Genomic DNA, 230,686 nt, shown 5'->3' on the forward strand with positions numbered 1-230,686 from the left:
AGAAAGTGCAGTAAATTGCGGCAAGGTAATTTCAAGCTCTTTTAAATGTTCTGTTAAATGTTTACTAATAATTCGGTCAACACGAGCAATCATATAACTTAACTTAGGCTCATCTTCTACTTTTTTTGGAACTAAATTCGAACGTACCATAACCTTTCATTCATCATAAGAAAATCTGTAGTGAAAGTATGAGGTTCTAACCTCATACTTTCGTTAAAACTTAGCGAGCACCTGAGCTTTGTACTAAATGTACAGGCTGTTTAGGTTTTTTGACAAGAAGTAATGCAGAGATCGCTGCAATTAAAATCACTGGAATACTTGAACCAATCACAATGGTCGAGCTTTGTCCAAGCGAGAGTAAAAAACCAGCCATTAAAGGCCCTGCAAACGAACCAATACGTCCAATTGCAACCGCTGAACCTACTCCTGTTCCACGCATTTCAGTTGGATAATACATAGCAGCCAGACCATACAGCGCCGATTGTCCTCCCACAATGAATAGGCCACAACCCACTGCCGAAAGTGCAAGTAAAGCCACTGTCGGAGAAATTGCTAAACAGCACAGCGAAAATAAAATGCCGAGATAAATTAATTTAATCACAAAGCTCATACGTAATTTATCAAGCAATACACCCATGAGGATTGAACCTAAAATTCCGCCAACGTTGTAACCCATCTGCACATAGTTTGCCTGAAGTTTAGATAAGCCTTGCGCGCCCATCAGTAACGGCAACCAGTTCAATAAGAAGTACAACACGACTAATGTGCAGAAAAAACTGACCCAAAGCTGAATCGTCGACATACGACGCTCTTTCGCAAATAAAACTTCCAAAAATGGCGTCGTTTTTTGCGCTTGAACTTTACGTTGCAGGTAATCATTTGACTCAGGTAAAAAGCGCATAATCAGTGGAATGAGTAAAATAGGAGCAATCCCACCAATATAGAAAATATGACGCCACTCTGCATCGCCTGCCAACGACATAGCAACCACAGAAGTGAGTAATCCGCCAAAAGGAATGCCGCTATACATGATGCTGACAGCAGTACCTTTGTGCTGGTCAGGTACAGCTTCAGAGGCAAGTGTAATCATCATTGGTAATGCCCCTCCCATTCCTAAACCTGTACAAAAACGAATGAGTAAGAGCAAACTAAAATTAGCAGCATAAGCCGTTAGCAAAGACATAATTCCAAAAAGTAAAATACTAAAAATTAGAATTTTCTTACGCCCGACGATATCGGCAAACCGACCGCCTAATATCGCACCTGGTAACGTCCCTAAAATTGCAGCACTAAATGCCCACGCCATCTGCGCATTGTCTAACATAAACTCAGCCCGCATTCGTGGAGCGGCTACCCCCATTGATTGAAGATCAAACCCTTCAAAAATTGCTATAGCAAAGCACAGTAGCAACGTGATTTTTGCCCTTGAAGGCTGTCCTGATATTTTTTCCATTGTGTTGTCCTTTATTGACTAGTCGTTCCATTTAGCCCTTTGTGTATTGTTGTTTAAACACACCAAAAATATCAGTTAAACTTACTAAAAAATCAACATATTTTTATATTAAATTAATTAAAAAAATAATTAATATTTAAAATACAATGAATTAAAAAATATTTATGAAATTTTATAAAAAAGACTTGAATGTAAGTTTAACTGATATTATATTAAATCCCAGAACAGCAAAAAATCATTCAAGGAGTATGAAGATGAGTTATGAAAACCGCTGGGAAACAGTAGATGTTAAAGTTGAAGAAGGAATTGCATGGGTCACCCTAAACCGCCCAGAAAAGAAAAATGCCATGAGCCCAACACTCAATCGCGAAATGATTGATGTGCTCGAAACTCTTGAGCTTGATCAAGATGCGCGTGTTTTAGTTTTGACGGGTGCTGGTGACTCTTGGACAGCGGGTATGGATTTGAAGGAATATTTCCGTGAAGTCGACACTCAGCCTGAAATTTTCCAAGAACGTATTCGCCGCGACTCATGTCGCTGGCAGTGGCAACTTCTTCGTATGTATTCAAAACCAACCATTGCTATGGTCAACGGCTGGTGCTTTGGAGGCGGTTTCTCACCTTTAGTGGCTTGTGACCTCGCAATTGCAGCAGATGAAGCAACTTTCGGTTTATCTGAAATTAACTGGGGTATCCCACCGGGCAACCTTGTAAGTAAAGCAATGGCAGATACCGTAGGTCATCGTGCATCTTTGTACTACATCATGACGGGTAAAACCTTTAGTGGTAAAGAAGCTGAAACCATGGGCCTTGTGAATAAAAGCGTACCACTTGCCCAATTAAAAGCAGAAGTGACTGAACTTGCAAATTGCTTACTTGAGAAAAACCCAGTAGTTCTTCGTACCGCTAAAAATGGCTTTAAGCGTTGCCGTGAACTCACTTGGGACCAAAACGAAGACTACTTATATGCCAAGCTTGATCAATGTATCCACCGTGATACAGAAAACGGTCGCCAAGAAGGTTTGAAACAATTTTTAGATGAAAAATCAATTAAACCGGGTTTACAGAGTTATAAACGTACTGGTTAACTTTTGATTCTTTAATGGCAATGTAAGGACGCAACCCATGCAAAATGTACAGTTACTTATTCACGGTCAATCTGTTGATGCATCAAATCAGGCAACTTTTGAGCGTATTAGTCCAATTGATGGAACGGTAGCAACTAAAGCTGCTGCTGCAACACTGGAAGATGTTGAGCGTGCAATCGATTCAGCACAGCAAGCTTTTAAAGTATGGTCGAAACTCTCGCCTACTGAGCGCCGTTTACGCTTATTAAAAGCAGCCGATTTAATGGACCAAAAAACCGAGCAATTCATTGAAACTGGAATGCAAGAAACAGGTTCAACTGCGACATGGTATGGGTTTAACGTTCATCTTGCTGCCAACATATTACGTGAAGCCGCAGCCATGACCACACAAATTGACGGAAGTCTGATTCCGTCAGATGTGCCGGGCAATCTTGCGATGGGTGTGCGAGTTCCTTGCGGAGTCATTGTTGGCATTGCACCTTGGAATGCACCTATCATTTTGGCAACACGTGCGCTTGCTATGCCTTTGGCTTGTGGTAACACCGTTGTATTAAAAGCATCTGAAGCTTGTCCAGCAACACATCGTTTAATTGGTGAAGTGTTACATGAAGCAGGACTAGGTGAAGGTGTGGTCAATGTGATTACGCATGCCGCTGAAGATGCACCACAAATCGTGGAGCGCTTAGTGTCTCATCCAGCCGTGAAACGCATTAATTTTACCGGTTCAACCAAAGTCGGCAAAATTATTGCCGAGACTGCTGCTAAATATTTAAAACCTGTTTTACTTGAATTGGGTGGTAAAGCACCGGTTGTGGTTTTAAATGAAGCTGACATTAATGAAGCCGTAAATGCAGTCGCTTTCGGGGCGTTTTTCAATCAGGGGCAAATTTGTATGTCGACCGAACGTGTTTTGGTTCAAGACAAAATTGCCGACCAGTTTATTGAAAAGCTGATTGAAAAAACCCGTTCTATTCAGGCAGGTAATCCAACCTCAAAAGATATTGTACTCGGTGTTTTAGAAAGTCGCCGTGCTGCAAACCGTATTCAACATTTGCTGGAAGATGCCCAAAACAAAGGGGCTGACTTACCTTTAGGCATCCATATTGAAGACACCACCATGCAACCGACGTTGGTGCTCAATATTAAACCTGACATGCTGCTTTACCGTGAAGAATCATTTGGACCTGTATGCACAGTTCAACGCTTTTCAAGCATTGAAGAAGGCGTAGCACTGGCAAATGACAGCGAGTTCGGTCTTTCTTCAGCAGTGTTTAGCCAAAATATTTCGCAGGCATTAGAAGTCGCTCAACAGATTGATTCGGGTATTTGTCATATTAACGGTGCAACCGTACATGACGAAGCTCAAATGCCATTTGGTGGAACAAAATCGAGTGGTTACGGACGTTTTGGTAGTAAAGTCTCTGTTGCCGAATTTACCGAACTACGCTGGATTACCATTCAAACCCAATCACGTCATTACCCGATTTAGTCAGGCTAATGCGGACAACAACATATTAAATAAAAATTGCATGATGCAAAAAAATAAAGCGCAGTGATGCGCTTTCCATGGAGTGAAAGAAATGCAAATGAATGCCACTCAATCACAAGACCGCGAACGGTTCGTAAAATTAGGGCAACATGATATTCATTATCACTATAAAGATGACACGCTCTATATCAGCCCAAAAGAGCAATTAAAACCGTATCCACAAAAACTGACAGATCGGTTAATTCATTTTGCACAAACCAAACCCGACCATATTTTTGCAGCAAAACGCAATGCTCAAGGCGAATGGGTCAAACTGAGTTATGCAGAAGTTCTACAACGCGCATGGCACATTGCTCAAGCTTTGCATGACCGTAATTTAAGTCAAGAAAGACCACTCGTCATTTTAAGTGGCAATGATCTTGAGCATTTAACACTCTCTATGGGTGCCATGCTGGCGGGTGTGCCTTTCTCGGCTATTTCCCCTGCCTACTCTCTGATTTCTCAAGACTTTGGCAAACTCAAACATGTATTTGAAGTACTCACACCTGGTATGGTTTATGCCAGCGATGGACAAGCCTTTGCCAAAGCCATTCAGGCATGTATTACATCCGATATTGAAGTGATCACAAATAAAGGGATTGTGGGCGATCAGATCTGCACGTCTTTTCAATCGCTGTTAGATACACCAGTTTCAAATGTTCAAGAGTTTTACCAAACTCTTGATGAAAACCAGATTGCCAAATTCTTATTTACATCAGGTTCAACTAAATTGCCTAAAGCTGTACCGACCACGCATTTAATGTTGTGTGTTAATCAGCAAATGTTATTACAAACTTTCCCTGAGTTTGAAGAAACACCACCTGTCCTACTCGACTGGTTGTCTTGGCACCACACGTTTGGCGGCAGTCACAATGTCGGCATCGCACTCTATAACGGCGGTACGATTTACATTGATGATGGCAAACCTGTTGCAGGAAAATTTGACGAAACCATTCGTAATCTCAAAGAAATTTCTCCAACAGTTTATTTAAATGTGCCAAAAGGTTGGGAAGAACTCACCGAAGCATTAGAAAAAGATGAAGAATTAAGAGACCGCTTTTTTGCCAAAGTTAAAATTTTATTCTTTGCAGGTGCAGCACTTTCAGAAGCGGGCTGGAACAGACTCGATAAAATTGCTCAGCAACATTGTGGAGAAAAAATTCGCATTATGAGTGGATTGGGCATGACTGAAACTGCTCCCTCTTGTGCTTTTACAACTGGCCCACGCGTAATGGCTGGCTTTATTGGATACCCTGCTCCGGGATGCGAAATTAAGTTGGTTCCATGTGGTGACAAACTAGAGTTTTGTGTTCGTGGCAAACACGTCATGAAAGGCTATTGGCGTTTAAAGGCGGACCAGCAAAGCACTGTGTTTGATGATGGAGGCTTTTTCCATACTGGTGATGCTGTTCGTTTAGTCGATGTCAATGATCCAACCAAAGGCTTGATGTACGACGGACGAATTGCCGAAGACTTTAAACTCAATACGGGCACTTTTGTGAATGTGGGCACACTACGCAACAAAGTGCTTATTCAAGGTAATTTACTGGTTCAAGATGTTTGTATTACAGGCTCAAATCTAAATGCTGTTGGCTTTTTGATTTTTCCAAAACTTGAAGCTTGTGCTCAATATGCTGGCCTTAAGCTTGGTGAGCATTCTGCAACAGAGATATTACAGCATCCTAAAGTCCAGCAATGGTTCCGCCAATTTTTAACGACCTTTAATAAAGATGCGACCGGTAGCTCAAATACAGTCTCAATGCTTTATTTAATGACCGAACCACCTCAGTTAGATGCCGGTGAAGTAACCGATAAAGGCAATCTCAATCAAAGCAGTATTATCAAGCGTCGTGCCGCTTTAATTGATGAGCTTTATCAAAAGCAGACTGATAACCCGCTGATTATTCGGGTGCCCACCTTAAAACAATAAGCAATTGAAATAAAAAAGGAAGCTCAAACTTCGGTTTGGGCCTTAGCCTCACTTTTGCCAAAAAAGGTTCAACATGCCACACGATACAGAATTTGAACTATTTCGGGACAGCTATCGCAGGTTCTTAAAAGAACAGGTTGCTCCATATTATGAACAATGGGAACACGATGGCCTCATCCCACGTGATCTATGGCTTCGTCTTGGGGAAAATGGTTTTTTGTGCGTCGATGTGCCCGAGGAGTATGGCGGTTACGGCGCTCCTGTTCATTATTCCCTCATGCTGGTTCAAGAAACGGCTCAAGCGGGCTTTGCGTCTTTAGCTGTTGCCATTGGTGGGCAAAATGAGTTGGTCTCTCCTTACCTGCAAAATATCGGAACTGAAGAGCAAAAACGTTATTGGCTACCGAAAATGGTGACAGGTGAAGTCGTCACTGCAATTGCCATGACCGAAGCCAATGCGGGTTCAGACTTACAAGCCATACGCACTCAAGCCACTTTAGAAAATGACCACTACCGTATTAATGGTTCAAAAACGTTTATTTCAAATGGATTGCATGCCGACCTGATTGTTCTGGTGGCGAAAACCGATCCGCAAGCCAAAGCAAAAGGCATTTCAATTTTCTTAGTCGATGCTGCGTTAGATGGCGTTAAAAAAGGCCGTTCATTACAAAAAATCGGACTCCATGCCCAAGATACAGCCGAACTATTTTTTGATGATGTGTATGTGCCTGCAACTCAGCGTTTGGGTGAGGAAGGACAAGGCTTTGCTTATTTAATGCAAGAGTTACCTCGTGAACGTTTGAGTATTTCTATGATGGCTTTGGGGTCCATTTTAGGCGCCATTGAAATTACTAAAGATTATGTGCTGGAACGTAAAGCTTTCGGGCAACCTTTAAGCCAAATGCAAAACACGCGCTTTGTGCTCGCAAATGCACACATCAAAGCAAAAGCCGCTCAAGCCTTTGTAGACCAATGTGCAGCGCTGTATCAACAACACCAGTTAAGCGTCACTCAAGTTGCCGCACTGAAATGCTTTATTACCGATGCTCAATGTGAAGTGATTGATCAATTACTTCAGCTTTTTGGCGGCTACGGTTACATGCAGGAATATCCAATTTCACGCTTTTTTGTGGATGCACGCGTACAAAAAATTTATGGGGGAACCAATGAAATTATGAAAGAAATCGTGGCCCGAGAACTGCTCGGAAAATAATTCGATTTAAAACCAAACAAGGCAGACACAACAACTATGCCTTATTGAAAACAAAAAATGTTATTTCAGGAAGAAATGCTATGTCGAAATTATGGATGTACTCTACCCTTATGCTCTCTGGTTCAGTGTGGGCTGGCAATTTTATTGACAACAGTTCAGTAGAACTCACCACGCGAAATTTCTATTTTGACCGCGACTATCAAGAGCAATCTGCTTACCCTGCTGCCAAGGACTGGACACAAGGGTTTATTCTCAAAGCCAATTCAGATTATACCGAAGGGACTGTCGGATTTGGGCTGGATGTGCTTGCAACGGCGGGTTTTAAACTTGATGCCGATGCAGAGCATGGCGGTACAGGAAACTTACCTAGAGACACGCGCACCAATGAACCTGCTGACTCTTATGGCGAAATTGGGGTCACAGCAAAAGCCAAAATGAGCCAAACTGAACTACGCATTGGTACCTTAATGCCGATGAACCCAGTTTTAGTGGCTTCACCTGCTCGTTTACTTCCTCAAACCTATCGAGGAATTTCACTGACCAGTAAAGATATTAAAGATTTCGACTTACAAGCGGCCTACATCGATAAAGTGAATCATCGTGATTCGACCAACTATGAAAAAATAAAAATTTCAGGGGTGAATGGACGATTTAAAAGTGCTGAAACGGATGGGCTTTATTACTTAGGTGGAAACTATCAGTTTAATCCTGCACTCAAGCTCACCGCTTTTTACATGGATGTTGATGATCTTTATAACCAAACCATGGTCGGCGCACTACATCAACACAAAATTAATGATACTACTAATTTTAGCTCTCAATTACGTTACTACCGCAGCCGAGATGACGGACAAGCAAAAGCAGGTTTAGTCGATAATGACCTTTATCATGCGCATTTCGAACTCAAACATCAAAACCATAAATTTATTTTCGGAACTTTTCAGCATCACGGCGACACCGCGTTTCCGTATTTAACAGGAGGTGAAACTGGGCTTCTCATTGACACATGGCCGGGTGAGTTTTTAAACCCAAAAGAAAAAGCCTATAGCTTCCGCTATGAATACGACTTTAAAGATTATGTACCGGGTTTACGTTTTATGACCCGTTACACCACAGGCCACAATATTTATGCACCTAACTTAGGCGGAACCAATTTAAAAGAACGCGAAACGGACTTTGATTTAGGTTACACCGTTCAAAGTGGCTGGTTAAAAAATCTAGGGTTACGCGCACGCTACGCCATTTATGACAACAACATGCTCTCTACAGCCAACATCAAACCTGTAAACGAAACCCGTATCAACATCGACTACACATGGAAATTTAAATAATTCAAAACGAGAGGTTCTGTCACACATAGAACCTCTTTTTATTTCGAGAAATTCATCATGAAGAAAGTTGTAACGCTACTCTGCGGAATTTGTCTCATTAGCCTGACTCATGCCGAAACACAATATAGCCCGCCACCTATTAAACTTGAGCCTTTAGCAAAATTTAGTGTTGATCTAAATGCGCCTGTTTGGGAGTTAGGCACCACCAGTGATGCAGGTAAACGCCGAATTATTCCCATTACCGGTGGGACATTTGAAGGCAAATCACTTAAAGGCCGTATTTTAAATAATGGCGCAGATTGGCAAATTGTCGACAGTAAAGGACTGGCAATTATTGATACGCGATACTTGTTAGAAACCGATGACGGTGCACTCATTTATCTTCAAACCAAAGGTTACCGACATGGCTCGGCAGAAACACTAAAACAGCTTGCTCAAGGCAAAGATGTCGACCCGAAAAATTACTATTTCAAAATTACCATGCAGTTTGAAACCAGCTCACCTAAATACTCATGGCTTAACCAGACCGTTGCGGTAGGTAGTGCAATGCGCTTGGGCAAAGCGGTTATTTATGATGCCTACACCCTGAAATAATAATTTTTATAACACCTACAAAAAGGATGGACCCTTCATTATGGATCAAAAAACTTTAGAACACTTACCACCCATCCACCATCATTTGGGTGGACACAATATTTATTGGAATGATAAGAACACTGAACTCACCATCCACTACACGGCGCTAGAAAGCTTTACCAATCCACGCGGCACCATTGAAGGTGGCATGATTTGCGCCATGCTTGATGACGTGATGGGACTTTTTGCATATCTCGCCAATGACCATAAACCCGCTACCACCATCAACTTAACGATGGATTTTTTAAGGCCCTGTGCTGTGGGCGAAGTCATTACAAAATGCCGATTCATTAAACAAGGCAAAACCGTACTGAATCTCGAAAGTGAAGCTTGGCAAAACAACAAAATGATTGCACGAAGCACAGCTAATTTTCTGGTTTTAGATTAATTACAAACATTCATTCAATAAGGATATGAATAAATGAATTACACCAACAATAAACGAATTTTGACCCGCTCCGCTTTGGTGCTTGCCATACTTGGTTCTTTGGTAGGCTGTGGAAGTGATAATGATGACACAACGGTTCCGTCAACAACCAAACCACCGCAGTTATCTCCTGCTGTTGGCGTAAAAATGACAGGAAGCTGTTCAGACTTACTCGGATTTCAGTACAACAATACGGTGATTAGCTCTGCCACCCTTCAAGAAGCAGGCACATTGACTGTCGCCAACAAACCGATTGGCGCACATTGTTTGGTCAAAGGTTATATGGATCAACGGGTAAGCCCTGTAGATGGACAAACTTATCAAATTGGTTTTGAAATGCGCTTACCAATAGACTGGAACGGCCGTTTTCTCTATCAAGGCAATGGCGGAACCGATGGTAATTTAGTACCTGCAACGGGTCAGGTCGGTAGCGGTGGTCCACTGACCAATGCCCTGCATGATGGTTTTGCTGTTATTTCTTCCGATGCTGGACATAACGCTTCACAAAATCCAATGTTTGGTTTAGACCCTCAAGCCAGAATCAACTACGGCTATGGTGCAATTACCAAACTCACGCCTATGGCAAAAAACTTAATTAAAGCCGCATATGGTAAATTGCCAGACCGCTCCTATGCAGGCGGCACATCAAACGGCGGACGGCATGCAATGATTGCCGCAACCCGTTTGGGTGACCAATATGATGGAATTTTAGCAAGTACACCGGGTTTTCATTTACCTCGTGCGGCCGCAGCTCAACTCTACACCGCACAACAGCTTCGTCGTGTCGCAACAGATGAAAATGACTTAAGTACCGCCCTGACCCTTTCAGAGCGTAAAGTTTTAGCAAAAGCGATTTTAGATCAATGCGATGCTCTAGACGGTGTTGCAGATGGACTAGTTCAAGACGTCGAGGCTTGCCGTACGGCTTTTGATATTCATAAGCATGTACCCGTTTGCTCAAGCACAAGAGATGGTACTTGTTTAAGCACCGAACAAATTGATGTATTAGCCAACATTTACCACGGCCCTGTAAACTCTGCTGGACAAGCGCTCTATGCAACCCAGCCTTTCGACCCTGGTTTAGTCGGTAGTAACTGGGCAAGCTGGAAATTTGAATCTTCGGTGGGAACAGCGCGTGACCCCGTTGCAGTCGGCATTCTTTTTCAGGTTCCACCAGACCCAACTGTGACTCAAAACTCTAGACAATTCGCCTTTAATTTTAACTTCGATACCGACTATCCAAAACTATCAGCAACCAATGATGTTTATACCGAAAGTTCCATGTCTTTCATGATGCCACCTGATGAACTTAATCTGGATAAACTCCGCAATCACGGTGGAAAAATGATTGTGGTACAAGGCACAGCAGACGGCGTTTTCTCTGTAGATGACACCCAAAATTGGTACGATCAACTGCTACAACACTATAAAAATGATGCAAAAGGCACAGCACCTGAATTCGCACGTTTCTTTAGAGTTCCAGGTATGAACCATACCCGTGATGGCATTGCGACCGACCAATTTGATGCATTGACTGCCTTAGTCAACTGGGTCGAATATGGGCAAGCACCTGACAAAATCATTGCGACTGCACGCGGTGCAGGTAACCCGAGTGGTCAAGTGAATACTGAACTTCCACAAGACTGGGCACCTGACCGCACCCGTCCACTTTGCCCTTACCCGCTGATTGCCCGTTACAATGGTCAAGGCGATAGCAAAAAAGCCGAAAACTTTAGCTGTAAATAGCACCCTAAAAATTAAAAGAGAGCTTAAATAAGCTCTCTTTTTTATCTTACTCTGCCTAATCTTAGCTCAAGTTTTACTGCTTAAACTTTTTAATACTTTTAGACAAATGAGCTCGCATCATTTGTCGAGCCAACAAACCATCCTGATCGACAATTGCGTTATAAATATTGACATGATCATGATGAACCGCTTTTAAATATTCCTCGCGATTTTCAGGACTTTGCTCAATAGATTTAACACGTGCACGCGGAATAATTTTTTCGCCAAGATACTTTAGAAAATCAACGAAATATTGGTTTTCAGAAGCTTCAGCAATGGCAATATGGAAATCATAATCAGCTTTTACTGTGCCATCATTTGCATCTGATGAAATATGACGTTCAAAGTCTTCAAGCGCAGCTTTCATTTTATCAATATGGATTTGCTTACGGCGCTCAGATGCTAAAAAAACAGCTTCAGACTCAAGGCTAATCCGAAGCTCAAGTAAAGAAACAATATCGTTAATGGTTTCTAAACTGGCATTAGACAGCAAAAAATTCTGTTCAACCGTCTGCTCTTTTACAAAAGTACCAATCCCGTGACGAGTCTCGACAAACCCTAAAGAACGCAACTCAGTGATTGCTTCACGAATAACAGAACGGCTTACTTCAAAAGTTTCAATTAATTCAAGTTCGGTCGGAATTTTCTCTCCGACTTGGAAGTCTCCAGACTGAATTTTTTCGATCAGTTGTTCTACAATAATCTGGCTTAGTTTTTTTGTTGATCTAGGTTTAATTGCGCTAGACATAATCTGAAGAACTCATGAAATGTTGAAAAAATTAGAAAATTCATTTTACTATAAACTTAGACGATAGTCATATTCGGTTTTTATACCTCTAAGTTATTAAAATCAAAATATTTTATCTCTGTTATCAAACCCTCACACATATTTAAAAAGTAAGCAACTTATGCTTCTATTGATATTTAATAATGCGTTGAATAAGTTAAAAATATGCAGCTCAATACCATTGATTGAGCTGCACAACTTTTAAATTTGAGCCTGAGTTAATTGCCCATTGACCAGACGAGTAATCTGTAGTGGATTACTATCTTTTAATACATCGGGTAATAAAACTTGTGGGGTATTTTGGAAACATACCGGACGCAAGAAACGCTCAATCGCTCCCGTACCCACCGAAGTTCCGCGTGCATCACTGGTTGCAGGGAAAGGACCACCATGTACCATGGCATCAGACACTTCAACTCCTGTCGGGAAGCCGTTAAACAATACACGACCAGCTTTACCGGTTAGCAAATGAAGAAGCTCGCCTGCTTTAGACAACTCATTTTCATCACCAATAATGGTTGCCGTAAGCTGCCCGCCTAAAGCCTCGATCCCTTTTAACAAAGTCGCTTCATCCTCTACACCAATCACAATCGACATTGGCCCGAAAACTTCATGTTGTAGTTTTGGGTTGCCTGACAATAAAACAGATTGATCTGCTTTAAATAGATGTGCTTTTGCTTGAGAAACTAACTCGGCCTCTTGACCCGTCGCAATAACTTCAAAACCAGCTTCACTGTTTAAAGCATCAATACCTTGACGGTAGCTTTTTAAAGTTCCTTCATTCAGCATGACCTGAGGCACAGCTTTTTGCGTGCTTTCAGCTAAAGCTGCTACGAAACTGTCAAATTCAGGTCCTTGTACGCCTAAAATTAACCCCGGTTTTGTACAGAACTGGCCACATCCCATATTAAAAGAAGCAACCGTATCTTGTGCAATCTGTTCACCACGTGAATGAAGTGCTTCAGGTAAAACCACCACAGGGTTCACACTCGACATTTCAGCAAAAAATGGAATCGGCTGAGGACGGCTCTGCGCAAGGTTATAAAGTGCCATTCCGCCTTCAAGAGAACCCGTAAAACCGGCTGCTTGAATCAGTGGATGTTCCACCAAGTTTGCGCCAATACGGCCGCCAAAAATCATATTGAATGTGCCTTTAGGCATATCGCAAACTTCGATTGCTTTTTCAATGGCTTCTGCAACAAGCTCAGCAGTTGCCATATGGCCAGAGTGTGCTTTAAAGACAACCGGGCAGCCTGCTGCTAAAGCAGCTACGGTATCACCGCCAGCTGTTGAAAATGCAAGCGGGAAATTACTCGCGCCAAACACAGCAACCGGTCCTACCCCAACTTTATATTGACGCAAATCAACACGCGGCAAAGGCTTACGTTCTGGTAATGCCACATCAATACGAGCACCATAAAAATCGCCACGGCGTAAAAGTTCAGCAAACAGTCGAAGCTGACCATTAACACGGCCTGTCTCTCCTTGAAGACGAGCAAGTGGTAAGCCTGTTTCAAGTGAAGCGACTTCTTGCAGGTTCGCACCTAATGCTTCAATTTGGCGAGCAATTTCTTCAAGAAAAGAGGCACGTTGCTCTTGAGAAGTTTGGCTATAAACTAAAAAAGCGTTATGTGCAGCTTGAGCAGCTTGATCCACTTCTTCAAGGGTCGCCTGACTAAATACATAACCTGTTGGCTGATAGTCTTTTGCAGCTATACTTTCTAGAGCTGGCGCATTTGCAGCAACACGTTGACCATTAATAAACTGCCGACCGTTATTTTTACTCATTTTAAAGCTCCAATACCTAAACAGTTAGAATTATTGCGGACCAAGTGTCGCAATGAGGGCAGCCAAATCTTCATAGTCTGCTTGAGTTAAATCACTTAATGGTGGACGCACAGGACCTGCATCATGCCCAACAATTTTGGCACCTGCTTTAATCATGCTTACCGCATAACCAGATTTACGGTCGCGAATTTTAATCAGTGGCAAGAAGAAATCTTTAATCAAACGATTAGTTGTTTCAAAGTCATCACTGCGAAGCGCGTTATAAAACTCCATTGCAGTCTTTGGAATAAAGTTAAATACAGCCGACGAATAAACCGGACAACCTAAGGCTTTATATGGCGCTGCAAAAACTTCTGCTGTTGGTAAACCACCTAAATACGACAAACGATCACCCATAGTCTGAGTCACTGCTGTCATCATATCGATTTGACCAGAGCTGTCTTTAAAACCGATTAAGTTCGGGCACATCTCGGCTAACTTTTGGATTGAATCGAGATTTAATCTTGAAACGCTACGGTTATAAAAAATTACGCCAAAGTCTACTGAGTTACATACTTGCTTAACGTGTTCAATTAAACCTTCTTGGCTTGCTTCAGTTAAGTAATGTGGCATTAACAAAATACCGTGTGCACCTAAGCGCTCTGCTTCTTTTGCCTGTTCAATCGCCTGACGTGTCGGACCACCTGCCCCAGCAATAATCGGTACACTACCTTTACATGTATCAACCGCAGTTTTAATCACGTCAGAGTATTCACTTCCAGTTAACGAGAAAAACTCGCCTGTACCACCCGCAGCAAATAATGCACTTGCACCATAAGGCGCTAACCATTCAAGACGTTTTGCATAAGAAGATTTGTTAAAGTCCCCATTTTGGTCAAAGTCAGTAACCGGAAAAGAAAGAAGGCCATCAGAAACAATGTTTTTTAACTCAAGAGCATCCATTAGGAAATATCCATACATGTTTATGTTGTCAGACATCTTACATCATAAATTTTATTTTAATCAATATATTTTTCCTCTGAAAAATTAAATTTTTTAAAAAGATCAAAGTTCATTACCAAAAACAACCCAACCTATTGTTTTATAAAATATAGTTAAAAATTCTTAATTTTATGGCTAATCATTAGACATAAAAAAAGCTGCCCATATGGACAGCAAAGTATTAAGAAAACTCAAAAAGCGAATTTTTCAAAGATATCGGTAAAACATTAACGAACCAAACACGGCTTTTTATTATTAAACGACCAATTTGGTATTAAAAATTGCATCGCATCGGCATCATTACGAGCTCCTAAACCTTTTAATTTATAAAGTTCATGGGCTTGATTAATTCGCTCCCAGTCCAGCTCAACCCCAAGTCCCGGTGCTGTTGGCACCTGAATTTTACCGTCTTTAATTTCAAGCGGCGCTTTCGTTAGCTGATCTGTACCTTCTTGCCAAATCCAGTGTGTATCAATTGCCGTAACCTTACCTACCGCGGCGGCAGCAACATGGGTAAACATCGCAAGTGAAATATCAAAGTGATTATTAGAATGCGAACCCCACGTTAAATTGTACATATTGCAGAGCTGCGACACTCGAACCGAGCCTTCCAATGTCCAAAAATGTGGATCAGCCAAAGGAATATCAACAGCTTGCAATTGAATACTATGTGACATTTCTCGCCAGTCCGTAGCAATCATATTGGTCGCAGTCGGTAAGCCTGTTGCACGTTTAAACTCGGCCATAATTTCACGGCTTGAATAACCTTGTTCTGCACCGCATGGGTCTTCTGCATAGGCCAACACCCCTTTAAGGTGTTTACCTAAAGCAATTGCTTCATCTAAAAACCATGCTCCGTTTGGATCAAGTGTTACACGTGCATCCGGGAAACGGCGCGCAATTGCAGTTACTGCCTCAGCTTCTTGTTCGCCCTGTAACACGCCACCTTTTAACTTAAAGTCTTTAAACCCATAACGGTCATAAGATGCTTCTGCTAAACGCTGTACTGCCTCGGGTGTTAACGCTTTTTCATGACGGACTTTATACCAGTCATGGTTATGCTGAGGTGTAGTCGCATAGTCTAATGAAGTCTGTTTTCGGTCACCGATAAAGAATAAATATCCTAAAACTTCAACTTCACTACGTTGCTGGCCTTCACCTAGTAAGCTTGCGATATTCACATTTAAATGCTTGCCAAGCAAATCAAGTAATGCTGACTCATAAGCCGTTACAACATGAATTGTAGTACGTAAATCAAAGGTTTGATTGCCTCGGCCACTACTGTCACGATCTGCAAAAGTTTGCTGAATTTTCTTGAGTAGATTTTTATATTCGCCAATCGGCTGCCCTTCTACCAAGGCTTTAGCATCATTTAACGTCGCTAAAATTTTTTCTCCACCTGGAATTTCACCTACACCAATATTTCCAGAATTATCTTCGATAATAAGTATATTACGAGTGAAATAAGGTCCATGAGCACCACTCAAATTGAGCAGCATGCTGTCATGTCCAGCAACAGGAATTGCTCGAATTGATTTAACGATAGGTGTAGAGGTCGCCATTAAAATACTCCTTGGCATTCTGATACTATTTTTTCATTACCAAAACTTATAAGACATCAGACAACTTGTCAATATAAAACCGCATAAAAATTATTTTTCGACCCTACTTGCCAAAATAATATTTTTAATCATATGATGTCATACATCTAAAGACGCGGTTTTAGAACTAGGACTATAGAGTAGATACAAAATTCCGTTTTCTCATCTATTCTATCGATGAATTTGACATGACGTCACCTATTTCACGGATATGCAAATAGGTCGATTATTAAAAGAGTTTGTATATGGATAATCTGCAAACAAATATTGCTGTAGTGACTCAGCAAAGAGCCAAACATACAAAAACTCGCTACTACATTCTTGCGATGATTTTTTTGGTCACGGCTTTTAATTACGGTGATCGTGCAACCCTTTCAATGGCTGCAACGCCAATGTCTCATGAGCTGGGAATCGACTCAGTCACCATGGGTTATATTTTCTCGGCCTTTGCATGGGCCTATGTAATTGGTCAAATTCCAGGTGGTTGGCTACTCGATAAGTTTGGTGCTCGCCGTGTATATTTCTGGAGTCTGTTTTTATGGTCTTTATTCACGGTTTTAATCGGTTTTACCGACATTTTAGGTGATACTGCGACCATCATTACTTCACTCTTTGTACTCAGATTTTTAGTGGGTTTGTCTGAGTCGCCTGCTTTTCCGGGTAACAGTAAAATTGCTGCCGCATGGTTTCCAACCAAAGAACGTGGAACTGCCGCTGCCATTTTTAACTCATCCTCTTATTTCTCAACCGTACTTTTTGCTCCCCTCATGGGTTGGCTTGTTGCAACCGTCCACTGGCAGTCTATTTTCTGGGTCATGGGTGGTCTTGGAATCATTCTTTCCTTTATCTGGCTTAAAGTTATTTATAGCCCGACCAACCATCCGACAGTAAATCCTGAAGAAGTAAAATATATTGCTTCAGAAGGTGCTTTACTCGACATGGGTGAAAATAGCCAAAATAGTAAAAAAGAGAAAATTACTTGGAGCAAAGTTAAACAACTGCTTGCTTCTCGTATGATGCTCGGTATCTTTATTGGGCAATATTGTGTAAATACACTGACCTATTTTTTCTTGACTTGGTTCCCTGTTTACCTTGTCAAAGAAAGACATCTCAGCATTTTAGAAGCTGGTTTTGCAGCAGTTGCACCTGCACTCTGCGGCTTTGTAGGTGGAATTTTAGGTGGCTTGATTTCAGATAAGTTAATTCGAATGAATTACAGCTTAAGCTTTTCAAGAAAGCTACCTATCGTAGTCGGATTCTTAGTTTCAACCTCAATCATTATGTGTAATTACGTCGACTCTCAAGCAGCAATCGTATTCTTTATGTCCTTATCTTTCTTTGGGAAAGGCATCGGCTCTTTAGGTTGGGCAGTCATGTCTGATGTTGCACCAAAAGAAATGGTGGGCTTATCAGGCGGAATGATGAATGCGTTTGGTAATACGGCAGGAATCGTGACCCCAATTGTGATCGGCTATATCTTAGCAAGTACTGGTTCTTTCAACCTTGCATTGACTTATGTCGGTGTGCATGCGATTGCAGCTGTCATTTGCTATACCGCTATTGTGGGCAAAATCCAGCGCTTCGAGTTAAAACCTACCTCTTAAAACTTTAAGTCATAACGCTTAACTAACTTAAGCGTTATGACCTCTCTTCAAATGTATACAAGGAACGATCATGCTGAAGCCTCTCCTCATAAAAATTAGTCCTCTTGATAATGTAGCCATTGTAGTGAATGACGGCGGTTTACCACCTTCTACACATATTGAAGAATACCAACTCATCTTGGTTGATCATGTGCCACAGGGACATAAAGTTTTATTAAAGTTATTAAAGCAAGGTGAAGCAATTGTTCGTTATGGGGAAATTATTGGTTATGCCAATAAAGATTTATCCGCAGGTTCATGGGTAAATGAAGCCGTTACCCAAATGCCTGAGGCACCTGAGCTAGATGATCTTGAGTTAGCAACTCGTCCTGATCCAAAGCTTCCAGTCTTGAGCGGATATACATTTAAAGGTTATAAAAATAAAGATGGCAGTGTCGGCACAAAGAATATTTTAGGTATTACAACCAGTGTTAACTGTGTAGAAGGTATTGTCGATTATGTCGTTAAAATTATTGAACGTGATTTACTTCCAAAATATCCAAATGTAGATGGTATAGTCGGATTAAACCATTTATATGGTTGTGGTGTGGCAATCGATGCCCCCGCTGCAATTGTTCCTATTCGTACCATACATAACCTAGCACTCAACCCTAATTTTGGTGGAGAAATTATGGTGGTAAGTCTGGGCTGCGAAAAAATGCAACCCGAACGGCTTTTAAATATTCCTAAAGAAAACAAATATATTCCCCTAGCAAACGAAGATATTATTCAGTTGCAAGATGAACGCCACAACGGTTTTGAAAGTATGGTCAACCATATTTTAACCGTGGCAGAACAACACCTTGAAAAGCTTAATCAGCGTACTCGAGAAGAAGTTCCAGCTTCTAATTTAGTTGTAGGCATGCAATGTGGTGGGAGTGATGCATTTTCGGGAGTTACCTCTAACCCTGCCGTTGGTTTCGCAGCTGACTTGATTGTGCAATGTGGCGGCACCGTCATGTTTTCGGAAGTTACAGAAGTCCGCGATGGTATTCACCTACTTACTCCACGCGCAGTAAATGAAAAAGTTGCCAAAGATCTAATTCGGGAAATGAAATGGTACGATGACTATTTAGCAGCAGGCCAAGTAGACCGAAGTGCCAATACCACACCCGGCAATAAAAAAGGTGGACTGAATAACATTGTAGAAAAAGCGATGGGATCAATTGCAAAATCAGGCCGCTCACCGATTGTAGAAGTTCTCGCACCGGGCCAAAGACCGACAAAAAAAGGATTAATTTTTGCGGCAACACCATCAAGTGACTTTATCTGTGGTACGCAGCAAATGGCATCTGGAATTACGGTCCAAGTCTTTACCACAGGTCGTGGTACACCCTACGGACTGGCAGCCGTACCTGTCATTAAAATGGCAAGCCGAAACAATATTGCAAACCGTTGGTATGACCTGATTGATATCAGTGCTGGCGATATTGCTATTGGGAAGAAAACTATTGAAGAAGTGGGCTGGGAACTTTTTGAGCTGATTTTACAAGTAGCTAGCGGTGAAAAACAAACGTGGTCAGACCGTTGGGGTATTCATAACTCACTCGCTGTATTTAACCCTGCACCAGTGACCTAATAAAGTTTAAAAGATGAGGGATATCACCTCATCTTTTCGCATTTTCCATATAAATTACGACACATTTCACCAAAACTTATCATCACTGCTAAAATAACATCGAAAATTAAGAACCCTATTTCTCTATGCAAAATCAGACTGCTTCAAATCTCCCCTCAACTCAACTTGGAAAAGCGCTGCTTTGTCTTATGACATCGGCATTATTATTTTCCATTATGGGAGTGTGCATTCGTTTTGCTTCAGAAACGGTAGACAATGCGACCGTCGTGTTTTTTAGAAATGCAGTGGGTTTATTTATTTTTATTCCGATGCTGTTTAAACAGGGTTTAGACTTTATTAAAACCGATAAACTCTGGATGCACACGTGGCGAAGCTTAGTGGGTCTTGCCGCAATGTATGGTTTTTTCTATGCAATTGCGAACTTAAAACTATCGAATGCTATGGTTTTTAGTTATTCATCTCCTATCTTTATTCCACTGATTGCATGGCTTTTCTTAAAAGAAAAAATTACCAAGTCTATGATTTTTGCCGCTGTGATTGGGCTCATTGGAGTTTTATTTGTCGCTAAACCCGATCAAGGTCTATTTAACGCATTATCTTTTATTGGCTTGGGTGCATGCTTTTTATCAGCAATGGCTTTTGTGACTGTAAGAGCTTTAACCAGTACAGAGCCGCCTGAGCGTATCGTTTTTTACTTCTGTATTTTTGGTAGTTTAATTTCCTCTATTCCCATGTTCTGGCATTGGCGCATTTTTACTTGGCACGAATTAGGCCTACTCATTGCCGCAGGACTTTTAGCTAATATTAGTCAACTGTTTATGTCTTATGCCTACAGCTTAGCACCGGCAGGACAAATTGGCCCAATGAATTACATTGCCATTATTTTTGCAGGAATTTGGGGATTTGTTTTTTGGCATGAATTACCAGATCTATTCAGCATTATCGGCATATTTATTATTTTATTTGCGATTTTGCTCTGTAATCCATTTTTGCAGAAAAAGTTACTCTCTCGATTTAAATAACAAACAAACCTTAATCTAATTTAGGTACTGTATTCGATACTCATTTGGTGAAATGCCTGTCCAGTGACGATAGGCTTTTCTAAAATTAGAGGTATCTGAAAAGCCAATTCTCTCCGCAATTTCATCTACGGTTAAAGTTGTTTCTCGCAAATATTCATCGGCAAGACGGCGCCGAGTTTCATCTAATAATTCTTGATAAGTCAGACTAAAACCTGCCAAGCGTCGATGTAAGGTCCGCTTTGATATATGTAAGCGTTCAGCCATTTCTTGAGCTGATGGAAAAAGCCCTGTTCCATCCAATAATATTAAACGGATTGTTTTCACCAACTCAGGCTCCTCAAGTTCAGCAGCACCTAGCATCCGCTCACAAAACGATTTACACCTATCAGCGGTAATCGGGTTGGCATTTGGGCAAGGTACATCGAGCCACTTTAAATCAAAGTTCCATTGCATCACCCCAGCATTAAACTGAACGGGACAATGAAAAACTTTCTCATATTCTTCAGCATAGTCAGGCGCTGGATAAGGTAATAAAAGCTTCTTCGCTTGAAATGGTCTTTCAAGTACCCGTTCAATTAAAGTTTGCATGGAGCTAAACCAAAACTCGCACACTAAAGGCAAAAGCTTACCAAGTGCAATAATGTCCTGCCCTTCAAAAACGGCAACATCATCACGAATATAAAATGACTTTTTTAAAATAGGCCCTGCAAGCTTAATGTGTCGAATACCAAGCTCGACTGCTTGTCTAAAATTACGTGAGGAATATAACGCATAGCCATATACCCCAAAATCAGACAACCGCTGCTTTTGCCCTGCGCGTAGTCCGATCAAGGGATCATGAGATAGTTTTTGAATATTTTGAAATAGCTGAATTTTTTGGACTTGAGAAATATATAAAGAGGATTGATTCATCGTATCTGGCGAAATATTTGTGCCAGATAGAACATTTGATATTGAATGCCTTGCAACCCTATTTCATCAAATAAACTGGTCAAACCCAGCAAATATGTATTCGAACCTAAGGATGTATTATCATAATTTCCTTCAATGACACTATTTGCATTTTTATAAATATTTTTAGGCATTTAACTCACACCATCCCTAGAGTGACGTGCATAATGGCACTAAACTACCTCTTGTTGTCTCAATTTAACATCGACCATACGACGCTTCAAGCATAAAGTATGATAAGCAAAAGTATGGAAGGAACAATAATGGAAAGCTCCACTTTAAAAGAATATAGCGGCTCTGCCACAGAACATATGGAACTTATTTTTTCCAAACAACGTGCCAATTTTGAGGCAGATCCCTACCCAAGTCTTGAGTCACGCCGCACAAAACTGCATCAACTCAAAAAACAAATTATTCGCTATCAAGATGCTTTAGCTGCTGCGATTAATTCTGATTTTAGTTCAAGATCACTTGATGAATCTAAACTACTAGATTTGCTTGGCTCTGTGTTGGAAGCCGATCATGCGATTCATCATTTACGCCGCTGGATGCGTCCAAGCAAACGCCGTACCGAGCTTTTATTTTTATCAAACCGTTTAAGTGTGCAATACCAACCTAAAGGCGTGGTTGGTGTAATTGTTCCTTGGAACTTCCCCGTTTATTTAGCACTTGGCCCACTCATTGCTGCTTTGGCTGCGGGCAACCGAGTCATGATTAAACTCCCTGAAATTACCCCAAATACCAATGCCATGCTAAGACGCATGCTTGCCGAAGTCTTTAACGAAGATGAAGTGGCCGTATTTGGTGAAGAAATTACAGATCCAGCAAGATTTACCTCTTTGCCATTTAACCATATTGTCTTTACTGGCTCCCCTACTATTGGCAAAGTCGTCATGCGAGCTGCTGCTGAAAATCTAACACCTGTTACACTTGAGTTAGGCGGTAAATCACCGGCAATTGTGAGCCGTAATTACCCACTTGCCGATGCGGCAAAACGTATTACCCATGGCAAAGCAACTAATAGTGGTCAAATCTGTGTAGCGCCTGACTACGCGTTGGTTCCTAAAGAAAGTATTGATGAGTTTGTGGATGCAGCAAAATCCAGCTTTATAAAAATGTTTGGTCAAAACATCACAAACAATGAGAATTACACATCTATTGTGAACGACCGCCATTTAAAACGTATTCAAGATATTTTGACCGATGCACAAGAAAAAGGTGCACGTGTTATTCCTTGCGATACGTATAGCTTTGACCAACAAGGCCGTAGAATGCCTGTACAGATTGTGCTGAATTGCACACCAGATATGCGCATTATGAAAGAAGAACTCTTTGGCCCTATTTTACCTGTAGTGGCATATGATTCTTTAGATGATGCGATTACCTATGTGAAATCGGACGAAAGACCTTTAGCGCTTTATTGCTTTACGCATAGCTCAGTAGAACGCGACCGGATTTTACGTGAAACTCATTCGGGTGGTGTGACCATTAATGACTGGGGCTGGCATGTAGTTAACCATGACGCTCCTTTTGGTGGTATCGGCAACTCAGGCATGGGGTCATATCATGGCGAAGAAGGTTTTCGTGAACTTTCTCATGCAAAAACTGTATTTATTCGCCATCGGTTCTTCCCGACTCAGCTTTTCCACCCTCCTTATGGGACATTCCTACAAAAATTAGCGATCCGCTTTTTCTTGAAAAAAGGCGATCCAAATATTAAATAATAGAAGATAAAAAAGCCTCGTAATGAGGCTTTTTTATTGGGTTTTAATTAATCAACCGGACGTAATAGAAAAATTATGAAATTTATAGATCTTTAAATAAGTATCTTCAAATAATTTTTCCATTTTAGGATTCCCATCATGATAGTCATCCCAAAATTCTCCACTAAATTCTTTAGGTTCAATAGTCGTCGTTATAGTATCTTCCTGTCTATAAAATGAAATTTCCCAACCTTCAGGTATACTAGGATTAATTATTTCAAATTTAGAAATATCTACAATAACAGGGGTACCATCTGAATCACGGCGAACGGATACCTTTGTTTCATTTCGATATTCATTAAATTGCATCCCAAAACAGATATATCTTTTCCCCATAGTAAAATCGTACAAATTACTATCATTACACTTAAGTATCATGGGATTACTATTCCTTTTACTTTGTAATCTTTAGTTTTAAAATCAATTTAATTCATTTTAATATTTATGACTATATTTAAAATCCTGAAAAACATTTCAGACCTTACAAAAATTTTCTGAGTAAGTTTGCTGCTAAATGTTGGAACCATAAACAAATTATCTTAACTAAAAATTATTATTTTAAAAATAAAAAAGCTAGGCACCCACCTAGCTTTAATATAAAAACAACTATACTCGACTTAAATATAATCAACCTTTTGAGATTTTAAGATATCAAGCTGCAACATCTTTTTCTTTTTATATTTATAGGCAATAAATAAACCAATAAACCAGATTGGTGAGCACTCAAGTGCAATTAAAGTATCATGGTCTAAAGCCAAAATTAAGATAGTAAACACTAAAAACAACATGGTCATCCATGCCATAAATAAACCACCTGGCATTTTATATTTTGACTGGATATGTAGCTCAGGACTTTTCTTACGATAATAAATATATGAAAGCACAATCAACATAAACGTAAAAATACATAAAATTGAAGTGAGCGCTGAGATAATCGTAAATGCTGTCATGACATTTGGAACAATAAATAAAATAGATGTTCCAACCGTTACGCACGCCATTGAAAATACGAGTCCGCGAATTGGAACTTTTCTTTTTGACAGCTTACTAAAGCTTTTAGGTGCATCCTTGTCTAAAGCCAAACCGTATAACATACGGCTGGTCGCAAAGATTCCACTATTTGCAGAAGATAAGGCCGAAGTTGCAACAACAAAGTTGATTAAACCTGCCGCAATTGGTAACCCGACCAAAGTAAACATTTCTACAAATGGGCTCTTTTCTGGTGAAACCTTAGCCCAAGATGTGACCGCAATAATACAAACCAATGCGCCTACGTAGAATAATAAAATGCGTAAAGGAATAGAGTTAATCGCTTTTGGAAGTGATTTATGCGGGTCTTTAGTTTCTGCAGCAGTCGTACCAACCAGCTCAATACCCACAAATGCAAAGATGGCAATTTGGAAGCCAGCCAAGAAACCTGTAACGCCATAAGGAAACATCGACTCTGTTTCAAACAAATGGCTCATTGAGGCCTTAACCCCATTTGGTGAAGTAAATCCAGTCCCAATTAAATAAATACCAGCCAAAATAAATAGAATAATTGCAGTAATTTTGATGAGTGAGAACCAAAACTCGAGTTCACCAAACAATCGAACGGCCACAAAATTGAGTATGGTCAAGATCGCTAATGATGTAAATGCTGGAATCCAGACGGGTAAATCGGGATACCAAAACTGCATGTACCCTCCGATCACAATCACATCGGCAATCGCAGTAATAATCCAGTTACACCAGTAGGACCAACCAAGGAAAAACCCCGCCCATGGACCGAGATAAGCTGTTGCAAAATCGGCGAAGGTTTTAAAATTCGTGTTCGCAAGCAACAATTCACCCATTGCCCGCATCACGAAGAAAAAGAAGAAACCAATAATTAAATAGGTTAAAACAATTGAAGTACCCGAAACACTTAATGTTTTCCCGGAACCCATAAATAATCCAGTACCAATTGCACCACCGATTGCGATCATTTGAATATGACGATTTGTCAATGAGCGCTGCAATTTCTCTTCTTCTTGATCAGTCATATGTTGACTACCAAGAAGATCTCCTTCCAGGAACTGCTTTCCGTTATTCTTACTCATGTAATATTTACTCCAATTTATAACAACCGTCGTAAATGCTTTAATAATAAACAAATTATATGATTATTAATTTAGTCCATTAAACCATTCTAAAATATTATTAAATCACTTAAGACCTTATAAATTCCTTTTTAAAAGCCATCACCTATAACAATAAAAATTATTCATCATTCCTTTCCTTCATTATTATATTAACCTGATTTCCAAAATATAATTTCGATAAACATTTAAAATATATAAACTAATTAATATTTTATTGATTTACCCTTTATATAAAAAAGCAGGCTAATTAATTCCAGCTCAGAGAGCAAGACCGTATTTATCCATATACCCATCTTGCGCTAGCGATAATATATTATTCCCTCTTAAAATTGGTGAAATGTATAGTAATTTCCGCTTAATTAACAGCCATTCGCAAATGTTCAGTTTCTTTGAGTTTATTGACCACTTCTGGACTAGAAGCCCGTTTAACGTGAACACTGAGCACCCGAACTAAAGAACCATTTTCAACATTCAATTGTTTTGACTGTTCTTTTGTTAACTGCAATATGTTCTGATGAGGTTTGCTATACACAAGAATGGCCCGATAATTTTCATAATCATCATTGGCCACAATGTAAGATTCATCCCCTACAGCGATATTTTCAGTTTGTTCGACTTGTACCGTTACGGATTGACTTTCTTTAATCGCCCTTAAATTTTCGATATCTGCTTGCAACGTTGCGCCACCATCAAAAATATCGACATAGCCTTTATAGCGCAGTCCTTCTTCAAGCAAGAGATTGTAGGCTGGTCGAGTATTCGGGTGCACAATGCCAATCGCGGCTTTCGCATCGTCAGGTAACATATCGACATAGAGGGGATGTCTTGGCATCAGCTCAGCAATAAAAGCCTTTTGCCCGACACCACTTAAGTAATCGGCTTTGGTAAATTCAATATTAAAAAACTTATGACCTACCGCATTCCAAAATGGTGACTGCCCATTGGCATCAGAATATCCGCGCATTTCGGCAACAATCGTTTCTTCAAAATATTGACGGAATGCTGAAAGAAATAAGAAACGGACTTTAGATAGAAACTTGCCATTTTTATTTAAGCGATAGTCAGGGTCTAAAAATAAAGTACAAAGCTCACTACAGTTGGTATGGTCATTACTCAAATACAAAGTAGGTAAAGCGTTATAAACACTTAAGGGTTCTGACGCATGCACTTGTGTCCCAACATGAAAGTTATACCAAGGCTCTTTTAAACCAAGTGCGACTTCAATTCCACAAACCCCGACAACTTTGTTGAGTTCAGTATCTTCTAAAACAAATAAGTAAACCTGATCTGCCTTTGGAAGTTCACCTGCGACTGTTTTACATGCCCGTTCAATACGAGCAGCCAACTTTTCCATATTTGGTTGCAGAGATGTCAAACCAAAACCTGCTTTTTGCGCCAACAGGTAAAGGTCATTAACATCTTTAGGCTCAATGTAGCGAATAATCATCATGCTGCTTGTTCATCCTTTTGAATTTCCACAAAGCGAGCAAGCGCACGTTCAAAGCGTTTTAGACCTTCATCAATATCAGCAAATGGAATGATTAAAGACGGCGTAAAACGTATAACGTTTGGACCAGCAATCAGACTCAGTAAACCTTCTTCGCCCGCAAGGTTATTGATGTCTTTTGCTTTACCAGCGAATTCATCTTTTAACGCACAACCAATCAATAAGCCTTCACCGCGAATCGTTTTAAAGACTTCATATTTTTCATTTAATTTATTTAAAGCGTTTTTATAGTAGTCATGACGCTCTTTGACACCATTAAGCACTTCAGGTGTATTAATAAACTCAAACACTGCACCCGCAACCGCACTTGCTAACGGGTTACCACCATAAGTCGTACCATGTGTACCGACTGAAAAATGTGGAGCAAACTTATCGGTTGTTAACATTGCACCGACTGGAAAACCACCGCCTAGTGCTTTTGCTGTCGTTAATACATCTGGAATAACACCAAAGTTCATGTAGGCATACAGTGCACCTGTACGGCCAACACCGGTTTGTACTTCATCAAAAATCAGTAAGGCACCGAACTCATCACACAGTGCTCTTAAGCCTTTTAAAAATTCGATATCAGCAGGAATAACTCCGCCTTCACCTTGGATTGGCTCAACAATGACTGCACAAGTTTGCTCATTAATGACTACTTTGGCAGCTTCTAAATCATTAAAGGCAACGTGGTTAATGCCATTTGGAAGTGGTGCAAAGTCTTGTGAATATTTAGGTTGACCACCCGCTGAAACAGTAAATAAGGTACGGCCATGGAACGCATTGTTAAATGCCACAATGCCACTTTTGCCAGCAACACCGCTGTCTAGTCCAACTTTACGAGCCAGTTTTAAAGCAGCTTCGTTCGCTTCTGCGCCTGAGTTAGAGAAGAAAACCTTATCTGCAAATGTATTTTCAGTGAGTTGTTTTGCAAGGCGTAGAACGGGTTCATTTGTATAACCATTGCCTACATGCCAAAGTTTTGTTGCTTGTTCTGTTAAAGCATTTACTGCCACTGGATGCACATGACCTAATGCGTTTACTGCAATCCCGCCTGCAAAATCGATATATTCTTTATTTTCTTGATCCCAAATACGTGAACCTTCGCCACGTACCGGAATGAAATTTGCCGGTGCAAAAACTGGAACCATCCACTCGTTAAAGTCATTACGAGAAACTGCAAAATTATTCATCTTATCTAGTCCATTAAATTGAATTATTAGGCTTAACCGATGCCCTTATTATTCAAAATCAAATTGATTCACAAAATTTGTAATTCAGTAAAAAATGAATTATTTTTTACCAATTTGATAATTGACAATTACAATATGGATAACATTGATCAAATTATTTTAGGTTTACTTAAAGATAACGCACGGATGTCTGTTACCGAGTTAGCCGAAAAAGTTCACGTTTCACGGGCAACGGTAAAAAAGAGAATCGAGTATTTAGAGTCTTCGGGCATCATTACCGGATATACGGTACGGTTTAAACCCAATGCTGAACGAAACGTCATCCGTGCATGGATGAGCATTATGGTTGAAGGCACTAAAGCACAATCCGTGATTAAAGAATTACGCCTAGAAAGTGCCGTGGAATGTTTGCATAAAACCAATGGCAAATGGGATATTTTGGTCGAGCTACGTTCTGACACTTTAGAAAACTTCGATAAAGTTTTAGAAAGAATCAGGAACATTTCAGGTATTTATAACAGTGAAACTAGCATTCTGCTTGCGAGTCATAAGACCTAATCATTCACTTTAGTTTCAAATCATAGAAACGAAATTGATGAGCTAAGCACAATGTTTGGCTCATCAAACTGCTTTCGATTAGAAAAATTATTCTATGATTTTTTATCAAATCTATTGAACTATTACGAAAATGAATCTTTCCTAAAAATCTTCAATAAATTTTTATTCTTTTTAAATAATCAAAATCAAAAACTTAAAATCTAATTTGATTTAAATTTTCACTTTTTTCACTCACTCCTCTCATCAAAGCATTTGACAGAAAATTTAAAACATAATACATATAGTATTATATGTTATATGTTAAAACCTAAGGACAAGGTATAAAAAATGGCTAAAACTCAACTACAACACTTCATTAACGGCGAATATGTTGCTAGCAAAGGAAATGATTATTTCGATTTGGTAAGCCCAGTGACTGGTGAAGTTTATGCACAATCACCGAATGCAACCGAGGCAGAAGTTGATGCAGCTTATGCTGCTGCAAAAGAAGCATTTAAAATTTGGGGCCGCAGTACACCTTCGACTCGTCAAAAAGCATTACTGAATTTAGCAGATGCTATTGAAGCAAATGCAGAGCGTTTAATTGAGGCACAAAGTCGTAATACGGGTCAGTTAAAACACTTAATTGCATCTGAAGAAGTGGGTGCATCGGCAGATCAGGTTCGTTTCTTTGCAGGTGCTGCCCGCCTACTCAATGGCACTGCTTCAGGTGAATATTTAGAAGGTTTAACCTCTTCTATTCGCCGCGAACCAGTCGGTGTAGTTGGACAAGTTACACCTTGGAACTATCCACTCATGATGGCTGTCTGGAAAATTGCTCCAGCTTTAGCCGCAGGTAATACCGTGGTACTTAAACCAAGTGATACTACTCCTGAAAGTACGCTTTTACTTGCTGAAATTGCTGCACCATTTTTCCCTAACGGTGCATTTAACGTAGTGTTAGGCCAAGCACAAGTCGGTTCAAAAGTTGTATCACATAAGACCCCTGCACTCGTTTCTATTACAGGCTCAGTTCGTGCCGGATTACAAGTTGCTGCTTCTGCTGCGGCAAATTTAGCAAAAGCTCATCTTGAACTTGGCGGTAAAGCACCTGTACTGGTTTTTGAAGATGCCGATCTTGATAAAGCCGTTGAAATGATTGCTTTAACAGGCTATTTCAACGCAGGCCAAGACTGTACTGCTGCAACACGTGTGATTGTGGCTGAATCTGTTCATGACGAGTTTTTAGCTAAACTCGTTGAAGCTGCAAAAAATACCCGTTTTGGCGATCCAGATGATCAAGACGCGCTTTATGGCCCACTTAACAATGCCAATCAATTAAAGAATGTTAAAGCGTTTATCGACAACTTACCTGCTCACGCCAAAGTTGAAACAGGCGGAAAACAGGCAGACCGCCCAGGTTTCTATTTTGAACCGACTGTTATTAGTGGCCTAAAACAACATGATGAAGCCATTCAGAACGAAATTTTTGGACCAGTAATTACGGTTCAGAAATTTACAGATGAAAATGATGCCATTGAAAAAGCCAACGATGTTGAATATGGCCTAGCTTCAAGTGTTTGGACCAAAGATCATGCCCGCGCCACACGTCTGTCTCGTGAACTCGATTTCGGTACAGTTTGGATTAACACGCATATTCCTTTAACCGCAGAAATGCCACACGGCGGTTTCAAAAAATCAGGTTATGGTAAAGATTTATCTGGTTACGGTTTTGAAGAATATACTCGCGTTAAACATGTGATGAGTTCAAACGAATAATAACAATGCGTTTTGAAAGGAGATCAAAATGAATAAGCAAGAAATGAAAGACTTGGTGACTAAAGCCCATCACGAGCTATTTAATTTGCACGACACCACTGCTTTGGACCGTTATTTTTCTGAAGACTTTATAGAACACTCACCACTCGTTGCAAATGGTATTTCAGGTCTTCGTCAATTGGTAGAAGACTGCCCCGACATGCAACATGAAGCTGTGCGTGTATTGGCAGATGGTGACTTGGTTGCAATTCATGGCCGCTTTCAGGGCCTAGATGAAAACCCTTTAGTCGGGTTTGATATTTACCGAGTGAAAGATGGCAAAATTGTGGAACACTGGGATGGTCTGGTGGCAGAAGCCGCGCCAAATGTGAGTGGTAGAACACAATTAGATGGCCCAACCGAAATCGTAACTCACCATGACCCAGAGAAAAATCGTGAGATTGTGACCTCGTTCTTTAAGAAGTCATTAATTGATGGCAATTATGAGGCATTTAAAGAATACACTCACGACGATCAGTTCATTCAACATAGTCCAGACATTGGTGATGGTGTTAAAGCAGTCATTGATTTTTTGAACAATATCCGTAATGAAGGACAAGGTTTGGTATACTCCAAAACGCATCGCTCCATTGCTGATGGTCAATTTGTCTTGACACATTCCGAAGGAAGTATTGCCGGAAATCGACATGCCTATTTTGAATTATGGCGAGTCGATAATGGCAAAATTGTTGAACTTTGGGATGCAATACCAGCTGTGCCTGAAGATGAACAGGCCGTCCATCAATATGGCGTGTTTTAATCATTTATCCGTTTCATTAAGCTAAGTCTCTGACTTAGCTTTTAGAGAATTCGCCATGTCAGCATATACGATAATTTTTGCACCTATCGCTCAGGCAACTCGATCGGAACAAGTTGTAGAACGCTTGGAAAATGCAATTATCTCTGGATTGCTCAAAAGCAATGAACAGCTTCCTAACGAGGCGGATCTAGCTCGCTTAATGGGAGTGTCACCCATTACGGTCCGTGAAGCTTTAAATACTTTACGCGTAAAAGGTCTGATTGATACACGACGCGGGCGAAACGGCGGAAGCTTTGTTTGTGAGTTACCTTCCGATTTACTCTTAAACAAGCACCCTCTGCGTCAGGCTTCCAATGAATATCTAGCTGATTTAGGCGAGTTTCATAGTGCAATTTTAAGCCATGGTGCATATTTGGCAGCACAAAGAACCACTGAATATGAACTGGGTAAAATCAAAGAGCTTATTGATCAATTTGAACAAGCCGTTGAACCAGACACACGTGCCCAACTTGATTTACGTTGCTTGTTAACACTCACCTCTTTTGCTCAATCAGCTCGCTTGGCAAATCAAGAGTTAACCATACAAGCCGAATGGGCACCGCTCATTGCTGTGCTTTACCAAGATGATCAGTTTCATCAATCGGTCGTCGCTCAATACCATCAACTTTTATCATCTTTTGTTCAAGGCAATGAAGATGATGCTGTTATTCAAGCACGAAAAATCATTTCGATGCTAACAGACCAAATGCTTCGATATAAGTTATCTATCGAATAAAAACAATAAAGTAGAGCGCTTATAAAGTATCAAGTGAGAAATACGGAATTTTAGGAGTTATAGGAATGACCCAACATTTAGATATAGAAGAGCTTCAAAATTTGTTAAAGACGGTGGTTGAGGAAACCACAGCCATTACAGAAAAGCTGGCGACCAAAGCGAGCAAAATTCTCTCAAAACATGAACCTGAAAAAACAAAAGACGTTAAGCTTTCAGGTTCAGAGCGTTCAGCTTTGCAAAAAGAAATTAAAAAAGCCTTACAGGAAAGCCATTACAGTCAAGGCATCGGCTTTGCAAGTTATAGTCCTGCAACGCAAGAAGAACAAGATTATTGGACACTCGAATGGTGGTATAAAAAAGAAGATCAGTTACAACAAGCTAAACTTGAAAACTATCAAAATGCTCAGCGATTTTTAGATTTTCGCTCTTTTGAATGGTTCCATAAACCTGCTCAAAATAAGAGTCCGTGCATTCATGGGCCTTATGTTGACTACATTTGCAATGGTGCATACACCATCACCCTTGCCCATCCGGTCATGATTCGTGATCAATTTATCGGTGTTATTGCTACCGATATTTTAGTTTCCGCACTCGAAAAAATTCTTATGCCGAAACTTAAAAACATAAAACAAAAAGCAATTGTGATTAACGACTCTTCTCGAGTAATTACTTCAAATGACATCACCATCAGAACAGGCACATTATTTAAAGGCCAAAGCCCTGAGCAGGTTTTGTCACGACCGTGTCAATCTTTTCAACTGGTCGTGATCTAGAGTGACGTCGAAAAATATAAGTATTTGATCTTGCTTTAGGGCATCACCAAGGCAAAACAGTCACCCACTTTTGTACAAACTTTCTTCAAATAGACGTGTTTATTCAGGTCTAGGGGAAGTTTTGGCTCAAAAATAGCATCGCTTTTCCGGATGAAAAGCAAAACAAAGAATTTGAGGTTGAAATGACATGGAAAATAAAACGTCTTCCTTAAAAAAACTGTCTCTTTGGCAAGTCACGATTATTGGTATTGCCTACATGACTCCCATGACGGTGTTTGATACTTTCGGTATTGTCTCGGGTATTACCAATGGACATGTACCACTGGCATATTTACTCGCACTTGGCGCCATGCTACTCACTGCTTGGAGCTATGCAAGATTTAGTAAAAATTCCGAAAAATCAGGCTCGGCATATAGTTATACTGCCGAAAGCTTAGGTCCCAAAAGTGGTTTTTTTGTCGGTTGGTGCTCCCTACTCGACTATTTATTACTGCCTCTCATTAATGTTTTGCTAGCCGCAATTTATCTCACAGCCCTTATTCCAAGTCTGCCTTACTGGTTCTGGGTAATTGTGTCAGCGAGCCTAGTCACTTTAGTGAATTGTTTCCGCATTCGGTTACTCGCCAATTTGAGTCTATTGTTTGTGTTTGCACCCATCATACTCATGGTCATTTTTGTTTATTTAGTGATTAAGGGTATTGGCTCGACTCAAGGTTATGAGCATGTGCTTACTTTGGCTCCACTCTGGCATGAGCACCAATCTATACTCCCCCTCGTTGCGGGTGCCTCAGTTTTGTGCTTTTCATTTTTGGGCTTTGATGCGGTTACCACACTTTCTAATGAAACTAAGCAACCTACTAAAAATATTCCCCGCGCAGTCATGTTAACGACTCTCGCTGGCGGACTTATTTTTTTCACAGCCGCTTGGTTTATTCAGCTTTATTTTCCAAATAATCTACGCTTTCAACACCCTTCAGAAGCATTACCTGAAATTGTACTTTACGTCGGCGGTGCTTTTTTCCAATCCGTATTTTTATGCGGACAAATTATGAACACAGTCGCCTCTGGCCTTGCCTCACATGCCAGCGCTTCACGTTTACTGTATATAATGGGCACCGATAATATTTTCCCTAAAAAGTATTTTGGGACAATTCATATTTCATTAGGTACACCGTTTTTTTCGGTTTTATTTGTTGGTCTTATTTCAATGTCCGCGGTTTTTCTAGATTTAGCCCAAGTCGTAAGCCTAATCAGCTTTGGTGCCCTAGTCGCTTTTACAGCCGTAAATTTCTCTGTTTTTATGAAGTTTTATATTAAAGATAAACAGCGTTTAGGGTTTAAAAACAAATTTCTAAACCTATTTTTACCGCTCATCTCTGTAATCAGCATTATTTGCCTCTGGCTCAATCTTGACTCATCTTCACTGATTTTTGGATGTTTCTGGTTAGCTTTGGGCATTCTCCTATTTATCTATAAAACGATTAAAAAACAAAGTATTGCTATTAGTAATGCTTATTAATTTTTAAGGAAATTTGTCATGAAAATTATTTCTAAACCTCAACTTTTAAAAGACGTGGAATATAAACCGAGTAAATCTCTACAAGTAGGTAAAGAGTGGAGCTGGTTAAATCCAAAACATGCAGAATTTGATACATCCACGGTTAATGGCACCTCGGTAGATAACCCTGCAAACTATTATGAAAGCTCACTTTCTGATTGGCATACTTTTGACAGCTTAAAAGCTGATATTGAATGTGATGTGGTAGTTATTGGCGGTGGTTTATTGGGTTCATCTACGGCCTTACATTTAGCTGAACAAGGCGTAGAGACTGTTTTATTAGAAAAAAACCGTGTAGGTAGCGCAGCTTCTGGACGCAATGGCGGACAACTGACACCGGGTTTAGCACGTTGGGAAGCTCAAGAAATGGCCGATCGACTTAGCTACGAAGATGCCAAAAAGCTATGGCATTTTACCTCTACGGAAGCGATGCAACTCATTGATGATATCTCAGAAAAATACCAGCTTAACTTTGACCGAAAATACGGTCATATTACTGCTGCCGTTCATGAAGGACATTTAGTCGGTTTAACACAAGGCGCCGATGCACGAAAATATTTAGGTGAAGACCATACCCGCATTGTGGGTAAACATGAACTCATGGACTATATTAAGTCTGATTATTACACAGGTGGTTTAATTGATGAGTTGGGTGGACAAATTCATCCTTTAGCTTTAAACCGTGGTTTAATTTATGGCTTTTGCCAAAATGGCGGTAATGTTTATGAACAAACAGAAGTCATTTCAATAGAAGAAAAAGCAGATGGTATTTATGTTCAAACTGCAAATGCTGTCGTGAAAGCTAAAAAATCTGTGGTGTTAGCCGTGCACCATGCTTCTTTTAAACTTTTATCAGAGCAAAACAATACTACTATTCCGTTCTATACTTATGTTGCAACGACAGCCCCGCTCGAGTTTGATACAAAAGAGATTTTACCGTTTGGGCACCCTGTTTATGACACACAGTTCCAAATTGATTACTACCGTCCCGTGTTTAACAACCGCTTATTGTTTGGTGGTCAAGGTACAGGAACATGCTGGGGACCAGAAAAAACATTAAATTATCTAGAACATCGAATTCATACAGTGTTCCCGCAAATTAAAAATCTAGAAATGGATTTTGTCTGGAGTGGAACTACTGATTTAACCGTAAATGGTGCAGTCGATAGCCGTAAGTTTGGCAATAAATTCCCAATCTATGCTGTTCATGGCTGGAGTGGTCACGGCGTTGCTCAGACGGTACGCATTGGTAAAGCCATTGCAAATGACTTTGTTGGGCAATCTAAAGACTTCGAAATGTTATCTAAAATTGATCATCAAAATATTATTTTTGGTCGTACCCTTGCTCCCGTTGTTATTCCACTCGCTAAAAGCATGTATGGCATCGGTGCAATGATTAATCCGGGCAAAATGGTATCTTTCTAATTTATAAAATAACCGATTTCAAAAAGGGATCCGTATAGCTTTGTACGGATCCTTTTTATTTAGCTGAGTAAAATCCTTTTCAAACTAGGTTATCCCTAACCAATCTATTACAATAGCGCCAGCTTTTTTATTCAGCGCATATATTTTGAGCAATTCATCTTCCCAATTAAAACGCGGACTTAAAAATCGCCATATCCAGTTGATCGCTATGGGTGGTGCTGTCGGGACAGGTTTATTTTTAGGCTCTGCACAAGTCATCCAGTCTGCTGGTCCTTCTATTATTTTAGGTTATGCCATTGTCGGTTTGGTCGCATTTTTAATTATGCGCCAAATGGGTGAAATGATCGTAGAAGAACCTGTGGTTGGTTCCTTTAGTTACTTTGCACAAAAATATTGGGGGAAATTCCCTGGTTTTTTATCGGGCTGGAACTATTGGGTGGTTTATATTCTGGTCGCGATGACCGAACTGACAGCAGTTGCTAAATATGTGCATTACTGGTGGCCCCACATTCCTGCTTGGATATCAGCCTTATTTTTCTTTGTTTTGGTCACATGTTTGAACTTAGGCAACGTTAAATTTTATGGCGAATCTGAGTTTTGGTTAGCTATTATTAAAGTTGCGGCGGTCATTGCCATGATCGTGTTTGGCTTATATTTATTGCTTACCGCGGGTAGTGATTCTATCGCTAGCTTCTCAAACTTATGGCAGCATGGCGGATTTTTCCCGCATGGGTTCTCGGGCCTATTTTATATGCTCGCCTTTTTAATGTTTGCTTTTGGCGGTATTGAACTGATTGGGATGACTGCCGCTGAAGCCGAAAATCCAGAAAAAAGCATTCCACAAGCCATTAACCAAGTCATCTTTCGAATCTTGGTTTTCTATGTGGCTTCGCTTGCCATCATCATGTCGCTTATTCCGTGGAATCAGCTTGACCTCGGTGGTTTAGATAAAAGTCCATTTGTGATGATTTTTAGCCAGCTTGGGATTGGCTGGGCAGCGCATTTGCTTAACTTTATTATTTTGACGGCTGCACTGTCGGTTTATAACAGCGGTATGTATGCAAACAGTCGTATGTTATATGGCCTCGCTGTACAAGGTCACGCATCCAAAATTTTTACAAAAGTCAGCAAACAAGGTGTTCCTACACCGGCTGTTATCTTTTCTTCTATTCTGATTTTTGGTTGTGTATTACTGAACTACTTTATCCCAGAACAAGCTTTAAGCTATCTCATGTACATGGCCGTGGCTGCACTGGTTTTAAACTGGGCCATTATTAGCTTTACTCATTTAAAGTTTAAACGCGCCATGAAACTTGAAGACAAAGTTGCCAAATTCCCTGCTCTATTTTCACCTTTAAGTAACTATATTATTTTGATTTTTATTGGCATAATTTTATACATCATGTGGACTCAAGGATTTGAAAAATCGGTGATTTTAATTCCAATCTGGATTACTTTCATGTTTGGACTATATAAATTTCTGAGTTGGAAAAAAGCTCTCTAATATTCAAAAAGGCTTATTCAAACAGGATAAGCCTTTTATCATTGAATAGCTTGTTACCCTAAGTAACTTCAAAAAATCTACTCAAAAAACCATTCACATTTTATTCATCATTATTGAATTTTTCTCTACTAGACACATTGATATGTAAGCCTTAGTCATTCTAAACATTAGTATTTAATGAGATAATTATTAAAGTACAAGTGTTTACATGATCTATAAATATTTGTGTCAATGTTCAGCTAAAATCAAAGCAGACCAGTTATCGTTGCAATCACTCAACAGGCAAAAGATACTCCATCGTAAGACAGATTCTTTACCCACTACACTGATTTAGCGCCGTACTGTGTCACTCAATGATGAAAGACAGGAAATTTTATGGAAAAAGCTCTGCAATGTCCTAAGTGTGGTTCTACAGAAATTGAAGCACGTGACCATGACAAATTACTTAGAACAACTGGCGGTGTTTTACTGACAGCTGCTGGCACAACAGCAGGTACGGTAGGCGGTGCAGCAACTGGCGCGACTGTTGGAGCGGCTATTGGTACTGTTGCTGGTCCTTTAGGTGTAATTGTTGGTGGAACTGTAGGGACTTTTGTTGGTGCCATTAGTGCAGGAATTACTGGCGGTGTAGTTGGTAACATTTTTGGTAAAAAAGCTGGCGTAATAATCGACAAGAATATTTTTCAAGATTATCGTTGTCTAAAGTGTAAATACCGTTTTAAGCAAAAGAAGTAATTTAAATTAAAGAGGAGAACTAGTTGCTCTAGTTCTCCTGCCTAACCCAGAAATTTCATAAACCATTTAGAATAATAAATTTTTATCTAGCGTTTCATATAATGAATCTAGGTAATAGCCTATTTTTAATAAAGTAAAACTTTAGTTAAGACTTTAATTTACTTAGCTGCTACTCCATCTTGTTGATATTTTGGTGAACGTGGACCATATAACAACCCCATACCCGGATTATAAGTCGTCGGGGTAAAAAGTTGAGTATTTACCATACTCGCTAATGGATAAGCCCGATCAGTAAAGCTGCCAGCAATCTGTTCAACTAAAGCACCGACGACCATTCCGATTAAACCCGCATTACCATCATTACTTGCTTGAACAAGTTTTTTCTCACCTGTCCAAATCACATCTCCAGTTTTTAAATCAACAAGCTTTGCTTCAGCACTTACTGTCGCGACACTCTGAATCACTTGGTATTTAGAACCATATTCTTTAATTCGAATATATAAAGCTGCGTCTGCACCAAAAATCTCTTGTAATTTCTGGGGTGCAATAGACTGAGCATCACTGCCATTAGTAACCCCATTCTCTTTAAACATATTGTCTACGACAGAGATTGGGAAAACGTAATAACCCGCTTCTGCCACAGGTGCCACCACAGTAGGCCAATAACTATAAGTCGCTTTTACATCAGGCGAATCATTGACTGGAGGCAATACCAAAATCGATTTTGGCATATGAGCTTTATAAGCTGTAATATCTTTATTAGGTTGTGGAGTAACGGCACATCCAGTAAATGCAAGGCTAGAGATAACCAAACCAGCAATTAGAAATTTCTTCATCATGATTTTGCATTCCCACCATTCGCATTCATTTTTTGCAATAAGCGATCCATTAAAACTGTAGATTCTGGATATACTTGTCGTTCAAGCTGGAAATACTCGATTGCTTTTTGAGAATTATTTTCTTGTAAATACAATAATCCTAAATGTGCATATAAACCTGGCGGAACGGCTAAGCCCTTGCCTTTAGTTTTCTCAATTTCAGCTTCTAATTTTGTGATTTGCGTACTTGGTGTCGCTTTCTCTGGTGCGTTATACATCAAATAGGTTTGATGAGTATAAGTTCCCCAATTATATAAAGGTTGAGGACCAGCGGCACACCCAACCAATCCCATAGCAAGAAAACTGCTTAAAAGAATTTTTTTCATTTAACACATATCCAAAATTATTGAATTGACCAACGGTTATTTTGAATATCTGTTACAAGATTATTAACTGCTTCACGAACAGCTAAATCAAGTACTTTGCCATTTAAAGTCGAATCATAAGAAGCTGTAGAGCCAAAACCTAATACTTCACGAGCACCTAAGGCATATTCACCCGCACCTTGTACGGAATGCACGACTTCAGATGTTTTTACATCAACGACATTTAGATTAACTTTTGCATAAGCAACTTGCTGTTTACCGCGACCTAAAATACCAAATAATTGCTGATCACCTACTTCTTTGCGACCAAACTCAGATACGTCACCTGTGATGACATAACGAGCACCTTTAATAGATTGGCTCGTATTGCTATACCCAACTTCTTGTTTAATCTCAGATAAATTGTCTCGATTTAAAACTGTAAAATAACCAGTTTGCTGTAAATGTGTCTCAAGAATAGTTTTTGCCTGTCCGCCTAGACGGTCTACATTGTCAGAGAAAACACCTCTCATATAACTAGAGCGATTATCAAACTTACCAATAGAAACAGGAGCCTTTACTCCCGTATATTTAATTTGTGATGTAGCTACAGTTACTTGCGGGCTTTGTATCGTTCTTGAAGTTTCAGTAGTTGAACAAGCAATTAAACCGAAAGAACTCAAAGTAGTAATGATTAATATTTTTTTCATGTTTACTCTATAATGATTACAAAATATAAAGAATACATATTATATACAAAAAGACTATCAATTAATCTAATAATTTAACCATTGAGTAAAAATACTCCCAAAACTGCTCCGTTTCACCAGCTTTATTTGGATCTAAAAGTTGGATGATTGCACCGTCAATCATAAATAAAATCATGTTTGCATCGGGCTTTAAAGCCCTGGTTTCTAGAGTAAATATCAACTCAAAAAGCTCTTTAAGCAGCCATTTTCTATATTCAATCGCCATTCGATAGGCGCGAGGATAAAGCAGCTTGATTTCAAAAATGGCCTTAAATAGCAAAAAGTAAAAACTGTTTAAATCGACATGTAAAAGAAAAATTTCTTTAAGTTTATCGTTTGCGGTTGGGTAACGATGTGAGTAGATAATTGCCAGTACTTCTTCTTTTAGCCGACTTTTTTGAAAGATTAGGCACATTTCAACAAGGCGTTCTTTTGAGTGAAAGTAGTTATAAAACGTGGCCTTTTGAATTTTGGATTTTTTGATAATCAGGTCTACGCCTGCATTATGGAACCCATGCGTTGTAAAGAGTTGGATGGCGGTTTGAACAACCTGTAATTTTTTGGAAGATATTTCTAAAGTTGACATCGTTTTACCGTTATAAATTCTTGTTGTTTCTAAATGAGATAAAAAGCCTGTGCCCTTTCTGGGAGAAAAAAAGGCACAGCAAAGCCGTAAGACGGTGCTTGGCACATCTCAAATTTTGTAGTTGATAAGTTTTAAGTAAAAATGACTAAGGCCTGAAAACCTTATGGCGTTCAAGCTGCTTATAAATTTAAGTCGTGTCGATATAGACTTTGGCAAAGACTGCCAAGAAATAATGAATGTGCAAAGCCAACTCCTTTTTATTGGGAGTTCTGCCAAGTCATTAAAATTATGGTGGCAGAACGGAAGAAGGTTGACAGACTGGTCAAACGAGGCCAGCACACCCACAGGTGTCCCCCTCCCGTTCCGCCGCAGAGGGGGCACGAGGGTGCACACACTAAAAGTATAAAACCTTTAGTGTTCGTTTGAATCAGCCTGTCAAAGCCGGCTGGCAATGTGGCCAGCAGGCAAAGAATAGTACCCTGTTCTATTACAGTCAAGCACACAAAATGACATTTGTTTTAATTTAGATCATTAAAAAGTAAGGATAAATAATGAGAGAGTTATTGTTAAATCGGGGTTTATAAAGGGGGGAAACAGCCTAGTGGTGAGAGCTTCCAACTGGAAAAAAACCTACAATTCAATATTTAAAATAAAATGGATATTCAGACCAATTTTATTTTAAATATTGATAATGTTTAATAAAATAAACCATATAAGATTCAACTACTTATTGTTGTATATTAACAATATACGAAGAATATAAACAATAGTTAATATAATAAAAAATGCAATAATTAAACTAAAAATATTCATTAAATTCTTGTCTATTGGAACCATTATTTCTGAATATATCCATATTGGAACAATTATCTCTTTAGCTAAAGTAGGAATAGTTAAAATACCAAAAACAATAGTTAAAATCCTATTAAAATTATTATTATATATTTGATATTTATAGTTCTTATAATCATGATCTATGTTTATTTTCTCATCTATTTGTTTCTTAATTTTAGACAAACCAAACTCTTGCCAACCCTTTTCTAAGAAACTTCTTACTTCTCCTGAATAAGAAAGTTCATACAACTCATCTAAATTATTAACATCTGATCTTAACGAAAATGTATCTGATAAATCAGTAGAATATTGAATTTTTGCTTTTAGAGCCCTATGAATAATATAACCATATTCTAAATACTCACTGATAATTTCTTTATCATATATAGATTGTTTAACTCCATTATCATTTAAAATACTAGAAAATGCACACAAATATCCAGAAGATGAAATAAAATCAGAAGAATCTTCAAAATATCTCATATCTTCTGGTAGATCTTGAATTGTAGTGTACGGGTTATAAGCTCTTTGGAGTATGCCTATAAATTCTTTGTAAAACTTATTATTGTTTTGTGATGATTTTCGCTTTTTACTTTTAAAATCAATTAAATATACATATGGCCTGCCTGACCAATAATTTGATTGATGAATATTTTGTTTAATACCGAACAATAAGAACTGCCAGTCATTTTTGGGCGCTATATATATATAATTTATTATATTTAAATAAGTTAGGGTCAAAGAACTAAAGTTATCATGATTATTTTCCACTCTTGGGAGCTCAACCAATTTAATTTTTTTATTCTCATATTCATAATCAGTAGCTCTATTATTAACTTCATTAAGATGAACCTTTGCATCTCTTAAACATTGAAATCTACTAAAAATACTTTGTTTAATAGAATACATATAAGCAATACTACTTAATTTAGATACAGAAGGAGAAACTTTAATATCTAAAAATTTATTTAACCCCATATTTACAAGGTTTTCAATAAAATCTGCCACTTCTTCTTCACTTTTAGATTTTAACTTATATTTTACAAGTGTCACACCATCTTCAAAAATCTTAAAATATGGAAGAATTAAAAACTCTCCATAAGAATATTTAGCTAAAAATTTTTGGAAATATACTCTAATATTTTTTTTTACATCTTTTGTATTGAAAAGCTTTTGATCAGAAAAAATTAAATTACAAGCATCATTAAAAAATATTTTAACACTATCTGTCATCTCAAAAGTTGAACCTAGTAAAGGCTCTAAATGGACTACTCCAGAGCTTCTATTTTCATCTAAGGTAAGAATCAATTGAGCTACCTGAAGTTCATCATTAAACTTCCAATAAGCTATTTGATTGGACTCAATAATTAACTCAGCTAGATCATTAACAATCAGACGAATTGCTAATTCATCTAACTCAATTTTATCAAATGATAAATAACTTGAGTAAGTATAAGAAATTTCCCAATCATATACGATAAAATTTTGAAAGTTCATATTATAAGATCTATAAGTAGTAAGAGTTTCTTAATTATTTAAACTAATTTAATGCAAATTTTATCTTTGAAAGTTGTTCATTCAAAATAAAAACTATTAGCAACTCATGGAAATTGGAATTTTTCAAAAAATTACACCTTAATTAACTTATGTCTACCTAAAGTCTAGTTCATAAATTTTTTATAATTTAATATTTATGTACATATTAAATCAACTATATAGTTCTAAATAACTCAAAGCTAAGTTACCTAAGTGCAAAAAAGTCTCTGCTTTTGCAGAGGATTTTAGAATTTGCAGAAAGGTAGCCTTAGCAAAAAGCTTACTGATAAAATTTTTTTTGAATTGGGTATCCGTAGGTGTTTCATATATCATGCTATTCATTGATAAATTTAGAAAAACATGAGGTAATAAAATGAAAAATTTAGAGCGCAACTGTAAAATTATTAGTGAAATTCTCACATTTATTATGTTTGAAATTGTGTGGGTCAGTATCTTTGAAAGAGCTATCGATTTGGCAGGCTTTAGTAAATATGTACCAGATTTTATTCCAGCTTTGCTGGCATCTTTTATTTTCTTTAAAAAAATAAGAGCTTTATTTGCTCAGGCTGTTAAGATTTCTTATCTATATTATGCACTTGATAGACATATAAAATGTACCAAAATCTAATAATTAGCATTGTATCTGGAACCATTATTGCCATAGTTTCATCTTATCTGACTTCAATTTGGACTATGAAAAAGTTCTATACTGAAAAATGGTGGGATAGGAAAGAACAAGCTTATACAGAAATAATTAATGCACTTTATGACATGGTACGATTTTATGATGTTTATAAAGAAGATTATGGACAAGACTATTTTATTTCTGAAGAACGAGCTAAAGACCTAAATCAGAAGTATTCAAATAGTATGAGGAAACTTCATAGAGCAACTGACTTAGCATCTCTTTATGTATCTGACGATGCTGTGAATGAATTAGTAAAGTTACGTAATAGAGAGGCTTTAGATCAACGCTCAAATCCTTCATGGGAGGTTTATGAATCAGAATATAAATACCATAAGCAAACACTTAATGAACTTCTTGTAATTGCAAAGAAAGATTTAAAGAAATAAATACTTCTTTAACATATAAAGCACACGATATTAAAATAAAAAGCTAAGCCCCGATTACCAGAGCTTAGCTTTGAAAAATAATTTTAATTAAAAAATTACTTATTTAATATCTGTGAATTCAGAAACAGGCTTGTTCACTTCAACTTTTGTGCCACCAAATTTTTCGCTCACAAACTTTTGAACTTTAGGTAAGTGGTAAAGTTCACCAAGTTTTGTATAGATCGGATCGTTTTTGTTCGCTTCAGCAACACCTAACAAATTCACATAAAGCTTTGTAGACTGATCAATAGGCTCACGGAAGATCGCATCTTTCATTACATTTAAGCCGCCTTCAAGCGCCAATGTATTACCCAACACAATCGCATCTACATCGTTTTTAACACGAACTGCCGTAGTCATTTGAATTGGTTTTAATTGTAAGTTTTTAGGGTTTTCAACGACGTCATTGGTCGTCCCTTTTACAGGGTCAAAGTCTGGTTTGAGTTTAATCAGTTTAGCAGACTGTAATAATGTTAAAGCACGCGCTTCGTTAGCAGTATCGTTTGGAATTGCGATGGTCGCGCCTTGTGGGAACTCTTCAACAGATTTAACTTTATTTGCATAAATACCCATTGGCTCTAGGTAAGTTGTCGCAACAGCAGCAACTTTAGCTGTATTTGAAGAGTTATAAGCTGCCAAATAGTTAAATGACTGGAACGCATTTACGTCTTGTTCGCCACTGGCTACAGATGTATTCAATACAACATAGTCAGTCAGGTTAGTCACTTCGAGTTTAATGCCCGCTTGAGCAGTTTCAGGCAGCGTCGCCACGTATTTCCATACGTCAGTGTCTGAACCTGTAGAAACCAGTTTAATTGTTCGAACTGACTCAGTTTTGTCTTTAGCTGATGCTGTATTTTCAGTTTTTGCAGGTTCTTTATTACATGCAGTCAGTGTTAGAACAGATGCGCTGAACAGAACACTAAATAATTTTTTCATAGATACATCCTAAAATAGGAAACGCCTATCTTATAAAAGAGTTAGGCATTGCCAACCAATGGGTCAAAATACAATTTTGGGGCGGAAATAATTTCCAGATATCGGGTTTAGAAAACTGAATTCAGCATCATTCCTTCCTTGAACTTGCTCGCTGAACAATAGAATTATGTTTTGAAACAGTTTCTAAATATGGCCTCATCATATATCAATAAATGAATATTCTACAAATAACTTGTACGATTCTGAGATATAGACCTCTTATAGCTAAGATATTGAAAATATAAAATATATTATATAAAGATAGTAATTTTGATTAAAATATATACTCAATTGATTTATATGAAATTTTCGGCATTTATTAGCAATATTTAAGCTAAATAGAGTTGTAGTTTTTATTTTAAGCATAAAAAAAGCCCCTGCTTTTAACAGGGGCTTTTCGAATTTGGCGGAAGCGGTGAGATTCGAACTCACGGAGGACTCACACCCTCGTCGGTTTTCAAGACCGGTGCATTAAACCGCTCTGCCACGCTTCCATGTGCGTAAGAATACAAAGCTTATTCATTTTATTCAAGAAAAATATCATCGCTTTGTGTTCAAGTGCGTATTGTTTCATCAATTTTACAGTTGGGCAGCCAATTCTGCTCCTTCTTTGATCGCACGCTTGGCATCTAGCTCTGCTGCGAGCTTTGCACCACCAATAATATGGTAGTTCGCGATCGTCGACTCACCTTCTTTTGGCATCAAGTCTTTTACCGACTCTTGTCCTGCACACACCACAACCGTGTCTACACGTAAAAGTTGGTCTTGACCATTATGTTCAATCCAAAGTCCTTCTTCGGTAACTGCTTTATATTGCACACCACGCAGCATACGCACACCATGCTTTTTAAGCTGTGCACGATGGACCCAACCCGAAGTTTTGCCTAGACCAATACCAAGTGGTGTGGTTTTACGTTGCAATAAATAAATTTCACGGATTGCTGGTTCAACGACTGGCGGCTGCATTCCCCCTTCAGAAATGTAGTTTGGATCTGGGTCCACACCCCATTCACGTTGCCACTCGGCTAAAGGTTGAGGCTGTGGTTGATGTGGCGGTTTAAGTAAAAACTCAGACACATCAAAACCAATACCACCCGCACCAATCACTGCAACTTTTTGTCCAACTTCTGCTCCTTTTAGAACTTGAGCATAGGAAAGGACTTGCGGTGCATTACTTCCTTCAATTTTTAATGCACGAGGAATTACACCCGTTGCAACAATCACTTCATCAAAACCTTCACGTTCAAGCTGCTCACGGTTCACGCGAGTATTTAAACGTACGTCCACCCCTGTTTTTTCGAGTTGGACTTTAAAGTAGCGAATTGTTTCGTGGAATTCTTCTTTGCCCGGCACCACCTTGGCAAAGTTAAATTGACCACCTACTTCCGCCGTTGCTTCAAATAAAGTGACCGCGTGGCCACGGCTTGCCGCAACAGTTGCCGCGGACATTCCTGCTACACCGCCACCCACCACTGCTATGCGCTTAGGCTGTTTAGTTTTTAAATAGACCAGTTCTGTTTCATGCCCTGCACGTGGGTTAACCAAACAAGACACACGCTTATTTTTAAAAGCATGGTCTAAACACGCTTGGTTACAGGCAATACAGGTATTAATTTCATCAACGCGGTTAGTCGCAGTTTTATTTACCCAAAATGCATCGGCCAATAAAGGACGTGCCATTTGAACCATATCTGCTTTGCCAGTTGCCAAAATTTCTTCGGCAGTTTCAGGCATGTTAATCCGGTTTGACGCAATAATCGGAATAGAAATATGTTGTTTTACATGAGCCGTGTAATCAACAAAAGCTGCACGAGGTACAGACGTGACAATGGTCGGAACACGAGCTTCATGCCAGCCAATGCCGGTATTTAATAAAGTCACCCCTGCTTTTTCTAAAGCTTTGGCTACAGTCACCACCTCTTGCATAGTGTTACCGTCATGAACTAAATCGAGCAACGACAAGCGGAAACAGATAATAAATTTTTCACCAACTTTTGCACGAATCGCCTTTACGACTTCGACCGGAAAGCGCATACGGTTTTCAATATCACCGCCCCAACGGTCAGTACGCTGGTTCACATGGCTGCTTAAAAACTGGTTAATGAGATAACCTTCCGAGCCCATAATTTCAACGCCGTCATAGCCCGCTTTTTTGGCAATGTCAGCACAGTGTGCATAGTCATCAATCGTACTTAAAATATTTTTTTCAGAAAGCTGACGCGGTTTAAATGGTGAAATTGGCGATTTGATCGGACTAGAAGATACTGCAAAAGGTTGATAACCATAACGGCCAGCATGCAAAATTTGCATTAAAATTTTTGAACCATGCTTATGCACAGCATGTGTAACCAGACGGTGCTGTGGAATATCGATTAAACCATTCATGGTTCCACCCATGGGTAGTAGCCAACCTTGACGGTTTGGAGAAATCCCCCCAGTCACAATCAGGCCAACCCCACCTTTTGCACGCTCTTCAAAATAAGCTGCCAGTTTTGGGTAATTGTAAAAACGGTCTTCAAGCCCCGTATGCATGGATCCCATCACCACACGGTTTTTAATGGTGGTAAAGCCTAAATGTAATGGTTTTAATAAATTGGCGTAACTTGTCATGCTGCGTCCCAATAATTTTTTGCAACTTGTTGCATAGTACTTTAATACTTTTTTGATAATTTTGGATGACCATGCAAAGAAATTTATCGGAGCTTATGGTCAATCCAGTAAAACAGCTCCTATTGCTTTTATTTAATGACGCTAATGAAATCTAGCTCTTTCTCCCATTTATATAATAAAAACAGCATAATCACGCCAAGAATGGTTCCTATAGGAAACGCAAAAAGTAAAAATATCGTTAGAAAAAGAGAAATATATCTAGAATTTTTTGTGCCATCTAAAACTCTTTTAGCAGCGTATATATGGAGCCCAATAACTACCCCTTTTCCAATAATTCCACCAAATAAATATGTAGGAATAGGGTCATTTAATTCCATGTAATGGTAAATCATATAAATCACGTCGAGTACCGTGATCGCAGCCACAACATAGTGTGCACGTGATAAGCCAATATTTTTCTTCATATTCATCCTGTTTTCTTTTTAAGTTATTAAAAGTCTTTTCTTATTTGGACAACCATACTTCATTTAACTCTTCTTATTCTATAAATAGCCTTATATTTTTTATCAAATTAAAACTTCAAATCAGAACAAGTGAATTAATGCTTTTTTTGCGAAAAAAAGCACCATGAATAGTGCTACAATAGCCGCCATTCAGAATTCTCAAGACCGCCTATATGGGGTCTTTTTCATAAATGTTAGGATTAGCAATGACTGATAATGCAACTATCTTGCAGCATGTACCAGTAGGCAAAAAAGTTGGGATTGCCTTCTCCGGAGGCCTAGACACTTCAGCAGCTTTATTGTGGATGAAACAAAAAGGCGCTGAGCCTTATGCATATACTGCGAACTTAGGCCAGCCAGATGAAGATGACTACGATGCAATTCCAAAGAAAGCAGAACAATACGGCGCTGTAAAAGCTCGCTTAATTGACTGCCGCTTACAACTTGCGCTTGAAGGTATTGCTGCGATTCAGTGTGGTGCATTCCATATCAGCACAGGTGGCGTTCCATATTTCAATACGACTCCACTCGGTCGTGCAGTAACAGGCACTATGTTAGTTACTGCAATGAAAGAAGATGACGTAAACATCTGGGGTGATGGTTCAACTTATAAAGGTAACGATATTGAACGTTTCTATCGTTACGGTTTGTTGACCAACCCAAATCTTAAAATTTATAAGCCTTGGTTAGATCAAAACTTCATCGATGAACTCGGTGGCCGTGCTGAAATGTCACAGTTCCTCATCGACAACGGTTTTGACTACAAAATGTCAAAAGAAAAAGCGTACTCAACTGACTCAAACATGTTGGGCGCGACTCACGAAGCAAAAGATCTTGAATACTTAAATGCCGGTATCAAAATCGTTGACCCAATTATGGGCGTTGCTTTCTGGAAAGATGAAGTTGAAATTACGCCAGAAGAAGTAACTGTACGTTTTGAAGAAGGTGTACCTGTTGCATTAAACGGTCAAACTTTTGACAATCCGGTTGAGCTTATTCTTGAAGCAAACCGTATTGGTGGCCGTCATGGTTTAGGTATGTCTGACCAAATCGAAAACCGTATTATCGAAGCGAAATCTCGTGGTATTTATGAAGCACCGGGTATGGCTCTTCTTCATATTGCTTACGAGCGTTTGGTTACTGGTATTCATAACGAAGATACGATCGAACAATACCGCATTAACGGTTTACGTTTAGGTCGTTTACTTTACCAAGGCCGCTGGTTCGACTCTCAAGCGCTTATGTTACGTGAAACTGCGCAGCGTTGGGTTGCTAAAGCAATTACTGGTGAAGTGACTCTTGAACTTCGTCGTGGTAACGACTACACCATCATGAACACTGAGTCTCCAAACTTAACGTACGAAGCCGAACGTTTAACAATGGAAAAAGGCGATTCAATGTTTACGCCAATGGACCGTATTGGTCAGTTGACTATGCGTAACCTCGACATTACCGATACACGTGCAAAACTTGGTATCTATACAGATGCTGGTTTGCTTTCAATTGGTCAAGGTTCTGCTGTGCCACAACTCGATAGCAAGAAGAAATAATTTTCTTACTTAATAAAAAAGCCACCGACAAAGGTGGCTTTTTTATTTTAAGTCTCTGTTTAAGCAGGTTCCACTACTTCTAGAGGCTGATAATAAATCTGGTTACGTCCAAGCTGTTTAGCCCGATACAAAGCTTGATCCGCAGCATGAATTAACTTTTCCTGATTTACTTTAAAACCTTCTGTATAAACAGTAAAACCTAAACTAATGGTGACCTGCTTAGAAACTAAAGATGCAGCATGAGGAATCGCTTGTCGCTCAATCGCTTTATAAATATTTGCAGCGACCGCATAAGCACCTTGTGCAGGTGTTTTCGGCAACAGCACGACAAACTCTTCTCCGCCATAACGGGCCACAAAATCAACATGGCGTATCGAATTTTTAATTGCAGAGGCAATAGATGAGATGACCTTATCACCCATTTGATGCCCATAAAAATCGTTATAATTTTTAAAAAAATCGATATCAATAAATAAAACAGCCAGTGGACGCTTTTCTTGCTTTGCACGATAGTAAAAAAAGTCGAACATCTCATCAAAAGTACGTCGATTTGAGATATTGGTCAGTGCATCCTGCTGACTTAAATGAAGCAACTCAGATGCCTCAATTCTTAAAATCTGTTCATTAAGTTCAGCAAGCTGGTTATTTAAAAAAAGACTTCTTTCTCTAGAGGTGAGCATCGTGCTAATTGAAAAACCTAAAATACAGCTTCCAAATAGCGCTCTTCCCAAAGCAATATAATCACAATTTGCTTGCAATAAAATCAGTAGAGAAAAAACACAAATCGCTGCGATCAAACCCACATAAAGCATATGCAGAGGCTTTATTCCGCTTAAAATAAACCCCAGCATATATAAGAAGGAAAGTAGTAACATCGACTGGTTTTTAAGGGCGACATTTTCTACGCTAAGAAGCAGCATTGCATTGATAATAATGGTCAAAAATACAATGCCACAGGCAGCGATATAAAAATATTCACTGAGGCCTTTAAACTTTGCAAAAACCCAAAATAGTAGTAGCGCACAAGCAATATTCATTGCACTCAGTAAGCAATAGATGAAGTCCCAAGTAATACTAGGCACCCCGATTACCAAGTAGTCAGTTGGTAAAGCAAGTAAAATAAAAATAAGGTAGGTTAAAATGCCACTTGCTAAAAATTTTGAGATATTTTGTTTAGTTCGCTCAAGGTTTAGGCACCAAAATTTTTTTTCTAATTGATGTGGCAAAGGCGTATTGGCATAACGATGGGTATGTAGAGTTACCAAATATTCTATTTCTTCTTTTGCTTTGAGTAATTCATGTACATTTCCCCTATTCGCCACTACTTGATTCCTGCTTCTTACACATTAACAAAATATAACATTATTTTTTAATGCGTCTGGCGCTTTATTTTGCCATTTGTCCGTAATTCTCGTTACCATTTTCACACTTTATCGATTATCATTTGTTTTATTTCGAAGTTTGAACTGCCTTGGACTCTATTACCCTGCTCCAGCCAGATGATTGGCATGCACATTTACGTGATGGTTTAGCATTAAAACGTACTGTACCTGATTTGGCCAAACAATTTGCTCGTGCGATCTGTATGCCAAACCTTGTTCCGCCTGTAAAAACTGTGGAAGAAGCATTGGCTTACCGTGAACGTATTCTTGCACATGTTCCAGAAGGTCTTAATTTTGACCCGCGTATGGTGCTTTATTTTACTGATTTCACCTCACCAGACGAAGTTCGTAAAATTAAAGAATCTGGACATGTAAATGCTATTAAACTTTACCCAGCAGGCGCGACCACCAACTCTGATAACGGTGTAAGTGATATTCGTAAAGTTTATGCAGTCATTGAGCAATTGGAAGAGCACCAAGTTCCGTTATTACTTCATGGTGAAGTGACTCATAACCATATTGATATTTTTGACCGTGAAAAACGCTTCCTAGATGAAGTTTTATCACCGTTATTAAAACAGTTTCCAAAACTTAAAGTGGTACTTGAGCACATCACAACAAGCGATGCTGCACACTTTGTTTTAGAACAAGATCGCAATGTCGCTGCAACAATCACGCCTCAGCATTTATTATTTAACCGTAATGATATGTTGGTGGGTGGTATTAAACCGCATTTCTATTGTTTACCAATTTTAAAGCGTCAAACTCACCAGACCACTTTGCTTGAAGTTGCAACGAGCGGTAACCCTAAATTTTTCTTGGGTACAGATAGCGCACCTCACTCGCAAAATGCAAAAGAAAATGCGTGTGGCTGTGCAGGCTGTTATAGTGCACCTAATGCAATTGAACTTTATGCTCAAGCATTTGATCAAGTGGGTAAATTAGAGCGCCTAGAAGGCTTTGCTAGCCACTTTGGTGCAGACTTCTACGGTCTACCACGTAATACTTCTACGATTACTTTGGTAAAAGAAGATAACCTCGTTCCAGAATCTTTTGATTATTTAGATGATCAAAAAATCATCCCGCTGCATGCCGGGAAAACGCTGCAATGGAGAAAAGTGTGACACAAGAAACCTCTGTCCCGGTCATTGGCCAACGTTTTCGTGGCTTCTTACCTGTTGTTGTTGACGTTGAAACGGCAGGTTTTAATGCCCAGACAGATGCATTGCTAGAAATTGCGTGCATTCCAATTGTGTATGATGCTCAGGGACAATTTGTCCCTGGTCCAGCATTTCATGCGCATATTAACCCATTTGAAGGGGCTAATCTCGACCGCCGTTCTCTAGACTTTATTGGTATTGATCCATTCAATCCAATGCGTATGGCAATGGCTGAAGATGAGCGCACCGCATTACGCCGTATCTTTAAATCGGTGAATGAAGTCCGTAAACAGCAACATTGTACCCATGCAGTGCTAGTTGGTCATAATGCGCATTTTGATCTTGGCTTTTTACAAGCAGCAATTGCACGTACAAGCACAAAAAATCAAAATCCATTCCATAGCTTTTCAGTGATGGATACGGTTACTTTAAGTGCTGTTATGTTTGGACAAACTGTACTTGCGAAAGCGTGTATTCAAGCTGGAATTGAGTTCGATGGCAAAGAAGCACACTCTGCTTTGTACGATACTCAGAAGACTGCTGAACTGTTTTGCTATATTTTGAACAAACTGTCACCTTACCTCCTTGACAGTTTGGTGGCGGCTTCTTAAGATACCGCCATCCTCAACGTCCCTATCGTCTAGAGGCCTAGGACATCGCCCTTTCACGGCGGTAACCGGGGTTCGAATCCCCGTAGGGACGCCATATTCTCTTCTTATAAAATTCCTTTCTATTTTATTTTTATATTTCTAATTTTCTGTATTTCCTAATAAAATACACTTGTACACATATATCAACAATCCAGTATTTCCTTTACATAGATTTACAATATAATAATTCTTATTTTTATACTGATATTTATTATCAACAAGGTTTTAAATGGATCTTAAGCTTCGCCTTCTCTCCCTGAGCATCGCTCAACTCTGCTGTATTTCAAGTGCTTTCGCAGAAACCAATGGTTCCTCAACGACGCTTGCTACCATTAAGATTAAAGCCCAACAAGCTGCCGACCAAGCCTATAAAGTCGATAGCTCAACTAGCGCAACACGTAGCGAAGTCGCATTAAAAGATACGCCACAATCTGTCAGCGTGGTGACTCAAAAAGTAATTGAAGATATTGGTGCGACACGTTTAATCGAAGCGCTTGATTTGGCTGGCGGCGTTACTCGTGCTAATAACTTTGGTGGCCAAGGCTTAACAGGGTTTAACCTTCGTGGTTTCACCAGCGGTGAGTTTTACCGTAATGGATTCCCGATTAACCGTGGTTATCCAAATGCGCCAGATAGCAATACTATTGAACGTGTAGACGTTTTACGTGGTCCCTCTTCTAGCTTATATGGCCGTGGTGATCCAGGTGGTACGTTTAATCTAATTTCTAAAACACCGAAGTCTGAGCAACAAACCATTTTAGGTGCCCAGCTTAGCAGTGAAGGTTTATATCGTACTACTATAGACACTACAGGCACTATTCCAAATGCAGAAAACATTGGTTATCGCCTCAATGTGATTGCAGAAGGTGGTGATAGTTACCGCGATCATGTCGAGTCCAAACGATATGGAATTGCACCAGTCATCCAATGGCAAGCTTCTGATGCAACCAAAGTTACTTTTGAAGCAGATATATTACGAAATCGGCATCCACTTGATCGTGGCCAAACACGCTATGCAGGTCAGAAATCATTTAACAGTTCACCCGAAACCTATTTATGGGAAACAGGTAAATACAACAACCGACTCTATAATGATAATGACATGACTCAATTACGAGTCGAACACGACTTTGGAAATGACTGGAAGCTTAATGCTGGTGTGCAATATTTAAATGGCAAATTGTATGGCTATGCAGTAGAAGCAAATGGCATTCAAAATGACGGCGAAACTTTAGGCCGGAATTACAACTATCGCGAATTAAAATGGCAAGATACAGACGCCCAAATTAATCTAACAGGTAATTTCCAGCTTTTAGGATTAGCACATACCTTAGTGACTGGGCTTGAATATGAAAATTATGATTACAAGTCATACATTATTCGTTCAAGTGGTGATGTCGGTAGTTACCCTATTAATATTTATAATCCTGTTTTAGGCCAACCGCTGCCTGAGCTTAATCGGGTTACTACACATGATCGTGAAAACTTAAAAACAACTGCTCTTTTTGTACAAGACCAAATCGATTTAAATGAGCGTTTAAGTGCGCTACTGGGTTTACGTTTTGAGCACTACGAACATGATTACAAAAACCTATTACCAAATACGGCAAACTGGAATACCAGTCATGACGCATTTATTCCACGTTTAGGTTTAGTTTTTAAAGCCCGTGATGATCTTTCAATCTATAGCAATGCTGCAAAATCTTTTAAACCAAACACGGGGGCTAGCCGTAATGGAGAGGGATTTGACCCAGAAGAAGGCATGGCTTATGAGTTAGGCTTTAAATGGCAAGCACTCGACAATATGCTATCGGTTGACTCTGCTATTTTCTATGCAAAAAAAGAAAATGTCTTAACCCTCGATCCTGTAGATTCAGCCTATAAAGTTGCTGCTGGTGAAATCCGTAGCCAAGGTATTGAGCTAAATATTGCAGGGCAAATCACTCCAGCTTGGAAAATTATTGGTGGATATGCCTATACAGATGCAGAAGTCAGCAAAGATAATACTTTGAAAAAAGGAACCACTTTAGCCAATATTCCAAAGAATAGTTTTAATCTGTTAAATATCTATGAATTTCAAGATGGCCCTTTACAAGGCTTAGGTCTGGGCATTAATCAAAAATATATTGATAAGCGTGCAGGTCAAACAGCCAATAGTACTTACACCATGAAAGGTTATGCTGTTACAGATTTGGTTTCTTATTATCAGGCGACACCAAAACTTCGTATTAACTTAGATCTGAAAAATCTTTTTGACAAAGTTTATGATGAAAGCGCTTTCAATCTATATGCATATCCGGGTGAATCACGTACTGTTCAATTAGGTATGAGCTATACGTTCTAAAACAAATGCGCCATTTCAGTTATTGAAATGGCGCATCAGATTTATGCAGACTTACGTGAATTCACTTGTCCTTGAATCACCGCTTTAATATTGCCTTTGGCATAATTTAAAAACACCACTAGTGGTGAAAGTTTTGGGTTTGGTTTTTTACCCTTACCAATGGTTTTAAATTGAGCGGCATACCAAATAATTTCCATAATTGCCATTTTATCGACAAAAGGTAAACCTGTTTTAATCGGCTTTACGGCATAACGCACGTCTTGCCCTGCAATTAAACGTTCTGTTAAATCAGTTTCCACAGCAAATGGACGAGCAATACCAATAAAGTCACATGCTCCACTTTCAAGTGCAGCGTTCATGCCTTCTACAGTACGAAAACCGCCTGTCACCATGAGTTTACACTTAACATGCTGGCGAATTTTTTCAGCAAAATCTAAAAAGTATGCTTCACGTGCAATCGTACTTGCTTTACGTTTGTCAGCCTTAGCTCCAGCCATTGCTGGTGCCTCATAAGTTCCACCTGAAATTTCAATTAAATCGATACCAGCTTCATCCACTGCTTTAAACACTGAAATCACGTCTTCTTCGCTAATACCACCACGCTGGAAATCAGCCGAGTTAAGCTTCACTGAAATGATAAAATTATCTGAAGTTGCTTCACGTACCGCTTTATAAACTTCTAGTAAAAAACGAGTACGATTCTCAACTGAACCGCCCCACTGATCTGTACGCTTATTGGTTAATGGCGATAAAAACTGGCTAATTAAATAACCATGTGCGCCGTGTAATTGCACCCCTTCAAAACCTGCTTTTTCACAAATATGAGCTGATGTGGCAAAGCGTTTAATAATATCTAGAATTTCTTCATGAGTAAGTTCACGTGGCGTTCCAAACATGGTGGCTAAAGCTGGACTAAAAGGTACCGCTGAAGGCGCTACGGTTTCTTTATTTAAACCTTTTGGACACTGACGACCTGGGTGCGATAATTGAATCAACTGAACCATGCCATGTTTTTTACCTAATGCCGCCCACTCTTTTAAGCGCTCTAGGTCACGTTCAGTTTCAATAACCACAACACCTGGTTCATTTTTTGCGCTGGCATTTACCATGACATTACCCGTAATTGCACAGCCAAGCTCACCTTTTGCCCATGCACCATATAGACCCAAATGTAAGTCATTTGGTTGGCCTTCATAATTTGCAAGCGCTTCACTCATTGCACCTTTAATAATTCGGTTTTTAAAGGTGGTATTGCGAATTGTGATAGGTTGAGCAATCTGGTTCATGGTTAACCTCTGTTCTTTGAATTTTAGAGCAATTACTCTAATTTAAATGAGTTATTGGGCATGTTAAGTCATAATCGATAACTGACAATAGCACATGTCAATTTTAAAAAATATAAAAATATGCAACTTTTTGCATAAGAAGTTTAAACAAAATTTATTTATATAAAACAATCAATTAAAAAATATCTTTAAAAGGATGCTTTAATTAACTGTTTCGTATATTCACTTTGAGGCTTAGAAAATAAGAGTTCAGTTTCCTGATATTCAACAACTTTTGCATGACGTAATACCAGCACTTTGTGGCAAAGTGCTTTTACTATATTGAGATCATGACTAATAAAAATATAACTTAACTGCTCGCTTTGCTGTAATTGTCGCAATAACTTGATCATGGCTTTTTGCGTGGTCCGGTCTAAGGCAGAGGTAGGCTCATCCAAAATTAAAAGTTTAGGCTGAACCACTAAAGCTCTAGCTAAGGCCACACGTTGACGTTGGCCACCTGAAAGTTCATGTGGGTAACGATGTTGAAAATCTTCAGCCAATTCAACTTTTACCAATACAGATTCAACTTGCTGTTTGATCTCGTTATCAGCTACTACTTTCACTTTCAACCCTTCAGCAATAATCTGCCCTACTGTCATACGCGGGTTTAAACTTCCAAATGGGTCTTGGAAAACAAGTTGAAAATCTGATCTCATCAACCGTAGCACTTTTGGCTGTAGCTGATTCAAATCTTGCCCTAAAAAAACAATCTGCCCTTTACTCTGAATAAGCTGAACCAAAGCGAGGGCTAAAGATGACTTACCAGCACCACTTTCACCAACCACCCCAAGCGATTCACCTAGAGCAAGGTCAAAACTCAAATCTTCTATTGCAGTGAAATATCCTTGGATACGATTTAAAATTCCTTTTCTTATAGGAAACTGTACGCTGAGGTGTTGTACTGATAAAACGTTTTGTTGAGCGGATTTAGGCTCTACACTTCCAAAATCATGATCTAATAACTGTGCTGTATAAGCTGTTTTAGGGTTTGTAAAAATTTGGCTCAGTTCACCTTGCTCTACTACACGCCCACTTTGCAATACAATAAGTTTCTCAGCATAGCGATGTACTAAATTTAGGTCATGGCTAATTAAAATAAGTGCCATTCCATATTTGCTTTGCAAAGATTTTAATAGCTCTAAAATCTGTATCTGTAAAACCACATCCAATGCAGTAGTAGGCTCATCAGCAATTAAAATTTTAGGCTGAAGCGCCAATGTCATCGCAATCATGACACGTTGTCTTTGTCCACCAGAAAGCTCATGCGGATAACGTTTTAAAATTTGCTCTGGTTCAACAATTCCCACATCTTTAAGCAGTTCAACTATTTTTTGTCGAATTTCAAGTTTTGAGAAACCCGATAATAGAAGATTTTCCCCTATAATTTTTTCAACACGATGAAGCGGATTTAATGCAGTAGCAGGCTCCTGAAAAATCATAGCGATTTGGCGACCACGTAAATTTGATTGAGCTCTTTCATCTAGCTCAAGCATGTTTTGTGAGCCAATCCAGACCTGACCTGTTATTTCTAATTTTTCTTGTAGCAACCCCATTATTGCTAAGCAGCTCACCGATTTACCTGAACCACTTTCGCCAACAATAGCAAGTGTTTCCCCTTCACTTAAGTAGAAATTCAGGTCATCCAATAAAACCTTTTGATCTTTAGTTTGAACTGAAAGATGCTCTACCTTTATTAATAATGTTGAAACATTGTTTAAATTATTTTCTTGGGTCAAACGCATCACGGGCCGCCTCCCCAATATAAATTAAAAGTGAAAGAACAATTGCCAGACTAAAAAATCCTGAAATTGCTAGCCATGGCGCATCTAAATTATTTTTACCTTGTAACAATAACTCGCCTAATGAAGCTGCATCGGGTGGCAAACCATACCCTAAAAAATCAAGAGCAGTTAAAGCACTAATATTGGTGGTTAGAATAAAAGGTAACTGAGACAAACTTGAACTGATCGCATTTGGCAAAATATGCCTAAAAATAATCGCGCGATCGGTCACTCCCAAAACTTGGGCTGCACGAACATAATCTAACTGGCGAGCTTTCAAAAATTCTGCTCTGACAATTCCCACCAAAACGGTCCAGCCAAAAAAGAGCATAATAAAAAATAGCCAATATACATTTGGAACAAACATGCTGACTAAAATCATGACCATAAAAAGCATGGGTAAGCCATTCCAGACCTCAACCAAACGTTGTCCTAATAAATCGACCCAACCGCCATAGTAACCTTGAATGGCGCCTACAGTAATTCCAAATAAAGAGGAACAAAAGGTTAAAACTAAACCAAAAAGTAACGATACTCTTAAGCCATAAAGAATGCGGGCAAAAACATCCCGTCCCTGATCATCTGTTCCTAACCAGTTTTGCTTGGAAGGCGGTGACGGCACAGGAACTGCCAAATCTAAATTGGGCGTTTGATATGAAAACTGAATGAGGGGCCAAACTGCCCATCCTTTAGCCTCAATAAGCGATTGTACGGCGGGGTCTTTATAATCAGCTTCTGTTTCAAACACTCCACCAAACGTCGTTTCCGGATATGTTTTAAACACTGGCAAATAGTAAGAATCTTCATACTTCACTAACAATGGTTTATCGTTAGCAATCAACTCCGCGGCTAATGACAAAAGCAAAATTAGACTAAATAAAATAAAGCTGGCCCAGCCCAATTTATGCTGTCTAAAACGCTGTAATCGTGTCCGCACAATCAAGGACATTATTTGCCTCCTTGTGCATCAAAGTGAATTCGGGGATCAATCCACTGGTACAACACATCGCAAATAAGTCGTAAAAGCAGACTAAACAGCGTGAAGAAAAACAATACGCCAAAAATAACCGGATAGTCTCGCTGAACAATTGCTTCAAAGCCCAACAAGCCCACCCCATCTAAATGAAAAATAATTTCTACAAACAGATTACCCACAAAGAAAATACCCGCTAACACTTCTGGCAAGCCTGCGAGCACAACTAAAATAGCATTACGAAATACATGTTTATATAAAACTTGTTGGCTGTTTAAACCTTTTGCATAGGCTGACAAAACGTAGGGTTTATTGAGTTCTTCTAAAAATGAGTATTTAGTTAAATAAGTTAAACTGGCAAAACCGCCTAATACCATGGTAATCAGTGGCAAAGTCATATGCCATAAATAATCGGTAACTTTGCCCCAAAGACTAAGTTGATGGAAGTTATCTGATACTAAATTTTGTAAGGGAAACCATTGAAAATAAGAGCCACCCGCAAAAAAAACAACTAATAAAATGGCAAATACAAAACTTGGTACAGCATATCCCACCACAAGAACTAACGAAGTGGACCGATCAAACCACGAACCTTGTTGTCTTGCCTTTTTAATTCCCAGTGGAATAGAAATGAGATAAATGAGTAATGTACTCACCAACCCAAGTGAAATGGAAACAGGCATTTTTTCCCATAACAATTGCAAGACAGATTTATCTTTAAAGAAACTTTGTCCAAAATCTAAAGTTAAATAGCCTTTTAACATTAACAAAAACCGTTCAGGTGCGGAACGATCAAAGCCATACTGCGCCTTAATTTGTTCAACCATTTCAGGGCTTAAACCTTGAGCACCTTGATAATAAGTTTCTGCACTCAATGCACGACCAATTCCCAAATCGCTTTGTGCCTGATGTATTGCTTGCTCAACTGGCCCACCCGGTGCAATTTGCACAACCACAAAGTTAATCAATAGAATGACAAACAATGTGGGAATCATTAAAAGAAGTCGCTTAAGAATATATGAACCCATATAACAGGATTTCCTTTATGGCAGGTGCTTTTTATTGTTGATGTAAATATTTGGCAACTTTTTTGGCTTTGTTTGCATCACTCCACCAATATTCCATCCCAGAAGAAAGTGCTGGTTTAACTTTAGGTTGTTGATACATATTCCAATAAGCATACCAGTTTTCACCTTTACCATAAGTCGGGATTTGATAATAACCAGCTCTAAGCAATCGATCGAGAATGCGAGTATAAATAATCTGTTGTTCACGGCTTTTGCTCGCAACGAGTTTTGAAATCACTTGATCAATTACTGGATTTCGAATACCCGCATAATTGTAATTTCCATCCTGAGCTGCGGCGATACTCCCCCAAAATTGAGTTTGTTCATTTCCCGGATTGAGAGATTGCGGCAAATTCATTGTGGTCATATCAAAATCGTAACGGCGAGTCCGTTCTAAATATTGCGGAGCATCAACCTGACGTAAATTAACTGCAATACCTAATTTTTTTAAGTTACGAATAAAAGGTAGAAGTGTTCGTTGTTTACCATCTTGCTGAATTAAAAACTCAAGCTGAACTTTCTTTCCTTCAGGTGTAAATAGCTGTTCTTCTTTAACTTTATAGCCAGCTTGTATAAGCAATTGGCGCGCAGTTAATAAATTCTGACGATTGAAACCACTCGCATCAGACACGGGGTATTTCCAATTTGCTAAAACACCTTGCTGCATGAGTGGAGATAACTTAGGTAATAACGGTTTTAACAACTCTAATTCAGTTTTTGAAGGTCGACCTGTTGCTGCTAATTCACTATTTTCAAAATAACTTTGTAGGCGCTGATATTGCCCATAAAACAAAGCTTTATTCTGCCATTCAAAGTCATAGGCATAGGTTAAGGCTTGTCTAAAACTAATATCATTTAAAGGTTTTCGCCTAGTGTTAAACACATAGCTTTCAGTGGCAATCGGATTATGGTGACGAAACTTATATTGAGAAACCAACCCTGCTTTTACGGCTGGAAAACGATAATCTGTAACCCATTTTTTAGGATTAGTTTCTTCATGCAAAGTGTATTGCCCAGATTTAAATCCTTCAAAAGCAATATCCCAATTTCGATAATAAACATATCTCAAGCGGTCAAAATTATAACGCCCCTTATTAATAGGCAAATCTTTTGCCCAATAATTCGGGTTTCTTTTATAACTGATGCTTCTACCTGCATCAACTCGTTCAACTACATATGGCCCCGAACCAATAATTGGTTGTAAGGTAATTCGGCTAAAATCTCTTTTTTGCCAATCTGCTTTTGAATAAATGGGTAAGGTTGCCAAAATGAATGGCATTTTAGGGTTGTGGGTAGACTTAAAACTAAACTTTACTTGATGGGCATTTATTACTTCTGTTTTTGCCAAATCAGCAAGGTACATTTGCAAACCTAAATTGGACTTCGTTTGATAAGCATCAAAACTAAATTTAACATCTGCCGCAGTGACCGGCTGTCCATTACTAAAACGCGCTTTAGAGTTTAAATAAAAAGTCACTGATTGCGTTTTTTCTGGATCATAACTCACTTTTTCTGCCAAAAGCGGATATAAAACCCCCACCTCATCAAGTGATTGAGTCATTAAGGTATCAAAAAGATAATTAACGCCCTCTGTCGCATTCCCCTTCCCATTCATACTATTAAGGTTATCAAAAGTTCCTTGAGCTGCCTGACTTAACACACCACCTTTCGGGGCACTGGGGTTTGCATATGGCATAGCCATCATTTTTAAATACTTAGGCTTAGAATGAATCGCTATATATGAAGTGGTTTGCTGTGCAGAAAAAACTGCATGCGAAACGACACTGAGCCCGACTAGCAGGCTCAGTTGAATATTTAATTTATGCATAAGTGGCTAATTATTTTACAAATTAGGCACTTTAATAACATCACCAATGCGAAGCTGAGTAGAAGGTGTTAAATTATTTAGCTCAGCCAAGAAATTGGTTTCTAAACCATATTTGCTAGCAAGGCCAATTAATGTATCACCACGCTTCACTTTGTATTCCACAACAGTTTTTGGAATTACAATATTTTGGCCGCGCTGTAAATTAGCACTCGCTTTTAATGCATTCATTTCAGCAAGTTCACGCACTGAAATGCCTGCACGGCTCGCAATACTATTTAATGACTCACCAGATTTCACAGTATATCTTTCAGTGTTTTTACCAGCCGCAACTGTTTTAGTTGAAGACTTGGTATCTACTTTAGCTGTTTCTACTGTAGTTACATCACCTGTTAGTTTTAAACGTTGCCCGACACGAACGCTACTGGTACGTGAAAGACCATTTAATGAAGCAAGGTAGTCCAACTGTAAGTGATAGCGGTTAGCAATATTACCTAAGCTATCACCCGATTTAACTGTATAAGTTTCTGGTGTTTCTTCTTTAGTATTTTTAGAAGATTTAGTTGGCACTTCTTCAACCGTACCTGTTAGTTTTAAGCGTTGACCAGCACGCAAACCAGCAGTACGAGACAAACCGTTTAGGTCAGCTAAATAGCTAGTTTGCAAATTATATTTACTCGCAATCGCATTTAAGCTATCGCCAGACTGTACAACATATTGTTCTGGAACACTTAAGCCTGTCGGTACTTTTAAAGTTTGACCAAGCTGCACATGGCTATTTGCTTTTAAGTTATTTAACTCGGCTAACTCAGCTAGGCTAATTTTTGATTTAGTTGCAATACTAGATAAAGTATCACCACGCTGTACTTTATAGCCTTCTGTTTTATAAGAAACACTTGGTGATGCTTTCTCAGGTTTACTAGAAGTCTTAGTTTCAGCAACTTCATCTACAGTAATATCTTGTGTAGGCACATTAATTTTTTGGCCTACCAACAAATTACTGCCCGCCGTTAAGCCTGGGGTTAACTCAGCAAGTTCCTGATTCGAGAGCGCATAACGATCTGCAATCAATTTCAGGTATTCACCACGCTTCACAGTATAGCTCTTAGTTGCTATACGTTTTGCATTTGCTTGAACTGCTTTTGGCTCGGCTTTAGCACTTGAGCGGCTATTCTTTGGTTCTTTTAACTGTAGTTTTTGCCCTACAAATAAGCCATCTGTCACTGATAAATCGTTATATTCAGCCAATTGTCTTACTGACAAATTAAACTGATTCGCTACACCACTTAAGCTATCGTTAGCCTGAACGACATATACATCAGGTTTAGCTGTACTTTTCGAAGTCGTTTGAGTTTCTTGTGGTTTAGCATCATAAAGATAAAGCGTTGACCCTACATATAACGTCTTTTCAGGGTCAATCTGGTTCCACTTGGCAACATCGCGCCAGTTTACGCCGTTTTTCATCGCAATAACGGCTAAAGTATCACCAGGTTGTACTGTATAGGTACTACGTTTGCCTTTTGGCTGCACAACCACTACATCTGTATCTGTTTTAATATAAGGTTTGTCTTTATTGCGACGCCCATCTTCAGAGTTAGCAACAGTCACGTCTTCAGCTAAAGTTTTTGGATATGCAAAACCTTTACTTACTTCTTTACCTTGTTGCTCTGCAACTGACTGGCTTGTTTGAATCGCAGTTAACTTAATTTTGCCGTCATAAGGATCAACAATTTCTGTTCCTTGTGGAGCAATAGCTTTCAACTCAGCAACTACTTGGTCTTTTTCAGCCTGCGTTGGTTGTGGCTCTAAAGCTTGTTGAACTGTTTCTTTCTCACCTTCAGCTCGAACTGCCGCTAAAATCTTCTCACGCTCTGCAGCCGAGATTGGTGGCTCTGTCTTCACTTGCTTAATATTTGCCGCTGGTGTCACAGCGACCGGAATACGTGGAGCACTCGGGACATCAGCCGAAGCTGCAAACGCGGCTAAAGCATCAGACCCTCGAGGTGTTGAAGTTTTTACCGTACTAGAGCTGCTCGTTGTTTTAGTAGGTGTTGACGGCTTAACTGGTTGAACCTGATTTGCAGGTGTTGTCTTAATTGTTACCGAAGTTGAAGCACTTGCATCTGGCTTAGATGGTGAAGTCGCATTTGCCCACCAACCTGAACCACCACCCGATTTAAGACGTTTTAATTTATTGTCAATTGAAGGGCTTAAATCTGCTGGAATCAAGATACGCATTGGACTTGCAGGGTCCACCATTTCACCACGATATCCTGGGTTTAATGCATAGAGTTCCGAACGGCTTAATCCAGCTACAGAAGCAATTTCGCTTAAAGATAAAGGTGCAGATAAAGTCACTTCACGGAAATGGGGTCTATTTGCAATTGGTGGTAAAGAAATACCGTAAGCTTTTGGGTTTTTAATAATTTGGGCAACAGCCAAGAAACGCGGAACATAGTTCATGGTTTCCTGAGGTAATTTTAAAGACCAATAATCAGTTGGTAGCCCAGCTGCCTGATTTCGGTTAATCGCCTGTTGAATACGTCCAGGACCTGCGTTATAGGCTGCTAAAGCGAGTTCCCAAGAACCGAATTGGTTATATAAGCTTCCTAAAAATTCATACGCTGCACGGGTCGACTCAACAACATCTCGACGACCATCATACGTACCTGTTTGCTTTAAACCATAAATACGACCAGTACTCGGAATAAATTGCCATAGACCTGCTGCGGCTGCACTACTTGTTGCAGCTGGGTCATATGAACTTTCAATCACAGGTAATAATGCAAGCTCTGTCGGCAATCCGCGGCGTTCAGCTTCTTTAACTGTATGATACAAATAACGACTTGCGCGGGCACTTAAACGATCAAGGTAAGGCTGACGAGAAATAAACCAACTACGCTGAGCTTCAATACGTGAATCCCAATGGTTCAGATCCATTTTGAAACCCACAGACATACGCTTCCAGACATCACCGTGCTTTAAAATAAGCAGACGGTCACCCTCTACAGCACGCATATCAGTTGCTGAAAGTAAGTCTTCCAACGAATCAAGGCTACTCGCATCTAAATAACCTGCACCACTGACCTGTTTTGATTTTGAGGTTTTTGCAGATTGCGGAGTCGATGAACAGCCTGTTGTAATACCCAACGCAGCTAACGCAGAGCTAAGTACGGTAATTTTGAACAATGATGCTGCAGATGGCTGCCACACAAATGTGGTTGGTTTATACATAAAAACTTCCAAACAACTCGCGTAATATTTTTTGGGGTCTGCCCACAAACCCTGGGTCTTCGATGCCATTGTAGTAAAGCATGCAAGATAGACAAGGCAATAATTTAATGTCATTTGCACGGAAATGTTACAAGAAATTAAAAAAACCTTGCTTTGATACGATGGAACCGAACTTTTTGCGTATACAATACACCATATTCAGTTCTTTTTCTTTTAGTTTAGGTTTCGATTTATGTCTCAAACAATCACACTGTATGTTGATGGTGCATGTCGTGGCAATCCGGGTTTAGGTGGTTGGGGCGCATATGTCATTACTGAGCAGGGTGAACATAAATTATTTGGCGGTGAACCTGATACGACCAATAACCGTATGGAACTTACTGCTGCCATTGAAGGTGTTTCATTTTGCCCAGCCGATGCACATTTGATTATCTGGACAGATTCAAATTATGTGAAGCAAGGTATTACTGAGTGGATTCATGGCTGGAAAAAGAAAAACTGGAAAGATGTAAAAAATCCTGACCTTTGGCAGAAATTAGATGCTGTCTGTGCGGGTAGAAATATTGAGTGGAACTGGATTAAAGGCCACGCAGGACACCCTGGCAATGAAATGGCAGACCAGCTGGCGAATTTAGGTGCAGACAAAACTGCTAAAGAACTCAAGCAACCACAGTCTGCCACTGTATCGCAAGATATAAAAAAGCCTGAACAGGACTGGTTGCTAGATGACCCTTTCGGGTTTGATCTGGCTGACGCAACAGAAGAAGAAAATATGCATCTTGAAGCATCTGAAGAAGTTGAGATGATTATTGTGGAAGAAGAAATTATTGAAGTTGAAACTGCCGAACAAGAAAGTAAGCAGCCAACCAACAACATTCATCCTCAAATCGTTGTGACCGAAGCCAAATTAAAATTACAAGGGCCTCGACAACTGATTCTTGATACGGAAACCACTGGTTTTTATTTCCAAGATGGCGACCGCATTATTGAGGTGGGTGCGATTGAGATGATTAACCGTAAACTTACGGGTAGCTCAATTCATATTTATATTAACCCACAAAAACCAGTGGGAGACTCAGAAAATATCCACGGGATCAGTGATGATTTCTTAAAAGATAAACCGCTCTATGCGGACATTGCTGACACCTTATTTGACTATCTCAAAGGTGCAGAGATTATTGCCCACAACGCGACCTTCGATATGAACTTCCTTGATATGGAGTTTAAACGCGTAGGGCTTCCTGCACTTTCTGAAGTATGTGAGGTAACGGATACTTTAGCTTTAGCGAAAAACAAACATCCGGGACAAAAAAACTCCCTTGATGCGCTTGTAAGACGTTATGAAATTCCAGCACGTGACCGTACTTTCCACGGCGCGTTACTCGATGCTGAAATTCTTGCTGATGTTTATTTGGCAATGACTGGTGGTCAGGTTTCTTTTGATATAGATGCCTTATCTCAGAGTGAAAATAGCCAGCAAACAACCAATAGAAGCAGAGTTCAGATTGACCTCCCCGTAATTTACCCTTCAGATGAAGAGTTAAATACACATGAGACTTGGGTCAAAGAATATGAGGAAAAACACGGAGAACCTTGCCTTTTTGCAAAATAAATTTTTGATTCTTTAGTGTTTTTAGCTTTTCCCCTTTGTAAGTTAAGTTATATTAGTCGCATAGATTTTTAGCTCAATTTAATGAGCACTACGAATATAACAATTGATTTTTTTGCAAAGGGGAACGTTTATGTCTGAGCATACGTCGATTCATTTCGATCCAACAGCCTTACTCATCATTAAACATGAAATTGATCGTTCAATAAAACTGGTTGAAGGTGCTGTAAGCACCTTAATTGAAGAACAAACTCTCCCTTTTGGTATTGATGATGCATTAGAACAGTTTAAGCAATGCACTCAAGTACTACGCTTAATTGATATCCCCTATCTTGCAAAAATCACTCAGTATTCAACTGAGTTGATGCAAAAAATTATTGCGAATCCAGCACAAATTAATACTGATGATGTCGTTGCCTTAAGCGAAGGCACAACCATGGTAAAACGTTATATTGAATTTATCTGTTTGCGCGAAATACAAGTTCCACAGTTTCTTCTTACAACCTTAAATAATTTAGAATTGGCTTTAAATAAGCCTCTAACTACATCAGGACAGGCTCTTGTTCCTTTACTTGCAAATACTTCGCTCGAACTGCCTTTGCCTGAAATATTAATTAGTGAAAAAACTCAGTTCATCCATCAACTCTATAAATTATCTCTACATCAATTTTTGAAAAAGACAGCTGCAATCCAAAATTTTCAGGCGTTTAAACTTATTGCTACCTATTTAGTTAGCATGGCAAACCATCAGCCAAGCCAACAATATTGGCAGCTCGTCAATTACGCTTTTAACCATATTGATCACCTTCTTTTAAATGATTCACGCCTACGTGTACTGATTAATATTGAAAGTCATATTGCTCTATTTTTGGCAGCACCCGAAAGTTTTGAACCTAATTTAGCGGCATTCGCAGATATTTTAAGTATTGTCATTGCTCAAGAAGATGAGATTGCTCACCTTATTCGTAACCAGCTTCATATGGGTGATGAAACACCGACTGATACTCAATTACTCGTTTTAAGTCGCCATCTCTTTGGTCCTGACTTTGACACGATGCACACTGTCAGCCAATTAATCTTGGATGAAATGAATAAGGTACGAAACGATATTGAATACAACTACCAAAATATGTCTCCTGAAAAAGCACAGCAGCTACAAGCGAGCCTTTTACAATTGGCTCATACCTTTAAACTTCTAAACCTTGATGAAGCCGCCTCTGCTCTTTCTCAACAAGCCAGCAGTTTAAGTCAACTTAACATTTTAAGTGATGAAAACTATGCTCAGCAGCTGATGAACAGCATTTTATCTGCCATGAACTCAATTGGTATTTTGGTACGCAATTACACGTCAAATCGTCTACAACTTAGCGTGCATAATACGGCTATTTCTTTAGATCGCCTTGATGAAGCTCATCAAGCTTTGCTTACCGAGACAAAAAATTTAATTGATTTTATCTGTCAGAGTCTTACTTTGTATGCCAATGATCAGACACAAAATGTTGAAGCCATTGCAGGTTCGTTAAAAGAGTTAGCGGGTGCAGCCGAATTTTTAGGAAGTACGACTCAACAACATGCTTTACTCCAAACTGCCCAATTCGTTCAAGAGCAACTTCAACAAAACCAGCCTTTTAATACAGACCAAATTCACTGTATTTTTAACGTATTGGCAGGCATTGACATGTTAGTTGACAATTTAAAAAATAAACAACCTGTTCTACAATCCATGTTTAATGTAGCATTGTCGAGTAGTCAACAACTTCAAAAAAAGGCAGCTTAATGTCTGAATTATCACTTGCTTATATTTTCCATCATCAACAATTACTGGTTGACCAGAACCTTCAATTACCCAAAGTCGAAAAGTTAGCAAGTGATTTACTTTTCACTCATGATGAGCAGGTCATTGCGCGTGACTTGCTTGCTGAGGAACCTATCCCCGAAGGCTTACAACTTGTTCCAATTCGCCAGCTTATTACCAGCTGGTCGAAAGAACAGTTTTTGCAAGCGAGCCGTGCTGTTCAATTACTTGAATGGCGACGTAACCATAAGTTTTGTAGCCACTGTGGACATCCGACAGAAGTTCATCCAACCGAATATGCAATGGTGTGCCCGTCTTGTCGCTACCACCAATATCCTCGTGTAAACCCTTGCATTATTACCGTCATTACTCGAGGTGATGATGAAATCTTACTCGCGAAGTCAGTTCACAATAAAACCAACATGTATGGTTTGATTGCGGGCTTTGTTGAGGTGGGCGAAACACTTGAAGAGGCAGTACAACGTGAAGCCTTTGAAGAAGTCGGTTTAAAACTCAAAAATATTCAATATATGTCAAGTCAGCCTTGGCCATTCCCAAGTAACCTTATGGTGGCATTTCGGGCAGAATATGAGTCGGGTGAAATTAAGCTTCAAGAAGAAGAAATTGCAGATGCACAATTCTTTAAATTTGATCAATTACCTGATATTCCGTTTAAAGGAAGTATTGCTCATTCAATGATTATGCAGATTACCCAAGCTGGGTAATCTGCCATGTTTTAAACGAGACTCTCGTTTAAAACACTTCTTCGAGAAAATGTAAGATCGTTCTTTTCGTTCTGAAATAGTGGCTAATAAAGCTAGAAAGACTGGCCAAAATTGTAATATGTCCAGTTTTGGGAATCACAGCGATATGACTGTGATTTCCACTCTGTCTTAAAGCCCGATCCAAATCCAACGTATTCTCTTTGCCAACAAGCTGATCATTTTCAGCCATGAACAAGTAATGTTTAATACTATTTTGATTGACGAAATAGTATGGCATCACTTCTTGATAAGAAATACTTTGATCAAAAGCATCTTCAGCTAGTGGGTCACCCTTATAATCAAAATGATAAGGTCCAGCTAAACCGAAAATCGCCTTAATATTTCCTAAACATTGAATAGGATTTGGCGTTGGGTGATAAACAGCAGACATTACATTAAATGCCCCTGCTGAATGCCCCATAAGCACAACATTTTCTGTAGAAATTTCTAGTTTGTCTTGGTTTTGATGTAAATAATTCAATGCCTGAGTCAGGTCATCAACAAAACTCGGAAAAATATTTTTAGGAGCTAATTGATAGTTGATAACTGCAACGTCATAGCCTTCTTTAGCAAACGTCTCACCAATAAAAAGATAATCTCGCTTATTACCATGTTGCCAAGCACCACCATGTACAAAAACAATAAGAGGCTGATGTGCTAGTTTTTTAACAGATCGGTAAATATCCAAACGGTGACGCGGCTTTAGACCATAACGTACATTTGCGACCTGTTCAAAACCATCTTTTGGCGTAAAACGATTTAAAGCAAAACTCCCCAAATCATAAAGGCGGAACTCTTTATAGAGAGTTCGCGCCTGTTCAATTTTACTTTGTAGTTGTTCAATCAGATTCATAAATTACTGTGCATTCGAAGCTGGATCTGTTTGGTCAGGATCAATTGCAACAGGAGTTTGAACTGTTGGTTGAGCAATGACGTTATTAATAATTGGTGTAGTCGTTGCACTAGCAGTACTCGCCGCTGGCGCAGGTGCTAAATCAACGTTATCAATGAGTGTCACAATTTTGGTCACGTTACCAACATTTTGAAGCACATTATTTAAATCATTAATTTCAGCTGTATTTAAACGGCCCATGACATAAAGTACGCCGTCTTCGGTATGTACGAGAACCTTACTATCAGAAACTACAGGTGCCTTCATTAAAAGCGCACGTGTATTGGCTGTTACACCCGCGTCTTGCATAATCGTGTTGTAGCTGACTTTATTACCAACGGTAATGTAGTTATGTACAGCTTTTACATCACTCATGGCTTTAAGATTGTCTTCTGCCAATTGTTTCAAGTATGGATCTGGCACTTGTCCTGTTAATAAAACAGTACTATGGAAACTTTCAATATTAATACGTGATTGTTTAAAACGCTGATCAAGCTTATAAAGATTAATATTCGCTGTACGTTTAATTGAAGAATCAATGAATACCTGACCTAAGCTACGTACACCACTATCTGTTCCGACTGGAGCTGTACCTGTTCCACCAGAAATAAAACTTGCGCAACCTGACAAACTTGCGACACAAAGCGCTGTTACAGCAATACGTTTCAACACTCCACCAGACTCCTATCAATCTCTTCTTGGCTTGATCATAAAACATCGGTTTTAATTTGCTCAAAAGAGTAATGAACTCTTAATCCAAAGTAAATGCATTTTCGATCCATTGCAGATCATAATGGAAATTTGAAAAGTCTTGCTGTACTGTTTTTGCAATTTTCTGTGGAAAATCAAAACAAATCACATCAAAACGACAATAAAAATCCTGATAAGATGGGTAGCGTTGTAAAAAACGCATCGCGGTTTTAATAATTTTCTTCTGCTTTGTTCTTGTCACCATTTCACAAGCTTGTCCATAATTTCCTATAGTACGCGCCTTTACCTCCACAAAAACCAGCTCTTGCCCTCTTTTAACAATCAAATCCACTTCACCACGGCGTGAATGGTAATTACTGGTTACCCATACATAGTTTTGCTTTTGCAACAGGTTTAAAGCCGTTTGCTCTGCCCATTTACCCAACTGCTGCGCTAATAGCATACTTATCTTCCCCAAATTAAAAATAGCACCACATATTTTGATGCTTAAATTATTTCGTTAAATCCACCCGTACTTTCTGATTTAAATTGAACAAATGAAAATCAGATCATTTTGGAAAAGCAAAGGTTGGCAGACATTGTTCACGCCCAAATCATAATTTCGGGTAAACTACCCCATTAAAATTGTTTATCTGTACGGAGTAAAACCAAATGAGTGCTCAGTTATTCGTTGTAGCCACCCCAATCGGGCACTTAGATGATATGACTTTCCGTGCAATTGATATTTTAAAATCAGTTTCTATTGTAGCTGCCGAAGATACGCGTCAATCAGCACAATTATTTAAGCACTATAATATATCGACTCAACTTACTGCATGTCATGATCACAATGAAAGCAATAAAATTGAGCAGTTAGTTCAAAGATTACTTGCGGGCGACAATGTTGCTTTAATTAGTGATGCAGGTACGCCGCTTATTAGTGACCCCGGTTTTAAGTTAGTTCGAGCTGCTCAAGAACATGGCATTAAAGTTGTTCCTGTGCCTGGTGCATGTGCTGCAATTGCCGCTCTAAGTGCAGTAGGTCTACCGAGCGATCGTTTTAGTTTTGAAGGATTTTTGCCATCAAAAGCTTCTCAACGTATTTCTCAATTAGAAAAACTCAAAAATGAAACTCAGACCTTAATTTTCTATGAAGCACCACACCGTATTTTAGAATGTGTAAAAAATATGGCTGAGGTATTTGGTGAAAACCGCCCTGTAGGTTTCGCACGTGAAATTACCAAAACCTTTGAAACCATCAAAAAAATGACTTTAAAAGATTTGGTCAGTTTTATTGAAAATGATCACAATCAAGAAAAAGGCGAAATTGTTCTTGTAGTTGGCGGTGCACCAGAAAAAACAGATCTGGAACAAGAGAAATTAGATGAGCTTTTAAAGCGCTTACTTCAAGATTTATCTGTTAAAGCGGCATCTCAACTTGCTGCAGATCTAACAGGTATTAAGAAGAAAGTTGCTTATCAACGTGCGCTTGAATTAACACAATCTTAAACTTATCTCAATATCTGTTTTGCTGACTGAACAATCCTCTCAGTCAGTGCATCAAGTTGCTGCGACTGTCTTTTCCAGTGGTGCCAATATAAAGGAACATCAAGTTGGGCTTCAGACATAATATCAACAAGTGTTCCATTTTCGAGTAGTGGCTGAACCTGCAACTCGGGCACCATGCCATAGCCTAAACCTAATTGAATTGCTTTGACGAAAGCATCTGTTGCTGGAATAAAACTATAAGGATAACTTTGCATCGGTAAACCGTATCCTTTTAATAAAACCTCTGAATGCATTAAGTCTTTATGATTAAAAATAACTGCTGGTGTTTTTCTTAATGTGTCTCTATTCACTCCATCACTGAACCATTTATTTACAAATTCAGCAGAGGCCAACATTTTATAACGCATTTTTCCTAGTGGTTGAGCTAAACAACCTGACATGACCTGCTCTTCTGCCGAAATACAGGCATTGACTTGTCCTGTCTCCAATAAAGTGTGCGTGTGAGATTGATCATCAATTTTTAGTTCTAATACTATTTTTTCTTTAAAAAGCGTTTGCTGAATATTTGGTAAAAGCCAAGTAGCTAATGAATCTGCATTTGAAGCTAGAGCAATTTTATAAAATTCAGATTCTGATGATTTTCCCATCAAACCTTGTAATAAATTTTGCTCCATTAACCTCGTATGACGTAAATGTTGTAATAAAGTTTGCCCTGCTTGAGTGAGCACACACGGGCGCCCCCGTATAATTAGTATTTGTCCTAAATACTTTTCTAAAGCCTGTACGCGTAAGGACACTGCCGAGGGCGTAATATACAAATACTCTCCTGCTGCATCAAAACTTCCCAATTCTGCAACTGCAAGAAAGGCTTCACATTGTTTGCTATCTAACATATCAAACCTAAATTTTTTTTAGCCAAACCTAAATATTCTTAATTTTACTTATTTCTTGATAAAAAGTCAGATAATTCCCACATCTGATTTTTTCACCTTATTGTTATGTTCTCTCTTAGTATATTTTTTAAAGGTTTCGGTATTGGCAGTGGGCTTATCGTAGCAATTGGAGCTCAAAATGCTTTTGTCCTCAAACAAGGACTTAAACAGCAATATGTATTTTGGTTGTGTTTAATCTGCGCTCTGTCCGACTCAATTTTAATTGCCTGTGGTGTATTAGGCTTTGCCGAAATCATGACGGCATCACCTATCTTAATTACCGTAGCTAAATATATAGGGGCAACGTTTTTATTAGTTTACGGTGCCAAAGCATTTTATGCTGCATTTAAGACCACCCAAAGTATGGACCTTGATAGCAGTCAAAAACAGACTTTAACTCAAGCATTAGTGACCTGTCTTGCCTTTACGTGGCTTAATCCTCACGTCTATTTAGACACTATTGTTTTGATTGGTTCCGTTGCAACTCAGCTTGAAGACAAAGTGAGTTTTGCTTTGGGGAGCATTCTTGCCTCTTGGGTTTTCTTTTTTAGTCTGGGCTATGGCGCAAGATTATTAAAGCCACTATTTATCAACCCCAAAGCCTGGAAAATTTTAGATTTCATTATTGGTTGCGTTATGTGGAGTATCGCTATAACCCTCTTGTTTTAACGACTTAAAATAAAAAAGGATCATATAAAAGATCCTTTTTTATTACTCTTTAGTATTACGCTTCACTGGCAACTATAACTCTTGCCTGTTTTCTTTCTTGTTGTGACTGTTTTATAACAGCATAGCCAGAAGATACACCCAAATATGCAATGACAAAGGCAACAATCAAATCAGGAAATACACTGCCTGTTCCAAATACCCCAACCGCCGCTAAAATTACAGCAATATTAGCAATTGAGTCATTTCTGCTGCACAGCCATACAGAGCGCATATTGGCATCCCCATCACGAAATGCATAGAGCATAAGCGCGACAGAAACGTTAGCAATTAGAGCCATTACACCAATTGCTCCCATCACCATTGGTTCTGGTGAAACGCCATAAAAATACGACCAGACCACTTTCGCAATAACAAAAACACCGAAAGCCGCCATCGTTATTCCTTTAACTAATGCAGCTGTTGCACGCCAATATAAACTCATCGAAAGAACGACTAAAGATAATGCATAGTTTGCTGCATCTCCGGCAAAATCCAGTGCATCTGCCCAAAGTGAAACAGATTGGGCCTTATAACCTCCCAATATTTCCACTACGAACATTAAGGCATTGACCACAAGCGCAATCCATAACACTTTTCTAAAACGTGGACTCACTTTCTTTGAAGGAGAACATGTTGAAGCACAACCACATCCAGCCATTTTATTTCCTCAAAAACTCTTTTATAGTGATTAAAAACCCTTGAGTAACTCCAGAGTCAAGTCTTATGAGTCTTTCTATTGGTCAATTATCAAAAAAAGCGGATATTCCAATTGATACGATCCGTTATTACGAAAAAGTAGGTGTGCTGGACCGTATTCAGCGCTCAGAAAATAATTATCGCGTTTATACGGAGCAAACTCTTGCAGACCTTTTATTTATTAAGCATTGCCGTGAATTAGATATTTCACTGAGTGATATTAAAACGTTAAAAGGAATGAAAGCCCAGCCTAAACAGGCCTGTACAGAAATTGATAATTTAGTAGATAAATACTTAAAAGAAGTATCTGAAAAAATCGAACGATTATTACTTTTAAAAGAATCTTTAATTGATTTAAAACAGCATTGCTCTACCAATCGAACAGTAGATGAATGCGGGATTTTGAAAGAACTTCAAAATGCACCTTAAAAATAAAAAAAGCATCACTCATGTGATGCTTTTTAGGATTAATGGTCGCTATGTTCATCTGGAGGAACTTCAGTAATTCTCCCCCCTCGAGCTAAAAATGCGGCAACTTCATCTTCCAGCGCTTGGCGCTGTTTTTGCTTAGCAGTCACAGTCAGTGTTTCTGCCTCAGCAATATCAGTATCATTAATACTGCTTGCCTCTTCATCAGCTGCACCACTTTCAGCTGCTTTCGCTTCATCTTCATCTACAGCAGAATCTTCTGCATCTTCATAATCATTGATATCTGACATTTTTCACTCCCCAGAATGATTTCTATTGCATCATCGCTATGGTCCCAAGACCTCAGAAATTTAGCAATCTCTTTGCATTTAGCAAAGAGCCAAATTGGTCAAATGTGTATCTTTTTCAACCCAATTGGTAATGATATATAAATGATTGCTTAAAAAATATCTACTGATATTTATTTAGACCAGTAGAGCATAAACTTCGTAATTATTTTAACGACTATACTGGGTGTTTTGTAAAGACCCTAAACCGTTTGCTTGTTGCATAAAACGCTCTTTTAAGAAGGAAATTCGCTCAACTTGCTTGAGTCCCACATTCCGGACCCAGATAAATGGAAATAGCTCACTACTTTCCAACCAGCCAATTGCCGACATGCTATGCATCATTGCATCATTTTGGCCTTTACGGCGATGCTCATAACGCAACAATGTCTGTTCATTTGCCCATACGCCACGCGCTAAGTCATGTAACAGTGCATCACAGAGTACAGCTGCATCTAAACAACCAATATTTACGCCTTGTCCAGCAAGTGGATGAATCACATGTACTGCATCCCCAATTAAAGCTAAACCAGCTTTCACATACTGTTTTGCAGCGCGCGCTTTGAGCGGGAATTGGGCTCTTGAACGTACATCTAATACTTCACCCAACATATGTTGGCTTTCACGAGTTAAAAGCTGCATAAACTCATGATCGGTTAAAGCAGAATATTCATCGGCATAATCATCAGGTAGTGTCCAGACAATAGACTGCCAGTAGCCATTTTCACTTTCTTCAAGACTAGCCATCGGTAAATAGGCTAAAGGCCCTGTAGGTAAGAAAATTTGACGAGCAACATGATTGTGGGGTTTAGATGTTTTAATGGCACAACTAATCGCTGCTTGCTTGTAATCTAATACGTCTAGATCAATAAAAGCCTGTTCTCGTACAAATGAATTGGCGCCATCAGCACCAATAAGCAGCTTAGTTTTAAGTGTCGTACCATCTGCCAATTGAATATGCCAACAACCCACACCCTGCTCAATACGAGTCACACGAACCTGAGTGCGATAATCTGTTAGTTGCTCAAGCATTTTTTGTTGAATAGCAACATTCAATACACTTGGCTCAACCATAGAACCCAAGGCCTGTTCTGTCATTGGTCTTTGTACGGACTCGTGACCAAAATTAATTTCACCATAGCCATTCAGATTCCACACTTGCATGCCTGTATATGGCATTTGACGTGCTAGATCATCCCAAACATTGACAGTTTTAAGTAAATGAATGGTCGCTTGGCTCAGTGCTAAAACACGCGGGTTCATCACACTTAGTGTTTTTTCAACATCCAGTACAGGAGCCGCATCAAGCACAGTAGGCTGTACACCACCTTGGGCAAGTAATAAAGCTGTTAAACCACCAACCAGCCCACCACCAACAATGACAACATCTAGTACTTCACTCATGCCTTTAACCCCATTGCATAGTTCGCTACCAATGGTTTAACACCTGGAATGACATCAAATGCAATTAATCCCGTATTACGAATTAATTTTAATAATGGATTTTGGTTACTAAAACCACGCACAACAGTGTCACAGAACTTAATTACTCGCTGTTGATCTGACAAACGAGCCTGTTCATAAGCCAGTAAATTATCAGGGTTGCCAATATCGTCAGAAGCGGTTAGCTGGTTTACTAAATAACGCACTAAAACATCCGCATCACGTAGGCATAGGTTAAAGCCCTGTCCTGCAACAGGATGGATTGTATGCGCTGCATTACCCATTAAAATAACGCGTCCGACAGCTTGTTTATGTGCGAGCACTTGTGAAAGCGGATAACTAAAGCGTTTGCCGGTTTTTTCAAATTTACCCGCTCGGTCACCGTAAGTTTGTTGTAACGCCCTTAAGAAATGCTGATCATTTTCATCGCCTAACCACTCACTTTCAGTGCCTTTTTTAACAGGCCATACCACTGAACGGCGATATTCGCCCGGTAAAGGCAATAAAGCTAAAGGACCTAATGCACTAAAACGCTCAAAACCGACTTGTTCATGGGGTTTTGAAGTCTGAACAGTAGTGACAATTGCAACCTGATCATAATCATGAACATCTACACCAACGCCGATAGCCTGACGACAGAAAGAGTCACGTCCATCTGCGGCAATTAATAGCTTTGACTCAAGTTTTAAAACTTCATCACCACGCTTGGCTTCAATATGTACTTGTTCAGTATCTTGAGTTAAAGCAGTAACCTGTACGCCATCAATCAGCTCAATCAAAGGCTGCTGACGTACTTGAGTCAATAAAACACGACCCAGCCAAGCATTTTCAATCACCTGTCCAAAGCTTTCGACTTTTTCTTGTTCTGCAATTAAGCGCGCCTTACCAAAACTGCCTTGTTCAGTAATGTGAACTTGTAGGATTGGAGTCGCGTGTTGCTGTAATGCATCCCATAACCCCAGCTTCTGATAAATCTGTACACTACGACGCGATAAAGCCGTATTACGCGCATCAAAACTGGAATGATAAGGGGCAACATTTTGATCATCATAGTTTGGGTATTTCACAGCTTCTAACAGCTTTACTGCAATATTAGCCTTCGCCAGCATGAGCGAAAGGCTAAGTCCAACCATTCCCCCACCTACAATAATCACTTGTTGTTGCATCGAGTTGTGCTCCTTTGGCGAATACGTTTAATTATGATTTAGCTTGCGCCATTAAATGTTCAATATCTGCAATATTTTTAACCACATCAGCAGTTAAAACTCGTGGTCCTTTCGAGGTTGCGACCACATCATCTTCAATACGAATACCAATACCACGCCATTTTTTATCTACAGTTTCATCATCTGGTGCAATGTATAGGCCGGGTTCAACGGTAACGACCATACCTTCTTCATATTGACGCCAGTCTTCACCTTTTTTGTAAGATCCGACATCATGTACATCCATACCTAACCAATGGCCTGTACCATGCATATAAAACTGACGGTATGCTTCGGTTTCGATAAGTTCGTTAATATCACCTTTGAGCAAACCTAACTCAATTAGGCCTTCGGTTAAAATTTTAACGGCTACTTCATGAGGCTCACGGTACGAATTACCAATGCGTACTGCATCAATCGCCGCATATTGAGAAGCCAATACAACTTCATATAATGCTTTTTGCTCAGCACTAAACTTACCATTGACCGGAAAAGTACGGGTAATATCTGACGCATAGAACTCATATTCGCATGCAGCGTCAATTAAGACTAAATCACCGTCTTTAAGAGGTTGGTTATTTTCAACGTAGTGTAAAATGCAGGCATTAGCCCCACCACCAACAATACTGTTATAAGATGGGACACAGCCGTTTTGCCCAAATATATAATTGAGCTCGGCTTCTAGTGCATATTCCATCATACCTGGACGCACCATTTGCATCGCACGAGTATGTGCCTGAGCACTAATTTTTGAAGCAGTTTGCATCAGCTCAAGTTCTTGTGGTGACTTGATTAAACGCATTTCATCAACAATACGGTCGAGCTGTACCAGTTGAGCTGGAGCACCTTGATGTCGATGCTCAGCATCTGCTTTTTTAATCCACTGGCTCACTCTTGCATCAAACGCAGCATTTTGCCCAATCCGATAATAAAGGCGTTCTTTATTTAATAACTTTTCAATAATTTCTTCATCAAGCAGATCAATTGCATAGGCTTCATCTGCATCATAGTCTTCAATCGCGCCATCAATTCCGGCACGGTAACCATTCCAGATTTCCATCTCGCGGTTACGTTCACGACAAAAAAGACTATAACTATAGTCAGTTACATCCTCAAAGGTTTCAATAACTGCAACTGCTTCAGGCTCAGCAAAGCCCGTCAAATAGAAAAAGCTACTATCGGCACGGAATTTATAATCCGCATCACGATTACGGTACATCTCCTCACGCGTTGCAATAATTGCAATACTGTTAGGACCCATTTTTTTTGCTAAACGGTCTCTACGATGTTGAAAATCAGCTTGAGGCAATTTCATAATGATCTACTTGATTTAGAATTTTAAAGTCAAAAAATAAAATACAACCAATAACACATCGCCTCAATTAGCTTGGGCGATGTGGTGTAAACATTTCAACAATATTCTGATCTGTACCTAGAGCAGCAGTTTTACTTTTTGCATGAAAGTTTTTCAATAAAGAACTTTCAGCTACAGTGATTTTTTTTCTACCAATCGACAAGCTTACAGGAATTAAGCGTACAAATTCATACAATTCTTCGTAGCTGCTTTCGCCTTCCTCATCATTGTCAGAATCTTCAAATTCGACTGCTGCAACATCTTGAAGGTGTTCAATCAATTCGCGCTCATCACCACGCACATGACCAGATGCTAAACCGAAACCTAACACAACACCCGCACACCAATCAGATAGTGCTTGCACACGCTCTTGAAGTAGATGTTCATCATCTGGAAGCATTGGTAAATAATCTAATTCATCTTCAGATAAAGCATGAACCACATCTTCTGCTTCGTCAGTTAAAAGCACTAAAGCATCTTCACTTAACTCTGGCACATTAAGGGTTGTTAAAATTTGTGACCATTCTTCACGCGTAGGCGCTTCTGTCACACAAACAATACCTGTTAACAGACCATGTAACTCACTAGGGCTTGAAATTTCTTCAATTCCTTCAAAATGAGCGTTCCAATCTGTCCAGCCTGAAATATCGTCTTGCATTCGTTTATCCAATCTCTATACTTTGTATATATTACCTTTGATTGCAATTCTGTGCGACCTCGTTATGTTAGAACAATTACAGCGGCTACAAGCGCATATTAGCGTTTTAAAAACACGCTTACATCATTTAGAGAGTGAACATGCGGCCCTCTCAGAAGCTAAAGAACTGGCTGAAACAGAGCATCACGCACAAGTTGTGCAAAAAAATAGTATTATCACTAAAAAACAAGAGGAAATTGAGGCGGTAACTGAGCAACTCACTCAGTTAAAAGGCCAATTTCAACAGTTGAATCAAGATGCTAACACACTTGCTGAACGTTATAGCCGATTAGAAAAGAGTACGACTGATTTAAAAAATCGTTTTCAGGAAATCCTTGCAGAACGAAATGAATTACGTGTTGCAAAAGAAAAGTTACAAGCCCACCAGCGTCAAACTCAGCAAGAGCTGCATGATTTACAACAAGATCGTGATCGTTTGTTACAAAAAAATGAGCTTGCCAAATCAAAAGTTGAAGCGATTATTCAACGTTTAGGAATTTTAGGCACCGCTCAAGATCAACATGCCCAAGAAATCCAGCAGCTTGCCCATCCTAATGCTGAAACTGGTGAGGAGACCCAATCATGAGTGAACAAGTCATGGTAGAGCTTAGGCTGATTGAGCAGACTTTTAGACTCGCTACTACCGCAGATAAAAAAGATGAACTTGAACGTGCAGCACAGCTTCTCAATGAGAAGTTTAATGACATGCGCCGTAATGCTCCACGTGTTGAGCACAATAAACTGGTCATTATGGTCGCTTTACAATTAACTCAAGAAGTGCTGAGCCTTAATAAATCTTTGCAGGAATACACTCACTGCGAACGTCTACTGCAAACAATTTTAGAAGAAGTTGAACAAGTGGTTTAATCAACTTCTATCAATACAAAAATGCCTTGTATTCTAAAACATAGATGCAAGGCATTTTTATTGAGAGTAAAACTCCAGTTGAATATTATTTTCTGTACTCTAATGTACAAAGCTTCATCAAACGCAAACTAAGTTTACAGTTCCATAAACTCAAGTGATTGCCATCAGGGTCAGATCGGTTATACTTAAGCTATCTCTGGGATGTTCGCCAGCGGGTCTATTCCCCTGCCGATACTTAAACTTATGGATTGCGTTCTGTATATTTAGAGTGTATGCCTACCTTCGAGTAGGAAACCCAGCAAGTATACGTCGCGTCCACCTTGAACTCATCGGGTTCAGGGTAACGACACATGCAGCGGCATCTTCGGAGCATTTATTTTTAATTAAATAATAAAATTCCAAAAATTTATTTCAATTAACTTTTCAATACAGACCTGTCGGTACGATCTTTTTCTCAAGCATTCAATAATGCATAACGTTATTATTTTAGAGATGAATGAATCTCTGCATTCAAAATTACTTTTCTTTTCTACTTAAGCATTCTTGATACCAAGCTGTTTGAAAATCTTCTATCGCTTTTCGTTTAAAGAAGCTGGTCTTGAATACTTTGGTTGAGTAAGCAGAAGTAATTAAATCTTGATAAAGTTGTTTTGCCTTTGGATCTTCAAGACTATTCGCTATATGCTGCAAGTCTTCAGATGGAACTTTTTGTTGATGCGCTTCCATGACAGTATAAGAAACTTTCTTCACCACATTACAAATTTCGAGGTCATTTACACTTTCATCGGCATAACAGCCAAAAGCTAAAAAACCAAGAAAAAATAATTTAAATTTCATACACCTACCTTATTTTTATAGCTTTAAATTAATTAGAGAATCTTATTAATAAAAAAAGAAATAGTGATTTAATCACTATTTCTTTGAAAGGGTTCTATGCGGGATTAATCACATAAAAATAAATAACAAGACCCACTAAAACAGTTGATGCAATTGTTAAGTAAGTTCCAACCGTATTAAAACTCTGTAAAAATTTTAAGATTTCCATATCTTGATCCCCAAACTATTATTTATTTAAGACAGAAGAAAATTTATCACAAGTCAATAATGCCAATCAATTCACACTTATCAGATTTTTTGAGATAAAAAACAATTAAATTTATTGATTACATCTAATTCCAAAAGCATCCTTATAGTAGTCAGTTGCACTTTTTAGATCAGATAACAACTTTTCTTCAGTATAAGGTTTAGGCGAAATTTTTATTAAAGCGGGCATGTATTGAGTTTTATAGACCTCAGGATAGTCATGACATAAAATTTTGACCTTAACGTCTTGAGGTGTATTTGGGTTATCTAACTGGTCTAAAAACTCTCCGATTTTACGATCTGACTCTTCAAATTGAGCTTTATAATCAACTTCCGCTGCTTCAGGTTCTGCTTGTTTTGTGCAGCCACTAAGTAGCGTTAAAGTGCTGAGAGTAAGGGTTAGAATTTTTAACTTCATAGGCTTAGTAATGCTGCATCAATCTTTTAAATATACTTAACCTTATTAAATGTAAAGAAATACTGGTAATACGTAAAGAAATAGAAATTTTATCTTTAAATAAAATATATCAGAACACTTTATGATTATTAATCCAATGAATTTATGGTGCTTTTCTAATTACTCTTCTATTTCCATAAATCTGTCGAAAAATAGGTATAATTTTGCACGACTGATCTCTAATTTTCGTTAGATTTACCTCATGAATGAACTCAGCTTTATTAGAAAAAATTTAAGATCTAAAAGACGTTCTTTAACTTCATTTGAACAAAAACAAGCTCAGCTTGGTGTTCTTCATCATCTCAATACCCTTCCTATTTTTCATTCTTCAAAAAAAATTGGCTTATATTTACATGCCTTTGGTGAAGTTCACACAGAGCTTCTCATAGCCCTATGCTTTAAAAAGAATAAACAAGTTTATTTACCGATGATTTGTTCTATGAATCAAAAATTAGTTTGGGTAAAAATATCTAAAAACCAATATATAAATCGTCGGTTTTCACACCATCCATTAGGTATGAAAGAACCTATGGCAAGCAGAGCAAAGCATGTGGCTTCTCTTGATTTGTTACTCATGCCACTTTTAGCATGCGATCAATATGGTACGCGTATTGGTATGGGAGGTGGTTATTATGATCGTACCTTGGCTACAGCAAAACACCGGCCTTATCGTTTAGGGTTAGCTCATCAATTTCAATTTATCGAACATACTCTAGAACGCCAAAGTTGGGATCAACCCTTAGATGCTTTACTCACACCACAACGTGTTTATTATTTTAAAAGATAATATTTATGTGAAAATTAAAATTAGTCTTAATTTTTCGTGTTCCTAAAATCATAAAAGTAACCACCCTAAGGATGATTACTTTTACGTGACAGACCGCTTTACCAACTTATATTAGCACGCCTATTTAATGCTAAACACTGAATGAGTTTTGCATTATTGTTAATTAAATGCAGTTTATAAATCGCACAATAAAGTGGTTATTTTCCTATCATAATTTTTTTTGTTATATAAAAATTTATAATTATTAAGCTAAATTACTTATGATTTATACAAATTTTTATTCTTCTTAAGAATTAATCTATTGATTCATAACATTTTTAAAAAAAAGTTGACTAAATTAGTCCTTTTTTCCACATTTTCTCTAGTGAGGCCCTTGTAATTTTTAAAATACACATCACTATAAAAAACATGGCAACCTCGTTGTCACTCATTAGGAGTGCCCATGTCTGAACTTATTATGAATGAAAAAACTGACTTAGAGCCTCAGGTTCCAAGTGTATTACCACTTTTAGCGTTGCGTGATGTCGTGGTTTATCCACACATGCAAATTGCGTTATTCGTGGGTCGTGAAAAATCGATCAATGCAGTTGATGTGGCTCGTAACAGTGACAATTTAGTATTTGTAGTTGCGCAAAAAGATTCGCTTACAGAAGAAATTGATCACGATAACCTTTATCAGTACGGAACTGTCGCTAAGATTGTTCAAGTCGTAAATCATGAGAATGATGAAAACTGCATTAAAGTACTTATTGAAGGTTTACATCGCTCTAAACTTGAAAAGATTATCGATGAAGATAGCCATTTGACTGCTGAGCACAGCTTAAGTCCAATGACAATTAACGTCGATAAAGCTACTCAAGAAACTCGTTTGCAAGAGTTACGTACTTTATTTGCTCAATATGCTGAAGCAAAATTACGTAATGCACGTGAACTTGTTGCTGCGGCTAATAAAATTGAAGACTTGCTACAACTCATGTTCTTCGTAGCAACACGCGTGCCTCTAAATATTGAAATTAAACAGAAATTTTTAGAGTACGATGAGTTTGAAGCACATTTACAAGAGCTGATGAGCTACTTGGTAAATCAATCTGCAGAACAGCAAATTGAACAAACTTTGCATGACAGCGTAAAACGTCAAATGGAAAAAAACCAACGTGAATACTTTCTAAATGAAAAAATGAAAGTCATTCAACGTGAACTTTCTGACATGAATGGCGGTGCTGAAGATGACGTTGCTGAAATAGAGAAACGTCTTGCTGAGGCTGATTTACCTGAACACGTACGTAAAAAAGCTGAAGCTGAGTTCCGTAAGCTTAAAGCAATGCAACCAGCGTCTAGTGAAGCAGCTGTTGTACGTAACTATCTAGAAGTAATTTTAGATACGCCGTGGAATAAAGCGAGCAAAGTAAGTATTAACCTTGCGAAAGCACAGGAAATTCTCGATACCGATCACTACGGCTTAGATGACGTAAAAGATCGTATTGTTGAATACTTAGCTGTTCAGTCACGTGTTAAAAAACTCAAAGGTCCGATTCTATGTTTAGTAGGCCCTCCTGGTGTAGGTAAAACTTCACTTGGTGAGTCTGTCGCGAAAGCAACAGGTCGTGAATTTGTTCGTATGGCACTCGGTGGTGTACGTGACGAAGCTGAAATTCGTGGTCACCGTCGTACTTATATTGGTGCGATGCCAGGTAAAATCGTGCAATCTTTAACAAAAGTTGGCGTGAAGAACCCATTGTTCTTACTCGACGAAATTGACAAGATGGCGCAAGACTACCGTGGCGATCCTGCTTCTGCATTGCTTGAAGTATTAGATCCATCACAAAACAGTAAGTTCAACGATCACTATTTAGATCTTGATCTTGACCTATCTGAAGTGATGTTCATCTGTACTGCAAACAGCATGAATATTCCTGAGGCATTGCTTGACCGTATGGAAGTTATTCGTCTACCAGGTTATACCGAAGATGAAAAAGTTAACATTGCTGAACGTTACCTTGTTCCAAAAGCGATTAAGAACAATGGTCTGCGTGCAAAAGAGTTAACAATTCATGAAGAAGCAATTCGTGACATTGTGCAGCGCTATACGCGTGAAGCTGGTGTACGTAATTTAGAACGTGAAGTGTCTAAAATTGCACGTAAGGTAGTAAAAGAAGCAGTAAGTAAAAAGTCTAAAAACTTACAGCTTGATGTGACTTCTGCCAATCTTCCAGAATACTTAGGTCCACATAAGTTTGACTTTGGTATTGCAGAAGATGAAGCACAAGTGGGACGTGTAAATGGTCTAGCTTGGACATCTGTAGGTGGTGAGTTACTTACTATTGAAGTTGCAGCGGTTAAAGGTAAAGGTAAATTCATTACAACTGGTTCACTCGGTGATGTAATGAAAGAGTCTATTACTACAGCAATGACTTTAGTACGTACCCGTGCCGATGAGCTAGGTATTGAATCTTCTCGTTTTGAAGAAACTGATGTACACGTTCATTTACCAGAAGGTGCAACACCAAAAGATGGCCCATCTGCTGGTTTAGCGTTAACAACTGCCCTTGTATCAGCATTTACAGGTATTGCGATTCGTCCAGATATTGCAATGACGGGTGAAACAAGCTTAGGTGGTCGTGCAATGCGTATTGGTGGCTTAAAAGAAAAACTTCTTGCAGCACATCGCGGTGGAATCAAGCTCGTCTTCATTCCTCAAGACAACGTTCGTGACTTGGCAGAAATTCCTGCGAATGTTAAAGAAGGTTTGGAAATCAAAGCTGTGAAAAGTATTGATGACATCTTACCTTTAGCATTAGTTTCGATGCCAAAGCCTTTGCCTAAAACACCGATTGTAAAACCGGTGGAAGGTTCAAAAGCAGCACGTCACTAATTAAAAAATAAAAAAGAGAGAGCTTCGGCTCTCTTTTTTTTGTTACACAATTTGATTGAAAAATATCCAACCATCCTCATAATAGGTATTAAGAGTATTTAATTACTTTAAATATTCTTCGTTATCTCTTCTTTTATAGATAACCTTGTTTTTATTCTCTATGATCATCTGAACTCCAGACAGATGATCATTTGATCGCAGTCCAACACAGTTTTTTGGACTGCGTTTTTTATGCCTGTCTTTTAAGATCATCAGATGCTTTCATTCCTCAGGTATAATGCGCCAGCTGTTTTTGAATGAATAGATAATATGAAAATTCGTATTCTGACCATTGGTCAAAAAATGCCTGCTTGGGTTCTCACTGGTTTTGAAGATTATTTCAAACGTATTCAACCTTTTGTTCAAACCCAAGTCATTGAACTGCCTATGGCCAAACGTGGTAAAAATGATTCAGAAGCGGATATTTTAAAGTATTGTCAAATTGAAGGCGAAAGTATTTTAAATGCTTTAAAACCGAATGAAACCCTAATTGCTCTTGAAGTTGGTGGTCGGGAACTCAGCACAGAAAAATTAGCTAACACAATGAAGCAATGGATGCTTGAGGGTAACGATGTAGCTCTCGCGATTGGCGGCCCAGATGGTTTATCAGATCAAGTACGTAAAGCTGCCGCTTGGCATTGGTCACTTTCAAAACTTACGATGCCCCATCCTTTAGTACGTGTTTTATTAATCGAGCAACTATATCGGGCGATGAGTATTAATCACAATCATCCCTATCACCGTGCATAAAAGGAACAAACGTTTCATTTTAAGAACAATCCGTTGAAATCTGGATACTTTTAACATGTCCTGATTTTGGCATAATAACTATTATTCTGCTTTTCAAATCAGGTGTAATGAAATGGAACTACAAACACTTCCCGGACTGTTTATTTCCCATGGCTCGCCCATGCTTGCGCTTGATCCGGAACAAGTAGGACCAGCTCTACATCGTTTAGGTACAAATCTTCCTATACCTAAGGCAATCATTGTGATGTCTGCGCACTGGGAAAGTAAAGCACTTGAAGTGAGCATTTCGACTCGTCCTGAAACATGGCATGACTTCCGTGGATTTCCTAAAGAGTTATATGAAATTCGCTACAGTGCGCCTGGCGAACCAGCATTAGCAGAAGAAATCTTAAAACTATTGGCAGATGCTCATTTTGTTGCACATGCCAATAGTACACGTCCTCGTGATCATGGTGTATGGATGCCTTTATTGCATATGTACCCAGATGCAGACATTCCTGTAGTCGAAATTTCTTTGCCATCAAATTTAAGTGCACAAGAAATTTATCGTATAGGACAAACACTTGCCCCTTTACGTGACAAACAAATTTTACTCATTGGTTCGGGAAGTATTACTCATAATCTTGCAGAGTTATCTTGGCAAGGAGACAACTCTAAAGTTCCTGAATGGGCTTCAACTTTTAGAAATACTGTCGTTAATAAGCTTTCCCATCAAGATTATGATGGAGTTTTAGACTGGCAATCACTGCCGTTTGTGAAACGAAACCACCCTACGCTTGAACATTTTGCACCTTTGTTTTTTGCTATGGGTACTGGTAACCGTTTTACGATTGTTCACAGTAGCTTTACAATGGGTTCATTAGGAATGGATATCTATCGTTTTGATTAATTATTAACAAATACCCCGTTTTGCGGGGTATACCATTATTTTTGTTGAAAATTAGAATAATTTACAAACTTATACATTTTAAAAACCGAAACAATCAAATGTTTACATTTTCTTTTTTTAAGAATGTTTTAAGCTTATTACTGTTGTTTTTTTACTTGAAGTTTTTAAATGAAAATTAAATATTTAATTCTTGCGTTATTACCTTTTTCTTTGATGGCGTGTCAAACAGTTACTAATACTCCTGCTCCAATTTTTTCTGAGCAACAACAAAACCTTGCAGCCACTTTAGGTGAATATGCATGGACTTATCAAAATGTAAAAGCTTCTAAACCACTTATTCTTAACTTTAATGCAGATGGTAAATTAGCCATTAATACGGGCTGTAATGGCCAAGGCGGTACTTGGAAAGTTGAAGGCAACCAACTTGTTACTTCTAATCTTGTTTCAACGATGATGGCTTGCCAAGATGATTTAATGAAACAAGAACAATTGTCGAATAGCATCTTTAATGAAGCAAAATTACCAATTGAAATTAGCAACACTAATGGTCAGGTGATTTTAACGGTGACAGATAAAACTGGTCAAAAACATATTTTCCAAGGTCAAAAAGCAGTTAATACTCAAGCTTTAACAGACTACTCTTGGTCATATCAACCTGAAAATACTAAAAAACCAATCGTTCTTAACTTTACAAATGATCGTTTATCTATCGCAACAGGTTGTAACCGCCAAGGCACAACTTGGAAAGTTGAAAACAACACCATCGTAACAGCTGACGTAATGTCGACCATGATGGCGTGTGAACCTGCTTTAATGAAACAGGAACAATTTTCTAGCAGCCTCTTCCAAAAACGTGCAATTCCATTTGAACTCAATACTACAAATGTTGATCAACCAACACTGACTGTATCTGATGCTCAAGGCCAGAAATATACTTTCACAGGTAAAATGACACCTGAAGCGAAATATCAATCTGAAGGGAAAACGGTTTTCCTAGAAGTTGCTCCAGAAACTAAATCTTGTACTGGTGTTGCACCACAAACTTGCATGCAAGTTCGTGAAATTAAATATGACGAGAAAGGCGTTAAAACTTACGCAGACAAAAACTGGTCATTATATTACGGTCAAATCGAAGGTTTTGAACACAAACCAGACCAACGCGTAATTTTACGTGTAAAACGTTTTGAAGTGAAAAACCCAGCTGCAGACCAATCTAGTCAAGCAGATGTATTAGATATGGTTGTAGAACAAGAGTTAGTGAAAAAACCTAAAAAATAAGTTTTTAGACTAAAAAAATCCGATGCTTAAGCATCGGATTTTTTTATTTCTATATTAAAAAATACCTTGAGCAAGCATTGCATCAGCAACTTTTACAAAACCTGCAATATTGGCACCGTCTACATAGTTCACACTACCATCTTCTTTAGTACCGTATCTAACACAATTGGCATGAATATCTTTCATAATTGCATGTAAGCGTTCATCGACCTCAGCATGGGTCCAGCCTAAACGAATTGCATTTTGAGACATTTCTAAACCAGAAGTTGCCACACCACCCGCATTAGATGCTTTACCTGGTGCATACAAAATTTTCGCTTCGATAAAGTGTTCAACTGCTTCAAGTGTAGATGGCATATTAGCGCCTTCAGCTACACAAATGACACCATTTGCAATAAGCGTTTTAGCGTCTTCACCTGTTAATTCATTTTGTGTAGCACATGGCAAAGCAATATCAACAGGAATATGCCAAGGCGTTTTTCCTTCAAAATATTCAAAACCATGTTTAGAAGCAAACTCGGAAATACGACCACGCTTAACATTTTTCAGCTGCATGACTTCTACAAGCAACTCATCTGTAAAACCATTTTTTAAATAAACTGTGCCATTTGAGTCCGACAAAGTGACAACTTTTGCCCCCAAGAACATCGCTTTTTCTGCCGCATATTGTGCAACGTTACCAGAACCTGAAACAGAAACAGTTTTACCAGCAAAAGATTGTCCACGGGCTTTTAGCATTTCTTCTGCAAAATAAACCGTACCATAACCAGTTGCTTCAGGACGCATTAAGCTACCACCGAATGAAATTCCTTTACCGGTAAAGACACAAGCGGTGTCGTTACTCAGCTTTTTCATCATGCCTGCCATATAACCAACTTCACGTGCCCCCACGCCAATATCCCCAGCTGGAATATCCGTATTGGGTCCTAAATGGCGATAAAGCTCAATGATTAATGCCTGGCAGAAGCGCATAATTTCAGCATCAGATTTACCTTTAGGATCAAAATCTGAACCACCTTTTCCCCCACCCATTGGTAAAGTCGTCAGTGAGTTTTTAAAAGTCTGCTCAAAACCTAAAAATTTTAAAATTGATAGATTGACCGATGGATGGAAACGCATTCCACCTTTGAATGGACCAATTGCTGAATTGTATTGAACGCGAAAAGCACGGTTAACTTGTGTCTGGCCTTGATCATCCATCCATGAAACACGGAATTGAATCACACGCTCAGGTTCAACCAAACGTTCTAGCAATCCCTGCTCTGCATATTCCGGATTTTTTTCAATGAATGGCCACAAACTCGTCATGACTTCTTCGACAGCTTGTAAGAACTCAGGTTGATGCGGATCACGCGCTTGCACGTAATTCAGGAATTCATTCAGGTTGTTGTATTTCAATGCACGGTCCTCAGCATAGTAATGAATTAAATTGGTGCAATACATTTTTAAATGCATCATTTAGCAGCAAAATATTAAATCCCTTTCCATCAATTTTAACAATACTTATTTTAAATTATTTTATTTACCTTAATTATCAAAAAGTTATTTTTAGAAAAATTACTTAAAAATAAGAAATATTAATTTATCTTTTCATTTTTATTGATCTATTATTGTGCAATATTGGCTACATTTTAGGTCAATCAAAAAGCCAATAAATTCGTTAAAATCCATTGACCTTACTTAGGTTTTTCTTCATTATCGCATCGTTTTAACCAAGCTATTTGCCCACTATGAATTCATCTATTTCTCTCATACGCGAGATTGATGCGTTATTACCACAGACTCAGTGTGGTTTATGTGGACATCGTGATGGATGTCTACCCTACGCAAAGTCGATTGCTGAAGGTGAAGAAGCAAATAAATGTGTTCCAGGTGGTCAGCCTGTAGCCGATGCACTCGCAAATCTATTAAATCGTCCTGTATTAACCGCTGAAACTAGCGTATGGCCTGTACAGGCCGATGGGCGTCCTCAGCGAATGAAAGCGATTATTCGGGAAGATGAATGTATTGGTTGCACCAAATGTATTAGTGCTTGCCCTGTAGATGCTATTATCGGAAGTGGTAAGCTCATGCATACCATCTTGACTGACTTATGTACGGGTTGTGAGCTATGTATTCCACCTTGTCCAGTAGATTGCATTGATTTAGTCGAAGACACGCAAGCATTACCAAATGAGCAACAGCGTATTGCTGAACAAAATGATTTAAGACAACGTTATTACGCTCACATTCAGCGCGAAGAAAAGCGTCGTACTCACCGTAAAGGGCCTGTAGTACGTGCTGAAATTGATACCCAACTGTTTGCCCAGTTCTCTCAGGCACTTGATGAAGTACCTTCAATTGAACTCATCGAGAAACCCAAAGAGGTTGTGTCAACTGATGCAAAAACTACAATTGAGTTAGCGAAAATTCGTACGCAAATTAAGAAACTGGAAAAACAGCTCAGTGTTCGTGAAGATGCTAAAAAGCGTCTTCAACTTGAAGAACTGCAACAGCAACTCATGCAAGTACAGGAGGTCTGAATGGCTGTCAAGAATATGACGAAAAAGCAGATTCAAATTTTCTTTGAACGTCTTCGTGAACAACGACCTTCACCTCAAACCGAATTAAAATATTCCTCTCCATTTGAACTACTTATTGCAGTTATGTTGTCAGCTCAAGCAACTGATGTAAGTGTTAATAAAGCAACTGATAAACTCTACCCTGTGGCGAATACAGCTGAAAAAATCTATAACTTAGGTGTAGATGGGTTAAAGGAATATATCAAGACAATTGGCCTTTACAACGCTAAAGCCGAAAATGTCATTAAGACCTGTAAGATTTTAATGGAACAATTTAACGGCGAAGTGCCAAGCAACAGAAAAGACTTGGAAGCTTTACCAGGTGTCGGGCGTAAAACAGCCAACGTGGTTTTAAATACGGCATTCGGACAACCAACTATGGCTGTCGATACCCATATTTTCCGAGTGGGTAATCGAACTGGCTTAGCCGTAGGTAAAAATGTTCTTGAGGTTGAGCACCGTTTAGTAAAGGTTATTCCTAAAGAATTTATTATAGATGCACACCACTGGCTGATATTACACGGTCGTTATTGTTGTATCGCCCGTAAACCTAAATGTGCAGAATGTGTTGTTGCAGATGTCTGTAACTGGCCTGATCGCTTTGAATTTGGCGCACAAAAGCAAATTGTCATTAAAAATATTGAAGCTTAAAAATATAGTTGGGTATAGGGATCATACCCAATCAAACTTACTTTAGACGCTTTTTCTCATTACGCTCTTCTTTTGCTTGTTTTTGAACCTGTCTTAGCATTTTATAGCTTTGAAAAGCCAAAAATATTACTAGTGCCAGACTCAGCAATACCACCAAAATCAATATGATTTTCATATTGTTCTCCTGCACTTAATGAAAGAAAAGAGCCCTCACAAAGAGGGCTCATTATCACAAACAATATTAAATTATTTGTCTAAGATGTTGAACAAATCTTTTTGTACATCTTCAATTGTACGCAAGCCATCAAGCTTGTCATAAGTTGGAGCATTTTCACCAGAAGCAGCACGACCTTGGTAGAAACCAACCAATTGCTCTGTTTCAGTGTGATAAGACGCTAAACGCTTACGGATTGTTTCTTCTTGGTCATCTGGACGTTGAACAAGGTCTTCACCAGTTTCATCATCTTTACCTTCCACTTTAGGTGGATTGTATACAGTGTGATAAACACGACCAGAAGCTGGATGCTGACGACGACCAGAAAGACGTTTTACAATTTCTTCATCAGGAACATCAATTTCAATCACGTGATCGATGCTAATCCCTTCTTTTTCCAGAGCTTCAGCTTGTGGAATAGTACGTGGGAAACCATCGAAAATGCAGCCATTTGCACAGTCAGGTTGAGCAATACGTTCTTTTACTAAACCGATAATAAGTTCATCTGAAACCAAACCACCAGATTCCATTACACTTTTAGCTTTTAGACCTAATTCAGTACCTTCACGAATCGCAGCACGGAGCATATCACCGGTTGAAATTTGTGGGACATTGTAGCGCTTACAGATCAACTGAGCCTGAGTCCCTTTGCCTGCTCCAGGTGGTCCGAGTAAAATAATGCGCATAAAAAACATCCTCATTTAAAACAATGAATATGAAGTCCGGCAGAAAAAGTCTCGTTAATCTTCAATAGATCCTGCCTGACATCGAATTATAAGAAAGCCACAAACAAATGTATTGTACCAGCAATAAATCCGGTTACCCCACCTAGTACAATAAGAATCCATTCATCCTCCTGAAATGCAGGACGTAATAAATTCTGAAATTCTTTTGGTGTTAGTTCACGAATACGCTCTTTAAACATTTGAAAAATCTTCTGTGCCCGGCTTGCGTTCAGTGCTGGGTCACATACGGGTCCCATCGTAATTTCAATTGAACGATCAATCAAGTCCGTCTTTAATCTTGCGTACTCTCTTGGCCCTAAAGAAAGCTGTAAAGAGGTGCGAACTAATGGTGTTTCCATGATTTCGTTAATATGACGCTTAACAATACGACGAGTTTTATCTTTACGCGGCCCGTACATCATTTCGGTCATAATTGATTTTAATGTAATCAGATCTTCTGTAACCACGCTAGAAAACACATCTGAGACTTCCTCTTGACGCTTCATAAAAGCGCCTTGGACATTATAGGTCCCAATTCGAAGAACTGGTACAATCCATGGAAACTTACGATCTTTTGTTAATCTAAAAATCTGTGGATAACGAATATAATGTGGCTCAATTGGGTTAAACACCATCCAGATTGCGATCCAGTTAGTTAAAAAGCCCCAAATCGCAGCCCAAAATGGTACTGTCCAGTGCCATGGTACTACAAACCAAACCACCATTTGGAAAATACCAAAGAACATGCCAATTAGTGCACTAATATGCCAAATAAAGTTAATTTCTTTTTGACCAACCTTTAAGAACATACGCACCATTAAACGGCGATCGCCTTCCATCTGGCTCACGACCATTTCACGCATGTTAACCAGTGACTCAACGTTCATGGTCAGCTCAGTCACTAATTCTTTTAACACCCCCGGCAATTGCTTATGTGCTTGAGCATAAATACGGCGTTTAATTGAATAAGGTAGATTTTCCCAAAGTACGGCATTACGATCAATCATGACTTCATCAATAAGATGTTCAAGCTCAAAACCAACTTGTTCACCAATAATGCGTGCCATATCTTCAGGATCCATTGCTTCTAAAAATTCACGCAATGAACCTAATTTAGATAAAGTGTTATCGGTAATAATCCCAGAGATACGTCCTGCTTTACGTGGCACGATACCTTGCCAGCCTACTGGCAATGGTCCTAAATGGAATCCCCAAAATTTAATTGGGTAAAATACCATTTTTAAAGCCATCCACACATGTGCCCATGTGACAAAAGCCGTTACGGGAATAATACTCAAAACGGCCCAAAAATCAGGTCTGTGTAAAAAGATCTGCCACAATCCACTGACGTACTCTAACATGTAAGACTCTCGTATTTATTTGTGCTCTGCTTATGGCGAGTTAAAGATAAACTGCTTTGTTTTATAAACCAAAACTTAGAGAATAAGAAAATTGAATTTGTGGTTTAGTATCTGCAGCAACATTTCCGTTCTGGTCAGTTAATTTTTCAGCCGCACCGATACCCACGCTAAAAGTGCTAATTCTTTCTGAATTTAACCACACATAGGCCAAATCAACACCCGCACCTAAACGGGATTTAAAATCACCATCAACCTCTTTACTATCAAGATGCCCAGCATAGAAACCGATATAGTAACCATTTTTGTCTGTGCCAGTAAGATAATAAGGATATCTAAAGCCAACTTGACCACCAGCGGTTTTGTCACCATTCAAAAATGCGCCGGCTTTCGCATAAGCAATCCCATACGGATTTACCCACTCACCGTTAAGATGTAATAATTTTTGAGTAACTCCGGCACCCACATTCCAAGTAGATGCTTTATGATCTGCTAATTTTGCTTCTGGAAGAAACGAGTAGTCTTGAGCATGGGCCCAATTACTTACCGTCAAAACTGCAAGTAAGGGATAAATTTTTCTCATTATTTTCTCCATTTTCCCTAATCGTATGGTGAGAACAACCCTATTCTATTGAATGAGAGACTTTAACAGAATTATTTTGCTTCTTATATACAAGTATCTACAATTTTGTTGTCTGCAAAGTCAAAAAGTATCTTATTAAAATGCAATGAAACTTTGAAAATTGTGCAATATTTTAAGCGCTCTTGCGTTAGAATAAGCAGCTATTTTTCCACCCTATGTCATTAAGTCGATCCTTATGAAACAGCACTTTCCTTTAAAAGATATCCAGCAAGAAAAGCGCATTTATCGAGGTCGTATCTTTTTTGCCGTAGGGATCGTGACCATCTGCTTATTAGTCTTAATTAGCCGATACGCTTATCTACAAATTTTTCACTACGACGAATTCTCGACTGCATCTGACAAAAACCGAATTCGCTTGCAGCCACTTCCGCCTGCTCGTGGTTATATCTATGACAGAAACGGTGTATTACTAGCAGATAACTATCCTGTTTTTACAGCAACTTTAAGTAAAACAGATGTAGAAGATGTTGATAGTGTCATTGAGCAATTACAACCTATTTTAGATTTAACACAAGAAGATATTGACCGTTTTAAAAGCCGTATAAAAACTGCCCGTAAAACTGAACGCGTCGCGATTAAACTTAATCTAACTGAAGCTAATATTGCTAAATTTAGTGAAGCCAAATATAAGTTTCCAGGTGTAAGAATCGAAACACAAATGACTCGCTATTATCCACACGGTGAATTATTTGCTCATGTGATTGGTTATGTCGGGCGTATCAACGATAAAGAATTAAAAAGTATTGATAAAGACTTATATGCTGGAACCAACCTTATTGGAAAGATTGGTGTAGAGAAAAGCTATGAAGATTTACTGCATGGTACACCAGGTTATGAATCTGTTGAAGCAGATGCACATAGTAATGTATTACGTCATTTAGGTCGTAAAGACCCTACTCGCGGTAATGATCTCTATTTATCTTTAGATTACGGTTTACAAGTTGTCGCATCTCAACAGCTTGCAGGACGTCGTGGGGCTATTGTCGCCATTGACCCTCGTACAGGCGAAATTCTAGCATTAGTGTCTAGCCCAAGCTTCAACCCTAATTTGTTTGTGACTGGAATTAGCCATACTGACTATAGTTCACTGCGTGATAATTTAGATCAACCACTCTATAACCGCGCTGTGCAAGGTGTATATCCGCCCGGTTCTACCATTAAACCAATGGAAGCTATGGGTGGTTTACACTACGGCATAGTGGACTGGTCAACAGCAATTTCTGACCCAGGTTATTTCCATCTACCAGGTGATTCACATAAATTCCGTGACTGGAAAAAATCTGGTCATGGCATCGTGAACATGCATAAAGCCATTATTATGTCATGTGATACCTATTTTTATATTCTTGCCCATCAAATGGGTATTGATCAAATGAACCAATGGATGCGTCAATTCGGGTTTGGTCAAAAAACAGGTGTCGACTTACCAAGTGAAAGTGAAGGTCTTTATCCAAATCCCGAATGGAAAATGCGTACGCGTAAAGCGAAATGGATGAAGGGCGAAACTATTTCAGTCAGTATTGGTCAAGGTGCTTTTACAGCCACTCCGATACAACTTGCCATGGCAACTGCGATTACGGCAAACCATGGTTCCCACGTTACTCCTCATGTTTTACGCGCAACTCATGGTGCAAAACCATTTACTGTGCGTAATGCACCTGACGGCAAAATTAACTTTAACGGAACCGATGAGGACTGGATTCAAATGCGCGATGCCATGATTGATGTAATTCAGTCTGGTACAGGCCGCGGTATTCGTACTCCTCTCTATCAAATTGCAGGAAAAACAGGAACAGCACAGGTTAAGAGTATTGCGCAAGGTAAACGTTATAACGAAGCAGCTTTGAGCGAACGTCAGCTTGACCATGGTTTATTCGTTGGATTTGCCCCTGCTGACAAACCTGAAATTGCAATTGCAGTCATTTGGGAAAATGGCCGTCATGGTGGTTCTGCTGCACAACTTGCACGACCTGTGTTTGATTATTGGCTATTAACGCGTAAGAAAAACCCGATTCGTCCAGCAAATCACCAAGTCAATGGTGGACTAATGACAGCAGGAATTAAACCTGGTGAACTTCCAAGCGGCGGTGAAAGTTCTGGTCCAGCATCGGCTACAACTACCGCCAACAAACCAGCAGCATCAACACCGCAAGCTGCTCCTGCTCGTCCTGCTACCAATGAGGTCGATGAATAATGAAAAATCAATTACGCATAATTGGCGGCGAATGGAAAAGACGAGTACTGCCTTTCGCCAGCATTGATGGTTTACGTCCAACTCCAGATCGAGTACGTGAAACTCTGTTTAACTGGCTCATGTGGGATATTCAAAATGCTCAAGTTCTCGACATCTGTACAGGTTCTGGTGCATTAGGTTTTGAGGCTCTGTCACGTGGTGCTGCATCTGTTTATATGATTGAACCCGATAAAACTCAGGCAAAATTTTTAAAAGATAATATTGAACTCTTAAAAGCTCAAAACTGTCATTTAATTAATGCAACTGCTCAACAAGCTTTACCGCGTTTAAAAGAACAATTTGACGTGGTTTTTTTAGATCCACCTTATAGTCTTGATTTATGGCAAGAGTTCTCCAACTTGGCCGAGCCACATATTAAAAAAAATGGATATATTTATGTTGAAGCTGACCGAGATTTATCCCAGCTTCAGCTTCCAGCCACATGGCAACAAGTTAAAACCACTAAAGCTGGTACAGTTCACGCGGGGCTTTACCAAAAAGTAAACAAATAAAAAAGGTAGCTTAAAGCTACCTTTTCCTTTGTAAAACTACAGTTAGCTTAAGCCAATCACTGCAACAACTGCTGCACAGGCACCAACAATTTTTTTGCCATAAGGCACATAGCGGGTAAGCACAGCACCCAAGATCAATCCACCAGAATAAATGAGTGCCATACCAGTAACCATACCAGTTACTAATGCAGCAATATGCCCTGCATGTGCTAACTCAACACCATGCGCTATGCCATGGAAGCTTGCAAGTAATGCCGCCGCTACAGGTAAAACCTTATTCGATTTTGTCCATAGGGCAATTGCTGTAATAACTAAAGAAGCAACAATGCCGTATTCAGCCATATTAACTAGTACCAAACCTTGAGCACCTACTAAAAAGCCTATAATTAAGGTAATACTTAAGGCAATAACTCCAGCAATTTTCCATTGCTTAGCTGCTGACCACAACAAGACACCGAAACCTAAGGCCATGACTAAATGGTCTAACCCTGTAAAGGGATGGATAAAGCCTGCCATAAAACCAGAATGTGCATGGTCATGTCCCGGATGGGCCATTGCAAGAGCCGGCAATAATGAAAGGAGCGCTACACTCCATTTTTTCATGAAGTCCATAATGTCTCCTTAAGCTTTAAACAGCCCTTGTTTCTCAATAAATTGGATAATTTCTTCAAGACCATCTTGTGTTTTCATGTTTGAAAATAAGAATGGCTTTTCTCCGCGCATGCGTTTCGCATCTTGGTCCATTACATCAAGGTTTGCACCTACCATTGGCGCAAGGTCAGTTTTATTAATAATGAGTAAATCTGACTTGGTAATACCCGGCCCACCTTTACGAGGAATTTTTTCACCACCAGCCACATCGATCACATATAAAGTTAGATCAGAAAGTTCAGGGCTAAATGTCGCTGCCAAATTATCACCACCACTTTCAATGATAATAAGTTCTAAGCCTTCGAATTTTTCACACAAATCATCAATTGCAGCCAAGTTAATTGAAGCATCTTCACGTATTGCTGTATGCGGACAACCACCTGTTTCAACACCTACAATACGATCTGGCGACATCGCTTCATTACGGGTTAAGAAGTTTGAATCTTCTTTGGTGTAAATATCATTTGTCACCACAGCCATATTGTATTTATTACGCAAGGCTAAACATAAATTAAGTGTAAGTGCTGTTTTACCCGAACCCACTGGTCCGCCAATTCCAACTCGTAATGGACTGCGTTCTGTCATGATTTTTATCCTTTTTTCTAAACTTAAGATCTGAATAACCGTGAATATTGTGTTTCGTGTTTCATGCTCAGCATGGCATAACGCGGTAAAGCACTGCTCAATTGCTCGTCATTAAGCTTCAAAGCTTTCTCTACCGCTTGTGGTACTAAACCATGCAAATGCCATAAAATTCTTTGACCGGCCATTTGCCCTAAAGGAACTGTTTTTACTGCTGCTAAAACCTGATTTTCTAAAACAGTAAAGGTATAAGCAGTAAGTACATCCATGTCGTTGAGTTCGAGTCGACCACAGAGCTGTGCATATACTGGCACGAAACCAAATTGCTTTTTAACCTCAACTGTTTTCTTTAAAACATCTTTAATCCATGCATTTAAAGAAAATGCCAGCTGTTGAGACTCTGCCAAAAGTTCTTTACTTTCTCGGCTGGCCTTATACAAATTTGCCCAACCCAAGAACTCTTCTGAGTCATCATGATGCTGCATGAGTCGCTTTAATACGGGCAACTCAAACCTCACCAACAACATCTCAAGCACTTCTTCAAAGTAAGCAATTGCCGAGGTTTCATCGTGTATTAGGCCAATATCAATGGCTGTTTCTACACCTTGCGAATAACAATACGCTCCAACTGGCAATGCAGTAGAAGACAATGTCAGCAGTTGCAGTAATTGCGCGGCACTATGAATGGACATGATGTAAAGCTTTGATTGGGCTTAAACGATGATCATGGCTATGCTGTGCATAGGCACCGCTTTCAGGTTCAAATGGATGATGAGTTTCTGAAACTGTAAGCCCTAACCCCTCCACCATTTCTGCAAGCACATGATCAGGCTCAAAATACAAAGCTGTAGGGGTCAACATTAATGGTACATGTCTATTCCCTAAGTGATAGGCAGCTTTAAGCAAATCAAAATCGGTTTGAGCAGTGACTTGCATTAATCGCTCAGGCTTAGCATCGACACGTAATACATCACCCTCTTGCGTTGCAATATATGAGCCACTACGCAAAATGCCAGTACGTGGCAAATCAGCACCAATATCGATGCCACTCGCTAAAGCAGCTCGAAAGCGGGATTTTTGGCGGGTATCAAAAGTCAGCTCAACCGTTTCAAATGCCTGATCAGGAGAAATATCTTCAAGTCGTTGGGTATAGATTTTCATTTAGCTTTTCTCTCCTTATTTATTTCTTTCATATCTAGAGTAATGAGGCAAATCATCTCTATAAAACTTATCAAAATAAGAAATAACGCTGAGCCATGGGTAATACATCAGCAGGTTCACACGTTAATAATTCACCATCAGCCCGCACCTCGTAAGTTTCAGGATGAACATGCATAACTGGACAATATGTGTTGTGTTTCATATCGCTTTTACTAATCTGACGTGTATTTTTACAAGGACTAATTAACTTTTTAAGATTTAGCTTCTCAGCAACTTTTTCATCAATTGCCACTTGAGATAAAAAGGTAATACAGGTGTTATGTACACCACGCGGATAGGCACCAAACATTGGGCGATAATGCACGGGTTGAGGTGTCGGAATTGAAGCATTAACGTCACCCATCGGTGCCGCTGCAATCATGCCACCTTTAATAATCATGGAAGGTTTTACACCAAAAAAAGCAGGCTTCCATAACACTAAATCAGCAAGTTTACCGACTTCAATCGAACCGATTTCATGACTTAAACCATGGGTAATGGCTGGGTTAATTGTATATTTGGCAATGTAGCGTTTAACGCGATTATTATCGTGAAACTCATTGTCATCCTCTAAAGGACCACGTTGAATTTTCATTTTATGAGCAGTTTGCCAAGTACGTATAATTACTTCACCCACACGGCCCATAGCCTGAGAGTCAGATGACATCATGGCAATTGCGCCTAAATCTTGCAAAATATCTTCGGCGGCAATGGTTTCACGGCGAATACGACTTTCAGCAAAAGCGATATCTTCAGCAATTGCCGGGTCTAAGTGATGGCAAACCATAAGCATATCTAAATGCTCATCAATGGTATTAATGGTGTACGGTCGGGTTGGATTAGTTGAAGACGGCAACACATTACTTTGTCCAATTGCCTTTAAAATATCAGGCGCATGCCCACCACCCGCACCTTCGGTATGGTACGTATGAATTGTACGATCTTTAAAAGCTGCTAGTGTTTCTTCTAAAAAACCACCTTCATTTAAAGTATCTGTATGAATAGCGACCTGCACATCAAACTCGTCTGCCACACTCAAGCAGTTATCAATAGCTGCCGGTGTTGAGCCCCAATCTTCATGTAGTTTTAACCCGATTACCCCAGCTTTAATTTGCTCACGAATTGGATCTGGCAAACTCAAATTACCCTTGCCTAACAGGCCAATATTCATAGGTAAATCATCAATGGCTTGCAACATGGTTGCAATATGCCAAGGCCCCGGAGTCACTGTCGTTGCCGAAGTACCTGCCGCAGGTCCTGTACCGCCACCGACCATTGTTGTTGTACCCGACATTAGCGCGGTTTCAACTTGCTGAGGACAAATCCAGTGAATGTGAGTATCAATACCACCTGCCGTTAAAATTTGCCCTTCACCTGCAATCACTTCTGTTGCAGCACCTAAAGGAATGGTAATGTCCGGTTGAATATCAGGATTCCCAGCTTTTCCTATTTTCCAAATTCGGCCATTTTTTAAACCGACATCAGCTTTTACAATACCCCACCAATCCACAATCAAAGCATTAGTAATGACAGTGTCGGCAACTTCTTCGGCTAAAAGTTGAGATTGTCCCATTCCATCACGAATGACTTTGCCACCGCCAAATTTAACTTCTTCACCATAAGTCGTTAAATCTTGCTCAACCTCAATAAAAAGCTCTGTATCAGCCAAGCGAATACGATCACCAACCGTTGGACCAAACATCTCAGCATATGCACGACGTGACATTTTCATAACTTATTACTCATCTCTTTCATTATCGTTGTTATGTTTAATCCAACTTGCCCATGACTCGGCCTGCAAAACCATATACTTCTCGCTTACCCGCTAAAGCAACAAGCTCTACTTCCCGACTTTGTCCCGGTTCAAAACGTATCGCTGTGCCCGCCGCGATATTTAATCGAAAGCCTTTAGCTATTTCGCGATCAAACTGTAATGCATCATTTGCTTCATAAAAATGAAAATGAGAACCCACCTGAATAGGCCGATCACCAATGTTGGCAACTACAATTTTTAAAGTTTGTCGCCCAACATTCAGCTCAATGTCTGTATCTGGAGTAATGATTTGACCAGGGATCATAAGCGTTCCTTTTATACGATTGGCTGATGGACAGTGACTAATTTCGAACCATCAGGAAAAGTTGCTTCGACCTGAACCTCAGCAATCATTTCTGGCACACCATCCATCACATCTTCGCGCTTTAATAAAGTTGTTCCGTAATGCATCAAGTCACTCACCGTCATACCGTCCCGCGCTCCTTCAAGCAAAGCAGCAGAAATAAAAGCAATAGCTTCCGGATAATTTAGCTTTAAGCCGCGAGCTTTACGGCGCTCAGCGACTAGCCCTGCGGTAAAAATAAGTAATTTATCTTTTTCTGTTGGATTGAGTTCCATATCTCTTTCCTAAATAGCATCTAACTTTCTTTAAGCAAAATACGTGCTCAAAAGCAGCATACTTGTTTTAATCGCTTTTTAAATACGCAATTTAACGTAACTTAGGTTCTCCAGATTCTTGGGAATTCTTCATCTAAATCAAACCAATAACGTCTTAATCTTGCTCTTATTGCCGCAAATGCATCATGGCAATGTCGAACATCATTTCCCAAAAAACGCGCACAAACTACATCATCTAATAACGTTAAAGTTACAGATGCTTGCATACGCATCATCAATTCACGAATGAGTTCGAGCTGTTGTTCTAAATAAAATGAAGATCGATATTTCTCAGGAGCAACCGCCCAAAAGCTTCCCATTACGGCTTGATTATTCATACCTAAACACGAACTAAGCCAACGGTCTTCACCCTCAAAAAACAATGTATCTGCAACCAATAATTTTTGTTCTCGCCACAACTTAAACTGGTTGTGGTAGCTTCCCCGCACAAAACGTTCAGCACGTGCCTGCCGCCCGAGTACCAACATATCCCAGCCAATAAAACTGGCAGCCTGGTCAAGATGAATATGAGTTTCTGAGTGTGCTAGAGCTCCGTCAAACAGCATCGTTTCTTGCGGAACCCACTCTAAAATAGACCGATCTCTCGCATTAAGATGAATATGCTGAAAGGCTTGCTTTCCATTGGTTTTGTACCACTTCCCCGCACCAGGAGTCGTTACAACCGCATGAGCTTGATCTTTGGTTTCAATTTGAAAAGTAAGATGGTCTCCTCCTGCAATTCCTGCTGGAGGATGTACAATAATGGCGTGACATATGCCTGTTTTTTCAGGCCAGAGCATTTTTTGCACCCTTACAGGGCCTTGATGCTTTCTATGACTCATTATGGTGCGCGAATTTTCAAAACAAAATCCAAGTTCTAATTGCGCATACCAAAATGGTGCTAAAGAGTTTTTTGAAAACGTTTGTACCTGATTCATTCTGGTTCATATGTTCAAAATAAGTGCTTAAAGTTATAAGCAAAATACGCACCAAATATAAAAATAAGCAAAATGATAAAATTAGATACAATTTTTTGATTTTAATGAGTTAAAAAACAATCAATGTCTAACATAAAACCACAGTAACTCACGGAATTATTTATACAATAGCGCCCACCGTTGCTTCCATACTTGCTCTCCATGAAACTTTTTTTCGTGTTAACGCCACTTGTCTTTTTAACCGGGTGTATTTTTGGCCAATCTAGCGAGGTCAAACGTGCAGAGAAAATTCTCCATAATTTTGAATGTAAAAATGTTGAGACAAGTCAGATTGCAACAAGCTCAATTAATTCTTACTACCAACAGTCTTTAGCAGTAAGCAAAGAAAAGGCGACTTCATATGTAGAGAGTTACAAGAATGGTGAAGAATTATTCGACATGCCGCTCGATGAAGTTTTAAAGCAACAATATCAGCTTTATAAATCAGCTTGTGATTCTTTGGGTGGAGTTTCTTCTCAACCTTAATATATAGAGGTATTCGCTAATTTTTTAATGGATACCTTTTTTTAATTTTTACATCCTCCCTTTTGGTTAAAATTTACTCACTTTACCTTTTGTTAAAATTAAATTACATACTTAAACTTTTATTAGGCTCTTATATTTCATAGCCTGTTTACTTGTTTTTTATTTATTTTCCGAGGTTTAGATCATCATGAAAAAAACATTATTATCAGTAGCACTCTTAAGTATCCTTCTTGCCGCTTGTAGCAAAAATGAAAATAAAGCCGACACAACAACTCAAGCATCCGCTCCAGCACAAACTACTGAAGCGAATAATAATGCTGTAGATAGCGCGCACACAGCGGAAAACTCACTCGATTGGGACGGCACATATAAAGGCACTCTCCCATGTGCAGACTGTGAAGGTATTAAAACCGAATTAGAACTTAAAGATGATAAAACCTATGAGCTGACTGAAACTTATATTGGTAAAGGCGATACGAACCCATTTGAAACCCATGGTACCTTTACTTTTGACAAAGATAATACTTCAGTTATTACCTTAGATGATAAAGGTCAAAACCGTAAATTCTTTATTGGTGAAAACACTGCAACTGCTTTAGATATGGAAGGTAAAAAAGTTGAAGGCTCTTTAGCTGAACACTATGTTTTGAAAAAATAATTTTTAATAATTAAAAAAAACCCGCTCATTTGAGCGGGTTTTTTGATGAATCAATTCTTAGTGAGCTGCGAATTGGTTCATTGTGTTTTTAGCATCATCATGTGCTTTAAGAGCGTTGTCACCAGAGAAGATTTCTTTGTGATCATCACCGATGTCTGAACCCGCCATTGCTTGGTGTTTAACACAAGCGATGCCACCGCGGATTTCTTTACGTTGTACGCCAGCAACATAAGCCAACATACCCTCAGAACCGAAGTAACCTTGTGCAAGCTCATGAGTAGAAAGAGCAGCAGTGTGGTAAGTCGGAAGTGTGATCAAGTGATGGAACACACCTGCTTCGCGAGAAGCATCTGCTTGGAAAGTACGGATCTTGTCATCAGCATCAGCAGCTAATTCAGTGTTGTCATATTCAGCACTCATTAATTTAGCGCGGTCATATGCAGAAACGTCTTTACCTTCAGCAACCCAACGGTCGTAAGCTTGTTGACGGAAGTTTAAAGTCCAGTTGAATGATGGGCTGTTGTTATAAACAAGCTTAGCATTTGGAACAACTTCTTTAACACGGTTAACCATGTGTGCGATTTCTTCTACGTTTGGAGTCGCAGTTTCGATCCAAAGAAGGTCAGCACCATTTTGTAAGCTAGACACACAGTCAAGTACAACACGGTCAATTTGAGTGTCAGCACGGAACTGATATAAGCCAGAAGGTAAACGCTTAGGACGGTGTAATTTACCATCACGCTTGATTAAGATTTCATCTTCTTGAGCATCAGCAATGTCAATTTCTTGAGTATCTAAGTAGCTGATGTATTGAGAAGCAATGTCACCTGGCTCTTTAACCACTGGGATTTTTTGAGTCAAGTCAGCGCCTTCAGAGTCAGTACGCGCAACAATGATACCTTCTTCAAGACCCATTTCTAAGAATGCATAACGTAATGCATGGATCTTAGCGATGAAGTCTTCGTGTGGAACAGTTACTTTACCAGCTTGGTGACCACATTGTTTAGCATCAGATACTTGGTTTTCGATTTGAAGCGCACAAGCACCAGCTTCGATCATTTTCTTAGCAAGTAAGTAAGTTGCTTCTTCGTTACCGAAACCAGCATCGATGTCCGCAATAATTGGCACAACGTGAGTTTCAAAGTTGTCGATTTGAGCTGTGATTTCAGCTGCTTTAGCAGTATCACCAGCTTCTTGTGCTTTTTTAAGCGCACGGAATAAATCATTTAATTCTTTTGCATCAGCTTGACGTAAGAAAGTATAGATTTCTTCGATCAATGCAGGAACAGAAGTTTTTTCGTGCATAGATTGGTCAGGAAGTGGACCAAATTCAGAACGAAGAGCAGCAACCATCCAACCAGAAAGGTAGATATAACGTTTGCTTGTAGTACCGAAATATTTTTTGTTCGCAATCATTTTTTGTTGTGCGATGAAACCATGCCAGCAACCTAATGATTGAGTGTATTTGCTTGAGTCAGCATCGTATTCAGCCATATCACGACGCATAATCGCAGCTGTATACTTAGCAATATCTAAACCAGTTTTGAAACGGTTTTGAAGTTGCATACGAGCAGCATCTTCTGGGCTAATGTCTGCCCAAGTGTTGCCGAATTTTGCTTTTAATTGACGTACTGCATCAATCGCTGTTTGATATGTAGTCATGATATTGTCCTGTATTCATTTTAGGATTTCATCGATCGAAGCCTAGAGTCACGTTACTTAAATTTCTTATGACACCAGCTGCTTCATCATGAGCACAGCTTAGACTTAGCCAATCAATTAATCCAATATCCTTTGTTAATCTTCAGTATTTATTTAAAAAATATACCAATAAATCGATATTATAGATAAAACTAAAAACCTTAACACTCTGTTTATAAAAATAAAATTATGCTAAAGGAGTATAGAGTTTTATTCTAAAAACTTAGTAAGTCTTATTTTTATACAATTTTTGGAGATTTTCCACTCATTTTTAAATCTAAAAGTCAATTGTAAATTAGGCTATTTTTGCCAATGCAAAAAGTCAATTGATATGCTAGAAATTGAAGATATCTTCATAAATAAAGTGAATTTATATTTACTCGCCTTGAAATAAGGCAAATACAATAAACATATAGCCTTAAAGCCCTTCTCTCTCCTACTTAATTCCTACAAAAAATGTCGCTTTTCTCATCATTTTTTCACACAATAGTTATTAAATATGGCATAATTTGAAACAATTTCAGGGTTTTATTTTCGGTATTTTTTTTATGAATCTGGAGCGAGTAGATCTTAATCTATTAATATATCTTGATGTACTTCTTCGTGAAAAAAATGTTACACGCGCAGCCGAACAGCTTGGGGTAACTCAGCCTGCAATGAGTAATATTTTACGTCGTTTACGTAATTTATTTAATGATCCGCTTCTTATCCGTTCTTCTGAAGGGATGACTCCAACAGAACGTGCACTTGAATTACAACCTCGTATTCGTGATGCCCTTTCTGATCTTTCCATGATTTTGGAACCCCGTACCGAATTCCGCCCTTATACAAGTAATCGCGTTTTCCGCATTATGACATCTGACTATGCCGAGGCAACTTTAGTCCCGCGCCTTGTCAAAGCTCTACGCTCTGAAGCTCCAAATGTTGTACTCGACTTTCTTACACCAAGTGATGTGTCTTATAGAGACATGGAACAAGGTAAAGTTGATCTTGCGATTAATAGATTTAATGAAATACCGCAAAGTTTCCACCAAGTTTTAGTTTGGCGTGATAGTTTCAGCTGTATCCTTAATGACAAACATCCTGCTGTAACTCATTTGAACCTAAAAAGTTATTTAGATGCACAACATATCTGGGTTTCTAAAACAGGTATGGGCGTAGGTTTTGGTGTAAATCCAGATAAACAAGGCGGTTTAGGCTGGATTGATCAGGCATTAGAACGTATTGGTCAACGTCGTAAAATTTCTGTATTTACCCGTCACTACCAAATGCCAGCATTACTTGCTCAAAATGTTGACTTGATTGCCACCCTTCCAACTCGAATGGCGCGCCTACAAACTCAAAATCCTAAACTGGTTATAAAGGATCCTCCTTTTTATATTCCAGAATTTGAACTCAAAATGGCTTGGTGTCCGTTATTGCATCATCATCCTGCTCATCGCTGGTTACGCCAACTTATTTTATTTGTTGCTCGTCAAATGATTGAAGAAGAAAATCGTGAATTTCTAACCAACAATTCACAATTTTCTCATTATTAAATAAATTTTAATTTAATTGTCGATTTTAGACATTATCTTCAAGCGCTGAGCAATCAATCTGATTACCTCAGCGCTTTTTTGTGTTAAAACATAGTCATAATAATGATGAACCTCGGGTGATTTGTGAGTCTCTTTCAAAATATCATTATCATCGCACTGCTCATCATCGCAGCAGGCTTTTTATCTTTAACTGAAATTGCATTGGCTGGTGCCAGAAAAGTAAAGTTAAAAATTTTAGCCGAAGCTGGCGAAGAACGTGCCCAACAAGTACTTGATCTACAAGAACAATCTGCTGATTTTTTTGCAGCTTCTCAAATTGGCTTAAATGCTGTGGCTATTTTAGGCGGTATTTTGGGTGAAGCTGCTTTTCGTCCCTTTTTTGTCACACTCGTCGACCGTTTTTATGAAGGTCCTTGGACACAGACTATTGGTTTTGCCCTCTCCTTCACCTTAGTAACTTCTCTATTTATTTTATTCGCCGATCTCATGCCAAAGCGTCTGGCCATGATCGCACCTGAAAAAATTGCGATTAGCGTTATTAACCCAATTCAGGTTTTTATTAAAGTGTGTAAGCCCTTAGCTTGGGGAATAAATGCAATTGCCAACTTGCTATTTCGCTTATTTAAAGTGAATACAACACGAGAAGATAATATTACTTTTGATGATATTTCAGCAGTTATGGATGCAGGTGCACAAGCTGGCGTACTTCAAAAACAAGAACATCACTTTATCGAGAACGTTTTTGAACTAGAAGAACGTACCGTACCATCAAGCATGACCACACGCGAAAACGTCGTTTATTTCACCTTAAATGAACATGAAGACAGTATTCGTCAAAAATTAGCAGAATATCCTTATTCGAAATTTTTAGTATGTAATGAAAATATTGATCAGGTCATTGGTTATGTTGATGCTAAAGATTTCTTGGTGCGCATTTTAAACAATCAATCTCCAACACAATTGAATGAAACAACCATTCGTACTGTCCTGATGATTCCTGACACCCTAACTCTCTCGGAATTACTTGATCGTTTCCGCTCTACAAAAGAGAAATTTGCGGTGGTCATAAATGAATATGCACTTGTTGTAGGGGTAATCACCTTGAGTGACATTATGATTACAGTTATGGGAGACTGGGTTACTCCTATCGAAGAAGAGCAACAAATCATTAAACGTGATAATAACTCTTGGTTGATTGATGGCAGTACACCGATTGATGACCTAAGACATGCACTTGAAATTGATGAAATGCCTGATGAAGAAAATTACGAGACGCTCGCAGGCTTCATGATGTATCGTCTACGAAAAATTCCACGTCCAGCAGATTTTGTAGAATTTGGTGGATATAAATTTGAAGTCGTCGATGTCGACCACTTTAAAATTGACCAACTTCTTGTTACTCGAATTTTAGAACAAACCGAAGTACACTCATCAATTGATGAAAATTAAATTATATTAATTTAAATACCCCACAATTTTAGATGGGGTATTTTTTTAATCTAAATAAATTTTTTAAATATATGTAATAATTATTTTAGATCTATTTATTCAATTTGCTCTTTTAACTTAAAAGTATTATTATTTTATTTATCCCTCTTATTAAAGTTTAAATACTGAAAAATAATAGAATAATCCACATATCTCAATAACTACAAAATACTTAAGTCCCCTTTACATTGTAAATAAGCTTGTATATTTTGACTTAAAGTATATTTTTAAATGGTTCTTTTTCTCATTTCAATCATCAAAATATATATAATTAAAAAAAATGCCATATAATTTTTATATTTATATTACCTTTATATCATTTTATAATAGCCTTTATTTATTATAATACCACTATAATGTTAATATATATGTTCAGTATTTCGCCTATATATACCCTTTTAAATGAATATATATTAACCAAATAAACTAAATATATTATTTGTCTTTTTAATAAAAATTAATAAGAATAACCAAGGTCAGAGTTTTGAATAAACTTGTTCAGTAAAACTATAGGCAAAGGATTGATTGTATGCTGACATTACTTGGTGTTGGCATGATTTTGTGCTTCATGTACTTAATCATGTCCAAACGTTTAAGCCCTATTATTGCTTTAATTCTCATCCCATTTATTTTTTCTCTCATTGCCTGGGGCCTAGGTCATTATTTTGAAAGTTTGAGTCATATTGAACTCAAAGGTCTCAGTGAGATGATGCTAGATGGCATCAAAAAATTAGCGCCAACTGGCGTAATGCTTTTATTCGCAATTTTATATTTTGCCTTAATGATCGATGCAGGTCTCTTCGATCCACCAGTCAAATGGATTTTGAAAAAAGTTAAAGGTGATCCTTTAAAAATTACACTAGGAACCGTGTTTCTAACCACAATGGTTTCTTTAGATGGTGATGGTTCAACTACCTATATGATTTGTGTGGCAGCAATGCTTCCACTTTATCAACGTTTAGGTATGAACACCCTGATCATGACAGCTCTTATGCTACTCTGTAGTGGTGTGATGAACTTAACGCCATGGGGTGGCCCGACTGCTCGTGCTGCGAGTGCCCTTCAAGTTGATCCGAGCCATATTTTCGTACCAATGATCCTTCCTATGGTCATTAGTATTGGCTGGTTATTCTTCTTGGCATACCTATATGGTCGCTATGAACAAAAACGTTTAGGCGTGATCGAGCTTGAAACTCATCATGGTGACAATATTACAGTATCTAAAGATCCTGAAGCGACGCGCCCACATTTACGTAAAGTGAATATGGTGTTGACCATTATTCTCATGATTGCATTAATCAAAGGCATTTTGCCGATGTCAGTGTTATTCATGCTAGCGTTCTGTATTGCAATGCTCATTAACTACCCTAATGTTGATATGCAGAAAAAACGTATTGCAATGCATGCAGATAGTGTTTTAGCTGTCGTAGGCTTAATTTTCGCTGCGGGGATTTTCACGGGTATTTTATCTGGTACAGGTATGGTTGAGGCGATGTCTAAAGAGTTCGTCGCAATGATTCCTCCAAGCATGGGTCCATACTTGGCTCCGATTACCGCGCTAGTCAGCATGCCTTTGACCTTCTTTATGTCAAATGATGCATTCTTCTACGGTGTATTACCAATTCTTGCTGAGGCTGCTTCACATTATGGTATTAGTCCAGAAGCGATTGCTCGTGCATCAATTGTAGGCCAACCAGTACACTTACTATCACCTCTTGTTCCATCAACCTATTTATTATGTGGCCTTGCAAAAGTTGATTTTGCAGACCATCAAAAATTCACTCTCAAGTGGGCATTTATAACATGTATGGTTTTGATGGGGACAGCATTAGTGATTGGCGTTTTCCCACTTTTTAGTACGATGTAATTCTGCTCTACTATAAAAATAAAAGCCCCTATCGGGGCTTTTATTTTTATTTATTTATATACTCAATCATGGCATCTAAGAACGCATGAAAGTGCAAGCTAATATCTTCTTCTAAAATTTTATAGGCATTATCAAATTGCACCATTGGCCAACCTTCTTTCCAAAATGGGAAGATGTCATGTAAGTCATGAGTAACTATTGCATCTTCTCGAACAATGGCTTGTGAAATCTGTGCCAAAACTTGCGCTGTTTCTGCACCATCAATAGCTAAATAATCAATACCACGCGCTTTTAAAATACGAATTCGATCTTTTTTATAGCGAATTTTTTTAGCTTGAGCTGCATTTAAACCTAATGCAAGAGTAACGGCCTCTACAAACTTCTCTTCAAAATTTGTATTCAGTGCCACTAAAGCCTGTTTATGTGCTTCCTGACGTCCTGCTTTCCCCCCGTTACGGATGATCTCATTTGCTTCCGTATCTAGCTTATCTTTTTTCATCGACTGTAAAATGTCTAAAATTTCGATATCGCTTAAAGATTCAGGAGATTGCTCAAACATAGGAGTCTCTATACATACAACTAAAGGCGTATTCTCTCATAAAAGCGATACTAAAGCAGAGTAAAATTTTAAATAGCTCATTATCTTGACTATTTTTATAGTCCTAACTTCATCGACTACACTCATAAAATCAAATAATTCTTTGGTTATAATTTTAATTATTTGCCAAATTAATTTCACCCTGGTAATATTATTTTACCCAGATAAAAATATATGGCTAAAATGAATACTAAAATCACCTATACTGCCTTCACTGGAAGCACGCTTATCGCGAGTGACTCCCTTATTGAACTTGCAAAAAAACTCAAAGATCTTCCGAAAACAACGGAAAATATTCTGATTTTTAATGATCAAACAGGTCAACAAATTGATCTTGATCTTTCTGGCTCGGAACAAGAATTGCAACAACGTTATGCTGAACCGGAAGAAATTAAAAAAGTTGGACGACCTAAACTTGGAGTAATTTCGCGTGAAATCACTTTACAGAAAAAACATTGGGATTGGTTAGATCAACAAAGTGCAAGTGCATCAGCAGTGATACGCAAGTTAATTGATAAAGAGTTAAATAACCCAAATTCTGAAGGTAATATTATGCTCGCCAAACAAGCCATCGACCGTTTTATGTCTGCCATGTTAGGCAATATGCCAAATTATGAGGAAGCAACACGCGCCTTATATCAAGGCGATCGAGATATATTTTTAAAGATGATTCAGAGCTATCCTAAAGATTTAAGAGAATATTTAACTTTAAAAGCTCAAAATGTTTTCTAAACTCAATAAAAAAACCCGCTTACGCGGGTTTTTCAAAATCACTTCAGTCTATTAAAGACGAACTAATTCCACAACTTTTTCAGCTGCCTCTTCAACAGTTTCAGCAGTAACTTCTGTATCTGTACCATCCACAGCCGTAGTAATAACTACAACACCTGTCTCACGCAATAAAGTAATTTGCTCAACAGTTAAGTTGGCTTTTGCAATCGCAACTACACCTTGTTGGATCAATAAACTTTCTAAAACTTGAGCTTTCTCGATTAACTGTGCAGAAACACCAATAACAGCAGGTTTTTGACCTAAACGAGCAGCACGATCTTCAGCTGTTACAGGATTGCTATGTGCAGTCCATTCAACAGCAGCCTCAACCATACCAGCACCAACGGTTACGTTGCTTAAGCGGTCAATAAAGATGAATGAACCTGTATAACGAGAATCTTGATATTGATCAAATACAACTGGCGCGTCGAACTCAACGACAACATCTGCAATTGCATTTAACTCAAGCTCTTCCACATGAGTATGTTCAAGTGTATTCACATTTACACGATAGTGAATGTTAGTTACTTTGGCAGGAACAGTCTGAGTACCAATCTTAACGTTGTACAATTTACCTTTCACCAGCGGATGTTCATTCATCCATACCACTGAAGCACGAACACTACGTGAAATTAATGGTTGCTCGCCAGCACGTACCAAAACGTTACCACGGCTAATATCAATTTCATCATTCAGAGTCAATGTAACCGCTTGACCCGCTACAGCCTGCTCAAGGTTTCCATCAAAAGTAACAATTTCTTTAACTGTTGAACGCTTACCTGATGGAAGTGCAACAATCTCATCACCAACGTTGATTTCACCTAAAGCAATCGTACCCGCAAAACCACGGAAATCAAGGTTTGGACGATTTACATACTGAACCGGGAAACGGAATTCGTGTTTATTCGATTCACGACTAATTTCCACCGATTCAAGAATACTCATTAAAGTTTGACCTTTGTACCAAGGCGTATGAGCTGATGGATTTACAACGTTATCGCCATTTAAAGCAGAGATTGGTACAAACTGAATATTAGCTGGACGACGATCACCCAATTGGCTTACGAAAGCATCATATTCAATCTGAATTTCAGTAAAACGTTCAGGCGAATACTCAACTAAGTCCATTTTATTAATGGCAACAACAATATTCTTAATACCAAGCAAACTTGCAATAAACGTATGACGACGAGTTTGAGTTTGTACACCATAACGCGCATCAATCAAGATGATTGCCAAGTCGGCAGTTGACGCACCTGTTGCCATGTTACGGGTATATTGTTCATGCCCGGGGGTATCCGCAATAATAAACTTACGTTTTTCTGTTGAGAAATAACGATAAGCTACGTCAATGGTAATACCTTGTTCACGTTCCGCTTGCAGTCCATCTACCAGCAATGCCAAATCTGGTGCATCACCCGTAGTTCCTACTTTTTTACTGTCACGTGTCACTGCTTGCAACTGATCTTCATAAATCAATTTTGAATCATAAAGTAAACGCCCAATAAGCGTACTTTTACCATCATCTACGTTACCGCAAGTCAAAAAGCGTAGAAGATCTTTTTGTTCATGTTGCTTTAAATAGGCCAAGATATCTTGACTGATTAATTCTGATTGATGAGACATTGCTCAAACTCCACAAATTTAGAAATTGTCTTAGAAATAGCCTTCTTGCTTTTTCTTTTCCATTGAGCCCGCTTCATCATGGTCAATCATACGACCCTGACGCTCAGAACTCGTGGCTAAAAGCATCTCTTGGATAATTTCAGGTAACGTATCTGCTTCAGACTCAACTGCACCAGTTAACGGGTAACAGCCAAGCGTACGGAAACGTACAGACTTCATCTGTGGAACTTCACCTTCTTTTAAACGCATACGTTCATCATCAACCATGATTAATGTACCGCTACGCTCTACTACTGGACGAACAGCAGAGAAATAAAGAGGAACGATTTGAATATTTTCTAAATAGATATATTGCCAGATATCTAACTCAGTCCAGTTAGATAAAGGGAATACACGAATACTTTCACCTTTGTTCACTTTACCATTGTAAAGATTCCAAAGTTCAGGGCGTTGGTTTTTCGGGTCCCAACGGTGTTTGCTATCGCGGAATGAATACACACGCTCTTTTGCACGTGATTTTTCTTCATCACGACGTGCACCACCAAAAGCAGCATCAAATTGATATTTATCCAAAGCCTGTTTTAAAGCTTGGGTTTTCATAATATCGGTATATTTTGAACTACCCTGATCAAATGGGTTGATCCCAGCTTCACGGCCTTCTTTGTTCTGATGAACAATTAAGTCAAAACCATGAGTTTTTGCCATGTTATCGCGAAACGCGATCATGTCTTTAAATTTCCAACCCGTATCTACATGTAATAATGGGAATGGAAGTTTAGCTGGATAAAATGCTTTTAACGCAAGATGAAGCATAACAGCAGAGTCTTTACCAATCGAGTAAAGCATGACTGGATTTTCAAATTCCGCAGCAACCTCACGAATAATGTGAATACTTTCAGCCTCAAGTTGCTTGAGATGTGTGAGTCTTGATTCAGTCATGAACACGTCCTTCTCTATCCATTTTGCCCATAAAATCTAGAAGTAGTATTAAACCACCACCTAGAAGACCATGTGGAGGAACGAGTGCCATAACAACTCCAATTTTTCGTGATAGATAATCCAACCACAAGCCTTTATATGGCTTATAGCATTAGTTATGCATTATAGTGATTTAAAACCGATTCCTTTTGCTTGTTTTTTCATATTGATATTCGATTTAATCATATACATGTAATATGCTGATTCACTTATACAACTTTGTAATCCTAGCTTGTGTAGTCGACTTAAGCAAATCATGTTCTAGTCTTTAGATTTCTTTAAAAACCATAAAAAAAGAGAAGCTTTGATAGCTTCTCTTTTCTAAAACATGATCTAATCTTAGAAACCAAACATTTTACGTTCTAATGGAATTTCAATACCAATAGACGCACCTGCATCATTTCCCTCAAGATCCGAATCACTTACCCATCCATTAATTTTTAATGGAAGATCAGGTTTGATGAAATGTGTCCAAGTTAAATCAAGTGCTTTAATTTCATCATCTTTAGGAAATGCTTTATTGATTGCCAAATTAGATTGGTTAACTTTAACTACCATAGCACGACCACTTAAACGGTTCATGACATCAAAGCGGATATCACCACCCACTGAATACATTTGTCCGTCACCACCCATCGCGTGTCCTAACGGGAAACCATGTTGATAATAACCATCTTTATAAATGTAATGATTATAAGAAATGCCTTTTACATCACCATTGGTTCGTGTATCAGCCCATTCCGCATAAAGTTGATATGGCATGTCATTATAGCTTGATGAATAATCCACACCAGCTAAATACATTTTCTTAGAAGGAAGTAGTCCAGCTTCATCCTCGCCTACATATTGACCATAAATACCAACAGGTGCATTTATAAGAGATTGTAGATTTAAACGAGCATCAAAACCTGCGATTTGGTTAGATCTATCTTCAGCTGCGTCATAAACATTATCATTACCCTTGATCGCATTCCATAGAGAATCCCAACTTTCAGAGCGACCTTCACCACCCCATTGTAAAGTTCGAGAAGCACCTAGCTCTAAATATGGTAATGGCTGTGCAGTTATGCGTAGACCTAATAATTTAGCATCTGGAATTGCTTTATAATCATCTAATTGACCAGCAAATGCTTGATATTGCCAAGGCCCAATCCAAGACAACCATTTTGTTTCAAAAGCATTTTGTACAGCACGTTGTGCAGTCACACCATACACTGGTCGACTCGCATCACCACGAATTAAGCTACCATCGTGTCCTGGTCCCCACCATGTTGGAATTTGTCCTGCAACTACCCATTGATTCCAAAGTTTACCAGCGACATATGAGCCTTCAACATTGACATCTTGCCCATTATCAATTTGTGGATCTTTTTCTGCATTTACTCGGATTTTAGCATCCCAGTTTTCACCGCCAACATTGAACTCTAATGAACCTTGATATTGAGCTTTTTGATTATCACCGAATGCTTGAGGAATATTTTTGATATCAGTTTCAGCAAAAGCACCCACTTTAACTGTATTGTTATCTGCTTTTAATGCATTAAGTACTGAATTAATAACTTTTTTTTGAGCTGGATGCGTCACTTTTGCTTGAGAAAGTGCTCTTTGAATTTCATCCCCACTTAACGGCCAAGTTGAGGTGCTAATACTGATAACACCTTGTTGATTTAACCAGTTTAAGTCGGTACGTAAGTCTTCATTATTTAGCACTAAACCTTGTGCAAAAATAGCGGATGAAGCAGTTGCCAATATTGCAATCGAAAGTGTTTTTCTTAGAAACATGCCAGCCAATTCTCAAAGTTATTTATGAGCAACACCTTAAATTTTTTATCACAACTTTGCAATTGTTAAACTGTGCAATTACATTTTTTAACGCTATCTTAAGGTTAGTATAATTAGGTAAATTTCTGGATATAAAAAGTAATAAAAAAGGCAGTATAAATACTGCCTTTTTGCATCTTAGAAGATTAACCTTCTTTACGACGCATATGCGGGAATAAAATTACATCACGGATACTTGGGGCGTCAGCAAATAACATAACCAAACGGTCGATACCGATACCTTCACCTGCTGTTGGAGGTAAACCATATTCAAGCGCTTCTACAAACTCTGCATCATAATGCATTGCTTCATCATCACCTGCGTCTTTTTCCGCTACCTGAGCTTGGAAACGCTCAGCTTGATCGATTGGGTCATTTAACTCACTGAAGCCATTTGCTAATTCACGACCACCGATGAAGAATTCAAAACGATCTGTAACATGTGGATTGTCATCATTACGACGCGCCAATGGAGAAGTTTCCGCTGGATAATCGGTAATAAATGTTGGCTGACGAAGTTTAGTCTCAACAGTTTCTTCGAATACAATCGTTTGAAGCTTACCTAAACCAAAACCAGGCTTAACCTCTTCTTTCAACTCTTCACGAATAAATTTTGCAAGAAACTCGCGATCACCTACATTTTCCGGTGTGAACTGTGGGTTATTCTCTAAAATCGCATCGAACATAGAGATTTTCTTGAATGGTCCTTTGAAGCTAAACACTTCACCTTGGTAAGGAACATCAGTTGTACCTAGAATATCCAAAGCCAACTTTTCAAGCATATTTTCAGTCAATGCCATTAAGTCTTTATAATCAGCATATGCCTGATAAAACTCGATCATTGTGAATTCAGGGTTGTGACGTGTTGACACCCCTTCATTACGGAAGTTACGGTTAATTTCAAAAACACGCTCAAAACCACCAACCACTAAACGCTTCAAATAAAGTTCAGGTGCAATACGTAAGAATAAAGGCATATCCAAAGCATTGTGATGTGTTTCGAATGGACGAGCAGAAGCACCACCCGGAATCACATGCATCATTGGCGTTTCAACTTCCATGAAACGTTCGTTGTTTAAAAATGCTCGGATACCTGCAACAACTTTGGCACGGATTTCAAAAGTTTTACGTGTTTCTTCATTCACAATTAAGTCAAGGTAACGTTTACGGTACTTAACTTCTGTGTCATTTAAGCCATGAAATTTATCTGGTAACGGACGAAGAGATTTTGTAAGCAATTCAAAACCTTCAAGGTGAACATATAAGTCCCCTTTGCCTGAACGTCCGATATAACCTTCGGCAGCAATGATGTCACCAAGATCTAAACCTTTAATGGTCTCAAGAATATCTTTTGGTAAACCTTTACGGTCAACATATAACTGAATACGACCTGTCATATCTTGGATTACCATGAAAGAACCACGGTTTAACATGACACGGCCAGCCACTTTTACATAGACATGCTCAGCGCTTTCAATTTGTTCTTTCGACTGATCTTTAAATTGTTCTTGTAGATCAGCTGCGTAATGTTCACGCTTAAAAGTATTTGGCCAAGGACTCTTTCCAGTTTCCTTTGCAACATCTTGGATTTGCTTTAATTTGGCATGACGCTGTGCAATTAAATCGTTTTCGGAAATAGTTGGTTCAGAAGTCGATTGAGCGTTTTGTTGCGTCATCTCTGCCTCGATTAAGTAAAAATGAAGTGGCATAGCTTAACAGATTGCAGGAGTTTTTCGAATGATTTCAATCAAACAAAAATGAAAAAAGACAATTTATGGAAACGAGCAGTACTTTTTAAAGGCAAAATAGACTTAGACCAATCGCTAAGATCATTTTTTAAAGCATTTAGTAAAATATAAAAAAATCCAAATAACCTCGATATTCAAAGGCCTTATTTGCCTTTTATTTTATCAATGAGATTGTGTCGTAAATAATGAAAATTCTATTTTTACATGGCTTGGATTCTTCTCGTGAATCGACAAAGTTCCACGCCATTTTGCATCCACATAAGTTTTGTATTGATGTTGATTATCGTAACTTAAGTTATGCATCTGTTGAGTACTTTTATCATCAGGCTATTCAAACCATCAAACCGGATTTACTGGTTGGCCACAGCCTTGGAGGTTATTGGGCCTTAAAAACCGCCGCTCAACATAAATTAGCTGTGATTGTGGCCAACCCAAGTCTTACGCCGAGTTTTCGACCTGACTACCCTCAACTATCAGAAGAGGAGCTCACCCTTTCTAATCCTAAAATGGCCTATTTAGAATTAGGAGATGAGCAACTTGATATGTATCAGGTACAACAAAAACTTGCACCCTACATGAATATTGAAACATTTGAAGGTGGACATCATCGCTTGGCCTATCCTTCTCGTATCAATGATTTGATTATGAAAATTTATAAAAAATATTTGGCTTAAATTAATGCAGATTGCCTATTTTTCTTCTGCTAACTTCTTGATTACATCAAATCCTTGAACGAAGCCACTTTTCAACATACCCATATATTCAGGTAAGGTGGCTAATTCGACTTTTAAAGTAGTTACATTATCGTGCTGACTCAAAAAATATTTTTCTAATGAACCACTCCAGCCTTTAACTTCTTCACTTTCTAAATCTTCCTTACCATCCTTAATCATTCCTAAATGTTTAAAAATCAAGATTTCTGGCTTTTTCAATTCTTCAATAGTGGAAACCATGCCATTGCCTTCGCCATCTAAGAAATAAGTTTTACCACCAATTTGCCAATCGGTACGCATTGAGGAATCTGGGGCAAAAAATTTTGTCCAAGCATTATATGTCTCGCTATTCCAAAGTAATTCCCATACTTTCTCTATAGGGGCTTCAATCTCTACTTCATATTCTAAATTTTCCATATTTTACTTCCCTGATTTATGCCGTTTTATGATGTCGACTTTTAATTTTCGTGTTTAATGATGACATCTGTTGATTCTTTATTTGTTGTTATTTAGCTTTCTTATTATATAAATGTTTTAAATGAATAAACACTTTTTATTTCTCAATAATTTCATGAACAACATTAAGTTTAAAATTAACGTTAAGAATATATTAGTTATTATTAGTTTATGCTCAAGTTTTGCCTAAAAAACCACTTATTTGTCCTAACCTGCCATTCATCTTTGCTTACGAATGATTAAACTCCGTTATTTGCTTTACATTAAATGTAGAACTGCGTAAAAATTTGATATCCGATCAAAGGCACATTGGTTATTATTGACCGGATCGTGGTTACATTATTAATAGATGGAATAGTTTTACTGAAAGGCAGCTTTGAGCAAACTTATCAGTGCGGAGAGTCTCATGAAAAAATATCAATGTATCGTTTGTGGATGGATTTACGATGAAGCAGAAGGTTGGCCACAAGACGGCATTGCAGCTGGAACAAAATGGGAAGATATCCCTGATGACTGGACTTGCCCTGATTGCGGCGTTTCAAAAGCTGACTTCGAAATGATCGAAATCTAATGATTTAAAGCAAAAGGCCATGATTGACATGGTCTTTTTTACGAATATTCCCAATCACCGTATTAAATAAACAATTCTAACTCTGGAGAGAAAAATGCATCCTATCGTCATTATCGGATCAGGCATGGCGGGTTATACCTTAGCACGTGAGTTTCGTAAGCTTAGCCCAGAGCAAGAACTTGTGATGATTTGTGCGGATGATGCAGTGAATTATGCAAAGCCAACATTATCAAATGCATTTGCAGGCAAAAAAGCACCTGAACAGATTGCTTTAGGTGATGCTGCTAAAATGGGTACCCAACTCAATATGCGTATTGAGCCTTTCACTTTTGTAAAAGAAATTTTAGCTGAACGTCATGAGCTTATTCTTGAGAAAGATGGGGTAACTTCGAATCAACCCTATTCAAAACTGATTTTAGCGGTTGGTGCTAACCCAATTCGTCTTGCAATTGCAGGCGATGGTAGTGATGACATTCATGTCGTGAACTCGCTAATTGATTACCGTGCTTTCCGTGAAAATCTAGCTCAACGCAAAGACAAACGTGTTGTTATTTTGGGTGCCGGTTTAATTGGTTGTGAATTCGCCAATGACTTACTTCACAGTGAATATGACATTACTGTTATTGATTTAGCGCCTCAACCATTAGGTCGCTTATTGCCAAGCCATATTGCTTCTGCATTCCAGCAAAACCTCGAAGAAGCTGGTGTTAAATTTGCGTTAGGTACAACCGTTGAAAAAGTCAGCAAAATTAATAATGGCGAAGATTATGCAGTTACGCTCGCGAACGGCCAAACTTTAGTTGCTGACATCGTTCTTTCAGCCATTGGATTACAGCCAAATATTTCACTTGCTAAAAGCGCAGATATTCAAACAAGCCGTGGCATTATTACCAATAGTTTACTTGAAACAAATCAAGCCGACATTTATGCGATTGGCGATTGTGCAGAAGTAAATGGCACCCTACTTCCATATGTAATGCCGATTATGCAACAGGCTCGTGCTCTTGCTAAAACCCTCAGTGGACAACAAACTGCCGTGCATTACCCAGCTATGCCAGTAGCAGTAAAAACACCGGCTGCTCCACTTACAGTGCTACCAGCTCCAGTTGATGTAGAAGTGAACTGGGAAACAGAAGAGTTCGACGATGGTATGCTTGCTAAAGCAATTGACAATGAAGGAACATTGCGTGGTTTCGTATTGTTAGGTGCAACAGCAGGTAAACAACGCTTAACTTTAACAAAGCTTGTTCCAGATCTTATTCCAGCCCAAGCATAAGGTTTGAATCAGGAATATTCTTTTGTGAGTATTCCTTTAAGGAATGAATAACATGAATAGCGCCTTACAGTTTAACGTTTCGCCGTATACATCTTTCATGCAAGAGACCAAAGTCAACTTAGGCAATGGTATTGAGCTGCATGTAGAAGTTGGTGGAAAACCGGAACATCCAACCATTTTGCTCATTATGGGGCTTGGGGCTCAAATGCTTTTCTGGCCGGATTTCTTCTGTAAATCACTCATTGATCAAGGTTTTCGTGTTATTCGTTTTGATAACCGTGATATTGGCCTTTCTTCAAAAGTACGTCATGAAGGTAAACGGTTAAATACGGTTAAATTAATGGGTCGCTTTGCGCTCGGACTAAGTAATCAAGGCGCACCCTATACACTGCATGATATGGCAGATGACGTATCAATGCTCATTGACCGTTTAGGTGTGACTAAAACACATGTCATTGGTGCATCAATGGGCGGTATGATTGCTCAAATTCTTGCAGCAAAATATCCTGAAAAGGTTGAGAAACTGGGGCTCATGTTTACCAGTAATAATCAGCCTTTTTTACCCCCTCCTTTTCCGAAACAACTTTTGAGTTTAATTGGCAAGCCCGAGTCACGTGACGAAGATGGTATTGTTAATCACAGTTTAAAATTATTTCAATTGATTGGCTCACCTGGTTACGTCAACCAGATTGAAGCAATGCAAACTGCACGCAAACTTTATCAACGTAGCTATTATCCTGCTGGTGTACTTCAACAGTTTTTAGCAATATTATGTACAGGCTCCTTACTTCAACTGGACCGTGAAATTAAGCAACCTGCGTTAGTCTTACATGGCTCTCGTGATCGCTTACTTCCACCTAGTCATGGTAAGGCTGTAGCAAAAGCAATTTCCGGTGCTAAGTTTGAATTAATTGATGGAATGGGGCATGATATCCCTGCACATTTTATTCCACAGCTTAGCGGTTTATTTGCGCATCATTTTAAATCATCATACTAGGACACTATGGCTGCATTACCCTCACTAAGACAGCTATCATATTTAGTTACGTTGTCGGAAACTTTGCATTTTACTGAAGCAGCACGCCGCTCTTTTGTCACGCAATCGACGTTATCAGGCGGCATCATGGAGCTTGAACGATTGTTAGGTGGCGTTCTGGTAGAGCGTGACCGTCAGAATGTGCGTTTAACACCATTGGGTGAACAAGTTGTTGCTCGTGCCCGTGTATTACTAGCAGATGCTCAAGATTTAATGCGATTGAGCCGTGAAATGAGTGAACCGTTAACAGGTGATTTGCATTTGGGCGTTATCCCAACCATTGCACCTTTTATCCTGACACGGTTACTTGATGAAGTACATCAACAGTTACCTAAAATTCAGTTGCATCTGCATGAAGCTCAAAGTGAAAAAATTGTAGAGCGTCTAGAGCACGGTAATCTAGACATGATTGTTCTTGCTCTACCGTTTGATACTAGAGGCCTAAAAGTCGCTGAAATCTCGAAAGAAAATTTGTACCTTGTATGTAGTAAGCAAGATACAAATGCTTTGCAAGCAAACTCTCTAGATGATCTTGATTTATCAAGATTAATTTTGCTTGAAGAAGGCCACTGTTTACGTGACCACGTTTTAAGTGCATGCCCTATCGGTGAACGTAAAAACGATAACCGTTTAAAAGCAAGCTCTTTACCAACTTTGGTTGAAATGGTTTCTTCTGATTTAGGCTTCACGCTTTTACCAGAAATTGCAATTGATAACAGTATGATCAAGTTTAATGATCAAATTACTGCAAAACCAATTGAAGATGCCCCGAGTCGCACTTTAGCGCTAGTCACTCGTAAAAGCACACCTCTACAAAGTGAATTCGACGTGTTACTGCAAATTATGCAGAAAATCACGACAAACCTACATGAATAAAAAAAAGGAGTCTTCGGACTCCTTTTTGTTTTACTGAGCTGTAAGCGATGCCCACTTAAACACCCAAGCAGACGGCATATTCAAACTATTATCGGCAATAATTTTTTCTCTAATAATTTGTGCGATAGCATAGTCATTGGCTGGGTCTATCATGATGCGTATTCCTTTAGTGGTTGAACTAGTCACGACCTTATAGCCTTTTGCTTCAAGCTGAGATTGAACCCGATTTGCTTTATTTTGATTAGCTGCTAATGCAACCTGAACCATCCACTTTTTTTCACCATTTTCTAAAATTTCTTTAGCGATCGCAGCATCAAGTTGTTTTTTATTTTCAGAATTTTTCTTTTCTTCTACTTTTTTTGTGTGAACTTCCTCATTTTTCTTTTGCGCTAAAAACTCATCTTGCTTTTGTTTTCTTTTTTGGATGATTATTGTTTTATTCCTTACCTCACTCTTTTTAGTTTTATCATTGGAAACAGGCGCAAAATAAGGATATATGGCTTGGTCATTAAAACTTTGAAAGACGATGATATCTCCATAACACTTCTGATCTGCGTAAGCGGTCACTGGCATTATCCCCAAAAGTATTTTAAAAAGTAAACTTCTAATAAAGCATTGCATCTTATTCATTTACCAAAGTTAAGTATATTTAATGCGGCGTATTAAAGTAGATTTCACATGATTTGTATATTTTTAAAATTCAATGTTTTATGCTAAAAATCACATATTTTAAAAACATCTTGCCGTGCTTCAAATTATTATCGCTTACCCAACAACCATTTAGAAAAACTAACGAAATTACTTTGAATTTCAAAGAATTAAAAAGCCGACAAAATGTCGGCTTTTTAATGAGAGTTAAAAGTTCATTATTTAATAATTTCTAATAGTGCCCTTTGAGCATTATGTAGTTTTTCACCCTCTGCTGGCTCAGCACGTACCCAAGTACCATCTGACTGTAACAACCAAGCTTGCTGGTTATCTTGCAAATAGTTCACAAGTCCTTGTTGATAAATACGCTTTTTCAATGCAGGATCTTCAACAGGGAAACATGCTTCAACACGGTTAAATAAATTACGATCCATCCAGTCTGCGCTTGAGCAGTAAATACGTGCATCACCATTATTGCTGAAGTAATAAACACGAGTATGCTCAAGGAAACGTCCTACAATTGAGCGTACACGAATATTTTCCGACAGGTTCGGTAAACCTGGACGTAAACAGCAAATAGAACGAATAATCAGGTCAATCTGAACACCTGCTTGAGATGCTTCATATAATTTATTGATCAATTGAACTTCCGTTAAGGCATTCACTTTCACAATAATTTGAGCTTTACGCCCAGCCTTAGCATTAGCAATTTCTTCATCAATGAAGTTGATGAGCTGAGCATGTAAGGTAAATGGCGCATGTAATAGCTTTTTCAATTTCGCCATTTTGCCCATACCTGTGAGTTCTTGGAATATGCGGTGCACGTCTTCACACAGGTCCTTATCAGTCGTCATGAGACCATAGTCTGTATAAATTCGAGCATTCATCGCATGGTAGTTACCCGTTCCTAAATGAACATAACGCACCAGTTTGTTGTTTTCACGGCGTACGACCATAATCATTTTGGCGTGAGTTTTATAACCTACGATACCGTAAACAACGACAGCCCCCGCTTCTTGTAAAACGTTAGCGACTTCAATATTGGACTCTTCATCAAAACGTGCACGTAATTCAATCACTGCAGTCACTTCTTTTCCATTACGCGCAGCTTCTGCCAAAATCTGTACAATTTCAGAGTCAGCACCACTACGGTAAAGCGTCTGCTTAATTGCCAATACTTGTGGATCGCGAGCAGCTTCACGAAGTAGCTGAATCACGGGTGCGAAAGATTCAAAAGGATGATGAAGCAAAATGTCTTGCTTCTGCATTGCAGAGAAAATGTTCTCGGTCTTTTTAAACACTTTAGGCACAACCGGCGTATGCGAGTCATAACGCAAATGAGGGCGTTTAAAATTTGAAACCAGACGAGCTAAGTTTACAGGTCCATCAACTTTGTATAACTGCTCATCGGTCAAATCAAATTCTTCCAATAAATACTCATAAATATGCTGTGGACAGTTATGAGTTACTTCTAAGCGAACCGCACGACCAAAACGTCGAGAACTTAATTCACCTTTTAAAGCTTTTGCTAAATCTTCAACATCTTCATTTAATGCTAAGTCAGCATTACGTGTAACACGGAATTGGTAACATCCAGTTGCAGTCATTCCAGGGAATAAATCTGACACATGCTCATGAATAATGGCTGATAGCATAACGTGATGTTCTTTACCACCTGTTAACTCATCTGGCAGTCGAACCACGCGAGGTAATGAACGCGGTGCTGGTACCACGGCTAAATCAATTTGACGACCGAAAGCATCTTTACCTTCTAAGGTCACAATAAAGTTCAAACTTTTATTGACGAGACGTGGGAATGGATGCGCTGGATCTAAGCTAATTGGCGTTAATACAGGTGCAACTTGCTCTTGAAAATATTTCTTAATCCATGCCGACTGTGCTGGCGTTAACTCACCACGACGGAGGAAGCAAATATCTTCTTCACGTAACTTAGGTAAGATTTCTTCATTTAAAATACGATATTGACGTTCAATCGCAGCATGAGCAGTTTCAGAGATTTTTTGTAGAACTTGTCGTGGCGTCAATCCATCAGGGCTACGACTTTCATTGCCTAGAGAAAATTGTTCCATTACCCCCGCAACACGAATTTCAAAGAATTCATCGAGATTACGTGAAAAAATGAGCAAGAAATTCATTCGCTCAAGTAATGGATGTAAAGGGTCTACCGCTTGCTCCAATACACGCAAATGGAAGTCAAGAATAGACAATTCACGATTTATATAACGGTCATTATAACTATATTCTGTTGGGGTCGTTGGTGTAATCGCTGTATTCATGTCTAACTCAATTCTCTATCCAGCCAAAATCTCTATAAAACAGTATGCTGCAAAAATATGACAATTTGGTAAAAACTAAAAAATTAACACATCTTTAAACATCATTATTCAGGAATCTGGGTGCTATTCATATAACGTAAAATAACGCGTTTTCTATATTGTAGTTTACGATCGTTGCGGTGATCTTGGTAATATTTCGGATCTGGCAATAACGCGGCTAAAAAAGCAGCTTGTTCACGTGTTAAGCTTCTCGCACTTTTACCATAGTAATATTGTGCGGCTGCTTCTACACCATAGCGATTTTTGCCAAATTCAACGGAGTTCATATACACCTCAAGAATTCGGCGTTTTGACCACATCCGCTCCATCATCCATGTTGCGATAGTTTCTTGGCCTTTACGAATAAACGAACGCTTGTTGTATAAAAACAAGTTCTTTGCAAGTTGCTGAGACACAGTAGATCCACCTGCAACCACTTCACCTTTTTCATTATTGCGCTCTAGAGCAAAACGAATACCATCCCAATCAAAGCCATGATGATAAATAAACTTTGCGTCTTCTCCTGCTAAAATCGCATGTTTGAAATTGTCACTAATATCATCATATTCAAGCCATTCATGAATAATCGGCTCTGAGGTATCTGTCCAATAATCTAATCGCATAAACATAGTGGTATCCACTTCATGTGTACGCCACCAAACCAAACTTGAGAAAATCCAAAGTTGAATAAGGAGAATTGCCCCAATAAAAATTAACAACACGCGAACAATAAAAGCTTTCATGTTCGTCCTGATCTCCTGTATTCAACTTTTTTCATGTTAAGCTGTTAAGCATGTTCATATATAACAAAAGCATAGCATGACTCAATATCAGCCTCCGCACATTAATCGTAAACTCAATGTACAAACTTGGTGGCTGACCGCCTTATTGATCTTGATTAATGTAGGTTTGTTTGTCTGGCAAATTGCAACTGGTGTCGATATTAGCGACCCAGCCATGAAAGATGCTATTCATTGGGGTGCAGATTTTACACCACTTACTTTTACTGGGCAGCCCGAACGCCTATTTACCAGCATGTTTTTTCATTTTGGTCTTGTTCACCTCATGCTTAACATGTGGGCCCTCTATATTTTCGGTAATGTTGCTGAGTCGCTATTTGGCCGCTTCTATTTTATAGGCATGTATTTACTTGCTGGCTTATTCGGTAGTCTTTTAAGTAGTTATATGACTATTCAAAATGGGCATGAATTACTGCAAAATTTTGATCAGAGCTTACTTCCGCATGTCAGTGCAGGCGCTTCGGGTGCCGTGATGGGATTAGGTGCTGCCTTAACCGTTCTTTCTTTATTTCCACCACTTCCGCATCAAGCCTACATACTCGATAAAAAAGCATTATTAATGATTATGGCCATCAACCTTGTTTTTGGTTTTGTCGCAACGGGTATTAATAATGCCGCGCATATTGGCGGCATGATTATTGGAGCATTCCTTGCGCTAATGTGGTACTTAAGCTATGTCAGCAAGTTAAAAACTATACTTAAAATTTTCGGCTTATTAGGCGCAGTAATTATTACAGGTGGTTTTTATATGTACTGTGTACAAATCAACTCACCGTTACTTCCGCTATGGCATGAAATCATCATCCAGAATCCTGACATTATTCCTTAAACTACAATTGGTTTAATTCTCTTAAACTTTGTAAAGGTGGTAAATTACAGAGATAGCCTAGTCTATAACGACCAATCAAGGCACAAACCAGCATCATGCCAAGTGGTAAAATCAGCCAGATTTCAATATGCCACTGTAGGACCATATTCATTTTATAACTTGCGATCGCACTAATCACTTCTGCAAAACAGCAGGCAACTATGCCTGCTAACAGACCTAAAAACCCAATCTCAAAACTGAGCATTTGCTTCATTTTATTTTTAGATAAACCAAATGAGCGCAGTAAAGCAACCTCACGGCGTCGCTCGTCCATTAATAAGTTTAAGCATGCAATCAGTACTAATATTCCAGAAAAACCGACTAATGCCGCTAGAACAGTTACTATTTTGACCAAAACATTCATTAAGCGCTTTACTTCATCTAATATTCGATCAACATCAATAAATACGGTATTTGAGAACTGCTGAATAATATTGATCATTTTTGGTTGATCTTGCTTAGGTACATAGAAACTACCTAAATAACTTCCAGCATTTTCGTCTAAGGTTTTAGGTGAAAAAATAAAGAAAAAGTTAGGGCTAAAACTTTCCCACTCTACGCTCCGGAAATTCACAACTTTAGCCTGCAATGTCCCGTCTGGCAGACTAAAGGTAAGTTTGTCTCCAATTTGGATTCCTAAACTTTCGGCAGTTTTACTTTCAACTGAAACTTGCCCTACATCATTAAATTGAGTTTGACCATTTGTAATGACATTGTCATTTGGTAGTAGATTTGATTGAGTCAAATTCAGTTCACGGCGCAAAGAATTGTTTTGCTTTATAGCCTCTTCTGAAAAAGGCACATCATTCTTGGCTACCAGTCGGCCACGAATATTTGGATAGAGCGGTGTGCTTTGCCAACCATGTTGCTTTAACTGTTGCTCAAAGGCTTTTAAATCGAATGGAGGCAATCCATAAACAAATTGATTCGGTGTTCCTTCGGGAAGTTGTTGTTGCCAACGCTCCAATAAATCTGTTCTTAATACACTGAGTACCGTAATGAGGCTTAAGCCTAAAGCCAATGCGGTAATTTGTAAGGCACTCTGTGATGGGGAACGAATATAAAAAGACAAACGATTTTTCAGCTTTTTTAAGCTACGAAGCAATAGCCAAACAACGGTATAAAGCAAAATACAAAGAATAATAATGGCTGCCAAAACCAGAATGCTGAGCATTAAGTTTTCGCTCAACACCAAACTAAAAACGATCAGGCTACTAATGCCAGCAAAAAACATAAAGAATAAAGATTTGCGAGATTTGGCTTGCTCGCGAATAACACGGATGGGAGGAGTATTTAACAATTCCCAAATGCTTGGCAAAATAAAACCAAGCAGTACGATCACACTCGTAAAAATAGCAATTGGTAAAGGTCCAACTAAAAGTGGTATGACCGAAAAACTTAGCTCTAATTGAGGTATTAATTGCAGCATAAGCTGGAGCAGGCCATAACCCATAATTAAACCTAATAGACTGCCCAACACAATTGAAATCGCACTGACAACACTAAGTAATCCAATATATGCCCACAAGATTTGGAACTTACTGGCTCCCAAGCATCTGATCAGCGCAATATGATCTTGGTTTTGTTGCACATAACGTTGACTCGTTAGAGCGATGGCAATACCACATAATAAAATCGTTAAAATATTAGCTAATTGCAAAAAGGTATCTAGGTTTTCAAGCGGACGTAATAATCTACTGTTTGATTCACTTGCATCACGCAAACGTAAACCCGTAGTTTCATCTGCGTCTTTAGCTGTTTGATGCTGTTGCTTAAATTGCTCTGAAAATGTCTGAACCTGTTCAGGGCTACCCGCCATCAATAAACGATAGTCAATTCTACTCCCTGTCTGAATCGCATGAGTCTTAGCAATATCAGCTTGATGAATAATAACGGTTGGAGAAAAGCCTGAAAAACCGAGTTCCTGATTTGAATCACGCACAATCACGCCACTAAAACGGAAGCTGCCATCAGCAATAGAAACAGTATCTCCTCGCTTTACTTTAAGTAAATCGGCTGCTCTTTGACTTAGCCAAACTTCACCAGATTGAATCGCTTTAGCATTTGGTTCAATTTCCAACTGTCCTCTGAGTGGAAATAAAGGCTCAATTGCCTTTACATTCACCATGACAAAATGATCTTTGGTATGTGCCATCGAGCTAAATATCGTGACATTAGTTTGTTTTAAAGCAAGCTGCTCTGCCCTTTTTTTCCACAACTGTTCGATAGGCTCGTTATTCGACAGAACTAAATCAGCACCTAGCATTTGAGAAGCTTGCAGACTTACTGCATTTTTAACTTGGTCGTTACTAAATTTCAGGGCAGTTGTTGCACTGATCGCAAGCGATAGAGCAATAATGAGTAGATATAATCCACCGGTACGAAAGCTTTGTAGCAACAGAGGCTTGAGAAGATTACGCATAGTTTAACCACCCTGTACTGTCTTTAGTCGCCCATCATCTAACTCAACATGACGCTGACATAAGGTTGCTAAATTACGATCGTGGGTCACCAAAATCAGAGTCGTACCTAACTCTTGGTTTAAATCAAAGAGTAAGCTTTCGATTTCTTGAGCCGTCTGACTATCTAGGTTTCCAGTCGGTTCATCCGCAAAAATAATTTGTGGTTCTGCGATAAGAGCGCGTGCAATTGCCACACGTTGTTGCTCGCCACCAGATAAGACTTTAGGCGTTTGTTCAACTTGACGACTCAGCCCTACTCGATGCAACCAATCTAAAGCTTTTTTCTCAGCTGTTTTATAATTAAAGTCTTTACGTAATCGTAAGGGTAACATCACATTTTCAAGCGCACTCAACTGAGGCAGAAGTTGAAAAGACTGGAATACAAAACCAATATGCTGCATTCTGATTTGGGCACGTTGTTCCTCTGTTAACTGATGAACAGCTTGACCACACAACCAGACTTCTCCTTCAGACGGTTGATCTAAAGTCGCCAAAACTCCTAGTAAGGTTGATTTACCTGAGCCGGAACGTCCTGTAATTGCTACCTGTTCCCCTTCAAAAATCTCTAAATCAATATCTTTTAAAATCGTAAACTGATTTTGGTTAATCTGAATAGTTTGTGTAACTTGATGGGCAGCAATGATGGGTTGTGGCATGATGTGAAAAGTCCTATGTATTCAGAATCAGGGTCGAAGTACAAATGTATAAATCTTTTTTGATTGGCTCTAAAAGCATCATGCTTATCTCATTAAGTATGCTGCCTATGCTTGTATCGGCGAAAACTATTTTAATTTTAGGAGATAGTATTAGTGCCGGTTACGGAATTGATCCCAAACAAGGTTGGGTACAATTACTGCAAAAACGCTTAGACCAACAGTATCCCAAACAACACAAAGTGGTCAATGCAAGTGTTAGTGGAGAAACGACTAGCGGTGCTTTAGCTCGATTACCTAAGTTATTACAGACTTATGAGCCCAATGTGGTCGTGATTGAATTAGGCGGGAATGATGGCTTGCGTGGTCAACCGCCTCAAATGATCCAAAAGAATTTGGATCAGCTCATTCAGTTAAGCCAAAAACAAAAAGCCAAAGTTATTCTTTTTGGTATGAAAATTCCGCCAAATTATGGGGCTGCGTATAGCAAAGCTTTTGAAAATAACTATAAAGTTGTCAGCCAAAAATATCAGGTGAAATTACTTCCGTTTTTTCTAGATGGTGTTGCTGGTCAAAAACAGCTTATGCAAAATGACTTAATTCATCCAAATGCTCAAGCACAGTCAAAACTAGTTAATTTAGCTTATCCATATATAAAAGGTGCCCTATAGGCACCTTTTAGTTTTAAATATTTTATTTTGATCAGAAATCAAAAAAAGTCACTTCACCAGTTTCAAGTGAATATTCTGCACCAACAACAATCAACTCTCCTTTTTCAATCAAGCTTTCAAGCACACTTGAACCATGACGTAATTGATTGACCGAAGCAAAAACGTTTGAACGTACCGCATGACATGAAAGTTTTTTCAAATCATTTTTCAAATCAGTCTGCATTAAAATTTCAACTGATGGGCGAACACGGTTCACAATCGACATTAAGTTAGATGATGGCGGTTGATCAGGGTTCATTAACGTATCAATTGTTGCCTGAATTGCGCCACAATGACTGTGTCCTAATACAACTACAACCGGGCAGTCATAACGCTCTGCCGCGAACTCGACACTACCGACTTGTGAAGGTGCAACCACATTACCTGCAACACGAATTACGAATAAGTCACCAAGACCTTGATCAAATACCATTTCTGCTGGAACACGAGAATCTGAGCAGCCTAATACAATTGCAAACGGATTTTGATCCTTGGCCATTTCAGCACGTTCATGATGCGATAAGGTTTTTGCAAGGGAAGTATTTCCATTTACAAATCGTTGATTACCAGCTTTCAGACGATCTAAAACTTCTTGCGCAGTAGGCATTTTATATTTCCATTGTTTTTTCAAGGTTAGAAATCATTTTAATGTGTCAAAATTTGAATGTCACTGACAAAAAATAAATCCTTTGTCATGAAAAAAATGAAAAATACGTCATCTTATTTAATGTAGATTTTATAGCAAATTCCCTGCTATTTAGCGGAAAATAGACATACTTTGGTTGTTGGATTGACTATAATTTTCTTCATTCCAAACATTTGGCAAATGACTCATTGGCAAAGTTTTTCAATAATTTTTCAAACTCGCTTAAGCATCAAGGATGAAATCTATGGCAAGGCTGTCCACATCAATTAAAGCCTCTATGAAAAAAACTGCTACCGCCCTGACTTTGGCTTGTAGCGTATTGTCAGTCATGAGCATTTCCCAAGTGCAGGCAGCCGATAATATTGATGTCAGCTTTCAAACAATATTACAGCAAGAGCGTAGTTGGGCCGGACTACAAAGCAAAAGTCTAAAGGTCGGCGATATCACTTGGTCATATAGTGAAGGTGGCTCTAACACAAAGCCTACTTTATTACTCATTCATGGTTTAGCGGGCAGTCGTGATAACTGGAACCGAGTGGCTCGTTATCTCACCACAAACTACCATGTTATTATTCCAGATTTACCGGGTAGCGGTGAAACTATCGTTTCTCAAGACTTCGACTATTCGGTTCCGAACCTTGCAAAAAAATTACGTCGATTTGTGGAAGCTGCAAATTTAAAAGGCCCAATCCATATTGCAGGACATTCACTCGGCGGCTCTATTGCCCTACTCTATGCTGGACAATACCCATTTGAAACAAAAAGTCTATTCTTGGTAGATAGCGGCGGTATTTTTCGTTCAGCCAACACAATTTATCTCAAAGATCCAACCTATCTAAAACAACTTTTAGTATCTAAAAAAGGCGACTTTAATTATTTATTAAAACAAACCATGTTTAATCCTCCATTTATTCCTAAAGAGTTTTTGCAAGCTCAAGAAAAATTGATGATTGATCAGGCGCCTCAAACACAAAAACTGGTTGATCAACTGATTGCACTTAATAAGGTTTATACGCCAGATTCATTTGCAGTACTTACCAAAACAATTGATGCACCGACGCTCATTTTATGGGGTAAACAAGATAAAATTATTAATGTCGAAGTCGCAAGTGAACTAAAACGACTTTTAAAGAATGCTCAGCCTCCTGTTATTTTAGAAAATGTAGGCCATATGCCAATATTGGAAGCTGAACAGTTGGTTATGCAACAATATCTACCGTTTTTACTTAAAGTAGAAACAAATCAGTCTTTAAAAACGACTACGCCTTAAATAAAACTTCAAACTTGTGAGACCTTATGTCTACCCAACCACTTATTGAAAAACTTATTGAAGCTCATCTAGATTTTTTAGATGAACAATTTGCTCAGACTCAGGTGATTCAACAAGAGTTTGAGCAGTTTTATCATTGGTTGGGAAGTCGGCAATTACAACATCTGTGGACTTTTGAACCGATTCAACAACTGATTCAAAAGCAGATTTTAGACACGTCTGCTTCTGATTTCCTGATTGAACAAATTGCTGAGCATATTCGCTTTGCATTGATCCATCCTGCAAATGAAACCGCAACTGTTGAAGATGTTATTCCTGTTCTAACGATTGACCGAATTGCACAATACGTTGCAAGTAAAGAAGAGCACCGTAAAAAACTGATTAAAACGATTGTGAATAACCCTGCCTTTTCAGCCCTGCTAACGCAACTGATTCAGCAAACAATGCATGATTATTTAGATGAATCAATGTCAAAGCGTGTACCAGGTGTAGGTCGCTTCATGAAAATGGGGAAATCTGTTTTAGAAACAGTAACTGACTCAAATCTGGACGACACGATTAATCATTATTTGCAAAAGAATATTTTAAAATTAAGCCAGATGAGTGAGCGTGTTTTAAATCAACATTTTGACAATGATAAGCTCTACCATTTTCAGGCAAATGTTTGGCATAAAGTTAAAACGATGCCGCTATCTGTTTTAAAAAATTATGTAGAGGTTCAGGATTTATCAAAAACTGTGGGTTTAGGACATGAAATCTGGGACCACATTCGTCAAACCGATTATTTAAAACAACAAGTACATGATGGCATTTATACTTGGTATGTACGTAATCAGGAACGTAATTTTCACTTGTTACTTCGTGACCTCAATATTGACGAAAGTTTAGTGAAGCATGAACTGACCGCATTGCTTGTGCCTGTATTACAGCAATTAGTCACAACCGGACATTTAAGACGTCGTGCCCGTGTGTACTTAGAGAAGTTTTATTATTCTGAAAAAGCATTAGATATTTTAAATAACAAAGGCGCTTAAAGCGCCTTTGTTATTTGTGTTGATTAGAAAGAATATTTTAAAGAAGCGTAATAAGCTCGACCTGGTTCATTATAAGTTTGGCTGATCGAATTACTGTCTCGTAAAATTTGTTTATCAAACAAGTTGCTTACACCAACACGCGTACTTATATTGTCTGAAAATTTATAACCGACATTGATTCCAGCGGTACTATAGCTTTTTACAGTACTTGGCTTAAGCGCAGAATTTGCTCCACCTGAACCAATACCAGATTCGATTCTACTTTCTGCAAACTGACGTGATTTTTGACGACCATATTGAGTAAATACAAAATTCACATCTAACTGATCTGTGATGTCATAATCGAAAATTGAGTTAATTGTATAGATTGGAACTAAAGATAATGGATTACCTGTTTGTTTATCTTTTGAATCCATCATATACGTAAAGTTATTAGTCCAGCGGATATCACCGAAGTCTAATCCTAAGCTTCCTTCAAAACCTTGAATTAATGCTTTAGGCGTATTTTCCCAACGTAAGATATTCCACGTGGTATTGGTCACAGCTCCTGTATTTCCATTGGTACTTGAACCATCAACTGTTCCAACAACATTTGTACCAGCCACAATTTTATCTTTATAGTCATTGCGGAACCAAGTTAAGCTTGCATTCACGATATCTTTTTGGAACTGGATACCAAGCTCTTTGTTTACCGAAGTTTCTGGTTTTAAATCTCCATTACCTTGCAACAAGCAACGTGACTCAATATTGGCCGGACAACCATTGCCATTTGTACTTAATAAATACCCTTCGGCATTTTGATACATATTCGGCGCTTTATAAGCTTTTGCTACCCCACCTTTTAAAGTGAAATAATCGTTAAGTCTTTGGGTAATATTTAAGCTTGGGCTCCAGTTAGAACCAGATTTACTATGGTCATCAAAACGCAGGCCTAACACGACATCTGTACTGTCTGTGAGTTTCAAGTTATCTTCGATATATGCAGAAACAATACGTGATTCCATTTTACTACGATCACCTTTAGCCAATTGATCGCCATAACCTGAACCACTACTGTCTTTCCCTTGATTTGTCGACACATTATCTTTAAATCTGTCTTCAACCCATTCGGTACCAAGTGTTAATACATGCGGTACATAATATTCAAAAGGAATATTGGCTTCACCATTAAATCGAAGAGTTTCTAAACGTGAAGTGGCTTTATCATCAAGGTTATTAATTTTTCCTTCTGTGCTACCGCCAAGGCCTTCTGGAAGGCGTTTATTATGTGTCTTATCATATTGAGCAACGAGCTTACTCTTACCCCAAGACCAATCACCCTCATGGGTTAATGCATAGCTATCACGATACATAGTATTGGTTTCTTTACCAATAAGTTCCGAAAGAATCGCATCCGCTTCAGCATTTGCATTTAACTGAGAGTCACCAGAATAAATATTACCCTGTTTGCTAGAAGAGACATCAAGTAAGACAGTTTGTTGGTCTGTTGCCTGCCAAGCTAAACGGCCTGAAATATCTTTATTTTTAACACCTTCACGGCCAGCTGCGGTACTGCCTATTGATTTATTAATATCGACATCGTCAGCTTCTGTTTTATTGTAATTACCATATAAACGATAAGATAAAACATCTTTAATCAATGGCCCACTTACGTTAAAACCAACACGATTTGATGCACCTTCTTTAGAGTCTTCAGGTTGCGATGTATAAAACTCTACTGAGCCATGGGTTTCATTAGTCACTTTTTTAGTAATGATGTTAACTACACCACCTGCCGCACCAGAGCCATAACGAGCTGCTGCTGGACCACGCAAAACTTCTATAGATTCGATTGCTTCTGCTGGTACCCAGTTTGAGTCACCGCGTGTATCACGCTCTCCTTTCCAGCCATAACGAACCGAATTACGAGAGTTAATTGGTTTTCCATCCACTAAAATAAGCGTGTTTTCGGGCCCCATTCCACGAATATCAATTTGTCTATTATTACCACGCTGCCCTGTTGCACTATTGCCTGTTAAATTAACACCTGGCATACGGCGCACATAATCAGAAATATCATTACGAACTGGTAGTTTTTCTAAATCTTCTTGGGTGATTACTGATACACCGAGCGACTGTTTCACCTGCTCTTCAGCTGTTACAAAAATTGTTTCCAATTTCACAGGTTCAGCAGGCTTTTCTAATGCTTTTTCAGCTTGTTCTTGCTCATTTTGTGCAGCATAAGCCATAGACATCATACTTGCCAGTACTGAAACAGAAAGTACTGACTGGATAATACGCTTCGACATAAGTATTCCCAATATATTGATTTATTAAACATCTCTCATTTTCAGTTTCGCATTGTAACAAAGATAAATAAAATTACAAATGATGTTGATAATAATTATCATTATTTATATTGAATAATAAAAAAACCTCATTGCGAGGCTTTTTTATGTCACTTTTCAAATAATTTGATTATTTGAAATAAGCACCTTCTGCTTGTGTATGGTCAGTTTGGTCAACCACACGTTGAAGTTCAGGAATGTTCTCTCTTAAAGTAGTTTCTACACCTTGTTTCAAGGTAACGTCAATTGCTGAACAGCCTTGGCAACCACCACCAAATTTTAATACAGCAGTTAAACCGTGTTCTGGGTCATCTTGTACTTCTACTAAGCTACAATTTCCGCCATGCCCTGCAAGACCTGGGTTAATTTCTGCTTGAAGAATGTAAGTAATACGTTCTTCAATCGAAGCATCTGGACCAACACGTGGAACTTTAGAATTTGGAGCACGGAAAGTGAGCTGACCACCAAAACGGTCCTTGTTGTAATCGATTACGGCATCTAAAAGATAAGGAATAGATGGCGCATCAATATACGCAGGAAAATCAGGATAGTCCTGTTTATAATCTGTTGGAATCACTTCTTCTGGCGCACTATATGCCATACAGCATTCGGCACGTGGCGTACCCGGATGCTCAACAAAAATTCGAACGCCAATTCCCGGAGTATTTTGCTTCGTTAATAAATCGTGCAAATACTCTTGTGCAGATGGTGTAATCAAAAGGTTTGGAATTTCTTCTGCAACAGCAGTGTTGGTGTTCTCAGTCGACATAACAATATTCCTCAAGCTGATGCCTTTATATTAACCGAAGATGAGGTAGATTTAAAAAAAATCAACTAAATTTGTCGGATTTATACACAACAGGGTTTCAAGTTAAGTTTTTAATGGCATTATTGACCTCAGTATTGATCATTTTTTAAATATTTCTTATGTTGCATTTGCCGTTTAACCATACAGTTACTCTTATTATTATTACGGTCATTATCTCTTTACTTGCTTTTAGCAATCAAAATGTAATGAACCGATTGATTTTTTGGCCGCCTGCAATGCAACGTGGACAAATTGATCGATTCATTACTCATGGCTTTATTCATACTGATGGAACCCATCTACTCTTCAACATGATTACCCTATTTTTCTTTGGCAGTATTATTGAAAGCTTTTATCGCCAATATTTTTACGACATGGGTTTTGTGTTGTTTTACTTAGGGGGCTTAATCTTCGCGATTTTGCCAAGCTATTTACAACATAAAAATGATGCGAATTGGGCAAGCCTAGGCGCTTCTGGTGCTGTGTCAGCAGTTTTATTTGCTTATATTCTGTTTCAGCCATGGAAGCTGATTTTTGTATTCTTCATTCCTGTACCCGCTATTATTTTTGCTATTTTATATGTGGCGTACAGTATTTGGGCTGGTAAACGTGGTAATAGTCATATTAACCATAGTGCTCATTTATGGGGTGCAGCTTACGGAATCATCGTAACCATTTTACTTGAACCTAAAGTTATTCCACATTTCTTAGATCAACTTACTCGCCTTCCTTTCTAAAGCATATAAATCTAAGAAAAAGCCCGTTATGGGCTTTTCTTTTTTTCTGATTTATTTATCTGCATAAATTCTCAGTCTTTTTTCTGATTTTCTTTGATCAATTCGTTGTTTTGTTTGCAAAAACCATCTGATTAAACTCATGCCAATTCTTTTAATAATTCAGATGATACAATGAAGTACAAAGCAATTTTATCTAGCCTTTCTATTGCCTTATTTAGCTTATCTCTGGCTGGATGTAATGACAACGATAATCAAGAAAATGTCGTAAGCACGCCTAAGCAACCGAATATCTTATTTATTATGGCTGATGACTTAGGCTATTCAGATTTAGGGGCCTTTGGCGGCGAAATTCACACCCCGAATATTGATAGTTTGGCTCAAGAAGGTCGCCTTTTAACGGATTATCATACTGCCCCGACTTGTTCTCCAACACGCTCTCAACTCATTTCCGGTACTGATCATCATTTAGCTGGTATCGGTGCAATGGCTGAACTCACACCAGAACATTTGAAAGGGCAACCAGGCTACGAAGGGTATTTAAATGACCGTTCGCTATCCATCGCACAAGTACTTAAAGACAATGGTTATCGCACGTACATTAGTGGTAAATGGCATTTAGGCCTAACACCTGAAACCAATGCACATGCAAAAGGTTTTGATCATTCATTTACTCTATTACAAGGTTTAGACCATCACTTTAAACAAGCTCCAAGTGCGTTTAAACGAAATTCAACTTATACAGAAGATGGGCAAGTTATTCCTGTTTCAGCTTTGCCGGATGACTTTTTCTCGACAAATTATTTCACCGATAAATTACTAAGCTACTTAGATTCAGGCAAAAATAGTGGTAAACCGTTCTTTGCTTATGCTGCCTATACGGCGCCTCACTGGCCAATTCAAGCCCCAGCCGAATATCGTGAAAAATATCGCGGAGTTTATGATGTAGGTTACGATGCAATTCGTAATGCCCGCATTGCTAGACAAAAACAGCTTGGAATTATTCCTGCAAACTTTGATGCAGCAGAACCAATTGCGACTCAAAATGCCCCACAAAAATATGGAAAATGGGATGAGTTAACAGCCGAGCAAAAGGCACTCGAAGCCCGTAAAATGGAAATCTATGCGGGCATGGTAGAAAATCTTGATGCCAATGTTGGCCGAATTATTCAATATCTCAAACAAAATAATCTTTATGACAATACTTTAATTTTCTTTGTTTCAGACAATGGCGCAGAAGGTTTTGTACGTGGCGGATATGGCAATGAATCTGGTTTTAATAACTCTGTAGCAAACGTAGGTACACCTACTTCGTACCACTATATCGGGCCACGTTGGGCCGAGGTCAGCGCGGCACCTTTTCATTTATGGAAGGATACAGCGGGCGAAGGAGCAACTACGGCCCCTGCCATTGTGAAATTACCGAATCAGAAAAAAGCAGAACAAACTAATCATAGCTTTGCATCTGTACTCGATGTTTTCCCAACTTTACTAGAATATGCTCATATTCCCGTACCTCAAGGCCAATATAATGGCCGGGCCATTAATACGCCAAGTGGTTATTCTTGGAAACCTTTGCTTGAAAATAAAACAACCACGATTCGCCCCGAAAATTTTAGTTTTGCCGATGAGTTACATGGCAGCAAATATGCAAAACAAGGCGAGTGGAAAATTGCCCTTCAAGGACGCCCTGAATTAGGCACAGGAACATGGGAGCTATACAACATTAAAACAGATCGAGGGGAAAGACAAAATGTTGCTCAGCTTTATCCTGCTAAAGTACAAGAGCTCTTATCGGTTTATCAAAAATATACTGAGAAAAATGGTGTGCAGGAATATAACGCCAAATGAGATTGAAGCCATTTTTAGTGATCACAATCAGCCTGTCTATTATGACGGGCTGTAGTCAATCTTCACAAGTTTTTGAATCAACACCTTCGAAGCAACAGCAAACTTCTTTACCTGACTTAGGTTCTATTGAAAAATGTAAAAAGTATACTGGACTGCCTCAAGGCTGGCTCCAACAGCCTACTGCTGGAATGGTTTTAATTGCCGATGGAGATTTTAACTTTGGTTCTGAAAAGGCCTATCCCGATGAACTTAATTTTGGAAAAAAACAGCGCGAAGTCAAAGGATTCTGGATTGATCAGACAGAAGTTACCGTTGCTCAGTTTGCAAGTTTTGTAAAAGCAACTGGCTATATTACAGATGCCGAAAAACAAAAGCAGGCCGCTGTTTTTTCACCAGATCCTGATCATCCACAGCAATGGTGGCAACTAAAATCTGGATATACATGGAAAACGCCAAATGGCAGTAATGGTGCTGTAGCCAATCCTAATGAGCCTGTAAGGTATGTGAGTAAAAATGATGCTGAACATTATGCAGTGTGGCTAGGACGTGATTTACCAACAGAACTAGAATGGGAATATGCAGCTAAAGCCAATTCAAAAACTGATACGCCTTTACATCAAGCCCCTACTGATGAACATCATCATCCCCAAGCGAATTACTGGCAAGGTGAATTCCCTTTTCAAAATCTAAATCAAGATCACTTTAAAGATGTGGCACCGGTTGGATGTTTTACGCCAAATAATTTCAAACTATTTGATATGATTGGAAATGTATGGGAATGGACATCATCTCCGTATCAAGGTGCTCATGACCAGCATATGGGAAATTATTCTGATTTACGACAACAACAAATTGCGAGCACACAATATGTAATTAAGGGCGGATCTTTTCTTTGCGCACAAAATTATTGTTCACGTTATCGTAGCAGTAGCCGGTACCCGCAAGATTTTGATTTAGCTGCAACACATGTTGGATTTCGAACTATTTTACGGTCTCCTTAATTTCTTCTTAATTAGACTTATTAAAGATATTTTTTAACCAAAATTAGATCGAAAAATAAGCAAAATATTTTTATAGTACAAGTGAGAATGATAAAAAAGTGAGAACAAGATGAAAACTTTACTTCTTTGTGCCGCAGCAATTTTCACAATGTCACTATCAGCCTGTGCAGTCCATACTCCCGAAGGTAGTATTGTGATTGACCCAGATTCACCATATTACGGACATCCAGGAGGCTTTTGCCCACCAGGACAAGCTAAAAAAGGACGTTGTTAGAAACTTCCTCTTTTAGAGTAATTTTTAAGTTACTCTAAAGAAATAGAGTTCAATTAAGTAATTGAATACTCAATAGAGGGTTCCAAGCCCAAATTAGATGGGATGAAACTAGAAAATTATGGTGTAAAAAAATCACCATATCCCCAAGATTTTTAAAAGACAATCTTACGTTGTCTTCTATCTAGTTTCACCCCAATTCTTTCTTATTCCGTTTGACTTTTCTTACTACTTAAGAAAAAAGCCTAATTTTTAATCATTATTGTATCTCTATTATTGATACATTTTGAACATTTTACCTTCAGGTTAAAACTGATGTATTTGCTTAATACAAAATAAACATTTATGTAACGTAAGTCTATAAAAATGTTCTAAAAATGTGAAAAAAATTAAGGCCAAAATGAGATGAATTTATCATAATAACTTTCTCTTTCATGTTTCATCACATAAATAATCAATATTATTTTGTCAGTTATTGCCACTCGTTTCCTTTCATTGGCATAGATAATGTATACATCTGTATATTAACCCAGTCGTATTAACGAGATATTTTATGTCCAGCACAAGTCAAGTCGAAGGTCTACAATTTCCGGTACACGCCTCAACAAAAAAACAAAGTACATCCCTTACAGGTCAAGAGATTTTGTCAGAGGCTTTATCTATTGTAGATAATAAAACCGCACAACAAGTGTTGAATGAAAAAAACTGGCGAAAAAACTATCCTTTATATTTTAAAGCTCTTGTTAAACAAGGGATTTCTAATATCAACAACCCAATTACTATTGCGAAGCAAGGATTGCATAAAGCTCACCATATTTTTGATTATTATCGTGATGGTAAACACTACCTTTTAAAAGATGCCGTTCATATTGCTTCATCTACTCCTCTTTATACAGTAAAACTTAAAGGTGAAAGTGAGGCAGCACCAGAGTGGTATGTTCCCTATAAAGGACAAAAGCTCAGTGGACAAAGCTTATTAGACCAGATTCAACGCTGGGAAGAAGCTGGTATTATTGAACCAAGTCATGCAAAGGCACTTCGTGAAGCTATTGCTCATCCTGAATGGTTCGATTTATCTGACCGTACCATGGTGCTGTTTGGTGCAGCCTCAGAAGCAGGACCACTGCCTTGGTTAGCCAAATGGAAAGCAAATATTATTGCTGTAGATTTAACAAACTCACGAGTCTGGGGCAAAATCTTAAATACGATTCAACAAGGGAATGCAACACTCATTGCACCATGTGTTGAAGCCGTTGATTCGTCAGTAAAAGCTTCTGAGTTAAAAGATAAGCTGGGTGCAAATTTACTGACTCAATTACCAGAAATAGCGCAGTGGCTGGTACAGTTTCCACAAAAGTTAGATTTGGCAGCAATCGCCTATTTAGATGGTGAAAAGCATGTCCGCGTTTCCATGGCAATGGATAGCATCATGCAATTTGTGAGCGAGCATAAACCTGATACAAGCCTTATGTTTATGTGTACTCCAACCGATGTTTATGCAGTACCAAAAGAAGTTGCAGAGGCTGCTCAAGAGAAATTTAAATCCCGCAGAAAAATGCAAAAATTGGCAGTAAAAGGTGTTTCTGCTCTTTCGCTCAATCGTTTTTTTCAAGCGCCATACCAAGACTTGGTTACATGTGAAAATGGAAAAACCTATGGTATTGCCGACTGCTTAGTGGTTGAACAAGGTCCAAACTATGCCTTGGCAAAACGTATTCAACAATGGCGAGCTATTTTGGCTCATCATCAAGGACAACGTGTCAGTATTAATATTGCACCATCGACAACAACTCATTCAGTGACTAAAAATCCATTATTGAAAGCAGCTTTTAATGGCGCAGAACTTTTCGATGTAGAAGCATTTAGCCCTGAAACTACCAATGCCATTATGGCGGCGCTCTGGATTCATGACTTAAGAAATGAGTCTTCTGTGGCGAATCCTGAAACTGTATTAGACCATCCGCTTGAGCTTATGATGGAAGGAGCCAATCATGGTGGATTATGGCGTGTCGCTTATTTAGCACGAACTGCCCTGCCTTTTGCGGCAATTTATGGTTTTGCTACCGAGAAACTCCCTTTTAGAAAATCATCTAAAAGATAATTTGATTAAAGCCCAATCTTAGAATTGGGCTTTTTTCTAAAGTGTCTTTATTTACCTTGAAAGTGCGATAGATATTTTTGCATTTCATCAGGCGGCACCATGCCACCCCCGGTAGCCCATATTACATGATTTGCTTGCTGCAACTGCTTAGCTGTTAACTGGTGTAAAGCCAAGTAATCAGGACTCGTCTGAACATAATACGGTCCCATCATGCCTGCTACCGCAGAAGGCTCAAGCTGAATATTCTCAGTTTGATTTAAAAGCGCAATAAGCTCATATAAACGTTCATCGTGAATGGTGTAGTAGCCATCGATTAATTGTTGCATAGCACGCCCGACAAAACCTGAAGCACGTCCTACCGCAAGCCCGTCTGCCGCAGTAACGTTATCAATACCAATATCATTGACTGAAATCTGATCATGCAAACCTGTGTGGACACCAAGTAACATACATGGCGAATGTGTTGGTTCTGCAAAAATACAGTGTACATGCTCACCAAAAGCCAGTTTTAGACCAAAACTCACCCCACCTGGCCCACCACCGACGCCACATGGCAAATAAACAAATAATGGGTGTTCAGCATCGACTTTAATTTGGTTTTGCTCCAATTGCTGTTTTAAACGTATTCCTGCAACGGCATAACCTAAAAATAATGTTGTTGAGTTTTCATCATCAATGAAAAAGCAGTGTGGATCTTGCTCTGCGGCTTTTCGTCCCTCTTCAACAGCTACTCCATAATCACTGGCATATTCTACAACCTTGACGCCGAGTGAACGCAGTTTGTCTTTTTTCCACTGTCTAGCATCAGCCGACATATGAACAGTAATTCTAAAGCCGAGTTTGGCGCTCATAATGCCTATAGAAAGCCCAAGGTTACCTGTAGAACCTACTGCAATTTGATACTTAGAAAAGAATGCCCTAAATGAATCTTGATCTAATTTACTATAATCATCTTCTGGTTTGAGCAACCCTGCCTGCATGGCAAGTTTTTCAACATGTGTGAGCACTTCATAAATACCACCACGTGCTTTAATGGAGCCTGAAATAGGTAGATGACTATCCTTTTTCAGCCAGAATTTTCCAGTCAGTTGTACTCGTTCTGTTGAAGAAAGTGCTTGTTGCATATGAGCAATTTCGACGATATCTGATTCAATTTTTCCCTGTTGTGTTTGAGTTTCAGGAAATACTTTTGCCAAATAAGGTGCGAAACGCGCTAGTCTTGCTTCTGCTTCACTTACGTCCTCAGCAGTTAGTCCAACTTTTTCTAAAGCTTCTTTTAAAGGATAGCGATAAGGTGTAAACCAAAATGTTTCTTGATAGGCTTGAAGTGTTTCAATAAGTGGAAATTGTTGTTTTAGCTGATGTATTTGAACCGCATTCATAATATATCCTGATATAAAAGTTTAAGCCCAGCCTATAAAGCCGTTTGATGACCTATAACAACTTATTAATTTATAGATGAATGTACATGAAAAATAGTCTCGACTTTAAAAACTAAACAAATAAAAAAGCCACTGTTCACAGTGGCTTTAATTTTTTAAATGCTTTTATACAAACTGTAAGAACAACCAGTACAAACCGCCTGACAAGCAGATTGTTGCAGGAAGAGTAAATACCCATGCAGAGAGAATTGTCTTCACGGTATTAAAGTTTAAGCCTGATTTATTCGCGACCATCGTACCCGCAACAGCACTGTTTAAAACGTGTGTTGTTGAAACTGGCATACCTAAACCATCGGCAGCTGCAATTGTACTCATTGCAACAAGCTCAGCAGACATCCCTTGACCATAAGTCATGTGGTGCTTACCAATACGCTCACCTACAGTCACAACAATACGTTTCCAACCCACCATTGTGCCTAGACCAAGTGCTAAAGCAACAGCCACTTTTACCCAAGTCGGGATGTATTGTAAGAATGAATCTAAGCTACTACGGTATTCTTTCACAAGCTTTTTCTGTGAGTCATCCATTTTTGGTAAAGCATCTGCTTTATCCAAACGCTTAAACGTGGTTGTACTCAAATACATGTCATTACGAATTTCGCTAATAGCAGCTTCAGGAATATCTTTTAAGTTGTTATAGCTAGAAACTCGCTCACCCAAGTGATCAGTCATACTTGCCAATGCAGGCACAACTTCAGGAGTTTGCTGTTTAGTTTGAATATATTTAGTCAGAATAACACGTGCTTTTTCATCGGTTAATTCAGGCTGATTTTGATTCAAAAATACGGCAGTTTGAGAAGAAAGCTGATGGAATGATTGAACTTGTTGTGTATCGAGGTTTTTATTTAATGAATAAGCCAACGGCACCAGTCCAACTAAAATGAGCATGATGAGTCCCATACCCTTTTGACCGTCATTAGAACCATGTGCAAAACTTACACCTGTACAGGTAAAGATTAAGATTGCACGAATGATTGCTGGTGGTGGTTTATTACCTTCAGGTGGCTGGAATAATTCTAATTGGCGTTTAAAAATAGTTTTAACCAACAAGAATACAATCGCTGCAAAAGCGAAACCAATTAAAGGTGAAAATAATAATGCCTTACCAACTTTAATCACCTGATCCATATCAACACCACTGGTCGTTACGCCAGTCGATGCACTCAATAGATGATTCATAATGCCCACACCTAAGATTGAACCAATCAAGGTATGAGAACTAGATGCAGGAATACCTAAGAACCATGTACCTAAGTTCCATAGAATCGCAGCAATAAGAAGCGCAAAAACCATTGCGAAACCTGCACCACTGCCCATATTCATGATCAATTCAACAGGCAACAATGCAATAATGCCGTAAGCGACTGCGCCGCTTGCAACCATTACCCCAAGAAAATTACAAAAACCAGCCCACATGACTGCAACCGGTGCCGGTAAAGCATTGGTGTAAATTACTGTTGCCACTGCATTTGCAGTATCGTGGAAGCCATTTACAAACTCAAAGCCTAAAGCAATCAAGAGTGCAGTAGATAAAAGAATAACTGAATAAAGGCTCAAAGGCGGTACATGTGCTAAATCAGCACTCACCTGAAATCCGATATAAATAAGTGTTGCAACAATAATCGTCAGAAACACCGGCATAAAAAACTTAGGTGTCGGGACATGTACATTCGTCGATTTGACTTGCAGGTTTGCCGCAAGTTTTGAATCCGAAACAGGGGGTAGATTAGAATTCATGCAGACGGTAAGAGGATAAGAAAATCCTCTGTATTCTTAAATTAAATTATGACAATTATATGACAAAGCGGCGCCTGATGAAGTCAATTTTTCATATTTTGACCTCATTTGATGCACCTTTCCCCTATCTATTTTATTTTTTTATTAAAATACAATAATTTATACAACTCCATATCCATCGAATTTATGACTATTTTTAAAGCAAAAATATCTAAAAAATTACCTAAACGGCCACTTTTTAAACAACACAATTGTCATAAAACCGAATATTGGAGATGAAATATTTCAATATCATGATCATTTTATGAATATTTGATGAAAAATCAGACTCTACTTTGTCATAAAGCGCTTGTTTGGTGAATAAGTTAGAGTGAATGATGGGTCGTTATAGGTCATCTATTGCGCAACTATTCTGTTACAATAGCGCCGCATTTTTAAATTTGTACAATATCGGGGTTTTATATGTCCACGCTTGCCACCCTAAAAGCGCTTCTTGCCAAACGTATTTTGATTATTGATGGTGCAATGGGCACGATGATTCAGCGCCATAAATTGGAAGAAGCCGACTACCGTGGTGAGCGTTTTGCTGATTGGGCACATGACTTAAAAGGTAACAATGACCTTTTGGTTCTGACACAGCCTCAAATTATTCAAGGTATTCATGAAGCTTATCTTGATGCAGGTGCAGACATTATTGAAACCAATAGCTTTAACGGCACGCGTGTTTCAATGTCTGACTATCATATGGAAGATCTTGTTCCAGAGATTAACCGAGAAGCAGCACGTTTAGCCAAAGCAGCTTGTGAAAAGTACTCAACTCCAGATAAACCGCGTTTTGTCGCAGGTGTCCTTGGGCCAACATCACGTACTTGTTCAATTTCACCGAATGTAAATGACCCTGCCTTTCGTAACATTACTTTTGATGAGTTAAAAGAAAACTATATTGAAGCGACACATGCGCTCATTGAAGGCGGTGCAGATATCATTTTGATTGAAACCGTATTTGACACATTAAACTGTAAAGCAGCGATTTTTGCGGTTAAAGAAGTTTTTAAACAAATTGGTCGCGAATTACCAATCATGATTTCGGGGACCATTACCGATGCATCGGGTCGTACATTAACAGGTCAAACTGCTGAAGCGTTCTGGAACTCTGTACGTCATGGCGACTTGCTATCGATTGGCTTTAACTGTGCGCTTGGTGCAGATGCAATGCGCCCTCACATAAAAACTATTTCCGATGTAGCAGATACGTTTGTTTCAGCGCACCCAAATGCGGGCTTACCAAACGCTTTTGGTGAATATGATGAAACGCCAGAACAAACTGCGGCATTCTTAAAAGAATTTGCAGAAAGCGGCTTAATTAATATTACGGGTGGTTGCTGTGGTACAACACCTGACCATATCCGCGCGATTGCGAATGCGGTAAAAGATATAGCCCCTCGTCAAGTTCCTGAAACTGTATCTGCTTGTCGTTTGAGTGGTTTAGAACCATTTAATATTTATGATGACTCATTGTTCGTTAACGTGGGTGAACGTACTAACGTTACAGGTTCGAAAAAATTCTTACGCTTAATTCGTGAAGAAAACTTTGCCGAAGCTTTAGAAGTGGCACAGCAGCAAGTTGAAGCTGGCGCACAGATTATTGACATTAACATGGATGAAGGGATGCTCGATTCGCAAAATGCGATGGTGCATTTCTTAAATCTTGTGGCTTCTGAACCCGATATTTCTCGTGTACCAATCATGATTGACTCATCAAAATGGGAAATCATTGAAGCTGGCTTAAAATGCGTACAAGGTAAACCGGTTGTTAACTCCATTTCCTTAAAAGAAGGTTATGACGAGTTTGTCGAAAAAGCCCGCCTTTGCCGTCAATATGGTGCCGCAATTATTGTGATGGCCTTTGACGAAACAGGTCAAGCCGACACCGCTGCACGTAAGCGTGAAATCTGTAAGCGCTCATATGATATTTTGGTTAACGATGTAGGCTTCCCTGCTGAAGATATTATTTTTGACCCGAACGTGTTTGCAGTAGCAACAGGTATTGAAGAGCACAATAACTATGGTGTCGATTTTATTGAGGCCACAGGTTGGATTAAACAAAACTTACCTCATGCCATGATTTCTGGTGGTGTATCGAACGTTTCGTTCTCATTCCGTGGTAACGAGCCCGTTCGTGAAGCGATTCACTCTGTGTTCTTGTACCATGCCATCAAACAAGGCATGACCATGGGTATTGTGAATGCTGGCCAAATGGCAATTTATGATGATATTCCAGCCGAGCTAAAAGAAGCAGTTGAAGATGTCATCTTAAACCAAAACCAAGGTGAGTCTGGTCAGGCCGCAACCGAGAAACTACTTGAAGTGGCTGAAAAATACCGTGGACAAGGCGGCGCTGCAAAAGAAGCCGAGAACCTAGAATGGCGTAATGAATCTGTAGAAAAACGTCTTGAATATGCGTTAGTCAAAGGTATTACCACTTACATTGATGAAGATACCGAAGAAGCTCGCCTCAAAGCCAAACGTCCTTTAGATGTAATCGAAGGCGCTTTGATGGACGGTATGAACGTGGTTGGTGACTTGTTCGGTTCAGGCAAAATGTTCTTACCACAAGTTGTGAAATCTGCACGTGTTATGAAGCAAGCTGTGGCTTGGCTTAACCCGTACATTGAAGCTGAAAAAACAGGTAGCCAATCTAAAGGTAAAGTCCTGATGGCAACTGTTAAAGGCGACGTACACGATATTGGTAAAAATATCGTAGGCGTAGTACTCGGCTGTAATGGTTATGACATTGTTGATCTTGGCGTAATGGTACCTTGCGAGAAAATCTTGCAAACTGCAATTGATGAAAAATGTGACATCATCGGTTTGTCAGGTCTGATCACACCGTCTTTAGATGAGATGGTATTTGTTGCAAAAGAAATGCAACGTAAAGGTTTTAACATTCCTTTATTAATTGGTGGCGCGACAACTTCAAAAGCACATACAGCAGTAAAAATTGACCCTCAGTACCAAAACGATGCGGTGATTTATGTTGCAGATGCTTCACGTGCTGTAGGTGTTGCAACAACCTTACTTTCTAAAGAAATGCGTGGAAACTTTATTGCAGAGCACCGTGCTGAATATGCCAAGATTCGCGAGCGTTTAGCTAACAAACAGCCAAAAGCTGCAAAATTGACTTATACCGAGTCGGTTGAAAACGGTTTTAAAATTGACGAAAGCTATGTACCACCAAAACCAAACCTTTTGGGAACACAAGTTTTAACGAACTACCCGCTTGCTACACTCGTCGAGTATTTTGACTGGACACCATTCTTCATTTCTTGGAGCTTGGCAGGTAAATTTCCGAAAATTTTAGAAGATGAAGTGGTTGGGGAAGCAGCAACTGACTTGTACAACCAAGCTCAAGCAATGTTGAAAGATATTATCGACAACAATCGTTTTGATGCCCGTGCTGTATTTGGTATGTTCCCTGCACAACGCACTAACGCTGACACAGTGAGCGTATTTGATGAAGCGGGTCAAAATGTTACGCATACTTTTGAACACTTACGTCAGCAATCTGACAAAGTGACAGGTAAACCAAACTTGTCTTTAGCAGATTACATTCGTAATGACCGTGAACAACAAGACTACTTAGGCGGTTTCACTGTGTCGATTTTTGGTGCAGAAGAACTAGCAAATGAATACAAAGCCAAAGGTGATGACTACTCTGCAATCTTAGTTCAGTCATTGGCTGACCGTTTTGCTGAAGCTTTTGCCGAACACTTACATGAACGCATTCGTAAAGAGTTCTGGGGCTATAAAGCGGATGAACAGCTTAGCAACGAAGAACTGATTAAAGAGAAATATGTCGGTATTCGCCCTGCACCGGGTTACCCTGCTTGCCCTGAGCACTCTGAAAAAGCGGTGTTGTTCGACTGGTTAGGCTCTACCGATAAAATTGGTACTAAACTGACCGAGCACTTTGCAATGATGCCACCATCTTCGGTAAGTGGTTTCTATTATTCGCACCCTCAAAGTGAATACTTTAACGTGGGTAAAATCTCTCAGGATCAACTTGAAGATTATGCGAAACGTAAGGGTTGGTCACTAGATGAAGCGAAGCGTTGGTTAGCACCAAATTTAGATGATTCGATTGCTTAAGTTTTTAAATCATCTTGATTAAAAATAGGGCGTGAAGGAAATTCCATCACGCCCTTTTCAATTTGAAAATTTAATCTTTTTACTTCAAATGTGACTTAATCTTTTCTTTAACAGCTTCAGTTGAAATACCATAGCGATCATGCAAAGTTGGTAATGCCCCTGCATCTAAAAATGCATCAGGCAAACCAATCATGTCAAAACGAGGATGCTGACCATTTCTTAGAAGTAATGAACCAACTGCTTCCCCTAAACCACCAATGACAGAATGATTTTCGGCAGTTAAAACAGGACGGCCACCTTTTGCGACTTCATCCAAAATAGTTTGTTCATCTAAAGGCTTAATTGTAGGCACATGCAGCACTGAAACCTCAATACCCTCTTTTTCAAGTTCTTCGGCTGCCTCAAGCGCACGCATGGTCAATAAGCCAGTCGAAATAATGAGTAAGTCTTTACCGGGTTTAATCACCTGTGCCTTACCCAATTTAAACTGGTAGTTGTATTTATCGAGCACTAACGGAACCTGACCACGCAATAAACGCATATATACCGGACCATTATGAGCGGCAATCTGAGGAATTGCCTGTTCTATTTCTAAGGCATCACATGGATCGATAACCATCAAGTTCGGCATAGCACGGAAAATCGCAATATCATCTGTCGCTTGATGACTTGGGCCATAACCCGTGGTTAGCCCCGGAAGTGCTGCCACAATTTTGACATTCAGGTTATCCTCTGCAATTGCCATACAAATAAAATCGTAGGCACGGCGTGATGCAAATACGGCATAAGTTGTTGCAAAAGGAACAAATCCTTCACGAGCAAGTCCTGCTGCTGCACTCATCAAAAGTTGTTCTGCCATGCCCATTTGGAAAAACTTGTCTGGGTTTTCTTTAGCAAAAATATGCAGGTCAGTGTATTTAGATAAATCTGCTGATAACCCCACAATATCGTCACGCTCTTTTGCTAAGGCATTGAGTGCATGTCCAAATGGTGCTGGTTTGGTCGGTTGGCCCTCCGCAGCAATAGAAGCAATCATTGCCGAAGTGGTTAGTTTTTTCTTAGGGGGATTGGCTAACTGGCTCATGGTGTATTCCTTACTGTCCGTAGTGGGTCAAAATATTTAAAGCATCGTCCCATTCATGTTCATCAACACGAATGAAATGTGTTTTTTCGCGGCTTTCCAAGAACGACACGCCTTTACCCATTTTTGTGTCACAAATAATGACTCTTGGGCATGCTCCCTCATGGTTTCGTGCCTGATCGAATGCCTCAAGCAGAGCTTCCATGTTGTTGCCATCCACACGTTGGGTGTACCAACCAAAAGACTGCCAACGATCAACAATTGGCTCAAATGCTAAAATTTCGCTGGAATGTCCATCTGCCTGCTGATTATTCACATCAATAATGGCAATCAGGTTATCTAATTTCCAATGCGAAGCAGACATCACCGCCTCCCATGTTGAGCCTTCATTTAGCTCCCCATCGGACAGTAAGTTATAGACAAAAGCATCTGATTTTTTCTGTTTCAGTCCTAGACATGCACCGACTGCAATTCCAAGACCATGACCCAATGAGCCACCGGTAATTTCCATGCCCGGTGTATACGAAGCCATACCCGACATCGGTAGACGACTGTCATCTGCACCGTAGGTTTCAAGTTCTTCAAGCGGGATAATTTTTGCTTCCATTAAGGCTGCATAGAGTGCAATTGCATAGTGTCCAATAGAAAGATAAAAACGGTCACGGCCTTCCCATTCAGGGTTTTCAGGCTGATATTTCATGGCATGGAAATAAGATACTGCCAGTAGATCTGCTGCACCTAAAGCTTGTCCAACATAGCCTTGGCCTTGTACTTGCCCCATACGTAAAGCATGTTGGCGAATGTGGTAGGCACGTTGTTGCAACTCGGCAATTTGGCCTGCTTTATCAACATTTAACATTGTCATTTACTATTCCTTATTAACGATTGACCAGTTTTGCCGGAACACGCAGAACCAGACTGGCGCCGAAAATTAATACTGTTGTGATTAAGAACATGCCGATTGCATTTGAACCTGTGTTGGTGGTGACCCAACCGATTAAATAAGGTGAGCAAAATCCTGCAAGATTGGCGAAGCTATTCACTGCTGCAATACCTGCCGCTGCGGAAACACCACCCAAAAAGTTGGTCGGTAACATCCAGAATAAAGAGGATGCTGTCAGCACACCTGAGGCTGCGATGCAAAGGCAAATTAAAGAGAGTGTTAGATTTGAAGCGAATAAGGTCGCAAATGTGAGTGCTATAGCGCCTGCACACATCGGGATAATTAAGTGCCAGCGGCGTTCTTGAAAATGGTCACCACTACGTCCTGCCAAAATCATGGCCACAATGGCACACATATAAGGCAGGCTTGTGAGCAAACCGATATGCCAGTTATCACTAATGCCCGAGTTACGAATAAGAGTTGGTAGCCAAAATGTAATAGCGTATTGCCCCATCACGACACAAAAGTAAATACCTGCCAGTAACCATAAGCGTTTATCTGCGATGAACTCTTTGACGCTAGCATGACCTTCTTTGTGCTGGTTATCCTGAGCAAGCTCTTGCTTCACCAAGTTCTTTTCGTCTTGGGTTAACCAGTTGGCTTCTTGAACTGAATCTTTTAAAACAGCAAGTACAAGTAAGCCGACAATCACTGTGGGAATAGCTTCAATGAGGAACATCCACTGCCAGCCAAACCAGCCATGTACGCCGCTCATTCGGTCCATGATTAAGCCTGAAAGTGGTCCACCAATCATTCCTGAAATTGGAATCGCGATAAACCAAAGAACTGTCATGCGTGCGCGGCGGTAAGATGGGAACCAGTAAGTGAGGTAGAGCAACAAACCCGGAGCCAGCCCAGCTTCAGCAACACCAAGCAAAAAACGTAAGGTGTAAAATTGCCATTCGGTTTGAACAAAAGCGAAACAGCCTGACAAAATGCCCCATGTAATCATGATTCGGGCGATCCAACGTCTTGCACCTACTTTGTGAAGTACGATGTTACTTGGTACTTCACAAAGAAAATAACCAATAAAGAAAATCCCTGCGCCTAGCCCATATACAGCTTCACTAAACTGTAAATCGCTCATCATTTGGAGTTTGGCAAAACCCACATTTACTCGATCTAAATAGGCACAAAAATAACAAAGCATTAAAAATGGCATGAGCCGAAATGCAATTTTTCGATACGCCGATTTACGAATCGTTGTATCTACTTCAGATGAAAATACTGTATCCATCATGCGAATCCCTTTACATTTGGCCACAGTATCCTCTTGTGACCATCATTCTATTTTTTAGTTTTGAAATAGTGAGCGATTAATGAATCAGCATGCCACCATTTACATCGAGTGTGACACCAGTTAAGTAAGCAGACAGATCACTTGCCAAAAATAATGCTGCATTTGCAACATCTTGCGCTTTACCTAAGCGGCCAAGTGGAATACCTGCCAAAATGTCGTGACGACGGTCATCATTCATTAAACCGCCAGTAATATCAGTCTGAATTAGACCTGGAGTAAGAGAATTTACACGAATCTGGTCACCACCAAACTCACGAGCCATCGCTTTTGCCAGACCTAACACGCCTGCTTTAGCAGCGCTATAGTGTGGCCCGCCAAAAATACCACCGCCGCGCTGCGCTGAAACTGAAGATAGGCACACAATGCTTCCACCACCGTTTGCTTTCATAGATGGAATAACAGCTTGTGACATAATCAGTGTTCCGCGCAGGCTGACATCTAAAATACGGTCATAGTCATTGCGCTGAATATCGAGGGTTTTAACTGGCTGAGTAATGCCCGCATTGTTAATTAAAATATCAATCTTGCCATAGTGCTGTAGTGCTTGTTCAACAGCTGCTTTGACCTGTTCTTCATTTGCAACATTTGCAGCAAGTCCTAAATGACCGTCACCAAGCGCCTTTGCAGCGTTTTGGCTTTGAGCAAGATCTAAATCAACAATAATGACTTTGGCGCCTTGTTGTGCAAAGATTTCTGCGGTTGCTCGCCCAATTCCACGTTCTGATGCTGCACCGGTAATTAATGCCACTTTTCCTTGTAGTAACATGTTCAATCCTCTTTTACGCTTTATATCCTGAGTTCTGACTTAGAATCCCTTTTTTCACAAAGCCCAGCAATCATCTCGAATTCAACAAGACATGAAAAAAATTCATGCCTATGCTATTTTCAAATAAGTTTTAGGGATAAAAACGGATCATTTCATGGATAGCAGTGAAAACAATTTCAATCAAATGCCCTCAATCAAAACATTACAAGCTTTTGAACAAACCGCCCGTTTCGGCAATGTTGCCAAGGCAGCCGAGCATTTGAATCTCACGCCTTCAGCAGTGAGTCATCAAATTGCTAAGCTTGAAGAAATGATTGGGCAGAGTTTATTTATTCGTGGTGCCCGTGGTGTGACGCTGACCCCTTCTGGTGAACGCTATTTTCAAGATGTCACCACCATTTTGCATAACCTCATGTTAGCCACGGAAAAAGCTGCCGATAAAAGCCCGAAAGACAGTTTATATATTCATTCATCCCCAAGTTTTGGTTTGCTTTGGTTGCTCCCTCGCCTCGAGTCATTTAAAGAAAAGTTCCCCATGATTCAGGTCAACTTGTCATGTTCTTATGAAAATTTGCACTTTACCCGCGACAAGATCGATATTGATATCCGTCATGGTTTACCCAACTGGACAGGGGTAGAAATCAGAACGATTCGTAATGAAAAGCTTGAAGTGCTTGCGTCCCCTAAGCTGCTGGAACGTAGTCCGGTTTATAAACCTCAAGATTTATTAAAGAAAGATCTGATTTTATCGCGTTCAACCTTAGTTACTTGGCCCCAATGGTTTGCCCATCAGGGTTTAAGCATTCCTGAGTTTCCTTACACTTTGAGTTTTGACCGCTCTTATATGTCACTTGAAGCAGCCACACACGGGCTAGGTTTTGTTTTAGAAAGTAATTTGCTTACTCAAAATTACTTAGAATCTGGAAAGTTGGTTAGAGTTTTTGCAGATGAGCTATCGATTCCAATCTCTGCTCATCATTTGGTGTATCCACGAACGCATCAATTTATTCCTAAAATTGAACTGTTTTTAAACTGGATTCATGATGAATTGGCAGGCTGAGAAATCATTTCTTAAAGGATCTGAATTTGCTCAACTCGTAAGTGATGCATCATTTCTCGAATAAATACAAAGTAGGTAAAAATATAAAGCTGATCTGGGGCTACTTGATTCGTGTAGTAACTCAAACGCTCAATAAAATCATTAAATCCATGCTCAAGCTCGATACGGCTGATTTGCTTTTTAGCACTAAAAAATAACTTGCTCAGTTGTGCCATGGCGGTATCAGCCGTAACGGCTATACCATTTATATTGAGATTTCTGAGTGGCTGCGACTCGATGATTTCTTCAATAAAATAAATCATCTTTTCAATCGCAAGCTCATCAATAACACCATTGCTGATACTTTTTGAATTAATAAAACCTAAGCCCTGCTCAAGGTGAATATGTTGGCTGTCTACATCAAACCAGAGACTATTTAGACCAAGTGAAAATTTTAAAATTGAATTAGGATGATTCATAAAAATAGCTTACTGCTGAAGTTTGCTAATAAAGTTAATTTGTTTATAACCCTAAATGGTATCGGCTGTTCAATACTCAGCATTAACTGATCGATTATTATTAACACTATATATAATAAAAACCTCTTTAAAAAGATGAAAAATCAATCTTATATTCATCCAGTCTTAATATTACAAAATAGAGTATAAGCATGAAAAAATTAGCAATTTTAGGTGTTACGGTTTATAGCTTTGCACAACTGGCAAATGCAGCAACGTTAAATGTAAAACCATATGGTACGACTCAAGACGGCCAAAAAGTTGATCTATACACCATGAGTAATAGCAATGGAGTCTCGGTATCTTTTATTAGTTTTGGTGGTGTAATTACACAAATCTTGACTCCCGATGCCCAAGGCAAACAAAATAATATTGTTTTGGGCTTTGATGACCTAAAAGGCTATGAAGTCACTGATACCAAGGAAGGCATTCATTTTGGTGGATTAATTGGCCGTTATGCGAACCGTATTGGCAATGCTAAATTTAGCTTGGATGGAAAAACGTATAATCTTGAAAAAAATAATGGCCCGAATTCATTACATAGCGGGAATCCTGGTTTTGATAAACGTGTTTGGCAAGTTAAGCCCCTCGTTTCTCAAGGTGAAACCGTTAAAGCTTCTCTTAAGTTAACCAGTCCAAATGGTGATCAAGGTTTTCCCGGAAAGTTAGATGTAGAAGTGATCTACAGTCTTTCAGATCAAAATGAATTTAAGATTGAATATAAAGCCAAAACTGATCAGCCTACAGTCGTCAACCTCACCAACCACAGTTATTTCAACTTGTCAGGAGCTGGTAATAATCCTTATGGTGTGCTGGATCATGTGGTACAACTCAATGCAGACCGTGTATTGGTGACCGATCAAAACTCTTTACCAACAGGTGAAATTGCTTCAGTTGCAGGTACACCTTTTGATTTTCGGACGCCTAAGGCGATTGTTAAAGATATTCGAGCGAATAATCAGCAATTGGCCTATGGATATGGCTATGACCAAACTTGGGTAATTAATCAAAAGTCTCAAGGGAAACTCAATCTTGCAGCTATTGTGGTTGACCCAAAATCTAAACGGACCATGCAAGTCTTAACCACTGAACCAAGTGTCCAAATGTATACAGCCAATCATTTATTAGGAAATATTGTTGGCGCAAATGGCGTACTCTATCGACAAGCAGACGCACTAGCATTAGAAACACAGCATTTTCCAGACAGCCCGAATCAACCGGCTTTCCCGTCTACACGTTTAAACCCAAATCAAACTTATAACAGTGTTACCGTATTTAAGTTTGGTGTTCAAAAATAGTCTTTCTAATGAGGCTATATTCATATTAAAAACACTCTCAGCTGAATATGGCTGAGAGTCTTTTCATTTATTTAACTTTTGTGTTTGGTAAAAGTGCCGTTGCAAAACCAAGTAATGGCAACAATGAACATAAACCAAATACCCATTCAATGCCGTTAATATCCGCTAAATACCCTAGCCCCGCTGCGGCAATACCACTTACCCCAAACATAAGGCCAAACATTAAACCTGCAATCATGCCTACACGGCCCGGAACAGCTTCTTGTGCATAAACCACCATCGCTGCAAAAGCAGATGACAACACCAAACCTGCAATAATTGAGAAAACCGTTGTCCAAAATAAGTTTGCATACGGCATCATTAATGCAAACGGCGCCATGCCAACAAATGAAACCCAGATCACAGCTTTACGGCCGATCTTATCGCCAATTGGGCCACCCGCAAATGTACCTACAGCCACAGCTGCCAAAAAAGCAAATAAGTGTAATTGAGCTGTTTGAATACTAATATGGAACTTGTGAATTAAATAAAAAGTAAAATAGTTACTAATGCTAGCAATGTAGGTAAATTTGGCAAACATCAACACACTAATTGTGCCCAAGGCGGTAATGAGCTTACGCCCATGCAATTTAGTATGTGCTTGAGTTGCACGTGCAGCTACCTGACTTTTAGCATGGTTTACTGTCCAGCGGCTTACACCAAATAAAACCCAAATCGCTAAAAGTGCAAATATCACCAAGCCCGCAACTGCATGCTGCCCAAATGGAACAATTAATAATGCTGCTAATAATGGACCAATGGCAGTACCTGTGTTTCCGCCCACCTGAAAAGTCGACTGAGCTGTACCGAAGCGTCCGCCCGATGCCATTCGTGCCACACGTGAAGCTTCTGGGTGAAAGGTTGCAGACCCTACCCCAATCAATGCAGATGCACATAACAACACAGCAAAACTTGGTGAAAATGCCAACAAGATAATGCCGCAGAATGTGACGACCATTCCGAGTGGGAGAAGATACGGTTTTGGATGTTTATCGGTATAAAGTCCAATCCAAGGCTGTAGCAGCGAACCTGTAATTTGATATACAAACGAAATCAGGCCAACCTCCGCAAAACTCAGCGAAAAGTTTGCTTTTAGCATTGGATAGATGGCTGGTAGCACTGCCTGAATTAAATCGTTCAGTAAATGTGCAACCGCCACGGCGCCTACAATTTTAATAATCATTCCATGAGACTGATCATTTGCAACGGTATTGGCAATACCATCTTTCAATTGTATTGAAGACGTCATACCTGAAAAACTCCAATATTTTTAAATGAGATGCTTATTGTAATTTGTCGCTTATAAAGTTATCTTCCAATAATCATCGTATAAGTGACAATTTTTAGGATATTTTATGTCCGATTCTCTTATTCAGTCCGATTTGTCTGAACTTGTGATTGGACTCTCTTCTGAACATTCTTACCGAGAAATTACGCCTACCCACACACATACACGTGCACAGTTTTTATATGCATCTACCGGAAACATTCAAGTTTTTACACCTAATCATGTGTGGATTGTACCGCCCATGTGCGCGTTATGGATTCCTGCTCATGTTGAACACAGTGTGATTTCACTGAGTCACGTTAAGTTAAATACAGCGTTAGTTGAAGTAAATGCAGCAGCTCTAATGGGACAACATTGCTTTATTATTCGAGTTAGTAACCTGTTACATGAACTTTTGATTCGTTTAAATGAAATTGAACGAGAGGACACTCCAAATACAGCGACCTCTCAAGAGCTTTCCCGTTCTTTACAAATTTTGATTTTTGAAGAAATCCATCGCGCTAATTTGTTGTCTATTCAGATTCCGTGGCCGAAAGACAAAAGACTCTTAAAAATTTGCCAAGAGTTATTACATACTCCTGACCATTCAAAAGATTTAACAGATTGGGCTGATGATATTGGTGCGAGTTCTAGAACTTTAATGCGCATGTTCCAAAAAGAAACGGGGCTGTCTTATCGGGCATGGGTACAGCAAATGCATATTGCACTTGCCTTGAGTAAAATCGCGAATGGCGAATCTATTGCCCAAATTTCAGAGTCACTGGGATATACAAACCCCAGCGCGTTCAGTGCAATGTTTAAGCGACATCTAGGAAAAACACCTCAACAATTTAGAAGTGCCGCGATGTCGCTATAAGTCTTTTTTTTAGAGCGGATCTCATGCTTTTCTAATAAATCATCGAAATCATGATAAACATGAAGTTCTCGATCTTTAGCGGTTCTCGCATGATCTAGGCGCTGTTCAGGATCAACCAAAACAAGGGTATGACCATCATCAATCAGACGATCTACGCCTTCTAAGAACATACGTTTACCCACATCGTGGATAAGTGAAATCTGGGTTAAATCAATCACGATTGTGCTTTGGTCAGTGGTCTCGTCTTGCAAAATACGCAACAACATTTCAGCTTCGGTAAATTTCAATACACCTCGAAGCACATACACACTTAACGATGCATCTTTTCCTGTGCGGTAATGACTTTGTACAATCGTTTGTGCAGAAGGTGTACCTTCCATGAGATGTAGCCCCATGTCACGAGATAATCGCCCTAAAATATCGATACCTCGAACACTATGACCATGCTCATCTAGTCGAGGTGAAAAAGCAGCGATACTGACCTGCCCCGGTAACACCCCCAAAATACCACCTGCTACTCCACTTTTAGCAGGAATGCCTACTGTTGAAAGCCAGTCGCCTGCTGCATCGTACATACCACAGCTCATCATGACACTGAGGACTTGTCTAACTACAGATCGGTTCAATAGGCGTTTTCCAGTTTTAGGGTCAACTCCACCATTGGCAAGCACACTGCCCATACGTACCAGATCTTTAACCGTCACCAAAATCGCACATTGACGAATATACCCATTCACAATATCAACTGGATCGGTTTCTAAAATTCCGACAGTTCGTAACATATAACCGATCGAAAGATTACGGTAAGCAGTTTTGACTTCCGAATCATAGACAGACTCATCAAAACTTAATTCGCGACCTGCAAGCTCGCTCATAAAGCGGCGTAGAATTTCTGCACTATGTAAACCATGTTTGACCTGAATTAAGGAATGTGTCGTAATTGCGCCAGAGTTGATCATCGGGTTTTTTGGACGACCATCTTTACCCAGTGAAATTTCATTGAAGGCTTCCCCTGAAGGCTCCACTCCTACTTTCGCAAGTACCGCATCAATGCCAAGTTGTTGTAAAACATAGGCATATACAAAAGGTTTAGAAATTGATTGTATGGTGAATTCAACATCATCATCGCCGACCGAATAAATTTCACCATCTACCGTAGACATTGCTAGAGCTAATCGATCTGGGTTTGCATTTGCCAACTCAGGAATATAATCGGCGAGATGACCGCTGTTATCGATGTCACAGGCTTCAATAACATTTGCCAAATATTCTGGGAGAGGGGTTTTCATGGTTAGTAACCTTAAATGAGGAGATTTACAACATCGCGCAAAATTTCAGCACAACCTGCTGATAATATTAAAATTATATCTTTTGTAATGATTTAAATATCACGATATAAGTATTTTAATTCCGTTGTCTTATTTATTTCAAGCTCATTATAGGTTTTTCAAAACTTTAAACAGAAGATTAGATTATTCTTTCTACAAACAAAATCCCATTTAAATGATCGACTTCATGTTGAACAATACGAGCAGGAAAACCATGGAAAACTGTCTCAACCATTTCACCCTGAAGTGTTAAATATTTCACCTTCACCATTTCTGCACGTTCAACTTGTCCACGCTCATCCGGCACACTTAGACAGCCTTCTTCACCTAAACACACTTCGTTTGAGAACTCTAAAATTTCAGGATTCACCATGGCCACCGCTTCCATTTCAGGTGCATCCGGATAGCGTGGATTTGGTCGAGACGCCACAATAATGACGCGTTTAGAGATATAAACTTGCGGTGCAGCAATCCCTACTCCATTACGTTCGAGCATCGTTGCATGCATAGCGTCAGCAAGCTGATAAAGCCAATTACTGTTTAACTCATTTGCCGAAACAGGAGCCGCAATTAGTTTTAAAATATCTTCACCACGCTTCGCGACAGGTAAAACCACACTCATCCTTTGAATCTCTTATTAAACTGGCTATGACAAGTTTTATTGTGTCGCTGAACGCCCCAAAAGAAAAGTCATTCCTACATCTGTTTTTGTTTTATCTAAAGCGTTTTTTGTTTTATAGCTTTTTGATCTGCGTAAGTCCAATCGACATCGTCCTATAGAACAAATTTCCTCCATTTACTTTTACTTCACTTTTCCATTAATATCCAAACTTCAATTACAACAATTAAGTAAAAAATGGATCAGGAATTAACTTTGCAGGATGCGAACTATCTTAATAAAGAAGATAAACGAACTCTTGCCCTTTCTTCATTGGGTGGAGCTTTAGAGTTTTATGATTTTGTGATTTATGTGTTTTACGCCAAAATCATTTCCGACCTCTTTTTCCCCAGCACACTTAGTCCGTTTTGGGCCATGCTCAATACTTACGGTATTTTTGCAGCAGGTTATTTTTTTAGGCCTTTGGGTGGGGTTGTTATGGCCCATTTTGGTGATTTGGTTGGGCGTAAAAAACTATTTTCGCTTTCTATTTTACTCATGGCACTGCCTACCCTATTTATCGGGATATTGCCTACCTTTGAAAATATTGGATATTTGGCACCGCTACTTTTATTACTCATGCGTGTGGTGCAAGGGATTGCAATTGGGGGTGAAATTCCAGCCGCGTGGACATTTGTGTCTGAACATGTACCTGAAAGAAAAATCGGACTAGCCAATGGTTTACTCACCGCTGGGCTATCTTTAGGAATTTTACTAGGCGCGCTCATGTCTTTATGGATTTCGCTGAATTTTAGTGAAGGACAAATCCATGACTGGGCATGGCGTATTCCTTTCATTGCAGGTGGTATTTTTGGTCTGGTTGCACTTTATTTACGGACTTATTTAAAGGAAACCCCTGTCTTTAAAGCCATGCAGGCCCGTAAAGAAATTTCAAAAGAAATGCCTGTAAAGCAAGTGTTAAAAACGCATAAAACAGCCGTTGCGATTGGCATGTTATTTACATGGTTTTTAACAGGCTGTGTGGTGGTGGTGATTTTAGCCATGCCAAATTTATTAACTGGTACGTTTGGCTTTGAGCGCGCACAGACTTTTGAAATGCAAAGCGCAGCCATTGTTATGCAAATGGTCGGCTGTATTTTAGCAGGCTATTTTGCTGACCGTTTTGGCTGTGGCAAAGTCATGATGGTCGGTGCACTTGCCGTAGCACTCACAGCAGCAGTTTTTTATAACAGTTTGGGGCACGCGGCACATTCAACCATTTTTGGTTTATATATGTTGTTGGGTCTATGCTCTGGTACCGTCGGCATGGTGTCGAGCAGTATGGTCAAAATGTTCCCCGCACCTGTTCGCTTCTCGGGCATTTCATTTTCTTATAATTTATCGTATGCAATTGTTGGTGGTATGACGCTGCCTTTAGTGCATTGGCTCAGTCAATATAGTGATATTGGTGCGATGTATTATATTTTCGCGCTAACCATTTTGGCCTTTGTAACTGCCTTTGTGTTTTGGAATAAGTTTGAAAAAAACAGGTATTAAAAATTTTCACTTATTAAATAAAAAAACCACGCCGATTGCGTGGTTTTTTAATGCTGCTTATTTCAGAAAGTAAACCCGATATTAAAGTTAATACGGTATAGCCATTTATCACTGTTTGGTGAAGTTGCAGAGGTATACCCTGTTGAGTTGGTTGCCCCACCAATAATGTTAGAGTTTTTACCCCACGTATAATCTGCCCAAACCATAAATGGTGAAGCAATAAACATCATTCCTGTAGTGTTCATTTGCGAATCCGACCAATCATCACGTTTTTTATCGAGATAACTATAGTCATTATAAAACTTAATGGCTTTTAGCTTGCCCATATTGGTCACAGGCAACGTATAGGCAAGATTTAAACTGGCAATGGTACCTTCCGAAGCAATGAAATAAGCAGGTGTAAAACCATTATTGCCCATTAAGGTCATGTCACTATTTACACCATCCGGATTTTTAGCATCATATTGGTAATGAATGACCGAACTTTGTAAATTAAAGCGTTTATAGTTGTTTTCGGTATGCAAACCGACTGCATAATATTTACCGTCTTTATCGGTCACTTTGTTATGTAGCTGAGCGATTGCACCCGAGATACCAAACTCTTGCTTACCGAAATCAGTTTCTAACTTACGCACAATGCGGGTATTCACCTGATTACGCTTTTCATTTTGATAGGCTTTTTGAGATGGAAATGCGTTTCCTGCCAAGTCATCATAAGTTGCACTTTCAGGTGAATAACGCAAGTTCGTCTCTAACATTTGCGGGTAGTAACCGAGTTTTACATCCCAATCTTTGTTGTGATAATTCCAGTTAAGCCCCGGTGCAATGTTATTGCCATATCCTAAAAAGAATGGAATATGATAGGTCCAGCCATTTTGCGGATAGGGATAAATCGTAAATGGTTTATAAACCAAACCCGCTTCAATGCTGTTATTGGCATCTAGGTTATAGCCCACGTACGCTTTTTCAATGGACGTTTTCTGTTGGTCTTGAAATAGATAGCTGGCGTTGATATAGGCATCATCAAACTTACCTTTGAGATCTACCCTGAAAATATCAAAATAGAGCTTACCGAAACCGCGGTTTGGCCCTTCCCAATCTTCATAACGTTGATTTAACCGAACCACCCCACCTAACTTTAATGAATCCGTGCCGTCATCACTTTTCCATTCAAGCAATGAGTCTTTTGCAAATGCATTGACACTTACCCCCAGCGTAAGCGGTGCAATGAATGCCATGATCAATGAAGTCTTTTTCATCTCTACATCCTTGATTGAGTTCCAGCGTCCTGCTGGAACTTTATTTGTTTTATCTGTAAAACTTAGTTTTTATTGTTTTTTAGACAAAAAATTTTATCTAAAAAAAGGATGGCTTAGCAGCTCCCATCGCATATGTACTAAACCATCCAAACTGGTTAATACAGTTTCTTTTGCGGTGGACCCGCGAAGTTTAATGGTCCAATCGATTTCATATCGAGCTCGATCACGGTTGGCCCTTCAAAAGCGACAGCCTCTTGAATAACCGTTTTAAACTCTTCTGCACTACCGACTTTCCAGCTTTTCACACCCATTGATTCGCCAAGAAGTTTGTAGTCGGGTGTATGTAATTCATTGAAATACTGACGACCACCAAAGTAGTTATTTTGAATGCCACGCATTACGCCATAGCCACCGTCATTCATAATCATTAGGACCATATTGGTGTTTTCTTGTACCATGGTTGCAATCTCACCAATGCCAAGCATTAAGCCGCCATCGCCGACTAAACCAATTACTTTTTTGTCAGGGTTAGCAACCGAAGCACCAATTGCTGTTGCAAGGCCCAAACCAATTGCACCCGCAAGTGAGTGGATATTTTGGTTTGGTGCTTGTACAGGGAATAAACGACTGCCCCATGTACTACCCGACATGGTGATGTCACGTACAAAAATGCCGTCTTGAGGTAAAGCTGCACGCAAGTGATCACAAATTAAAGCGTACTGATCGATTTGTTTACGAAGTGCATCAATTGCAGCTTGTTTAGCCGCTACTACAGCAGCATCATAATCAGCATCAATTTTTGAAGTTCCTTGAAGCTGTTCTACCACACGTGTTAAGACATCTTTGGCATCGCCACAAATGAAGTTGCGGATTTTGTAATTACGTTGCTGAGCCACTGGGTTGGCATCCACCTGAATAATGTTTTCAGGAAATTCAACCGAATAAGTTTTAGTTTCATTACTACGTAAACGAGAACCCACCACAACCATCAGGTCAGCATCTTTTAATAATTGCTCAACACCTGCCGAGTTATGGAACGCACCTAAACTACGTGGATGATCATCTGGCAACACCCCACGAGCATGAGTCGATGAAACAACCGGAATACCTAAATCTGCAATTGCTTTAACTTCTGCAATGCTATTTAAAGTTCCACCGCCAATCCAGAAAATCGGACGTTTTGCTTTTTTGATTTCACTGACAAGAAGATCAATTTCAGCTTGCTCTGCTTGTGGCAACTCAAGTGCTTTCACTGGCCCAAGATTAAGTGGTAAATCGATTTCTGCTGCTTGTACATCAATTGGTAGCTCAACACTGACAGGTCCCATTGGAACTGTAGTTGCAACACGGATTGCTTCACGAATCACGCCAACAGCATTGTCTGGACTGGTGATACGGAACGCTGCTTTGCTTGATGCGCGCAAGAATGTAAGTTGGTCTTTAGTTTCATGAATGAAACTGGCATCACGGTCGAGATATTCACGTTCAACTTGACCCGTTAAATGCAATACAGGACTACCCGCATTCATTGCTTCAATCAGTGAACCTACCGCATTACCTGCCCCAGCACCCGTACTGGTCAACGCTACACCTAAGCCTTTAAAGCGTGAGTGTGCATCTGCCATAGTAACCGCACCCGCTTCACCACGTGCTGCAACAAAGCGCATTTTTTCACGGCGCCCTACCGCATCGGCAATAGGTAAGTTGTGGATGGAAATAACACCATAAATACTATCAACTTGGTGCGCTTCTAAAACTCTTGCGATTGCTTCGCCTACATTTACACGTTCAGTCATGTCTATTCCTCAAAATTTGTTTTCAGTCCTTGAATTTATTAATCGCACCAAGGGTTAGGCTGTTCATTCAGCCCCATATAAATACTCTTTTGTTGCATGTACGATAAAATGCCCAAACGGCCTTTTTCGCGCCCAATCCCACTGTCTTTAAAGCCACCAAACGGCGCACTAATCGAGAATTTTTTGTAGGTATTAATCCATACCGTTCCAACCTCTAACGCACGTGCGATGCGCCAAGCTTTACGATAGCTTTCAGTCCAAATACCTGCGGCAAGACCAAAACAACTGTCATTGGCTTGAGCAATTAAATCTTGCTCGTTGTCATATTTCATAACGACTAAAACAGGGCCAAAAATTTCTTCCTGACAGGTTTGAGCACTGTTATTTAAGCCCGTGATAATGGTCGGTAAGTAATAACTTCCTTTGGCATAATCACCAGTCGTAAGTGCCTCACCACCAATCAGAACCTGACCACCTTCGCTTTTAGCAAGTTGCACATAGCGATCAACTGACTGCAAATGTTTGTCATTGACCAGTGGTCCTAAATGCACGCCTGCCTGTTCCGGATGGCCCACACGTAAGCCTTTGGTAATTTCAACCAAACGCGTTAAAAACTGATCGTAAAGACTGCTATGAATAAACAAGCGAGAACCTGCGATACACGCTTGGCCTGCCGAGCTAAAAATACCGTAAGCCACACCTTTAGCTGCCAGTTCGACATCTGCATCCGGTAAAACGATGGTGGGTGACTTTCCACCTAACTCAAGCGAAGTGGTAATCAGTTTATCTGCAGCAATGTGTGCCAAATGACGACCCGTGGTTGTGCCTCCTGTAAAAGAAATTTTACGAACCAATGGGTGCTGAGCAATTGCATCACCAATTACAGAACCACGCCCCACTAACACACTGAGTAAACCTTTTGGTAAACCTGCCTCTTCAAAAATTTTGGCAAGCTCTAAAGCAATGAGTGAAGTTGCTTCTGCTGGTTTTAACACCACGGCATTTCCTGCTGCCAAAGCAGGAGCAAGCTTTTGAACCTCACTCGCAATTGGAGAGTTCCAAGGGGTAATTGCTGCCACAACGCCTACAGGTTCATACACACTCATGGTCATAAAGTCTGGAGCACGCTGAGTGGTGAGCTCATCGTTTAGCGTTTCACAGGCCGCCGCAACATAACGCGCAGTCGCCGCAGCGCTCATCACTAAACCACGAGTTTCGGTTAAAGGCTTACCATTATCGCGGGTTTGTAGTTTTGCTAATTCATCTACACGCGCTTCAATAATGTCTGCAACTTTATAGAGAATACGTGCGCGCTCATGCGGCAAGCTGTTTCTCCAGCTCGGTTCACGCCAAGCTTGATCTGCTTTTTTAATTGCTTCATTTACATCTTCAAGCGTTGCTGTTGAAAGCTCAGCGTTTACCGACTGATCTGCCGGAAACAGGCTTTGAATGACTGCACCACGACCTAATCGCCATTCACCTGCAATATAAATTTCCTTTGCCATGATCAAATCCTTCTTAAATCTGTATTGCTTCTACACTGTTGCGACAAGCACGAATCACGCTAAGCGCAGCCAAAGTTGATGTTTTCGGGTTACTTGGCAATGGCACACCCACCAGTTCAATGGTCATTTGTCCAAAGCCACCTTCCGCCACAATGGTGTGTTTGTTCTTGTTGATAGTTGGATCAACAGTTAACTCAACCATGGTTTCATCCATACCAAGTCCTGCAAGTGCAATGGTTGCTGCAACGTTGGCATTCGCTGGGAATTTGGTCGCAGCTTCACGGGCAGTTCCAGTAAAAAAAACCGTAGCTTCTGAAACATGGTCTAAATCGACCAATTGCTCTGCATAACTACCCTTCCAGCTTTTTGGACTTTTACAGCCTTTATAAGTGACCTTTTGCAAGCCACCTTCTTTAGCAGCAGAAATACCGTCAATGCCTGCGATAGCCCCTGCAAGTAAATGCAGATGGGCATCATTTTTTTCGGCAGTTTGCTTAAGCTGAATTAAAAACTCGTTATCAGCCAAAGTACCCACCGAAATCAGACCAATGGTCCAGCCTTTCGCTAAAACTTTTTGAGCATGCTCTTTTACTGCTGCTTGACCTGCCACCTCAATGACATAGTCTGGGGTACCATCACATTGCTCAATATCTGAAATCACTTGAATGTCAGATGAGACTTGTGACTGCACTTTTTCAATGCTGCGAGATGGCACGACAATCCATTTCAGTTGCAGATCTTGAGGCAAGTGTGCATACACTTCTGCTGCCATTGCGCCAAAACCAATCATCATCAACTTTTTCATGACAGCACCTGATATTTATAAATGTTTGTTAAAACCACCTGAGACATCTATTGCCGAACCTGTGGTGTAAGATGCCAATGGTGATGCCAAGAAAACTAAAGCACGTGCAGGCTCTTCTGGACGGCCTAAACGCTGCATAGGAATGCCGCGATTTTTTGCGATATTGCCAGTCCACTCTTCCCATGACAGATTTAAATCTGAACGGGTTTCATAACGGCGTTTCCACTGCGCAGATTCGACCATTCCGAGTAAAATTGAATTCACGCGAACACCATATTGAGTAAACTCATGCGCCAACGAATGGGTTAAATTCAACAGTGCAGCGCGTGCAGATGAAGTCGCAATCATATGTGGCTCTGGTTGCAATGCCAGTAACGAGTTCACATTGGTAATAGAGGCATTTGCCGACTGTTTTAAGTCTTCAAGAAAAGCCCGTACCGGATGTAAGACACTAAAATATTTCAGCTCGATTTCTTTCATCCAGTCTTCATCTTGCGTATTTTCAAAATTTGAAACACGGCCTTGTCCAGCATTGTTAATGAGCATGTCCACATTGCCCAAATTGAGTTTGACGTCTTTGGCAAATTGTTGAACTTCGTCTTTTTTCAACACATTACATGCTTTGGTAAAAATATTGGCATGAGGAAATTTTTCTAAAATATAGTGTTTTGAAGCATTTAAACGTTCTTCATCGCGACCACACCAAGCAACTTTTGCACCCTCTGCAACCAGTATTTCAACAGCAGCCAGCCCAATCCCAGATGAGCCACCGGTAACAACTGCAACTTTTCCTTCAACTTGGAAGCTCATAATCCTTAATCTCTCTTACGATTGTTCCTGAATCGTCAACATAATTTGGTTAAATGCTTGCGGTTGGTCGACATAACTTAAATGTCCTGCATCTTCTATGACAAAGCGCTGTTCCAACTGCAATTCCTGAGCAAGCTCTTGTATACCTAACGCAGGAGTGATTTGATCTTGCTGCCCTGCAATGACTGTGCATGGGACTTTTAAATGGGTTAAGTAATTACGTATTTCGTCATATGCCAGTAAGTACGATGCATGGGTGAAACCTTTTAGGGTCAACTGCTGCATCACCTCTGAAACTAAAACTAAGGCTTGTGGTTCTTGTTTATAAATCAAATGAGGTCCACGGCTTTCAGCCATTCCTTTAGCGCCTAGTTCTTTCAACATTTTTGGTCTTTTTTCAAAAACCTGAATTTGTGTCTGTTCATCGTGGCGTTGGTAGCCTTGTGCTAAGTTAGCAACAACTAAGTGCTTCACTCGCTCTGGGTACAGTGCAGCAAATGCACTGGCCTGTAAGGCACCTAATGAGTGTCCGACCACAATTGCTTTTTCAATTTTTAAAACTTCGAATAACGCTGCCAAACGCTTTGCGTAGTCGGTAGCATTGGGCTGATCAGTTAAAAGTTCATCTGATTTGCCATAGCCCGGTGCGTCCCAGGCAATGACATGAAAATGATGAGACAGCACTTCAAGTTGGTTTACCCATGAAGCAGAACCTGAACTAATGCCATGCAACAGCACAAGGTACTCGCCCTGACCGGCTTCCCGATAGGCTTGCTGCTGGCCTTGAACAGTAACGGTTTTCACCGGAAATTCTGCTAACTTTTCAATGAGTGTCATCATTTTCAATTCTTTCCTTCATTCACTTCATCAAACAATTAACGTTTGATTTGAGATAGCGGATGCTCTGGTGGATAGTTCGGAATGGTTGGTTTACCTGTTCCCAACATCACACACATCAAGGCATCTTCTTGACCTGGGTTAAATAAACCACGGTAGATACCCGGTGGAATTGAAATCAGGTCACGCTCTTTTAAACGGGTTTCAAATTTTTCGCCGTTGTGCTCAATGAACAAATCAATTTCGCCGCGAAGCATAAAGAACACTTCTTCAACATCGTGGTGAATATGCAAAGGACCTTCACATTGTGGTGGCAGAACCATGGTTGAAAACGTGAAGTTTTCTGCTGGTACAGTGTTACCATCATTTGCAACACCTGTTGCACCCGTACCCATATAACGCATTTGTGCACGGCGATATTTCGGGTCGTAATCAGCTTGGAACTTCAAAGCATCGAAGTCATATTTACGTGTCTCAAAGCGAGCAATACGCGTGTTTAACCAATCTTCTAAAGAAGTACCTTCTGGTTGTGCCCATGATTCGAATTGTTGTGTAGTCATTTTTAAACTCCTATACAGTGAATTAATAACGTTTTAAAAGAGGAACCAAGAACAACGACCCAATGACAGCGACGGCAGCCAAGAAGGTAATTCCTAAATTAAAACTATGTGTTTGCATCACGATGTAACCGATAAGAACAGGTGCAATTGCACTTGCAAAATTACCTAAACCGTTAAATATTCCACCCGCAGTCGCCCCTACATTTGAGGTCGTTACTCTTGCAAGCAGAGCAAATACAGCTGCTACTCCAAAACCCCACGCCATCGCGCTTAAAGACATGGCAGCAATAATCAATAGAGGCTCAGTCATAATGATCATTACGTACATGAAGATGCCCGCGAGTAATAAACCGCTAAATACTTGAATCGCGCGGCGGCCTAACTTGTCAGATAAAAATGCACCGATAATTTCGCCAATTAACATGGCAATGAATGGAAAGCTTGAATACATCCCAAACTCTTTGAGATTGAATCCTTTGTCTTGCATAAGGTAAGAAGGAACCCAGCTATTTAAGCCCCATAAATAAGTCATCAACGCAATGTTAAAGAGACAAACCAACCAGAACGCGCTGTTGCTGAGCAGCAATTTAGTATTGGCAATGTGGCCTTTGAAATTGGTACGTTTACTCTCGCCCTCAATTTCAACAGTTTTCTTGAGTTGTAAGTTACGCAGACCAAAAACAATGCTGAAAATTGCGATTAGCGTTAACCCAGCCATCACAAAAAAAGTGGTGTGCCAGTCATGGTGTGCTAAAACATTTGCAGTGATCGGGAACCCAAGGAATGCACCAATTGGGGTTCCAAGTAAGAACATGGTAGAAGCACGTGCCTGCTGACGGTCTGTGTAAGTCTGCTTAACAATGGTATAAGCCAAGGCAAATAACGGACCTTCTGCTAAACCGAGCAGTACACGTAAAATCAACATGCCTGAATAACTGGTGGTGAACCCCATGCAAAACATGAGTAGGCCCCACGACGTTACGCTCCAGAACAGCATTTTCTTTGGGTTAAAAATGTCACCCAAAAAGCTTAGAAAGACCGATGAAAAACCATAAGCAAGTAAGAAACTTGTCATGAGCCATCCGAGCTTGGCCTTATCTTCAGCAATTCCCATTGCACTTTGAAAATGTGGATCTGAAAATAAAACCGCAATACTAATCTTGTCGAAAAATGCCAGTACCACACACACCATAAGGACAAAAGCAGGTACCCAATGCTTCAATCCACTTTTTTCTTCATTACTCATGTGTCATTCCTTCGATTTGGTAATGAGAACCAGATTTAATGTTTACGGTTTTAACTTCATGACATTAAATTCAGCATCTGCTAATAGTTTTGGATCTAAAACGGTGTTGGCTTGCATCCAACGTTTTGCCAGTTTGACCAGTTTAGAATCATTAATAGCAATCATGTTGAGCAAACGATTTTCATGGTCCAGATATAAATAGCTCACCTGATCTTCACCGCCTTGGCGAATCACCAATTCTTTGGTTTTTTCAGGTTGATACGTTCCTAAAATTTGAATATTGAAGTGGTATTGATCAGACCAAAGCCATGGAATATCGCTATATTCAGTTTCAATGCCTAGCATTGATTTAGCAGCTGCAATCGCCTGATTTTGTGCATTTGCCCAAGACTGAATGCAATATCCCAAACCCGGATGAATCGCGACATCGCCTGCGGCATAAATGTCTTGATCCGAGGTTTGTCCAAAACAATTCACCACAATGCCATCTTTCACATCGAGACCAGCGTGTACCCCTAACTCTTTCGCGATCTCAGCGCCTGCACCTACTACAACACAGTCAAACAACTGACTATTTTGAGGATGGTTCACCACTTCAACTTTTTGATTAGGTGCTTCAACCAAATGAAGGCTCTTGCTGTCTAAGTGAATTTTTGTGCCTTGGGCCTCATGCATATTTTTTAAAAATGCAGAAACTTCCGGACTCACACTTCTTGCACATAAACGGTCGCCATATTCAAAAATATGAACATCTTTACCTTGCTTACGTGCAGTTGCAGCAATTTCTAAACCAATCCAGCCACCGCCGATCACAGCAACATTTTTTGCATTCTTTAAAATTTCAGCCAAACGTTCACAGTCATGCACATTGCGTAAGGTCACAACATTTGGAATAAACTGCCATGTATTGACCGGTACACGTGCACGGCTTCCGGTTGCAATCAGCAATTTGTCATATGGCAAAATCTGACCACTTTCTAAATGAACCTGTTTTTGTTCACGATCGACTTTTGTTGCAATTTCCGGTTTATGCCATTGAACGTTGAACTCTTGAACCTGTTCAGGAGAGAACAGATTCAAACTTTCATAAGTTGCTTCTTTTGAAAGTACTTGCTTAGACAGTGGCGGACGCTCATAAAATACTTGATCTTCATTTGAAACCACGTGAATTTCGCCCACATACCCATTTTGACGTAAGGTACTTACTGCCCAACCCGCTGCCTGTCCGGCACCTACAATTACGATCTTTTCCATAGCCATCTTCCTTGTAAAGCAATCCCTGTTAAACAGGCTTCACCTGACGGCGAGTTGTGTCATCAAGACCACCTTCAATCGCCCATTCGGTGAAAAGCTCTAGACGATGTTCTTCTACACGCGGCTGCCATTCTTCTGTCAAATAATCATCGTTGGTGTAATATTCAAATGCACCACCTAATGGTGAGTTGACGTACCAGAAATAAGCAGAAGAAATTGGATGACGTCCCGGTCCAATGAAAGTTGACCATTCCGAACGATTCATATTTAAACCGCCCCCAATCACTTCATGAATATCACGAACGACAAAAGCAACGTGATTTAAGCCAGCAGGTTTATTTGGAACACTGAGCAAGAATAAATCATGATGGTAACCTTCACCGCGGCAACGTAAGAATGCACCACGATTTTTATAGGCATCCGATAAATGGAAACCTACTTTCTCGATATAGAAATTTTCAGTTGTTGCCAAATCCGGTGTGAAAAACACCACGTGTCCAATCGCAACAGGTTGACCCTTTTCATAGACAGGACTTGCGGCATTCACACGTTGAATATTACCGTACTGGTTAATACCTTCCGTTTTAAGTTCAGGTACTTCTTTAACAAAGCTTTGTTCAAAACGAATGGTCATCCCATTTGGGTCAAGACACTGAACTGTATTTTCAGTACGTTTAAAACCTTCTACATCGGTCAAACGAGCTGCCAAGTCATCAAGGTCTTGAGCACTATCAACGCCCCAAGTCACTTCACGTAAAGTTGAACCTTGCTCAATAGCAGCAGGCAAACGATCATCATCACAATTAAATAGATAAATCTTGCTGCCATTTTGGGTTTGGTATAAATCTGTGCCTTCAATATCCGAACTACTTTGACTTAAACCAAAATCTGCCAAGAACTTGTTTGAAGCGGCTCTATCTTCAACTCCAAACTTTAAAATCTCGATCCCTGTAATCATTTGACTACTCCTTAGTTAAAGACAAAACCGCCATTGACCGGAATATTTTGACCTGTCACAAAAGAGGACAAATCCGACAGTAGATACAATGCTGTTCCATTTAAATCTTGTGGAAGTTGCTGACGTTGAATCGCTCTTCCGTTGACATATAAATCATGACGTTCCTGTGGCACATACTCGGTTGCTTCAACCAGTGTCAGCCCCGGAGACAAGGTGTTGACACAGATATTGAACTGCCCCAACTCTCTTGCCATTGAACGTGTCATGGCAACAATTGCACCTTTACTTGCCACATAAGCCATCAAGTTCGGTGCGCCCCAAAGTGCTGTATCGGAAGCAACATTAATAATTTTGCCAGCAGCCGATTGCTTTAGATGGGGAACACATGCCTTACTGATGAGCCATGTGCCTTTCACATTAATATTCATGACCCGATCCCAAAGTTCAGGGTCGTAATCAATCATATTTTTTCCACCGACATTGGTTGCTAGTGCCGCACAGTTCACAAGTCCGTCTAGTCCTTGTAATACTTCCACGCTTTTTGCAACCGCATTTTCAATAGAGTCTGCATTGGCAAGCTCAACTGTTACTGCATGAACGTTTAGCCCTTGTTGCTGTAACGCTTGCGCTTCTTGTTGCACCAAGTCAGACAAAATATCTGCCATCACAACTTCAGCACCAGCCTCGACAATGGCTTGAGCGAAATCTCGGCCTAAACCACGCGCAGCACCAGTCACTAAAACTTTTTTGCCTTGCAACAACGCTACATTAGCCATGAGCTTCTTCCTGCATCTCGATACGGTTTGATGCATTTAGCGCAGCAATTTTCTTTAATTGCTTTTCAGCTTCTTTCTTCATTAAACGACGTAAACGTGCAAGACCAACATCGTGTTGATAAAGGAACTCTTTTTCACGCGCATTTGGAGCAAGGTTTTCTAAAATAATTCGGTCTTGTTCCAATACATCCCAATGCAACTGTTCTAAATGATTGCGATATAAGAAACGCCATACATTACGTTGCCAGCCACTCACCTTACGGCAGCGCCAGAAAAATACGCGAGTATTATTGGCATCAATTGGCGTTGCATAACCTACAATCCAAAATTCACCACCTGGGCCAAATTGTTTACGGTAAGGAATTGAAAGACGTAACCAGCTTGCACCAGTTGAACCATATTCAACCCAGTCGAAGTTCACACCTGTTTGACCTTCTTTTTCAAAAACAAAGCCATTATCGGTCGTGCGGTGCTTCATCTCTGCAGTACGTTCACCATCTGCCATCGAGTGCGATGTCGCATGTAAATAGGTCCCATGCATTGGGTCCATCACGTTATCAATCGCATATTGATGGTTTACTTTCCAGTCTGCTTGGCAAAGGAACGCACTCCACTCTTCGCTTGCAAGTTGTTCTGGAAACTCAAGCGGCGCTGGTTGTTCATTTGCATCAATACCAAACCAGATAAAGATTGCACCATGTTGCTCAATGACAGGATAGTTCTTTAAACATTTAGTACCAGTCATTGGACATTCATGAACGGCTGGCACATCAGCAACAACACCGTCAGCACGAACTTCAACACCGTGATACCAGCAAGCAACTCGGTCACCCAAATTCCAACCCAGTGAAAGACGAGCACCGCGATGTGGACAGCGATCTTCAAGCGCATGAACCTGACCTTCAGCATCACGCCAAACTACAATATTTTCGCCTAAACGAGTAATTCCGACTGGATTAGCAGCGACTTCCCAACTTGCTAAAACCGGGTGCCATTGGTCACGTAAACCAAGTTCTAAATATTCTTCAGCGCTTTGTGAAGTTGATACGATTGCGTTCATTTTATTCTTCCCTGAATCAATAACCTAAACGTTGCATTTCTTCTGTAAAGCTTGCAGAAGTCCATTCATCACCAGATTCACAACGGAAGCCCTGTTGATTAAGTGCAGAAACAACATCATCTAACTCAGTTGCGCCCGCAGAAAATGCCTGAATCAAGTTCTTTACAAAATCTTGTTCGTAGAGAGTTGGCTCTTTATAACGTGTCTGCCAAACCAATAATTCAGATTGACCTGGAACTTGAATATTGTTGATACCTGCTTCGGTTGCTGGCGTCGCATGAATCCAGCTTGCCAACTTTTCATTAAATGTCTTCATTGTTCTGCTTCCTTGTACATGTGAGGACTAGAGTTGAATTTGAATATCCTGTCCTTCAACACGAACTGGGTACGTACATAGGTTTCTACACCCTGGTCCACTTTTTAGCTCACCTGTCTGAATGTCAAAAATTGCTTCGTGCAATGGACATTCAACAGTCTGATCTTCGATAAATCCTTCGGTTAATAAGGCATACGCATGAGGGCAAACATTTTCGATAGCAAAGTAATTTTCATCGACGAAAAATACGCCTATTTTTTTCCCTTCAATTTCGATGGCTTTCGGCTCATCTTCGCTAACGTCACCCTGCTGACAAACTGAGATCCAACTCATACCTTGCGTCCTCATTTTGTTTTATATACAAAACATAATTTGATTTTCAAAACACAAGCTAAGCATAATCCTCTTGATCACTTTTTGTCAAAGTAAAAATAAATATAAAATTCATTGGCTTATTAATTTTTAAATATTTTGTTACGTTTCAAGAAGGAAACAAAGTTTTAAATATAAAAATTGTTTTATGCATTTTTAACAATTACAATAGTTATAAAATAAAGCAGCATGCCCCAAATTGAATCATGTTTTATTTATAGGAAAATGACACGAATGAGCATAGCAATTGATGAAGATTCGCAAGAATCGGAAACAACAAAAAATGATGATCGATATTTAGTACCCGGACTTGTACGGGGTTTAGCTATCTTGCAAGCATTTAATCAACAAGCGCAAGAAATGACCATTACAGAAATTGCTGAAATTTTAGAAGTGAACCGTTCTAGTGCATTTCGTCTGATCTATACACTCGAATCTTGTGGCTATTTAAGAAAAGCATCTCAAAAAACTTACGCTCTCGATTCAAAAGTTATGGAACTTGGTTTTAACAGTTTATCTAAACTTTCATTACTTGATTTATCGACACCTTTAATGAAAGAACTACGTGACCAAACTAAACTCGCTGTACATCTTTCAATTTTAGAAGGCACTCATATTGTCTTTGTGAATAATATCCAGTCGATGGGAACCTTCACGAGCAACATTAGTCTAGGAACTCGCTGGCCTGCCCATGCAACCGTCATCGGTCAAATGCTTTTATCAGATTTACCTGAAACTGAAGTACGTCAGCGTTACCGCAATTTTAGTGATTGGGACAGTTTCTCTGACCTGACGCCAACCAATTTAAAAGCCTTATTGCAAAGACTCTCTTATGTAAAAACTCAAAAAACCATGGTGAGCTGGGGTCATTACAATCATGATATGGCAGCCTGTGCTGCGCCTATTTTTAAACAGTCAAATGGTAAAATGGTGGCTGTTATCTCTGTAAGTTGTCCAATTACAACTTACGATGAAAGAACATTTAAAGAAGATATCGCAAGCCTAGTCGTTGAAACAGCAAACAAAATTTCCAAATTTATTTATTAAAAAAAAGCGACGTTAAGTCGCTTTTTTTGTACTTTTATTTCTTCAATTAAAAGTTACTTTCAAATATTTTCCCATTCATATCCTGAAAAATAAGTATCGAATGATGCTCTTTAATATCAAATTTTACATACTGCTCTTTAAACTGAATAATTGCATAAAACTCTTCAGCTCCATCATCTAAACCCGTAGCAGAAATCTGGCTACCATGTGGAAAACCGTTGAGCCATGCAGCGTTATAAAAATCAGACACCGAATTAAACTCACAATACTGTTTTGGCTTGGCCATTATTTTTGCAGCAATTTGATCAAACTGTTGCTGTTTATAGACCTCTAAGCTCAACAACATGATCGCTCTCCAAATTAAAGCTGGTTAGAGGCTAAAAGCTGTTTCTTTTTAACTTTTTCCCATTGATACCAACCATAAGCGGCCATCAAAACAAATGCTGCATATAACGCAGCTGTTAAAAATAAATCTTTATAGATAAACATGCCCACATAAATAATATCGACAAATACCCAAAGTATCCAAGTCGCAATATGTTTTCGGCTGGTCCAATACGTTGCAAGCAAACTAAATGCGGCAAGTTGGGAATCGAGCATAGGCACTGCGGCATCGGTAAAGTTTTTAAGAATTAAGCCAAAAAGCAAGCCACCTACCGCTGCAATGATCATTTGGATGATAGCGGTTTGAACTGCAATCGGTTCAATTCGAATATCGTGATCTTGCTGCTTTCCTTTGAGCCAGTAGTAAAAGCCATAAAAATTTACGACCATAAAAAAGAACTGCAAAATCGTTTCGCCATATAGCTTAAATTTGTAAAACAAATAGGCATATAAAACAAAGGCAAAGAAATTAAACAGCCAACACCACATATTACGGATTACCGTTAAGCCGACTCCAATCAGGCTAATCAAGACTGCAAAGATTTCTAGAGGTGACATAAAAACAGCTGCTTATTGAGATCAATTTGACGAAGTATTATGAGAAAAATATAGAGTGAAGCAAACTGCTAATTTAAATAAATGATGGAAATTGAGGTTGTCTAAGGATTTATCCTTTTCTAATGCTGTCGATTTATTTCAGTAGATAGACAAAAGAAATACTGATCGAGTCGCGGACAAATTATATTTGCTAGTTTTTAAACGATTGTTTAAAACATGATTAAAGACAAATAAAGAGCATGACAATATGTCAAATCAAGAAGGAAAGGTCAGCCGTGAAACTCGCGGACATATTTTTTTAATTGGTCTAGATCGGGCAGCAAAACGTAATGCTTTTGATAGTCACCTGATCAAAGACTTATCACTAGCGCTCACCGAATATGAAAATAATGATGCCCTGCGCTGTGCGATTATCTTTGCTCATGGGGATCATTTTACAGCTGGTTTAGACCTAGTTGAGTTACAACCTAAACTCGCTACAGGTGTTTTTGATTTTAGTGAAAATGAAATTAACCCTTGGGGCACTGTAGGCCGTAAACTCAGTAAACCTTTGATTGTGGCAGTACAAGGTTATTGTTATACAGCTGGTATAGAACTATTCCTCAACGCAGATATTACGATTGCGAGTGAAAATACACAATTTGCTCAAATGGAAGTTCAACGTGGCATCTTACCTTTTGGCGGAGCAACCGCCCGTTTTACTCAAGCCGCGGGTTGGGCCAAAGCCATGCGCTATTTACTCACTGGTGACTCTTTTAATGCCCAAGCAGCTTTTGATATGAACCTGATTACCGAAATATGTCCAGAAGGCTCTCAGCTCAACCGTGCAATAGAACTTGCTGAACATGTTTCACAAGCTGCTCCTCTTGCTGTAAAAGCGACCCTCGCCTCTGCTCGCGAAGCTATTAACGAAGGGTACGAGGTTGCCTTTAAGCAATTGCAAAGCCATCTTCAACCATTGCTCACCACAGAAGATGTTCAAGAAGGTGTTTTTGCCATGTTGCAAAAAAGACCTCCTGTTTTTAAAGGGAAATAATATCTGCTCAAGCACTGTGCTCTACAGTTTAAAACTTATGGATATACTGAAATTAGCTTAGAAAAAAAGCCCACATGATGCGGGCTTTTTTTCATTAATCTTCTTTATTCAACTCTAACGATTTTACCTAATTCATCATGGTGAACGACTGTAATTTTCTGACTACGTCCCTGCTCAATTTCATGTTCAGGTAAATCAAAATAGCGCGCATAATCATCCGTCTGTTTTGCTTTAAGCGCATTACCACCAACACGATGCTCAGGCAGCACATGACTCCACAACAATAAGCAAATTGCACAGGCAATTAACGCAGTAATGCCATGTTCAATACCTAAACCAAAGGCACTAAACAAACGGTGAACCAAATGTGTTTTTTGGAGCTCAGCCAAAACCCAGATTAATACAAATGGACGCCACAGCAACAACCAAACCGCCCACATCATGGCTGTGCTTGTTGTAGAAGCATAGCGTTTATGCCATGGTAATTGACGGCGTAAATCAATAATCAACGAATTTGTCTTCATTTCTCTCTTTACCTAACGAAGTGCTGTGGTTTTCCCCAGACATCAATACAGCACGATCTTTAAAATCTCATGACTCTTGCATTTCATCCACGAATGCCCCGATCCGGGCTCACCCAACGCGCACGTTTCTCATCTCCACGTTTTAAAACTTTTGGAAATGCCACAATAGTTGCCGAGATGGTGATTAGCCAAAAGACCAATGGATACCAGATCATCCAGAAATAGTTTTTTCCTAGATGTGGTTCATAACGACTATCCATCCATTTGCTTAAAGCAAACTGAATGAGACAGGTTGCCCCCAATAAAATACCGCTACCATACGGTAAAAATGGAGAGCTCACAACGGCTAAAGCAGGGACCGGTAAAATAAAATGTACCAGCCATAATAAAGCCATCGCGAGCATTAAATATGACCAGACTAAAGTTAAGCAAAGCTCAAACATTAAAGGCCATAAAAAATTTAATTTCGGCTTGGTGAACACATCAATATTTTTAATTAATACCTGTGCCCCACCCATAGCCCAACGTAAACGCTGTTTCCACAACCCGTTTAGAGTTTCAGGCATTAAAATCCAGACCAAGGCATTCGGTTCAAAACGAATGTCCCAACCTGCGCGCTGCAATTTCCAAGTAATATCGATGTCTTCAGTCAACATATTTGGCGACCAATAATCGACTTGGTGAACAGCGCTCTTGCGAAAAGCGGTAATCACACCCGATACAGTAAATAAGCGTCCAAAGGTACGTTGTGCACGTTTAATCATGCCGACAATCGAAGAAAACTCACCAACCTGAATACGCCCTAGTAAAGTTGAGCGAGTACGGATACGCGGGTTACCCGTCACAGCTGCAACCGTTGGATTTTCCTGAAAATGACGAATCATCCACTTTGCTGCATGAGGATCGAGTAAAGCATCCCCATCAATACCAATTAAAAACTCGGCATCGGTCATTAAACTTCCGGCTTGCAACCCCATGGCTTTACCTTGGTTTTGAGCCAAATGAACAACACGTAGTTTTTCATGTTGTGCTGCTAAACGGTCGAGTACCTCGCCTGTATTGTCCGAGCTACCATCATTAATCGCAATCACTTCAAAATGAGGATAGTCCAGTTTTAATGCATGGCTAATGGTTTCTTCTGCATTATCCCCTTCATTAAAACAAGGAATTAACACAGCGACTTTTGGATAACTCTCTAATGGAGCTGGTTGATCGTAAGGCGGGGCCTGACGTTCTTTCCAATAGAAAATGATCGCGCCAATCATCCATAAATACGACATGAATAATGGATAATAGAAAACGAATTTTAAGGCATGCGACCATATTGCAGCAAAGATTGTCATGTTTTAGCCTCAACTACGGCACAAGACGAGATGATTTTTCAGCAAATGCTTTATGCATTGTGTTCACATCCGGATGATCTTTAATTGGGTCATCTGGGTAATATCCAACATGCATGACACCTTGCTGATAAAGAGAATGAATTGTTGCGGCCATTTCAGTTGAAGGTACCTTTTCGTTTTTACGCCAGTCAGTTGCCTGTAATTCAAAAACGGTTTTCTTAATGCCATTTGGATATTGTTTCACGCGATCAACCATATCTTTATAGAACTGATCAGCATTATCTACCTGTTCCATATAAGGCATTGCCATAATAGCCGTAAAGTCATAGCGTTTTAACGACTCTTCAAGCGATTGTGAATACCAGTTTTCTGCATATGGTTTTAAAGCAACTTGCGCATACAAATTACGTGCAGTCATCAAGAATGGTTCATATTGTCGCACGTCATCAACAAGTTGCATTGCAAAATCATCTAGATATTTTGTCTTATATGCCGTCCATTTTTGCAAATCTTGATCGTTATCACGAATTTTTGCTAAATCGGTTGGTAAACCTTGTTTCGCATAAGCTTTTAAGGCATCTGGGCTTGCATCTTCATAGTCAGATAAGGTGACATCGTCATGGAATAAAATTCCGTTAAATGAAGATGACTTAGCCAAATCTTGATAAATCTCACGAATAGTTTGGCGTGCGTCTGCTGAGAACGGACTTAAACGGATATACCCCATGTTGAGGTGCTCACCTGTTTTTGCCTGCTCTGTCACCACCAAATCCTTAGAAACAGGATCAGTTTTTGGTAGTTCCCATGCCAATAAAGGCATCCATGCATAAATACGACTGACAGGCGTACGGGTTTGAATTTGCCATGCTACACGGTTAAACAAGTCGGCACGCATTGGAATGTGACGGTTCGGGAAATAAACCATATCAGCAGAGCCATTCGCATCTGGATCTGAAAAAGCTTGCAAATAGACTGTATTTACACCCATCGCATTAATTCGGTCTAACAAGTGACCTAAATTACGTTCTTGCTGTTTCGGGTCCGGGTCATAAATATAGTCCAGATCGACATGCATAATTTTTTGCGGACGGTTGTTATCCGTTAAATTCAATTCACGATTTTTAATTTCTTGAGCCAAATCATCAGTCGTCATATCGCCTTCTACCAAAATACGGCTCATATTTTGGAGAGATTGTTTTGCGTGGTCTGCCCCATCATCCAGTGTAATAGTCACTGGCATACCCAATTTTTTCGCAATTTGGACAGTTTGCATATTATAGCGACCATATGGCCACACCATAATACGTGGTGAACGTAAGCCATGCGCTTTGAGTAGCTCGTTATTTTTCTTTAAGTCGTTATAGATACGTGATTGATATTGTTCATCGTTCTCGTAGGTTTGAGTTTTTACATCATAAAAACGAGTTGTTGCAGCTGGTTCAGAGTTACCTTGCGGGTTGCCTGTAATACCACGGTGCAAATGATAGCTATGGCTTGCAATTTCTACAAAACCACTATCTTGCATCTCTTTCAGCTCACCCCAGCTTAAGATTTTATCGCGTGGGATTTCTTCCCCTGAAAAATCAACTTTCTGCCCTGCTTTTGGTTCTAACCATGAACCTACGACAGCAAGAACAACCGGAATTTTTTTAGCTTTAATGACTGGATAAGCATTTTGATAGAAAGATTGATAACCATCATCTACAGTTAATAAAACTGGTTTTGTAGGCAGTTGAGCCTTACCCTGATGAGCACGGATCAACTGATCAACCGTAATAAAATGGAATCCGTTTTTTTGTAGCCATTCAACGTGCTGTGTAAATTGTTGAGTGGTCACTGCATATTGAGGAATTAAGGCATTTTTAGTATCGGTAATTTCATGATAACCAATCACCGTAAGTGTTGAAGCGTCCAGTTTAGGTGGTTTAGCTAATGCCATGCCTGACAAACCTGCCAAGGCCAAGCTAAGTGATATGTTCAACAAAGGAGATGCAAAGCGGATAGTCATGAAATAGCGTCTCAATATCAATATAGATTATTTATGTGAAATTTGATGTTAAGCCACAAACTTTTTGAAATTTGGTCTTAATATCACACTGCCTATAAATGAACAGTTTTTCAGTCAGCATTTATAATCAAATAATCTGAAAATAATCTTAAATATTTAAAAAGCTAAAATATAAATTAATAATGTATTTATATTTAAAGCTCATATAAACAAGAAAGCCCCCTAAAGGGCTTTAAATTTTCACTAGTCACGAGTTCTGACATCAAATAATTCAATTTCAAAAATTAAATTAGAATTAGCAGGAATAATCTTACCCATTTTACGCTCACCATAAGCTAAATGAGCAGGTACGATGAGTTTACGCTTGCCGCCAACTTTCATTCCCATAATACCTTGGTCCCAGCCTTTAATCACACGGCCTGTGCCAATTACGCATTCAAAATAATTACCGCGGTCAATTGAAGAATCAAATTTTGTGCCGTCTTCTAACCAACCTGTATAGTGAGTTGTAATCAAAGCACCTTTAACCGCTTCTTTGCCTTCGCCTACTTTTAAATCGATAATTTCTAATTCATTTGACATGGTTTACCCCTTAATCTGAATCTTTAAAATCGCAATTGGTACTTAGTGTACCAACTGAATCTGTAGAATTTGTTGCGCTTTTCTATGTTACTGTAACTGTGTCCACACAACACTTGCCTGACCCTTTTCACCTAAAAGCGTCCACTCGTTGTCCATGATATTTAATTGAAGCTGCATCGTACGTTCACAAAGTTGTTCAAGCTCTGCTGTACTTTGAGGAGCAATTTGCCACACTTGAACGTTACTTAACGTTTTAATTTTACTGTTTCGTTTCCACCATTCTTCGACCTGAGTGCCATACACAACAAGTGCAACTATTTTACAGCGCGCACTGGCTTTTTTGACTTTATCTTCAGACGGTAAGCCAACTTCAATCCATGTTTCTAACTGACCCGTTAAATCTTTTTGCCATAATGCTGGCTCGTCAGTTTCAAAAAGGTCTTTAGTAAACTCAAGCTCATCACTTGCGAAACGGGCAAAAGCCATCAAACGAACCATTAAGCGTTCTAAAGTTTCCGAAGGATGCAAGGCAAGCGTCAGTTGGTAATCACCATAAATATGGTCATCCATATTGGCAATATTCAAGTCTGCCTTATAAATTGTTGCTTTAAGCGCCATGATTAATATGTCCAAAAATTTGGCGCTAAGGATACTCGATTTTAGGTAAAAAATTATAAAAAAACTGAATAATGCAAAGCCTAGTCACTTGAAATTTGCATATTCTTCCAAAACGCTCAGCTTATTTTATAGTTGGCCGACTTTTTGCTTGAAAGAGAAATATTCTCCTCTTGCTAAAATTGATGACTTATGTGGCTAAAGCTCAAGCGTAGTTTATTTTTACAGGTTCTTTGTGCTCTGTTTCTTGGGGTTGCAGTTGGAATCGGCTTTCATGATTTCTCCCTATCTTTAAAGCCATTAGGTGATGGTTTTATTTCTTTAATTAAAATGCTGATTGCCCCAATTGTGTTTTGTGTGGTTGTACTGGGAATCTATGGTGCAAACGACATAAAAAAAATGGGCAAAGTCGGTGCAAAAACGATTCTTTATTTTGAAGTGGTGACGAGTATTGCTTTAATTTTAGGCATTATTGTGGCCTATGTATTTAAACCGGGCGTCGGTATGAATATCGATATTAGCCATTTAGATGTAAAAGATTTAAGTACCTATACCGAACGTGCCCATGAAATGCATACAGGTTCGGAATTTCTACTCAATATTATTCCCAAAACCTTCACTGCCGCTTTTGCAAACGGCGATATTTTACAAGTTTTATTAATCGCTATTTTATTTGGTGTTTCCCTACTTTTAATTCCTAAACATTTAGCAGAGCTGGTACGTCAAGCACTTGAAGCTTTTTCAGAAGCCTTCTTTAAAATTATGGGACTCATTATTCGTTTAGCTCCAATTGGTGTATTCGGTTCAGTGGCCTATACCACTGCTAAATTTGGTTTAGATTCGCTCTTACAATTGGGTTATTTGGTTTTACTGTTTTATGCAACCTGCATTTTATTTGTCGTTATTGTTTTAGGTTCGATTTTAAAACTTGCCGGTCTCAACATTTTTAAATTTGTGGGTTATTTTAAAGATGAACTCGCTATTGTTTTAGGTACCGCTTCTTCTGACTCTGTTCTTCCTCAAATTATGAAAAAGCTCAAAAATTTGGGAATTAAAGATTCAACTGTGGGTTTGGTTATTCCAACGGGTTATTCATTTAATTTGGATGGGTTTTCAATTTACTTAACGTTAGGTGTGATTTTTATAGCGCAAGCCTGCAATATTAATTTGTCTATGCACGACTTACTGGCTATTTTATTGGTTTCGCTTATTACATCGAAAGGCGCACACGGCATTCCCGGCTCGGCTTTAGTTATTCTTGCAGCCACACTTTCAGTGATACCAAGTCTCCCTGCAATTGGCTTAGTGCTACTACTTTCAGTCGATTGGTTTATTGGAATTATTCGTGCCTGTACAAACTTAATTGGTAACTGTGTCGCGACCGTAGTAATTGCTCACTGGGAAAAAGATATTGACCATGCCCAAGCTAAAGCTGTGTTAGATAGTAAACCTTAATCCCACTCTTCAGAGAACATTGAATTACTTTTGGTTTAATGTTCTCTATTCTTCAAACTGACAAGCAAGTAACGCTGTTTCAAAAGCCAACCAATCGTGATTATGTTCGCTAATGATTTCAATACGGTTATCAATACCCTCTTCGCCCGACTTATAATTAAACTGATCAGGATTAAAGTTAAAAACTTTCCAACCTTGATCTGTATTAAAAATTCCCTTGATTCTTAGCCAATCCTGCTGCGCACATAATAGGTCTAGCAAAGCATAAAAATCGAATTTCCAGCGTTTAGGTAATTTCCAACCTGCCACAATATAACCTTGTGCCGACTCGACATAATGATAAGGTAATTGCTGAACTTCCTTTGTGACTTCGGTTTCAGTCATTTGCTTTTGAAGTTTAAGTAAAGGTTGTATAGATCGCTCGGTTAAACGAGCAGCCACATCAATTTTATTTAAGGCTAACTGACCATGTTCAGTTTTAATCCACTCTTGGTGATAAGGCTGGTATTCGCCTTTTAATAGCTCAAGCGCCTGATCATCTTCAAAAGTCATCACATCGGTATGTGACACCACCACAATCTGGGCAGCTTTTAACTGATCTTCATAAAGGTTTTGTTTAACCCAATTGGTATCATGCAAACGACTACCATCGACCACCGTAATCAACGCTCGCATGGCTAAACTACTTTGCCAATGAGGTTCAGTCAGTTGGTCAAATAACTGAGAAGGATGCCCAAGTCCAGTCGGTTCAATAAAGAGCCGATCTGGTTTTTGTTCACTTAACAGTCGAGCTAAAGCAATATGCATAGGCAATTGACTACTGCAACATAGACAACCACCTAATAGTTCTTTGACTGCATATCCTTCATCTTGAGGTAAGAGTTGTTGGTCTACTCCAATTTGTCCAAACTCATTCATTAATACAGCCCACACCTCATCTTTAGGCTTTTGGCTTAATAAATGCTGTAATAATGTGGTTTTTCCTGCCCCTAAAAAACCGGAAATAATATGGGTAGGAACAGTTTTTGGGGCTATCAGTTTCACAAGCGGCTCAAATCAACAAGGTTTAAAAAACTAAGAAAGGTATATCACTGTTTAAGTAGCATGAAAATGATTTTTCACTTTGAAGATATACTTTTCAATTATCAGACTAAAGTCCTCAATTTGTGACAGGCATCTCATCAATTATCTAAATTAACTTTTAATATCTATAATTCAAACGAAATATCCTATTCAAGCATATTCACAATTCATGCCAAAGTGTTAGGTTTACGTAACCAATTTGTTTTTTTTTCACTCAAAAAGAAATATTTTTTCACATTTTAAGGCGTATTTAAGCCCCTTTATTTTACAGATTACTCACATAAACGACCCGTATATTTCATATTGTTAAGATAGGCGTAATAGATTGTTAAGTTAATTGATGTAATCTGAACCTCGGCTTAGCATGTGTCCTAGCTTAGTCATTCAGCCATACAGGTTTCATGTAGGTACGAACGATTAGGTTTAATTTATTTTTAAATGAAATTTAAGGATGCCATAAAATGAAATTAGCTAAAACTTTACTCGCTACTACACTTGCTTTAACTGCTGCTTCAACTTTTGCTGCTTCTAAGCACGACCAAGCACATAACACTGCTGGTGAAGAAAAAGTTGTTGTTTCAACTCAAGAACAAGCAAACACTGCAAATGCTGCATCTGATGCTGTAGGTTCTGCTTCTGAAGCTGCTCCTGCAACTCGTTAATTCTCTCAGCACTCTCCTCCAAGCTCAGAGATAATTTTACTGAAAGGAAATATGGACGCTGAATTTTAGTAAAGAAGAGAAAGGATCGAACCATGCTGCGGTTCGGTCCTTTTTTAATTCGATGTATTTTTTTAAGAAGTTTTCTTATACATGCTACAAGATGGATTATGGTTTTCTTGCAGACGTAAAACCTTACGGTGCTCAGCTGCTTCAAAGCGGCAACGTTTCCATTCTGTATTTAGATTTAATTGAGGTACTTCACATGGCTTGCCCTGTTCATCAACAGCAACCATCGTGAAATAACAGCTATTGGTATGGCGTACTGTACGCTTCTGAATATTTTGGGCTTCAACACGGATGCCAACTTCCATTGAAGTACGGCCTACATGATTCACACTTGCCAAGAAGGTTACCAGCTCACCCACATAAATCGGTTCTTTAAAATTTACCTTATCTACAGATAAAGTCACCACATAGCCACCCGAATAACGACTTGCGCAAGCGTAAGCGACTTGGTCGAGTAGTTTTAGAATCGTACCCCCATGAACATTACCTGAAAAATTTGCCATATCAGGCGTCATCAAAACTGACATCGTCAATTCAGACTGGTCATCAGTTGCTGGGGTTATTTCATCTAATGTAGGCATAGCTAAACTCTGGGTCTTAAAACAAGCTCAGTTAACATTATGGTTGATAATTCACAAAAAAAACATGCTTAAATCCACAACATAGCATTGTATTTTTTAATATCTTTGATTGTTTTTTAAAATTTAATTTTTTAAGACATTATTTTTAAAGTTATTTTTTAAAGCTTTTTTATTTATCTTGGAGTTTTTTAGAAGATGCTATGCCATTTTATTCCATGTTCAATGGCATAGCAGGTTCTTATGAGTGACTTGCTATACTTTATTGATGACGCCTGTCACACCATTAATAATCATATCAATGGCAATCGTACCGATTAATAAAGCAGATAAACGCCCAACAATATCAAAATAGCGGTCGATATGCTTGGCATGTTTATAGCGTAAATGATCATGTGAAAATTTCATCAAAATCAAAATACTGCATGTTAAGAACAAGGTGAAGGCAATCACCAGAGCTGCCTCACCAATTGACATTTCAATACCTGTGACCACAGCCGCACTAATGGTGCCCGGGCCGATCATAAATGGCATAGCAATGGTGCCAGCCAGATGTTCTGGTGCACCGCGCATTTCACCAATGGTATCGGCGCCCTGAAACACATAGCGGTAGCCAATCACCAAAAAGATAAGGCCTCCAAAAATCTGAAAGGCTTCAAAACGTACATTCAGATATTTACTAAAAATTGTTTCGCCGCCCCATGCAAATAGCATGAATACGACAAAAGCAATCACACTTCCCTGAATCAGTGCTTTATTAAACACCTTTGCTTCTGAATGGCGGATCAGGCCAATCATATAAATGCTCATTAAAAATGGATTGAGCAATGAGAAAAATAAAGCAAAAGAATGTAGATAAGGAGAAGCCATGCATTTTCCTCTTAAGCTTGTGGATCTGGGAACAATGGACGGTTCCCCGGGCTAATACGATTAATATGTAAGAATGTCATATGTCTTTCATATTTATCTAAAATATCGTTAATCACCTGTTCTTTACTGTAGCCAACCAGATCGTTATCTTGAGAACCGTCATAAAGATAGGTTTCAAGTCGGAAATAGAACTGTTTGCCACGTTTTACACGCTGACTGAAGTTCGGCGCGCTATAACGTACAGGCCAGATCTGATAAACAAAGTTTTGCTCTTCTTCCAAATGGATAGTGAGATCTAGATGGTAAAGCGTGTCTTCATCTTCTAGCGGGGTTTGCTGTACATCCACATTCATGCCCTGCTTAACAAGCTCGTCGGCAACAGCCTGAACGGCTGGCAAACAAACTGTATCTAGCATGCGCTGTGTTTCAGTGGTTCCCGGATGATGCATAACTCGAGTTAAACGTTGTTTCCAGTTCAGAATATCCACGTTCCCTACCACTGGCGCTGCATTCATACTGAGACTAGCATGCCTGTAATCTTCAAGTCTGAGCGACTTATAAAGCCCTGCCATCACAAGGAACATCACAAAACTAAACGGCAATCCCATAATAATAGTTGCGTTTTGCAAGGCAGTAATGCCATTGGTCATGAGCATGGCGAGCGTGAGCAAACCAATTGCCACTGCCCAAAACACGCTTAACCAACGTGGAGCATCATTATCGATATTAGTGAGTTTAGTGGTGAAGTTACCTAAAACCAGCGCTCCCGAATCGGCAGAAGTCACGTAGAATAAAAGCCCTGTTACGGTGGCAATTGAAGCAATAAAGGTAAAGCCCGGATATTGCGCTAACAGGTCATAAAAACCATGAGCCGGATTTGCTAACACCGTCGCCGCTAAGGTTTGGTTACCTTCAAAAATAACGCTGTGCAGAGCACTATTACCAAAAATAGATAACCACGTAAGTGTAAATAGAAGTGGAATAATTAAGGTACCGCATACAAACTCACGAATGGTACGTCCTCTTGAGATACGTGCCAAAAAGAGTCCTACAAATGGAGACCAAGCAATCCACCACGCCCAGAAGAAGAAAGTCCAACTACTCATCCACTCTTTAGGCTGTTCAAAAGCAAAACTTTGTAATGCTAAAGCAGGGAAACGGGTCAAATAGTCACCAATATTTTGGACAAGGGCATTGAGTAAAAACTCGGTATTTCCCAAGAACAAAATAAACAGTAATAACCCGACCGAAACATAAATATTGATTTCAGATAAAATCCGCAGGCCTTTATTGACCCCCGATGTCACCGAAATAATACTAATACCCACCGCGACAGCAATCAGAATAAATTGCATCCAGATATTTTCTGGTAACCCCAATAACACATGTAGGCCATAATTCAGCTGTACTACTCCAATCCCGCAGGTCGTCGCAATACCAAAAATTGTTCCGATGACGGCAGCCGTATCAACACTATGCCCAATTGCCCCATTAATTCTGTTCCCGAAAATTGGGTAAAGTGCAGAACGAATAGTAAGCGGCAAATTATAACGATAGCTGAAATATCCCAATGACATACCAATCAAGGCATACATACACCAGCCAGTTAAACCATAGTGGAATAAGGTCCAAACCATACTTTGGCGTGCTGCTTCATAGGTTTGCCCTGCTCCGACTGGAGGTTGCATGTAATGAGATAGTGGTTCAGCGACCGAGAAGAACATGAGGTCGATACCAATACCAGCCGAGAACAGCATGGCAGACCAACTGAGTAAACTAAACTCAGGCTTTGAATGCTTAGGGCCTAATTTGATACTGCCATATCTTGAGCAGGCAATAAAAATCACGAAGGCCATATATAGTGTTGCAGCCAGCAGATAATACCAACCAAAGGTTGAAGTTACCCACTGAAGCACGGCATTCATGACTCGATTTGCAAAATCGTTGAACAAAAATGTGACGAGAGAAAAAATTAAAATAAGTACAGCTGAAAAATAAAAAACCACACGGTTGAGCGGGTCTTTTTTAGATTTAGATAATGTTAAATCATCAACTGCTCTTGGATTATCTGTTGCCATACAATCCTCAAGGAATAAAATAAAAACAAAATATTTAATTTCGTCTTTTCACTCTTATTTAAAACAATGAAAAGACGACTTTAAACGCAAAAAAATAATATATAGATGTGATCGATTGAGGTTATAAAACCTCGGTCACTTTATTCTGGTCACAATTCGATGGGACTGAAATGTCTTTTGAAACAGCTAACTGTTTTTTCACTAATTGAGGGTCAAAATCATCTTGCTTTAACGCTTTGGCTAAACCAAACATATAAAGCAAAATAATGACTGAAAATGGTAAACCACATAACACCACAGCACTTTGCATGGAGTTAAAACTACCGGCTAAAAGCAAGCCAATACTTACAATGGTAATTACCACAGACCAAAAGACGCGTAACCAGATCGGTGAATCACTATCATTGGTGCCCCCTTTTGAGGACAAATTAGCGATCATTAGTGTACCAGAGCCAACTGGTGTCAAAAATAAAACGAAACAAATTACAACAACAATACCAGCAACGTAAGGATTAAATGGCAGATATTCGAGTAATTTAAATAAAGATAATGCTGGATCAGTTAAGACCATATCACCTAATACTTTCTGTTTTTGCTGCAAGATTAAATAAATTGCAGTATTTCCAAAAACCGAAATCCAAGCCAGTGTAAAGCCGAGTGGAATCAGACATACACCTAATACTACTTCACGAATGGTACGTCCTTTTGAAATACGCGCAATAAACATACCGACAAAAGGTGCCCAAGCAATCCACCAAGCCCAATAAAATACGGTCCACGAACCCAACCAGCCACTGGCTTTTTGATTGTACAAATACATATCAAAGCTTTTACCCATAAAATTATTGAGGTAGTCGCCTGTATTTTGTACAAGACCATTTAATAAATGGTTGGTCGGACCTGTTAAAAATACAAATAAAAGTAATGCATATAGCAAACGTAAATTAATACGAGACAACCATGCCAAGCCTTTTTCAATACCCACCACTGTCGTAATCGTGGCAACGAACATCATGATGAGCACGGCAGTAATTAAAGTCGCCGAGTTATCCGGAATTTGCGGCAGTAAATAACAAATGCCCGATACCAGCACCAATGCTCCAATTCCCAAGTTGGTGACCAAAGAAATGACCGTCGCTAAAATTCCAAAGCCATCGACAAAATCACCCACCAAGCCATGCACTCGCTCTCCAAAAATTGGGTAAAGCGCTGAACGCAGTGCTAATGGCAAGTTTTGTCTGAAAGCAAAGTAACCTAAAGTGACTCCAAGCAATGCATAGAGTACCCAGCCATGAATACCCCAATGCAAAAAGCTATAAGTCATTGCATTACGGGCTGCCTGAATCGTTCCAGACTCACCTTCCGGCGGTCTTAAAAAATGGTCAACAGGTTCGGCCACGCCATAATAAAGTAGCGCAATGCCAATCCCTGCTGAGAACAACATTGAAGTCCAAGCCAGATAAGTGAACTCAGGCTTATCGTCATCTTTACCTAAAGGAATCTGCCCTACTTTTGAAAAAGCGAGCCAAGCGACAAAGCCCAGACAGAGCACAATAACTAGCATGTAATACCACCCAAAAAAGTGATTTACTTGCTCTTGTACATAGGTCAACCAAAACTGACTTTTCTCTGGAAAAAGCACAAAAAGTAGGCCAAAAATGCCAATACTGATGGCTGAACTCCAAAATACAAAACGATTTAACCGAATATGGTCTGAAGAATATCTATCACTTTTCAACACCATCTTATTGCTCCTTGCAATCGGTGTATTTTTCTCAAAATAACGTGATAAGTACTGTACTTATGCGCATCATCCTATCCTTAAGAACCTTTGATTTCACCTCTTTATTCTAGAAGTTATCTTCAAAAATTCATTGATTTTTACATATCATACTTGTTATTGATTGAACGTTCAATCAATAACAAGTATGATAAAAAAGTGCTATGATGCTCTGCAAGTTAACATGTTGAATTTTAAGCACCCCTCAAAGTGCTGATGTGGACAACCATGACAAAACGCAGAGTAAAACCAGAACATGTGCGACGTGAAGAAATCATGAACGCTGCACTCGACGTAATTTATGAAGTGGGGTTATCCAATACCACCATTGCACAAATTGCAAAAAAAGCCGAGTTGTCGACCGGCATTGTCAGCCATTATTTTGGCGACAAACAAGGGTTGATAAATACCTGTATGCAAGAAATGTTAAATGTTCTGCGTCGTAAAACCGAACAGTACAGAGCAGAAGCAGATTCGCATCCAGAGAGCCAGATTAAGGCCATTATCGACTCTAACTTTGACATTAGTCAGGTTAATGAAAAAGCAATGCGGGTCTGGTTAGACTTTTGGTCAGCAAGTATGCATGTACCAGACTTAAGCCGCTTACAAAAGATTAATGATCAACGCCTGTACTCTAACTTGAAGTTTTATTTCCTCAAGTTAATGAATGAACAACAGGCCAGTGTTGCCGCTAGAGGGTTGGCAGCATTGATTGATGGATTATGGTTACGAGGCAGTTTAAGCCGTCATAACGAATTTGACAGCAACCTCGCTCGTTCCATTGCTTACGATTATGTACAAACGCAATTGCAATTTGCGAACAAGCCTTTGCAGGAGAGACAAAATGAGTGATGTACAAGTTCATCAATTGTATATCCATGGACGCTACGTTAAAGCAACCAGTGGTAAAACATTTAATAGTATTAACCCTGCCAACGGCGAGACAATCGCGACTCTTCAGCAAGCTTCCGAACAAGATATTGAAGCTGCTGTACAAAGTGCCCAACAAGGACAAAAAATCTGGGCTGCCATGACTGCCATGGAGCGTTCACGTATTTTACGCCGCGCTGTCGACATTCTTCGTGAACGTAATGATGAGCTTGCCTGTCTTGAAACACTCGACACAGGTAAAGCTTTTAGCGAAACATCTACCGTCGACATCGTGACTGGCGCAGATGTACTCGAATACTACGCAGGACTTGCAACAGCCATTCAGGGTGACCAAGTTCCACTGCGCGAATCAAGTTTCTTTTATACACGCCGTGAACCTTTAGGCGTGGTTGCCGGTATTGGGGCTTGGAACTATCCAATTCAAATCGCTTTATGGAAATCTGCCCCTGCCCTTGCTGCCGGCAATGCCATGATTTTCAAACCAAGCGAAACCACTCCACTCACTGCATTTAAACTTGCAGAAATCTATACAGAAGCAGGCTTACCAGATGGCGTATTTAACGTTGTACAAGGTGCTGGCCGTGAAATTGGTCAGTGGCTCACTGAACATCCTGTGATTGAAAAAATTTCATTCACTGGTGGTGTGGAAACTGGCAAAAAAGTCATGGCAAGTGCTGCTGGTTCTACGCTTAAAGAAGTGACTATGGAACTTGGCGGTAAATCACCACTGATTATTTGTGAAGATGCCGACCTTAACCGTGCTGCAGACATTGCAGTCATGGCGAACTTCTTTAGTTCAGGTCAGGTATGTACCAACGGTACACGCGTATTTGTTCCCAAATCACGTTTAGCCGATTTTGAAAAAGCCGTTGTAGAGCGTGTAAAACGTATTCGCATTGGCGACCCAATGGCTGAAGACACCAACTTCGGTCCGCTCACTAGCTTCCCTCATATGGAAAAAGTGTTGTCCTTCATTGAGTCAGGCAAACAACAAGGCGCTAAAGTGTTAATTGGCGGTGACCGTGCAACTGAGGGCGAACTTGGCAAAGGCGCTTATGTACTACCGACAGTATTTAGCGACTGCACTGACCAGATGGCTATTGTTCAAGAAGAAATTTTTGGACCTGTCATGAGCATCTTAAGCTATGAAACTGAAGAAGAAGTCATCCGTCGTGCCAACGACACCACCTTTGGTTTAGCTGCTGGGGTGGTTACTCAAGACATCAGCCGTGCTCATCGCATTATTCACCAGATTGAAGCTGGTATTTGCTGGATTAACACTTGGGGCGAATCGCCTGCCGAGATGCCAGTGGGTGGCTATAAACAATCTGGTGTAGGCCGCGAAAATGGGTTGACCACGCTTGGGCACTATACCCGTATCAAATCTATTCAAGTTGAACTTGGCGATTATCAAAGTATTTTTTAATGCCTCCATCGCTTTAAACACTTCAACCTAAATCACATATGCCGAGCAGTCTTTATAGATTGCTCAGGCAAACTGTTAGTAAAAAAAGGATAGTTATGAATATTAAAGAATATGATTACATTATTATTGGCGCAGGATCTGCCGGAAATGTACTCGCTGCGCGTCTTACTGAAGACAAAGATACCACCGTTTTACTGCTAGAAGCAGGTGGACCAGATTATCGCTTGGATTTCCGTACACAAATGCCGGCAGCTTTGGCCTACCCTCTTCAAGGTCGTCGCTATAACTGGGCTTATTTAACTGACCCAGAGCCACACATGAACAACCGTCGTATGGAGTGTGGTCGTGGTAAAGGCTTAGGTGGCTCATCTTTAATTAATGGTATGTGCTATATCCGCGGTAACGCAATGGATTTAGAACAATGGGCAACCCATAAAGGCCTTGAAAACTGGACTTATGCCGATTGTTTGCCTTACTACAAAAAAGCCGAGACTCGTGACATTGGTGGCAACGACTATCATGGTGATAGCGGCCCTGTATCAGTGGCTACACCAAAAAATGGCAACAATGTGCTATTCCATGCCATGGTTGAAGCAGGTGTACAGGCAGGTTACCCACGTACTGACGACTTAAATGGTTACCAGCAAGAAGGCTTTGGTCCGATGGACCGCACGGTTACACCTAAAGGTCGCCGTTCAAGCACTGCACGTGGCTATTTAGATATGGCAAAAGGTCGTCCAAACCTGACTATTCTGACTCATGCAACGACCAACAAAATCTTGTTTAACCAAAAGCAAGCCATTGGTGTTGAATACATTATTGGTGCTGATCAAAACAACTTACAACGTGCTCTGGCTAAGCGTGAAGTGTTACTGTGTGCAGGCGCAATTGCGTCACCGCAAATTTTACAGCGCTCAGGCGTAGGTCAAAGTACCTTCTTAAAATCAATGGACATTGATGTGGTTCATGATTTACCGGGTGTAGGTGAAAACCTGCAAGACCACTTGGAAATGTACTTACAGTATAAATGTAAGCAACCCGTTTCTTTATACCCTGCTTTAAAATGGTATAACCAACCTGCGATTGGTGCCGAGTGGCTATTTAACGGTACTGGTATTGGCGCAAGCAACCAGTTTGAAGCGGGCGGATTTATTCGTAGTTCGGATGAGTTCAAATGGCCAAACATTCAGTATCATTTCTTGCCGGTTGCCATTAACTACAACGGTAGTAATGCAGTGAAAGAACATGGCTTCCAAGCTCACGTGGGTTCAATGCGTTCGCCTTCACGCGGTCGTATCAAACTTAAATCGAAGGATCCGTTTGAGCATCCAAGTATCTTGTTTAACTACATGTCGACTGAGCAAGACTGGCGTGAGTTCCGTGATGCAATTCGGATCACTCGTGAAATCATGCAGCAACCTGCACTTGACCCATATCGTGGTGAAGAAATTAGCCCAGGTAAACATCTACAATCTGACGCGGAGCTTGATGACTTTGTTCGCAACCATGCAGAAACAGCTTACCATCCGTCTTGTAGCTGCAAGATGGGTGAAGATGAAATGGCTGTTGTAGATGGTCAAGGTCGCGTACACGGTATGCAGGGTTTACGTGTTGTTGATGCCTCTATCATGCCGCTTATTATTACCGGTAACTTAAATGCAACCACCATTATGATTGCCGAGAAAATTGCAGACCAGATTCGTGGACGTGAAGCGTTACCACGTTCAACTGCACCGTTCTATGTAGCATCATAAAACCATTCAGGGCATATTTCTTATGCAGGAATATGCCTTTAATTTAATACTTATAGAACCAATATTAATAAGAACGATGTATGACAGAAAATAAGCGCTTCTGAGGAGCTTATTTACATAAATAGGGTACGAAATAAAAATTAATCGATTTTTATAGGCAAATATTATTCAAATGATTTAAATTTAATCAAATTAAAATTATTAATTTAATTTCAAATATTTAAATAAGGAATATTAACTTAAATTATCTCACTTAAAGTCAATATGGTTAAATATAAATCATATTTATGATTTTGATAAACCCCATTTATTATAAAAATTGTCTTGTCAATGCAAAATTAGTCTAAAATATAGTGTGTTTGCGATAATCCCAAGTCATTTTTATTTTTTTCGAAGTTCTCAAATTTTGAGAATTCACTTTCGCATTTATATCCATTTTGTCTGGATACGCTGTCTAGGTTTCCTCACACCTTAAGTGACTCAAATAACTTATTTTAAGGTCCCCCTTACATGAAAAAGTTTTTGAAATACCTTCTGGTATTAATCATTCTTATTTTAATTGCAGGTATTGTTTTCTTGTTTAGACCAACTGCGTCAAAACAAGTAGAAACTGCAAAAGATGAGCCAGTTGTTGATGCTGTTCTTGTTGGCGGCGGCATCATGAGTGCCACTCTCGGTACTTATTTCACTGAGCTTGAACCAAACTGGCAAATTCGTATGTTTGAGCGTCTTGATCAAGTTGCTCAAGAAAGTTCAAACGGCTTTAACAATGCCGGAACAGGCCACTCTGGCTTTATGGAAATGAACTATACCGAAGAGAAAAACGGTAAGATGGAAATTACCAAAGCTGAAAAAGTTGCTTCTCAATTTGAAGTTGCTAAACAGTTCTGGTCACATCAGGTAAAACAAGGTGTTTTAGCTGAACCAAAAACATTCATTAACCCAGTTCCGCACATTGCTTTCGTTTGGGGCGATAACGTTCAATTCTTAGAAAAACGTTATGCTGCCATGATCCAAAGTCCGCTGTTCAAAGGCATGAAATTTACTGAAGACCCAGCTGTAATTAAACAATGGGCACCTTTAGTCATGAATGACCGTGACCCTAGTCAAAAAGTTGCAGCAACTCGTATGGATGTTGGCTCTGACGTGAACTATGGTTCAATCACTAAACAATTAGTGAGTCATTTAAATCAAAATCCTAATTTCAAATTACAGACTTCAACTGAAGTGACCGGCATCAGCCAAAATGATGACAAAACTTGGACGGTGGCTTTCAAAAATTTGAAAACTGGTAAAGTAGATCACGTTAAAACACGTTTTGTATTTATCGGTGCAGGTGGTGCAGCAGTTAAATTATTGCAACTTACTGGTTTACCAGAAGCGAAACAATATGCTGGCTTCCCTGTTGGTGGTGAGTTCTTAATTACTGACAATCCAAAAATTACTGCAGAACATACAGCGAAAGTGTATGGCCGTGCTGAACTTGGTGCGCCTCCAATGTCTGTACCACATATTGATACACGTTATATCGACGGTAAAAAATATGTATTGTTTGGACCATTTGCAACGTATTCAAACAAGTTCCTGAAAAATGGTTCTCAGCTTGACTTGCTTGCATCAACAAACAAAAGCAACGTTTTACCAATGACCACTGTTGGCTTGGAAAACCTTGATCTTGTTAAATACTTGGTGAGCCAAGTGATGATGTCAGATGAAGACCGTCTCAATGAACTTCGTAAATACTACCCAGATGCGAAAGCTGAAGACTGGCGTTTAAGCCAAGGTGGTCAACGTGTTCAGATCATCAAAAAAGAACCGGGTAAACCAGCAACACTTCAATTCGGTACAGAAATCTTTGCGTCTAAAGATGGTGCTGTAACTGCATTGTTAGGTGCGTCGCCTGGTGCTTCGACTTCTCCATACATCATGCTTAACTTGCTTGAAAAAGCTTTCCCTCAGCAAACTGAAGGTAAGTGGAATCAAAAGCTTCATGAAATTGTAGTGTCTTATAAGCAAGACTTGAGCAAAGATCCTGTGTTACTCGACAAAGTTCGTCAGTACACAAGTTCTACGCTTGGCTTGAACTATACATCTCCGTTCAAAGCTGCAAACGATGAAACTGCTGCTGCCCCAGTTGCAAAAGCAAACTAAGTTTGACGATGTATAAGTAAAATACCAAAAGGATGAATTTCGATTCGTCCTTTTGTTTTTTAAGCCTTCACTTGAGATATTTAGATTCGCTATGACGCCTTTAAACTCATCATCTCGCCTCTTGTCATTTTGTTTTAAGCTCGTGCTTGTTTTGCTACTGACTTATCTTTTGGTGAGCGGGTTTTATATGTGGATGATTGGTGGTACAGCCATTTATGTCAGCTCAGCCTTGTTACTTGCCATAACTGCCTACTCTTTTAAGCTCGGTAAATATCAAAAACTATGTGCTGTTTTAAATGTGTTGATGAGTGCAATGGCGTTATATTTCAGCACTGCTCATTTATTTTTCTCCCCTGTTCAATTCTTTATATTTTTACCTGCCTTATTTTTTGTCCTGTTAGCTTTTGCTCGCCTAGAAAAAGTTCGGAGTTTATCTAAGGTTTTAATATTCATCAGTTTATTGATTTGGTCAGGCATACACTTTATGCAGCTTGAGCAACTTAAAGCGTATTATAAAACGCAGCATACTGGTGAAAGCTGGCAACAATTTGGCGCTTTATAAGATCATTTTTTATTCTGTATTTTTAAATAAAAATATTTTCAGTTTCACATGAAGTTCATCAGTAAAACTGAACATTGTTTACAGAATTCCTCCTAAGAAAAATTATTCATAACAATCTAATTTATTTAGAAATATATCGAGCATATTCGCGATTGAACACGATTCATCTACACGCTAGATTAGCTGAATTATTTTTCTCCCTTTACGTTGTATTTTATGAAAATTTTAGATGGCGGTTTAGGCCGTGAATTGGCCCGCCGTGGCGCTCCGTTTCGTCAACCAGAGTGGTCTGCTCTCGCACTCATTGAAGCTCCTGAAACAGTAAAAGAAGTACACCTCGATTTTATTAACGCTGGTTCAGAAGTGATTACGACTAATAACTACGCTGTTGTGCCGTTTCATATTGGACAAGAACGCTTTGAAACAGACGGCGTGCGTTTAATTAAAGTTGCAATTGAACAGGCAAAAAATGCGGTTAAAGAAAGCGGCAAAAATGTCAAAATTGCTGGCTGCTTACCACCGTTATTTGGCTCTTACCGTGCAGATCTGTTCCAACCTGAACAGGCTAAAAACCTAGCTGAGCCCATCATTAACACATTGGCACCGGAAGTAGATTTTTGGCTCGCTGAAACCCAATCTTGCTTAAAAGAAGTTGAAACCGTCCATGCGTTATTACCACAAGATGGTAAAGACTATTGGGTGTCATTTACGCTGCAAGATGAGATTAAACAAGAACAAGCGCTACTCCGTTCAGGCGAAAATATGCAACAAGTGGCTGATTTCATCAAACAATCCAATGCCAAAGCAGTGTTATTTAACTGCTGCCAACCTGAAGTGATCTTGCAAGCAATTAATGAAATTAAAGGACTTATTCCTGAGTCTGTGCAAATTGGTGCTTATGCCAATGCTTTCCCACCGCAAGATGAAAGCGCTACTGCCAACGATGGTCTCGATGAAATTCGTAAAGACTTAGATGCTCCAGCTTATCTTGGTTTTGCTAAACAATGGCAGCAAGCAGGTGCAAGTTTAGTGGGCGGTTGTTGTGGTATCGGGCCAGAACACATTGCTGAACTCTCTCAATTTTTTAAAGAATAAATACCATGTCTGCTGCCAAAATTGGACTATTGTCTCTTACAGCGCTGGTCTTTAGTTCTATGGTGGGGTCAGGCGTATTTAGCCTCCCCCAAAATATGGCTCAAGTCGCTAATGGCTCTGCCCTTCTTGTTGCATGGCTCATTACTGGGGTCGGCATTATTTTCTTGGCCCTCACTCTATTACATTTAACGCGTCAACGACCAGATCTTGACGGTGGTATTTATAACTATGCGCGGGAAGGTTTTGGAGACCTCATCGGGTTTTGCTCGGCGTGGGGTTATTGGTTATGTACCACCATTGGTATTGTCGGTTATGTGGTGATTGCCTTTTCAGGCGTCGGCATGTTTACCGATAGCAAAGACCATATTATTTTTGGTGAAGGTAATACGCTCTATTCACTGATTGGCTCAAGCATTTTTGTATGGCTGGTACACTGGTTAGTGAGTCGAGGCATTAAAGAAGCTGCGATTGTGAATTTACTGGCAACCATTGCCAAAATTATTCCAATGGTGGTTTTCATCTTCTTTACCTTCATTGCATTTAAGTTTGATTTGTTCAAACTCAATTTAAATGACTTCTCTTTGCAAGTTCCACTTTGGCAGCAAGTGAAAGACTTGATGCTCATTACCCTTTGGGTATTTACCGGTATTGAAGGTGCTGTAGTTTTATCATCGCGTGCAAAAAAGCGTCATGATATTGGTAAAGCAACTATTTTAGGTGTTTTGCTGGCATTAAGTTTTTACGTGATGGTGACAGTATTGGCTTATGGTGTGGCAAGTCGTGAAGCGCTTGCAGGCATGCATAACCCATCTATGGCGACCATTTTACAGCAACTGATCGGCTTGCCGGGTACCATCATTATTACCATTGGACTGATTATTTCGGTTGCATCCTCTTATTTAAGTTGGACTTTATTTGCCACTGAAATTCCATTTTTGGCTGCAAAAAATGGTGCTTTCCCGAAATTATTTTTAAAAAATAATCAAAATAATGTACCCATTTCATCCCTTTGGCTCACCACCATTGTGGTGCAAGGCTCCCTGATTGCCGTGTATTTTTTCAATAAAAATTACACTCAGCTTTTATTGATTTCATCGGTCATGATTTTGCTACCTTATTTTCTGGTGTCGGCTTTTTATCTTAAAGAATCTATTCGCCATAAACGCACACCGCATATTGCGATTGCAAGTGTCGCTTCAATCTATGCGCTTTGGTTACTCTATGCGGCAGGTTTAGACTTACTGCTTTTGTCTGGTGTTTTGTATTTGGTCGGCTTGGTCATTTTTTCAATCAGCTACTTTGAGCATAAAAAATCGCTCAAACAAAATCAGCTAAATTAATTATTTCAACCACTGTTGACCTAGTTCAACAGTGGTTTTCTAAAAACAAAAATTTCTATTTTGAAGGCTGCGACTGCTTTAAATGCAATCGTAAAATACGGCGTAATTCTAAAATTGCCTCTGGGCTAGTTTGAATTGAATGGCCACCTTTAATAATCAGCTCTGACTGCTCCCCACCCAAATGTGAACTTTGATAAGGAACAATCCCATCACTGCTTTTTAACTTATCTGTTGTCCCATTAATATTACCCATAATCGAGTGATAGACCACTTGGGGCGATGGTTGAATAGCTTGAGTCAACTGCATAAAGTTGGAAGAACGGCTTAAATTACTTGCTCCGTTTTCAATTAAGCCTTTTCTGAGTTTGGTATTTTTCTCATCTCTCATTTCGACCGCAATAAAAAAATCGGCGGGCAAACGAATAATACGGCGGGCAATTTGGGTAAACCATCGGTCGGCGTAGTCTGTACCATGATGCGGTGCCGAAACAAAAACAACTCGATTAAAATATGGCAAAGCCTTGAACTGAAAACGCTCACGAATGACCGGATTTTCTTTTAAACGATTTAGCTGAGCTTCATTCATTTTTTGCATGGCTTGCTCTGAAACATCGGCATTGCTCACCAGTAAACGGCTAATCACGCCGCCCATACTATGCCCAACTAACACGGCATCATGTGCCGCATAGCTGTCTTTAGCAACATTTTGAAAAGCTTGATTCAGCAATGAATAAATCTGAAAACGACTTTCAAAAATTGGCATATTGGTTGAATAAAACACCTGCCAAACCTGATAGTTTTTTCTTAATTCGGCATCGCCCATAATGTCATTGGTTAGGCTCACCCACGCCTCTGGGCTACTTGCTAAACCATGAACAAACACAATAATTTTCTTATTCGGGTTAAAAGGTTCCAGCATATATAAATGCGGCATGATTAAATTGGCTTCTTTATTAATTAAAGACCAATAACCTGCTGCGCCTAAATTATATTTCGACAGCCAAAGCCCATAAGGTGCCGAATAGTTTGCCGTTAGTGGATAGTCCACACCTTCAATTTTTACACGATCTTGTCGATATGGATCGAACATTGAAATTTCTAACTCTGCCCCAGCAATGACCTGATCGGCTGTGGCTTTTTGTTTTGGATATGCAATGGCAGTAGCTGGAAAGAAGCGTGGTAAATGAATATTAGGGTTGGCTTGGTGAGCATAAAAATTATCGGGATCTAAAATGAAGACGTGGTTCACATCATTTTCTTTACGCCCAACAATAAACTCTGCCCCCAAACCATCCTTACGGTTAACGGTATTAAAACCGGAAAAGTTCATGTTATAGCTTGAGCGAAAAGTATCGACTTCAATTTTTTGTACATCTAACGCGTGGTCAAAATTGACGTGGTACTCATGCCCATCTGCTTTCAGCAATGGCGGAAAACGATGTGTATTTAAATGATTAAAATACGTGGTCATGAGCTTTGACAAGGCAACGTTATAAAAAATACGTACCTGATTTTGGCGATGATCAAACACCCGATCAAACGGCGACTCTTCAGAGTCAAATAAATAGACATAACTATAGCGCAAGCTTTTATCGAACAGCGCTAACTCATGCTCAACGCAACTGTTACTTTTATTAATGACATTACACTGGCTGCTACGCCCGACATCTAAAGCTTTTGCCAAGTAAATTTCACTCAGCGCAGCATAGCGTTCTTCTCGGCTGCTATTTTCGGACAGGCTCTGAACCTTATTTAAACAATCATCAAAATTTTGTAGGCAAGTTTTTTCATCTTCTTTGACCAAATACAGTAAGTTTTGGGTTTGATGACTTAAGGTGCCATCGGTCAGAATACTTTCATTCTTACTTTTTAAAGCATTGCTTAAATTACTTTCTTTTAAATGAATGACCTGACAGCCACTGAGCAAAGCCATTATTGTTATGATTGAATAATGGTAAGACTTAGTCATTCTGCCTTCCTTAATCGAATGTATTCCCCATCTGGTCATTATGCCTGTAAAGCAGTGAACGAACAATTTCGACTCCGCTTCCGTCTTCCTTTATTACGAAAAAAAAGCCTGAACTCATTTTAATTCAGGCTTTTTTGTTATTTTCTTCAAATTAAGCTTGGTTGAACTTTTGCTGTGAAGCTAAATAAGAGAAATACAAAATTGGTAAGATAAACGGCACCACACTCCAGAAATCAAAATAAACATAGAGTATCGCTCCCAAGAAAGCACCAATCACAAACCCAATTACAATACTGGCGCTTTTTAGAAAACTGGCCCGATTGGCTGCGTTATTGTTTTTAAGTAGGTTGGCAATATCAATCCCAAGCTGGGTAGTGTTGCCTGTCATCATGGTGCTTGGGCTAATATTTTTAATAAGGGTTTTGCTTGAAGTATTACGAATAGCCAAAGCAATTAAACCCAGTCCTCCCGTTACTGCAACTGTTAGCGCATCCGGATTTTTAAATGGTTCGAAGTAAAGCCCTGCCACCATAAAGGCACACAGAAAAATAGCTTCAAATAAAAATAAATAAGACAGCGTTTTGTGTTTGACCTGACTGCGGTCAATTAATAGTTTGGTAATAACAACGGTCAAAATAAATAGCGGGATTGCGGCAAGCTTGATCCATAAACCCGAGCCACCTTTAACCCATGCTGCCCCTGCCAACACTAAGTTTCCCGTCACATGCGCGGTGAAAAAACCAAACAATGCAATAAAGCCAATAGTATCAATTGCCCCGCCCACCATAGTGAGTAAAACAGGATCTCGACATATGGCCCAGGTACTTTGTTTCTCTTGTTGCATTGAGGTATCAGGCATAAGCTGCATCCTATTATTTTAAAGTCATTAATTCAGTACAAAGATGTTTTAAATATTTAAAAACAAATCAAAACTAAAGCATTTATAAAAACAAAAAAGCATGTAAAAACATAGAGTGTTTAATGTCGCAACACTGTCTTCAAAATAGCAACAATTAAAATTGTCTGTTTTTAGCACAATAAAGGGTTCTCATCTTCAAATCAATTTGACCTCTAAAACTGTTCTAACTATGATGAAGCCGCGAGTTGTTATCAACTGATTTTGAACATGAAAAAGTTATGCCAAGATATGGATAATGAAAAACAACAACGACGAGAAGGAATATGTCACTTCATAATTATTTAGTTTTTTTAGGGGGATTATTATTTGTGTCTGTTGCTTTTGCAGGTCAAAAAAACAGTCCTCATCGTGATTTCTACTTGAAATGTATTGCTGCTGGTCACAGCCGTGCAAGCTGTACATGCATTTATCATCGTTTAGAACGCCAATACTCGCCCAAATTTATGAATAAACTTGGAAATTTAAGTTTACAAAGCCCTGAGGTACCGCGTGACTTTGTAAAAACCATGCGTCGTACCATGCAACAGTGCCGTTCTTAGCTTTACCAGTGCATTAAAGCAAATCGGCCAAATTCCTAATTTCCTCCATCACCGCCTTACACGCAGGCGTTAAATAGCCATGCTTAGAAATAGACAAAGAAATATAACGCTTTAGCGTGGGATTAATAATTTTTGCGGCTTGAATTGAGGTGTATTGGCTGGCTTTTTTTAAAGCTTGCGGCCCCAACATGGTGTACATGCGAGATTCGGAAACCAAATGCGTTTGTAAACTAATCGAGTCGGCTTCAAACACAATGTTTAGTTCTACCCCATTTTCATAGGCCATGTGGTCTAAAAAATTGCGCCAGTTACTTGGCCTGCAAAACGTGACCAGTGGTAACTGACTTACCTCTTTAAAGTCGACTTCATTGGCCTGAGTGAGTGCATCTCCTTCACAGCCGACCAAATAGGTATCGGCTTCAGTAAGGTAAACATCGCCCTGTTTAGGCGTCGGATTAAAACGATAGAGTATGGCTAAATCGACGCTGCCATCTTCGAGCCATTTTTCTAAATGTACCCCTTGCCCTTCACGCACCGACAGTTTAATTAAGGGATATTTCTCTTGAAGCACTTTATAGAGAGTCGATAACAACGGATGTGCAGTAGACGGCAAACTGGCAATGCGAACTGTACCAATCGGTGTATCGGTCGAGTGCAAAATTTCATTATTAAGTTGGTCGGTCACGTTCAGCCATGAACGAATTTTAGGAAGTAAATGCTGGCCTAAATCGGTGAGTTCTACGCCACGCCCAGTTCGGTTAAACAAACGACCGCCACATTGTGCTTCAAGCTCGTTCATTTGCCGACTGATTTGCGGTTGGTTGGTGTTATGCAGCATCGCGACTTTGCTTAAGCTACCGAGTTCCACCGCGTCTAAAAATATTTTCCATAATTCATAATTCATCGATTCTTCCTAAATCGTAAACTTGCATTTTTGAGCCATACATTTTCAGTATAACTGAAATTCAAGAATTGGTAATTCCTACATAGCTCACCAATTTCTATACTCCAATCATGTTCTCTACAACACGATTTAAGTCAGATTAAGAACCAGAGAATATTTAATTACACTGTATAGGAAGTACGATTATGAGTTTAGATTTACGTGGATTAACCCCAGCACCTGTGACTCCTTTTACCCGTGACGGGCAAGTAGACCATAATGCAATTCAACGTTTAGGTTCATGGTTAGGCAGTATTGATGGTGTGAAAGGCTTGGTTGTTCTTGGGCATGCAGGTGAAGGAACATTCTTGTCGCAAAAAGAACAAATGCAGGTCATCGAAAGCTTTGTTAAATCGGTAGATGACAAAATTCCGGTAATCGCAGGGATTACACTCGAAGGTACTTCGGTTGCAGCAGAAGAAGCAAAACGTGCAGTGAGCGCGGGTGCTTCGGCAGGTTTGATTTATCCTTCACATGGCTGGTTGCGTTTTGGTTATCAAAAAGGCGCACCACAAGACCGCTATAAAGCAATTTATGAAGAAAGTGGTTTGCCATCTATTTTATTCCAATATCCAGATGCAACGAAGGCCACTTACGACCTAGACACTCTACTCGATATTTCTGCACAGCCAGGCGTATTTGCCATGAAAAATGGTGTACGTAACATGCGCCGCTGGGATGTCGAAATTCCGATTATTCGCCGTGAACGTCCGGACTTACAGGTGTTGACGTGCCACGATGAATATTTGCTTCACACCATGTTTGATGTAGACGGCGCTTTAGTTGGCTACGGCAACATTGCTCCTGAACTTTTAATTGAAATGATTAAAGCAGGTAAAGCCAAAGATTACGCTAAAGCTCGTGCGATTCACGACCAATTATTACCAGTGACTCGCAATGTCTATCACCGTGGTTCACACATGGAAGGCACAGTCGCGCTTAAACATGCATTGGTTGCTCGCGGAATTTTGGACCATGCCACTGTGCGTTCGCCACTGCTTCCACTGGCAGATGGTGCTGAGCAAGAAATTCATGATGCGATGCGTCAAGCTGGAATTGGCAAGGTCGATTTAACCCAAGCCGTTGCTTAAATTCTATTCGGGCTAGCATGTACGCTAGCCTTTTTTTCCTGTACGCTGCCTGAGGCCAAACATCGGGCATGTCTCTTAAAAACAATAATAAAAAGCATGCAAACTGTGGTGAACAGGTAGTGCGAAATAGAACAACAAAACTACGAGGAATGTAGTGATAAGGAGATATAAGATGACAAATCTAGCGGATGTAGAACAAATTAGTCATCATCAAAAAAATGCGGAAATTATTGCAAGACTTGAACGGCTCCCCGTCACTGGTCGGTTGCAATTTATGCGAATTACCATCGGTATCGCGACCTTTTTTGACGCTTATACTGTTCTTGCGATTGCCTTTGCTTTACCCCAACTCATTACCGAATGGCACCTGACCCCTGCCTATGTCGGTGCGATCATTGCCGCGGGCTATGTTGGGCAACTGGTCGGTGCAATCTTCTTTGGTTCTCTTGCCGAAAAAGTCGGTCGTTTAAAAGTGCTGTCTTTTACCATTTTACTGTTTGTGGCAATGGACATTTCTTGTTTGTTTGCGTGGAGCGGAATGTCGCTGTTAATTTTCCGTTTCTTACAAGGTGTGGGAACAGGTGGCGAAGTGCCTGTTGCGAGTGCCTATATTAATGAGTTTATTGGTGCAGAAAAGCGTGGTAAGTTTTTCTTGCTCTATGAAGTTTTATTTCCACTTGGTCTTATGTTTGCAGGCATGGCAGCATTTTTCCTGATGCCAATTTACGGCTGGAAAGTCATGTTTATTGTGGGCCTCGTTCCCTCTTTACTGGTCATTCCTTTACGGTTTTTCTTACCTGAGTCGCCACGCTGGCTTGCTTCAAAAGGCCGTTTTAAAGAAGCGGATCAAGTCGTCAAAAGCTTTGAAGATGGTGCCATCAAAAGCGGTAAAACTTTGGCTGAACCTGTAGTTAAAGAAATTAACCCGCAAGGCATGGCAAAAACCGACTGGCGCGAGCTGTTCCGTGGCATCTACCGCAAACGTACCTTTACCCTGTGGGGCATGTGGTTTTGTGTGTATATGGTGAACAATGCCATGGTGACTTGGCTGCCATCTCTTTACAAACAACACTTTGGCCTGTCACTGCAAACCAGTTTAGGTTATGGCTGGATTACTTCGGGCGTGGGTGTGATTGCCTCTATTATCTGTGCGTTAATGATTGATAAAGTCGGTCGCCGTCCTTGGTACAGTGCAGCGTTTTTCTTGGCGATTATTCCACTCATGAGCCTCTCGGTTTTAGGCGCAAAATCGGCGATGGAAGTTGTAATTTTCGCAACGATTAGCTATGCCATTTTGCAGACGATTTCATTCTCTTTATACCTCTACGCTGCCGAACTTTACCCAACTCGCCTACGTGCCATGGGCATTGGTTTTAGTACCGCTTGGCTCCGTGCCGGCTCTGCAATTGGGCCTGTTATGGTGGGTCTGGTTGTTGGTGGTTACGGCATTCAATATGTGTTCAGTGTGCTGGCGGTTGTGGCGCTCATAGGTGGTCTAGTCACCTTCTTGTTTGCCATTGAAACCAAAGGCCAAGTGCTCGAAAAACTCTCTCCTTAATTCATCCATTTCATAAAAAGCTTGCCTAACCTTAGCGTTAGGCAAAGGGCTTATTCATGCTTAAAAAAGGAATTTAAAATGAATAAATATTTGCTATGGGGCTGTATTGGCTTAGGCAGTGTGAGCAATGCTTATGCAGAGCTTCCTCAACAATTTGGCAAGTTAGAATTAAAGCTTAACACCCGTTACTGGAACGATGAAGGCACTGCCCACCCCACGCTCGCTAACCCTTCACCTTCGTCGAGTGAATATGAACAAAGTGCTTTAGGGCTTGAGTTAAATTATCAGTCACCTTACTTTTGGGACTGGCTTGGGGTAGATGGCTCACTCTATGCAGTCACTAAGTTATTTGACTCTGGCAAGCCTAGCGCCCAACTTTTAGAGGTCGAAAATAACGGCAAGCTCGATCAAAACTTTGCAACTTTAGGGCAGCTCTACCTCAAAGCAAAACTCGGCGATAAAGGCGAAATTAAATTAGGCCGTCAGTTGCACGATTCGCTTTTACTCAAAAGCACCAATAACCGCGCGGTGCCCGATACCTTTTCGGGTGCGAGTGGTCAGTTTCAACTGAATGATCAGCTACAGACTTACATGGCTTACTATGACCGCTGGAAACCGCGCAGCATGGACTCTTTTGAAAAACTGGTGACTGAGAATGACGAACGAATTGATTATATCGGTTTGCTTGGTGCCAAGTATCAATACAAAAACTGGAGCGTGAATGCCGAATATTTAAATAGCAAAGATTATTTAAAAAAGTACGGGGCAATTGCTCAATATAAATTGCCCTTGCATGGCTTAGTGTGGACATTCAACACAGGTGCTTTTTTCTCGCGTGATGATGGCAAGCTGTTTAAATGCGGTGCCGAAACTGAGCTGGATTGTGTCAAAGGCCAAGACATTAACAACCGCGGGAATGGTTATTTTGTCGATGTAAATGTGGCCAAAAATAATATTGAAGGTGGCATTGCCGTTTCAAAGTTTGATGGTTTTTGGATTGAAGATAACTTTGCCGTGCACTCCGCCCGCAACTCGGTTTTAACGCAAGACCACGGCACCAACCCGTTTCCGACCTCTGCGACCATTGGCCCCGACTTTACCAATAACGATGAAACCGCTGTCGCCCTTCGCTTGAAATATAACTGGAAAGACTATGTGAAAGGTTTAAAAACCGAAGCGAAGTATATTTATGGCTTTGGCGCTCACCAAAGTAACATCAGCAGTGATATTGAAGGTAAAGAGCGTTACTTTGACTTTACGGTGAGTTATGCCTTGCCGTGGGTGAAAAACTTAGATGTGCGTTATTCATTTTTGCATTATGAATCAAAGTTTGAAAATGTAAACCTAGGTGAAAAAATAAATGGCATGACCCGTAAAGATTGGGATCAGCACCGAGTATTTATTAATTACCGTTATACATTTTAAGCACAGGCTAAACGTTTAGTTTAGCTTTATTATTTTTATTAATTTACAGCTTTAAATATATTAACTTTTGAGTTTTATTAAAATATAAATTTATATTTAAAATTTTTATAATATTTTATTTAAATTGAATTGACCTGTTAAAAACTTATGATTATTATGGTCTCGCTGGCCTACATTGCCAGTCGGTTTTGACAGACCGAGTATACAGCGTATCAGGTTTATACTTCCTGAGTATCAGACTTGTGCGCAACCTGCACCTCCCCCTTACCGTTGCGGTAGGACGGGAGGGGGACGCGCTTGCGCGTGCTGGTGTATACCCAGTCTGTCAACCCCTTCTCGTTCTACCACCCAAATCAATTGACGGTGATTTTTGGTGGTAGAGCTCCATAAATTTTTAGGAGTTAACCATGACCTTTTTTAGATTAATCCCCTCTCCCTTATAAACTTTTTATTTATTTAAAATTTGGGTTTTCTATTATCTAAATTTTCAAATTTATAAATTATTTTTATTTTAAAATTTAAGTCATTTTATTTTATTGCTTTTATAGGCGGGTTAACTATTGCCTTTAAAAATGATTTTAAAACTTAAAATATAGCGGTTTATTTTTTCTCATTGATATATCCCCAATCATTACGAGAATAATATGAAATTTTATAAAACTATTTTAGTTTTAGCCCTCGTTGTCGGCGATTACAGCGTTTCGGGTTGTGACCTACACACTCAGCAGGATTTTGAAAAAATTTGCCTGTCGGGTGGGCACACCCAAGCCAGTTGCGACTGTATTTTCCAACGGCTTGAACAAGTGTATTCACCTAAGCTCATGCAACGTCTAGAACATGTCAGTTTGCAAAGTCCTGCTCTCCCACAGGACTTTGCCCCTACTTTTTTTAGTGTGATGCGGCGGTGCGATAAAGAAGACATGGGCTAAGCGTTTGGCTTAGCTCCCTTATCTCTGTGTCGCAATGGTGGACGACTTTAAATCAGCGCAAAAAATTAAAGTTCTGTTGTGGCACGGAGGCCTTGGAAAATAAGTCAGCTCTACTGAACAATAAAACTATACAGTATTGTCTACCCCCTCTTTGGTATGATTTTGAAACTTCATAAAGATAAGAAGGAATAAGTTTGGCAACACCATATATAACAATAGGCTGTCCCACTACTGGTGGCGGTCAAGTAATTTCAGGGAACAGCATGTTCCTAATTGACGGGATTCCCGTTGCCTGTGTCGGAGACAAAGCCACCTGCCCAACTCATAAAGTTGTTGCAACTATTGTGTCAGGCGACCCGTATATGCAAATCTTTGGTAAAGCTGCTGCTCGTGTTAACGACTCTCTTTCATGTGGCTGTAAATTACTCCCTCAACAAAACCTAGTAGTTCAAGACAATGGTGGAGGTTCTGCACAAAGTTCATCAGCGAGTAAAGCACAAGATAGTTTTGTTCCTCAAACTGACGAGCACGGGCTTAAGTTTCAGCTTAAAGATCAAGAAACTGGGAAGCCACTTGCACAGCAATATTTTAAATTGAAAGGACCTGACGGCACTGAAATCGAGGGGTTTACCGATAAAAGTGGTTTTACAGAGCTAATCAAAACAGGCACAGAAGCAAAAGAAGTCGATTTAACAACATTTGATTTATCTAAGCCAATGGCTAAGTGGGAATAAAAATGTCAGATAATAATTTAGGGAACCCTTATCGCCGCAATATCCCTGGCTCTTCACCAGCATGGGACTCGTATCCGAATGAGCAAAAAGTTTGTGAAATCACTGAGCCACTTTGTAATGATCATATTAAAGTTCGTAATTACGCGATGGTTCGACCTTATAATTTTATGATGAGCATTCAGCATTGGGCAGAGGTCGCAGATAATACAATCGAAATGCTGATGGCAGCTCGTTTTGGTATGGAATGGGATATTAATAAACTTAATGATGGTTACATGAGTGACCCCGCTTTCCATACCCGAATGTACATAAAATTTCAAAACTATGTGCTAAAACACTCAGTAAAAGAGATTCCTCGAATTGTAGGAGAGTTTCAAAGTACAGCTTTTAAAGTACGCTTTCTAAGTACGTTTGCGGTCGATGAACTTCTTGAATTACGCAATTTAAGTAAATTTGATCAAGGTAAAGAAATTTACTCTAAAATCGAAGATTTGAAAGATACGCTTAAAAAGTTAGATGTTGTTACTGCAACTAGGGACTTAGCAGATTTACAAATGAATCACGGCCCCCTACACATCAACCGAAATATGTTCAAAAAAGTCTTTGGCCAAGACTATAACCCTAAAATGATCCAAATTATGAAGCAAAATAGAGAATATTCAGGAGACCCACATAATGTTGGCAACCAAAACTTATATTAAATTTATTTGTGCCCCTCTGTTTATGCTTTTCATTAATGGTTGTGCAAATACACAAGTAAATAACGATAAAGAAGCTTTAGTTAATGCAGGGCGTGGCGCAGTCAGTGTAATAACTACAGATTACCGAGTGTATAGATATGCTCTTCAAGAAAAAAATAGTGATGTAACTAAATCATTAGTTTATGCAACATTAACAAAAGCAAATGCGTTAAAAGCTTTTGAGGAAGGGGCTGGGAATGGTTATGTTATTGAAGAAAGTTTGAACACTAGTAAGCTAAATAAAATCTGCTGGATGGCGAAATTCGCTCGCGAAACAAAAGATGTAATTCCGCCTGAAGAACAAAATAACTATAAAGATATTTATGCTTGGCTTAATTCTAAAGAACAAGTGTGGTTAAAAAAAATAAATTCTACTTATACTAAAGATGAGCTAGGGCCTGACGATTGCCGTAAATAATGATTCATAAAAAGCCACTTGTCATAAGTGGCTTTTTTATTGAGTTTTTTTGGGATGGTTACCCATTTAAAGATAAGGTAAGAGTAGCTGTAATAGCGTTTTACTCTAAATCATCGCAAAAAATTAAAGTTCTGTTGTGGCACGGGGCCTTGGGTTTGTGTACTTATTAAGCTGATATAAATTATTAGAATAAAAATGCAGATCAAAAAAGTCATTCATTTTTTAATATATTGAACATCATTAATAAGCAACTTAAGCAAAAAACTTTATTGCCATATTATCTAACAGTTCCTTTCTTAATTCCCAATCTGGCATAACTTGGTTCATAAGCTGATAAAACCTTTCACTATGATTATGCTCAGCTAAATGACAGAGTTCGTGCAATATCACATAGTCAATACATTGAGTTGGTGCTTTAACCAGATAAGGATTTAAAACAAGTGTCCCTTGTGGTGAACAGCTTCCCCACTGTGTTTGCATCTTGATAACCCGAAACTTTGGCTTTTCGGTAACCCATAGAGCTCGATCCAAGACATGATCTAAACGTTTTAAAAATACACTCTTCGCCTTTGCCTTATACCAATTATCTAGCACTTCTTTAATATGACCAGCATCCTTTCGGCTCACATAAACTTCAAATTTGCCACGCAATAGTTTTACACTCGGAACGTCATTATTCTCTATAACTTTTAATAGATACTGTTTGCCCAAGTAGTAGTGGCTTTCACCACTGATATATCGACGTGGAAGAATTAACTCTTTCTGTTGGCGAAAGTCACGTAGTTGCTGATAAACCCATCGGCTACGTTTCTGTATCGCTTTTAACACATCATGATCAGTCGCGATTTCAGGAGCATGGACGACGACTCTACAATCAGCATGTACCTTAATTAATATTTTATTCACTTCTCCAGAACGCGGTACTCTTTCATAAGTAATTGTTTCATCCCCATAAATGAAGCTAAATGATTGAGTTCCGATAGCATCTTTACCCACCGTTCAGTCCTACCCGCGTAATTTGTACAATCATCTCTACAATTTTCTTCGCATGATCCATCCCACTACCAATTGATTTACATTCTTTAAACATCATCGGTAGTAACTTTTTACGTATGTCAGCTTCAATGTTTTGTGGATTAATAGAATTTTCTGCAACTGAATTTATTACAGAACTATCAACCTCAAAAGCAAGCTGAGTCCATTTATCTTGATTCTGCTGGTCAATTACTGCAAAAGCTTCAGGCAATATTTTCTTAAACACACCGTAATAAGCTTGTGCATGTTTATTAGTACCAAATACATCAGGAATTTCAGCTAAACGTCGAGACTCAACTTGTTCTTCAAATTCTCTAAAAAGCATGTATTGTTTCAAAAGATGATCGAACTCCTTTTCAGCATCTTCAATTGCTTGACGTAAAAGTTTAGAAAAAGCTTCCTGAGCATACGGATCATCCCGTAGCTCTTGTTCAATCATCTTGGTTACACGCGTTTTGATGATATCCGTTTCATTACGGGTCTTCTCTTCACTCCAATCTTCAGGCTGTACAACTTTACCCATTTTGCCTACTTCATAGACACCATTAGGCTCTTTTACCTCAACACCCACCACATGTTTATCAAGAAGCTTTTTAACTTGATCAGCATATTGATCATAATCTACTGTTTCACCAGCATCGCGCTTAGCCAACTGACGTAGACTTGAAAACAACTTAACGGTTTCTTTGTAATGTTGACGATCAGCATCTGTAAAACTTTTATCTTCAAAAAATGTAGCTGACTGTAATGCAACTTTCAAACAGCTCGCAAATTCAGTTAATGCCTCATAAAAATCATCACGTACTTTCAGATGTACATCTACTAATTCACCATTTCTTTCCTCAATATGAGGTACTAAAACTTGGCGTAACTGCTCAATATCATTTTTATTTTTTACATTCTCAAAAATTGCCCAAAGTGCTTTGTATAAACGAGGCAAACGCTTATATTCAGTACTCATTTGAGTATATAAGCCAGCAATATCATTGATGTCGTAACCACCTTGGATATGAGCAGCCAAGTTCTGATATTTAAGAATCGTCGTATCCAATTCTTTTAAAATGCCCCGATAATCAATCAACAAGCCGAATTTCTTCTTAGGATGAAGTCGATTCACACGTGCAATCGCTTGAATTAGATTGTGTTCTTTCAAATTTTTATCAATGTAAAGAACAGTATTTTGGGGTTCATCAAATCCTGTTAAAAGTTTATCAACTACAATTAACAATTTGAGCGAATCATCTTTTTCAAATCGTTCAATCACATGTTTTGTATAAGCTTGTTCATCCTGATTCCCAACATTGTCTTTCCACCATTGTGTCACTTCTGGTGTGGTTGACTCATCAACTTCTGTATTTCCTTCACGGGTATCTGGAGGACTCATGACGACTGCTGACTCAAATAAGCCTGCTTCATCCAAGTACTTTTTATACTTAATCGCTGAAGCCTTGCTATCACAAGCAAGTTGGCCCTTTAAACCATCATCGATATTTTTAACAAAATGGTTCGCAATATCTAAAGCAATCAACCGAATACGGTCATCCGCAGTATAAAGTTGACCTTTTCTCGCAAATTTACGCTTTAAATCTGCTTTTTGCTGATCTGTTAGCCCTTCTGTAATACGCTCAAACCACGTATCAATTGCTCGCTCGTTTACATCTAAGTCAGGGATACGCTCTTCATACAGCAAAGGTGTTACGGTTTTATCCTCCACTGCTCTTTGCATGGTATATGCATGCACAATAGGACCAAACTTATTTACCGTTTTTTCATCTTTGAGCAATGGCGTACCTGTAAATGCCACAAATGCTGCATTTGGAAGAGCAAGCTTCATTCTTACATGATTTTCACCGCCTTGACTTCGATGACCTTCATCAATTAAAACAATGATATCTGAGCTCTTATTTTCACATTCAGGTAGTTTCGTAGCTGAATTAAACTTCTGGATCAAAGAAAAAACAATTCGCTCTGTACCCTTGCCAATTTGCTCAGCTAAACGCTTACCTGAAGTTGCCATGGCATTTTGCTTGTCTTTTCTACCCGCTAACTCACCACCCGAAGCAAAGGTTTTACTGAGTTGATCCTCCAAATCGACACGGTCAGTTACGACCACAATGCGACATTGTTTTAAAGCTTCATGCAAGATTAAAGCTTTACTCAAAAAAACCATCGTAAAGGACTTACCCGAACCCGTAGTGTGCCAAATCACGCCACCTTCACGACCACCGCTTAAATTTTTAGTGCTAATTCGCTCGATGAGTCGTTTGATGCCAAAGATTTGCTGATAGCGAGCGACAATCTTCCCAGCTTTTTTATCAAAGAGTGTATATAGGCGAACAATCTCTAATAACCGTTCAGGCATTAATAAACTGATGAGTAATTGATCTTGACCTGTTACAGCTAATTCACCACCTGCAATGAGGTTCTCATACCATTTCAAATCATCTGCTGGACGGTATGCGAATAGGCTATCTTTTTGTGTAGTACTCAGTTTCTTATTTTTAAATGCATACATTTCTGCATCAGAAATATCCTCTTCACGCCATGCAGCCCAAAATTTCGCAGGCGTATTACATGTACCATAACGCCCTTCATGCCCATTAATTGAAAGAAGTAGTTGGCTATAAGCAAAAAGATGCGGAATTTCATCTGGACGCTGATTGCGTAAAGATTGGGAGATCCCTTCGTTGATGGTTGGACCTTTCTTTGCTTGGCTATCTGGTCGTTTTGATTCGATCACCACTAAAGGAATACCATTTACAAAGCAAACGATATCAGGTCTTCGATTATCTATCCCACCTGAGCGAGTTACACAGAATTCTTCAGTATAAGAAAAATCATTATTGTGAACATCATGCCAATCAATGATTGGGATGGTTGGGCTGACCTTCTTACCATTCACAAACTCAGTGACTGAAATACCGTACAGCAAATGGTTATAGATTTTTTCATTGGCTGTAAGTAATCCTTCATTCAATGCTGGACTACTAATTTCTGATATCAAATTATCTACTGATTTTGCAGAAAGCGGATATTCTTGACCAGCAAAGATGAAGGTACGCTTTGATAATTCATGACGCAAAATCTGACGTAATACAACTTGGTCCTGTTTACCATCACGAGCAACTAGTGCCTGTGATGGGGATAAAAACGACCATCCCAAATTCGTAAGCAATGTTAATCCGGGGATCTTAGCACTATATTCTTCTTGAAACTTAATTGAGAGATCGTTCATATCTAACCAAAATTTTTTAAAATATAACTGCGAAACATGCACTAAGCTTCGCTTTATAGATAAAGCAAATAGTCATGAGAATTAATGCCACTAAGAACATATAAAAACTTAAAGGCACTTTATCCCGAAAAAATTTAAACTTTTTCTGCTCATGAACCCAATCAATTTGATGTTGCCAAAAGAATTTATAATGTGCATACCAATCACTAAACAATATTTGCTTACTCAAGCCTACTGAACAATATTGACTTTCTACTTGGCGATACTTATTAATCAATTGTGTTAAATCATCTGAATCACTTTTGCTTTTAACTGAATAATATAAAACTCTAAGCTGGTTATAGATTTTCGTCAGCTTAATACCTGCCTTCTCATATTCACTTTTTTTAGCATCATACATACTAATATAAAGTCCAACTACACCAAGTACTGTAAATGATGCGGAAAGAAAATTTGTTGAAAGCTCTTCAAAAGCTAGTGAATAAATACCAAAAGCTATTGAGAGAAAACTAATCCATCCAGGTGATTTTTCTACAAGATCATAAGTAGCAAAATGTTTCTTTGCTCCAAATCCTACGTTATAGCCAGTTTCAGCAATACACTTAAGTAAATCAGATCGATTCATATTTATTCCTCAATTGGCACATAAATGCGATCACGAGCCACAACAACACTATTTTGAACAATGTAGCACTCTACGATATGCTCACCATTAAAATCCGCTGTTTCATTTTTTTGGTTCTGCCCTAGATCCGCAACAATTTGTCCTCTAATACAATCACGACTTTTTGCAGCTTCTCCTCGATTTAAAACTTTCCAGAAAACGGAATATTTTTGCTCAGGAAAATTAAATGGTGTTCCATTTTTATCTATATAGAATCTTAGGCTTCTCCCACTATTAAGCTTTTTCTTATTTCTTTTAAAATGCCTTAAAACGTCGATAAATGCGCCATGTTTAGTAATTTCGCACTCTATTTTTAACGGATATCTTATATCTATTGGGAATTTATTCTCAATGAATTCTTCAGTATGTCTATAGCGTAACTCACCTAATGTCATTGATTTAACAGCAGCAGTTGCAGCTTTAGGGAAAGAGTTTCCATATACTTTTCGCCAATAATCATTGGCAGAGTTCTTCCCTTCATTTTCAATAGCTTTAATGGAGTTTTCATATGCTTTCTTAGCTTTGCTTTGAAACTTGCTTTTAACTTTGACATCCTGATTACTACCTAAAGCTTGATAATGATTTTGATCAGGTTGCTCGGATAAAAATTGAAAGAAATCTCTACTTAAACAATCATATGAACTATAGCTTTTGTCATCATAGTCTGTAGTTGATTTCATAAAATTGTAGGCGAGTGTGTCTATTAATAGGCCACCAATTCCCACACCATTCTTATTCTTCCAAGCTCTAGCCATCTTGCATAAGCGCCGCAAATTACGATTTTTTGCATCATTCATGCTTTGTATTTCATCAATTTCAGCTTGAGGCTTAGTGATCTTCCAACTACCACTATTCTTAGTATCTGGATAGATATATGATCCATCCGCTTGCTTAAATACAGGCTGCACCTCTACATGGAAGTTCGTATATTGAACACACACAACTAATCGATCTACAAACACAGTGGTCCGAGGATATCGTGCAAGAATTGCATCTTTCGTATCCTTTAATAACTTTGATTGACCGCCATCTTTATAATCATCCCATTTTGATGATGGCATGATATATAGCATATCTAAGTCTGAAATGCCTTTAATTGCAGTCCATCTTCCATAGGAACCAACCTGCAATTGATTTGATGTTTTAGATTCTGTATCACGAAATTTTTTGTTTAATGCACATGTTATCTCTTGATAACGCAAAGTGATTTGTTCTTCATTAGCAACTTTAATATTGCTTAAAAAGTCTTGAAACATTTGGGAAATTGACATTACAGCCCTCAAATTTTAATTGTTGATAAAGTATTAAAAACATCCTTGTTTTTAACGATCCATTTAATATTTAGTGAAGCCAAATACGTTAATCAACTTGTCAATTTTTCATTAGCTTTTATTGAGCTTAAAACTCAACTGATAACGATAAAACTCGATATTTTGAGCAACACTTAAAGCACGACGCATTCTCAAGTCATCTTCCAAAGCAATGATCACACCTTTGACTTGCTGATCAGCTTCAGCCAATTCATCTTTGACATAGCCCATATAGCGTTGAATTTGTCCAACGACACGATCACTTGCACGACCACGTTTAAGCTCAACCACAAGCAAGGTCTTTTTATCCTTACTGATTGCCAAAATATCGATAGGACCTGTATCTGAAGGATACTGCTGTCCGACTAATTGACCATCTTCGGTATAGATATCATAAGTCGCACCTAACTCGGTTTTAGACCAATTTTCAACTAAAAAGTGCTCAAGATGCTTTTCCAAAGCAAAAGCCGCTGGGTCTTCTACAACTTCATCAGGCTCTAAACCTTCAACGGGTTCTTTGCCTTGTATTAAGACTTTAAGCTCTTCGGCATATTTAGTGATATTACTCACAGTACCGACTGATCCCGACGAGTTTTTTAGCTCTTGAGACATCAATTCTCTAGCCAAAGTTTGCTCAAACCATTCAACTTTTCTTCGATGGCTTAATTCCCCAGAAGGTACATAGTAGTAATCTGAAATGACTTTACCTACTAAGTAGTTACCGTCTCCACGAGGCGTTAGAATAATATCTCCCTGTTTAATCCCTTTGCAGATGGTATGTAGCATGCCACATGCTAAGCCTGCTGAAATCTTACTTTTTTCAGGTAAGGCTTTTAAGTAAACAGGTATAAAGCGATGGTTAAACTCACGCCAATCTTCAGATAATTCATGTGTTAAGTCTTGATCAATGTTCCAGTTGGCGGCAATAAAGCCGCCTTCTAGAAACGCTTGAGCGAATACAGACTTCGCACCTGCCATAATACGGTAATAGCTAGGAGTCATTTGCATCATTAGGCAGCCACCTTGACACGTTTTTTACCTGTTAAAAGTTGTTGCATCAGTGCTTTTTTCTCTTGCTTTAGGCACTCAAGTTTTTTCTGCAAAGTTTCAATTTCTTTATCAGCTAAAGAAAGTACTTTAGCAATCTTTTGTTGCTCTTTAAGACTTGGAATTCTAAGACTAATAGTTCCCATCACCCCATTCATTAGCTTAGGATTAGCTAAAGTATGTGAAACGTACTTATAGGCCTCTCTTGATAAAGAAAAAGCTAGAAACTTTAAATCAATAGATGATTTTTTAGGTGTTAAAGTTCCACAGACATTTGTGCAATTAAATTTACCAGTTCTATAAAAAACAGTTCCAGCATTCACACCATCCGTAGTCCACGTAACCACTTCGCCATCAAAATCATAAGTATTTAAATATCCCATTACCCCATTATGTAAGGTCTGTGAAGAATAGACAGGAAAGGTTCCTTTATTTTTTTCAATTTCAGTTTTACTAATTACTCTCCCACGCCCTATATGACATATTTCTGATACAAATACCTGATTCCATTCATCATGAAAACTTTCCCCATTCTCATTAAGCAAACGCTTCTTACCCGTCAGCAACTGCTGTATCAAGGCTTTTTTTTGCTGTTGGCTATTTTCAAGCAGTTTTTCAGTCGCTGAAATCGCTTGATCCCAAGTTGAAAGGATTAGGGCGATTTTATTTTGCTCCTCACTAGGAGGGATCAATAAATAAATCTTTTCAAGAGATGCTTTATTTAACTTATATCGTCCCGCCCCCTGACGTGATAAATAACTATAAATATCACGATGCATAAAATAGTAATAAAACCATTCCCTTGAAGCTAATTCAGTACCTTCAATGATATGTGCGTGATTATTTACCGTACATTTACCATCAACCAATTGCGTCATTGATTGTGATTTGTACTTTAAAAAGTGATCTCCATCTTCACCAATTAATGCAAAACTACCATCTTGCTCATATGTATCAATGTAGTCTTGAATCTTTGTTGGTCCATAATAAGGGTATAGACCTTGTTGGGTAGAACGAATGTCATCACTGATTGGTTTTCTTAGATCATTTCTGATCTTAAAAGTCTTAGCAATTGGTAAAAAGTTCCAACCTTTAGGAACTTCTTTTATTCGAGCTTGCATCAAATCAAGCTCTGAATATTTATGCACCATAACCCAACTCCTCTAAATACTTCGCCATCTGAACTTCAAGCTCAGCAAGTTGAATTTTTAACTGCTCACGCTCAGCACGTACAGCAACCAGATCAATCTCAGCTTCTTCTTCAAAGGTATCCACATAACGAGGAATATTTAGGTTGTAATCGTTGTCTTTCACTTCCTGCAAAGTCGCTAAATACGCATACTTATCTACGCCTTTACGAGCACGATAAGTTTCAACAATCTTGGCAATATTGTCTTCGGATAAGTTGTTTTGATTTTTACCTGACTTAAACTCACGGCTTGCATCGATAAACAAAACAGAATCATCAGATTTTTGCTTTTTGAAAATTAAAATCGCAGCAGGAATACCCGTACCGTAGAACAGCTTTTCAGGTAAGCCGATCACCGCATCTAATAAGTTTTCGTTAATCAACTTCTCACGAATCTTGCCTTCAGATGAACCACGGAATAACACACCATGCGGAACCACAACCCCCATACGCCCAGTAGTTGGCTTTAAAGTCTCAATCATGTGAGAGATAAACGCATAATCTCCTTTGGTCTTTGGTGGTACGCCACGACGGAAGCGGTCAAACTTATCATTCTCAGCTACATCATGCCCCCATTTATCTAATGAAAATGGGGGATTTGCTGTCACAATATCAAATAGCATCAAATCGCCATTCTGATCCAAAAGTTTTGGATTACGAATGGTATCTCCCCATTCAATTTTATGGTTATCTTCGCCATGCAAGAACATATTCATTTTGGCAAGCGACCAAGTTGAACCAATCGCTTCTTGGCCATAGAGTGCATATTGCTTACTGTTGTGGTTGGATACAACTTTACGACCACATTTCATTAACAATGAACCAGAACCACATGCAGGATCACAAATACTGTCACCCTTCTGTGGATCAAGTAACTCGGCAATTAAGTCCGATACTTCTGGTGGCGTATAGAATTCACCTGCTTTTTGACCACCACTTGCAGCAAAGTTTTTGATCAAAAACTCATAACCGTTACCAATCACATCAAGTGAACCGACACGGCTTGGTTTTAGGTCTAAATCCTTAGAAGCAAAGACTTCAAGTAAATCTTTTAGAATCGTATTCTTTTGCTTTTCTTCACCCAGTTTATCTGTGTTGAATAAGATATCTTGGAAAACACTCTTACCAACTTCTTTAAGCTTTGTACCATTTGCTTCTTCTAAGGAATTTAAAGCAATATCAATACGTTCACCATTACCTGGCTCATTGCGTTGCGCATGTAAACTATAGAAATTAGATTCACGAGGTAGTATAAAACGCTCGTTTTTCATCATCTCTTCGATCAGCTCTGGTTCATTGCCATACTCTTTCTTATAGTTATCATAGTGGTCTTGCCATACATCAGAAATGTACTTTAAGAACAACATTGTCAAAATAAAGTCTTTATACGTGTCAGCGCTAATCGTGCCACGGAATACATCACATGCAGACCAAAGGGCTTTATTGACTGTATCTTGATTAATTTGAGTAACCATTATTTATTTCCTTTGAGCAGTTGTTGGAACATGCCCTGCATCATTATTTCGCGGTTTCTTAATAACTTTTGAGAAAGAACTAGTTCTTTCTCCCAAATATTGTTGAGTTGTATAATCTGTTGCTGCGTTTCCAAATTAGGGATCGGTATCTTGAATTGACCTACACTCGCAACAGTTAACATAGAAATATTTGAACCCTGACTTTCTTGGCGTAACTCATATTGCGCAATTGGTTGATTTAAGTACCAACATAAATACTCTGGTAAAAGTTTTTGCTTATTAGCAAATAAAATTAAAAACTGACTACTTACAATAAGTGGCAGATCAGCAGGATTTTGCCGACCCACAAAATAAGAGGCTTTGTAGTATTCTCCCCGACAAGGCAGTAATACACACTCAGTATCGATTAGCGAATTCGTTTTTCCATCCCAATGAATTTGAGGCAATTCATTCACATACAAACGCTGGGATTGAGTCACATCACGAATACTACGTACATCTTTAATTTGCGCTAAATGAGCATTACCCGAGTCGATTTCTTCAATCTTTTCTCGAAAAGTAAAACCTGTTCGTATCTCAGCGAGATCACTCAGTTTGACTACTTTCTTTAAATTAGACATAAATATTACTCTTAAAGCGATTGAGCCATCCTTGGCGCAGGCGATTATGTTGCGCTACTTAAATTCTTCCGCAACCAATTAGTCACTTGACTATTGGTATCAAAATTAAGTTTGTGCCAAGCTGCTTCTCCATTAAGCCTTGTAACTAGTAGGCCATCATCACTATCTATTACAGAACGCAATTCATCTCTAATCTGTACAGCAGTTTTTGCTGTAACAACTATCCAACAAGATTCTAAGGGATGACACCAATCATCATAAGACTTAATCTTTTGATAAAGCGCATCATAATTACGTTGTTTACGCAGGTCATAATTGATCTGATATACTTTCATTGTTCGACTCCTTAATGGTTCACGTCGTTAATAAGTTAAGAACATGGCGACAGGCTGCCACCTGTCGTCAAACTCCATTTTGAATAATTATAAAATTATACAGTAGATAACCTACGACTATTCATTGAACTAAGATTAGTCTGTATTTTTTGACGTGTCAAGAATAATTTTTACAGTAGATAGTCTATGATAAAGAAAAATTACCTACAAACTTTATTATGATAGAAAGCTATTATCTGATCAGCATATTAAAATAGTCAGAGCGACAGAAAGTGACGTGTATATTTAATTATAAGTACATATAAAATTTATTAATTTTTCTATTATTTAACAGTAATTTTAAATACTTAAAATTTAGATAATAAAAAACCCTGAAACTTACGTTTCAGGGTTTTTTACGAATTTTGGTGGAGATGGCGGGAGTTGAACCCGCGTCCGCCAGCACTACGCTCGAGAATACTACATGCTTAGATATCGTCTATTGTTTTAACACCAAGTGACCCGACGAACAGGGTACAAGGTGCGATCCTCTAATTTTGGTATAAAGCCCCGAGGCTTGACTCTATACGGACTTGTGTGCGTGCGCTTCAGTCGGGTTCCCAGACCACAAGTATTCTAGGAAGCGGACAAGCGGCCCTTAGGCAGCTAGAGCGTAAGTTTCGTCGTTTGCGACTATTTAAATGCAAATTTTATTTACGAGAGAAAATGCGCTCTCGGCATGCATCTATGAGTTTCATCACCGGCGTCGAAGCCAATAACATCCCCATGAATGTCTGAACATCATAGCATAACTAAAATAAAATGCTGTGCAATTTATCAACAGTCTGCTACTGATGAACATATTTACATAATGGAGAGCCTTTTGTTTTTTTCAAGGGCTACATAAAAAAGCTGCCAAAAATGACAGCTTTTTTTAAAGTGTGGTCTATAAGGCACCATTACCTAACACAATACCTTCACGGCGTGGGTCTACCCCACCTGCGTATTTACTTTGATTATTTATATTTACTTTCATAATCGTTGAAATACCGCTGGTTTGCGCAGTGTTAGAAATGCCATGCCCTTTTGCTTTTAAACCTTCAATCAGGTCAACTAAAGAAAGCTGCACATTCGAGCTATCTACATTGGTGTTTTTGCTATTGGTCGCGCCAAAGTTAACAAGTGAAGTGGCCTGCTGTGCATTTAAATTCCAGTCCAGCGCACCTACCAAAGTTTTAACCACATATTGAATGATGGTACCGCCACCTGGTGAACCTGTTGCCATATAAAACTCATCTGGCGTGGTGCCTTTAAACACTAAAGTTGGCGCCATAGTACTACGTGGGCGTTTGCCCCCTTCTACACGGTTGGCAACTGGTGCCCCAGTGCTGTCATAAGGGTTCGCACTAAAATCAGTTAACTGGTTTGACAGCAAGAAACCATCCACCATGTGGAATGAACCCATGCTCGATTCAACAGTCGATGTCATTGAAACCACATTGCCATAGGCATCTACAATCGTGAACTGAGTCGTGCCATGTTCAACAGTGGTGTCCACACCTGCCGCTGTATTGAAATTACCTGCTGGTGCAACGCCCATACTTTGGTTCGGGTTAATCAGTGCTGCACGTTGTTTCAGGTAATTTTTATCAATAAAACTTGGAATACCCTGTGCTGGTAAAGCGACAAAGTCGGTATCTGCGACATATTTATCACGGTCAGCATAGGCCAAACGCTCTGCTTCAGACACTAAATGCACGCCCATAACATCAGGTACACCGCCTTCATTTTCAGGATTTTTAGGTGGATAAAGTGACATATCAAAGTTTTCTAAAATACCCAGCGTCTGTGCAACTGCTATTCCTCCCGAAGATGGAGGTGGCATGGTACATACATAGTAACGGTCACGGTACGTTGTACAAATCGGGTCGCGTTTTTTCACCTGATAGTTCGATAAATCCTGCAAGGTCATTAAACTTGGGGTAATTGGAGTTTTTGCTGGGTCATCACCTACCGTTTGACCTGCTTTTGCCACAATGGCTTGTGCAATCGGCCCAGTGTGTAGTGCATTTGCGCCTTGCGTGGCAAGTGCTTCAAGCGTTTTTGCATAGGCCTTATTGGTCATGGACTCACCCACTTTACGTGGTGATCCATCTGGGTAGAAATAGGTCGCCATTGCATTTGCATCGAGCGCTAAATTGTTTGCATTGCTTGCAATTGCATCTGCCAAACGCCCCGGAATGCGGAAACCATTGTCAGCCAAACCAATCGCTTCACCAAAAAGTTGGTTCCACTTGAGTTTACCATGTTCTTTTTGTGCTTGTTCAAGCAAACGCATCACACCCGGCACACCAATCGAGCGACCACTACGGCGCGCACTTGGCACAGGTGCAGGTGAATTTGGGTCATATATATTTTGGCGAATTAAATAAAATTCGTTGGCTGCGGCAGGTGCGGTTTCGCGGCCATCATAAGCCGTGACTTGTTTGGTTTTGGCATCGTAATACATCATAAAACCACTACCGGCAATGGTGCTCGACTGTGGCTCGACCAAACCAAGCACGGCTTGCACCGCAACGGCTGCATCGACTGCGCTACCGCCCGCTTTTAACACATCACAACCTGCTTTTACCGCAAGTGGCGTGTTTGCCACCACCATATATTTATCTGCGTATTTAACCGTGTTACCGAGTCTATAACCCGATGCACCCTCAGGTGCTGCTGGGTCACCATTTTGGTTTGAACCAACCACCACACTTGAACCGTCTTGGGTCAGTTTGCTACAACTGGTCGGGTCATTATCTACAATTAAATTAGGCGGGGTTGTATTTGAATCATCCTTGGGCTGATCTGACGAGGAGTCATCTCCACATCCTTGTAATAAACCGACTGCTAATAAACTACTGAACAAAAATGAATATCTTTTATTCACGTGATAACTCCAATATATACGCCTGCCTATCCATGCAATTGCCATGCAAGCTTCTTTGTTTTCAGGTCTTCAGTTTTTTAATCTTTGATAAAAATAAAGTTTTAATAATATTAAATGATTGAGGGTATTTATTCTGTGCCCTGCGTTATGTCTCCTTGCTTGTTATCACACTCTTTTATAACTGATTTGCCCAATTCTGGCATGCTTTATTTCTTTAAATACAGGCAAAATCTGCTATTTATAAACTCGCTCATTTTGTAGTTGGCCTAAAAAAAAGCACCTCCGAAGAGATGCTTTTTGATGTTTAGTGAGAAGGCATGCCACTGACCTGTTTGGGTTTTGGACACAGCCAAATGACCAATCCTGCAAAGACAAACACAATCGCAAATAGCAAAAACACATGGTTTGCCGACATGGTAATGGCTTCTTTATCGACTAGATTTGAAATAATGCCTAAAGTCGAATCAGCCGTAAAACCATTTTGCAAAAGTGTGTTTTGTACTTCAGTCGTATGTAGGTTTGACACCATTTCACTACGGGCAACTTTGGCATGATCGTCCCACACGGTCACCGCAATTGAAGCGCCAATCGCCCCTGCCATGGTTCTTAAGAAGTTCATAAGACCCGCAGCGGATGCAATCTCTTGCTGGAGTACCGAACCAAGCGCAATGTTGGATAGTGGAATAAAGAAGAACGGTACAGCAAAACCTTGCAGGATTTGTGGCCAAGCCAAAGCCATAAAGTCGGCGTCTGTAGTCCAGAATGCCCGCATTAAGGTCACGCCACCCAGCAAAATCAAACCGAAACTCGCCAGCGCGCGTGGGTCATGTTTGGTCGAAAGCTTTGCCACAATCGGTGACATGGTCAAACTACCAAAGCCCATGGTTGCAGTTAAATAGCCGGCCCACGTGGCGGTGTAGGAAAGGTTCATTTGCAGCCACTGTGGAATCAGTACAATACTGCCAAAGAACGCGCCAAAGCCGAGCGACAACGCCAGTACCGAAATTGCAAAGCCCCTATGCCTAAAGACTTTCACGTCTACGACGGGGTGTTTGTCGGTCAGTTCCCATATGAGGAATACCACAAAGCCAATGGCGGCA

205 protein-coding genes, 2 tRNA genes, 2 other RNA genes and 2 pseudogenes (2 of these 211 only partly in view) are annotated in these 230,686 nt (G+C 39.3%); 91 read left to right on the plus strand and 120 right to left on the minus strand.

Features of this window, described 5'->3' with window-relative positions:
- Positions 1-150, minus strand: the 5' portion of a protein-coding gene (locus KTI79_RS06785; protein ID WP_017386391.1) for a MarR family winged helix-turn-helix transcriptional regulator. Its footprint begins 306 nt before the window's first position; the window shows 150 of its 456 coding nt (coding positions 1-150); the start codon lies at positions 148-150; its stop codon lies beyond the left edge, outside the window.
- A 70-nt stretch (positions 151-220) separates the two neighbouring features.
- The gene (mhpT, locus tag KTI79_RS06790; RefSeq protein WP_017400394.1) at positions 221-1,453 is read right to left on the minus strand and encodes a 3-(3-hydroxy-phenyl)propionate transporter MhpT; all 1,233 of its coding nucleotides are present in this window, start codon (positions 1,451-1,453) and stop codon (positions 221-223) included.
- Positions 1,454-1,701: 248 nt separating this feature from the next.
- Here mhpT and KTI79_RS06795 point away from each other — a divergent pair, with 248 nt between their 5' ends.
- The 8 genes from KTI79_RS06795 to KTI79_RS06830 all read left to right on the plus strand — a co-directional run bounded on the left by KTI79_RS06795 (position 1,702) and on the right by KTI79_RS06830 (position 11,352).
- Positions 1,702-2,541 (plus strand): p-hydroxycinnamoyl CoA hydratase/lyase, encoded by an 840-nt coding sequence (locus tag KTI79_RS06795; protein WP_170825830.1) that lies wholly within the window; start codon positions 1,702-1,704, stop codon positions 2,539-2,541.
- A gap of 37 nt (positions 2,542-2,578) precedes the next feature.
- On the plus strand, positions 2,579-4,030 hold the full coding sequence (locus tag KTI79_RS06800; protein ID WP_032054820.1) for an aldehyde dehydrogenase: 1,452 nt from the start codon (positions 2,579-2,581) through the stop codon (positions 4,028-4,030).
- An 82-nt stretch (positions 4,031-4,112) separates the two neighbouring features.
- Positions 4,113-5,999: a feruloyl-CoA synthase gene (locus KTI79_RS06805; protein WP_171073840.1), complete on the plus strand. Its 1,887-nt coding sequence runs from the start codon at positions 4,113-4,115 to the stop codon at positions 5,997-5,999.
- Between the two features lie 73 nt (positions 6,000-6,072).
- Positions 6,073-7,212 (plus strand): acyl-CoA dehydrogenase family protein, encoded by a 1,140-nt coding sequence (locus KTI79_RS06810; protein WP_086375964.1) that lies wholly within the window; start codon positions 6,073-6,075, stop codon positions 7,210-7,212.
- Between the two features lie 80 nt (positions 7,213-7,292).
- Positions 7,293-8,543: an OprD family porin gene (locus KTI79_RS06815; protein WP_199937064.1), complete on the plus strand. Its 1,251-nt coding sequence runs from the start codon at positions 7,293-7,295 to the stop codon at positions 8,541-8,543.
- Between the two features lie 57 nt (positions 8,544-8,600).
- Positions 8,601-9,137, plus strand: a complete 537-nt coding sequence (locus KTI79_RS06820; RefSeq protein WP_032054824.1) for a DUF3237 domain-containing protein — start codon at positions 8,601-8,603, stop codon at positions 9,135-9,137.
- Positions 9,138-9,177: 40 nt separating this feature from the next.
- The gene (locus KTI79_RS06825) at positions 9,178-9,567 is read left to right on the plus strand and encodes a PaaI family thioesterase (RefSeq protein WP_032054825.1); all 390 of its coding nucleotides are present in this window, start codon (positions 9,178-9,180) and stop codon (positions 9,565-9,567) included.
- A gap of 33 nt (positions 9,568-9,600) precedes the next feature.
- Entirely contained in the window at positions 9,601-11,352 is a 1,752-nt protein-coding gene (locus tag KTI79_RS06830; RefSeq protein WP_086375962.1) for a tannase/feruloyl esterase family alpha/beta hydrolase, read from the plus strand.
- A gap of 73 nt (positions 11,353-11,425) precedes the next feature.
- Here KTI79_RS06830 and KTI79_RS06835 read toward each other — a convergent pair whose 3' ends face one another.
- The 4 genes from KTI79_RS06835 to gudD all read right to left on the minus strand — a co-directional run bounded on the left by KTI79_RS06835 (position 11,426) and on the right by gudD (position 16,509).
- Complete coding sequence (locus KTI79_RS06835) at positions 11,426-12,139, minus strand: FadR/GntR family transcriptional regulator (RefSeq protein WP_000092887.1); 714 nt, start codon at positions 12,137-12,139, stop codon at positions 11,426-11,428.
- Positions 12,140-12,379: 240 nt separating this feature from the next.
- Positions 12,380-13,966: an aldehyde dehydrogenase (NADP(+)) gene (locus KTI79_RS06840; RefSeq protein ID WP_086375961.1), complete on the minus strand. Its 1,587-nt coding sequence runs from the start codon at positions 13,964-13,966 to the stop codon at positions 12,380-12,382.
- 30 nt (positions 13,967-13,996) lie between these two features.
- On the minus strand, positions 13,997-14,908 hold the full coding sequence (gene kdgD, locus KTI79_RS06845) for a 5-dehydro-4-deoxyglucarate dehydratase (RefSeq protein WP_009387806.1): 912 nt from the start codon (positions 14,906-14,908) through the stop codon (positions 13,997-13,999).
- A gap of 266 nt (positions 14,909-15,174) precedes the next feature.
- On the minus strand, positions 15,175-16,509 hold the full coding sequence (gene gudD, locus KTI79_RS06850) for a glucarate dehydratase (protein ID WP_086375960.1): 1,335 nt from the start codon (positions 16,507-16,509) through the stop codon (positions 15,175-15,177).
- A 284-nt stretch (positions 16,510-16,793) separates the two neighbouring features.
- Here gudD and KTI79_RS06855 point away from each other — a divergent pair, with 284 nt between their 5' ends.
- From KTI79_RS06855 to KTI79_RS06865, 3 genes are all read left to right on the plus strand, one after another.
- Positions 16,794-18,152: an MFS transporter gene (locus KTI79_RS06855; protein WP_002120540.1), complete on the plus strand. Its 1,359-nt coding sequence runs from the start codon at positions 16,794-16,796 to the stop codon at positions 18,150-18,152.
- Positions 18,153-18,222: 70 nt separating this feature from the next.
- Positions 18,223-19,770: a galactarate dehydratase gene (garD, locus tag KTI79_RS06860; RefSeq protein ID WP_032054828.1), complete on the plus strand. Its 1,548-nt coding sequence runs from the start codon at positions 18,223-18,225 to the stop codon at positions 19,768-19,770.
- 125 nt (positions 19,771-19,895) lie between these two features.
- Positions 19,896-20,792 carry a DMT family transporter gene (locus tag KTI79_RS06865; RefSeq protein WP_032054829.1) on the plus strand — a complete coding sequence of 299 codons (897 nt, stop codon included), beginning with the start codon at positions 19,896-19,898 and terminating at the stop codon, positions 20,790-20,792.
- A 15-nt stretch (positions 20,793-20,807) separates the two neighbouring features.
- On the opposite strand, the pseudogene KTI79_RS06870 reads toward KTI79_RS06865, so the two are convergent.
- A pseudogene (locus tag KTI79_RS06870) lies at positions 20,808-21,877 on the minus strand (AraC family transcriptional regulator).
- Between the two features lie 129 nt (positions 21,878-22,006).
- Here KTI79_RS06870 and KTI79_RS06875 point away from each other — a divergent pair.
- On the plus strand, positions 22,007-23,467 hold the full coding sequence (locus KTI79_RS06875; protein WP_032054830.1) for a coniferyl aldehyde dehydrogenase: 1,461 nt from the start codon (positions 22,007-22,009) through the stop codon (positions 23,465-23,467).
- 51 nt (positions 23,468-23,518) lie between these two features.
- On the opposite strand, the gene KTI79_RS06880 is transcribed toward KTI79_RS06875, so the two are convergent.
- The 4 genes from KTI79_RS06880 to KTI79_RS06895 all read right to left on the minus strand — a co-directional run bounded on the left by KTI79_RS06880 (position 23,519) and on the right by KTI79_RS06895 (position 28,311).
- Complete coding sequence (locus KTI79_RS06880; RefSeq protein ID WP_228132454.1) at positions 23,519-23,842, minus strand: hypothetical protein; 324 nt, start codon at positions 23,840-23,842, stop codon at positions 23,519-23,521.
- Between the two features lie 281 nt (positions 23,843-24,123).
- Positions 24,124-25,587 (minus strand): amino acid permease, encoded by a 1,464-nt coding sequence (locus KTI79_RS06885; protein ID WP_032054833.1) that lies wholly within the window; start codon positions 25,585-25,587, stop codon positions 24,124-24,126.
- A gap of 397 nt (positions 25,588-25,984) precedes the next feature.
- Positions 25,985-27,079 (minus strand): arginine N-succinyltransferase, encoded by a 1,095-nt coding sequence (astA, locus tag KTI79_RS06890; RefSeq protein WP_032054834.1) that lies wholly within the window; start codon positions 27,077-27,079, stop codon positions 25,985-25,987.
- A complete protein-coding gene (locus KTI79_RS06895; protein ID WP_032054835.1) occupies positions 27,076-28,311 on the minus strand; it encodes an aspartate aminotransferase family protein in 1,236 nt (411 codons plus the stop codon). The genes astA and KTI79_RS06895 overlap by 4 nt, the downstream gene beginning before the upstream one ends.
- Before the next feature lie 135 nt (positions 28,312-28,446).
- Here KTI79_RS06895 and KTI79_RS06900 point away from each other — a divergent pair, with 135 nt between their 5' ends.
- From KTI79_RS06900 to KTI79_RS06940, 9 genes are all read left to right on the plus strand, one after another.
- Positions 28,447-28,869, plus strand: a complete 423-nt coding sequence (locus KTI79_RS06900; RefSeq protein WP_002120489.1) for an Lrp/AsnC family transcriptional regulator — start codon at positions 28,447-28,449, stop codon at positions 28,867-28,869.
- A gap of 327 nt (positions 28,870-29,196) precedes the next feature.
- Positions 29,197-30,627 carry a gamma-aminobutyraldehyde dehydrogenase gene (locus tag KTI79_RS06905; protein ID WP_032054836.1) on the plus strand — a complete coding sequence of 477 codons (1,431 nt, stop codon included), beginning with the start codon at positions 29,197-29,199 and terminating at the stop codon, positions 30,625-30,627.
- Positions 30,628-30,655: 28 nt separating this feature from the next.
- Complete coding sequence (locus KTI79_RS06910; protein WP_016802970.1) at positions 30,656-31,426, plus strand: nuclear transport factor 2 family protein; 771 nt, start codon at positions 30,656-30,658, stop codon at positions 31,424-31,426.
- A 55-nt stretch (positions 31,427-31,481) separates the two neighbouring features.
- Positions 31,482-32,201 carry a FadR/GntR family transcriptional regulator gene (locus KTI79_RS06915; RefSeq protein WP_017387191.1) on the plus strand — a complete coding sequence of 240 codons (720 nt, stop codon included), beginning with the start codon at positions 31,482-31,484 and terminating at the stop codon, positions 32,199-32,201.
- A 65-nt stretch (positions 32,202-32,266) separates the two neighbouring features.
- On the plus strand, positions 32,267-32,974 hold the full coding sequence (locus KTI79_RS06920) for a cache domain-containing protein (protein WP_032054838.1): 708 nt from the start codon (positions 32,267-32,269) through the stop codon (positions 32,972-32,974).
- A 187-nt stretch (positions 32,975-33,161) separates the two neighbouring features.
- Entirely contained in the window at positions 33,162-34,493 is a 1,332-nt protein-coding gene (locus tag KTI79_RS06925) for an APC family permease (protein WP_032054839.1), read from the plus strand.
- An 18-nt stretch (positions 34,494-34,511) separates the two neighbouring features.
- Positions 34,512-35,957 (plus strand): NAD(P)/FAD-dependent oxidoreductase, encoded by a 1,446-nt coding sequence (locus KTI79_RS06930; RefSeq protein WP_032054840.1) that lies wholly within the window; start codon positions 34,512-34,514, stop codon positions 35,955-35,957.
- 145 nt (positions 35,958-36,102) lie between these two features.
- Positions 36,103-37,461: an amino acid permease gene (locus tag KTI79_RS06935; RefSeq protein WP_079284306.1), complete on the plus strand. Its 1,359-nt coding sequence runs from the start codon at positions 36,103-36,105 to the stop codon at positions 37,459-37,461.
- A gap of 375 nt (positions 37,462-37,836) precedes the next feature.
- Complete coding sequence (locus KTI79_RS06940; protein ID WP_002120526.1) at positions 37,837-38,196, plus strand: hypothetical protein; 360 nt, start codon at positions 37,837-37,839, stop codon at positions 38,194-38,196.
- 158 nt (positions 38,197-38,354) lie between these two features.
- Here the strand turns inward: KTI79_RS06940 and KTI79_RS06945 are convergent, their stop codons facing one another.
- The 5 genes from KTI79_RS06945 to KTI79_RS06965 form a co-directional block, all read right to left on the minus strand.
- The gene (locus tag KTI79_RS06945) at positions 38,355-39,035 is read right to left on the minus strand and encodes a DUF799 domain-containing protein (RefSeq protein WP_032054842.1); all 681 of its coding nucleotides are present in this window, start codon (positions 39,033-39,035) and stop codon (positions 38,355-38,357) included.
- On the minus strand, positions 39,032-39,400 hold the full coding sequence (locus tag KTI79_RS06950; RefSeq protein ID WP_032054843.1) for a DUF4810 domain-containing protein: 369 nt from the start codon (positions 39,398-39,400) through the stop codon (positions 39,032-39,034). The genes KTI79_RS06945 and KTI79_RS06950 overlap by 4 nt, the downstream gene beginning before the upstream one ends.
- Before the next feature lie 17 nt (positions 39,401-39,417).
- Complete coding sequence (locus tag KTI79_RS06955; RefSeq protein ID WP_032054845.1) at positions 39,418-40,089, minus strand: CsgG/HfaB family protein; 672 nt, start codon at positions 40,087-40,089, stop codon at positions 39,418-39,420.
- A 61-nt stretch (positions 40,090-40,150) separates the two neighbouring features.
- Positions 40,151-40,714 (minus strand): TetR/AcrR family transcriptional regulator, encoded by a 564-nt coding sequence (locus KTI79_RS06960; RefSeq protein ID WP_032054846.1) that lies wholly within the window; start codon positions 40,712-40,714, stop codon positions 40,151-40,153.
- A gap of 723 nt (positions 40,715-41,437) precedes the next feature.
- Positions 41,438-43,045, minus strand: coding sequence for a hypothetical protein (locus KTI79_RS06965; RefSeq protein WP_032054847.1), 1,608 nt, complete (start codon positions 43,043-43,045; stop codon positions 41,438-41,440).
- Positions 43,046-43,457: 412 nt separating this feature from the next.
- Between KTI79_RS06965 and KTI79_RS06970 the strand changes: the two genes are divergently transcribed.
- Entirely contained in the window at positions 43,458-43,712 is a 255-nt protein-coding gene (locus KTI79_RS06970; RefSeq protein WP_050679117.1) for a hypothetical protein, read from the plus strand.
- Positions 43,697-44,158 carry a hypothetical protein gene (locus KTI79_RS06975; RefSeq protein ID WP_032054848.1) on the plus strand — a complete coding sequence of 154 codons (462 nt, stop codon included), beginning with the start codon at positions 43,697-43,699 and terminating at the stop codon, positions 44,156-44,158. The genes KTI79_RS06970 and KTI79_RS06975 overlap by 16 nt, the downstream gene beginning before the upstream one ends.
- Before the next feature lie 99 nt (positions 44,159-44,257).
- On the opposite strand, the gene KTI79_RS06980 is transcribed toward KTI79_RS06975, so the two are convergent.
- The 4 genes from KTI79_RS06980 to KTI79_RS06995 all read right to left on the minus strand — a co-directional run bounded on the left by KTI79_RS06980 (position 44,258) and on the right by KTI79_RS06995 (position 48,249).
- Entirely contained in the window at positions 44,258-45,136 is an 879-nt protein-coding gene (locus KTI79_RS06980) for a MetQ/NlpA family ABC transporter substrate-binding protein (RefSeq protein WP_032054849.1), read from the minus strand.
- A gap of 443 nt (positions 45,137-45,579) precedes the next feature.
- Positions 45,580-45,669: transfer RNA gene (locus KTI79_RS06985), tRNA-Ser, on the minus strand.
- An 85-nt stretch (positions 45,670-45,754) separates the two neighbouring features.
- Positions 45,755-47,785, minus strand: coding sequence for an NADPH-dependent 2,4-dienoyl-CoA reductase (locus tag KTI79_RS06990; RefSeq protein WP_032054850.1), 2,031 nt, complete (start codon positions 47,783-47,785; stop codon positions 45,755-45,757).
- Positions 47,786-47,913: 128 nt separating this feature from the next.
- Positions 47,914-48,249 (minus strand): hypothetical protein, encoded by a 336-nt coding sequence (locus tag KTI79_RS06995; protein ID WP_032054851.1) that lies wholly within the window; start codon positions 48,247-48,249, stop codon positions 47,914-47,916.
- Positions 48,250-48,479: 230 nt separating this feature from the next.
- On the opposite strand from KTI79_RS06995, the gene argG reads away from it, so the two are divergent.
- Positions 48,480-49,838 carry an argininosuccinate synthase gene (gene argG, locus KTI79_RS07000; protein ID WP_014206117.1) on the plus strand — a complete coding sequence of 453 codons (1,359 nt, stop codon included), beginning with the start codon at positions 48,480-48,482 and terminating at the stop codon, positions 49,836-49,838.
- A 59-nt stretch (positions 49,839-49,897) separates the two neighbouring features.
- Here argG and KTI79_RS07005 read toward each other — a convergent pair whose 3' ends face one another.
- Positions 49,898-51,160, minus strand: a complete 1,263-nt coding sequence (locus tag KTI79_RS07005; protein ID WP_032054852.1) for a GGDEF domain-containing protein — start codon at positions 51,158-51,160, stop codon at positions 49,898-49,900.
- 149 nt (positions 51,161-51,309) lie between these two features.
- On the opposite strand from KTI79_RS07005, the gene pyrC reads away from it, so the two are divergent.
- The 4 genes from pyrC (at position 51,310) to KTI79_RS07025 (ending at position 55,374) form a co-directional block, all read left to right on the plus strand.
- Entirely contained in the window at positions 51,310-52,344 is a 1,035-nt protein-coding gene (gene pyrC, locus KTI79_RS07010; protein ID WP_032054853.1) for a dihydroorotase, read from the plus strand.
- On the plus strand, positions 52,329-52,991 hold the full coding sequence (gene rnt / locus KTI79_RS07015) for a ribonuclease T (protein ID WP_032054854.1): 663 nt from the start codon (positions 52,329-52,331) through the stop codon (positions 52,989-52,991). The genes pyrC and rnt overlap by 16 nt, the downstream gene beginning before the upstream one ends.
- An 18-nt stretch (positions 52,992-53,009) precedes the next feature.
- Positions 53,010-53,085 (plus strand) — tRNA-Glu (locus tag KTI79_RS07020).
- A gap of 174 nt (positions 53,086-53,259) precedes the next feature.
- A complete protein-coding gene (locus tag KTI79_RS07025) occupies positions 53,260-55,374 on the plus strand; it encodes a TonB-dependent siderophore receptor (RefSeq protein ID WP_032054855.1) in 2,115 nt (704 codons plus the stop codon).
- Positions 55,375-55,415: 41 nt separating this feature from the next.
- Here KTI79_RS07025 and KTI79_RS07030 read toward each other — a convergent pair whose 3' ends face one another.
- The 6 genes from KTI79_RS07030 to KTI79_RS07055 form a co-directional block, all read right to left on the minus strand.
- Entirely contained in the window at positions 55,416-56,660 is a 1,245-nt protein-coding gene (locus tag KTI79_RS07030) for an NADH:flavin oxidoreductase/NADH oxidase family protein (protein WP_032054856.1), read from the minus strand.
- A 188-nt stretch (positions 56,661-56,848) separates the two neighbouring features.
- Positions 56,849-58,447 carry an ABC transporter ATP-binding protein gene (locus tag KTI79_RS07035; RefSeq protein ID WP_086375958.1) on the minus strand — a complete coding sequence of 533 codons (1,599 nt, stop codon included), beginning with the start codon at positions 58,445-58,447 and terminating at the stop codon, positions 56,849-56,851.
- Positions 58,422-59,432 (minus strand): ABC transporter permease, encoded by a 1,011-nt coding sequence (locus tag KTI79_RS07040; RefSeq protein ID WP_086375957.1) that lies wholly within the window; start codon positions 59,430-59,432, stop codon positions 58,422-58,424. Before KTI79_RS07040 ends, KTI79_RS07035 begins: the two co-directional genes overlap by 26 nt.
- Entirely contained in the window at positions 59,432-60,484 is a 1,053-nt protein-coding gene (locus tag KTI79_RS07045) for an ABC transporter permease subunit (protein ID WP_032054858.1), read from the minus strand. Before KTI79_RS07045 ends, KTI79_RS07040 begins: the two co-directional genes overlap by 1 nt.
- A gap of 31 nt (positions 60,485-60,515) precedes the next feature.
- Complete coding sequence (locus KTI79_RS07050) at positions 60,516-62,351, minus strand: extracellular solute-binding protein (protein WP_032054859.1); 1,836 nt, start codon at positions 62,349-62,351, stop codon at positions 60,516-60,518.
- Between the two features lie 15 nt (positions 62,352-62,366).
- Entirely contained in the window at positions 62,367-65,582 is a 3,216-nt protein-coding gene (locus tag KTI79_RS07055; protein ID WP_032054860.1) for a LysM peptidoglycan-binding domain-containing protein, read from the minus strand.
- Positions 65,583-65,814: 232 nt separating this feature from the next.
- Here KTI79_RS07055 and dnaQ point away from each other — a divergent pair, with 232 nt between their 5' ends.
- The 3 genes from dnaQ to nudC all read left to right on the plus strand — a co-directional run bounded on the left by dnaQ (position 65,815) and on the right by nudC (position 69,711).
- A complete protein-coding gene (gene dnaQ, locus KTI79_RS07060) occupies positions 65,815-67,194 on the plus strand; it encodes a DNA polymerase III subunit epsilon (protein WP_032054861.1) in 1,380 nt (459 codons plus the stop codon).
- A 130-nt stretch (positions 67,195-67,324) separates the two neighbouring features.
- Positions 67,325-68,968, plus strand: coding sequence for a hypothetical protein (locus tag KTI79_RS07065; protein ID WP_032054862.1), 1,644 nt, complete (start codon positions 67,325-67,327; stop codon positions 68,966-68,968).
- Positions 68,968-69,711 (plus strand): NAD(+) diphosphatase, encoded by a 744-nt coding sequence (gene nudC / locus KTI79_RS07070; protein WP_032054863.1) that lies wholly within the window; start codon positions 68,968-68,970, stop codon positions 69,709-69,711. Before KTI79_RS07065 ends, nudC begins: the two co-directional genes overlap by 1 nt.
- A gap of 28 nt (positions 69,712-69,739) precedes the next feature.
- On the opposite strand, the gene KTI79_RS07075 is transcribed toward nudC, so the two are convergent.
- The 3 genes from KTI79_RS07075 to KTI79_RS07085 all read right to left on the minus strand — a co-directional run bounded on the left by KTI79_RS07075 (position 69,740) and on the right by KTI79_RS07085 (position 71,795).
- On the minus strand, positions 69,740-70,603 hold the full coding sequence (locus tag KTI79_RS07075) for an alpha/beta hydrolase (RefSeq protein WP_032054864.1): 864 nt from the start codon (positions 70,601-70,603) through the stop codon (positions 69,740-69,742).
- A gap of 3 nt (positions 70,604-70,606) precedes the next feature.
- Complete coding sequence (locus KTI79_RS07080; protein WP_002117601.1) at positions 70,607-71,314, minus strand: BON domain-containing protein; 708 nt, start codon at positions 71,312-71,314, stop codon at positions 70,607-70,609.
- A 79-nt stretch (positions 71,315-71,393) separates the two neighbouring features.
- Entirely contained in the window at positions 71,394-71,795 is a 402-nt protein-coding gene (locus tag KTI79_RS07085; RefSeq protein WP_005070523.1) for a YraN family protein, read from the minus strand.
- Between the two features lie 209 nt (positions 71,796-72,004).
- On the opposite strand from KTI79_RS07085, the gene rsmI reads away from it, so the two are divergent.
- Entirely contained in the window at positions 72,005-72,841 is an 837-nt protein-coding gene (rsmI, locus tag KTI79_RS07090; protein ID WP_032054865.1) for a 16S rRNA (cytidine(1402)-2'-O)-methyltransferase, read from the plus strand.
- A 2-nt stretch (positions 72,842-72,843) separates the two neighbouring features.
- Here the strand turns inward: rsmI and KTI79_RS07095 are convergent, their stop codons facing one another.
- Positions 72,844-73,734 carry a LysR family transcriptional regulator ArgP gene (locus KTI79_RS07095; RefSeq protein WP_032054866.1) on the minus strand — a complete coding sequence of 297 codons (891 nt, stop codon included), beginning with the start codon at positions 73,732-73,734 and terminating at the stop codon, positions 72,844-72,846.
- A 105-nt stretch (positions 73,735-73,839) separates the two neighbouring features.
- Between KTI79_RS07095 and KTI79_RS07100 the strand changes: the two genes are divergently transcribed.
- Positions 73,840-74,442: a LysE/ArgO family amino acid transporter gene (locus KTI79_RS07100; RefSeq protein ID WP_032054867.1), complete on the plus strand. Its 603-nt coding sequence runs from the start codon at positions 73,840-73,842 to the stop codon at positions 74,440-74,442.
- A gap of 55 nt (positions 74,443-74,497) precedes the next feature.
- On the opposite strand, the gene KTI79_RS07105 is transcribed toward KTI79_RS07100, so the two are convergent.
- Entirely contained in the window at positions 74,498-75,139 is a 642-nt protein-coding gene (locus KTI79_RS07105; protein WP_032054868.1) for a cation transporter, read from the minus strand.
- Between the two features lie 65 nt (positions 75,140-75,204).
- On the opposite strand from KTI79_RS07105, the gene KTI79_RS07110 reads away from it, so the two are divergent.
- A complete protein-coding gene (locus KTI79_RS07110) occupies positions 75,205-75,606 on the plus strand; it encodes a Cd(II)/Pb(II)-responsive transcriptional regulator (RefSeq protein ID WP_032054869.1) in 402 nt (133 codons plus the stop codon).
- Between the two features lie 38 nt (positions 75,607-75,644).
- Here the strand turns inward: KTI79_RS07110 and KTI79_RS07115 are convergent, their stop codons facing one another.
- From KTI79_RS07115 to KTI79_RS07135, 5 genes are all read right to left on the minus strand, one after another.
- Positions 75,645-75,896, minus strand: coding sequence for a hypothetical protein (locus KTI79_RS07115; protein ID WP_002117665.1), 252 nt, complete (start codon positions 75,894-75,896; stop codon positions 75,645-75,647).
- Positions 75,897-76,103: 207 nt separating this feature from the next.
- Positions 76,104-77,336, minus strand: coding sequence for an FAD-dependent monooxygenase (locus KTI79_RS07120; RefSeq protein WP_032054870.1), 1,233 nt, complete (start codon positions 77,334-77,336; stop codon positions 76,104-76,106).
- Positions 77,333-78,541: a 2-octaprenyl-6-methoxyphenyl hydroxylase gene (gene ubiH, locus KTI79_RS07125; protein WP_032054871.1), complete on the minus strand. Its 1,209-nt coding sequence runs from the start codon at positions 78,539-78,541 to the stop codon at positions 77,333-77,335. The genes KTI79_RS07120 and ubiH overlap by 4 nt, the downstream gene beginning before the upstream one ends.
- A 31-nt stretch (positions 78,542-78,572) precedes the next feature.
- Positions 78,573-79,895, minus strand: coding sequence for a Xaa-Pro aminopeptidase (gene pepP / locus KTI79_RS07130; RefSeq protein ID WP_086375956.1), 1,323 nt, complete (start codon positions 79,893-79,895; stop codon positions 78,573-78,575).
- Positions 79,896-79,962: 67 nt separating this feature from the next.
- Positions 79,963-80,592 (minus strand): UPF0149 family protein, encoded by a 630-nt coding sequence (locus KTI79_RS07135; protein ID WP_032054873.1) that lies wholly within the window; start codon positions 80,590-80,592, stop codon positions 79,963-79,965.
- Between the two features lie 64 nt (positions 80,593-80,656).
- Here KTI79_RS07135 and KTI79_RS07140 point away from each other — a divergent pair, with 64 nt between their 5' ends.
- The 3 genes from KTI79_RS07140 (at position 80,657) to ssrS (ending at position 81,873) form a co-directional block, all read left to right on the plus strand.
- Positions 80,657-81,217 (plus strand): hypothetical protein, encoded by a 561-nt coding sequence (locus tag KTI79_RS07140; protein WP_032054874.1) that lies wholly within the window; start codon positions 80,657-80,659, stop codon positions 81,215-81,217.
- The gene (locus KTI79_RS07145) at positions 81,214-81,498 is read left to right on the plus strand and encodes a cell division protein ZapA (RefSeq protein ID WP_262468320.1); all 285 of its coding nucleotides are present in this window, start codon (positions 81,214-81,216) and stop codon (positions 81,496-81,498) included. Before KTI79_RS07140 ends, KTI79_RS07145 begins: the two co-directional genes overlap by 4 nt.
- A gap of 190 nt (positions 81,499-81,688) precedes the next feature.
- Positions 81,689-81,873: non-coding RNA, 6S RNA (ssrS, locus tag KTI79_RS07150), on the plus strand.
- 141 nt (positions 81,874-82,014) lie between these two features.
- Here the strand turns inward: ssrS and KTI79_RS07155 are convergent.
- The 3 genes from KTI79_RS07155 to KTI79_RS07165 all read right to left on the minus strand — a co-directional run bounded on the left by KTI79_RS07155 (position 82,015) and on the right by KTI79_RS07165 (position 82,999).
- Positions 82,015-82,335: a hypothetical protein gene (locus KTI79_RS07155; RefSeq protein ID WP_143225020.1), complete on the minus strand. Its 321-nt coding sequence runs from the start codon at positions 82,333-82,335 to the stop codon at positions 82,015-82,017.
- 94 nt (positions 82,336-82,429) lie between these two features.
- Positions 82,430-82,543, minus strand: a complete 114-nt coding sequence (locus KTI79_RS07160; RefSeq protein ID WP_079284308.1) for a hypothetical protein — start codon at positions 82,541-82,543, stop codon at positions 82,430-82,432.
- A gap of 111 nt (positions 82,544-82,654) precedes the next feature.
- On the minus strand, positions 82,655-82,999 hold the full coding sequence (locus KTI79_RS07165; protein ID WP_032054876.1) for a hypothetical protein: 345 nt from the start codon (positions 82,997-82,999) through the stop codon (positions 82,655-82,657).
- 241 nt (positions 83,000-83,240) lie between these two features.
- Between KTI79_RS07165 and KTI79_RS07170 the strand changes: the two genes are divergently transcribed.
- From KTI79_RS07170 to KTI79_RS07190, 5 genes are all read left to right on the plus strand, one after another.
- Positions 83,241-83,825, plus strand: a complete 585-nt coding sequence (locus tag KTI79_RS07170) for a 5-formyltetrahydrofolate cyclo-ligase (protein ID WP_032054877.1) — start codon at positions 83,241-83,243, stop codon at positions 83,823-83,825.
- Positions 83,826-84,267: 442 nt separating this feature from the next.
- Positions 84,268-86,697: an endopeptidase La gene (gene lon / locus KTI79_RS07175; RefSeq protein WP_032054878.1), complete on the plus strand. Its 2,430-nt coding sequence runs from the start codon at positions 84,268-84,270 to the stop codon at positions 86,695-86,697.
- A 309-nt stretch (positions 86,698-87,006) separates the two neighbouring features.
- Positions 87,007-87,486 (plus strand): 23S rRNA (pseudouridine(1915)-N(3))-methyltransferase RlmH, encoded by a 480-nt coding sequence (gene rlmH, locus KTI79_RS07180; protein ID WP_032054879.1) that lies wholly within the window; start codon positions 87,007-87,009, stop codon positions 87,484-87,486.
- A gap of 112 nt (positions 87,487-87,598) precedes the next feature.
- Entirely contained in the window at positions 87,599-88,375 is a 777-nt protein-coding gene (locus KTI79_RS07185) for a DODA-type extradiol aromatic ring-opening family dioxygenase (protein ID WP_005075524.1), read from the plus strand.
- A 168-nt stretch (positions 88,376-88,543) separates the two neighbouring features.
- Positions 88,544-89,653 (plus strand): META and DUF4377 domain-containing protein, encoded by a 1,110-nt coding sequence (locus KTI79_RS07190; RefSeq protein ID WP_032054880.1) that lies wholly within the window; start codon positions 88,544-88,546, stop codon positions 89,651-89,653.
- A 54-nt stretch (positions 89,654-89,707) separates the two neighbouring features.
- Here the strand turns inward: KTI79_RS07190 and gdhA are convergent, their stop codons facing one another.
- The gene (gene gdhA, locus KTI79_RS07195; protein WP_079284309.1) at positions 89,708-91,111 is read right to left on the minus strand and encodes an NADP-specific glutamate dehydrogenase; all 1,404 of its coding nucleotides are present in this window, start codon (positions 91,109-91,111) and stop codon (positions 89,708-89,710) included.
- Between the two features lie 272 nt (positions 91,112-91,383).
- On the opposite strand from gdhA, the gene KTI79_RS07200 reads away from it, so the two are divergent.
- Positions 91,384-92,175, plus strand: a complete 792-nt coding sequence (locus tag KTI79_RS07200; protein ID WP_032054882.1) for an RnfABCDGE type electron transport complex subunit B — start codon at positions 91,384-91,386, stop codon at positions 92,173-92,175.
- Positions 92,176-92,865 (plus strand): endonuclease III, encoded by a 690-nt coding sequence (gene nth / locus KTI79_RS07205; RefSeq protein WP_032054883.1) that lies wholly within the window; start codon positions 92,176-92,178, stop codon positions 92,863-92,865.
- A 37-nt stretch (positions 92,866-92,902) separates the two neighbouring features.
- Here the strand turns inward: nth and KTI79_RS19185 are convergent, their stop codons facing one another.
- From KTI79_RS19185 to KTI79_RS07225, 4 genes are all read right to left on the minus strand, one after another.
- The gene (locus KTI79_RS19185; protein ID WP_002117672.1) at positions 92,903-93,040 is read right to left on the minus strand and encodes a hypothetical protein; all 138 of its coding nucleotides are present in this window, start codon (positions 93,038-93,040) and stop codon (positions 92,903-92,905) included.
- 71 nt (positions 93,041-93,111) lie between these two features.
- On the minus strand, positions 93,112-93,765 hold the full coding sequence (gene adk, locus KTI79_RS07215) for an adenylate kinase (RefSeq protein WP_002117671.1): 654 nt from the start codon (positions 93,763-93,765) through the stop codon (positions 93,112-93,114).
- An 86-nt stretch (positions 93,766-93,851) separates the two neighbouring features.
- Complete coding sequence (locus KTI79_RS07220; protein WP_016141879.1) at positions 93,852-95,165, minus strand: hypothetical protein; 1,314 nt, start codon at positions 95,163-95,165, stop codon at positions 93,852-93,854.
- A gap of 61 nt (positions 95,166-95,226) precedes the next feature.
- Positions 95,227-95,745, minus strand: a complete 519-nt coding sequence (locus KTI79_RS07225) for a hypothetical protein (protein ID WP_032054884.1) — start codon at positions 95,743-95,745, stop codon at positions 95,227-95,229.
- Between the two features lie 235 nt (positions 95,746-95,980).
- Between KTI79_RS07225 and mrdA the strand changes: the two genes are divergently transcribed.
- Positions 95,981-97,999: a penicillin-binding protein 2 gene (gene mrdA / locus KTI79_RS07230; RefSeq protein WP_032054885.1), complete on the plus strand. Its 2,019-nt coding sequence runs from the start codon at positions 95,981-95,983 to the stop codon at positions 97,997-97,999.
- Positions 97,999-98,550 carry a 16S rRNA (guanine(966)-N(2))-methyltransferase RsmD gene (gene rsmD, locus KTI79_RS07235; RefSeq protein WP_032054886.1) on the plus strand — a complete coding sequence of 184 codons (552 nt, stop codon included), beginning with the start codon at positions 97,999-98,001 and terminating at the stop codon, positions 98,548-98,550. Before mrdA ends, rsmD begins: the two co-directional genes overlap by 1 nt.
- 42 nt (positions 98,551-98,592) lie before the next feature.
- Here the strand turns inward: rsmD and KTI79_RS07240 are convergent, their stop codons facing one another.
- From KTI79_RS07240 to KTI79_RS07275, 8 genes are all read right to left on the minus strand, one after another.
- Positions 98,593-99,162 carry a HupE/UreJ family protein gene (locus KTI79_RS07240; protein ID WP_032054887.1) on the minus strand — a complete coding sequence of 190 codons (570 nt, stop codon included), beginning with the start codon at positions 99,160-99,162 and terminating at the stop codon, positions 98,593-98,595.
- 9 nt (positions 99,163-99,171) lie between these two features.
- Positions 99,172-99,786: an urease accessory protein UreG gene (ureG, locus tag KTI79_RS07245; RefSeq protein WP_002117800.1), complete on the minus strand. Its 615-nt coding sequence runs from the start codon at positions 99,784-99,786 to the stop codon at positions 99,172-99,174.
- Between the two features lie 23 nt (positions 99,787-99,809).
- Complete coding sequence (locus KTI79_RS07250) at positions 99,810-100,475, minus strand: urease accessory protein UreF (RefSeq protein ID WP_032054888.1); 666 nt, start codon at positions 100,473-100,475, stop codon at positions 99,810-99,812.
- Positions 100,462-100,944 (minus strand): urease accessory protein UreE, encoded by a 483-nt coding sequence (ureE, locus tag KTI79_RS07255; RefSeq protein ID WP_032054889.1) that lies wholly within the window; start codon positions 100,942-100,944, stop codon positions 100,462-100,464. The genes KTI79_RS07250 and ureE overlap by 14 nt, the downstream gene beginning before the upstream one ends.
- 70 nt (positions 100,945-101,014) lie before the next feature.
- Positions 101,015-102,715, minus strand: coding sequence for an urease subunit alpha (gene ureC, locus KTI79_RS07260; RefSeq protein WP_032054890.1), 1,701 nt, complete (start codon positions 102,713-102,715; stop codon positions 101,015-101,017).
- Positions 102,716-102,752: 37 nt separating this feature from the next.
- Positions 102,753-103,061 carry an urease subunit beta gene (locus KTI79_RS07265; RefSeq protein WP_032054891.1) on the minus strand — a complete coding sequence of 103 codons (309 nt, stop codon included), beginning with the start codon at positions 103,059-103,061 and terminating at the stop codon, positions 102,753-102,755.
- Between the two features lie 11 nt (positions 103,062-103,072).
- The gene (gene ureA / locus KTI79_RS07270) at positions 103,073-103,375 is read right to left on the minus strand and encodes an urease subunit gamma (RefSeq protein ID WP_002117495.1); all 303 of its coding nucleotides are present in this window, start codon (positions 103,373-103,375) and stop codon (positions 103,073-103,075) included.
- 101 nt (positions 103,376-103,476) lie between these two features.
- The gene (locus KTI79_RS07275; protein ID WP_032054892.1) at positions 103,477-104,352 is read right to left on the minus strand and encodes an urease accessory protein UreD; all 876 of its coding nucleotides are present in this window, start codon (positions 104,350-104,352) and stop codon (positions 103,477-103,479) included.
- Positions 104,353-104,553: 201 nt separating this feature from the next.
- Here KTI79_RS07275 and KTI79_RS07280 point away from each other — a divergent pair, with 201 nt between their 5' ends.
- Together KTI79_RS07280 and KTI79_RS07285 are read left to right on the plus strand one after the other, a co-directional pair.
- A complete protein-coding gene (locus KTI79_RS07280; protein WP_005070594.1) occupies positions 104,554-104,877 on the plus strand; it encodes a hypothetical protein in 324 nt (107 codons plus the stop codon).
- Positions 104,878-105,064: 187 nt separating this feature from the next.
- Entirely contained in the window at positions 105,065-105,535 is a 471-nt protein-coding gene (locus KTI79_RS07285; protein ID WP_032054893.1) for a copper resistance protein NlpE, read from the plus strand.
- A 57-nt stretch (positions 105,536-105,592) separates the two neighbouring features.
- Here the strand turns inward: KTI79_RS07285 and KTI79_RS07290 are convergent, their stop codons facing one another.
- Complete coding sequence (locus KTI79_RS07290) at positions 105,593-107,197, minus strand: isocitrate lyase (RefSeq protein WP_002117581.1); 1,605 nt, start codon at positions 107,195-107,197, stop codon at positions 105,593-105,595.
- Between the two features lie 587 nt (positions 107,198-107,784).
- Here KTI79_RS07290 and KTI79_RS07295 point away from each other — a divergent pair.
- The 3 genes from KTI79_RS07295 to KTI79_RS07305 all read left to right on the plus strand — a co-directional run bounded on the left by KTI79_RS07295 (position 107,785) and on the right by KTI79_RS07305 (position 112,129).
- Positions 107,785-108,774, plus strand: coding sequence for a LysR family transcriptional regulator (locus tag KTI79_RS07295; RefSeq protein WP_004703082.1), 990 nt, complete (start codon positions 107,785-107,787; stop codon positions 108,772-108,774).
- 123 nt (positions 108,775-108,897) lie between these two features.
- Positions 108,898-110,223, plus strand: a complete 1,326-nt coding sequence (locus tag KTI79_RS07300) for a hemolysin family protein (protein ID WP_032054894.1) — start codon at positions 108,898-108,900, stop codon at positions 110,221-110,223.
- Between the two features lie 568 nt (positions 110,224-110,791).
- Positions 110,792-112,129 carry a CitMHS family transporter gene (locus KTI79_RS07305; protein ID WP_032054895.1) on the plus strand — a complete coding sequence of 446 codons (1,338 nt, stop codon included), beginning with the start codon at positions 110,792-110,794 and terminating at the stop codon, positions 112,127-112,129.
- Positions 112,130-112,175: 46 nt separating this feature from the next.
- Here KTI79_RS07305 and KTI79_RS07310 read toward each other — a convergent pair whose 3' ends face one another.
- Positions 112,176-112,688 carry a hypothetical protein gene (locus tag KTI79_RS07310; RefSeq protein WP_002117749.1) on the minus strand — a complete coding sequence of 171 codons (513 nt, stop codon included), beginning with the start codon at positions 112,686-112,688 and terminating at the stop codon, positions 112,176-112,178.
- A gap of 213 nt (positions 112,689-112,901) precedes the next feature.
- On the opposite strand from KTI79_RS07310, the gene KTI79_RS07315 reads away from it, so the two are divergent.
- Positions 112,902-113,459, plus strand: a complete 558-nt coding sequence (locus KTI79_RS07315; RefSeq protein WP_079284311.1) for a DUF2239 family protein — start codon at positions 112,902-112,904, stop codon at positions 113,457-113,459.
- A 51-nt stretch (positions 113,460-113,510) separates the two neighbouring features.
- Here KTI79_RS07315 and cysN read toward each other — a convergent pair whose 3' ends face one another.
- The 5 genes from cysN to lysS form a co-directional block, all read right to left on the minus strand.
- The gene (gene cysN / locus KTI79_RS07320) at positions 113,511-115,124 is read right to left on the minus strand and encodes a sulfate adenylyltransferase subunit CysN (protein ID WP_032054897.1); all 1,614 of its coding nucleotides are present in this window, start codon (positions 115,122-115,124) and stop codon (positions 113,511-113,513) included.
- A 30-nt stretch (positions 115,125-115,154) separates the two neighbouring features.
- Positions 115,155-116,063 (minus strand): sulfate adenylyltransferase subunit CysD, encoded by a 909-nt coding sequence (cysD, locus tag KTI79_RS07325; RefSeq protein ID WP_086376094.1) that lies wholly within the window; start codon positions 116,061-116,063, stop codon positions 115,155-115,157.
- A complete protein-coding gene (locus KTI79_RS07330) occupies positions 116,056-116,187 on the minus strand; it encodes a hypothetical protein (RefSeq protein WP_002117520.1) in 132 nt (43 codons plus the stop codon). The genes cysD and KTI79_RS07330 overlap by 8 nt, the downstream gene beginning before the upstream one ends.
- Before the next feature lie 254 nt (positions 116,188-116,441).
- Positions 116,442-117,884, minus strand: coding sequence for a capsule assembly Wzi family protein (locus KTI79_RS07335; protein WP_086376093.1), 1,443 nt, complete (start codon positions 117,882-117,884; stop codon positions 116,442-116,444).
- Positions 117,885-118,069: 185 nt separating this feature from the next.
- Complete coding sequence (gene lysS, locus KTI79_RS07340) at positions 118,070-119,599, minus strand: lysine--tRNA ligase (protein ID WP_002117806.1); 1,530 nt, start codon at positions 119,597-119,599, stop codon at positions 118,070-118,072.
- A 257-nt stretch (positions 119,600-119,856) separates the two neighbouring features.
- On the opposite strand from lysS, the gene KTI79_RS07345 reads away from it, so the two are divergent.
- Positions 119,857-120,345, plus strand: a complete 489-nt coding sequence (locus KTI79_RS07345; RefSeq protein ID WP_032054900.1) for a YqiA/YcfP family alpha/beta fold hydrolase — start codon at positions 119,857-119,859, stop codon at positions 120,343-120,345.
- Between the two features lie 15 nt (positions 120,346-120,360).
- On the opposite strand, the gene KTI79_RS07350 is transcribed toward KTI79_RS07345, so the two are convergent.
- On the minus strand, positions 120,361-120,801 hold the full coding sequence (locus tag KTI79_RS07350) for an SRPBCC family protein (protein ID WP_032054901.1): 441 nt from the start codon (positions 120,799-120,801) through the stop codon (positions 120,361-120,363).
- A gap of 445 nt (positions 120,802-121,246) precedes the next feature.
- Here KTI79_RS07350 and rubA point away from each other — a divergent pair, with 445 nt between their 5' ends.
- The 4 genes from rubA to oxyR all read left to right on the plus strand — a co-directional run bounded on the left by rubA (position 121,247) and on the right by oxyR (position 124,599).
- Complete coding sequence (gene rubA, locus KTI79_RS07355; protein ID WP_000760495.1) at positions 121,247-121,411, plus strand: rubredoxin RubA; 165 nt, start codon at positions 121,247-121,249, stop codon at positions 121,409-121,411.
- A 94-nt stretch (positions 121,412-121,505) separates the two neighbouring features.
- Positions 121,506-122,687, plus strand: coding sequence for a rubredoxin reductase RubB (gene rubB, locus KTI79_RS07360; RefSeq protein WP_032054902.1), 1,182 nt, complete (start codon positions 121,506-121,508; stop codon positions 122,685-122,687).
- Between the two features lie 52 nt (positions 122,688-122,739).
- Positions 122,740-123,684: an esterase EstB gene (estB, locus tag KTI79_RS07365; RefSeq protein ID WP_016141902.1), complete on the plus strand. Its 945-nt coding sequence runs from the start codon at positions 122,740-122,742 to the stop codon at positions 123,682-123,684.
- Positions 123,685-123,690: 6 nt separating this feature from the next.
- Entirely contained in the window at positions 123,691-124,599 is a 909-nt protein-coding gene (oxyR, locus tag KTI79_RS07370) for a LysR family transcriptional regulator OxyR (protein WP_005070616.1), read from the plus strand.
- Positions 124,600-124,629: 30 nt separating this feature from the next.
- On the opposite strand, the gene KTI79_RS07375 is transcribed toward oxyR, so the two are convergent.
- The gene (locus KTI79_RS07375) at positions 124,630-125,220 is read right to left on the minus strand and encodes an SPOR domain-containing protein (RefSeq protein ID WP_032054903.1); all 591 of its coding nucleotides are present in this window, start codon (positions 125,218-125,220) and stop codon (positions 124,630-124,632) included.
- A 57-nt stretch (positions 125,221-125,277) separates the two neighbouring features.
- On the opposite strand from KTI79_RS07375, the pseudogene KTI79_RS07380 reads away from it, so the two are divergent.
- Positions 125,278-125,406: pseudogene (locus tag KTI79_RS07380) on the plus strand (hypothetical protein).
- Positions 125,407-125,465: 59 nt separating this feature from the next.
- Here KTI79_RS07380 and ppk1 read toward each other — a convergent pair.
- On the minus strand, positions 125,466-127,544 hold the full coding sequence (ppk1, locus tag KTI79_RS07385) for a polyphosphate kinase 1 (protein WP_032054904.1): 2,079 nt from the start codon (positions 127,542-127,544) through the stop codon (positions 125,466-125,468).
- Between the two features lie 104 nt (positions 127,545-127,648).
- On the minus strand, positions 127,649-128,326 hold the full coding sequence (gene mtgA / locus KTI79_RS07390) for a monofunctional biosynthetic peptidoglycan transglycosylase (protein ID WP_032054905.1): 678 nt from the start codon (positions 128,324-128,326) through the stop codon (positions 127,649-127,651).
- A 76-nt stretch (positions 128,327-128,402) separates the two neighbouring features.
- Between mtgA and KTI79_RS07395 the strand changes: the two genes are divergently transcribed.
- A complete protein-coding gene (locus tag KTI79_RS07395; RefSeq protein WP_032054906.1) occupies positions 128,403-129,212 on the plus strand; it encodes a rhomboid family intramembrane serine protease in 810 nt (269 codons plus the stop codon).
- Position 129,213: 1 nt separating this feature from the next.
- Here the strand turns inward: KTI79_RS07395 and KTI79_RS07400 are convergent, their stop codons facing one another.
- Positions 129,214-131,673, minus strand: coding sequence for an ABC transporter permease (locus KTI79_RS07400; protein WP_032054907.1), 2,460 nt, complete (start codon positions 131,671-131,673; stop codon positions 129,214-129,216).
- 3 nt (positions 131,674-131,676) lie between these two features.
- Complete coding sequence (locus KTI79_RS07405; protein WP_032054908.1) at positions 131,677-132,369, minus strand: ABC transporter ATP-binding protein; 693 nt, start codon at positions 132,367-132,369, stop codon at positions 131,677-131,679.
- Between the two features lie 44 nt (positions 132,370-132,413).
- Here KTI79_RS07405 and KTI79_RS07410 point away from each other — a divergent pair, with 44 nt between their 5' ends.
- On the plus strand, positions 132,414-133,037 hold the full coding sequence (locus KTI79_RS07410; RefSeq protein WP_032054909.1) for an arylesterase: 624 nt from the start codon (positions 132,414-132,416) through the stop codon (positions 133,035-133,037).
- 31 nt (positions 133,038-133,068) lie between these two features.
- Here KTI79_RS07410 and KTI79_RS07415 read toward each other — a convergent pair whose 3' ends face one another.
- Positions 133,069-133,683 carry a carbonic anhydrase gene (locus KTI79_RS07415; RefSeq protein WP_032054910.1) on the minus strand — a complete coding sequence of 205 codons (615 nt, stop codon included), beginning with the start codon at positions 133,681-133,683 and terminating at the stop codon, positions 133,069-133,071.
- A gap of 283 nt (positions 133,684-133,966) precedes the next feature.
- Between KTI79_RS07415 and KTI79_RS07420 the strand changes: the two genes are divergently transcribed.
- Both KTI79_RS07420 and KTI79_RS07425 read left to right on the plus strand, forming a co-directional pair.
- Positions 133,967-134,992, plus strand: coding sequence for an alpha/beta fold hydrolase (locus KTI79_RS07420; RefSeq protein ID WP_086376092.1), 1,026 nt, complete (start codon positions 133,967-133,969; stop codon positions 134,990-134,992).
- Between the two features lie 26 nt (positions 134,993-135,018).
- The gene (locus tag KTI79_RS07425; protein WP_032054912.1) at positions 135,019-136,026 is read left to right on the plus strand and encodes a hypothetical protein; all 1,008 of its coding nucleotides are present in this window, start codon (positions 135,019-135,021) and stop codon (positions 136,024-136,026) included.
- Positions 136,027-136,049: 23 nt separating this feature from the next.
- On the opposite strand, the gene KTI79_RS07430 is transcribed toward KTI79_RS07425, so the two are convergent.
- Positions 136,050-138,314 (minus strand): TonB-dependent siderophore receptor, encoded by a 2,265-nt coding sequence (locus KTI79_RS07430; RefSeq protein ID WP_032054913.1) that lies wholly within the window; start codon positions 138,312-138,314, stop codon positions 136,050-136,052.
- Between the two features lie 169 nt (positions 138,315-138,483).
- Positions 138,484-139,122: a Fe-S biogenesis protein NfuA gene (gene nfuA, locus KTI79_RS07435; protein WP_002117617.1), complete on the minus strand. Its 639-nt coding sequence runs from the start codon at positions 139,120-139,122 to the stop codon at positions 138,484-138,486.
- Positions 139,123-139,280: 158 nt separating this feature from the next.
- On the opposite strand from nfuA, the gene KTI79_RS07440 reads away from it, so the two are divergent.
- From KTI79_RS07440 to KTI79_RS07460, 5 genes are all read left to right on the plus strand, one after another.
- The gene (locus KTI79_RS07440; RefSeq protein WP_032054914.1) at positions 139,281-139,898 is read left to right on the plus strand and encodes a rhomboid family intramembrane serine protease; all 618 of its coding nucleotides are present in this window, start codon (positions 139,281-139,283) and stop codon (positions 139,896-139,898) included.
- A gap of 171 nt (positions 139,899-140,069) precedes the next feature.
- The gene (locus KTI79_RS07445) at positions 140,070-141,746 is read left to right on the plus strand and encodes an arylsulfatase (RefSeq protein ID WP_032054915.1); all 1,677 of its coding nucleotides are present in this window, start codon (positions 140,070-140,072) and stop codon (positions 141,744-141,746) included.
- Complete coding sequence (locus KTI79_RS07450) at positions 141,743-142,747, plus strand: formylglycine-generating enzyme family protein (protein ID WP_032054916.1); 1,005 nt, start codon at positions 141,743-141,745, stop codon at positions 142,745-142,747. Before KTI79_RS07445 ends, KTI79_RS07450 begins: the two co-directional genes overlap by 4 nt.
- Before the next feature lie 109 nt (positions 142,748-142,856).
- On the plus strand, positions 142,857-143,021 hold the full coding sequence (locus tag KTI79_RS07455; RefSeq protein WP_000854552.1) for a hypothetical protein: 165 nt from the start codon (positions 142,857-142,859) through the stop codon (positions 143,019-143,021).
- Positions 143,022-143,571: 550 nt separating this feature from the next.
- Positions 143,572-145,119, plus strand: a complete 1,548-nt coding sequence (locus KTI79_RS07460) for a hypothetical protein (protein ID WP_086376091.1) — start codon at positions 143,572-143,574, stop codon at positions 145,117-145,119.
- 47 nt (positions 145,120-145,166) lie between these two features.
- Here KTI79_RS07460 and KTI79_RS07465 read toward each other — a convergent pair whose 3' ends face one another.
- Positions 145,167-146,501, minus strand: a complete 1,335-nt coding sequence (locus KTI79_RS07465) for a D-serine ammonia-lyase (protein WP_086376090.1) — start codon at positions 146,499-146,501, stop codon at positions 145,167-145,169.
- A 165-nt stretch (positions 146,502-146,666) separates the two neighbouring features.
- Complete coding sequence (locus tag KTI79_RS07470) at positions 146,667-148,298, minus strand: inorganic phosphate transporter (RefSeq protein ID WP_032055079.1); 1,632 nt, start codon at positions 148,296-148,298, stop codon at positions 146,667-146,669.
- Between the two features lie 462 nt (positions 148,299-148,760).
- On the opposite strand from KTI79_RS07470, the gene metH reads away from it, so the two are divergent.
- Positions 148,761-152,447 carry a methionine synthase gene (metH, locus tag KTI79_RS07475; RefSeq protein WP_032055080.1) on the plus strand — a complete coding sequence of 1,229 codons (3,687 nt, stop codon included), beginning with the start codon at positions 148,761-148,763 and terminating at the stop codon, positions 152,445-152,447.
- Between the two features lie 79 nt (positions 152,448-152,526).
- On the opposite strand, the gene KTI79_RS07480 is transcribed toward metH, so the two are convergent.
- From KTI79_RS07480 to KTI79_RS07495, 4 genes are all read right to left on the minus strand, one after another.
- Entirely contained in the window at positions 152,527-153,531 is a 1,005-nt protein-coding gene (locus tag KTI79_RS07480; protein WP_000080243.1) for a transketolase family protein, read from the minus strand.
- A 10-nt stretch (positions 153,532-153,541) separates the two neighbouring features.
- Complete coding sequence (locus KTI79_RS07485; RefSeq protein WP_079284340.1) at positions 153,542-154,387, minus strand: transketolase; 846 nt, start codon at positions 154,385-154,387, stop codon at positions 153,542-153,544.
- A gap of 19 nt (positions 154,388-154,406) precedes the next feature.
- On the minus strand, positions 154,407-155,708 hold the full coding sequence (locus tag KTI79_RS07490) for an MFS transporter (protein WP_032055082.1): 1,302 nt from the start codon (positions 155,706-155,708) through the stop codon (positions 154,407-154,409).
- A gap of 79 nt (positions 155,709-155,787) precedes the next feature.
- Complete coding sequence (locus KTI79_RS07495) at positions 155,788-156,537, minus strand: SDR family NAD(P)-dependent oxidoreductase (RefSeq protein ID WP_000926498.1); 750 nt, start codon at positions 156,535-156,537, stop codon at positions 155,788-155,790.
- Positions 156,538-156,721: 184 nt separating this feature from the next.
- On the opposite strand from KTI79_RS07495, the gene KTI79_RS07500 reads away from it, so the two are divergent.
- On the plus strand, positions 156,722-157,597 hold the full coding sequence (locus tag KTI79_RS07500) for a LysR substrate-binding domain-containing protein (RefSeq protein WP_079284341.1): 876 nt from the start codon (positions 156,722-156,724) through the stop codon (positions 157,595-157,597).
- Between the two features lie 11 nt (positions 157,598-157,608).
- Here KTI79_RS07500 and KTI79_RS07505 read toward each other — a convergent pair whose 3' ends face one another.
- Positions 157,609-158,055, minus strand: a complete 447-nt coding sequence (locus KTI79_RS07505) for a hypothetical protein (protein ID WP_032055083.1) — start codon at positions 158,053-158,055, stop codon at positions 157,609-157,611.
- Between the two features lie 191 nt (positions 158,056-158,246).
- Here KTI79_RS07505 and KTI79_RS07510 point away from each other — a divergent pair, with 191 nt between their 5' ends.
- Entirely contained in the window at positions 158,247-159,392 is a 1,146-nt protein-coding gene (locus KTI79_RS07510) for an aldose epimerase family protein (RefSeq protein WP_032055084.1), read from the plus strand.
- A gap of 67 nt (positions 159,393-159,459) precedes the next feature.
- Here the strand turns inward: KTI79_RS07510 and KTI79_RS07515 are convergent, their stop codons facing one another.
- Positions 159,460-160,680 carry an MFS transporter gene (locus KTI79_RS07515; protein WP_032055085.1) on the minus strand — a complete coding sequence of 407 codons (1,221 nt, stop codon included), beginning with the start codon at positions 160,678-160,680 and terminating at the stop codon, positions 159,460-159,462.
- Positions 160,681-160,786: 106 nt separating this feature from the next.
- Between KTI79_RS07515 and KTI79_RS07520 the strand changes: the two genes are divergently transcribed.
- Positions 160,787-161,575: an AraC family transcriptional regulator gene (locus KTI79_RS07520; RefSeq protein WP_032055086.1), complete on the plus strand. Its 789-nt coding sequence runs from the start codon at positions 160,787-160,789 to the stop codon at positions 161,573-161,575.
- Here KTI79_RS07520 and KTI79_RS07525 read toward each other — a convergent pair.
- Entirely contained in the window at positions 161,542-162,864 is a 1,323-nt protein-coding gene (locus KTI79_RS07525) for a glutaminase (protein WP_032055087.1), read from the minus strand. The two genes, KTI79_RS07520 and KTI79_RS07525, sit on opposite strands and share 34 nt — an antisense overlap.
- 178 nt (positions 162,865-163,042) lie before the next feature.
- A complete protein-coding gene (def, locus tag KTI79_RS07530) occupies positions 163,043-163,525 on the minus strand; it encodes a peptide deformylase (RefSeq protein WP_032055088.1) in 483 nt (160 codons plus the stop codon).
- A 234-nt stretch (positions 163,526-163,759) separates the two neighbouring features.
- On the opposite strand from def, the gene KTI79_RS07535 reads away from it, so the two are divergent.
- A complete protein-coding gene (locus KTI79_RS07535) occupies positions 163,760-165,058 on the plus strand; it encodes an MFS transporter (RefSeq protein ID WP_016802808.1) in 1,299 nt (432 codons plus the stop codon).
- A gap of 62 nt (positions 165,059-165,120) precedes the next feature.
- Here the strand turns inward: KTI79_RS07535 and KTI79_RS07540 are convergent, their stop codons facing one another.
- From KTI79_RS07540 to KTI79_RS07605, 14 genes are all read right to left on the minus strand, one after another.
- Positions 165,121-166,317 (minus strand): hypothetical protein, encoded by a 1,197-nt coding sequence (locus KTI79_RS07540; protein ID WP_032055089.1) that lies wholly within the window; start codon positions 166,315-166,317, stop codon positions 165,121-165,123.
- Between the two features lie 155 nt (positions 166,318-166,472).
- On the minus strand, positions 166,473-168,113 hold the full coding sequence (locus KTI79_RS07545) for a thiamine pyrophosphate-binding protein (protein ID WP_032055090.1): 1,641 nt from the start codon (positions 168,111-168,113) through the stop codon (positions 166,473-166,475).
- Between the two features lie 38 nt (positions 168,114-168,151).
- Positions 168,152-169,618: an aldehyde dehydrogenase gene (locus tag KTI79_RS07550; protein WP_086376089.1), complete on the minus strand. Its 1,467-nt coding sequence runs from the start codon at positions 169,616-169,618 to the stop codon at positions 168,152-168,154.
- A gap of 13 nt (positions 169,619-169,631) precedes the next feature.
- A complete protein-coding gene (locus tag KTI79_RS07555) occupies positions 169,632-170,423 on the minus strand; it encodes an aspartate dehydrogenase (protein ID WP_032055093.1) in 792 nt (263 codons plus the stop codon).
- A 15-nt stretch (positions 170,424-170,438) separates the two neighbouring features.
- A complete protein-coding gene (locus KTI79_RS07560; protein WP_032055094.1) occupies positions 170,439-171,233 on the minus strand; it encodes an SDR family oxidoreductase in 795 nt (264 codons plus the stop codon).
- A gap of 15 nt (positions 171,234-171,248) precedes the next feature.
- A complete protein-coding gene (locus KTI79_RS07565; RefSeq protein ID WP_032055095.1) occupies positions 171,249-172,073 on the minus strand; it encodes an alpha/beta fold hydrolase in 825 nt (274 codons plus the stop codon).
- Between the two features lie 35 nt (positions 172,074-172,108).
- Positions 172,109-172,630: a cupin domain-containing protein gene (locus KTI79_RS07570; protein WP_014206035.1), complete on the minus strand. Its 522-nt coding sequence runs from the start codon at positions 172,628-172,630 to the stop codon at positions 172,109-172,111.
- 22 nt (positions 172,631-172,652) lie between these two features.
- Entirely contained in the window at positions 172,653-173,876 is a 1,224-nt protein-coding gene (locus KTI79_RS07575; protein WP_032055097.1) for an MFS transporter, read from the minus strand.
- Between the two features lie 42 nt (positions 173,877-173,918).
- Positions 173,919-175,130 (minus strand): NAD(P)/FAD-dependent oxidoreductase, encoded by a 1,212-nt coding sequence (locus tag KTI79_RS07580; protein ID WP_032055098.1) that lies wholly within the window; start codon positions 175,128-175,130, stop codon positions 173,919-173,921.
- Positions 175,131-175,158: 28 nt separating this feature from the next.
- Positions 175,159-176,088 (minus strand): VOC family protein, encoded by a 930-nt coding sequence (locus tag KTI79_RS07585; RefSeq protein ID WP_032055099.1) that lies wholly within the window; start codon positions 176,086-176,088, stop codon positions 175,159-175,161.
- Between the two features lie 11 nt (positions 176,089-176,099).
- The gene (locus KTI79_RS07590) at positions 176,100-176,864 is read right to left on the minus strand and encodes an SDR family oxidoreductase (RefSeq protein WP_086376088.1); all 765 of its coding nucleotides are present in this window, start codon (positions 176,862-176,864) and stop codon (positions 176,100-176,102) included.
- The gene (locus KTI79_RS07595; protein ID WP_005070727.1) at positions 176,857-177,924 is read right to left on the minus strand and encodes an aromatic ring-hydroxylating oxygenase subunit alpha; all 1,068 of its coding nucleotides are present in this window, start codon (positions 177,922-177,924) and stop codon (positions 176,857-176,859) included. Before KTI79_RS07595 ends, KTI79_RS07590 begins: the two co-directional genes overlap by 8 nt.
- A gap of 16 nt (positions 177,925-177,940) precedes the next feature.
- Positions 177,941-178,240, minus strand: a complete 300-nt coding sequence (locus KTI79_RS07600) for a recombinase-like helix-turn-helix domain-containing protein (protein WP_016141937.1) — start codon at positions 178,238-178,240, stop codon at positions 177,941-177,943.
- Between the two features lie 27 nt (positions 178,241-178,267).
- Complete coding sequence (locus KTI79_RS07605; protein WP_002117586.1) at positions 178,268-178,573, minus strand: non-heme iron oxygenase ferredoxin subunit; 306 nt, start codon at positions 178,571-178,573, stop codon at positions 178,268-178,270.
- Between the two features lie 273 nt (positions 178,574-178,846).
- Here KTI79_RS07605 and KTI79_RS07610 point away from each other — a divergent pair, with 273 nt between their 5' ends.
- A complete protein-coding gene (locus KTI79_RS07610; RefSeq protein ID WP_032055101.1) occupies positions 178,847-179,659 on the plus strand; it encodes an IclR family transcriptional regulator in 813 nt (270 codons plus the stop codon).
- Between the two features lie 46 nt (positions 179,660-179,705).
- On the opposite strand, the gene KTI79_RS07615 is transcribed toward KTI79_RS07610, so the two are convergent.
- Together KTI79_RS07615 and pnuC are read right to left on the minus strand one after the other, a co-directional pair.
- Complete coding sequence (locus KTI79_RS07615; protein WP_032055102.1) at positions 179,706-180,005, minus strand: hypothetical protein; 300 nt, start codon at positions 180,003-180,005, stop codon at positions 179,706-179,708.
- Positions 180,006-180,019: 14 nt separating this feature from the next.
- Entirely contained in the window at positions 180,020-180,601 is a 582-nt protein-coding gene (gene pnuC / locus KTI79_RS07620; protein ID WP_032055103.1) for a nicotinamide riboside transporter PnuC, read from the minus strand.
- 247 nt (positions 180,602-180,848) lie between these two features.
- Between pnuC and KTI79_RS07625 the strand changes: the two genes are divergently transcribed.
- Positions 180,849-181,637, plus strand: coding sequence for a crotonase/enoyl-CoA hydratase family protein (locus KTI79_RS07625; RefSeq protein ID WP_032055104.1), 789 nt, complete (start codon positions 180,849-180,851; stop codon positions 181,635-181,637).
- Between the two features lie 104 nt (positions 181,638-181,741).
- Here the strand turns inward: KTI79_RS07625 and pgaD are convergent, their stop codons facing one another.
- From pgaD to KTI79_RS07650, 5 genes are all read right to left on the minus strand, one after another.
- Positions 181,742-182,161, minus strand: a complete 420-nt coding sequence (gene pgaD / locus KTI79_RS07630; protein WP_002117522.1) for a poly-beta-1,6-N-acetyl-D-glucosamine biosynthesis protein PgaD — start codon at positions 182,159-182,161, stop codon at positions 181,742-181,744.
- A gap of 83 nt (positions 182,162-182,244) precedes the next feature.
- Entirely contained in the window at positions 182,245-183,504 is a 1,260-nt protein-coding gene (gene pgaC / locus KTI79_RS07635; protein WP_002117710.1) for a poly-beta-1,6-N-acetyl-D-glucosamine synthase, read from the minus strand.
- Positions 183,505-183,517: 13 nt separating this feature from the next.
- The gene (pgaB, locus tag KTI79_RS07640) at positions 183,518-185,512 is read right to left on the minus strand and encodes a poly-beta-1,6-N-acetyl-D-glucosamine N-deacetylase PgaB (RefSeq protein WP_086376087.1); all 1,995 of its coding nucleotides are present in this window, start codon (positions 185,510-185,512) and stop codon (positions 183,518-183,520) included.
- A 243-nt stretch (positions 185,513-185,755) separates the two neighbouring features.
- A complete protein-coding gene (locus tag KTI79_RS07645) occupies positions 185,756-186,094 on the minus strand; it encodes an FKBP-type peptidyl-prolyl cis-trans isomerase (protein WP_032055107.1) in 339 nt (112 codons plus the stop codon).
- A gap of 87 nt (positions 186,095-186,181) precedes the next feature.
- Positions 186,182-186,712: a YaeQ family protein gene (locus KTI79_RS07650; protein WP_032055108.1), complete on the minus strand. Its 531-nt coding sequence runs from the start codon at positions 186,710-186,712 to the stop codon at positions 186,182-186,184.
- Positions 186,713-186,901: 189 nt separating this feature from the next.
- On the opposite strand from KTI79_RS07650, the gene dctA reads away from it, so the two are divergent.
- Positions 186,902-188,164 carry a C4-dicarboxylate transporter DctA gene (dctA, locus tag KTI79_RS07655; protein WP_086376086.1) on the plus strand — a complete coding sequence of 421 codons (1,263 nt, stop codon included), beginning with the start codon at positions 186,902-186,904 and terminating at the stop codon, positions 188,162-188,164.
- A gap of 45 nt (positions 188,165-188,209) precedes the next feature.
- Here the strand turns inward: dctA and KTI79_RS07660 are convergent, their stop codons facing one another.
- The gene (locus KTI79_RS07660) at positions 188,210-189,208 is read right to left on the minus strand and encodes a CobW family GTP-binding protein (RefSeq protein WP_032055110.1); all 999 of its coding nucleotides are present in this window, start codon (positions 189,206-189,208) and stop codon (positions 188,210-188,212) included.
- Positions 189,209-189,708: 500 nt separating this feature from the next.
- Here KTI79_RS07660 and KTI79_RS07665 point away from each other — a divergent pair, with 500 nt between their 5' ends.
- On the plus strand, positions 189,709-189,909 hold the full coding sequence (locus KTI79_RS07665; protein ID WP_000761577.1) for a hypothetical protein: 201 nt from the start codon (positions 189,709-189,711) through the stop codon (positions 189,907-189,909).
- Between the two features lie 131 nt (positions 189,910-190,040).
- On the opposite strand, the gene KTI79_RS07670 is transcribed toward KTI79_RS07665, so the two are convergent.
- The 4 genes from KTI79_RS07670 to KTI79_RS07685 form a co-directional block, all read right to left on the minus strand.
- On the minus strand, positions 190,041-190,556 hold the full coding sequence (locus KTI79_RS07670) for an acyl-CoA thioesterase (RefSeq protein ID WP_016141949.1): 516 nt from the start codon (positions 190,554-190,556) through the stop codon (positions 190,041-190,043).
- Positions 190,557-190,808: 252 nt separating this feature from the next.
- On the minus strand, positions 190,809-191,423 hold the full coding sequence (locus KTI79_RS07675) for a MarC family protein (RefSeq protein WP_032055111.1): 615 nt from the start codon (positions 191,421-191,423) through the stop codon (positions 190,809-190,811).
- Between the two features lie 11 nt (positions 191,424-191,434).
- Positions 191,435-193,501: a choline transporter gene (locus KTI79_RS07680; RefSeq protein ID WP_032055112.1), complete on the minus strand. Its 2,067-nt coding sequence runs from the start codon at positions 193,499-193,501 to the stop codon at positions 191,435-191,437.
- A 121-nt stretch (positions 193,502-193,622) separates the two neighbouring features.
- Complete coding sequence (locus KTI79_RS07685) at positions 193,623-195,245, minus strand: BCCT family transporter (protein ID WP_032055113.1); 1,623 nt, start codon at positions 195,243-195,245, stop codon at positions 193,623-193,625.
- 264 nt (positions 195,246-195,509) lie between these two features.
- Between KTI79_RS07685 and betI the strand changes: the two genes are divergently transcribed.
- From betI to KTI79_RS07720, 7 genes are all read left to right on the plus strand, one after another.
- A complete protein-coding gene (gene betI, locus KTI79_RS07690; RefSeq protein WP_016141953.1) occupies positions 195,510-196,133 on the plus strand; it encodes a transcriptional regulator BetI in 624 nt (207 codons plus the stop codon).
- On the plus strand, positions 196,126-197,598 hold the full coding sequence (gene betB, locus KTI79_RS07695) for a betaine-aldehyde dehydrogenase (RefSeq protein ID WP_032055114.1): 1,473 nt from the start codon (positions 196,126-196,128) through the stop codon (positions 197,596-197,598). Before betI ends, betB begins: the two co-directional genes overlap by 8 nt.
- Before the next feature lie 95 nt (positions 197,599-197,693).
- Positions 197,694-199,352 carry a choline dehydrogenase gene (betA, locus tag KTI79_RS07700; RefSeq protein ID WP_032055115.1) on the plus strand — a complete coding sequence of 553 codons (1,659 nt, stop codon included), beginning with the start codon at positions 197,694-197,696 and terminating at the stop codon, positions 199,350-199,352.
- Positions 199,353-199,862: 510 nt separating this feature from the next.
- Positions 199,863-201,503, plus strand: coding sequence for a malate dehydrogenase (quinone) (gene mqo / locus KTI79_RS07705; protein WP_032055116.1), 1,641 nt, complete (start codon positions 199,863-199,865; stop codon positions 201,501-201,503).
- A 91-nt stretch (positions 201,504-201,594) separates the two neighbouring features.
- Positions 201,595-202,065, plus strand: a complete 471-nt coding sequence (locus KTI79_RS07710) for a hypothetical protein (protein WP_032055117.1) — start codon at positions 201,595-201,597, stop codon at positions 202,063-202,065.
- A gap of 216 nt (positions 202,066-202,281) precedes the next feature.
- Positions 202,282-203,160 (plus strand): homocysteine S-methyltransferase family protein, encoded by an 879-nt coding sequence (locus tag KTI79_RS07715; RefSeq protein ID WP_032055118.1) that lies wholly within the window; start codon positions 202,282-202,284, stop codon positions 203,158-203,160.
- Between the two features lie 5 nt (positions 203,161-203,165).
- On the plus strand, positions 203,166-204,500 hold the full coding sequence (locus KTI79_RS07720) for a basic amino acid/polyamine antiporter (protein ID WP_032055119.1): 1,335 nt from the start codon (positions 203,166-203,168) through the stop codon (positions 204,498-204,500).
- Between the two features lie 55 nt (positions 204,501-204,555).
- On the opposite strand, the gene KTI79_RS07725 is transcribed toward KTI79_RS07720, so the two are convergent.
- Both KTI79_RS07725 and KTI79_RS07730 read right to left on the minus strand, forming a co-directional pair.
- Complete coding sequence (locus KTI79_RS07725; protein WP_032055120.1) at positions 204,556-206,469, minus strand: alpha/beta fold hydrolase; 1,914 nt, start codon at positions 206,467-206,469, stop codon at positions 204,556-204,558.
- A 151-nt stretch (positions 206,470-206,620) separates the two neighbouring features.
- Complete coding sequence (locus KTI79_RS07730; RefSeq protein WP_032055121.1) at positions 206,621-207,328, minus strand: YoaK family protein; 708 nt, start codon at positions 207,326-207,328, stop codon at positions 206,621-206,623.
- A gap of 323 nt (positions 207,329-207,651) precedes the next feature.
- Here KTI79_RS07730 and KTI79_RS07735 point away from each other — a divergent pair, with 323 nt between their 5' ends.
- Positions 207,652-207,927 (plus strand): hypothetical protein, encoded by a 276-nt coding sequence (locus KTI79_RS07735; protein WP_032055122.1) that lies wholly within the window; start codon positions 207,652-207,654, stop codon positions 207,925-207,927.
- Between the two features lie 13 nt (positions 207,928-207,940).
- On the opposite strand, the gene KTI79_RS07740 is transcribed toward KTI79_RS07735, so the two are convergent.
- Complete coding sequence (locus KTI79_RS07740) at positions 207,941-208,831, minus strand: LysR family transcriptional regulator (protein ID WP_086376085.1); 891 nt, start codon at positions 208,829-208,831, stop codon at positions 207,941-207,943.
- A gap of 185 nt (positions 208,832-209,016) precedes the next feature.
- Between KTI79_RS07740 and KTI79_RS07745 the strand changes: the two genes are divergently transcribed.
- The 7 genes from KTI79_RS07745 (at position 209,017) to KTI79_RS07775 (ending at position 215,765) form a co-directional block, all read left to right on the plus strand.
- Positions 209,017-209,961, plus strand: coding sequence for a dihydrodipicolinate synthase family protein (locus tag KTI79_RS07745; protein ID WP_000050876.1), 945 nt, complete (start codon positions 209,017-209,019; stop codon positions 209,959-209,961).
- Between the two features lie 172 nt (positions 209,962-210,133).
- A complete protein-coding gene (locus KTI79_RS07750; RefSeq protein WP_000182794.1) occupies positions 210,134-211,519 on the plus strand; it encodes an MFS transporter in 1,386 nt (461 codons plus the stop codon).
- Positions 211,520-211,597: 78 nt separating this feature from the next.
- Entirely contained in the window at positions 211,598-212,944 is a 1,347-nt protein-coding gene (locus KTI79_RS07755; protein ID WP_086376084.1) for an OprD family outer membrane porin, read from the plus strand.
- A 644-nt stretch (positions 212,945-213,588) separates the two neighbouring features.
- On the plus strand, positions 213,589-213,873 hold the full coding sequence (locus KTI79_RS07760; RefSeq protein WP_032055126.1) for a hypothetical protein: 285 nt from the start codon (positions 213,589-213,591) through the stop codon (positions 213,871-213,873).
- 194 nt (positions 213,874-214,067) lie between these two features.
- A complete protein-coding gene (locus KTI79_RS07765; RefSeq protein WP_032055127.1) occupies positions 214,068-214,607 on the plus strand; it encodes a PAAR domain-containing protein in 540 nt (179 codons plus the stop codon).
- A 2-nt stretch (positions 214,608-214,609) separates the two neighbouring features.
- The gene (locus KTI79_RS07770; RefSeq protein ID WP_005303198.1) at positions 214,610-215,308 is read left to right on the plus strand and encodes a hypothetical protein; all 699 of its coding nucleotides are present in this window, start codon (positions 214,610-214,612) and stop codon (positions 215,306-215,308) included.
- On the plus strand, positions 215,283-215,765 hold the full coding sequence (locus KTI79_RS07775; protein WP_032055128.1) for a hypothetical protein: 483 nt from the start codon (positions 215,283-215,285) through the stop codon (positions 215,763-215,765). The genes KTI79_RS07770 and KTI79_RS07775 overlap by 26 nt, the downstream gene beginning before the upstream one ends.
- Positions 215,766-216,017: 252 nt before the next feature.
- Here KTI79_RS07775 and KTI79_RS07780 read toward each other — a convergent pair whose 3' ends face one another.
- The 12 genes from KTI79_RS07780 to KTI79_RS07835 form a co-directional block, all read right to left on the minus strand.
- Positions 216,018-216,761, minus strand: a complete 744-nt coding sequence (locus KTI79_RS07780) for a M48 family metallopeptidase (protein WP_032055130.1) — start codon at positions 216,759-216,761, stop codon at positions 216,018-216,020.
- Positions 216,754-220,035, minus strand: a complete 3,282-nt coding sequence (locus KTI79_RS07785; RefSeq protein WP_032055131.1) for a type I restriction endonuclease subunit R — start codon at positions 220,033-220,035, stop codon at positions 216,754-216,756. The genes KTI79_RS07780 and KTI79_RS07785 overlap by 8 nt, the downstream gene beginning before the upstream one ends.
- A 16-nt stretch (positions 220,036-220,051) precedes the next feature.
- Complete coding sequence (locus KTI79_RS07790) at positions 220,052-220,660, minus strand: SLATT domain-containing protein (protein WP_032055132.1); 609 nt, start codon at positions 220,658-220,660, stop codon at positions 220,052-220,054.
- Between the two features lie 2 nt (positions 220,661-220,662).
- Positions 220,663-221,970, minus strand: a complete 1,308-nt coding sequence (locus KTI79_RS07795; protein ID WP_032055133.1) for an SMODS domain-containing nucleotidyltransferase — start codon at positions 221,968-221,970, stop codon at positions 220,663-220,665.
- 111 nt (positions 221,971-222,081) lie between these two features.
- Positions 222,082-223,020, minus strand: a complete 939-nt coding sequence (locus tag KTI79_RS07800; protein WP_032055134.1) for an endonuclease NucS domain-containing protein — start codon at positions 223,018-223,020, stop codon at positions 222,082-222,084.
- The gene (locus KTI79_RS07805; RefSeq protein ID WP_032055135.1) at positions 223,020-224,207 is read right to left on the minus strand and encodes a restriction endonuclease subunit S; all 1,188 of its coding nucleotides are present in this window, start codon (positions 224,205-224,207) and stop codon (positions 223,020-223,022) included. The genes KTI79_RS07800 and KTI79_RS07805 overlap by 1 nt, the downstream gene beginning before the upstream one ends.
- A complete protein-coding gene (locus KTI79_RS07810; RefSeq protein WP_032055136.1) occupies positions 224,197-225,720 on the minus strand; it encodes a type I restriction-modification system subunit M in 1,524 nt (507 codons plus the stop codon). Before KTI79_RS07810 ends, KTI79_RS07805 begins: the two co-directional genes overlap by 11 nt.
- A complete protein-coding gene (locus KTI79_RS07815; RefSeq protein WP_032055137.1) occupies positions 225,720-226,340 on the minus strand; it encodes a restriction endonuclease subunit S in 621 nt (206 codons plus the stop codon). The genes KTI79_RS07810 and KTI79_RS07815 overlap by 1 nt, the downstream gene beginning before the upstream one ends.
- A gap of 44 nt (positions 226,341-226,384) precedes the next feature.
- Positions 226,385-226,675 carry a hypothetical protein gene (locus tag KTI79_RS07820; RefSeq protein WP_007480924.1) on the minus strand — a complete coding sequence of 97 codons (291 nt, stop codon included), beginning with the start codon at positions 226,673-226,675 and terminating at the stop codon, positions 226,385-226,387.
- A 405-nt stretch (positions 226,676-227,080) separates the two neighbouring features.
- Positions 227,081-227,440: a transfer-messenger RNA gene (gene ssrA, locus KTI79_RS07825) on the minus strand.
- A 160-nt stretch (positions 227,441-227,600) separates the two neighbouring features.
- Positions 227,601-229,586 (minus strand): gamma-glutamyltransferase, encoded by a 1,986-nt coding sequence (gene ggt, locus KTI79_RS07830; RefSeq protein WP_032055138.1) that lies wholly within the window; start codon positions 229,584-229,586, stop codon positions 227,601-227,603.
- A gap of 304 nt (positions 229,587-229,890) precedes the next feature.
- On the minus strand, positions 229,891-230,686 hold the 3' portion of the coding sequence (locus KTI79_RS07835; RefSeq protein ID WP_032055139.1) for a DHA2 family efflux MFS transporter permease subunit. 728 nt of this gene lie beyond the right edge of the window; the window shows 796 of its 1,524 coding nt (coding positions 729-1,524); the start codon falls outside the window, past its right edge; it ends in the stop codon at positions 229,891-229,893.

The sequence above is a fragment of the Acinetobacter sp. WU_MDCI_Abxd143 genome (genome assembly GCF_025514195.1).
GTDB lineage: Bacteria > Pseudomonadota > Gammaproteobacteria > Pseudomonadales > Moraxellaceae > Acinetobacter > Acinetobacter pittii_H.

What these genes read in the sequence shown, in the direction of transcription:
- nth (WP_032054883.1), top strand. Translation starts at nt 92,176, where the DNA reads ATGGCTGTCAAGAATATGACGAAAAAGCAGATTCAAATTTTCTTTGAA.
- KTI79_RS07420 (WP_086376092.1), top strand. Translation starts at nt 133,967, where the DNA reads ATGGCAAGGCTGTCCACATCAATTAAAGCCTCTATGAAAAAAACTGCT.
- KTI79_RS07800 (WP_032055134.1), bottom strand. Translation starts at nt 223,020, where the DNA reads ATGATGCAAATGACTCCTAGCTATTACCGTATTATGGCAGGTGCGAAG.
- rnt (WP_032054854.1), top strand. Translation starts at nt 52,329, where the DNA reads ATGGAGAAAAGTGTGACACAAGAAACCTCTGTCCCGGTCATTGGCCAA.
- KTI79_RS07400 (WP_032054907.1), bottom strand. Translation starts at nt 131,673, where the DNA reads ATGCGTAATCTTCTCAAGCCTCTGTTGCTACAAAGCTTTCGTACCGGT.
- ureG (WP_002117800.1), bottom strand. Translation starts at nt 99,786, where the DNA reads ATGACAGAACGCAGTCCATTACGAGTTGGAATTGGCGGACCAGTGGGT.
- KTI79_RS06800 (WP_032054820.1), top strand. Translation starts at nt 2,579, where the DNA reads ATGCAAAATGTACAGTTACTTATTCACGGTCAATCTGTTGATGCATCA.
- KTI79_RS07510 (WP_032055084.1), top strand. Translation starts at nt 158,247, where the DNA reads ATGAAAAAATTAGCAATTTTAGGTGTTACGGTTTATAGCTTTGCACAA.
- KTI79_RS07285 (WP_032054893.1), top strand. Translation starts at nt 105,065, where the DNA reads ATGAAAAAAACATTATTATCAGTAGCACTCTTAAGTATCCTTCTTGCC.
- KTI79_RS07310 (WP_002117749.1), bottom strand. Translation starts at nt 112,688, where the DNA reads ATGTTTGAGCAATCTCCTGAATCTTTAAGCGATATCGAAATTTTAGAC.
- KTI79_RS07810 (WP_032055136.1), bottom strand. Translation starts at nt 225,720, where the DNA reads ATGGTTACTCAAATTAATCAAGATACAGTCAATAAAGCCCTTTGGTCT.
- KTI79_RS07555 (WP_032055093.1), bottom strand. Translation starts at nt 170,423, where the DNA reads ATGAAAAAGTTGATGATGATTGGTTTTGGCGCAATGGCAGCAGAAGTG.
- KTI79_RS07445 (WP_032054915.1), top strand. Translation starts at nt 140,070, where the DNA reads ATGAAGTACAAAGCAATTTTATCTAGCCTTTCTATTGCCTTATTTAGC.
- KTI79_RS07715 (WP_032055118.1), top strand. Translation starts at nt 202,282, where the DNA reads ATGAAAATTTTAGATGGCGGTTTAGGCCGTGAATTGGCCCGCCGTGGC.
- KTI79_RS06795 (WP_170825830.1), top strand. Translation starts at nt 1,702, where the DNA reads ATGAAGATGAGTTATGAAAACCGCTGGGAAACAGTAGATGTTAAAGTT.
- KTI79_RS06965 (WP_032054847.1), bottom strand. Translation starts at nt 43,045, where the DNA reads ATGAACTTTCAAAATTTTATCGTATATGATTGGGAAATTTCTTATACT.
- KTI79_RS06945 (WP_032054842.1), bottom strand. Translation starts at nt 39,035, where the DNA reads ATGATGAAGAAATTTCTAATTGCTGGTTTGGTTATCTCTAGCCTTGCA.
- KTI79_RS07315 (WP_079284311.1), top strand. Translation starts at nt 112,902, where the DNA reads ATGGCTAAAATGAATACTAAAATCACCTATACTGCCTTCACTGGAAGC.
- KTI79_RS07575 (WP_032055097.1), bottom strand. Translation starts at nt 173,876, where the DNA reads ATGAGTAATGAAGAAAAAAGTGGATTGAAGCATTGGGTACCTGCTTTT.
- KTI79_RS06825 (WP_032054825.1), top strand. Translation starts at nt 9,178, where the DNA reads ATGGATCAAAAAACTTTAGAACACTTACCACCCATCCACCATCATTTG.
- KTI79_RS07540 (WP_032055089.1), bottom strand. Translation starts at nt 166,317, where the DNA reads ATGAAAAAGACTTCATTGATCATGGCATTCATTGCACCGCTTACGCTG.
- KTI79_RS06885 (WP_032054833.1), bottom strand. Translation starts at nt 25,587, where the DNA reads ATGAGTAAGAATAACGGAAAGCAGTTCCTGGAAGGAGATCTTCTTGGT.
- def (WP_032055088.1), bottom strand. Translation starts at nt 163,525, where the DNA reads ATGAGTGTGGTTTTACCTGTCGCGAAGCGTGGTGAAGATATTTTAAAA.
- KTI79_RS07720 (WP_032055119.1), top strand. Translation starts at nt 203,166, where the DNA reads ATGTCTGCTGCCAAAATTGGACTATTGTCTCTTACAGCGCTGGTCTTT.
- pgaD (WP_002117522.1), bottom strand. Translation starts at nt 182,161, where the DNA reads ATGAAGACAAATTCGTTGATTATTGATTTACGCCGTCAATTACCATGG.
- lon (WP_032054878.1), top strand. Translation starts at nt 84,268, where the DNA reads ATGTCTGAACTTATTATGAATGAAAAAACTGACTTAGAGCCTCAGGTT.
- KTI79_RS07545 (WP_032055090.1), bottom strand. Translation starts at nt 168,113, where the DNA reads ATGACTGAACGTGTAAATGTAGGCGAAGCAATCGCAAGAGTTTTAGAA.
- nfuA (WP_002117617.1), bottom strand. Translation starts at nt 139,122, where the DNA reads ATGTCGACTGAGAACACCAACACTGCTGTTGCAGAAGAAATTCCAAAC.
- pnuC (WP_032055103.1), bottom strand. Translation starts at nt 180,601, where the DNA reads ATGTCACCTCTAGAAATCTTTGCAGTCTTGATTAGCCTGATTGGAGTC.
- estB (WP_016141902.1), top strand. Translation starts at nt 122,740, where the DNA reads ATGAATAGCGCCTTACAGTTTAACGTTTCGCCGTATACATCTTTCATG.
- nudC (WP_032054863.1), top strand. Translation starts at nt 68,968, where the DNA reads ATGTCTGAATTATCACTTGCTTATATTTTCCATCATCAACAATTACTG.
- metH (WP_032055080.1), top strand. Translation starts at nt 148,761, where the DNA reads ATGTCCACGCTTGCCACCCTAAAAGCGCTTCTTGCCAAACGTATTTTG.
- KTI79_RS07290 (WP_002117581.1), bottom strand. Translation starts at nt 107,197, where the DNA reads ATGACTACATATCAAACAGCGATTGATGCAGTACGTCAATTAAAAGCA.
- KTI79_RS06975 (WP_032054848.1), top strand. Translation starts at nt 43,697, where the DNA reads ATGTACCAAAATCTAATAATTAGCATTGTATCTGGAACCATTATTGCC.
- KTI79_RS06865 (WP_032054829.1), top strand. Translation starts at nt 19,896, where the DNA reads ATGCAAAATCAGACTGCTTCAAATCTCCCCTCAACTCAACTTGGAAAA.
- KTI79_RS06915 (WP_017387191.1), top strand. Translation starts at nt 31,482, where the DNA reads ATGTCAGCATATACGATAATTTTTGCACCTATCGCTCAGGCAACTCGA.
- KTI79_RS06905 (WP_032054836.1), top strand. Translation starts at nt 29,197, where the DNA reads ATGGCTAAAACTCAACTACAACACTTCATTAACGGCGAATATGTTGCT.
- argG (WP_014206117.1), top strand. Translation starts at nt 48,480, where the DNA reads ATGTTAGGATTAGCAATGACTGATAATGCAACTATCTTGCAGCATGTA.
- KTI79_RS06810 (WP_086375964.1), top strand. Translation starts at nt 6,073, where the DNA reads ATGCCACACGATACAGAATTTGAACTATTTCGGGACAGCTATCGCAGG.
- KTI79_RS07110 (WP_032054869.1), top strand. Translation starts at nt 75,205, where the DNA reads ATGAGTCTTTCTATTGGTCAATTATCAAAAAAAGCGGATATTCCAATT.
- cysD (WP_086376094.1), bottom strand. Translation starts at nt 116,063, where the DNA reads ATGACTGAATCAAGACTCACACATCTCAAGCAACTTGAGGCTGAAAGT.
- KTI79_RS07490 (WP_032055082.1), bottom strand. Translation starts at nt 155,708, where the DNA reads ATGGATACAGTATTTTCATCTGAAGTAGATACAACGATTCGTAAATCG.
- KTI79_RS07115 (WP_002117665.1), bottom strand. Translation starts at nt 75,896, where the DNA reads ATGTCAGATATCAATGATTATGAAGATGCAGAAGATTCTGCTGTAGAT.
- KTI79_RS07755 (WP_086376084.1), top strand. Translation starts at nt 211,598, where the DNA reads ATGAATAAATATTTGCTATGGGGCTGTATTGGCTTAGGCAGTGTGAGC.
- dctA (WP_086376086.1), top strand. Translation starts at nt 186,902, where the DNA reads ATGTGGCTAAAGCTCAAGCGTAGTTTATTTTTACAGGTTCTTTGTGCT.
- rlmH (WP_032054879.1), top strand. Translation starts at nt 87,007, where the DNA reads ATGAAAATTCGTATTCTGACCATTGGTCAAAAAATGCCTGCTTGGGTT.
- KTI79_RS07565 (WP_032055095.1), bottom strand. Translation starts at nt 172,073, where the DNA reads ATGATGACACTCATTGAAAAGTTAGCAGAATTTCCGGTGAAAACCGTT.
- KTI79_RS07750 (WP_000182794.1), top strand. Translation starts at nt 210,134, where the DNA reads ATGACAAATCTAGCGGATGTAGAACAAATTAGTCATCATCAAAAAAAT.
- KTI79_RS07625 (WP_032055104.1), top strand. Translation starts at nt 180,849, where the DNA reads ATGTCAAATCAAGAAGGAAAGGTCAGCCGTGAAACTCGCGGACATATT.
- KTI79_RS06835 (WP_000092887.1), bottom strand. Translation starts at nt 12,139, where the DNA reads ATGTCTAGCGCAATTAAACCTAGATCAACAAAAAAACTAAGCCAGATT.
- KTI79_RS07305 (WP_032054895.1), top strand. Translation starts at nt 110,792, where the DNA reads ATGCTGACATTACTTGGTGTTGGCATGATTTTGTGCTTCATGTACTTA.
- KTI79_RS06955 (WP_032054845.1), bottom strand. Translation starts at nt 40,089, where the DNA reads ATGAAAAAAATATTAATCATTACTACTTTGAGTTCTTTCGGTTTAATT.
- rsmD (WP_032054886.1), top strand. Translation starts at nt 97,999, where the DNA reads ATGAAAAATCAATTACGCATAATTGGCGGCGAATGGAAAAGACGAGTA.
- KTI79_RS06995 (WP_032054851.1), bottom strand. Translation starts at nt 48,249, where the DNA reads ATGAAGAAAAATATTGGCTTATCACGTGCACACTATGTTGTGGCTGCG.
- KTI79_RS07050 (WP_032054859.1), bottom strand. Translation starts at nt 62,351, where the DNA reads ATGCATAAATTAAATATTCAACTGAGCCTGCTAGTCGGGCTCAGTGTC.
- KTI79_RS07615 (WP_032055102.1), bottom strand. Translation starts at nt 180,005, where the DNA reads ATGTTGTTGAGCTTAGAGGTCTATAAACAGCAACAGTTTGATCAAATT.
- KTI79_RS07265 (WP_032054891.1), bottom strand. Translation starts at nt 103,061, where the DNA reads ATGATCCCTGGTCAAATCATTACTCCAGATACAGACATTGAGCTGAAT.
- KTI79_RS07585 (WP_032055099.1), bottom strand. Translation starts at nt 176,088, where the DNA reads ATGATTACAGGGATCGAGATTTTAAAGTTTGGAGTTGAAGATAGAGCC.
- KTI79_RS07140 (WP_032054874.1), top strand. Translation starts at nt 80,657, where the DNA reads ATGTTAGAACAATTACAGCGGCTACAAGCGCATATTAGCGTTTTAAAA.
- KTI79_RS07535 (WP_016802808.1), top strand. Translation starts at nt 163,760, where the DNA reads ATGGATCAGGAATTAACTTTGCAGGATGCGAACTATCTTAATAAAGAA.
- KTI79_RS07190 (WP_032054880.1), top strand. Translation starts at nt 88,544, where the DNA reads ATGAAAATTAAATATTTAATTCTTGCGTTATTACCTTTTTCTTTGATG.
- KTI79_RS07465 (WP_086376090.1), bottom strand. Translation starts at nt 146,501, where the DNA reads ATGAATGCGGTTCAAATACATCAGCTAAAACAACAATTTCCACTTATT.
- adk (WP_002117671.1), bottom strand. Translation starts at nt 93,765, where the DNA reads ATGCGCATTATTTTACTCGGACCACCTGGAGCAGGCAAAGGGACTCAG.
- KTI79_RS07395 (WP_032054906.1), top strand. Translation starts at nt 128,403, where the DNA reads ATGACTCAATATCAGCCTCCGCACATTAATCGTAAACTCAATGTACAA.
- mhpT (WP_017400394.1), bottom strand. Translation starts at nt 1,453, where the DNA reads ATGGAAAAAATATCAGGACAGCCTTCAAGGGCAAAAATCACGTTGCTA.
- KTI79_RS07790 (WP_032055132.1), bottom strand. Translation starts at nt 220,660, where the DNA reads ATGAATCGATCTGATTTACTTAAGTGTATTGCTGAAACTGGCTATAAC.
- KTI79_RS07725 (WP_032055120.1), bottom strand. Translation starts at nt 206,469, where the DNA reads ATGACTAAGTCTTACCATTATTCAATCATAACAATAATGGCTTTGCTC.
- garD (WP_032054828.1), top strand. Translation starts at nt 18,223, where the DNA reads ATGCTGAAGCCTCTCCTCATAAAAATTAGTCCTCTTGATAATGTAGCC.
- KTI79_RS06960 (WP_032054846.1), bottom strand. Translation starts at nt 40,714, where the DNA reads ATGTCAACTTTAGAAATATCTTCCAAAAAATTACAGGTTGTTCAAACC.
- mqo (WP_032055116.1), top strand. Translation starts at nt 199,863, where the DNA reads ATGAAAAAGTTTTTGAAATACCTTCTGGTATTAATCATTCTTATTTTA.
- KTI79_RS07375 (WP_032054903.1), bottom strand. Translation starts at nt 125,220, where the DNA reads ATGCAATGCTTTATTAGAAGTTTACTTTTTAAAATACTTTTGGGGATA.
- KTI79_RS07795 (WP_032055133.1), bottom strand. Translation starts at nt 221,970, where the DNA reads ATGTCAATTTCCCAAATGTTTCAAGACTTTTTAAGCAATATTAAAGTT.
- KTI79_RS07095 (WP_032054866.1), bottom strand. Translation starts at nt 73,734, where the DNA reads ATGTTAGATAGCAAACAATGTGAAGCCTTTCTTGCAGTTGCAGAATTG.
- KTI79_RS07710 (WP_032055117.1), top strand. Translation starts at nt 201,595, where the DNA reads ATGACGCCTTTAAACTCATCATCTCGCCTCTTGTCATTTTGTTTTAAG.
- KTI79_RS07455 (WP_000854552.1), top strand. Translation starts at nt 142,857, where the DNA reads ATGAAAACTTTACTTCTTTGTGCCGCAGCAATTTTCACAATGTCACTA.
- KTI79_RS07350 (WP_032054901.1), bottom strand. Translation starts at nt 120,801, where the DNA reads ATGGAAAATTTAGAATATGAAGTAGAGATTGAAGCCCCTATAGAGAAA.
- KTI79_RS07025 (WP_032054855.1), top strand. Translation starts at nt 53,260, where the DNA reads ATGGATCTTAAGCTTCGCCTTCTCTCCCTGAGCATCGCTCAACTCTGC.
- mrdA (WP_032054885.1), top strand. Translation starts at nt 95,981, where the DNA reads ATGAAACAGCACTTTCCTTTAAAAGATATCCAGCAAGAAAAGCGCATT.
- KTI79_RS07170 (WP_032054877.1), top strand. Translation starts at nt 83,241, where the DNA reads ATGAATGAACTCAGCTTTATTAGAAAAAATTTAAGATCTAAAAGACGT.
- KTI79_RS06940 (WP_002120526.1), top strand. Translation starts at nt 37,837, where the DNA reads ATGGAAAAAGCTCTGCAATGTCCTAAGTGTGGTTCTACAGAAATTGAA.
- betI (WP_016141953.1), top strand. Translation starts at nt 195,510, where the DNA reads ATGACAAAACGCAGAGTAAAACCAGAACATGTGCGACGTGAAGAAATC.
- KTI79_RS07745 (WP_000050876.1), top strand. Translation starts at nt 209,017, where the DNA reads ATGAGTTTAGATTTACGTGGATTAACCCCAGCACCTGTGACTCCTTTT.
- KTI79_RS07735 (WP_032055122.1), top strand. Translation starts at nt 207,652, where the DNA reads ATGTCACTTCATAATTATTTAGTTTTTTTAGGGGGATTATTATTTGTG.
- KTI79_RS07405 (WP_032054908.1), bottom strand. Translation starts at nt 132,369, where the DNA reads ATGCCACAACCCATCATTGCTGCCCATCAAGTTACACAAACTATTCAG.
- KTI79_RS07505 (WP_032055083.1), bottom strand. Translation starts at nt 158,055, where the DNA reads ATGAATCATCCTAATTCAATTTTAAAATTTTCACTTGGTCTAAATAGT.
- KTI79_RS07240 (WP_032054887.1), bottom strand. Translation starts at nt 99,162, where the DNA reads ATGGACTTCATGAAAAAATGGAGTGTAGCGCTCCTTTCATTATTGCCG.
- KTI79_RS06925 (WP_032054839.1), top strand. Translation starts at nt 33,162, where the DNA reads ATGGAAAATAAAACGTCTTCCTTAAAAAAACTGTCTCTTTGGCAAGTC.
- KTI79_RS07650 (WP_032055108.1), bottom strand. Translation starts at nt 186,712, where the DNA reads ATGGCGCTTAAAGCAACAATTTATAAGGCAGACTTGAATATTGCCAAT.
- KTI79_RS07550 (WP_086376089.1), bottom strand. Translation starts at nt 169,618, where the DNA reads ATGGCAAAGGAAATTTATATTGCAGGTGAATGGCGATTAGGTCGTGGT.
- KTI79_RS06880 (WP_228132454.1), bottom strand. Translation starts at nt 23,842, where the DNA reads ATGGGGAAAAGATATATCTGTTTTGGGATGCAATTTAATGAATATCGA.
- KTI79_RS07225 (WP_032054884.1), bottom strand. Translation starts at nt 95,745, where the DNA reads ATGAGAAAAATTTATCCCTTACTTGCAGTTTTGACGGTAAGTAATTGG.
- KTI79_RS07085 (WP_005070523.1), bottom strand. Translation starts at nt 71,795, where the DNA reads ATGCTATTAGCGCAGCAGTTGGGTAAATGGGCAGAGCAAACGGCTTTA.
- KTI79_RS07075 (WP_032054864.1), bottom strand. Translation starts at nt 70,603, where the DNA reads ATGAATCTGATTGAACAACTACAAAGTAAAATTGAACAGGCGCGAACT.
- cysN (WP_032054897.1), bottom strand. Translation starts at nt 115,124, where the DNA reads ATGTCTCATCAATCAGAATTAATCAGTCAAGATATCTTGGCCTATTTA.
- KTI79_RS07155 (WP_143225020.1), bottom strand. Translation starts at nt 82,335, where the DNA reads ATGAAATTTAAATTATTTTTTCTTGGTTTTTTAGCTTTTGGCTGTTAT.
- KTI79_RS07525 (WP_032055087.1), bottom strand. Translation starts at nt 162,864, where the DNA reads ATGAAAACCCCTCTCCCAGAATATTTGGCAAATGTTATTGAAGCCTGT.
- oxyR (WP_005070616.1), top strand. Translation starts at nt 123,691, where the DNA reads ATGGCTGCATTACCCTCACTAAGACAGCTATCATATTTAGTTACGTTG.
- KTI79_RS07785 (WP_032055131.1), bottom strand. Translation starts at nt 220,035, where the DNA reads ATGAACGATCTCTCAATTAAGTTTCAAGAAGAATATAGTGCTAAGATC.
- KTI79_RS07460 (WP_086376091.1), top strand. Translation starts at nt 143,572, where the DNA reads ATGTCCAGCACAAGTCAAGTCGAAGGTCTACAATTTCCGGTACACGCC.
- KTI79_RS07275 (WP_032054892.1), bottom strand. Translation starts at nt 104,352, where the DNA reads ATGAATCAGGTACAAACGTTTTCAAAAAACTCTTTAGCACCATTTTGG.
- KTI79_RS06840 (WP_086375961.1), bottom strand. Translation starts at nt 13,966, where the DNA reads ATGAGTAAAAATAACGGTCGGCAGTTTATTAATGGTCAACGTGTTGCT.
- ureE (WP_032054889.1), bottom strand. Translation starts at nt 100,944, where the DNA reads ATGAAAATCTATACCCAACGACTTGAAGATATTTCTCCTGATCAGGCA.
- KTI79_RS07770 (WP_005303198.1), top strand. Translation starts at nt 214,610, where the DNA reads ATGTCAGATAATAATTTAGGGAACCCTTATCGCCGCAATATCCCTGGC.
- KTI79_RS07415 (WP_032054910.1), bottom strand. Translation starts at nt 133,683, where the DNA reads ATGCCTACTGCGCAAGAAGTTTTAGATCGTCTGAAAGCTGGTAATCAA.
- KTI79_RS07515 (WP_032055085.1), bottom strand. Translation starts at nt 160,680, where the DNA reads ATGACGTCTTCAATACAATTGAAAGATGGTATTGCCAATACCGTTGCA.
- KTI79_RS07220 (WP_016141879.1), bottom strand. Translation starts at nt 95,165, where the DNA reads ATGTTAGAGTACGTCAGTGGATTGTGGCAGATCTTTTTACACAGACCT.
- KTI79_RS07560 (WP_032055094.1), bottom strand. Translation starts at nt 171,233, where the DNA reads ATGAGCTTCCAAGTTGAAGGAAAAGTTGCAGTTGTTACCGGTGGCTCA.
- betA (WP_032055115.1), top strand. Translation starts at nt 197,694, where the DNA reads ATGAATATTAAAGAATATGATTACATTATTATTGGCGCAGGATCTGCC.
- KTI79_RS07610 (WP_032055101.1), top strand. Translation starts at nt 178,847, where the DNA reads ATGAGCATAGCAATTGATGAAGATTCGCAAGAATCGGAAACAACAAAA.
- KTI79_RS07590 (WP_086376088.1), bottom strand. Translation starts at nt 176,864, where the DNA reads ATGGCTAATGTAGCGTTGTTGCAAGGCAAAAAAGTTTTAGTGACTGGT.
- KTI79_RS06920 (WP_032054838.1), top strand. Translation starts at nt 32,267, where the DNA reads ATGACCCAACATTTAGATATAGAAGAGCTTCAAAATTTGTTAAAGACG.
- astA (WP_032054834.1), bottom strand. Translation starts at nt 27,079, where the DNA reads ATGATGATTATTCGCTACATTGAGCCTAAAGATGTTAATGACCTTTAC.
- ubiH (WP_032054871.1), bottom strand. Translation starts at nt 78,541, where the DNA reads ATGCAACAACAAGTGATTATTGTAGGTGGGGGAATGGTTGGACTTAGC.
- KTI79_RS06830 (WP_086375962.1), top strand. Translation starts at nt 9,601, where the DNA reads ATGAATTACACCAACAATAAACGAATTTTGACCCGCTCCGCTTTGGTG.
- KTI79_RS06895 (WP_032054835.1), bottom strand. Translation starts at nt 28,311, where the DNA reads ATGAATAATTTTGCAGTTTCTCGTAATGACTTTAACGAGTGGATGGTT.
- ppk1 (WP_032054904.1), bottom strand. Translation starts at nt 127,544, where the DNA reads ATGAATACAGCGATTACACCAACGACCCCAACAGAATATAGTTATAAT.
- KTI79_RS06820 (WP_032054824.1), top strand. Translation starts at nt 8,601, where the DNA reads ATGAAGAAAGTTGTAACGCTACTCTGCGGAATTTGTCTCATTAGCCTG.
- KTI79_RS07645 (WP_032055107.1), bottom strand. Translation starts at nt 186,094, where the DNA reads ATGTCAAATGAATTAGAAATTATCGATTTAAAAGTAGGCGAAGGCAAA.
- KTI79_RS07410 (WP_032054909.1), top strand. Translation starts at nt 132,414, where the DNA reads ATGTATAAATCTTTTTTGATTGGCTCTAAAAGCATCATGCTTATCTCA.
- KTI79_RS07685 (WP_032055113.1), bottom strand. Translation starts at nt 195,245, where the DNA reads ATGGTGTTGAAAAGTGATAGATATTCTTCAGACCATATTCGGTTAAAT.
- KTI79_RS06970 (WP_050679117.1), top strand. Translation starts at nt 43,458, where the DNA reads ATGAAAAATTTAGAGCGCAACTGTAAAATTATTAGTGAAATTCTCACA.
- KTI79_RS07065 (WP_032054862.1), top strand. Translation starts at nt 67,325, where the DNA reads ATGTCTGAGCATACGTCGATTCATTTCGATCCAACAGCCTTACTCATC.
- KTI79_RS07815 (WP_032055137.1), bottom strand. Translation starts at nt 226,340, where the DNA reads ATGTCTAATTTAAAGAAAGTAGTCAAACTGAGTGATCTCGCTGAGATA.
- KTI79_RS06900 (WP_002120489.1), top strand. Translation starts at nt 28,447, where the DNA reads ATGGATAACATTGATCAAATTATTTTAGGTTTACTTAAAGATAACGCA.
- KTI79_RS07185 (WP_005075524.1), top strand. Translation starts at nt 87,599, where the DNA reads ATGGAACTACAAACACTTCCCGGACTGTTTATTTCCCATGGCTCGCCC.
- KTI79_RS07500 (WP_079284341.1), top strand. Translation starts at nt 156,722, where the DNA reads ATGCCCTCAATCAAAACATTACAAGCTTTTGAACAAACCGCCCGTTTC.
- KTI79_RS07805 (WP_032055135.1), bottom strand. Translation starts at nt 224,207, where the DNA reads ATGGTGCATAAATATTCAGAGCTTGATTTGATGCAAGCTCGAATAAAA.
- betB (WP_032055114.1), top strand. Translation starts at nt 196,126, where the DNA reads ATGAGTGATGTACAAGTTCATCAATTGTATATCCATGGACGCTACGTT.
- KTI79_RS06855 (WP_002120540.1), top strand. Translation starts at nt 16,794, where the DNA reads ATGGATAATCTGCAAACAAATATTGCTGTAGTGACTCAGCAAAGAGCC.
- KTI79_RS07145 (WP_262468320.1), top strand. Translation starts at nt 81,214, where the DNA reads ATGAGTGAACAAGTCATGGTAGAGCTTAGGCTGATTGAGCAGACTTTT.
- KTI79_RS07425 (WP_032054912.1), top strand. Translation starts at nt 135,019, where the DNA reads ATGTCTACCCAACCACTTATTGAAAAACTTATTGAAGCTCATCTAGAT.
- KTI79_RS07040 (WP_086375957.1), bottom strand. Translation starts at nt 59,432, where the DNA reads ATGTCCTTGATTGTGCGGACACGATTACAGCGTTTTAGACAGCATAAA.
- KTI79_RS07120 (WP_032054870.1), bottom strand. Translation starts at nt 77,336, where the DNA reads ATGAGTGAAGTACTAGATGTTGTCATTGTTGGTGGTGGGCTGGTTGGT.
- KTI79_RS07730 (WP_032055121.1), bottom strand. Translation starts at nt 207,328, where the DNA reads ATGCCTGATACCTCAATGCAACAAGAGAAACAAAGTACCTGGGCCATA.
- rubB (WP_032054902.1), top strand. Translation starts at nt 121,506, where the DNA reads ATGCATCCTATCGTCATTATCGGATCAGGCATGGCGGGTTATACCTTA.
- KTI79_RS06990 (WP_032054850.1), bottom strand. Translation starts at nt 47,785, where the DNA reads ATGACAAGTTACGCCAATTTATTAAAACCATTACATTTAGGCTTTACC.
- KTI79_RS07045 (WP_032054858.1), bottom strand. Translation starts at nt 60,484, where the DNA reads ATGGGTTCATATATTCTTAAGCGACTTCTTTTAATGATTCCCACATTG.
- KTI79_RS07820 (WP_007480924.1), bottom strand. Translation starts at nt 226,675, where the DNA reads ATGAAAGTATATCAGATCAATTATGACCTGCGTAAACAACGTAATTAT.
- KTI79_RS07580 (WP_032055098.1), bottom strand. Translation starts at nt 175,130, where the DNA reads ATGGAAAAGATCGTAATTGTAGGTGCCGGACAGGCAGCGGGTTGGGCA.
- KTI79_RS07345 (WP_032054900.1), top strand. Translation starts at nt 119,857, where the DNA reads ATGAAAATTCTATTTTTACATGGCTTGGATTCTTCTCGTGAATCGACA.
- dnaQ (WP_032054861.1), top strand. Translation starts at nt 65,815, where the DNA reads ATGTCTCAAACAATCACACTGTATGTTGATGGTGCATGTCGTGGCAAT.
- KTI79_RS19185 (WP_002117672.1), bottom strand. Translation starts at nt 93,040, where the DNA reads ATGAAAATCATATTGATTTTGGTGGTATTGCTGAGTCTGGCACTAGTA.
- KTI79_RS07295 (WP_004703082.1), top strand. Translation starts at nt 107,785, where the DNA reads ATGAATCTGGAGCGAGTAGATCTTAATCTATTAATATATCTTGATGTA.
- KTI79_RS07135 (WP_032054873.1), bottom strand. Translation starts at nt 80,592, where the DNA reads ATGCAAGACGATATTTCAGGCTGGACAGATTGGAACGCTCATTTTGAA.
- KTI79_RS07250 (WP_032054888.1), bottom strand. Translation starts at nt 100,475, where the DNA reads ATGTCCATTCATAGTGCCGCGCAATTACTGCAACTGCTGACATTGTCT.
- ureA (WP_002117495.1), bottom strand. Translation starts at nt 103,375, where the DNA reads ATGGAACTCAATCCAACAGAAAAAGATAAATTACTTATTTTTACCGCA.
- KTI79_RS07165 (WP_032054876.1), bottom strand. Translation starts at nt 82,999, where the DNA reads ATGAAGTTAAAAATTCTAACCCTTACTCTCAGCACTTTAACGCTACTT.
- KTI79_RS07055 (WP_032054860.1), bottom strand. Translation starts at nt 65,582, where the DNA reads ATGTATAAACCAACCACATTTGTGTGGCAGCCATCTGCAGCATCATTG.
- KTI79_RS07470 (WP_032055079.1), bottom strand. Translation starts at nt 148,298, where the DNA reads ATGAATTCTAATCTACCCCCTGTTTCGGATTCAAAACTTGCGGCAAAC.
- KTI79_RS07520 (WP_032055086.1), top strand. Translation starts at nt 160,787, where the DNA reads ATGTCCGATTCTCTTATTCAGTCCGATTTGTCTGAACTTGTGATTGGA.
- mtgA (WP_032054905.1), bottom strand. Translation starts at nt 128,326, where the DNA reads ATGAAAGCTTTTATTGTTCGCGTGTTGTTAATTTTTATTGGGGCAATT.
- KTI79_RS07430 (WP_032054913.1), bottom strand. Translation starts at nt 138,314, where the DNA reads ATGTCGAAGCGTATTATCCAGTCAGTACTTTCTGTTTCAGTACTGGCA.
- KTI79_RS07775 (WP_032055128.1), top strand. Translation starts at nt 215,283, where the DNA reads ATGTTGGCAACCAAAACTTATATTAAATTTATTTGTGCCCCTCTGTTT.
- KTI79_RS07280 (WP_005070594.1), top strand. Translation starts at nt 104,554, where the DNA reads ATGAAACTTTTTTTCGTGTTAACGCCACTTGTCTTTTTAACCGGGTGT.
- KTI79_RS07440 (WP_032054914.1), top strand. Translation starts at nt 139,281, where the DNA reads ATGTTGCATTTGCCGTTTAACCATACAGTTACTCTTATTATTATTACG.
- KTI79_RS06930 (WP_032054840.1), top strand. Translation starts at nt 34,512, where the DNA reads ATGAAAATTATTTCTAAACCTCAACTTTTAAAAGACGTGGAATATAAA.
- pepP (WP_086375956.1), bottom strand. Translation starts at nt 79,895, where the DNA reads ATGAAATTGCCTCAAGCTGATTTTCAACATCGTAGAGACCGTTTAGCA.
- KTI79_RS07740 (WP_086376085.1), bottom strand. Translation starts at nt 208,831, where the DNA reads ATGAATTATGAATTATGGAAAATATTTTTAGACGCGGTGGAACTCGGT.
- KTI79_RS07030 (WP_032054856.1), bottom strand. Translation starts at nt 56,660, where the DNA reads ATGAACCAGATTGCTCAACCTATCACAATTCGCAATACCACCTTTAAA.
- KTI79_RS07595 (WP_005070727.1), bottom strand. Translation starts at nt 177,924, where the DNA reads ATGAACGCAATCGTATCAACTTCACAAAGCGCTGAAGAATATTTAGAA.
- KTI79_RS07760 (WP_032055126.1), top strand. Translation starts at nt 213,589, where the DNA reads ATGAAATTTTATAAAACTATTTTAGTTTTAGCCCTCGTTGTCGGCGAT.
- KTI79_RS06950 (WP_032054843.1), bottom strand. Translation starts at nt 39,400, where the DNA reads ATGAAAAAAATTCTTTTAAGCAGTTTTCTTGCTATGGGATTGGTTGGG.
- rubA (WP_000760495.1), top strand. Translation starts at nt 121,247, where the DNA reads ATGAAAAAATATCAATGTATCGTTTGTGGATGGATTTACGATGAAGCA.
- KTI79_RS07485 (WP_079284340.1), bottom strand. Translation starts at nt 154,387, where the DNA reads ATGTTAAATGTTGATAAAGCAGGCCAAATTGCCGAGTTGCAACAACGT.
- KTI79_RS07450 (WP_032054916.1), top strand. Translation starts at nt 141,743, where the DNA reads ATGAGATTGAAGCCATTTTTAGTGATCACAATCAGCCTGTCTATTATG.
- KTI79_RS06980 (WP_032054849.1), bottom strand. Translation starts at nt 45,136, where the DNA reads ATGAAAAAATTATTTAGTGTTCTGTTCAGCGCATCTGTTCTAACACTG.
- KTI79_RS07105 (WP_032054868.1), bottom strand. Translation starts at nt 75,139, where the DNA reads ATGGCTGGATGTGGTTGTGCTTCAACATGTTCTCCTTCAAAGAAAGTG.
- KTI79_RS07670 (WP_016141949.1), bottom strand. Translation starts at nt 190,556, where the DNA reads ATGCCTACATTAGATGAAATAACCCCAGCAACTGATGACCAGTCTGAA.
- KTI79_RS06815 (WP_199937064.1), top strand. Translation starts at nt 7,293, where the DNA reads ATGTCGAAATTATGGATGTACTCTACCCTTATGCTCTCTGGTTCAGTG.
- KTI79_RS07570 (WP_014206035.1), bottom strand. Translation starts at nt 172,630, where the DNA reads ATGACTACACAACAATTCGAATCATGGGCACAACCAGAAGGTACTTCT.
- KTI79_RS07600 (WP_016141937.1), bottom strand. Translation starts at nt 178,240, where the DNA reads ATGAAGACATTTAATGAAAAGTTGGCAAGCTGGATTCATGCGACGCCA.
- KTI79_RS07160 (WP_079284308.1), bottom strand. Translation starts at nt 82,543, where the DNA reads ATGGAAATCTTAAAATTTTTACAGAGTTTTAATACGGTTGGAACTTAC.
- KTI79_RS07495 (WP_000926498.1), bottom strand. Translation starts at nt 156,537, where the DNA reads ATGTTACTACAAGGAAAAGTGGCATTAATTACCGGTGCAGCATCAGAA.
- ureC (WP_032054890.1), bottom strand. Translation starts at nt 102,715, where the DNA reads ATGAAAATGTCACGTCGTGCATATGCTGAGATGTTTGGTCCAACGGTT.
- pgaC (WP_002117710.1), bottom strand. Translation starts at nt 183,504, where the DNA reads ATGACAATCTTTGCTGCAATATGGTCGCATGCCTTAAAATTCGTTTTC.
- gdhA (WP_079284309.1), bottom strand. Translation starts at nt 91,111, where the DNA reads ATGATGCATTTAAAAATGTATTGCACCAATTTAATTCATTACTATGCT.
- KTI79_RS07335 (WP_086376093.1), bottom strand. Translation starts at nt 117,884, where the DNA reads ATGTTTCTAAGAAAAACACTTTCGATTGCAATATTGGCAACTGCTTCA.
- KTI79_RS07605 (WP_002117586.1), bottom strand. Translation starts at nt 178,573, where the DNA reads ATGAGTTGGATCTCAGTTTGTCAGCAGGGTGACGTTAGCGAAGATGAG.
- pgaB (WP_086376087.1), bottom strand. Translation starts at nt 185,512, where the DNA reads ATGACTATCCGCTTTGCATCTCCTTTGTTGAACATATCACTTAGCTTG.
- KTI79_RS07665 (WP_000761577.1), top strand. Translation starts at nt 189,709, where the DNA reads ATGAAATTAGCTAAAACTTTACTCGCTACTACACTTGCTTTAACTGCT.
- KTI79_RS06910 (WP_016802970.1), top strand. Translation starts at nt 30,656, where the DNA reads ATGAATAAGCAAGAAATGAAAGACTTGGTGACTAAAGCCCATCACGAG.
- lysS (WP_002117806.1), bottom strand. Translation starts at nt 119,599, where the DNA reads ATGACGCAACAAAACGCTCAATCGACTTCTGAACCAACTATTTCCGAA.
- gudD (WP_086375960.1), bottom strand. Translation starts at nt 16,509, where the DNA reads ATGGCGACCTCTACACCTATCGTTAAATCAATTCGAGCAATTCCTGTT.
- kdgD (WP_009387806.1), bottom strand. Translation starts at nt 14,908, where the DNA reads ATGGATGCTCTTGAGTTAAAAAACATTGTTTCTGATGGCCTTCTTTCT.
- rsmI (WP_032054865.1), top strand. Translation starts at nt 72,005, where the DNA reads ATGAGTGCTCAGTTATTCGTTGTAGCCACCCCAATCGGGCACTTAGAT.
- KTI79_RS06875 (WP_032054830.1), top strand. Translation starts at nt 22,007, where the DNA reads ATGGAAAGCTCCACTTTAAAAGAATATAGCGGCTCTGCCACAGAACAT.
- KTI79_RS07680 (WP_032055112.1), bottom strand. Translation starts at nt 193,501, where the DNA reads ATGGCAACAGATAATCCAAGAGCAGTTGATGATTTAACATTATCTAAA.
- KTI79_RS07480 (WP_000080243.1), bottom strand. Translation starts at nt 153,531, where the DNA reads ATGAGCCAGTTAGCCAATCCCCCTAAGAAAAAACTAACCACTTCGGCA.
- KTI79_RS07100 (WP_032054867.1), top strand. Translation starts at nt 73,840, where the DNA reads ATGTTCTCTCTTAGTATATTTTTTAAAGGTTTCGGTATTGGCAGTGGG.
- KTI79_RS07200 (WP_032054882.1), top strand. Translation starts at nt 91,384, where the DNA reads ATGAATTCATCTATTTCTCTCATACGCGAGATTGATGCGTTATTACCA.
- KTI79_RS07675 (WP_032055111.1), bottom strand. Translation starts at nt 191,423, where the DNA reads ATGGCTTCTCCTTATCTACATTCTTTTGCTTTATTTTTCTCATTGCTC.